The sequence below is a fragment of the Nocardia huaxiensis genome (assembly GCF_013744875.1).
Classification (GTDB): Bacteria; Actinomycetota; Actinomycetes; order Mycobacteriales; family Mycobacteriaceae; genus Nocardia; species Nocardia huaxiensis.
The window spans coordinates 518,368-749,053 of the sequence record NZ_CP059399.1; the positions used below are offsets into that span (position 1 = coordinate 518,368).

The 230,686-nt window shown below is 67.9% G+C and carries 200 protein-coding genes, 3 tRNA genes, 1 other RNA gene and 1 riboswitch (2 of these 205 running past the window's edge); of the genes, 114 read left to right on the forward strand and 90 right to left on the reverse strand.

What is annotated here, in order from left to right:
* Window positions 1-1,921: the 5' portion of an MMPL family transporter gene (locus H0264_RS02380; protein WP_181582436.1), read on the reverse strand. Its footprint begins 383 nt before the window's first position; 1,921 of the gene's 2,304 nt are visible here — the first part of the coding sequence; it begins with the start codon at window positions 1,919-1,921; its stop codon lies off the left edge, out of view.
* A gap of 205 nt (window positions 1,922-2,126) precedes the next feature.
* On the opposite strand from H0264_RS02380, the gene H0264_RS02385 reads away from it, so the two are divergent.
* The 5 genes from H0264_RS02385 to tgt all read left to right on the forward strand — a co-directional run bounded on the left by H0264_RS02385 (window position 2,127) and on the right by tgt (window position 8,437).
* Window positions 2,127-2,714: a TetR/AcrR family transcriptional regulator gene (locus H0264_RS02385; RefSeq protein WP_181582437.1), complete on the forward strand. Its 588-nt coding sequence runs from the start codon at window positions 2,127-2,129 to the stop codon at window positions 2,712-2,714.
* Window positions 2,715-2,752: 38 nt separating this feature from the next.
* Window positions 2,753-3,271, forward strand: a complete 519-nt coding sequence (locus H0264_RS02390) for an RrF2 family transcriptional regulator (RefSeq protein ID WP_181582438.1) — start codon at window positions 2,753-2,755, stop codon at window positions 3,269-3,271.
* A gap of 154 nt (window positions 3,272-3,425) precedes the next feature.
* On the forward strand, window positions 3,426-5,159 hold the full coding sequence (locus tag H0264_RS02395) for an ABC transporter ATP-binding protein (RefSeq protein ID WP_181582439.1): 1,734 nt from the start codon (window positions 3,426-3,428) through the stop codon (window positions 5,157-5,159).
* Complete coding sequence (locus H0264_RS02400; RefSeq protein WP_181582440.1) at window positions 5,156-7,144, forward strand: ABC transporter ATP-binding protein; 1,989 nt, start codon at window positions 5,156-5,158, stop codon at window positions 7,142-7,144. Before H0264_RS02395 ends, H0264_RS02400 begins: the two co-directional genes overlap by 4 nt.
* A gap of 33 nt (window positions 7,145-7,177) precedes the next feature.
* Window positions 7,178-8,437 (forward strand): tRNA guanosine(34) transglycosylase Tgt, encoded by a 1,260-nt coding sequence (tgt, locus tag H0264_RS02405; RefSeq protein ID WP_181582441.1) that lies wholly within the window; start codon window positions 7,178-7,180, stop codon window positions 8,435-8,437.
* A gap of 22 nt (window positions 8,438-8,459) precedes the next feature.
* Here tgt and H0264_RS02410 read toward each other — a convergent pair whose 3' ends face one another.
* A complete protein-coding gene (locus tag H0264_RS02410; RefSeq protein ID WP_181582442.1) occupies window positions 8,460-9,242 on the reverse strand; it encodes a queuosine precursor transporter in 783 nt (260 codons plus the stop codon).
* Between the two features lie 49 nt (window positions 9,243-9,291).
* On the opposite strand from H0264_RS02410, the gene H0264_RS02415 reads away from it, so the two are divergent.
* The gene (locus H0264_RS02415) at window positions 9,292-9,936 is read left to right on the forward strand and encodes a DUF4190 domain-containing protein (protein WP_181582443.1); all 645 of its coding nucleotides are present in this window, start codon (window positions 9,292-9,294) and stop codon (window positions 9,934-9,936) included.
* 67 nt (window positions 9,937-10,003) lie between these two features.
* Here H0264_RS02415 and H0264_RS02420 read toward each other — a convergent pair whose 3' ends face one another.
* From H0264_RS02420 to H0264_RS02430, 3 genes are all read right to left on the reverse strand, one after another.
* Window positions 10,004-10,825, reverse strand: coding sequence for an RDD family protein (locus H0264_RS02420; RefSeq protein WP_181582444.1), 822 nt, complete (start codon window positions 10,823-10,825; stop codon window positions 10,004-10,006).
* A 61-nt stretch (window positions 10,826-10,886) separates the two neighbouring features.
* The gene (gene gluQRS / locus H0264_RS02425) at window positions 10,887-11,819 is read right to left on the reverse strand and encodes a tRNA glutamyl-Q(34) synthetase GluQRS (protein ID WP_181582445.1); all 933 of its coding nucleotides are present in this window, start codon (window positions 11,817-11,819) and stop codon (window positions 10,887-10,889) included.
* Window positions 11,820-11,932: 113 nt separating this feature from the next.
* Entirely contained in the window at window positions 11,933-12,427 is a 495-nt protein-coding gene (locus H0264_RS02430) for a DUF309 domain-containing protein (protein ID WP_181582446.1), read from the reverse strand.
* 395 nt (window positions 12,428-12,822) lie between these two features.
* Here H0264_RS02430 and H0264_RS02435 point away from each other — a divergent pair, with 395 nt between their 5' ends.
* On the forward strand, window positions 12,823-13,032 hold the full coding sequence (locus tag H0264_RS02435; protein ID WP_181582447.1) for a DUF397 domain-containing protein: 210 nt from the start codon (window positions 12,823-12,825) through the stop codon (window positions 13,030-13,032).
* 123 nt (window positions 13,033-13,155) lie between these two features.
* Here the strand turns inward: H0264_RS02435 and qcrB are convergent, their stop codons facing one another.
* Window positions 13,156-14,799, reverse strand: a complete 1,644-nt coding sequence (qcrB, locus tag H0264_RS02440; protein WP_181582448.1) for a cytochrome bc1 complex cytochrome b subunit — start codon at window positions 14,797-14,799, stop codon at window positions 13,156-13,158.
* Window positions 14,800-14,896: 97 nt separating this feature from the next.
* Here qcrB and H0264_RS02445 point away from each other — a divergent pair, with 97 nt between their 5' ends.
* The 4 genes from H0264_RS02445 to H0264_RS02460 all read left to right on the forward strand — a co-directional run bounded on the left by H0264_RS02445 (window position 14,897) and on the right by H0264_RS02460 (window position 19,605).
* A complete protein-coding gene (locus tag H0264_RS02445) occupies window positions 14,897-16,276 on the forward strand; it encodes a wax ester/triacylglycerol synthase domain-containing protein (protein ID WP_181582449.1) in 1,380 nt (459 codons plus the stop codon).
* Between the two features lie 121 nt (window positions 16,277-16,397).
* Window positions 16,398-17,936, forward strand: a complete 1,539-nt coding sequence (locus tag H0264_RS02450) for an FAD-dependent monooxygenase (protein WP_244976090.1) — start codon at window positions 16,398-16,400, stop codon at window positions 17,934-17,936.
* Between the two features lie 191 nt (window positions 17,937-18,127).
* The gene (locus H0264_RS02455) at window positions 18,128-18,931 is read left to right on the forward strand and encodes a hypothetical protein (RefSeq protein ID WP_181582450.1); all 804 of its coding nucleotides are present in this window, start codon (window positions 18,128-18,130) and stop codon (window positions 18,929-18,931) included.
* A gap of 74 nt (window positions 18,932-19,005) precedes the next feature.
* Window positions 19,006-19,605, forward strand: a complete 600-nt coding sequence (locus tag H0264_RS02460; RefSeq protein WP_181582451.1) for a helix-turn-helix transcriptional regulator — start codon at window positions 19,006-19,008, stop codon at window positions 19,603-19,605.
* Between the two features lie 43 nt (window positions 19,606-19,648).
* On the opposite strand, the gene H0264_RS02465 is transcribed toward H0264_RS02460, so the two are convergent.
* The 4 genes from H0264_RS02465 to H0264_RS02480 all read right to left on the reverse strand — a co-directional run bounded on the left by H0264_RS02465 (window position 19,649) and on the right by H0264_RS02480 (window position 22,861).
* On the reverse strand, window positions 19,649-19,990 hold the full coding sequence (locus tag H0264_RS02465) for a hypothetical protein (RefSeq protein ID WP_181582452.1): 342 nt from the start codon (window positions 19,988-19,990) through the stop codon (window positions 19,649-19,651).
* A gap of 382 nt (window positions 19,991-20,372) precedes the next feature.
* Window positions 20,373-21,602 carry a helix-turn-helix domain-containing protein gene (locus tag H0264_RS02470; protein ID WP_220139935.1) on the reverse strand — a complete coding sequence of 410 codons (1,230 nt, stop codon included), beginning with the start codon at window positions 21,600-21,602 and terminating at the stop codon, window positions 20,373-20,375.
* Window positions 21,603-21,671: 69 nt separating this feature from the next.
* Window positions 21,672-21,757 (reverse strand) — tRNA-Ser (locus H0264_RS02475).
* Between the two features lie 63 nt (window positions 21,758-21,820).
* Window positions 21,821-22,861, reverse strand: a complete 1,041-nt coding sequence (locus H0264_RS02480; RefSeq protein WP_181582453.1) for a hypothetical protein — start codon at window positions 22,859-22,861, stop codon at window positions 21,821-21,823.
* Window positions 22,862-22,961: 100 nt separating this feature from the next.
* Here H0264_RS02480 and ffs point away from each other — a divergent pair.
* Together ffs and H0264_RS02490 are read left to right on the forward strand one after the other, a co-directional pair.
* An RNA gene (ffs, locus tag H0264_RS02485) (signal recognition particle sRNA small type) lies at window positions 22,962-23,056 on the forward strand.
* A 143-nt stretch (window positions 23,057-23,199) separates the two neighbouring features.
* Window positions 23,200-24,489 carry an aspartate aminotransferase type Ic gene (locus H0264_RS02490; protein ID WP_181582454.1) on the forward strand — a complete coding sequence of 430 codons (1,290 nt, stop codon included), beginning with the start codon at window positions 23,200-23,202 and terminating at the stop codon, window positions 24,487-24,489.
* 60 nt (window positions 24,490-24,549) lie between these two features.
* Here the strand turns inward: H0264_RS02490 and H0264_RS02495 are convergent, their stop codons facing one another.
* Window positions 24,550-25,392 (reverse strand): methyltransferase domain-containing protein, encoded by an 843-nt coding sequence (locus H0264_RS02495; protein ID WP_181585239.1) that lies wholly within the window; start codon window positions 25,390-25,392, stop codon window positions 24,550-24,552.
* A 73-nt stretch (window positions 25,393-25,465) separates the two neighbouring features.
* Here H0264_RS02495 and H0264_RS02500 point away from each other — a divergent pair, with 73 nt between their 5' ends.
* From H0264_RS02500 to H0264_RS02510, 3 genes are all read left to right on the forward strand, one after another.
* On the forward strand, window positions 25,466-26,044 hold the full coding sequence (locus tag H0264_RS02500) for an HhH-GPD-type base excision DNA repair protein (RefSeq protein WP_220140011.1): 579 nt from the start codon (window positions 25,466-25,468) through the stop codon (window positions 26,042-26,044).
* Window positions 26,045-26,144: 100 nt separating this feature from the next.
* Complete coding sequence (locus H0264_RS02505; RefSeq protein ID WP_181582455.1) at window positions 26,145-26,852, forward strand: DUF8020 domain-containing protein; 708 nt, start codon at window positions 26,145-26,147, stop codon at window positions 26,850-26,852.
* Window positions 26,853-26,968: 116 nt separating this feature from the next.
* Window positions 26,969-27,517 carry a flavin reductase family protein gene (locus H0264_RS02510; RefSeq protein WP_181582456.1) on the forward strand — a complete coding sequence of 183 codons (549 nt, stop codon included), beginning with the start codon at window positions 26,969-26,971 and terminating at the stop codon, window positions 27,515-27,517.
* Between the two features lies 1 nt (window position 27,518).
* On the opposite strand, the gene H0264_RS02515 is transcribed toward H0264_RS02510, so the two are convergent.
* The gene (locus H0264_RS02515; RefSeq protein WP_181582457.1) at window positions 27,519-30,689 is read right to left on the reverse strand and encodes a helix-turn-helix transcriptional regulator; all 3,171 of its coding nucleotides are present in this window, start codon (window positions 30,687-30,689) and stop codon (window positions 27,519-27,521) included.
* Between the two features lie 201 nt (window positions 30,690-30,890).
* Window positions 30,891-31,457 carry an NADPH-dependent FMN reductase gene (locus H0264_RS02520; protein ID WP_181582458.1) on the reverse strand — a complete coding sequence of 189 codons (567 nt, stop codon included), beginning with the start codon at window positions 31,455-31,457 and terminating at the stop codon, window positions 30,891-30,893.
* Window positions 31,458-31,641: 184 nt separating this feature from the next.
* Here H0264_RS02520 and H0264_RS02525 point away from each other — a divergent pair, with 184 nt between their 5' ends.
* Window positions 31,642-33,108 carry a DHA2 family efflux MFS transporter permease subunit gene (locus tag H0264_RS02525; RefSeq protein ID WP_181582459.1) on the forward strand — a complete coding sequence of 489 codons (1,467 nt, stop codon included), beginning with the start codon at window positions 31,642-31,644 and terminating at the stop codon, window positions 33,106-33,108.
* 330 nt (window positions 33,109-33,438) lie between these two features.
* Window positions 33,439-34,713, forward strand: coding sequence for an ROK family protein (locus H0264_RS02530; protein WP_181582460.1), 1,275 nt, complete (start codon window positions 33,439-33,441; stop codon window positions 34,711-34,713).
* Window positions 34,714-34,773: 60 nt separating this feature from the next.
* On the opposite strand, the gene H0264_RS02535 is transcribed toward H0264_RS02530, so the two are convergent.
* Window positions 34,774-36,366 carry a DUF2207 family protein gene (locus H0264_RS02535; protein WP_181582461.1) on the reverse strand — a complete coding sequence of 531 codons (1,593 nt, stop codon included), beginning with the start codon at window positions 36,364-36,366 and terminating at the stop codon, window positions 34,774-34,776.
* Window positions 36,367-36,899: 533 nt separating this feature from the next.
* Here H0264_RS02535 and H0264_RS02540 point away from each other — a divergent pair.
* Window positions 36,900-37,886 (forward strand): neutral zinc metallopeptidase, encoded by a 987-nt coding sequence (locus tag H0264_RS02540; RefSeq protein ID WP_181582462.1) that lies wholly within the window; start codon window positions 36,900-36,902, stop codon window positions 37,884-37,886.
* 50 nt (window positions 37,887-37,936) lie between these two features.
* Here the strand turns inward: H0264_RS02540 and H0264_RS02545 are convergent, their stop codons facing one another.
* Window positions 37,937-39,235 carry an ammonium transporter gene (locus H0264_RS02545; protein ID WP_181582463.1) on the reverse strand — a complete coding sequence of 433 codons (1,299 nt, stop codon included), beginning with the start codon at window positions 39,233-39,235 and terminating at the stop codon, window positions 37,937-37,939.
* Between the two features lie 142 nt (window positions 39,236-39,377).
* Complete coding sequence (locus H0264_RS02550; RefSeq protein WP_181582464.1) at window positions 39,378-40,211, reverse strand: hypothetical protein; 834 nt, start codon at window positions 40,209-40,211, stop codon at window positions 39,378-39,380.
* Window positions 40,212-40,620: 409 nt separating this feature from the next.
* Between H0264_RS02550 and H0264_RS38415 the strand changes: the two genes are divergently transcribed.
* The 6 genes from H0264_RS38415 to H0264_RS02580 all read left to right on the forward strand — a co-directional run bounded on the left by H0264_RS38415 (window position 40,621) and on the right by H0264_RS02580 (window position 53,725).
* Entirely contained in the window at window positions 40,621-43,623 is a 3,003-nt protein-coding gene (locus H0264_RS38415) for a DNA polymerase III subunit gamma and tau (RefSeq protein ID WP_244976091.1), read from the forward strand.
* A 257-nt stretch (window positions 43,624-43,880) separates the two neighbouring features.
* Window positions 43,881-45,092, forward strand: a complete 1,212-nt coding sequence (locus tag H0264_RS02560) for an acetyl-CoA C-acetyltransferase (protein WP_181582465.1) — start codon at window positions 43,881-43,883, stop codon at window positions 45,090-45,092.
* Window positions 45,093-45,127: 35 nt separating this feature from the next.
* A complete protein-coding gene (locus H0264_RS02565) occupies window positions 45,128-47,281 on the forward strand; it encodes a 3-hydroxyacyl-CoA dehydrogenase NAD-binding domain-containing protein (RefSeq protein ID WP_181582466.1) in 2,154 nt (717 codons plus the stop codon).
* A gap of 325 nt (window positions 47,282-47,606) precedes the next feature.
* Window positions 47,607-51,122 carry a serine/threonine-protein kinase gene (locus H0264_RS02570; protein WP_244976092.1) on the forward strand — a complete coding sequence of 1,172 codons (3,516 nt, stop codon included), beginning with the start codon at window positions 47,607-47,609 and terminating at the stop codon, window positions 51,120-51,122.
* A gap of 441 nt (window positions 51,123-51,563) precedes the next feature.
* The gene (locus H0264_RS02575) at window positions 51,564-52,757 is read left to right on the forward strand and encodes an NAD(P)/FAD-dependent oxidoreductase (RefSeq protein ID WP_181582468.1); all 1,194 of its coding nucleotides are present in this window, start codon (window positions 51,564-51,566) and stop codon (window positions 52,755-52,757) included.
* A gap of 62 nt (window positions 52,758-52,819) precedes the next feature.
* A complete protein-coding gene (locus H0264_RS02580) occupies window positions 52,820-53,725 on the forward strand; it encodes an RNA polymerase sigma-70 factor (protein WP_181582469.1) in 906 nt (301 codons plus the stop codon).
* A gap of 120 nt (window positions 53,726-53,845) precedes the next feature.
* Here the strand turns inward: H0264_RS02580 and H0264_RS02585 are convergent, their stop codons facing one another.
* From H0264_RS02585 to H0264_RS02595, 3 genes are all read right to left on the reverse strand, one after another.
* On the reverse strand, window positions 53,846-55,162 hold the full coding sequence (locus H0264_RS02585) for a class I SAM-dependent methyltransferase (protein WP_181582470.1): 1,317 nt from the start codon (window positions 55,160-55,162) through the stop codon (window positions 53,846-53,848).
* The gene (locus tag H0264_RS02590) at window positions 55,159-56,589 is read right to left on the reverse strand and encodes an FAD-binding oxidoreductase (RefSeq protein ID WP_181585241.1); all 1,431 of its coding nucleotides are present in this window, start codon (window positions 56,587-56,589) and stop codon (window positions 55,159-55,161) included. Before H0264_RS02590 ends, H0264_RS02585 begins: the two co-directional genes overlap by 4 nt.
* A gap of 234 nt (window positions 56,590-56,823) precedes the next feature.
* On the reverse strand, window positions 56,824-62,793 hold the full coding sequence (locus tag H0264_RS02595; RefSeq protein ID WP_181582471.1) for a WD40 domain-containing protein: 5,970 nt from the start codon (window positions 62,791-62,793) through the stop codon (window positions 56,824-56,826).
* A gap of 418 nt (window positions 62,794-63,211) precedes the next feature.
* Between H0264_RS02595 and H0264_RS02600 the strand changes: the two genes are divergently transcribed.
* A complete protein-coding gene (locus tag H0264_RS02600) occupies window positions 63,212-64,462 on the forward strand; it encodes an ArsB/NhaD family transporter (protein ID WP_220139937.1) in 1,251 nt (416 codons plus the stop codon).
* Here the strand turns inward: H0264_RS02600 and H0264_RS02605 are convergent.
* Both H0264_RS02605 and H0264_RS02610 read right to left on the reverse strand, forming a co-directional pair.
* Entirely contained in the window at window positions 64,459-65,352 is an 894-nt protein-coding gene (locus H0264_RS02605; protein WP_181582472.1) for a hypothetical protein, read from the reverse strand. The genes H0264_RS02600 and H0264_RS02605 overlap by 4 nt on opposite strands.
* Window positions 65,353-65,451: 99 nt before the next feature.
* On the reverse strand, window positions 65,452-66,117 hold the full coding sequence (locus H0264_RS02610) for a hypothetical protein (protein ID WP_181582473.1): 666 nt from the start codon (window positions 66,115-66,117) through the stop codon (window positions 65,452-65,454).
* 125 nt (window positions 66,118-66,242) lie between these two features.
* Here H0264_RS02610 and H0264_RS02615 point away from each other — a divergent pair, with 125 nt between their 5' ends.
* Window positions 66,243-66,677, forward strand: a complete 435-nt coding sequence (locus H0264_RS02615) for an SRPBCC family protein (RefSeq protein ID WP_181585243.1) — start codon at window positions 66,243-66,245, stop codon at window positions 66,675-66,677.
* 10 nt (window positions 66,678-66,687) lie between these two features.
* On the opposite strand, the gene H0264_RS02620 is transcribed toward H0264_RS02615, so the two are convergent.
* Window positions 66,688-67,041, reverse strand: coding sequence for a VOC family protein (locus H0264_RS02620; RefSeq protein ID WP_181582474.1), 354 nt, complete (start codon window positions 67,039-67,041; stop codon window positions 66,688-66,690).
* A gap of 32 nt (window positions 67,042-67,073) precedes the next feature.
* A complete protein-coding gene (locus H0264_RS02625) occupies window positions 67,074-67,889 on the reverse strand; it encodes a MerR family transcriptional regulator (RefSeq protein WP_181582475.1) in 816 nt (271 codons plus the stop codon).
* Between the two features lie 100 nt (window positions 67,890-67,989).
* On the opposite strand from H0264_RS02625, the gene H0264_RS02630 reads away from it, so the two are divergent.
* On the forward strand, window positions 67,990-68,322 hold the full coding sequence (locus H0264_RS02630) for a YbaB/EbfC family nucleoid-associated protein (protein ID WP_181582476.1): 333 nt from the start codon (window positions 67,990-67,992) through the stop codon (window positions 68,320-68,322).
* 15 nt (window positions 68,323-68,337) lie between these two features.
* Window positions 68,338-68,946, forward strand: coding sequence for a recombination mediator RecR (gene recR / locus H0264_RS02635; RefSeq protein WP_181582477.1), 609 nt, complete (start codon window positions 68,338-68,340; stop codon window positions 68,944-68,946).
* Between the two features lie 3 nt (window positions 68,947-68,949).
* On the opposite strand, the gene H0264_RS02640 is transcribed toward recR, so the two are convergent.
* The 3 genes from H0264_RS02640 to H0264_RS02650 all read right to left on the reverse strand — a co-directional run bounded on the left by H0264_RS02640 (window position 68,950) and on the right by H0264_RS02650 (window position 70,268).
* Window positions 68,950-69,162, reverse strand: a complete 213-nt coding sequence (locus H0264_RS02640) for a hypothetical protein (protein WP_181582478.1) — start codon at window positions 69,160-69,162, stop codon at window positions 68,950-68,952.
* 166 nt (window positions 69,163-69,328) lie between these two features.
* Window positions 69,329-69,970 (reverse strand): hypothetical protein, encoded by a 642-nt coding sequence (locus tag H0264_RS02645; protein WP_181582479.1) that lies wholly within the window; start codon window positions 69,968-69,970, stop codon window positions 69,329-69,331.
* Between the two features lie 43 nt (window positions 69,971-70,013).
* Window positions 70,014-70,268, reverse strand: a complete 255-nt coding sequence (locus H0264_RS02650; protein ID WP_181586142.1) for a hypothetical protein — start codon at window positions 70,266-70,268, stop codon at window positions 70,014-70,016.
* 126 nt (window positions 70,269-70,394) lie between these two features.
* On the opposite strand from H0264_RS02650, the gene H0264_RS02655 reads away from it, so the two are divergent.
* The 6 genes from H0264_RS02655 (at window position 70,395) to H0264_RS02680 (ending at window position 83,000) form a co-directional block, all read left to right on the forward strand.
* Entirely contained in the window at window positions 70,395-73,880 is a 3,486-nt protein-coding gene (locus tag H0264_RS02655; protein ID WP_181582480.1) for a transglutaminase family protein, read from the forward strand.
* A gap of 21 nt (window positions 73,881-73,901) precedes the next feature.
* Complete coding sequence (locus tag H0264_RS02660; protein ID WP_420832032.1) at window positions 73,902-76,904, forward strand: circularly permuted type 2 ATP-grasp protein; 3,003 nt, start codon at window positions 73,902-73,904, stop codon at window positions 76,902-76,904.
* Window positions 76,901-77,788, forward strand: coding sequence for a transglutaminase family protein (locus H0264_RS02665; RefSeq protein ID WP_181582481.1), 888 nt, complete (start codon window positions 76,901-76,903; stop codon window positions 77,786-77,788). Before H0264_RS02660 ends, H0264_RS02665 begins: the two co-directional genes overlap by 4 nt.
* Window positions 77,781-78,812: a zinc-binding metallopeptidase family protein gene (locus H0264_RS02670; RefSeq protein WP_181582482.1), complete on the forward strand. Its 1,032-nt coding sequence runs from the start codon at window positions 77,781-77,783 to the stop codon at window positions 78,810-78,812. Before H0264_RS02665 ends, H0264_RS02670 begins: the two co-directional genes overlap by 8 nt.
* 207 nt (window positions 78,813-79,019) lie before the next feature.
* Entirely contained in the window at window positions 79,020-80,822 is a 1,803-nt protein-coding gene (leuA, locus tag H0264_RS02675; RefSeq protein ID WP_181582483.1) for a 2-isopropylmalate synthase, read from the forward strand.
* 177 nt (window positions 80,823-80,999) lie between these two features.
* Window positions 81,000-83,000: a MinD/ParA family ATP-binding protein gene (locus H0264_RS02680; RefSeq protein ID WP_181582484.1), complete on the forward strand. Its 2,001-nt coding sequence runs from the start codon at window positions 81,000-81,002 to the stop codon at window positions 82,998-83,000.
* Between the two features lie 89 nt (window positions 83,001-83,089).
* Here the strand turns inward: H0264_RS02680 and H0264_RS02685 are convergent, their stop codons facing one another.
* Complete coding sequence (locus H0264_RS02685) at window positions 83,090-83,992, reverse strand: LysR family transcriptional regulator (protein WP_181582485.1); 903 nt, start codon at window positions 83,990-83,992, stop codon at window positions 83,090-83,092.
* 714 nt (window positions 83,993-84,706) lie between these two features.
* Here H0264_RS02685 and H0264_RS02690 point away from each other — a divergent pair.
* The 5 genes from H0264_RS02690 (at window position 84,707) to H0264_RS02710 (ending at window position 90,235) form a co-directional block, all read left to right on the forward strand.
* On the forward strand, window positions 84,707-85,666 hold the full coding sequence (locus H0264_RS02690) for an EamA family transporter (protein ID WP_181582486.1): 960 nt from the start codon (window positions 84,707-84,709) through the stop codon (window positions 85,664-85,666).
* A gap of 103 nt (window positions 85,667-85,769) precedes the next feature.
* Entirely contained in the window at window positions 85,770-87,536 is a 1,767-nt protein-coding gene (locus H0264_RS02695) for a hydroxysqualene dehydroxylase (RefSeq protein ID WP_181582487.1), read from the forward strand.
* A gap of 55 nt (window positions 87,537-87,591) precedes the next feature.
* On the forward strand, window positions 87,592-88,218 hold the full coding sequence (locus tag H0264_RS02700; RefSeq protein WP_181582488.1) for a pyridoxamine 5'-phosphate oxidase family protein: 627 nt from the start codon (window positions 87,592-87,594) through the stop codon (window positions 88,216-88,218).
* Between the two features lie 77 nt (window positions 88,219-88,295).
* Entirely contained in the window at window positions 88,296-89,528 is a 1,233-nt protein-coding gene (locus H0264_RS02705; RefSeq protein ID WP_181585245.1) for a Mur ligase family protein, read from the forward strand.
* The gene (locus H0264_RS02710; RefSeq protein WP_181582489.1) at window positions 89,525-90,235 is read left to right on the forward strand and encodes a type 1 glutamine amidotransferase; all 711 of its coding nucleotides are present in this window, start codon (window positions 89,525-89,527) and stop codon (window positions 90,233-90,235) included. The genes H0264_RS02705 and H0264_RS02710 overlap by 4 nt, the downstream gene beginning before the upstream one ends.
* 29 nt (window positions 90,236-90,264) lie before the next feature.
* Here the strand turns inward: H0264_RS02710 and H0264_RS02715 are convergent, their stop codons facing one another.
* Complete coding sequence (locus H0264_RS02715) at window positions 90,265-90,747, reverse strand: hypothetical protein (protein ID WP_181582490.1); 483 nt, start codon at window positions 90,745-90,747, stop codon at window positions 90,265-90,267.
* Window positions 90,748-90,938: 191 nt separating this feature from the next.
* Between H0264_RS02715 and H0264_RS02720 the strand changes: the two genes are divergently transcribed.
* A complete protein-coding gene (locus tag H0264_RS02720; protein WP_181582491.1) occupies window positions 90,939-92,546 on the forward strand; it encodes a GMC oxidoreductase in 1,608 nt (535 codons plus the stop codon).
* Window positions 92,547-92,698: 152 nt separating this feature from the next.
* On the forward strand, window positions 92,699-93,481 hold the full coding sequence (locus tag H0264_RS02725) for an ion transporter (RefSeq protein WP_231083886.1): 783 nt from the start codon (window positions 92,699-92,701) through the stop codon (window positions 93,479-93,481).
* A 14-nt stretch (window positions 93,482-93,495) separates the two neighbouring features.
* Here H0264_RS02725 and H0264_RS02730 read toward each other — a convergent pair whose 3' ends face one another.
* From H0264_RS02730 to H0264_RS02745, 4 genes are all read right to left on the reverse strand, one after another.
* On the reverse strand, window positions 93,496-94,713 hold the full coding sequence (locus H0264_RS02730) for a low temperature requirement protein A (RefSeq protein WP_181582493.1): 1,218 nt from the start codon (window positions 94,711-94,713) through the stop codon (window positions 93,496-93,498).
* A 65-nt stretch (window positions 94,714-94,778) separates the two neighbouring features.
* On the reverse strand, window positions 94,779-95,342 hold the full coding sequence (locus H0264_RS02735; RefSeq protein WP_181582494.1) for an SRPBCC family protein: 564 nt from the start codon (window positions 95,340-95,342) through the stop codon (window positions 94,779-94,781).
* Window positions 95,343-95,507: 165 nt separating this feature from the next.
* The gene (locus H0264_RS02740) at window positions 95,508-95,693 is read right to left on the reverse strand and encodes a DUF1918 domain-containing protein (protein WP_181582495.1); all 186 of its coding nucleotides are present in this window, start codon (window positions 95,691-95,693) and stop codon (window positions 95,508-95,510) included.
* A gap of 31 nt (window positions 95,694-95,724) precedes the next feature.
* On the reverse strand, window positions 95,725-96,321 hold the full coding sequence (locus tag H0264_RS02745; protein ID WP_181582496.1) for a TetR/AcrR family transcriptional regulator: 597 nt from the start codon (window positions 96,319-96,321) through the stop codon (window positions 95,725-95,727).
* Window positions 96,322-96,379: 58 nt separating this feature from the next.
* Here H0264_RS02745 and H0264_RS02750 point away from each other — a divergent pair, with 58 nt between their 5' ends.
* Window positions 96,380-96,958, forward strand: coding sequence for a dihydrofolate reductase family protein (locus tag H0264_RS02750; RefSeq protein WP_181582497.1), 579 nt, complete (start codon window positions 96,380-96,382; stop codon window positions 96,956-96,958).
* 136 nt (window positions 96,959-97,094) lie between these two features.
* On the opposite strand, the gene H0264_RS02755 is transcribed toward H0264_RS02750, so the two are convergent.
* Entirely contained in the window at window positions 97,095-97,514 is a 420-nt protein-coding gene (locus tag H0264_RS02755; RefSeq protein ID WP_181582498.1) for a secondary thiamine-phosphate synthase enzyme YjbQ, read from the reverse strand.
* A gap of 146 nt (window positions 97,515-97,660) precedes the next feature.
* Here H0264_RS02755 and H0264_RS02760 point away from each other — a divergent pair, with 146 nt between their 5' ends.
* Together H0264_RS02760 and H0264_RS02765 are read left to right on the forward strand one after the other, a co-directional pair.
* Window positions 97,661-98,926, forward strand: a complete 1,266-nt coding sequence (locus H0264_RS02760) for an aspartate kinase (RefSeq protein WP_181582499.1) — start codon at window positions 97,661-97,663, stop codon at window positions 98,924-98,926.
* A 5-nt stretch (window positions 98,927-98,931) separates the two neighbouring features.
* Window positions 98,932-99,966, forward strand: coding sequence for an aspartate-semialdehyde dehydrogenase (locus tag H0264_RS02765; protein WP_181582500.1), 1,035 nt, complete (start codon window positions 98,932-98,934; stop codon window positions 99,964-99,966).
* Window positions 99,967-100,069: 103 nt separating this feature from the next.
* On the opposite strand, the gene H0264_RS02770 is transcribed toward H0264_RS02765, so the two are convergent.
* Window positions 100,070-100,243 (reverse strand): hypothetical protein, encoded by a 174-nt coding sequence (locus tag H0264_RS02770; protein ID WP_181582501.1) that lies wholly within the window; start codon window positions 100,241-100,243, stop codon window positions 100,070-100,072.
* A 466-nt stretch (window positions 100,244-100,709) separates the two neighbouring features.
* Between H0264_RS02770 and H0264_RS02775 the strand changes: the two genes are divergently transcribed.
* Window positions 100,710-101,951 carry a helix-turn-helix domain-containing protein gene (locus H0264_RS02775; RefSeq protein ID WP_181582502.1) on the forward strand — a complete coding sequence of 414 codons (1,242 nt, stop codon included), beginning with the start codon at window positions 100,710-100,712 and terminating at the stop codon, window positions 101,949-101,951.
* A gap of 3 nt (window positions 101,952-101,954) precedes the next feature.
* Here H0264_RS02775 and H0264_RS02780 read toward each other — a convergent pair whose 3' ends face one another.
* The 3 genes from H0264_RS02780 to H0264_RS02790 form a co-directional block, all read right to left on the reverse strand.
* Window positions 101,955-103,307 carry a serine hydrolase domain-containing protein gene (locus tag H0264_RS02780; protein ID WP_231083891.1) on the reverse strand — a complete coding sequence of 451 codons (1,353 nt, stop codon included), beginning with the start codon at window positions 103,305-103,307 and terminating at the stop codon, window positions 101,955-101,957.
* Window positions 103,308-103,354: 47 nt separating this feature from the next.
* A complete protein-coding gene (locus H0264_RS02785) occupies window positions 103,355-104,596 on the reverse strand; it encodes an APC family permease (protein ID WP_181582503.1) in 1,242 nt (413 codons plus the stop codon).
* A gap of 82 nt (window positions 104,597-104,678) precedes the next feature.
* A complete protein-coding gene (locus tag H0264_RS02790; RefSeq protein WP_181582504.1) occupies window positions 104,679-104,936 on the reverse strand; it encodes a hypothetical protein in 258 nt (85 codons plus the stop codon).
* Between the two features lie 388 nt (window positions 104,937-105,324).
* Between H0264_RS02790 and H0264_RS02795 the strand changes: the two genes are divergently transcribed.
* Window positions 105,325-105,750, forward strand: coding sequence for a Fur family transcriptional regulator (locus tag H0264_RS02795; protein WP_181582505.1), 426 nt, complete (start codon window positions 105,325-105,327; stop codon window positions 105,748-105,750).
* Window positions 105,751-105,804: 54 nt separating this feature from the next.
* Complete coding sequence (locus tag H0264_RS02800; RefSeq protein ID WP_181582506.1) at window positions 105,805-107,265, forward strand: catalase; 1,461 nt, start codon at window positions 105,805-105,807, stop codon at window positions 107,263-107,265.
* Window positions 107,266-107,354: 89 nt separating this feature from the next.
* On the opposite strand, the gene H0264_RS02805 is transcribed toward H0264_RS02800, so the two are convergent.
* Window positions 107,355-108,086, reverse strand: a complete 732-nt coding sequence (locus tag H0264_RS02805) for a TetR/AcrR family transcriptional regulator (protein WP_181582507.1) — start codon at window positions 108,084-108,086, stop codon at window positions 107,355-107,357.
* Window positions 108,087-108,242: 156 nt separating this feature from the next.
* On the opposite strand from H0264_RS02805, the gene H0264_RS02810 reads away from it, so the two are divergent.
* Entirely contained in the window at window positions 108,243-109,784 is a 1,542-nt protein-coding gene (locus tag H0264_RS02810; protein ID WP_181582508.1) for an MFS transporter, read from the forward strand.
* An 81-nt stretch (window positions 109,785-109,865) separates the two neighbouring features.
* Here H0264_RS02810 and H0264_RS02815 read toward each other — a convergent pair whose 3' ends face one another.
* Together H0264_RS02815 and H0264_RS02820 are read right to left on the reverse strand one after the other, a co-directional pair.
* Window positions 109,866-110,060, reverse strand: a complete 195-nt coding sequence (locus tag H0264_RS02815) for a hypothetical protein (RefSeq protein ID WP_181582509.1) — start codon at window positions 110,058-110,060, stop codon at window positions 109,866-109,868.
* A gap of 43 nt (window positions 110,061-110,103) precedes the next feature.
* On the reverse strand, window positions 110,104-110,724 hold the full coding sequence (locus H0264_RS02820) for a TetR/AcrR family transcriptional regulator (RefSeq protein WP_181582510.1): 621 nt from the start codon (window positions 110,722-110,724) through the stop codon (window positions 110,104-110,106).
* Between the two features lie 76 nt (window positions 110,725-110,800).
* On the opposite strand from H0264_RS02820, the gene H0264_RS02825 reads away from it, so the two are divergent.
* Together H0264_RS02825 and H0264_RS02830 are read left to right on the forward strand one after the other, a co-directional pair.
* Window positions 110,801-111,199: a nuclear transport factor 2 family protein gene (locus tag H0264_RS02825; RefSeq protein ID WP_181582511.1), complete on the forward strand. Its 399-nt coding sequence runs from the start codon at window positions 110,801-110,803 to the stop codon at window positions 111,197-111,199.
* A gap of 9 nt (window positions 111,200-111,208) precedes the next feature.
* Complete coding sequence (locus H0264_RS02830) at window positions 111,209-111,742, forward strand: anthrone oxygenase family protein (protein WP_181582512.1); 534 nt, start codon at window positions 111,209-111,211, stop codon at window positions 111,740-111,742.
* Here H0264_RS02830 and H0264_RS02835 read toward each other — a convergent pair.
* Together H0264_RS02835 and H0264_RS02840 are read right to left on the reverse strand one after the other, a co-directional pair.
* A complete protein-coding gene (locus H0264_RS02835; protein ID WP_181582513.1) occupies window positions 111,656-112,675 on the reverse strand; it encodes a phosphotransferase family protein in 1,020 nt (339 codons plus the stop codon). The two genes, H0264_RS02830 and H0264_RS02835, sit on opposite strands and share 87 nt — an antisense overlap.
* A gap of 11 nt (window positions 112,676-112,686) precedes the next feature.
* The gene (locus H0264_RS02840) at window positions 112,687-113,799 is read right to left on the reverse strand and encodes an Rv3169 family protein (protein ID WP_181582514.1); all 1,113 of its coding nucleotides are present in this window, start codon (window positions 113,797-113,799) and stop codon (window positions 112,687-112,689) included.
* A gap of 131 nt (window positions 113,800-113,930) precedes the next feature.
* On the opposite strand from H0264_RS02840, the gene H0264_RS02845 reads away from it, so the two are divergent.
* The gene (locus H0264_RS02845) at window positions 113,931-114,551 is read left to right on the forward strand and encodes a TetR/AcrR family transcriptional regulator (protein ID WP_181582515.1); all 621 of its coding nucleotides are present in this window, start codon (window positions 113,931-113,933) and stop codon (window positions 114,549-114,551) included.
* A 522-nt stretch (window positions 114,552-115,073) separates the two neighbouring features.
* Here the strand turns inward: H0264_RS02845 and H0264_RS02850 are convergent.
* Both H0264_RS02850 and H0264_RS02855 read right to left on the reverse strand, forming a co-directional pair.
* Entirely contained in the window at window positions 115,074-116,231 is a 1,158-nt protein-coding gene (locus tag H0264_RS02850; RefSeq protein ID WP_181582516.1) for an LUD domain-containing protein, read from the reverse strand.
* 23 nt (window positions 116,232-116,254) lie between these two features.
* Window positions 116,255-117,409 carry an MFS transporter gene (locus H0264_RS02855; RefSeq protein ID WP_181582517.1) on the reverse strand — a complete coding sequence of 385 codons (1,155 nt, stop codon included), beginning with the start codon at window positions 117,407-117,409 and terminating at the stop codon, window positions 116,255-116,257.
* Between the two features lie 134 nt (window positions 117,410-117,543).
* On the opposite strand from H0264_RS02855, the gene H0264_RS02860 reads away from it, so the two are divergent.
* Entirely contained in the window at window positions 117,544-119,154 is a 1,611-nt protein-coding gene (locus H0264_RS02860; protein ID WP_244976233.1) for a PKD domain-containing protein, read from the forward strand.
* 162 nt (window positions 119,155-119,316) lie between these two features.
* Here H0264_RS02860 and H0264_RS02865 read toward each other — a convergent pair whose 3' ends face one another.
* The gene (locus H0264_RS02865; RefSeq protein ID WP_181582519.1) at window positions 119,317-120,954 is read right to left on the reverse strand and encodes a GMC family oxidoreductase; all 1,638 of its coding nucleotides are present in this window, start codon (window positions 120,952-120,954) and stop codon (window positions 119,317-119,319) included.
* A 204-nt stretch (window positions 120,955-121,158) separates the two neighbouring features.
* On the opposite strand from H0264_RS02865, the gene H0264_RS02870 reads away from it, so the two are divergent.
* Together H0264_RS02870 and H0264_RS02875 are read left to right on the forward strand one after the other, a co-directional pair.
* Complete coding sequence (locus tag H0264_RS02870; RefSeq protein ID WP_181582520.1) at window positions 121,159-122,388, forward strand: cytochrome P450; 1,230 nt, start codon at window positions 121,159-121,161, stop codon at window positions 122,386-122,388.
* 63 nt (window positions 122,389-122,451) lie between these two features.
* Complete coding sequence (locus tag H0264_RS02875) at window positions 122,452-122,916, forward strand: glutathione peroxidase (protein ID WP_420832077.1); 465 nt, start codon at window positions 122,452-122,454, stop codon at window positions 122,914-122,916.
* Between the two features lie 12 nt (window positions 122,917-122,928).
* Here the strand turns inward: H0264_RS02875 and H0264_RS02880 are convergent, their stop codons facing one another.
* Both H0264_RS02880 and H0264_RS02885 read right to left on the reverse strand, forming a co-directional pair.
* Window positions 122,929-124,281, reverse strand: coding sequence for a cytochrome P450 (locus H0264_RS02880; RefSeq protein WP_181582522.1), 1,353 nt, complete (start codon window positions 124,279-124,281; stop codon window positions 122,929-122,931).
* A 56-nt stretch (window positions 124,282-124,337) separates the two neighbouring features.
* Complete coding sequence (locus tag H0264_RS02885; RefSeq protein ID WP_181582523.1) at window positions 124,338-125,231, reverse strand: LysR family transcriptional regulator; 894 nt, start codon at window positions 125,229-125,231, stop codon at window positions 124,338-124,340.
* 79 nt (window positions 125,232-125,310) lie between these two features.
* Here H0264_RS02885 and H0264_RS02890 point away from each other — a divergent pair, with 79 nt between their 5' ends.
* Entirely contained in the window at window positions 125,311-126,270 is a 960-nt protein-coding gene (locus tag H0264_RS02890) for an SMP-30/gluconolactonase/LRE family protein (protein WP_231083895.1), read from the forward strand.
* A 1-nt stretch (window position 126,271) separates the two neighbouring features.
* Here the strand turns inward: H0264_RS02890 and H0264_RS02895 are convergent, their stop codons facing one another.
* The 4 genes from H0264_RS02895 to H0264_RS02910 form a co-directional block, all read right to left on the reverse strand.
* The gene (locus H0264_RS02895; RefSeq protein WP_181582525.1) at window positions 126,272-126,535 is read right to left on the reverse strand and encodes a FeoC-like transcriptional regulator; all 264 of its coding nucleotides are present in this window, start codon (window positions 126,533-126,535) and stop codon (window positions 126,272-126,274) included.
* Window positions 126,532-128,496 carry a ferrous iron transport protein B gene (gene feoB, locus H0264_RS02900; protein ID WP_244976093.1) on the reverse strand — a complete coding sequence of 655 codons (1,965 nt, stop codon included), beginning with the start codon at window positions 128,494-128,496 and terminating at the stop codon, window positions 126,532-126,534. The genes H0264_RS02895 and feoB overlap by 4 nt, the downstream gene beginning before the upstream one ends.
* Window positions 128,489-128,722: a FeoA family protein gene (locus H0264_RS02905; protein WP_220139938.1), complete on the reverse strand. Its 234-nt coding sequence runs from the start codon at window positions 128,720-128,722 to the stop codon at window positions 128,489-128,491. Before H0264_RS02905 ends, feoB begins: the two co-directional genes overlap by 8 nt.
* Window positions 128,723-128,846: 124 nt before the next feature.
* Window positions 128,847-129,419 (reverse strand): TetR/AcrR family transcriptional regulator, encoded by a 573-nt coding sequence (locus tag H0264_RS02910; protein ID WP_181585248.1) that lies wholly within the window; start codon window positions 129,417-129,419, stop codon window positions 128,847-128,849.
* Window positions 129,420-129,537: 118 nt separating this feature from the next.
* Here H0264_RS02910 and H0264_RS02915 point away from each other — a divergent pair, with 118 nt between their 5' ends.
* Window positions 129,538-129,945 carry a hypothetical protein gene (locus tag H0264_RS02915; protein WP_181582527.1) on the forward strand — a complete coding sequence of 136 codons (408 nt, stop codon included), beginning with the start codon at window positions 129,538-129,540 and terminating at the stop codon, window positions 129,943-129,945.
* Here H0264_RS02915 and H0264_RS02920 read toward each other — a convergent pair whose 3' ends face one another.
* The 7 genes from H0264_RS02920 to H0264_RS02950 all read right to left on the reverse strand — a co-directional run bounded on the left by H0264_RS02920 (window position 129,946) and on the right by H0264_RS02950 (window position 137,191).
* A complete protein-coding gene (locus tag H0264_RS02920) occupies window positions 129,946-131,133 on the reverse strand; it encodes a hypothetical protein (RefSeq protein WP_181582528.1) in 1,188 nt (395 codons plus the stop codon).
* A gap of 127 nt (window positions 131,134-131,260) precedes the next feature.
* Window positions 131,261-132,151: an LLM class F420-dependent oxidoreductase gene (locus H0264_RS02925; protein WP_181582529.1), complete on the reverse strand. Its 891-nt coding sequence runs from the start codon at window positions 132,149-132,151 to the stop codon at window positions 131,261-131,263.
* A gap of 15 nt (window positions 132,152-132,166) precedes the next feature.
* A complete protein-coding gene (locus H0264_RS02930; RefSeq protein ID WP_181582530.1) occupies window positions 132,167-133,639 on the reverse strand; it encodes an FAD-dependent oxidoreductase in 1,473 nt (490 codons plus the stop codon).
* A 21-nt stretch (window positions 133,640-133,660) separates the two neighbouring features.
* Window positions 133,661-134,077 carry a carboxymuconolactone decarboxylase family protein gene (locus H0264_RS02935; protein ID WP_181582531.1) on the reverse strand — a complete coding sequence of 139 codons (417 nt, stop codon included), beginning with the start codon at window positions 134,075-134,077 and terminating at the stop codon, window positions 133,661-133,663.
* Window positions 134,074-134,958: an NAD(P)-dependent oxidoreductase gene (locus tag H0264_RS02940; RefSeq protein ID WP_181582532.1), complete on the reverse strand. Its 885-nt coding sequence runs from the start codon at window positions 134,956-134,958 to the stop codon at window positions 134,074-134,076. The genes H0264_RS02935 and H0264_RS02940 overlap by 4 nt, the downstream gene beginning before the upstream one ends.
* Window positions 134,955-135,707: an SDR family oxidoreductase gene (locus H0264_RS02945; protein WP_181582533.1), complete on the reverse strand. Its 753-nt coding sequence runs from the start codon at window positions 135,705-135,707 to the stop codon at window positions 134,955-134,957. Before H0264_RS02945 ends, H0264_RS02940 begins: the two co-directional genes overlap by 4 nt.
* Before the next feature lie 11 nt (window positions 135,708-135,718).
* The gene (locus H0264_RS02950; RefSeq protein ID WP_181582534.1) at window positions 135,719-137,191 is read right to left on the reverse strand and encodes an aldehyde dehydrogenase; all 1,473 of its coding nucleotides are present in this window, start codon (window positions 137,189-137,191) and stop codon (window positions 135,719-135,721) included.
* A 230-nt stretch (window positions 137,192-137,421) separates the two neighbouring features.
* On the opposite strand from H0264_RS02950, the gene H0264_RS02955 reads away from it, so the two are divergent.
* The 9 genes from H0264_RS02955 (at window position 137,422) to H0264_RS02995 (ending at window position 146,717) form a co-directional block, all read left to right on the forward strand.
* Window positions 137,422-138,627: a cytochrome P450 gene (locus H0264_RS02955; RefSeq protein ID WP_181582535.1), complete on the forward strand. Its 1,206-nt coding sequence runs from the start codon at window positions 137,422-137,424 to the stop codon at window positions 138,625-138,627.
* Entirely contained in the window at window positions 138,628-139,467 is an 840-nt protein-coding gene (locus H0264_RS02960) for an SDR family oxidoreductase (protein WP_181582536.1), read from the forward strand.
* Window positions 139,467-139,670 (forward strand): ferredoxin, encoded by a 204-nt coding sequence (locus tag H0264_RS02965; protein ID WP_181582537.1) that lies wholly within the window; start codon window positions 139,467-139,469, stop codon window positions 139,668-139,670. Before H0264_RS02960 ends, H0264_RS02965 begins: the two co-directional genes overlap by 1 nt.
* 9 nt (window positions 139,671-139,679) lie before the next feature.
* Window positions 139,680-140,228 (forward strand): nuclear transport factor 2-like protein, encoded by a 549-nt coding sequence (locus H0264_RS02970; protein ID WP_181582538.1) that lies wholly within the window; start codon window positions 139,680-139,682, stop codon window positions 140,226-140,228.
* Entirely contained in the window at window positions 140,222-141,478 is a 1,257-nt protein-coding gene (locus H0264_RS02975; RefSeq protein WP_181582539.1) for a hypothetical protein, read from the forward strand. Before H0264_RS02970 ends, H0264_RS02975 begins: the two co-directional genes overlap by 7 nt.
* A gap of 28 nt (window positions 141,479-141,506) precedes the next feature.
* Window positions 141,507-143,111: an acyl-CoA synthetase gene (locus H0264_RS02980; protein ID WP_181582540.1), complete on the forward strand. Its 1,605-nt coding sequence runs from the start codon at window positions 141,507-141,509 to the stop codon at window positions 143,109-143,111.
* A 96-nt stretch (window positions 143,112-143,207) separates the two neighbouring features.
* Entirely contained in the window at window positions 143,208-143,918 is a 711-nt protein-coding gene (locus H0264_RS02985) for an acetoacetate decarboxylase family protein (RefSeq protein WP_181582541.1), read from the forward strand.
* Window positions 143,919-144,689, forward strand: coding sequence for an SDR family NAD(P)-dependent oxidoreductase (locus tag H0264_RS02990; RefSeq protein ID WP_181582542.1), 771 nt, complete (start codon window positions 143,919-143,921; stop codon window positions 144,687-144,689).
* A gap of 243 nt (window positions 144,690-144,932) precedes the next feature.
* Window positions 144,933-146,717, forward strand: a complete 1,785-nt coding sequence (locus tag H0264_RS02995; RefSeq protein ID WP_231083904.1) for an ABC transporter ATP-binding protein — start codon at window positions 144,933-144,935, stop codon at window positions 146,715-146,717.
* A 116-nt stretch (window positions 146,718-146,833) separates the two neighbouring features.
* Here H0264_RS02995 and H0264_RS03000 read toward each other — a convergent pair whose 3' ends face one another.
* Window positions 146,834-147,658, reverse strand: coding sequence for a crotonase/enoyl-CoA hydratase family protein (locus H0264_RS03000; protein ID WP_181582543.1), 825 nt, complete (start codon window positions 147,656-147,658; stop codon window positions 146,834-146,836).
* Between the two features lie 136 nt (window positions 147,659-147,794).
* Here H0264_RS03000 and H0264_RS03005 point away from each other — a divergent pair, with 136 nt between their 5' ends.
* The gene (locus H0264_RS03005; protein ID WP_181582544.1) at window positions 147,795-149,399 is read left to right on the forward strand and encodes a succinic semialdehyde dehydrogenase; all 1,605 of its coding nucleotides are present in this window, start codon (window positions 147,795-147,797) and stop codon (window positions 149,397-149,399) included.
* Window positions 149,400-149,473: 74 nt separating this feature from the next.
* Here H0264_RS03005 and H0264_RS03010 read toward each other — a convergent pair whose 3' ends face one another.
* Both H0264_RS03010 and H0264_RS03015 read right to left on the reverse strand, forming a co-directional pair.
* Window positions 149,474-149,872 carry a hypothetical protein gene (locus H0264_RS03010; RefSeq protein ID WP_181582545.1) on the reverse strand — a complete coding sequence of 133 codons (399 nt, stop codon included), beginning with the start codon at window positions 149,870-149,872 and terminating at the stop codon, window positions 149,474-149,476.
* 98 nt (window positions 149,873-149,970) lie between these two features.
* Window positions 149,971-150,579 (reverse strand): YbhB/YbcL family Raf kinase inhibitor-like protein, encoded by a 609-nt coding sequence (locus H0264_RS03015; protein ID WP_181582546.1) that lies wholly within the window; start codon window positions 150,577-150,579, stop codon window positions 149,971-149,973.
* A gap of 138 nt (window positions 150,580-150,717) precedes the next feature.
* On the opposite strand from H0264_RS03015, the gene H0264_RS03020 reads away from it, so the two are divergent.
* Complete coding sequence (locus H0264_RS03020) at window positions 150,718-151,542, forward strand: helix-turn-helix transcriptional regulator (protein WP_231083906.1); 825 nt, start codon at window positions 150,718-150,720, stop codon at window positions 151,540-151,542.
* Between the two features lie 68 nt (window positions 151,543-151,610).
* Here H0264_RS03020 and H0264_RS03025 read toward each other — a convergent pair.
* From H0264_RS03025 to H0264_RS03040, 4 genes are all read right to left on the reverse strand, one after another.
* Window positions 151,611-151,684: transfer RNA gene (locus H0264_RS03025), tRNA-Pro, on the reverse strand.
* Window positions 151,685-151,748: 64 nt separating this feature from the next.
* The gene (locus tag H0264_RS03030; RefSeq protein ID WP_181582548.1) at window positions 151,749-152,858 is read right to left on the reverse strand and encodes a DUF8017 domain-containing protein; all 1,110 of its coding nucleotides are present in this window, start codon (window positions 152,856-152,858) and stop codon (window positions 151,749-151,751) included.
* Between the two features lie 56 nt (window positions 152,859-152,914).
* The gene (locus tag H0264_RS03035) at window positions 152,915-153,979 is read right to left on the reverse strand and encodes a DUF8017 domain-containing protein (protein ID WP_181582549.1); all 1,065 of its coding nucleotides are present in this window, start codon (window positions 153,977-153,979) and stop codon (window positions 152,915-152,917) included.
* Between the two features lie 59 nt (window positions 153,980-154,038).
* Window positions 154,039-155,001, reverse strand: a complete 963-nt coding sequence (locus H0264_RS03040) for a metallophosphoesterase (RefSeq protein ID WP_181582550.1) — start codon at window positions 154,999-155,001, stop codon at window positions 154,039-154,041.
* A 177-nt stretch (window positions 155,002-155,178) separates the two neighbouring features.
* Between H0264_RS03040 and H0264_RS03045 the strand changes: the two genes are divergently transcribed.
* On the forward strand, window positions 155,179-155,643 hold the full coding sequence (locus tag H0264_RS03045; protein WP_181582551.1) for a GatB/YqeY domain-containing protein: 465 nt from the start codon (window positions 155,179-155,181) through the stop codon (window positions 155,641-155,643).
* A gap of 84 nt (window positions 155,644-155,727) precedes the next feature.
* On the opposite strand, the gene H0264_RS03050 is transcribed toward H0264_RS03045, so the two are convergent.
* Window positions 155,728-158,091, reverse strand: coding sequence for a penicillin-binding protein (locus H0264_RS03050; protein ID WP_181582552.1), 2,364 nt, complete (start codon window positions 158,089-158,091; stop codon window positions 155,728-155,730).
* Window positions 158,092-158,390: 299 nt separating this feature from the next.
* Here H0264_RS03050 and H0264_RS03055 point away from each other — a divergent pair, with 299 nt between their 5' ends.
* Window positions 158,391-158,714 (forward strand): WhiB family transcriptional regulator, encoded by a 324-nt coding sequence (locus tag H0264_RS03055; RefSeq protein WP_181582553.1) that lies wholly within the window; start codon window positions 158,391-158,393, stop codon window positions 158,712-158,714.
* A 185-nt stretch (window positions 158,715-158,899) separates the two neighbouring features.
* Here the strand turns inward: H0264_RS03055 and bagB are convergent, their stop codons facing one another.
* The gene (gene bagB, locus H0264_RS03060) at window positions 158,900-160,075 is read right to left on the reverse strand and encodes an ATPase BagB (RefSeq protein ID WP_181582554.1); all 1,176 of its coding nucleotides are present in this window, start codon (window positions 160,073-160,075) and stop codon (window positions 158,900-158,902) included.
* A 2-nt stretch (window positions 160,076-160,077) separates the two neighbouring features.
* Window positions 160,078-161,097: an ATPase BagA gene (bagA, locus tag H0264_RS03065; RefSeq protein ID WP_181582555.1), complete on the reverse strand. Its 1,020-nt coding sequence runs from the start codon at window positions 161,095-161,097 to the stop codon at window positions 160,078-160,080.
* 148 nt (window positions 161,098-161,245) lie between these two features.
* Between bagA and H0264_RS03070 the strand changes: the two genes are divergently transcribed.
* From H0264_RS03070 to H0264_RS03080, 3 genes are all read left to right on the forward strand, one after another.
* Window positions 161,246-161,410: a Sp36 family protein gene (locus H0264_RS03070; RefSeq protein ID WP_122190876.1), complete on the forward strand. Its 165-nt coding sequence runs from the start codon at window positions 161,246-161,248 to the stop codon at window positions 161,408-161,410.
* On the forward strand, window positions 161,410-161,877 hold the full coding sequence (locus tag H0264_RS03075) for a RidA family protein (RefSeq protein WP_181582556.1): 468 nt from the start codon (window positions 161,410-161,412) through the stop codon (window positions 161,875-161,877). Before H0264_RS03070 ends, H0264_RS03075 begins: the two co-directional genes overlap by 1 nt.
* Window positions 161,878-161,957: 80 nt before the next feature.
* Window positions 161,958-162,764 carry an MBL fold metallo-hydrolase gene (locus tag H0264_RS03080; protein WP_181582557.1) on the forward strand — a complete coding sequence of 269 codons (807 nt, stop codon included), beginning with the start codon at window positions 161,958-161,960 and terminating at the stop codon, window positions 162,762-162,764.
* Here H0264_RS03080 and H0264_RS03085 read toward each other — a convergent pair.
* Window positions 162,761-163,171, reverse strand: coding sequence for a hypothetical protein (locus tag H0264_RS03085; RefSeq protein WP_181582558.1), 411 nt, complete (start codon window positions 163,169-163,171; stop codon window positions 162,761-162,763). The two genes, H0264_RS03080 and H0264_RS03085, sit on opposite strands and share 4 nt — an antisense overlap.
* 193 nt (window positions 163,172-163,364) lie before the next feature.
* Here H0264_RS03085 and H0264_RS03090 point away from each other — a divergent pair, with 193 nt between their 5' ends.
* On the forward strand, window positions 163,365-163,559 hold the full coding sequence (locus H0264_RS03090; RefSeq protein WP_181582559.1) for a hypothetical protein: 195 nt from the start codon (window positions 163,365-163,367) through the stop codon (window positions 163,557-163,559).
* 121 nt (window positions 163,560-163,680) lie between these two features.
* Here the strand turns inward: H0264_RS03090 and H0264_RS03095 are convergent, their stop codons facing one another.
* Together H0264_RS03095 and H0264_RS03100 are read right to left on the reverse strand one after the other, a co-directional pair.
* Complete coding sequence (locus H0264_RS03095; protein ID WP_019044571.1) at window positions 163,681-164,355, reverse strand: Crp/Fnr family transcriptional regulator; 675 nt, start codon at window positions 164,353-164,355, stop codon at window positions 163,681-163,683.
* Window positions 164,356-164,631: 276 nt separating this feature from the next.
* A complete protein-coding gene (locus H0264_RS03100) occupies window positions 164,632-164,856 on the reverse strand; it encodes a hypothetical protein (RefSeq protein ID WP_181585250.1) in 225 nt (74 codons plus the stop codon).
* A gap of 211 nt (window positions 164,857-165,067) precedes the next feature.
* On the opposite strand from H0264_RS03100, the gene nth reads away from it, so the two are divergent.
* From nth to H0264_RS03120, 4 genes are all read left to right on the forward strand, one after another.
* Window positions 165,068-165,832: an endonuclease III gene (nth, locus tag H0264_RS03105; RefSeq protein WP_231087213.1), complete on the forward strand. Its 765-nt coding sequence runs from the start codon at window positions 165,068-165,070 to the stop codon at window positions 165,830-165,832.
* On the forward strand, window positions 165,829-166,506 hold the full coding sequence (locus H0264_RS03110) for a TlpA family protein disulfide reductase (protein ID WP_244976094.1): 678 nt from the start codon (window positions 165,829-165,831) through the stop codon (window positions 166,504-166,506). Before nth ends, H0264_RS03110 begins: the two co-directional genes overlap by 4 nt.
* A gap of 100 nt (window positions 166,507-166,606) precedes the next feature.
* Complete coding sequence (locus H0264_RS03115) at window positions 166,607-167,323, forward strand: NUDIX hydrolase (RefSeq protein WP_181582560.1); 717 nt, start codon at window positions 166,607-166,609, stop codon at window positions 167,321-167,323.
* A complete protein-coding gene (locus H0264_RS03120; protein ID WP_181582561.1) occupies window positions 167,320-168,513 on the forward strand; it encodes a MarP family serine protease in 1,194 nt (397 codons plus the stop codon). The genes H0264_RS03115 and H0264_RS03120 overlap by 4 nt, the downstream gene beginning before the upstream one ends.
* A gap of 53 nt (window positions 168,514-168,566) precedes the next feature.
* Here H0264_RS03120 and H0264_RS03125 read toward each other — a convergent pair whose 3' ends face one another.
* The 4 genes from H0264_RS03125 to acs form a co-directional block, all read right to left on the reverse strand.
* Window positions 168,567-169,520: an alpha/beta fold hydrolase gene (locus H0264_RS03125; RefSeq protein ID WP_181582562.1), complete on the reverse strand. Its 954-nt coding sequence runs from the start codon at window positions 169,518-169,520 to the stop codon at window positions 168,567-168,569.
* A gap of 23 nt (window positions 169,521-169,543) precedes the next feature.
* Window positions 169,544-170,056, reverse strand: a complete 513-nt coding sequence (locus tag H0264_RS03130) for a phage holin family protein (RefSeq protein ID WP_181582563.1) — start codon at window positions 170,054-170,056, stop codon at window positions 169,544-169,546.
* Between the two features lie 51 nt (window positions 170,057-170,107).
* Window positions 170,108-171,334, reverse strand: coding sequence for a Na+/H+ antiporter NhaA (gene nhaA, locus H0264_RS03135; protein ID WP_181582564.1), 1,227 nt, complete (start codon window positions 171,332-171,334; stop codon window positions 170,108-170,110).
* 265 nt (window positions 171,335-171,599) lie between these two features.
* Window positions 171,600-173,549 (reverse strand): acetate--CoA ligase, encoded by a 1,950-nt coding sequence (gene acs / locus H0264_RS03140; protein WP_181582565.1) that lies wholly within the window; start codon window positions 173,547-173,549, stop codon window positions 171,600-171,602.
* A gap of 350 nt (window positions 173,550-173,899) precedes the next feature.
* On the opposite strand from acs, the gene H0264_RS03145 reads away from it, so the two are divergent.
* Genes H0264_RS03145 through H0264_RS03165 form a run of 5 tightly spaced genes read left to right on the forward strand, consistent with a single transcriptional unit; the run spans window position 173,900 to window position 179,796 of the window.
* A complete protein-coding gene (locus H0264_RS03145) occupies window positions 173,900-175,411 on the forward strand; it encodes a peptide ABC transporter substrate-binding protein (protein WP_231087214.1) in 1,512 nt (503 codons plus the stop codon).
* A 13-nt stretch (window positions 175,412-175,424) separates the two neighbouring features.
* Complete coding sequence (locus H0264_RS03150; RefSeq protein ID WP_181582566.1) at window positions 175,425-176,351, forward strand: ABC transporter permease; 927 nt, start codon at window positions 175,425-175,427, stop codon at window positions 176,349-176,351.
* Window positions 176,344-177,324, forward strand: coding sequence for an ABC transporter permease (locus H0264_RS03155; RefSeq protein ID WP_181582567.1), 981 nt, complete (start codon window positions 176,344-176,346; stop codon window positions 177,322-177,324). The genes H0264_RS03150 and H0264_RS03155 overlap by 8 nt, the downstream gene beginning before the upstream one ends.
* Window positions 177,321-178,994, forward strand: coding sequence for a dipeptide ABC transporter ATP-binding protein (locus tag H0264_RS03160; RefSeq protein WP_181582568.1), 1,674 nt, complete (start codon window positions 177,321-177,323; stop codon window positions 178,992-178,994). Before H0264_RS03155 ends, H0264_RS03160 begins: the two co-directional genes overlap by 4 nt.
* Window positions 178,995-179,049: 55 nt before the next feature.
* Window positions 179,050-179,796, forward strand: coding sequence for a Fic family protein (locus H0264_RS03165; protein ID WP_181582569.1), 747 nt, complete (start codon window positions 179,050-179,052; stop codon window positions 179,794-179,796).
* A 488-nt stretch (window positions 179,797-180,284) separates the two neighbouring features.
* Here the strand turns inward: H0264_RS03165 and H0264_RS03170 are convergent, their stop codons facing one another.
* On the reverse strand, window positions 180,285-181,094 hold the full coding sequence (locus H0264_RS03170) for an HAD family hydrolase (RefSeq protein WP_231087215.1): 810 nt from the start codon (window positions 181,092-181,094) through the stop codon (window positions 180,285-180,287).
* 370 nt (window positions 181,095-181,464) lie between these two features.
* Between H0264_RS03170 and ssd the strand changes: the two genes are divergently transcribed.
* From ssd to H0264_RS03205, 7 genes are all read left to right on the forward strand, one after another.
* Window positions 181,465-182,676, forward strand: coding sequence for a septum site-determining protein Ssd (ssd, locus tag H0264_RS03175; protein WP_181582570.1), 1,212 nt, complete (start codon window positions 181,465-181,467; stop codon window positions 182,674-182,676).
* 223 nt (window positions 182,677-182,899) lie between these two features.
* On the forward strand, window positions 182,900-184,084 hold the full coding sequence (locus H0264_RS03180) for a TadA family conjugal transfer-associated ATPase (protein ID WP_181582571.1): 1,185 nt from the start codon (window positions 182,900-182,902) through the stop codon (window positions 184,082-184,084).
* A 1,124-nt stretch (window positions 184,085-185,208) separates the two neighbouring features.
* A complete protein-coding gene (locus H0264_RS03185) occupies window positions 185,209-186,030 on the forward strand; it encodes a type II secretion system F family protein (RefSeq protein WP_231083910.1) in 822 nt (273 codons plus the stop codon).
* 111 nt (window positions 186,031-186,141) lie between these two features.
* Window positions 186,142-186,744 carry a type II secretion system F family protein gene (locus H0264_RS03190; RefSeq protein ID WP_181582572.1) on the forward strand — a complete coding sequence of 201 codons (603 nt, stop codon included), beginning with the start codon at window positions 186,142-186,144 and terminating at the stop codon, window positions 186,742-186,744.
* Window positions 186,745-186,843: 99 nt separating this feature from the next.
* Window positions 186,844-187,047, forward strand: coding sequence for a DUF4244 domain-containing protein (locus H0264_RS03195; RefSeq protein WP_231087216.1), 204 nt, complete (start codon window positions 186,844-186,846; stop codon window positions 187,045-187,047).
* A gap of 35 nt (window positions 187,048-187,082) precedes the next feature.
* Complete coding sequence (locus H0264_RS03200) at window positions 187,083-187,397, forward strand: TadE family type IV pilus minor pilin (RefSeq protein WP_181582574.1); 315 nt, start codon at window positions 187,083-187,085, stop codon at window positions 187,395-187,397.
* The gene (locus H0264_RS03205; protein ID WP_181582575.1) at window positions 187,394-187,843 is read left to right on the forward strand and encodes an Rv3654c family TadE-like protein; all 450 of its coding nucleotides are present in this window, start codon (window positions 187,394-187,396) and stop codon (window positions 187,841-187,843) included. Before H0264_RS03200 ends, H0264_RS03205 begins: the two co-directional genes overlap by 4 nt.
* Window positions 187,844-188,206: 363 nt before the next feature.
* Here H0264_RS03205 and H0264_RS03210 read toward each other — a convergent pair whose 3' ends face one another.
* Complete coding sequence (locus H0264_RS03210) at window positions 188,207-190,540, reverse strand: DEAD/DEAH box helicase (protein WP_231083911.1); 2,334 nt, start codon at window positions 190,538-190,540, stop codon at window positions 188,207-188,209.
* 497 nt (window positions 190,541-191,037) lie between these two features.
* Between H0264_RS03210 and H0264_RS03215 the strand changes: the two genes are divergently transcribed.
* From H0264_RS03215 to H0264_RS03240, 6 genes are all read left to right on the forward strand, one after another.
* Window positions 191,038-191,241, forward strand: a complete 204-nt coding sequence (locus H0264_RS03215; protein ID WP_029925108.1) for a cold-shock protein — start codon at window positions 191,038-191,040, stop codon at window positions 191,239-191,241.
* A 298-nt stretch (window positions 191,242-191,539) separates the two neighbouring features.
* Window positions 191,540-194,407, forward strand: coding sequence for a type I DNA topoisomerase (topA, locus tag H0264_RS03220; protein ID WP_476703695.1), 2,868 nt, complete (start codon window positions 191,540-191,542; stop codon window positions 194,405-194,407).
* An 83-nt stretch (window positions 194,408-194,490) separates the two neighbouring features.
* Window positions 194,491-194,991: a mycothiol transferase gene (locus tag H0264_RS03225; protein WP_181582578.1), complete on the forward strand. Its 501-nt coding sequence runs from the start codon at window positions 194,491-194,493 to the stop codon at window positions 194,989-194,991.
* A gap of 103 nt (window positions 194,992-195,094) precedes the next feature.
* Window positions 195,095-196,312, forward strand: a complete 1,218-nt coding sequence (locus H0264_RS03230) for a DNA polymerase III subunit delta' (protein ID WP_181582579.1) — start codon at window positions 195,095-195,097, stop codon at window positions 196,310-196,312.
* Between the two features lie 62 nt (window positions 196,313-196,374).
* Window positions 196,375-196,450, forward strand: a tRNA-Thr gene (locus H0264_RS03235).
* A gap of 175 nt (window positions 196,451-196,625) precedes the next feature.
* Entirely contained in the window at window positions 196,626-198,029 is a 1,404-nt protein-coding gene (locus tag H0264_RS03240; RefSeq protein ID WP_181582580.1) for a PLP-dependent cysteine synthase family protein, read from the forward strand.
* Window positions 198,030-198,049: 20 nt separating this feature from the next.
* On the opposite strand, the gene H0264_RS03245 is transcribed toward H0264_RS03240, so the two are convergent.
* Window positions 198,050-199,078, reverse strand: a complete 1,029-nt coding sequence (locus H0264_RS03245; RefSeq protein ID WP_231083913.1) for an alkaline phosphatase family protein — start codon at window positions 199,076-199,078, stop codon at window positions 198,050-198,052.
* A gap of 113 nt (window positions 199,079-199,191) precedes the next feature.
* Window positions 199,192-199,980 (reverse strand): SDR family oxidoreductase, encoded by a 789-nt coding sequence (locus H0264_RS03250; protein WP_181582581.1) that lies wholly within the window; start codon window positions 199,978-199,980, stop codon window positions 199,192-199,194.
* A gap of 117 nt (window positions 199,981-200,097) precedes the next feature.
* On the opposite strand from H0264_RS03250, the gene H0264_RS03255 reads away from it, so the two are divergent.
* Genes H0264_RS03255 through H0264_RS03265 form a run of 3 tightly spaced genes read left to right on the forward strand, consistent with a single transcriptional unit; the run spans window position 200,098 to window position 201,464 of the window.
* Window positions 200,098-200,730, forward strand: a complete 633-nt coding sequence (locus H0264_RS03255) for a TetR/AcrR family transcriptional regulator (RefSeq protein WP_181582582.1) — start codon at window positions 200,098-200,100, stop codon at window positions 200,728-200,730.
* Between the two features lie 44 nt (window positions 200,731-200,774).
* On the forward strand, window positions 200,775-201,224 hold the full coding sequence (locus H0264_RS03260) for a DUF2752 domain-containing protein (RefSeq protein WP_231083914.1): 450 nt from the start codon (window positions 200,775-200,777) through the stop codon (window positions 201,222-201,224).
* A gap of 54 nt (window positions 201,225-201,278) precedes the next feature.
* Window positions 201,279-201,464 carry a hypothetical protein gene (locus H0264_RS03265; RefSeq protein ID WP_181582583.1) on the forward strand — a complete coding sequence of 62 codons (186 nt, stop codon included), beginning with the start codon at window positions 201,279-201,281 and terminating at the stop codon, window positions 201,462-201,464.
* Here H0264_RS03265 and H0264_RS03270 read toward each other — a convergent pair.
* Window positions 201,461-202,774 carry an aminotransferase class V-fold PLP-dependent enzyme gene (locus H0264_RS03270; protein ID WP_181582584.1) on the reverse strand — a complete coding sequence of 438 codons (1,314 nt, stop codon included), beginning with the start codon at window positions 202,772-202,774 and terminating at the stop codon, window positions 201,461-201,463. The two genes, H0264_RS03265 and H0264_RS03270, sit on opposite strands and share 4 nt — an antisense overlap.
* Before the next feature lie 51 nt (window positions 202,775-202,825).
* Window positions 202,826-202,940, reverse strand: a riboswitch (SAM riboswitch).
* Window positions 202,941-203,117: 177 nt separating this feature from the next.
* Here H0264_RS03270 and H0264_RS03275 point away from each other — a divergent pair.
* The gene (locus H0264_RS03275; protein ID WP_181582585.1) at window positions 203,118-203,777 is read left to right on the forward strand and encodes a biliverdin-producing heme oxygenase; all 660 of its coding nucleotides are present in this window, start codon (window positions 203,118-203,120) and stop codon (window positions 203,775-203,777) included.
* A 103-nt stretch (window positions 203,778-203,880) separates the two neighbouring features.
* Window positions 203,881-204,516 (forward strand): LysE family translocator, encoded by a 636-nt coding sequence (locus tag H0264_RS03280; protein WP_181582586.1) that lies wholly within the window; start codon window positions 203,881-203,883, stop codon window positions 204,514-204,516.
* Between the two features lie 32 nt (window positions 204,517-204,548).
* Here H0264_RS03280 and H0264_RS03285 read toward each other — a convergent pair whose 3' ends face one another.
* The 3 genes from H0264_RS03285 to H0264_RS03295 form a co-directional block, all read right to left on the reverse strand.
* A complete protein-coding gene (locus tag H0264_RS03285) occupies window positions 204,549-205,013 on the reverse strand; it encodes a flavin reductase family protein (protein WP_181585258.1) in 465 nt (154 codons plus the stop codon).
* Between the two features lie 152 nt (window positions 205,014-205,165).
* Window positions 205,166-205,642, reverse strand: coding sequence for a YbaK/EbsC family protein (locus tag H0264_RS03290; RefSeq protein ID WP_181582587.1), 477 nt, complete (start codon window positions 205,640-205,642; stop codon window positions 205,166-205,168).
* Between the two features lie 40 nt (window positions 205,643-205,682).
* Entirely contained in the window at window positions 205,683-206,003 is a 321-nt protein-coding gene (locus tag H0264_RS03295) for a 2-oxo-4-hydroxy-4-carboxy-5-ureidoimidazoline decarboxylase (protein WP_181582588.1), read from the reverse strand.
* 200 nt (window positions 206,004-206,203) lie between these two features.
* On the opposite strand from H0264_RS03295, the gene H0264_RS03300 reads away from it, so the two are divergent.
* Both H0264_RS03300 and H0264_RS03305 read left to right on the forward strand, forming a co-directional pair.
* Entirely contained in the window at window positions 206,204-207,025 is an 822-nt protein-coding gene (locus H0264_RS03300; protein ID WP_181582589.1) for a crotonase/enoyl-CoA hydratase family protein, read from the forward strand.
* 183 nt (window positions 207,026-207,208) lie between these two features.
* Window positions 207,209-208,777 carry an MDR family MFS transporter gene (locus tag H0264_RS03305; protein ID WP_181582590.1) on the forward strand — a complete coding sequence of 523 codons (1,569 nt, stop codon included), beginning with the start codon at window positions 207,209-207,211 and terminating at the stop codon, window positions 208,775-208,777.
* Between the two features lie 12 nt (window positions 208,778-208,789).
* Here the strand turns inward: H0264_RS03305 and ppa are convergent, their stop codons facing one another.
* On the reverse strand, window positions 208,790-209,281 hold the full coding sequence (gene ppa, locus H0264_RS03310) for an inorganic diphosphatase (RefSeq protein WP_181582591.1): 492 nt from the start codon (window positions 209,279-209,281) through the stop codon (window positions 208,790-208,792).
* 154 nt (window positions 209,282-209,435) lie between these two features.
* On the opposite strand from ppa, the gene dacB reads away from it, so the two are divergent.
* The 5 genes from dacB to H0264_RS03335 all read left to right on the forward strand — a co-directional run bounded on the left by dacB (window position 209,436) and on the right by H0264_RS03335 (window position 214,924).
* A complete protein-coding gene (gene dacB / locus H0264_RS03315; protein WP_181582592.1) occupies window positions 209,436-210,872 on the forward strand; it encodes a D-alanyl-D-alanine carboxypeptidase/D-alanyl-D-alanine endopeptidase in 1,437 nt (478 codons plus the stop codon).
* Window positions 210,873-210,885: 13 nt separating this feature from the next.
* Entirely contained in the window at window positions 210,886-212,016 is a 1,131-nt protein-coding gene (locus H0264_RS03320; RefSeq protein WP_181582593.1) for a zinc-dependent metalloprotease, read from the forward strand.
* Between the two features lie 110 nt (window positions 212,017-212,126).
* Window positions 212,127-213,089, forward strand: a complete 963-nt coding sequence (tilS, locus tag H0264_RS03325) for a tRNA lysidine(34) synthetase TilS (RefSeq protein WP_181585259.1) — start codon at window positions 212,127-212,129, stop codon at window positions 213,087-213,089.
* Between the two features lie 16 nt (window positions 213,090-213,105).
* Window positions 213,106-213,663, forward strand: coding sequence for a hypoxanthine phosphoribosyltransferase (hpt, locus tag H0264_RS03330; RefSeq protein ID WP_181582594.1), 558 nt, complete (start codon window positions 213,106-213,108; stop codon window positions 213,661-213,663).
* Window positions 213,664-214,030: 367 nt separating this feature from the next.
* Window positions 214,031-214,924 (forward strand): LysR family transcriptional regulator, encoded by an 894-nt coding sequence (locus H0264_RS03335; RefSeq protein ID WP_181582595.1) that lies wholly within the window; start codon window positions 214,031-214,033, stop codon window positions 214,922-214,924.
* A 197-nt stretch (window positions 214,925-215,121) separates the two neighbouring features.
* Here H0264_RS03335 and H0264_RS03340 read toward each other — a convergent pair whose 3' ends face one another.
* Window positions 215,122-216,693, reverse strand: coding sequence for an amidase (locus tag H0264_RS03340; RefSeq protein ID WP_181582596.1), 1,572 nt, complete (start codon window positions 216,691-216,693; stop codon window positions 215,122-215,124).
* Window positions 216,694-216,873: 180 nt separating this feature from the next.
* Between H0264_RS03340 and H0264_RS03345 the strand changes: the two genes are divergently transcribed.
* The 3 genes from H0264_RS03345 to H0264_RS03355 are packed head-to-tail and all read left to right on the forward strand — an operon-like array spanning window position 216,874 to window position 222,344.
* Window positions 216,874-219,462, forward strand: coding sequence for a serine/threonine-protein kinase (locus tag H0264_RS03345; protein ID WP_181582597.1), 2,589 nt, complete (start codon window positions 216,874-216,876; stop codon window positions 219,460-219,462).
* Between the two features lie 3 nt (window positions 219,463-219,465).
* Entirely contained in the window at window positions 219,466-221,673 is a 2,208-nt protein-coding gene (locus H0264_RS03350; RefSeq protein ID WP_181582598.1) for a serine/threonine-protein kinase, read from the forward strand.
* Window positions 221,670-222,344, forward strand: coding sequence for a nucleoside/nucleotide kinase family protein (locus tag H0264_RS03355; RefSeq protein ID WP_231083916.1), 675 nt, complete (start codon window positions 221,670-221,672; stop codon window positions 222,342-222,344). The genes H0264_RS03350 and H0264_RS03355 overlap by 4 nt, the downstream gene beginning before the upstream one ends.
* Before the next feature lie 25 nt (window positions 222,345-222,369).
* On the opposite strand, the gene H0264_RS03360 is transcribed toward H0264_RS03355, so the two are convergent.
* A complete protein-coding gene (locus H0264_RS03360; protein WP_231083917.1) occupies window positions 222,370-223,305 on the reverse strand; it encodes a PfkB family carbohydrate kinase in 936 nt (311 codons plus the stop codon).
* A gap of 42 nt (window positions 223,306-223,347) precedes the next feature.
* Between H0264_RS03360 and H0264_RS03365 the strand changes: the two genes are divergently transcribed.
* Window positions 223,348-224,514: a TerD family protein gene (locus H0264_RS03365; protein ID WP_220139939.1), complete on the forward strand. Its 1,167-nt coding sequence runs from the start codon at window positions 223,348-223,350 to the stop codon at window positions 224,512-224,514.
* A gap of 138 nt (window positions 224,515-224,652) precedes the next feature.
* Here H0264_RS03365 and H0264_RS03370 read toward each other — a convergent pair whose 3' ends face one another.
* A complete protein-coding gene (locus tag H0264_RS03370) occupies window positions 224,653-225,486 on the reverse strand; it encodes an SDR family oxidoreductase (protein ID WP_181582599.1) in 834 nt (277 codons plus the stop codon).
* Window positions 225,486-227,129: an aldehyde dehydrogenase family protein gene (locus tag H0264_RS03375; protein WP_181582600.1), complete on the reverse strand. Its 1,644-nt coding sequence runs from the start codon at window positions 227,127-227,129 to the stop codon at window positions 225,486-225,488. The genes H0264_RS03370 and H0264_RS03375 overlap by 1 nt, the downstream gene beginning before the upstream one ends.
* A 152-nt stretch (window positions 227,130-227,281) precedes the next feature.
* Here H0264_RS03375 and H0264_RS03380 point away from each other — a divergent pair, with 152 nt between their 5' ends.
* Complete coding sequence (locus H0264_RS03380) at window positions 227,282-228,535, forward strand: PucR family transcriptional regulator (RefSeq protein WP_181582601.1); 1,254 nt, start codon at window positions 227,282-227,284, stop codon at window positions 228,533-228,535.
* Between the two features lie 7 nt (window positions 228,536-228,542).
* Here H0264_RS03380 and H0264_RS03385 read toward each other — a convergent pair whose 3' ends face one another.
* Window positions 228,543-228,806: a DUF2277 domain-containing protein gene (locus tag H0264_RS03385; protein WP_181582602.1), complete on the reverse strand. Its 264-nt coding sequence runs from the start codon at window positions 228,804-228,806 to the stop codon at window positions 228,543-228,545.
* A 117-nt stretch (window positions 228,807-228,923) separates the two neighbouring features.
* Between H0264_RS03385 and H0264_RS03390 the strand changes: the two genes are divergently transcribed.
* Window positions 228,924-229,814, forward strand: coding sequence for a DUF1266 domain-containing protein (locus tag H0264_RS03390; protein WP_181582603.1), 891 nt, complete (start codon window positions 228,924-228,926; stop codon window positions 229,812-229,814).
* A gap of 24 nt (window positions 229,815-229,838) precedes the next feature.
* Here H0264_RS03390 and H0264_RS03395 read toward each other — a convergent pair whose 3' ends face one another.
* Window positions 229,839-230,686: the 3' portion of a hypothetical protein gene (locus tag H0264_RS03395; RefSeq protein WP_231083919.1), read on the reverse strand. Its footprint extends 37 nt past the window's final position; the window shows 848 of its 885 coding nt (coding positions 38-885); its start codon lies beyond the right edge, outside the window; its stop codon occupies window positions 229,839-229,841.

Sequence of the window (230,686 nt, forward strand, 5' to 3'; positions counted from 1 at the left end):
AGACCTGGTAGTCCATGGCGAGGCCGAAGACCAAGCCGATCAACATGATCGGGAGGAAGCTGACCAGCGGGTGCGGGTCGGCGATCAGGCCGAGGGCGCCTTCCTGGAAGATCAGGACCGTCGCGCCGAAGGTGGCCGCCATGGAGAGCAGGAAGCCGAGGGCGGCGGTCAGCGGGACCAGGATCGAGCGGAAGACCAGGATCAGCAGCAGGAAGGCCGCGCCGGCGACGAGCGCCAGGTAGGGCACGATCTTGCTGAGCAGGACGTGGTCGACATCGGCGTAGATGGCGGTGGTGCCGGTGATGCCGTACGCCATGCCGGGGTAATCGGAGGCCAGGCCGCTTTCGGCGTCGCGGGCCTCGCTCACCAGATCCTTGGTGTCCTGGTTGTTGGGGCCGAACTTCGGGACCGCGTTGAGCATGGCGCCCTTGCCGTCCTTGCTGAACTGCGGCGCGGTCACGTAATCCATGCCCGAGTAGCCCTCGAGCTTCTTGCGCAGGGCGTTGGCCGCGTTCTCGCGGTCGGCCGGTGCGACGTCGGCGAGATCGGCGACCACCATGAGCACGCCGTTGCTGCCCTCACCGAAGCCTTCGGTGCGGATGTCGTACGCCTTGCGCACGGTGGAGTGCGTGGGCAGGCTGTCGTCGCCCGGCAGGCCCAGTTGCAGGCCGGCGGCGGGTGCGGCGAGCAGGCCGAGCACGACCACGCTGATGCCCAGCGTGAGCGCCGGAGCCTTGCCGATCAGCCGCGCGAAGCGGGTGCCGTTGGACACCGAGGTGTCGTCGGACGGGTCGTGCTTGGCGACCAGCGGCAGCTTCGGCTTGAACAGGAAGCGGCCGAACGCGCCCATCAGCGCCGGCATCAGCGTGATGGCGGTGAGCACCGCGAACGCGGCCGCGATGGCGCCGCCGAGACCCATGAACGTCATGAACTCGACGCCGACCACGCTGAGCGCACCCAGCGCGATGATCACGGTCAGGCCGGCGAACACGACCGCCGAACCCGCGGTGCCGAGCGCCACGCCGGCGGCTTCCTCGGGTGAATCCTGAACGGCCAGTTCGGATTTGTAGCGGGACACGATGAACAGCGCGTAGTCGATGGACAGCGCGATGCCGATCATCGAGGCGAGGAAGGTGGTGAAGCTCGGAACCTCGATGAACGAGGTGCCGACGAAGATCAGCGAGCTGGCCGCGCCGAGCCCGATGATGGCGGTGAAGATCGGCACGAAGGAGGCCACGATCGCGCCGAAGGCGACCATCATGACCACGAGCGCCACGGCCATGCCGATCATCTCGGACTTGCCGCTGGGCTGCTCCTGCTTCTGCGCGATGGAGCCGCTCATCTCGACGGTCAGCCCGGCGTCCCGCGCGACCTGGGCCGCGTTGTAGGCGGCGTCGCGGTTCTCGTCGGTGACATCGTTGAACGAGGGAATCGTGAACGGCACATTGAGCACCGCGACGGTATCGGGCGAGGTCTTGCCCAGCACGTTCAGCGGAGCCGAGGTGCACTTGGAGACATCGCGATCCGTCCCGAGGCAGCCCATCTCCTCGGTCGCGGTGACCGGGTTCTGCAGCGGCTTGTCGTGATTGACGATGTCGAGCGCGCCGACCTTGTCGATGAGCGCGTTGATGGCGTCGACGTTGGCCTTGTCGGTGAGCTTCTGGCCAGCGGGCGCCTGAATGACGTAGGTGCCGGTCACGGCCTCGAATTTGAAGGCTTCCGAGGCGCCGGGGAAGTGCTTGTCGAGGATGTCGTTGGCGCGGGCCGAGGGCAGCTCGGGCATGCTGAAGTCATTGCTCATCGGCTCCTTCAGCGCGGTTCCCAGGCCGCCCAGCACCAGGAACAGCAGGAGCCAGACGGGCAGGACTATCCATTTGCGGCGGAACGCGAATTTGCCCCACCGGTAGAGGTATACGGACACGAGGGGTTCTCCTGGCGATGGATGTTCTGAAACTCAAGGGTGTGAACGCGTAGGCAGCTCTGCCGCGGGAGCCCTGCATGCTCCCCGCCTCCACGAATTTCTGCCTACCGTGCGGTAGGTAGACTACCGAGCCGGGAAGTGGAGGAACAACCTCGATTTAAGTGGTGTTGATCGCTTCCTCAGGAGGTGGTGAGAGGATGACCCAATGACCGGCCGAGCAGCCCAAGGAGCAGTTGTCGCAGGTAGAAGCACCAAAGACGCGATCAGAGAGGCTGCTATCCAGCTGTTTTCGGCCAAGGGCTTCGAACAGAGCAGCCTGCGCGAGGTCGCCGATGCGGTGGGAATCACAAAAGCGTCGCTCTACTATCACTACGCCTCGAAGGTCGACCTACTGGTCGCCATCATCGAACCGATCTTCGACGACATGCGCGCACTGGTCGACAGCCTCGACGGCCGCGAGCACACCCCGGATGCCGTCCGCGCGGTGCTGACCGCGCATCTGGAGGCGGGCCTGCACCACCGCGCCGCCGGCGTGCTGTGCATGCGCGACACCGTCGCCATCGTGAATGCCCTGGGCAACAACCGCTATCCGGACATGCTCGACATGCACCGCCGCATGTGCGAATGGCTCGCCGGCCCCGGCGCGGACGAGGAGCGCAAACTGCGCGCGGCCGCCGCCATGCAGGTGCTCAGCGTCGCCCTCACCTCACAGGAGCACATGCCCGACACGTCCCCGGAGGTGATCGAGCGTGTCCTGTTGAATGCCGCGCTCGGAGTGCTCGATCCGGAGTGATAGAAATTGTGAACCGATAGACCGGGAGAGGCGGGACAGTGCACATCACCGCGAAAGTCGATTACGCGGTGCGCACGCTGGTCGAAATCGCCAAGGCGCAACCGGATTCGGTGAAGGCCGACGCGATCGTCGCCGCCCAGGACATTCCGCCGAAGGTGCTGGAGTCCGTCGTCGCGGATCTGCGCAAGGGCGGATTGGTCACCAGCCGCCGCGGTCCGGACGGCGGTTACCGGCTGGCCCGTCCGGCCGCCGACATCAGCATCGCGAATGTGATTCGCGCCGTGGAGGGTCCGCTGGCGTCGGTGCGCGGGCAGCGTCCGGAGGATGTGCACTACGGCGGCGCGGCCGAACCTCTGCAGCGGGTGTGGATCGGCCTGCGCGTGAATATCCGTTCGGTGCTGGAGCGGGTGTCCGTGGCCGATATCGCGCACGATCTGCTGCCGTCGTTCCTGGATGAGCTGCTGCACGATCCGGACGCGTGGACTCGCCGCCCGAATTCGGCCGCTCGCGATATCGCCACCGAGTGGCAGGACCTGGACCGCCCGGACATTCGCTGACCTTTGGGTTTCTCCTCAGGATTCCTGAGATTTCGGCCGTCCGGCCGACCATGATCGTTTGAAGTCAGTATGTTTCATATCGTGCCCGGGGCCGGGCACACGCCCGGAAAAGTTCGGGCTCGCCGCAAACGATCGAGGGTAGCCTTCGAACATCATGCTGATCAGACTGCTTCGCACTTTCCTGGCGCCCTATCGCGCCCAGCTGGCGGGTGTCCTCGTGCTACAGCTGGTCTCGGTCATCGCCATGCTCTATCTCCCCAGCCTCAATGCCGACATCATCGACGACGGCGTCACCAAGGGCGATATCGGCTACATCTGGACCGCCGGCCTGTGGATGCTGGCCGTGACCATCGTGCAGATCGTCGCCCAGGGCGCCTCGGTGTACCTGGGCGCACAGGCCGCCATGAGCGCCGGCCGCGACATGCGCGCCGCCCTGCTGCACCGCGTCGGCACCTTCTCCGATCGTGAGGTGGGCGTGTTCGGCGCACCCTCGCTGATCACCCGCAGCAGCAATGACGTCAACCAGGTGCAGCTGCTCATGGTCATGAGCGCCACCATTCTGGTGATGGCCCCGATCATGTGCGTCGGCGGCATCATCATGTCGGTCCGCGAGAACCTCGGCCTGTCCTGGGTGCTGCTGGTCGCCGTCCCGGCGCTGGCGCTCACCATGACGCTGATCATCAGCCGCATGGTGCCCGGCTTCCGCCGCATGCAGACCCGCATCGACTCGGTGAATCGCGTTCTGCGCGAACAGATCACGGGCATCCGAGTGGTTCGCGCGTTCGTGCGGGAACGGCAGGAGACCTGGCGTTTCGGCATCGCCAACCGCGAGCTCACCGAGGCGTCGCTGTATGTCGGCCGGTACATGGCGCTCATGTTCCCGGCGGTCATGCTGATCTCGAACGTCACCACGGTGGCCGTGATCTGGTTCGGCGGCCACGCCATCGACCGCGGCGAGATGCAGATCGGCGCGCTCACCGCGCTGCTGTCCTACATCATGCAGATCCTGATGGCCGTCATGATGGCCTCGTTCCTGGCCATGATGGCCCCGCGCGCCGCGGTGTCGGCCGAGCGCATCGGCGCGGTGCTGGACACCGAATCCTCGGTGCAGCCGCCGCGCCTGCCGCAGCCCTTCCAGGGTGATCCGGCCGTGGTCGACTTCCAGTTCGCGGAATTCAGATTCCCGGGCGCGGAAAAGCCGGTGCTGCGCGGGATTCGGTTCCGCGCCGAACCGGGTACGACCACCGCTGTCGTGGGTGCGACCGGCGCCGGCAAGACCACGCTGATCAATCTGATTCCCCGCCTGATCGATGTCACCGACGGCTCGATCACCGTGGGCGGCACCGATGTTCGCCACCTCGACCTGGAACTGCTGCGCGAGCAGATCGGCCTGGTGCCGCAGAAGGCGTACCTGTTCTCCGGCACCGTGGCCTCGAACCTGCGCTACGGCAAACCGGACGCCACCGACGAGGAACTGTGGCACGCGCTGGAGATCGCGCAGGCCGCGGACTTCGTGCGGGACATGCCGCAGGGCCTGGAAACCCCTGTCGCACAGGGCGGTACGACGGTGTCCGGCGGTCAGCGCCAGCGCCTGGCCATCGCCCGCGCACTGGTGCGCAAACCGCGCATCTACCTGTTCGACGACTGCTTCTCCGCTCTCGACGTCGCCACCGACGCCCGGGTGCGCGACGCCCTGCGGCCGGAGACTCGTGAGGCCGCTGTAATCACTGTGGCGCAGCGCATTTCGACGGTCCGCGACGCGGATCAGATTCTCGTGCTGGAGGACGGCGCGATCGTCGGGCTCGGCACGCACGACCAATTGCTCAGGGACTGCTCCGAATACCGCGAGATCGTGGAATCGCAGCTCAGCGCGGAGGAGGTTCGATGAGGCCCGGAGCACCGAATCCCGGCGCGCCGGATGCCAAGGCGAAGTCCTTCGGCCCGTCACTGAAGCGGCTGCTACGCCGACTCGCGCCCGAGAAGTTCTATCTCACAATCATTTTCGTGCTCGCCGCCACCTCGGTGGTGCTGAACACGCTGGGCCCGCAGGTGCTCGGCCGGGCCACCAACCTCATCTTCGACGGTGTGGTCGGCAAGCAGCTGGGCCAGGACCTGCCGCCGGGCGTCCCGCCGCCGAGCAAGGACCAGGTGGTGGAGGCGGCTCGGGCGTCGGGCAACGACACCTTCGCCGACATGCTCGCCAGCATGCACGTGATTCCCGGTGTGGGCGTGGACTTCACGGCCGTCGGCCACGTGCTCGCGCTGGTTCTCGCACTGTATGTCGGCGCCTCGGTGTTCGGCTGGTTCGAAGCCTTCCTGCTCAATATCGTCATCCAGCGCACGGTCAAGCGCCTGCGCGACGAGATCGAGGAGAAACTGCACCGGCTGCCGCTGAGCTACTTCGACTCGCAGGCGCGCGGCGACGTGCTCTCCCGCGTCACCAACGACGTCGACAATATGGCGCAGTCGTTGTCGCAGACCATGTCCCAGCTGCTGATCTCGGTGATGACCGTGATCGGTGTGCTCGCCATGATGTTCTGGATCTCGCCGCTGCTGGCGCTGATCGCGCTGCTCACCGTGCCGCTGGCGATCATCGTGACCGCGCAGATCGCCAAGCGCTCCAAGCCGCACTTCGTGGATCAGTGGAAGTACACCGGCGCGGTCAACGCGCAGGTGGAGGAGGCGTTCACCGGGCACGAGGTGGTCACCGCCTTCGGCCGGGTGCGCGAGGTCGGCGAGAAATTCGACGAGACCAACGAGAAGCTGTATCAGGCGTCGTTCAAATCGCAGTTCATCTCCGGCCTGATCATGCCCGCCATCATGTTCCTCGGGAACCTGAACTACGTGCTCATCGCCGTGGTCGGCGGTCTGCGGGTGGCGAGCGGGCAGCTGTCGCTGGGTGAGGTGCAGGCGTTCATCCAGTACTCGCGCGGTTTCACCCAGCCGCTCACCCAGATCGGGTCGATGATCAACCTGCTGCAGTCGGGCGTGGCCTCGGCCGAACGCATCTTCGAGATCCTGGACGCGGACGAGCAGATCCCGGATCCGGCCGAGGAGGATGCGCGGCCGATCACGCGCGGCCGGGTCGCCTTCGAGGACGTGTCCTTCCGCTACGAACCCGAGACGCCGGTCATCGAGAAGCTGTCGCTGGTCGCCGAACCCGGGCACGTGGTGGCCATCGTCGGGCCGACGGGTGCGGGCAAGACCACGCTGGTCAACCTGCTCATGCGGTTCTACGAGGTGGACGACGGCGCGATCACCATCGACGACGTGGACATCACGCGGATCAGCCGCGATCAGCTGCGCTCGCGCATGGGCATGGTGTTGCAGGACACCTGGCTGTTCGGCGGGACCATCCGGGAGAACATCGCGTACGGCAATCCGAACGCCGACGAGGAAGACATCCTCGAGGCCGCGCGGGCCGCCTACGTCGACCGGTTCGTGCACGCACTGCCGCACGGCTACGAGACCGTCATCGACGAGGAGGGTTCCGGCGTCAGCGCGGGCGAGAAGCAGCTCATCACCATCGCGCGCGCGTTCCTGGCCAAGCCGTCCATCCTCATCCTGGACGAGGCCACCAGCTCGGTCGACACCCGCACCGAACTGCTGGTGCAGCACGCCATGGCGGCGCTGCGCCGCGACCGCACGAGTTTCGTCATCGCACACCGTCTTTCGACGATCCGCGATGCCGACACCATCGTGGTCATGGAGAAGGGCAAGATCGTTGAGCAGGGCACCCACGACCAACTGCTGAAGGACCGCGGCGCCTACTACAAGCTCTACAACGCCCAGTTCTCCGCGGCGATCACCGACGGCGAGGGCGAGGGTCTCGATCTGCCCGACCCCGACGCGGTATCCCTCGGCAAGAGCTAGGCCCTCACAACGCCCGGGTGCCGTCCTGAGAGGATGGGAGTCGTGTCTGCGTCTTCCGAGTTCTCGTTCAAGGTCGGTACCCGGCTGGAGGGTCGGCACGGTCGCACCGGGGTGATCAGCACCCCGCACGGCGACATCGCCACCCCCGCGTTCATTCCGGTCGGTACCAAGGCCACGGTCAAGGCCGTACTGCCGGAGACCATGAAAGAACTCGGCTCGCAGGCGCTGCTGGCCAACGCCTACCACCTGTACCTGCAGCCCGGCCCCGACATCGTGGACGAGGGCGGCGGCCTGGCGCAGTTCATGAACTGGCACGGCCCCACCTTCACCGACAGCGGCGGCTTCCAGGTCATGTCGCTGGGCGTCGGCTTCAGGAAGGTCCTCGCCATGGAGGCCGTCGGCGTGCAGAGCGACGATGTGATTGCCAAGGGCAAGGAGCGTCTCGCGCACGTCGACGACGACGGCGTCACCTTCCGCTCCCACCTGGACGGCTCGAAGCACCGCTTCACCCCCGAGGTGTCCATGGGCATCCAGCATCAGCTGGGCGCGGACGTCATGTTCGCCTTCGACGAGCTCACCACTCTGATGAATACCCGTGGCTACCAAGAGGAGTCGCTGGAGCGCACGCGGCTTTGGGCCAAGCGCTGCCTGGACGAGCACGAGCGGCTCACCGCGGCGCGCAGCCACCGCCCGTATCAGGCGCTGTTCGGTGTCATCCAGGGCGCGCAGTACGAAGACCTGCGCCGCAAGGCCTGTCGTGATCTGGAAGCGCTACGCGGCGACGGCGGAACGGATTTCGACGGTTACGGCATCGGCGGCGCACTGGAGAAGCACAATCTCGGCACCATCGTCGGCTGGTGCTGTGACGAACTGCCGGAGCACAAACCCCGCCACATGCTCGGAATCAGTGAGCCCGAGGACGTTTTCACGGCGGTGGAGAATGGCGCGGACACCTTCGATTGCGTGAACCCGTCCCGCGTGGCCCGCAATGCCGCGCTCTACGTCGACGAGGGCCGGTTCAATATCAATACCGCTCGTTTCAAGCGCGATTTCACGCCCATCGACGCAACCTGCGACTGCTACACCTGCAAGAACTACACCCGCGCGTACATCCATCACCTGTTCAAGGCGAAGGAAATGCTGGCGGCCACCCTGTGCACGATTCACAACGAGCGTTTCACCGTGCGCCTGGTGGACCGCATTCGCGAAAGCATCGACGGCGGATATTTCGACGACTACAAGCGCGATTTCCTGGGCGGCTGGAAGGGCCGCATCAAAGCCCCGAATCTCTGACTTCGAGTGCGGCCCAACAGCTTTAGCTCTTCAGCGCCGGCGTCTCGACCGGCGCGTAGCTGGGCTCGTTCCGCTTCAGGAACCCGATCACCCAGTAGGTGATGGGCAGCACCAGCACCTCCGCGAGGGTCTTCCATACGAAGCCCACGATCAGGTAGTTGAAGAACGCGCCCCACGTGGTGATCCCGATGGCCCCGGCGGCGATGGCGCAGAAGATCAGCGTGTCGCCGAATTCGCCCACCACGGTGGACCCGATGAGCCGGGCCCACAGGTGCTTCTCGCGGGTGCGCTCCTTGATTGCCACCAGCGTCGCGGAGTTCAGCATCTCGCCCACGAAGTACCCGGCCAGCCCCGCGATCACGAGCCGCCAGGTGGTGCCGAGCACCGCGCTGAACGCCTCCTGGTTCGGATAGAACGTCGCCGGCGGCAGTTCGATCGCGATCCAGAAGCAGCCGAGCATGAGCAGCAGGATGCCGAAGCCCATGTAGATGGCCCGCCGCGCGGCCTTGAAGCCGTACACCTCGCTGAGCACGTCGCCGATGATGTAGGCGAGCGGGAACAGGAAGAACGCTCCGTCGAGGGAGAGCGGAAGGATCTCGACCGGGCCGAGTTTCACCGGGTTCTCGGCGAACGAGGTGAAGAACTGAACGCCTTTGGTGGCGCAGATGTTCGAGATGATCAGAACTGCCGTGAACAGAACCACGACCGGTGTGTAATAACCCCCCGCCGCCTTCGCGAATGCCGCGTGTTCGGAAGCGGGGCGTCCAGTGTCGGCGGTCTCCGCCGGAGATAGTGCATCACTCACGAATGAAACAGGATACCGGTAGCCCTGCCTGGTGGAATAGGCTGGGCAAATGACGAATCCCGGTGATTCCGACGAGTGGTGGAAGCAGTACAGCGGTGAAGGCGTGTCGCCGGATTCGCCATCTTCCGGTTCGGCGCCGCAGCAGCCCGCACCGCCACCCGCCGGTTACTCTTCCGCTCCGAATCTTCAAAAGCCACAGTCGAATCCGCCGTCGCAGCCGCAGTACGGCCAGCAGTCGGACCCCTACGGCCAGCAGCCGTACGGGCAGTCGTCCTCCCCGTCGAATCCGGCCGCCGCGTATCCGCCGCCCGCGCCGGCCCCGGCGCCCTACGGGTATTCGTCCGGCGGCTATCAGCAGCCCGCCGCAGGGGGTTATCAGCAGCCGTATCCGGGTGCCTCCGGCTACCAGCCCTACGGTTACCCGCAGCAGACGATGGGCACCAACGGCCTGGCCATCGCCTCGCTGGTGACCTCGCTGATCGGTCTGCTGTCGGTGTTCTTCTGCCTGTTCATCCCGATCATCTCGGTGGTGGGCCTGATTCTCGGTGTCATCGGCTGGAATCAGACCAAGACGTCCGGGCAGGACGGCAAGGGCATGGCGCTGGCCGGTCTGTGGGTCGGCGTGGCCGGTGTGGTGATCTCGGTTGGTTTCTGGCTGCTGGTGGCGGTCGGCGTGTCGTCGGGTTCGTACTAGCTACTGCCGCGCCAACGAAAAAGCGGGTGCGCATCCGGTTGGATGCGCACCCGCTTTCGTGCTGTCTCTAGCCCTTGACGACCTGGGTGCCGCCGGCGAGCTTGTCGTGCCAACCCTGCTTGTTCGGGTCCTGCTCGATGGTGACGGCGATGTAGATCGCCAGACCGATGGTCACCAGGGAGCCGAGGCACGGGATGATGCTGGCCAGCAGCCACGCATTGCGCATGAACGCGGTCCGGGGGTCGGGGTTACCGCCACCGGGCGCCACGACGCGCAGGTTGAGCAGCTTCTTGCCGAGGGTCGCGCCCTGCGAGGACTCCAGGAACACGAAGTAGCCCACCCACAGGCCGAAGCCGAGCAGCGAGGTGACGAAGCTGGCGCCGATCCCGTTGCCGATCACGGCCGTGATCGCGAGATTGATGATGAAGATGACGATGCCCGCGATGACTGCGTCGATGACGCGGGCGCCGAGGCGGATCCACACATCGGCCGGGAACGCGCCGCCACCGAATCCCGGTGCGCCGTAACCCGGCTGGCCGTACGGCTGCTGCGGCTGACCGTACTGCGGCGGCTGCCCGTAGGGCTGCTGGCCGTACTGCGGCTGCTGCTGCGCGTACGGATCGGACTGCGGCTGACCGTAACCCGGCTGCTGGCCGTAACCGGGCTGCTGCTGACCGTAGCCCGGCTGCTGCTGGCCGTAGGGGTCCGACTTCTGGCCGTAAGGGTCGGGCTGCTGACCGTAGGGCTGCTGCCCGTACTGCGGCGGCTGCTGCTGCGCGTACGGATCCGACTGCTGACCGTAGGGCTGCTGCCCGTACGGCTGGTTCGACGGGTACGGCTGTCCGCCGCCCTGCGGATACTGGTTGGGGTCGTACCCACCGCTTGTCATTAGTTGCCGTCCTCGTTCGAGTTCGTTGGGGGTCTCTAGTCGAGTGCGTACGTTACGGACATCACGTGGGTTGCAACAACCCGTCCGGATCGAGTCTCCAAGGTTCTCTCGGAAGGTTTTCCGGGCGGAAATCCGCTGTCAACTGTGCCGGATCGGTGACGGCGGCGAATCCGAGTGATCGGGCGAGTATTCCGAGTATGTGTTCGGGGGTTTCGCCGAGGGCGAGACGGTCGCGCAGGGTGACCGCGCCGTCGCGTTTGGCCAGCCGCTGCCCGGCGGTATTGAGGACCAGTGGCACATGTGCGTACTGCGGCACGGGCAGGCCGAGCAGGGTGGCCAGGTAGGCCTGGCGTGGGGTGGAGGGCAGCAGGTCGTCACCGCGCACCACCTGGTCGACGCCCTGCTCGGCGTCGTCGACCACCACGGTGAGGTTGTAGGCGGGGATGCCGTCGCCGCGGCGCAGCACCAGATCGTCGACGGCGCCGCGGTAGGGGCCGTGCAGGTCGTCGGTGACCTCGAATTCGGTGACGGCGGCGCGCAATCGGAGTGCGGCGGGCCGTCCTTCGGCGCGGCGGGCGGCGCGTGCGCTGTCGGTGAGGTCGCGGCAGGTGCCCGGGTACGCGCCCATGGGTCCGTGTGGCGCGGTGGCGGCCTGCTGGATTTCCCTTCGCGTGCAGAAGCATTCGTAGGTGAGCCCGGCGGCCGTGAGCCGTTCGATGGCCTCTTCATATAGGGGGAGGCGTTCGGATTGCCGTGCCACGGGCGGATCCCAGTCCAGTCCGATGGCCGCGAGATCTTCCAGTTGCCGTTCGGCCGCGCCGGTTTTCACACGGTCGAGGTCGTCGATGCGCATCAGGAACCCGCGTCCGGTGCTGCGGGCGAACAGCCAGGCGAGCAGTGCGGTGCGCAGATTGCCCAGGTGCAGGTCTCCCGACGGGCTGGGCGCGTACCGCCCGTTTCCGGGTTGCTGGGGTCGCGGGGCGTCGGTGGGCATGGCCCGTCCATCGTAGGCAGGGGGTCTACGTTCGCATCCTTCGCACCGCCGCCGGTCCTTCGCAATATTGCGGGCGCACACAAAGAGTGTGGGTCACCAGTGGTTGTGCGTATTCAGTGAATGCGCAGGCCGGGACGGAGTTCGGCCGGGTCGATGGGCTTTTCCGCGGCCAGTGCGGCGAGCAGCCGGTCCGCGTGTGCGATCAAACCGGGCCCGTCGATGTCGTAGGGGATGGGGTCGGTGGCCTCGATCCGGTGCTTCGCTCGCTCCAGCAGGGTGCGCGCGCCCTTCGGATTGCCACGTTGAATGTGGGTCAGCCCAACGGCGAACTGTGCGAGACCCTGCCACAGCATCCGTTCGGCGAATGGGCCGTTCTTCCATGCGGCCTCCAGGACTTCGTGAGCGTTGAAGGCCAGGCCGTCGTCGAGCAGCCGCTGGGCATAGTCGAGGGTCTCTTCGGGCGGGAGGTCCAGATCGTCGGGAATGCGGGGAACGCCGGCACTGCCGAATGGGAGGGGTCGTCCAAACCGGTCACGAGGTCGGGCATTCCGGGCACGCCCGGCGTCGTCTCGGTCCCGTTCGAGATCGTTCTGCGCGTGCTCGGCCATGCCCTCCATGATCCCCGATGCCGTCCGGGGCCCGTGGGCGACGGGATCGCTAGGAGTTGCGCTATGGGACCGACAGCAAAATTGCGGCTTCTGATAATTCGCGGCTTTCGAAGTCGGGCTATTTTTCTGCTAATAAATAGCTGGCTAACCTTGCCGGGTATTTGCTGGTTGAAAACGAAAGAATGCGATCTCCTATTGACGAACCCTGCTAGTGTTTAGCGCGGGAAGAGCCATAGGGGGTGCATTCCCATCGTGAAGTGCAGAGAATGGGTCGCACGGAGGGTTTGCGTGTAACCCCGGGCTGACCCGAGGATCCGCGAATCGGCGGAACCCGCGTTGAATCAAGATCGATGCCAGCAAGATCTCATGCTTGATGCAGCAAAGGAGCTAGTACCGTGAAGGTGGATTTGGCAGGCGCCGTTTGGCGTAAGAGCAAACACAGCGGCCCCAATGGCAACTGCGTGGAGGTCGCGTTCCTGACCGACGGAAACGTGGCGGTGCGCGACAGCAAGGAGCACGGCCGCGGCCCGATTCTGGCGTTCACCCCCGGCGAGTGGGACGCCTTCGTCGCGGGCGTATCCGATGGGGAATTCCGGCGCGCGTGAGCCGGCTCTCCGTTCCGGAGAACGTTGGGTCGTAGGCTGTATCGCGCCGAACGAAAAGCCCCGAGCCGCTGCGGACTCGGGGCTTTTCGCTGGGTTCAGCGCTGCGTATGCGGCGTCGACGGCCTAGGGGTGATGCCCGTTGCCGGAAGCGCCGTTCTCCTGCGCCCGGCGCAGCACCGCCAGCTGCTGATGCTCGGCCTCCCGTGCGGTGGCGGCATTCTGATCGCGTTCCTCCGGCGGGTCCGCGCGGAAGAACGTCCCGCTGCCGGGCCGCCCGGCCGCGCCGAGCTCGTTCATCTTCCGGGGCACCTTCGCGCCCTGGTATTCGAGCGGAATCGGATGCCCGTGCTCGTCCACGCCGCCCAGCGGCTGATGCACCTCGATGTACTCGCCGTGCGGAAGTCGCCGCACCACACCGGTTTCCACGCCGTGCTCCAGAATCGACCGGTCGCTGCGCTGCAATCCCAGACACAGTCGGTAGGCGGCGTAGTAGGCCAGCGGCGGCGCCAGCAGCAGCGCGATGCGGAAGAACCAGGTGGTCGCATTGAGCGAGATGTGGAACTGCAGCGCGATGATGTCGTTGACGCAGGCCAGCGTGAGAATCAGATAGAACATGAGCGCCATGGCCCCGATCGCGGTGCGCACGGGCACATCTCGCGGCCGCTGCAGCAGGTTGTGCCGGGCCACGCGGTCGCCGGTGAGCCGCTTCTCGATCCACGGATAGCCGATGAGCAGGCCGAAGATCAGCGGCATCATGACCGCGACGGAGAACGCGCCGGGCACGGTGTGGCCGAAGATGTAGAGCTCCCAGGCCGGGAACAGGCGCAGGAATCCGTCGGTCCACATCATGTAGAAGTCGGGCTGCGTGCCGGCGGAGACCTGGGACGGGTTGTAGGGCCCCAGATTCCAGATCGGATTGATCTGCAATACGCCGCCCATGATGGCCAGCACGCCGAGCGTGAACGCGAAGTACGCGCCCTGGTCCAGCGAGAACACCGGCACGATGCGGGTGCCGATGACATTGCGTTCGGTTCGTCCGGGCCCCGGGTACTGCGTGTGCTTCTGGTACCAGACCAGCGCGATGTGCGCGACGATGAGCGCCAGCATGATGCCCGGGAACAGCAGCACGTGCGCGATGTAGAGCCGCGGCAGGATGATGGTGCCGGGGAATTCGTCGCCGAATATCAGCCATTCCAGCCAGGTTCCGATGATCGGCGTGCCCAGCGGAATGCCGGCGAAGGCGGCGCGCAACCCGGTGCCCGACAGCAGATCATCGGGCAGCGAGTAGCCGAAGAAACCTTCGAACATGGCGATGATCAGCAGGATTCCGCCGATCACCCAGTTCGCCTCGCGCGGTTTGCGGAACGCGCCGGTGAAGAAGACACGGCACAGGTGCACGATCATGGCGGCGGTGAAAAGCAGTGCGGCCCAATGGTGTACCTGGCGCACGAAGAGTCCGCCGCGCACGTCGAAGGAGATCTCCAGCGCGGTCTCGTAGGCGCGGGACATGGTGACGCCGTGCAGGGGCTGATAGGACCCGTTGTAGACGACCTCGGACATGGAGGGGTCGAAGAACAAGGTCAGATAGACGCCGGACAGCAGCAGCACGATGAAGCTGTACAGCGCGATCTCACCGAGCAGGAACGACCAGTGCGTCGGAAAGACCTTGTTGATGGAGCGTTTGAGGAACGCGGCCGCCTGATATCGCTCGTCGGCCTCATCGGCCTGACGCGCGACGGAATCGCCGATCCGATTTCGAGTTGCCATTACGGTCACCCCGCCCCCGGGAGAGTACTAAGGCTTCTACTACAAACGGTAGCACCCGGAGGGGTTGGGCCGTACCCGCTTTCGATAGGCTCCCGGAGTGAATTCCCTGGCGCCCCGGGACGCCACCATGTATTGGCTGTCCGCCCGCACGCGAAACGATCTGTTTCTGCTCTACTGCTTCGCGGACACGGGAGTACCCACAGCGGAACTGCGTGAAACGCTGTCCCGCCGAATCATTCGCATTCCGGATTTGCTGGTACACGTGCTGGATACTCCTGCAAACATTGCGTATCCGATTTGGGCGCCTTGCGAATTCATTGACGAGCAGTGCCTGGTCCACGACCTCCCCGAAGCGACCTGGGCCAACCTCACCACCGCCCTCGGCGACCTCCTGAACACCGGAGTGCAAGCGCAACACCGCCCGTGGCGACTGCACCTGTTCCGCGATATCTCGAACGCCCCCGGCTTCGATCCCGGCGAACCGGCCCTGGTCGCGGTCCTCCAGCTCTCCCACGCCCTCACCGACGGCCGCCGCGCAGCAGAAATCGCCCGCACCCTGTTCACCGACACCGCCGCCGACACCCCGCCCCCGTCACTCCCTTCGTGGCATGCCGGGATGACAGGCTGGTCTGCCGCCGCGCGCGCACTTCCGCGGATTCCGATCGATTTGGCGCGCACCGTGATTCGCGGTGTGGCAGCTGCCCGCGCGCAGCGCGAACTGTCCGACCTGACGGCGGCGGGCATGATCCCACCGCCCCCTCCGACCGTGGCGCCGAACGCTTTCAACGGCGGGGGAGCGGAACCCTCCTCGCACGCCGTCCGCATGCTCGTGCGTGACGCAGCCGAGTTTCAGGTGCCCGGATTCACCGTGACAACTGTCGCCGCGACCGCGATCTCCCTCGCCATGCAGCGCTACCTTGTGGATTGCGGCCACCCCACCGGCGAATTGCGCGCCCAGATCCCCATGGCGGTTGCCGCTGATGAAATGACCCGCAACAGCTATCGCGACCTTTCGATCGACCTGTGCACCGGCGAGCCGGATCCGCACCACCGCGCCGCCCGCATAGCCGCCGAGCTGATCACCCGCCGAACCCGCGCGGAGCACCCGCTCCAGGACGCCCAGTCGGCCGCGACCGCCGCCCTGCCCGCTCCGCTGCTACACCGTGACGTGACCGGATATCCGATAAATCAACTCCCGGAACAGGTTTCGGGCCACACCGTCATCTCCAGCGTGCACCGCGGCCCGGCGGATCTGACCTTGGGCGGCGGCCCGGTGCGTTTCACCGCAGGCTTCCCAGCTCTCGGCTCGGTCATGCATCTGACGCACGGCGTGCACGGTCTCGGTGACACCGTGACGATTTCGGTTCACGCCGACCCCGAGTTCATCGATGTGGACTCCTACGCGGGTTTGCTGGACGCGACCCTGTCGGATATGGCCCTGTCGGACGCAAAAAAGGAACCCGCCCGGCCATCGTGACCGAACGGGTTCCCTTGCTCCTCTTAAAGATATAGCGCACTCCCGGGGTTGCGGCAAGGCCCCGGTGATGCTGCAGAATCGCTCCCCTAACCGGAACCTGCGGACAAATGGGAGTCACCGAATGCGCGTAATGGACACCGACGTGATCATCGTGGGTGCCGGTCCGACCGGGCTGATGCTCGCCACCGAGCTGCGCCTGGCCGGAGTGCGACCGCTGGTACTGGAACGCCGCCTGCAGCACAGCAGCGTCCCCAAGGCGAGCGGCCTGGGCGGCCAGATCCTGGACCTGCTGCACTATCGCGGTGCGCTGGAGCCGATCTTCGAGGCCAGCGGCGGCTACCATCCCGCGGCCCGATTCCCGTTCGGCGGTGTGCATCTGGATTTCACCCAGCTGGTGGATCCGCCGATGCGGGCGATGCCGCTGCCCCAGGCACGGCTCGAGGAACTGCTCACCGACCGCCTCACCACGCTCGGCGGTGAGGTGCATCGCGGCCACGAGGTGATCGCGGTGGAGCAGGACGAGCGCACCGTCACCGCGCAGGTGCAGGGTCCGGACGGCCCGTACCGCGTGACCGCCCGCTTCCTGGTGGGCTGCGACGGCGGCCGCAGCCGGATTCGCGATATGGCCGGAATCTCGTTCGAGGGCACCACCTATCCGGAGGTGAACCGTTTCGCGACGGTCGAGCTGCCGGACGCGGTGACCGTGCTCGACAACGGTGATCTGGACATCCCCGGATTCGGCCGTCTCGCTTCGGGTTTCACACGCACCGAGCGCGGCCTGTTCGCCTTCGGAGCCGCCATCCCCGGCGAGCCCCTCAGCGTCTTCACCACCGAGGACGAACTCACCGAATACGACAACGACGACCCCCTGACCCTCCCCGAACTGCGCGCCAGCATCCACCGCGTACTCGGCGTGGACCTGGCCGTCGCGAATCCAACCCGGCTGTCCCGCTTCACCTTCCAGGCCCGCCAAGCAGACCGCTACCGCGCGGGCCGCATCCTGCTCGCCGGCGACGCGGCCCACCAGTTCCCCGCCACCGGCATAGCCCTGAACGCGGGCATGCTCGACACCGTCAACCTCGCCTGGAAACTGGGCGCAGCAGTACACGGCTGGGCCCCGGACGCCCTCCTCGACACCTACCATGCCGAACGTCACTTCGCGGGCGAGCGCACCATGCTGCACGCCCAGGCCCAGGTGGCCCTGCGCCGCGGCACCGACCCCGCCGCCGACGCCCTCCGTGCGGTCTTCCAGGAGCTGGTCACCGACGAACCGGCCTTGCGCCGCATGGGTTCCATGATCGCCGGCACCAATTTCCGCTACTCCCTGCCCAATCCGAACGGTCACACCCTCACCGGCGCATTCGCCCCCGACCTCCCGCTGCACACCGACGACGGCGTCACCACCGTCGCCGCCCTCATGCCCCCCGCCCGCCCCGTCCTGCTCGACCTGGCCGACCGCGCGGATCTCCGTGAGCTCGCGGCGGATTGGTCCGACCGCGTCGACATCGTCCAGGCCAAGACCGAGGATCGCCCCGCCGACCTGATCCTCATCCGCCCCGACGCCCACATCGCCTACGCGGCCACGATCGACGAGCCCACCGACACCGCTGCCCCCGCCCTGCGCGAGGCCCTCACCCGCTGGTTCGGCGCTCCCGCCTGACATCCCTGCCGAATACGGCGAAGGCCCCGACCGGAATCGGTCGGGGCCTTCGTGCCGGCGAGTGGATTTCCGGAGCTACACCCATGTTGAGCTGCGGGAAAATGATCTGACAGGTGAGCGGCCGGACTACAATTCCATAGCGTGCCGAGGGAGGGAGCGGCGTGAGTGATCCGATTCTGACCGGCGCTCTGGTGTGGCTGGCCACGCGGATAGCCGAGGCTGGGATTTCCAAGCTCGTCGACAGGGGCATCGACAGTGTGTCCGGTGGCGGGCTCGATGCGCGGCTGGCTTCGGCTTCGAACGATGGCGCGCAACGGATCATCGTTCAGCGGCACAATCTGGTCGGCGGCGCCCGCCCAACCAGCGACCTCGATATCGACGTCCGGCGACCCGCATTCGCGAGGCCGGTGGGACACGAGCCGGTGTTCCTGACATTGCAGCAGTTCACCGATCGCAGCGGGGGCATCGTATTCCCGATGATCCTCGGCGAAACGGCGCACATGACGGTCCCTCGGGACGACTACTTCATCGCCGCTCTCGTCGTCCGGCTGCCCGAACAACGAGACGAACTCCCGACGTTACGTGCCGTCGGCCAAGCCCGTCATTTCGTCGCCGGAAACGACACCACCCGCGTCGAAATCCAGGTCGAGCGAGCGACCATCGACCACTTGCTCCAACTCGGCCTGTTCCACAACAATCAAAGCGTTTTCAACCTGCCGCCACCGCCTCCGCGATCGAATGCCGCTCCAGGACAGTGGAATTCGAGCACATCGACTGTGCCGGGACAGCCGAACTCCAGCACAACGACTGGTTCAGCGCAGGCGGATCCCTGGAACGGCTGTCGAGTGCGGCTCCCGTCCGGCCGTCGCTGCGGCAGACTCTTGAAAGACGGTCGAGGCATACTGTGCGATCAGCATTCCCAAGCCCTCGAGTTCGGGCACCGATTGATAGATCACCTCACCGGACTTCGGATTGTCGATCCGCCGTGGAAGTGAAGCGGCCACTCAGCCGGTGGGGACAGCCGAACCCACGGCCAGCATTTCGATCAACCTGAGAGGCGGTCGCCGCTATGGAAGCGCGCACCGAGACCTTGCCCGGCCCTCGCGTCATCGCCCCGGAGATCGCCGCGAGCTACGGGCGCGCGGTGAGCACCGTCCAACAACAGTGGATGACCAACGAGCATTGGCCCCCTGTCGTCGGCAAACGCGGGCGGTGGAATGAGTACGACGCCGCTGAGGTCGCCGCTGTCGTCAGTGAGCATTTCGTACGTGAGTACCAGGGAGCCGGTCATCCGGACGACCTGCTGACCGTCGCCGAGATCGCTGAATACACAGGGCTTTCCGGTGGGACGATCCGTGCCGACATCTCCCGTGGCCGGATCCGGCGCGACCCGGACGACCACACTGACGGCGTGAAGCGATGGAAGCGCTCGACGATCGACGCGGCCATGGAAGGACGTCGGCGATACACGCGCCCCTCGGAGCCCGCGGCCCCGGCCGATACCGAGCTCGTCATCCGAATCACGGTGCCTGCGGCCGCATCCGACGACTCGCAGCCGTGGGCCGCACAGCTGCTCGAACAGCTCGCCCCGCTAGACGCACGGGTGCGTCGGAGCGGCGGAACTATTCGGATCACGGCGGACGGCCGCAACATTACTTCCGAGGCGTAGCCGCAGTGTCGGCCAGTCGATTCATCGGCTCGCCCCGGGCCGCTCATTCGGCCCGCATCTCCTCGGGCAGCTGACCGGCGCTCCAACGGGCGTACGTCCTCTCCGGCTGAACGGTGATCACATCCGCCACCCGCACCAGGGCCTCGGGGATGTCGCCGCCGAAGTGGTCGGCGCTGGGCACCACGATCGCTTCGGCCCCGGTGTTTCGGATGACATTGATCAATCGCTGGATCGGATCGTCGGTACGTTGGCTGAAAACAACAGTTTTCGCGAGGGTGTAGCCGAGACGCGCTGCCCGGCCGCGGTTTTGGTGTTCATCCCATTGCTTCCGCGCTCCGGAGATGTCGGAGCGCAGATAGCCTATGGCGGTGGCGTGTCCGAACATCGGCGTCACCGCCTGTCGAGGGGGACGTAGGTGCGTGTGGCTTCGGATGCCAGACGTGCCTGGATCTCGGCGACACTGTGCCCGTACTGGTGGCGTGTGATTGGGGCCGAGTGACCGGATACGGACACTGCGGCGGTGAGCACTAGCACAGCGAGCGCAAACGCGAGGATGATTTCCATGTCGGGTGCCTCCAGCTCCCTGGACGGTTTTTGGAGTGCACCCGGCGCCAGAGGTGCGCGGAGATGTCTGGTGCCGAATGCTGAAACAAGGTTCACCCCAGTAAGATTCGGCTGCAATGGCACTCTCGCTGGCCGAGCCAAAGTGCCACTGGTGCATGTGAGCTATCTGTCGGAGTGCTTACGTGCGTAAGGGGCCCGGTCGCTCAGTAGTCCAGCTTGATGAGGTCGGCTAGTTCTCTCATCTCATCTGTGAGGGTGCGCCGCTTGGCGATCATTCGTCCGAGGAGATCGTGGGTGAGTCGCTGTTCGACGAGCCATGCTCGTGCCTCTCGCGAAAGCTGTTGCAGGACTTCGAATGCGGCGTCGTAGTTGCGCAGTTCCAGATAGGCCGACGCTACATCGAGCAGGTGCCTGTTTCGATTGTCCGATGTTGGCCGCAGGCCCGGCGGCACATCACGGGCCAGGCGCAACGCCAGGTCGGGCCGGTCGTCGACAACCGCGTTCTCGACGCGTTTCATCGCGACGGTCGCGGGACCGAAGGTGGTCCAGTACTGGTGGTAGCCGCCGGTCTCACGCCGAATAGCGACAGCCCCGGCCTGCGCCAAGCGCATCATGTCGTCGGCCTCGTCGGGACGGTTGTCCCGGATAGCGGCGGCCGAACCCCGCAGTAGCAGCCATCCCCACGTGGAGATCTCCTGCTCGGTGGCGATCGACAAGCGCGGCTCGACACGATCGGCCCACCGGATCGCAAGGTTACGCACCTGCTCGAACTGTCGCTCGACGAGCAGTAGCCAGCACAGGGTGATTACCGCCGAGGCGGCGTCGAGCACATTTCCTGTCGCTTCGGCTTCCGCGAGTGATCGCTCGAGCGCTACACGCGCAGGGTGCAGCTGGCGGGTTTGCACCATCACCGACCCCGCCAATTGGAGGATGCGTGAACGCATGAGGGAGGACGCACCCTCTCCTTCGGCGATCAGTTCGGGAAGGATGCGGGACAGGTTCTCATATTCGTTGTCGTGGTAGAGCTTCACCGCAGAGGTGAGTGATTCGCCGAGACCGTGTTCCTCGGCAGGATCCAATGTCGAAACGCTGCGGGGCGTCATGATTGCTTCGCGGGAGGCACGCCAGATCTCTCCGTCGCGGGTCTCCGGAGGCGTCGGGTCGGGGCCGAGCAGCATTGTCACTGGGCAACGCAGCGCGACAGCCAGGCGGCGCAGTTTGTCCATTCGAATGTCGTCACGCTCGCCCTGTTCGATCTTCCGGATGAACGACAAGGACACGCCCGAGGAGTCGGCAAGCTCGCGTTGGGTCAAGCCTTTCCTCTTGCGGACCGACTGGAGGCGTTCCCCCAGATCCCCACTCATGTGTTCCAGGCTATGGCGATCAACCACCGTGCGCAGCACAGTCGACAAGCCCACCAGGAAGCTTGTCACCTCGCAGATATCAAAAGCGTTGGGAACGACGAAGGGCCCCGACCGAAATCGGTCGGGGCCCTTCGTGAGCGGAGGATAGGGGATTTGAACCCCTGAGGGCTGTTAACCCAACCCGCGTTCCAGGCGAGCGCCATAGGCCACTAGGCGAATCCTCCGCAGAGCAATATACCGGGTGACCCCCATGAATAACCAAATGGGGTGGTCGGGGGCGGTTCCGGCTACTTCTTGCGGACTGCGTCGAGGGCCTTCTGGACCTGCTGCTTGGCTGCCGTGGCGACGTCGTCCTTGTTGATGGAGGAGGACTGGGCGCTGCGGCGGATGCTGATGGTCACCTTGATGGAGACGTTGTCGTCCTTGGTGGCGACGGTGTACTCGTAGTCGCTCCAGTAGGTCCAGTCTTCGGACTTGGAGAACCAGTACGCCTCCTCGCCGAGGCCGGTGATGTCGCCGGAGGCGCGGCCGGTGCCGGTGGTGCCGACGTCCATCTGCTTCCACATGTCGTAGGTGGGGCGGTTGTAGGCGCTGGAGGAGCCGCTCATGAAGTCGACTTCGAGATCGAGGTCGGCGGTGTCGGTGTCGGTGGAGCCGTACTTGTCGGGCGGGCTCTGCTGTTCGTAGCCGGCCCGGCAGTCGAAGTTGCCGCCCGAGTAGTCGGTGGGCTGGGTCTCCTTGTGCTCGGGCGAGCCCTTGGAGGTGGAGGCCCACTTGGTGAGGACGGAGATGTCGACGGCGCTGCACCCGTTGGTGATGTTCGCCATCGTGTACTTGCCGTCGTCACTGTTGCCGCCGCCGAACAGGCCGTCGTCCTTCTTGTCGCTGCCGCCGGTGAGCGCGATGGCTCCGATGGCGACGCCGACGATGACGATGAGGCCGATCACACCGCCGACGATCCACCCGGTCTTGCTGCCGCCGCCGGACGGCGGGGGCGTCGGGTAGCCGTAGCCGGGCTGCGGCTGGGGCTGGGCGAACTGGTTGTAGCCGGGCTGCTGGAACTGCTGCTGCGGCTGCTGGTACTGCTGCTGATACGGATCGGGCTGCTGCTGATACGGATCCGACTGATACGGCTGCCCCGGCACGGGCTGCGCGGGCGGTGTGTACGCGCCGGCCCCGGCCGTGTTGTAGTTCATCATGGTCGGGTCGGTGCCCGTGACGGGCTGACCGGGGCTGGTGCCACTCGGTGTGGTGGCCCACCACTGTGCGGTTTCCTGGGGGGCGGCGGGATCCTGCGGTCCGCCCGGGCCCGGGTTCTGACTCGTCACTTCCTTGTTTCCCCTCCGGTACTGAGCGGTACGAACCGCTGGTCGCAGAGATCGTAACGACCCGGGGCGGCAGGAGTCTCGGTGAGCCGCTACACTGGCCGACGGATCCAGCGCGGCGCGCATCCTGTGAACTCCCCCAGGGCCGGAAGGCAGCAAGGGTCAACGGGCTCTGCCGGGTGCGCTGGGTCCCCTTTATTTCTGGGGGACTTCCGGTTTCGTGAACGCCGTTTTGTGAAGGCCGTATATAGCTGACAATTCCGCGGGCGTCCCGAGTAACCTGGGCGGTTGGGTCCAGTGGACCCAGGACATGTACCCCTCGCCCTGGAAAGGCAATCAGGATGCCTCGGCAAACGCAGATCGGTTTGATGAGCCATGCGGAACTCGTGTCGGAACACGAGACGCAGACCGCGAACTACGCGACGCTCAAGACCGAGAAGCTCACGCTGGACCTGACCAGGGGTAAGCCCGCGCCCGAGCAGTTGGACCTCTCCGCGGAGCTGCTGTCCCTGCCGGGCGTCGACGACTACCGTGACGGCAATGGCACGGATGTGCGCAATTACGGTGGCCTGCACGGGCTTCCGGAGCTGCGCGCCATCTTCGGCGAACTGCTCGGCATTCCGGTGTCGAATCTGCTGGCCGGCAACAATGCCAGCCTGGAGATCATGCACGACGTGATCGTGTTCTCCATGCTGCACGGGAACGTGGATTCGGAGCGGTCCTGGGTGGCCGAGCCGGTGCGCAAGTTCCTGTGTCCCGCACCGGGTTACGACCGGCACTTCGCCATCACGCAGTCGCTCGGCTTCGAGATGATCCCGATCCCCATGGGCCACGACGGCCCGGATGTGCACGCCATCGCGGAGTTGGTGGCGGCCGATCCGACCATCAAGGGTCTGTGGGCGGTGCCCAACTACTCCAACCCGACCGGTGTCAGCTTCTCCGAAGCGGTTGTGCGCGAACTGGTTTCGATGCCCGCCGCGGCGCCGGACTTCCGCCTCTTCTGGGACAACGCGTACGCGGTGCACCCGCTCACCGAGACCACCGACCCGGTGTTCGACGTGCTGGGCCTGGCCGCCGCGGCCGGAAACCCCAACCGCCCCTACGTGTTCGCCTCCACCTCGAAGATCACCTTCGCGGGCGCGGGTGTCAGCTTCTTCGGGTCCTCCACCGAGAATCTGGAGTGGTACCTGAAGCACGTGGGCAAGAAGAGCATCGGCCCGGACAAGGTGAACCAGCTGCGGCACCTGCGTTTCTTCAAGGACGCGGAGGGCGTGCGCGCGCACATGCAGAAGCACCGCGCCATTCTGGAGCCGAAATTCAAACTGGTGCTGCGCATTCTGGAAGACCGGCTGGGCGCGTCGAAGGTCGCGTCGTGGACCGAGCCCAAGGGCGGCTATTTCATCAGCCTCGACGTGCTGGAGGGCACGGCGAGCCGCGTGGTGGCCCTGGCCAAGGAGGCCGGTATCGCGCTCACGCCCGCCGGCGCGTCCTTCCCGTACGGAAAGGACCCGGAGGACAAGAACATTCGCATCGCCCCCAGCTTCCCGTCCACCGGTGAGTTGGAGAAAGCCATGGACGGACTGGCCACCTGTGTGCTGCTCGCCGCCACCGAAAAGCTGCTGAATCAGTAGTGGCACAGCGTAAATGAAGAGGCGCGCACCGTACGGTGCGCGCCTCTTCCGATTTCCAGGTCAGTTCGGTTTGTGCGCGAGCACTGCGAAGATGGTCACCGACAGGTGGATGTCTCCGCTGCGTGCACCGTCTTCCAGATCGATGAGCAGTTGCTCCCGCTGGCGTTCGGTGATGGACCCGCGCGCGACCGCCATATCGGCGATGCGCGCCACGAGTGCGCCCGCGCCCACGCTGCCGTCCTGGATCAGCGCGTGCGAGCCGATGTCGTCCACGACCAGTCCGGCCTTGGTGAGCTGCCCGGCCAGCCGCCGTCCGGCGAACGGATTGGTGGTGCCCGCGATCATGGTGTCGATGACCTCGTGCACCACGTGCCGGTCGCCCGGATGGACGATGGCGGTGCCCCAGTCGCTGTCCATGACGACGACGCGTCCGCCCGGCTTCAGCACGCGGGCGATTTCCCCGGCTGCCCGCGCGGGCGCGGTCAGGTGCTGGAAGACGCGTTCGCAGAGCGCGATATCGAAGGTGTCGTTGCCGAACGGCAGCCCGTAGGCGTCGCCGGAGACGAATCGTGCCGTGGATCCGGCCTGCTGGGCGCGGCGTTCGGCACCGGTGAGGAGGTTGGGGTCGGGTTCCACGCCGACGGCGTCGCCGGTCGGTCCGACCAGGTCGGCGAAGGCCATGACCTCGGAGCCGGTGCCCGATCCGATGTCGACGGCGTGTTCGCCGGGTTGCGGTGCGAGCGCTTCGTGCGCCCAGGTCCGGAGCCTGCGAATGCCCGGGAGTGCGGCCTGCAGGTCGTGGACGTCGACCAGTTGGTCCTGGCCGTCGCGGTCGAAACGGTCCGGTCTGGAGCCGGAGCCTGTGCCGTGGTTCGGCACCGTTCCCACTTCATGTGTTGCCATGGTGTTCGGCATGGCGCCGAGCCTAGTCGTGACCCGCGTCACCGCAAACCGAGTCGGATGGGATCATCGATGCATGGTGAGCCGGACTTTGTGTATCGCGCAGGAACCCGACGCCGACGAACTGCTTTCATCCGATGATTTCGCCCTTTTGGTCGGAATGGCGCTGGATCAGCAGTTTCCCATGGAGCACGCGTTCCGTGGTCCGTGGAAGATCGCCGAGCGGATGGGCGGCTTCGATATCCGGAAAATCGCGGACGCCGATCCGGAGGCATTCGAGGAACTCGCCGCGACGCCGCCCGCCATTCATCGCTACGGGCGTTCCATGGGGCGGCGGGTGCAGGAGCTGGCGCGCTACATCGTCGACAACTATGACGGTGAAACCGCTGGTCTGTGGACCAAAGGCGATCCCGACGGCAAGGAAGTGCTGAAACGGCTGAAGGCGCTGCCGGGTTTCGGTGATCAAAAGGCGCGAATCTTTCTGGCGCTGTTGGGGAAACAGCGCGGCCTGACCGCGAAGGGCTGGCGGGAGGCGGCCGGTGCGTACGGCGAGGAGAACTCGCGGCGTTCCGTCGCCGATGTGACCGACGCCGAATCCCTCACGCAGGTGCGTGAATTCAAGAAGCAGGCGAAGGCGGCCGCCAAGGCCAAGTAGCCGCGGATCGAATCAAGCTGGTTTTTAACCTCCTCTCCACTGGGAGTTTGCTTGATGCTTGCCGCACAAGTTCGAATCTGCGGTGAGGGAAGCAAGACCAATGAAGATGAGGAAATTCGCCGGGATCGCGGCGCTCGTGATCACGGCGATGGGGGTTGCGACCGGTACCGCGGGTACCGCGGGCGCGGCTCCGGCCAAGGCCGATGACGGTGTCATCAACTACACCACCACCACGACCGAGACTCAGTCCATCATTCGCACCGATTCGGGTTCGCTGGTGGTCGAGGACGGCGTGTTCAAGGTGAAGGCGGCCAATGGCACCACCGTCGCCGGAACCGAATTGAAGTTCCGTGTCGACGATTTCGAGTTCCCGATCGCCGCGGACATCGCCGGCAACACCGCGACCTTGACGCCGCAGTTCGATATCCAGCAGGCCGTGTACAAGCCGGTCGCGCTGCCGTACGAGGATCAGGCCCCCTGGAAGAATCAGTACGACCGTGAGGTCGCCGCCTGGAACCGCCTGACCTCCACCATCTCCATGGGCGCCACCATCGGCACCCTGGTCGGCGGCATCGGCGGCGCGGCTCTCGGCTGCGTCCTGGGCGCCGGCGTCGCTTTCGCGGCGACGCTCCCCCTGGCCGCGCTGTTCGGCACCGGCCCGCTCGGCGGCTGCATCATCGGCGCGAGCCTCGTCGGCTTCCTCGGCACCGTGGGCGGTCAGATCTTCGTCACCGCACCGGTCGCGATTCTGGCTGCCGTGCAGTACTTCACGACGATCAACCAGGGTTTCACCGCACCCGCGAAGTAGACCCTCATCGGGGACAGGCGAATCCGCTCGGCTCAGGGGGCCGGGTGGATTCGCCGTTTGCGTTCCCGATGATTCGAAACCTGTTGCAGGGGAACGCCTGCTGGTGAAGTGAAGGAATGGGCGAGCTGACCACGATTCACGGCACCGCGGCACTGGACTCGGTGGACGGGGCCGATCTGCGACGCACGTTCGCGCACTTCCCCAGCGGGGTGGTGGCGGTCTGCGCACGCATCGGCGGCACCCCGCACGGACTGGTGGTGAGCACCTTCGTCCCCGTATCCCTGGATCCGCCACTGGTTTCCCTGTGCATCCAGTACTCCTCGGAGACCTGGCCGCATCTGGAGAAGGCGAGCCGCCTGGGCTTGAGCTTGCTCGGCACCGGCCAGCAGGACGCGGCGCGCAGCCTGGCCTCCAAGCATGGTGACCGCTTCCGCGATATCGACCTGCGCGCCGGCAACGGCAATGCCGCCTTCGTGGCCGGTGCGGCCGCCTGGCTGGAAGTGTCTGTGCACGAACAGGTTCCGGCGGGCGATCACGCCGTGGTGCTGTTGCGCGTACTCCGCCTGTCCACCCACCCCGACTCCGAGCCCCTGGTCTTCCACCGCAGCGGCTTCCGTGCACTGGAAGTGCCTGCGGTGCAAGAGGTTCGCGAAGCCGCGAGCTGAGTCAGACGCGCTCGCGGAAGGTGGCGAGCTCGCGGCGCGAGGTGATGCCGAGTTTCGGGTACGCGTTGGACAGGTGGTATCCGACCGTGCGTGGGCTCAGGAACAGTCTCGACGCAATGTCCTTGTTGGACAGTCCTTCTGCCGCCAGCTGCACGGTCTGCCGCTCCTGTGGGGTGAGCCGGGTCAGCAGGTCGGTGTCGGCCGCGGCCGTCCGCGTCTCCCCGGTGGCGCGCAGCTCATTGCGTGCCCGCTCGGCCCACGGTCGTGCGTCGAGCCGTTCGAAGGTCTCGGTGGCGGCCCGCAGATACCGCCGCGCCTCCACCCGCTGCTGCCGTCGCCGCAGCCATTCGCCGTACAGCACCTCGGTGCGCGCCCGCTCGAAGCCGTATTCCGCTGTGGCGTAATGCAGTTCGATCGCCGTCTCGAAATGCTTCCCCGCTTCGTCCTCCGGCGCGAACAGAGCCCGGCACCGATGGGCGATGGCCATTGCCCAGCCGTGCCCCGTGTGCTCGGCCCAGTTCGTGTACAGCTCCAGCCGGTCTCGCGCCTCGTCGGTCCGCCCGACGCGATGCGCCGCCTCGAACAAATCCGGCAGGCTGGCCGTCGACCCGTGCCGATTGACGCCCGCGAACATGGTCAGGAACCGGTCGAACGCCGCGTCCGGTCGCCCCGTTCCCAGCTCGAGCAGTCCCAGCGCCGCCTCGGCGTGAACATTCGCCGGTGCGACACCCCGCGCCAGCGGCTCGGAAGCCAGTGCCCGGCACTCCTTCTCGTCCCCGCGGATCGCCGCCAGCAGGGCCAGCGTCGCCGCCGCATTGCTGTGCACGACCCGCAGCCCGGTATCCGCCGCCAGCCGCATGGCCTCGGCGGCATCCACCCCCGCCTGCCCGAACTGCCCCAGCAGAATCTCCGCCCGCGCCCGCAACCACAGCACCGGCGCCAGCATCCCCAACGCCCCGTGCGCCCGGCAATCCTCCTCCAATGCCGAAGCCAGATCCCGCGCCGCCGCCATGTCTCCCATCAGCAAGTGCCAATGCACGACCTGCACTCGCGCCCGCAGACAGTCCGTATCCCGCCACATACTCGGATGTGTTTGCGGTCCAACCGCTTTCCGTGCCGTCGATTCCGGCAGGCCCCCCGCGCCGATCTGCGGTGGCATGTCGGATCGCTTCTCGACCTCCGTCAGTGCCGGCGGCTCGGTCTGATTCGCGTCGGCAACCTGCTGAGCTGGGGTGCGGGGATGCTCTGCGTCGATCCACGCGGTCAGGTTGCGTAGGGCGGTCGCGCCGCGCTGGTGGCTGCCGGGTTCGAGGTTGAGCGCGTCGATCAGGTCGGCCAGCGCTCGGATGCGTTGCGCTGCCGGTAGTTCCAGTTGTTCGGCCTGGGTAGCCGTCAGGTGTACGGCTGTCAGATCACCAGCGCTCCATGCGGCGTCGGCTGCTTGGAACATCAGTTGGCCGGTGGCCTGCGGGTCCAGTTCGGTGAGCTGTGCCGCTGCTTCGCTGAGGGTGCGATACGCCGTGCGCGGGCGGTCCTGGTCTCGCTCGATGGCGGCCTTCAAGGATATGAGCTGTGCGATCGCCTGTGGTTGAGGCTGTACCGCAGTGGATTCCGGAAGGAACTCCATCGCCCGCTCGACGAATCCCATGGCCTGATCGAGGTTTCCGGCGTCGGTGGCCGCGTGTGCCGCCGCCGCGTACCTGCGTCGCCGGTCCAGCCCTGCCGGACTGAGGACGGCCGCGCGCTCATATGCCGCAGTGGTTTCCGCGAGACCGCCGCGCGCCCGCGCGCACAGGGCAGCGGCTTCCAACGCTGCGGCGGCACGCTCGTCCGGCCCGGTCGCGGCCGCCGCCAGATGCCAGGCGCGGCGGTCGTCGAATGCCTCGACCAGCGTGACGGCTAATGCCGCGTGTGCCGCTCTGCGCTGGGCGGGTGTCGCGCTCTGTACGGCGGCAGCCCGGATGAGCGGATGCCGGAAGGCGATCCGATCGCCCTCGAGCACAAGCATTCCCGCCTGCTCGGCCTCCAGCACTGCCGCACCCGCGCGAGCCAGCGCCTCCGCATTCGGCACAACGACAACCATTCGCGCACAGGATGATTCGGCTCCGGCGGGCGCGTCTCGGCAGACGTCCGCCGGATTCCGGGAATCTGTGGACACGTCGGCATCGGGTGTGTTCGCGTGCTCGCTCGAGCCGATGGCGGGCCGGTCGGATTCGGAGTAGCCGCGGTAGCCGGGTTGTGCCGGAACGGCGGATTCGATCGCGGTGCGGATCGCCGCGCGATCGGCTGCCGTCACACTGGGGTGTTCAACCGCGCCGGATTCGAGATTCGCTGCGGCGGTTCGGATTACGGTGGAATCACCGCTGGCGTCGGTGGCCGCTGTGAGGAGCAGGTTGCGGACGGGTGGGGACAGCCGCGCGATCTGCGCGGTGAATGCCTGCTGGATGCGGATGGCCGCAGCGGGCTGGCGGTAGGGGGAGGAGTAGTCGGGTCGGTCCAGGGTCGGGAGGGCTTGCAGTGCAAGCGGATTGCCGTGCGACTCCCGCATGATCCAGTCCAGCGTGGCGGGCGGCAGATCGCTGTGGCTGCTTGTCAGCAGCTTGCGGGCGTCGGTTTCGGACAGGCCCGCGAGATGTAGTTCGGGCGCGTCCAGTTGCTGGAGTTCGGGGAGGGCGTCGTCGCGGGCGGCGAAGACGAGGGCGATGGGTTCGGCGTCCAGGCGGCGCGCGGCGAACAGCAGGGCATCACGGGAGGCCGGATCCAGCCACTGCGCATCGTCGATGAGGCACAGCAGCGGCTGGTCTTCGGCGATATCGGCGAGGAGAGTGAGGGTGGCCGCACTCACCAGGAACGAATTGCCTTGTCCCACACCGGTGGAGAAGGCGTTGCGTAGGGCGTCGGCCTGGGCTTCGGGGAGGGCGGCCAGGTGGGTGCGTGCGCGCCCGAGCAGCAGATGCAGCCCGGCGTAGGGGAGGGTGCTCTCGGCTTCGGTGCCGGTGGCGCGCAGCACCCGGAAGCCACGCTCGGTGGCCGCCTCGGCAGTGCGGGACAGCAACGCGGACTTGCCTATTCCGGCCTCGCCGCGCAGTACGAGCGCGCCGGCCTCCCCGCCCTCGGCCTCAGCGAGCAACGAATCCAGCGCAGCGATCTCCGCTTCGCGCCCGTGGAACATCTCACCTCGCTTGCACCCTGTCGGTCGACGCCCCGATTCCCGATAGCGCAGTCTCGAGCGCCCTTCGCCCGACCGAAAAACACCACCTCAACCCTACGGGACGCGCGTCCTGCGCCCATGTGCCCGTCGAGGGAGCTCTCATGGCTGGGAACCGGACCGAATTCCGCCACCCGGGCTCCCTGACCTTGGTTGGCCGGTGGGTCAAGCGGCGTAGGGGCGGATCGTGCGGGCGGTGCGCAGGGCGTCGGCCCACCAGGCCAGCTGGTCGAGCATGGTTTTGGCGGCGACCTCGGCGGCGGGGTCGAGGGGGTTGCCGTCGGGGCCGAATTTGTCCCAGCAGTTGGGGAAGCTGACGGTGTCGCGGACGGTGGTGGAGTGGAGTTCGGCGAAGACCTGGCGCAGGTGTTCGACGGCGCGCAGGCCGGCGGCGATGCCGCCGTAGGAGACGAAGCCGACGGGCTTGGCCTGCCACTGGGTGTAGTGCCAGTCGATGACGGATTTCAGGCCGGCGGGGAAGCTGTGGTTGTACTCGGGGGTGACCACCACGAAGGCGTCGGCGGCGTCGAGGCGGGCGGTCAGGTCCGACATGCCGGGATCGGGGGTGTTGCCCAGGACGGTGGAGACCGGGTGGTCGGCCAGGTCGATGAGGTCGACGGTCAGTTGGCCGTGTTCGGCGGCGCGGGCGGCGAACCAGGTGGCCACGGTGGGGCCGAAGCGGCCCTCGCGGGTGCTGGCGATGATGACGGCGATGTGCAGTGCGTCGGACATGACTCTGCTCCAAGGGAATCGAAGGGGCGTGCCAGGCTCTCGACCTGATGCTTCGACGGTAGGGAGCGGCACCGCGCCCTCGCCTCTGTCGAATGACCGGGTTTACCGGGTCCGGACGACCGGGGCGTGAACCAGGTAGTTCGACAGAGGCGACGAGTACCTCCGGATTCCTACCGTCCTGATCATGACCACGACACTCGCCCCGGCCCGGACCGCCCGGGTCGCCGAAGCTCCGGCTTTGGCCGCCATCGCCACCGTGGTGACCCTGGCTTCCATCATGACCGTGCTCGACATGACCATCGTCAATGTCGCCCTGGACGGCCTGTCGGGCGCTTTCGACGCGCCCCTGTCCACCATTGCCTGGGTGGCGACCGGGTACACCCTCGCCCTGGCCGCCGTCATCCCCGTGACCGGTTGGGCGATCGGCAGATTCGGCGCGAAGAACCTGTATCTGACCGCGATCGTCCTGTTCGCGCTCGGCTCACTGCTGGCGGGACTGGCCTGGAATGCGGAGTCGCTCATCGCCTTCCGCGTGCTGCAGGGGCTGGGCGGCGGCATGATCATGCCGATCGGCATGACGGTCATGATGCGCGCGTCCACTCCGGAGCGCATGGGCCGCACCATGGCGCTCATGGGTCTGCCGGTCCTGATCGGCCCGCTGGCGGGTCCGGTGCTGGGTGGCTGGCTGGTGGATCAGGCGTCGTGGCGCTGGATCTTCCTGATCAATCTGCCGATCGCGGTGGCCGCCATGGTCGGTATCGCGCTGGTGCTGCCCGCCGAAACCCCGCAGCCGGGAAAGACTTTGGATGTTCCGGGCCTGCTCATGCTGTCGCCGGGTCTGGCCGCGCTGCTCTACGGTGTCGCCACCGGCGGTGAGCGCGCGGACTTCACCGCGCCGTCCGTGCTGCTGCCCACCGTTCTCGGTGCGGCGCTGATCATCGGTTTCGTGGTGCGCGGGCTGCGCGTCGCCGCACCGGTGATCGATCTGAAGCTGTTCGCGCACAGCCGCTTCCGCACCGGCGTCGTGACTCTGGTCCTGTTCAACGCCGCCTACTTCGGTTCCATGCTGCTGGCCCCGCTGTACTGGCAGGTGGTGCGCGGCGCGACGGCCACCCAGGCGGGCCTGTACGGCATCCCGCAGGTGCTGGCCACCGGCATCACCATGCAGATCGCGGGCCGTCTGGTCGACCGGTTCCCGCCGCGCCGCATCATTCTGGCCGGAATCGTCACCGCCGCAGCCGGTTTCCTGCTGCTGACCACCCAGATCCAGGCCGACACCGCCTACTGGCGGATCGCCGTCGCGGGCGTGATCATGGGCATCGGCGTGGGCTCGACCATCATGCCGACCGTGACCACCGCCAACCGCGGCCTGCCGCCCGAGTCGGCGCCGGCCGCCTCCACCGCCATCGGCATCGTGCAGCAGATGGCCTCGGCCATCGGCGCGGCCACCATCTCGGTGTTGTTGAGCACGGCCATGATTCGCGAAGCCGACGGCGCGACCCTGGATTCGGTGCGCGCCGCCACCGACCACGCCGCCCTCGCGGACGGGCTGGCCGACGCCTTCCGCGGCACCTACGGCTGGGCGGTGCTGGTCATGGCGCTGGCGATCCTCCCCGCGCTGCGGCTGCCGCGCCGGTTGGGATCGCACTGAACGCAACCCTGTGCGGGAGATTTCTCCGCTGCTGAAGTGGAAATGCCGGGTGCGGGCGTCTGGCGCCGGGTCCGTCCGCTCTGTTAGCTTTGATCCCATGTCTTCCAGTCAGCACTCCGCACCGCGGGTCACCTATGTGACCGTCGCGCTGGGCGTGCGGCTGCCGCGGCAACGGGAACTGTGTTGTTCCCGCCGTCGCGCAGCCGAGTACTGACCCCGATTCACCTGCGGTAATTCGCGCTCGAATCCGGGCTTCTTTCGCTGCAAATCGCTGAATTCTCCATTGGCCTTCGTCCCGCTAGCCGGCGGGACCGCAGCAAGGATCCGAAAATGCCGAGCCCTATTCTCGAGCGTTCGCACAGCGCTACCGTCGCCACCGCCCGGCTGGCCCCGGCCCGCCCCGCGGTGCCCGCCGAACTGCGCATCACCGACAACCCGGCGGCCGCCGTCCTCCGCGCCGCCACCCGTGGACCCATCTTCCGCGATATCGCCGCCCAGACCACCGGGCTCAGCATCGCCACCGTGAATCGTCAAGTGTCCGCGCTGCTTTCGGCCGGACTGCTGCGCGAACGCGCCGACCTCACCGCCTCCGGCGCGGTCGGCCGCCCGCGTGTCCCGTTCGAGGTCGACACCGACTCGTATGTGACCGTCGGTGTGCACATCGGGTTCACCGTCACCCGCATCGTCGCCGCCGACCTGTCCGGCCGCATCCTCGGCGGACTCGAAATCGCCACGCCCCAAACGGGTCAGGACGCGGCGCTGACCATAGTGGCGCGCAGCGCCAAGGCGTTCCTGGACCGCCTGCCGCGCCGCAAACCGCTGTGGACCGGCATCGCGCTCGCCGGGCGCGTCGACCCGGCCGCCGGGGTCGTGGACCATCCGCGACTGGGATGGACCGCCGCGCCCGTGGCCGCCGTGTTCAGCAGCATCCTGGACCTGCCGGTCTCGGTGTCCGCCCATGTGGAGGCCATGGCCGCGGCCGAACTGCTGCTCTCCGGGCGGGAACCCGGCGAGGAGACGCGACCGGGCAGCAGCCTCTACGTCTACGCGCGTGAAACCGCCGGTATCGCAGTCACTTTGCACGATCGGGTGCACACGCCCGCCAACGGCCCCGGTTCCATCGCGCATCTGCCGACCGGCTCCGAGGTGGATTGCACCTGCGGGCGTCGCGGTTGCTTCGAAGCGACCGTCGGAGAACGGCCGCTGCTGGAGCGCGCCGTGCGCAAGGGCATCCTGCCCAAGCCGGAGGCCCCGCGCCGACCGGCCATCGCGGACCTGTACCGGATCGCCGACGGCGGCGACGCCGCGGTCCGCGAACTGCTGTTGGAGCGCGCCGAAATCCTCGGCCGCACAGCCGCTCTGGTGCGCGACATGTTCAATCCGGATCGAGTCATCCTGGGCGGCCAGGCCTTCACCGGCTGGCGGCCCGGAATAGAGCGGGTGGCAAAGGCTTTCGGCGAATCCACCACGCTGCCCGCGGCCGACCTGCGCATCTCCCGCTTCGGCGGGCGGGTACAGGAATTCGCGGCGGCGGTGACCTCGCTCAGCGTGTTCTACGCCGACCCGCTGTCGGCCATGCGCCGCGCCATCCGCACCGCGCGCTGAGCCGAATGGAACTGCGGCCCTTCGCCCTTCCGAATTCCGGTGGGGCGAAGGGCCTTCGGTTCAGCGGGTGAACAGCTTTTCCACCTCGGTGATGAAATAGGGGAAGTGGCTCGCGAAGCGGTGCAGATTGCGGTCGCCCTCGAAGCCGCCGAACCAGTAGATGCCGGGGTCACCGTCGGCGGTCGGATTCAGATCGCGGAAGGTGCGGACCCACTGATCGGTGCGCCGCCACGCCACCATGAACGGCAGCGCGCGGGAGAACACCATCTCCTGATCCGGGGCCGGAATGGTGTGCGGTGAAACGGCTTCCAAGCCGCGCTGCATGCCCTGAATGCGCCCGGTGAGCTCCCGGCCGAGGGCGGTGCGCGCCGGAAGATAGCGCGGCAGCAGCAGCGCCACCACGCCGCCGAGCGCGATGGCCGCACCGACCAGCGCATGCCGTTCCGGGCCGAGCCACAGCGCGAGCGTCGCGCCCACACCGGCCACGATCAGCGCGATACCCGTCCAGAATTCGAAACCGCGCTGGTTCCGGTCCACGAACTCGCCGCGCTGCACGGCATCCGAGATCAGCGCCTTGCGAACCACATTCGCGGGCAACCTACCGCGCAGCTCCGACAGCAGCACCTCGTCGGTGCCGTCCGGCAGCAGGGCCGAATACACCGTGCGCTCGTACTTCGTGAGCTGCTCGTCGGCCGGATTGATCCGCGTGACACGCCAATCCGAATCGCTCACCGCGGCCACCCAGATGTAGCTGCGCACAGCCAGATCCACCACCGTCGACGCCATGTCGCGGGGATCCACGTGACCGTCCAGCAGCAGGCCCGCCGTACCCGGCAGCACGCCGTCGGGGGAGGCGAACCAGGCCCGGTCGCCCTGCCGCTCGATCGGGTCGAGCGCCGTCGCACCCGGTCCGGGCTGCGAACGTCGCGCCCAGAGTACGTATCCGGCCGCCGCGGCCAGCGCCGCCAGCAGCAGGCCGAACGCCGCGAACACCGGTCCGGTCAGCGAAAACGGGCCGGGCGCATTGTCATCGTGGATATCCGCGTTCGCCTCGACCGTGCCCGGCGGCAGCTGCAAGGTCACCTCGATGAGATCGCCCCTGCGCAGATCCGTTTTCTCCAGATGCGCCACACCGTCCGGTTCGACGCGAATGTCCGCGCAGTCCTCCGGACTTCCCGGCGGGCCGATGGTGCACTTGGTGATCCCCATCCGGAAGTCCGGGCCGATCACCGTGGCGCTGATCGACGCCACATCCGTGTTCAGCACCCCTGACCACTGGAAAACCTGCGCACCCGTGGTGTCGCTGACCGTGTTGTGCACCGTGTACTCGAAGGTCGAGGAGCCGGGGCGCGCCTCGATGGTGAAGCGGTCCGCCGCCACCGTCGCCGTCCCCTCGCCCGTCGATTTCACATCGGTGACCTGGAACTTGCGTTCCACGCCGTCGCCGATCGCGACGCGCAGCGGCAGCACCTGGCGGAAATCCTGTCCGGCAGGCACTTCCACCTGCTCGGTGACCCGCAGCAGACCGTCGTCACCGAGATTCACATCCGCGGTGATCCGCACTCCGTCGGACTGGGCATGGGCGGCCGGCCCGGCCACACCCGCCAGCGCGAGCAGCAGCGCGACGAGGACGACCCCCCGAAAAATCTGCATGGAAACGTACTTTAGACAGCTTGCTATTCTTCCTCAGCGGCTGTCGGTTTCTTCGAGGAACGAGGGGGTGTGGGGGCATGACTCGCCCACCGTCCGGGAACGGACCGATTCCCCCTGGCGGACAGCCGATCCCGCCGGATCACTCGCCCGAGAACGGCTTCCCCGCGGTCCCCAGGCCGGGTGGACAGCCGCCCGCGCAGCACGGCCGACCCCCGGCGGGTCGGCCCGGCGCGCCGCAGCACGGTCGGCCGGGCCAGCCGGGGCCGGGCGGTGCCGTTCCGCCGCAGCACGGCCGGCCCGGTCAGCCCGGTGGCTCGGTGCCGCCGCAGCAGGGCAGGCCGGGACCGCCGCCGGGCCGGTACCCACAGCCGCCTGGAGTACCGGGATATCCAGGGCAGCAGGGTCATTCAGGACAGCCGGGATATCCGGGACAGCAAGGATATCCCGGGCAGCAGGGCTATGCCGCGCCGCCGGGTTATCCACAGCGGCCCGGTTATCCACCGCAACAGAACATTCCGACACAGGGCTTCGGCATGGCCGCGCCGCCCGTGCCGTCCTCCGGATACACGCCGCAACCGGGCTATCGCGCGCCGCTGCCGCCGCCGAACGTGCACACCGGCAGCATTCCGCAGGCGCAGCGGCCCGCGAAACCGCGCCGCGGGCGTTGGGGCACACTGCTTGTCATTCTGGTCGTGCTGGTCACCGGTGTGCTGCTGCGCACCGCGTTGAACACCGGCCTCGACACGGCCGGTTCCGGCGACAGCGTGCGGACCACCTACCCGTCCGAACCCGGCGGCAGCACCGGCGTCGCGGAAACCGCGAACAATCCGCTGGTCACCGGTGCGGACCTCACCCTCGTCCCGGCCGGTTGCAAGTACACGCCGTGGAGCACCGACGTCGACACCGCGCGCACCTTCTTCGAAACCGCCGCCGCCTGCCTCGAAAAGGCTTGGCAGCCACTGTTCGCCGACGTGGGGCTCACCTTCGAAGCGCCGAAACTCGTGGTCTCCGAGGACACCTCGGGCATCACCACGCTGTGCACCGGCAACAGCTCCAATTTCGCGGCCTTCTACTGCTCGGCCGACAAAACCATCTACATGCCGATCAGTCAGTTGCAGACCGATCTGATCAAGGACAACTGGGTCGTCTACCTGTCGGTGTTCGCCCACGAGTACGGGCATCACGTGCAGGCGCAGTCCGGCATCCTCGGCAAGGTGCACGCGCAGCGGCGGGAAGCGGGCACGCGCAGCGCCACCGGGCTCGAACTGTCCCGCCGAACCGAGTTGCAGGCCAACTGTTTCGACGGCATGTATCTGGCGTCCTCCGCCGGCGGCGGCTCCCTCACTTCCGCCCAGATCGGCGTCGCCCGCTCGGACATGTACCACCGCGGGGACTCCTCCGGCGACATGCGCGATCACGGCTCCTCCCAGAACAGCGGCGCCTGGTTCGAACTCGGCTACGACAAGAACCGCACCTCCCAGTGCAATACGTTCTCGGCGTCAGCCAGCAAGGTGAATTAGGCGCAACGGCCGGGGCGTCATTGCCCCGGCCGTTGTCGCTTCCGTTCGGCTCAGTGTCCGAACGGCCCCTCACCGAATTTGCGCGGGTTGTGCCCGTGCACGCCTTCGGCGTAGGCGGTTTCCGCGTGGAGGGCGAAGTCGATGCCGCCGACCTCGTCCTCCCGGCTCACGCGGAACCCGATGGTCTTGTCGATGACCTTGCCGAGCGCGAAGGTCACACCGAAGGCGAACAGCGCCACCACGAGCACGCCGACCGCCTGCTTGCCCAGCTGGGCGAGCCCGCCGCCGTAGAGCAGACCCTCCGCGCCGTTCGTCATGACAGCGTTGGCCAGCAGGCCGATCAGCAGCGTGCCCACCACGCCGCCGACGAAGTGCACACCCACCACGTCGAGCGAATCGTCGTAGCCGCCCTTGAACTTCAGGCCCACCGCGAACGAACACACCACGCCCGCAACCAGACCCACGATCAGCGCGCCCAGCGTGTTCACCGAACCGCACGACGGCGTGATGGCCACCAGACCGGCCACCGCACCCGAGGCCGCACCGAAGGTGGTCGGCCGGCCGTCGCGCACCTGCTCCACCACGAGCCAGCCCAGCATGCCGAGGCAACCGGCCACCAGCGTGTTCAGGAACACCGCGGAGGCCATGCCATTGGCGTTCAAGGCCGAACCGGCGTTGAACCCGAACCAGCCGAACCACAGCAGACCCGCGCCCAGCAGCACGAAGGGCAGATTGTGCGGGCGCATGGCGTCCACCTTGAACCCGATGCGCGGTCCCAGCACCAGCGCCATGGCCAGAGCCGAAGCGCCCGAAGCGATCTCGACCACCAGGCCGCCCGCGTAGTCGAGCGTGCCGAGCTTGAACAGCCAGCCGTCCGAGGTCCACACCCAGTGCGCGATCGGGGCGTACACGATGAGCGCCCACACCGGAACGAAGATCATCCACGCGGAGAACTTGGCGCGATCCGCGATGGCGCCGCTGACCAGCGCCACGGTCAGAATCGCGAAGGTGAGCTGGAAGGTCACGTACAGCAGTTCCGGCACCGCCGCACCGGTCGTGGCGTCGACGACGTGCAGGGTGTTCGGGTCGATGCCGGAAAGCCCCAGGAATTCCAGGTTTCCGATGAGCCCGCCGCCGGCGTCCGGTGCGAAGGCGAGGCTGTACCCGAAGACCAGCCACGCCACGGTGACCAGCGGAATCGAGATGAAGCTCATCATCAGCATGTTGAGCACGCCGGAGGATCGCACCATGCCGCCGTAGAAAATCGCCAGGCCCGGTGTCATCAGCAGCACCATTGCGGTCGCGGCCAACAGCCAGGCTGTCGCCGCCGCATCGAGTGTCGGTGTCATGGGGTGAGTAACTCCTTCCGCGCGTGATCGCGTTGCACGGAAGTTACCGAATACTCACGTTTCGGCGCTGTTACGAAAATGAGCAGTTGGATACGTGTCTGTAACAGATACCCGCAGCTCAGCTGCAACAGAGACCCGCAGCTCAGCTGCGGCGGTCACGGCCCTTGCGGGTCAGCGCGCGCAAGCCGCGCGGCCCGGGCACCGGATTGCCGTCCTCGAGCGCCATCCATTCGGCGGTGACGAGCCACTGCTGCTGGGCGCGGGCGTCGGCTGTGTCGTTGAACACGCGCCGGCCGCGATCGTCACGGAGTTCGTAGGCCATGACCGACCAGCGCGGCGGGCGGCCCTGCTCGGCGATCTGATCGCGCAGGTACGCGGCGACCAGCGTGCCGAGGGTGTTCACCGGGCGCAGCGACACTCGATTTCCGTACCGGGAAGCGTGGAAACGCCTTCCGGCACAAAGGGATCGGGGCGCGGCGTTGTAGGCGATCCAGCCGGCGCGCTGCGCGCGCTCGACCAGCCACAGATGTTTGACCGCCGTCGGGGCGATATTGCCGACCCGATTGCGAATGAGATTGAAGACCGGTTCCGAGAGCAGGATGTCGCGGCGGGTCGGGCCCGTGCCGTGCATCGTCCAGTACTCGTCGGTGAGTTTGGCCAGGACCCGGCCGAAGTCGTCGATGCTGCGCTGGGCGCGGCGGCCCAGGCGTTCGATGCGTTCGGCCTCGGCGCGCATGTCGTTCTGCACGATGAGGGTCTCGATGGCCGCCAGCGTCGGCACCTGGCCGCGCTGCAGCAGTTCGAGAATGGCGCTCGCGGTGGCCGGGTCGGCGGCGGCCGACACGGGGAGCGAGTCTCGTTTGATGTCGTAGTCCGCCGGGCTGATGGCTCGGCTGAGCAGTCCGACCGCGGCATTGTCATCCGCGAATTCGGTGCTGGAGAGCCAGGCGGCGGCGATGTCGTCATGCGACGGCACTTGGGCGTTCCTCCGGGAGATTTGGTTGTGCCCCGGTCGGGATGAGGGACCGGCCGGGGCCACCAACCTGATGAAGGTTTGGCTACCGAAGTTGCCGATGTCCACGGTAGCCAAACGATTGCGATCTTGCTGCATCGGTTGACTGGATCGTTATGTCCGCTACGTGGAGTTGAAACGTACCTCGCTTCCATAAATGGTGATCTTGGGTGGAAGTGGTGTCCGGGTACGGGGCGCCTGTGATCGCGCTGAGAATTTGCTGATCAAGATCTCAGGCTCGGCGTCCGGTCCGGTCGGTACGGAACCGGCGCGGGGAATCTATGTGATGTGCATCACAAGGCGGCCGGGCGGTCCGCCTCGCGAAGGGACGGAGCGCGGCAGTCCTGTCGGCTGTAGCCGGTACCCTCAGCGCGTGGCTCTGTACCGGAAGTACCGACCGGCAACGTTCGCTGAAGTGGTGGGTCAGGAGCACGTCACCGATCCCCTGAGTACCGCGCTCGACACCGGCCGGATCAGTCATGCGTATCTGTTCTCCGGCCCGCGCGGATGCGGCAAGACATCGTCCGCGCGCATCCTCGCGCGCTCGCTGAACTGCGTGCAGGGCCCGACCTCGAAACCGTGCGGCGTGTGCCCGTCCTGTGTGGCGCTGGGCCCCGGCGGTTCCGGCAACCTCGACGTCATCGAGCTCGACGCCGCCAGCCACGGCGGTGTGGACGACACCCGTGAACTGCGCGACCGCGCCTTCTACGCGCCCGCCGAATCCCGCTACCGCGTCTTCATCGTCGACGAGGCGCACATGGTCACCACCGCGGGCTTCAACGCGCTGCTCAAGATCGTGGAAGAGCCGCCCGCCCACCTCATCTTCGTCTTCGCCACCACCGAACCGGACAAGGTGCTGCCCACCATCCGGTCGCGCACCCACCACTACCCGTTCCGCCTGCTGCCGCCCGCCACCATGCGTGGCCTGCTCGGCAAGATCTGCGACCAGGAGCACGTCCCGGTCGAAGAATCCGTGTACCCCTTGGTGATTCGCGCCGGCGGCGGCTCCCCCCGCGACAGCCTCAGCGTCCTCGACCAGCTCCTCGCGGGCGCGGGCCCCGAAGGCGTCACCTACCCCCGCGCGGTCTCCCTGCTCGGCGTCACCGACGTGGCCCTCATCGACGACGCCGTCGAAGCCCTCGCCGCCTCCGACGGCGCCACCCTCTTCGGCACCATCGACCGCGTGGTCGAGGCGGGCCACGACCCCCGTCGCTTCGCCACCGACCTCCTCGAACGCCTCCGCGACCTCATCCTCCTGCGTGCCGTCCCCGACGCCGCCGCCCGCAACCTGGTCACCGGCCCCGGCGACGTCCTCGACCGCATGCACGACCAGGCCGAGCGCCTCGGCCCCGCCGCCCTCGCCCGCTACGCCGAACTCCTGCACGAGGGCCTCGGCGACATGCGCGGCGCCACCAACCCCCGCCTCCTGCTCGAGGTGATCGGCGCCCGCATGCTCCTCCCCGCCGCCTCCGACTCCGAAACCGCCACCCTCCAGCGCCTGGAACAACTGGAACGCCGCATGGCAGGCGGAGCCCTGCCCGCCGCCGCCCCGAGTGCTCCGGCAGCCCGCCCGGCAGACGACGGGAGCGTCCAATCCGCCCCGCGCCCAGCCCAATCCGAGGGTGGTTCCCCACGCCGCCGCGGCGCGGAAGCCCTCGCCGCCCTGCGCGCCGAAAAGACCGGCACCCCGCCGACCGCCGCGCCGCAACAGCAGTCCGCCGCCCCGGTGCAGGCCGCACCCCAGCAGCAACCGCCGCAGCAGACGGCGTCGGTGCAACAGCCTGTCGCGCCGCAGTCGGCCGCCGCGCCGGTTGATACCCAGAGCGCCGCGCAGCCCGCTGCTGTCCGCCCGCCTGAGATGAGTGGGGTGCGCACTGAGAACATCGCTGCCCACCCCGCCGAACGCGCTGCGGCGCAACAGCCTTCCGCTTCCGGGCCTGTTCCGGCGACCGGGGAGGTCCCTGCTGAGGCCGAGCGGCACATCGGCCAAGATGCTGCGCCCGCGCACGCCGATTCGGCGGCGGGGCAACCGGCTGCGCCCGCGGGGGCCGCCGACGCGGCCGCGCGACAGGCTCATGCCGTCAGTGGTGAGTCCACAGCTGGGCTGGATGCCGAGCCTGCGAATTCGGCTGCAGCGCAAGAGCCCTCCGATGCACCTCTTGCTACCGATGCGAAGCAGGTTCCCGAGGAGGGGGACGAGCCGCTGCCCATGGCCTTCTCGGCTCAGTCCTCGGCACCGGCCGGTAATCCCGCGCAGGCGTCGCCCGCGGTCGCGGCTGCCGATCCGGACTTTGAAAACGTTGTGCCGCAAGCGAATCCTTCATCTGCGGCGGACATTCCGGTGACTGAGGAGGACCGCTCCGGCGATTCCGGCGAAATTGGCGCGCCGCCGGTGCAGGCGAGCCCGCTGGCCGCTGAACCTGCTGTGGCGCATGATGTTTCGTTCGCAGGTCAGAATGTCGTCGCTGCGCCGGAAGTCGGCGTCGCGCCCGCTGCGGAGGACGGTCTTTCCGGGGCTGCGGGATCCGTCTCGGCCGACCTGTCGGCGCCTGTTCAGGACGTCGCCGATTCCGGGGTGGCCGGGGTGCCGCTGGGGGATGAGGCGCTGCGGGAGATCGAGGCTGCCTGGGCGGATATTCGGGCGAAGGTGCGGGAGTTCGGGGCGACCGTGCAGGCGATGTTGTCCGGGGCGAGTGTGGCTCGGATGGAGGGGGAGACGATTGTGCTGGCGCATCCGGCGGCGCCGTTGGCGCAGCGGTTGTCGCAGCCGAAGAATGTGGAGGCGGTGCGGTCCGCGGTGCGGGCGGTGCTGGGGCGGGATCATGACGTGCGGTGGGAGGTGGCGGGGGCGGTGCAGGCCGCGCCCGCGAAGACCGCGGGTGGGCGCGGTGGCGGGGCCGGGCGGGGGCCCGGGCGGGAGAGTGGCGGCGGTAAGGAGCCGGTCAGATTCACCCGGCCGAGTCAGGCGGCGGGGAAGAGCCCTGCCGAATCGGGTGGCGGTGACAGTGGCGCGACCGGATGGGGGACGGGCGGAGCCGGTGGGACCGGCGGTGGCTGGGGTGCGCCTGCGGGCGGATCCGGTGGTTCGGCGGGTGCCGCCGGTCCTTCCGGGGACAGTGCCGTCGCGATGCGGAATGCGCCGGTCGAGGACGATATTCCGCTGCCGGACGGGCCGGACCTTCCGGACGACCCCGGGCCTGTTGACTACTCGCCAGTAGGTTATGACGGCGTTCCACCTGCGTCTACGGAGGAGGAAGAGCGGGAGATGTTGGCGCAGGCGGCCGAGCCGGTGGCGCCCGGAGACCGCCGCGACCCGGATGAGGTGGCCTTGGAACTGCTGAAGCAGGAATTGGGTGCGACGCCTCTGGAGGGTTGACAGCTACCCTGTGAGGCACATTAAGTTAACCGGAGTTCGCATCGAGCGGTACTATGATCGGGTGGCCGTGAGTATCGGTTCGGCGAAGTTCTAAGGTATGCCCAGGCGTACGGGCTGCCTGGAGGTCGCCGATCCGTGCCAGGTGCTGTTTTACAGCGTCAAAGACGGTCGGTCGTGAGGCCGGGCGGCGAGGACATGGCTACATGGGCTGACCGCACAACGCGGTGTCGGCGCACCTAAGAGAGGACAACTCCGATATGACCACAGAGGCCTACATTTACGAGGCCATCCGCACTCCGCGGGGCAAGAACCGTGGTGGCTCGCTGCATTCGGTCAAGCCGATCGACCTGACCACCGGCCTGGTCGAGGAGCTGCGGAATCGGTACCCGAACCTGGACGAGGACCGCATCTCGGACATCATCCTCGGCTGCGTGTCGCCGGTCGCCGACCAGGGCGCCGACATCGCCCGCACCACCGTCCTCGCCGCGGGCCTGCCCGACACCGTCGGCGGCGTGCAGATCAACCGCTTCTGCGCTTCCGGCCTGGAGGCCGTGAACCTGGCGGCCCAGAAGGTCCGCTCCGGCTTCGAGGACCTGGTCCTGGCCGGCGGCGTGGAGTCCATGTCCCGCGTGCCGATGGGCTCCGACGGCGGCGCCATGTTCATGGACCCGGCCACCGCGTACCCGAACTACATTGTCCCGCAGGGCATCTCGGCCGACCTCATCGCCACCATCGAGGGTTTCTCGCGCGACGACGTCGACGCCTACGCCGTCCGCTCGCAGGAGCTGGCCGCCAACGCCTGGAACAACGGCTACTTCAAGAACTCCGTCGTCGCGGTCAAGGACATCAACGGCCTGACCATCCTCGACAACGACGAGCACATGCGCCCCGGCACCACCGCCGCCGACCTCGCCAAGCTGAAGCCCGCCTTCGCCGGCATCGGTGAGATGGGTGGCTTCGACGCCGTCGCCATGCAGCGCTACACCTACGTCGAGAAGATCGACCACGTGCACCACGGCGGCAACTCCTCCGGCATCGTCGACGGCGCCGCGCTGGTGCTCGTCGGCTCCGAAGAGGCCGGCAAGGCCTCGGGCCTGACCCCGCGCGCCCGCGTCGTCGCCACCGGCATCTCCGGCGCCGACGCCACCATCATGCTGACCGGCCCGACCCCGGCCGCGGAGAAGGCTCTCGCCAAGGCGGGCCTGAAGCGTGAAGACATCGACATCTACGAGATCAACGAGGCCTTCGCCTCCGTCGTGCTGAAGTTCCAGAAGGACCTGCAGATCCCCGACGAGAAGCTGAACGTCAACGGTGGCGCCATCGCCATGGGCCACCCGCTGGGCGCCACCGGCGCCATGATCACCGGCACCGTCATCGACGAGCTGCACCGTCGCAACGCGCGCTACGGCCTGATCACCCTGTGCATCGGCGGCGGCATGGGTGTCGCCACCATCATCGAGCGCGTCTGACGCCCACCCGAGACTTTTCAGGAGAACGAAACACAATGACTGAGAACATGATCGGCTGGGAAAAGGACGCCGACGGCATCGTCGTGCTGACCATGGACGACCCCAACCAGGGCGCCAACACCATGAACCAGCTCTACAAGGACTCCATGCGGGCCACCGTGGACCGCCTGGTCGCCGAGAAGGACGACATCACCGGTGTCGTCATCACCTCCGCGAAGAAGACCTTCTTCGCCGGCGGTGACCTCAAGAACATGATGCAGACCACGAAGGCCGACGCCCCGGCCATCATGGAGGAGCTCACCTTCATCAAGAGCGACCTGCGTCGTCTCGAGCAGCTGGGCAAGCCGGTCGTCGCGGCCATCAACGGCGCGGCCCTCGGCGGCGGCCTGGAGATCGCGCTGGCCACCCACTACCGCATCGCCGCCGACGTCAAGGGCGTGCAGATCGGTCTGCCCGAGGTGCAGCTGGGCCTGCTCCCGGCTGGCGGCGGTGTCACCCGCGTGACCCGCATGCTCGGCATCGCGAACGGCCTGATGGGTGTCCTGCTGCAGGGCAACAAGTTCAACGCGCAGAAGGCCAAGGCCACCGGTCTGGTCAACGAGGTCGTCGGTTCCGTCGAGGAGCTCGTCCCGGCCGCCAAGGCGTGGATCAAGGCCAACCCGGACAAGGGCGTGCAGCCGTGGGACGTCAAGGGATTCAAGATCCCGGGCGGCACCCCGACCACCCCGGCGCTGGCCGCCAACCTCCCGGCGTTCCCGGCCAACCTGCGCAAGCAGACCAAGGGCCAGAACATGCCGGCCCCGCTGGCCATCATGTCGGCCGCGGTCGAGGGCGCGCAGGTCGATTTCGACTCCGCGTCGCTGATCGAGTCCCGCTACTTCGTGTCCCTGCTGACCGGTCCGGTCGCCAAGAACATGATCCAGGCGTTCTTCTTCGACCTGCAGCACATCAACGGCGGCGGCTCGCGTCCGAAGGACGTGCCGAAGCGTGAGATCAAGAAGGTCGGCGTGATCGGCGCGGGCATGATGGGCGCGGGCATCGCGTACGTCACCGCCAAGGCCGGCATCGACGTCGTCCTGAAGGACGTCACCATCGAGGCCGCCAACAAGGGCAAGGACTACTCGGTCAAGCTCGAGGAGAAGGCGCTCTCGCGTGGCAAGACCACCGCGGAGAAGTCCGAGGCGCTGCTGGCTCGCATCACCCCCACCGCCGATCCGAAGGATTTCGCGGGCGTGGACTTCGTGATCGAGGCCGTCTTCGAGAAGCCGGAGCTCAAGAACGCGGTCTTCCAGGAGATCGAGGACATCGTGGACGCCGACGCGCTGCTCGGCTCCAACACCTCGACCCTGCCGATCACCCTGCTGGCCAATGGCGTGAAGCGGGCCGAGGACTTCATCGGCATCCACTTCTTCTCGCCGGTCGACAAGATGCCGCTGGTCGAGATCATCAAGGGCGAGAAGACCTCCGACGAGGCGCTGGCCCGCGTGTACGACTACACGCTGGCCATCAAGAAGACCCCGATCGTGGTGAACGACTCGCGTGGCTTCTACACCTCGCGCGTCATCGGCAAGTTCATCAACGAGGCCATCAAGATGCTCGACGAGGGCATCGACCCGCAGACCATCGAGCAGGCCGGTCTGCAGGCGGGCTACCCGGCGGCGCCGCTGAAGCTGTCGGACGAGCTGAACTTCACCACCATGCAGAAGATCTACAAGGAGACCGCCGAGGCGATCGTCGAGGCGGGTGGCTCGATCGACGCCGCTTCCGGCGCGACCGCGGCGATCCTGGACAAGCTGGTGGGCGAGTTCGACCGCAAGGGCAAGGCCGGCGGCGCGGGCTTCTACGAGTACGTGGACGGCAAGGCCACCAACCTGTGGCCCGAGCTGCGCACCCTGTTCAAGACCTCGACCGAGCTGCCGGAAGGCGTCACCTTCCAGGATCTCAAGGACCGCATGCTGTTCGCGGAGGCCATCGAGACCCAGAAGTGCTTCGACGAGAACGTGCTGACCTCGACCGCCGACGCCAACATCGGCTCGATCTTCGGCATCGGTTTCCCGGCCTGGACCGGTGGCACCCACCAGTTCATCGTCGGCTACCCGGGCGGCCAGGAGGCCTTCGTGGCCCGCGCCGACGAGCTCGCCGCCAAGTTCGGCGAGCGCTTCGAGGTGCCCGCCTCGCTGCGCAAGTAACAACACAGCTGCGGGCGCAAATGCGCCACTGACGCAGTGAATTAACCGGCCCGGATCGCGATTGTCGCGGTCCGGGCCGTGTTGTGTGCGCGGACGCTTGGATGCGTCCGCCGGTGTTATTCATAGCTGTGCCGAATCGTCCACCGAATATGTGCAGACCGCGCTACGTTTGGAAATATGCGCGGGTAGAACACCGGAAACGCCCGTACGTTCGGTACGCGCTCGTTCCAGTTCGAGGTGGCCAGAGATGAATCCACATGCGCGCCCGGGAGGCCCCCGGAGTGACACAGCTCGAGCCGACAACGCGACGCAGGCATATATCCCCGTGAACATCACCGACGAGCTCGAGGCCATGGGCCTGTTCGATGCCGAGGAGATCGGGCGGGGCGGATTCGGCGTCGTATACCGCTGTGCGCAAAGGGCACTGGATCGGATCGTAGCCGTGAAGGTGTTGTCTTCGGAGATAGACGAGGAAAGCCGGGAACGGTTCCTGCGCGAGGAGCAGGCCATGGGCCGGCTGTCCGGGCATCCGAACATCGTGGACATCCTGCAGGTGGATGTGACGCCCACGGGACAGCCCTACATCGTCATGCCGTATGCCACGCACGGTTCGCTGGAACAGCTGGTGCGCGAGAACGGTCCGCTCACCTGGTCGGATTCGCTGCGGGTGGGGGTGAAGCTGGCGGGGGCCATCGAGAGCGCGCACCGGGCCCAGGTGCTGCATCGCGACGTCAAGCCCGCGAACGTGCTGTTGAGCCGGTACGGGGAACCGCAGCTCACCGATTTCGGCATCGCGCGCATTCCGGGCGGCTTCCGGACCTCGACGGCCCTGATCACCGGCTCACCGGCCTTCACCGCCCCGGAGGTCCTCAAGGGTGACGAACCGACGGTGCGCTCGGATGTGTACGGTCTCGGGTCCACGATTTTCGCCTTGCTCACCGGACACGCCGCCTATGAGCGGCAGGTGGGGGAGAAGATCGTCTCCCAGTTCCTGCGCATCACCAGTCAGCCGCTGCCCGATCTGCGCGAGCGCGAGATCCCCGACGATGTGGCCGCCGCCATCGAGGCGGCCATGGCGCCCGAGCCGCGCGATCGGCCCGGCAGCGCGGTGGAATTCGGGGAGCTGCTGCGCACGGTGCAGGCCGACCACGGGCAGGTGCCCGACGAAATGGCGCTGCTCGACGCCGAAGTCGCGGGCGATGATGCGGATTCCGATGCCGCCCGGCGGAATTCGCGCCAGCGCACCATCGTCACCGCGCCGCGCACCCGGTCGCTGACGCTGCGGCCCTCCGGCCCGTCGACCGGCGGGTTCCCGCCCATGTCGGGAAATACGCTGCCGCCCACGGCCGCGACGAAATTTCGCCCGCCCACCCCCGCGCGGGAACCGGTGGTGCGTCCGCGGCTGCTGGAGCCGCTGCGCGCGGGCGGTCGCAGGCGGTTGGCGGTGGTGCACGGTCCGGCCGGTTTCGGGAAGAGCACGCTGGCCGCGCAGTGGTGCGCCGAGCTCACCGATCGCGGTGTGGCGGTGGCGTGGATCGGCATCGATCGCGACGACGACAACGAGGTGTGGCTGCTCGCGCACATTGTCGCCGCGATTCGCCGGGTGCGGCCGGAGATCGGCGCCGGTCTGGAGCAGGCGCTGGAGGAGCGTCCGACGGAGGCGGTCGGGTACGCGGTGTCCGCACTCATCGACGAGGTGCATGCCGGGGGCAGCACGATTGTCGTGGTGGTGGACGACTGGCATCGCATCACCGATGCCGGGGCGCATCGGGTGCTGGAGGCGCTGCTCGACAATGGTTGCCATCATTTGCGTTTCGTCATCACCAGCCGGGAGCGGGCCGGGCTGCCGCTGAGCCGCATGCAGGTGGCCGACGAACTGGTGGAGATCGGGTCGGCGCAGTTGCGGCTGACGCTGGAGGAGACCAGGCAGCTGCTGGTGGACCGGACCGGGATCGAGCTGACGGACCGGCAGCTGGAACAGATCCACGCGGCGACCGACGGCTGGCCCGCCGCGATCCAGCTGGTGAGCCTGTCGCTGCGGGCGGCGGGCGGGGACGCCGATCAGCTCATCGCGCGACTTTCCGGGGACAACAAGGCCATTCGCGAGTATCTCGCCGAGAACGTGCTGGACGCGCTGGAGCCGCGCATGCTCGAATTCCTCAGCGCCATCGCGGTGCCCGAACGCGTCAATGCCTCCCTGGCCGAGGCGCTGACCGGTGAGGCCGAGGCGGTGGATCTGCTGGAGCAGGCCGAGCAGCGAGAATTGTTCGTGCACCGGCTGTCCGAGGATTCCACCTGGTACCGCATGCAGCCGATGGTGGCCGAGCACCTGCGGGCGCGGCTGGAGCGCGCACAGCCGGGACGCGTGAAGGCCCTGCACCGCAAGGCTTCCCGCTGGTTCGCCGAGCATCGGCTGCTGCGGCAGTCGGTGGATCACGCGCTGGCCGCCGCCGATATGGATTTCGCGCTGGATCTGCTCGAGAGCGGCGGCATGGACCTGATCGACCGGTCCCGCCTGGCGACGCTGTTCGGGACGGTGTCGAAATTGCCCGTGCAGCAGGTGACCTCGCGGTCGAAGCTGCTGATGGCGCTGGCGCGGGCGAATGTGAACCTGCAGCAGTCGAATGCGGCGCGGACGACGCTGGGCCGCCTGTCGAACATGCTCGCCCGGTCTTCGGCCACCGACAGCGAGGCCGCGACGCAGCGTGCACAGGCCGCGGTGCTGGCCGCCGCCGACCAGGTCGCGCGCGACCGCACCGAGGGTGTGCTGGACCGCATCACCGAATGCCTGCAGCATGCGGACGATCTGCCCGCGTGGACCGTCTCCACGGCCGCGAACCTGGCGTCGTATGTGCGACTGTGCGAGTTCGATTTCGCCGGTGCGCGGGAGATGGAGGAGTGGGCAGCGCCCTATCACGCGCGCTCCGCCGATCCGCTGGGTGAGGTCTTCGGCCTGTGCGGGCTCGGCGCGGTCGCCTATGAGCAGCTCGATATCGACTCCGCCACAGCCTGTTTCGAGCAAGCGTGGCAGACGGGCCGGGACCGTTCGGGTCCGCGCTCGCATGCCGTGCGGGTGGCGGCGGCGCTGCTGGGTGAGCTCACCTACCGGCGCGGTGATCTGGATGCCGCGGAACGTCTGCTGGATCAGAGTCACGAGCTGACGGCCCGCATCGGCCCGGTCGATTTCCTGGTGAGCACCTTCGTGATCGGCGCGCGGGTGAAGGCGGTGCGCGGCGATCTGGACACGGCCGCCGCCCGCCTGGACGAGGGCGCGCGAATCGCGGTGGACCGCAAGCTGTCCCGGCTGGCCGCGCACATCCGCGCCGAACGCCTGCGACTCGGACTGCCCGCCGATCAGTACACCGCTGGTCTGGTCTCCGAGCCGATGGTGCGCACGCCTCGGCATGCCGGTGGCGCGGCCGCGCTGACCGCCGAAGCCGAGGAGGTGGCCACCATCCAGGCGCTGCTGGCCCGCCACTATCGCGGCGACGAACGCAGTGCCACAGACGATCTCGCGCCCCTCGGCAACGAGGACACGGCGGTCAAGCGCGCGCGGGCGCTGCTCGGCCGCATTCGCGAACGCCATCGTCCGCGCGCCGAACTCGATGCTGCGCTCCTGCTGGCCGAATGCCTGTCCGCCTCCGGCTGGATGGGTGAGGCCATGGCGGTGCTCACCCCGGAGGTCGTGCGCTGTGCCCGATTGGGCTGGACCAGGCCACTTCTGGACGCGGGTCCGGGCGTCCTGGGCATCCTGCGCACCCTGCGCACCGAAATGCCGCTGGGCACAGGCGCTCCGGAGATCCAGGAACTTCCCAGGGGATTCCTGGACTCCCTGCTCTGAGCCGAGCCGGCGCGCGAGGCCGCAGGCGATTTCTTTGCTGCCCGGCCCTCGTCATCCCGGTGTTGCCTGGCCCTCGTCATCCGGGTGTTGCCTGGCCCTCGTCATCCGGGTGTTGCCTGGCCCTCGTCATCCGGGTGTTGCCTGGCCCTCGTTATCCCGGTGTTGCCTGGCCCTCGTCATCCCGGCGCGCTTTTGGCCGGGATCCACACTGCCTGCGTGGATCCCGGCCAAACCCATGCCGGGATGACGAGTGATTGCGCGGACGGGGTGGGGTCGATGCCGGGATGGCGGGAGGAATTGCGGGGTGTGGGCGTGACCTGTGTCACACACGTGTCACACCTGTCATGCGGGTGGTGTCTTGTGGACGACCCCCTCCTTGGAGCGGACCCGGAGACCGCCGGGCCGGGCTCCAGAGGCTTCCGAACGAAAGGCACGGACACCATGAGCGCGAACATCGACGTGGTGGTTATCGGCGGCGGATACGCGGGCGTCATGGCGGCCAACCGGCTCACCCAGCGCGACAACGTGTCCGTGACACTGATCAATCCGCGCGCGGGTTTCGTCGAGCGGATTCGCTTGCACCAGGCGGCCGCTGGAAACTACGACGCCGTCACGGAGTATCAGCGGGTGCTCAGCGAGCGCGTGCGGGTGGTCGTCGATACCGTCTCCCGGATCGATGCGGGCGTCCGCGCGGTGGAGTTGGAGAGCGGCGGCACGCTCGGCTACGACTACCTCGTGTACGCGGTGGGCAGTGCCGGTGCGCGGCCGAATGTGCCGGGTGCGGACCGTTTCGCGTATCCGGTCGCCACGCTGGAGGATGCGCGGCGACTGCGCGCGGCACTGGCTCTCGCGCCCGCGGAGGCTCCGGTGACCGTGGTCGGGGCGGGACCGACCGGTATCGAGACCGCTGCCGAGCTTGCCGAGCAGGGCCGCCGGGTGACGCTGCTGTGCGGCGGGGTGCTCGGCCCCTACCTGCATGCGCGGGGCCGCCGGGCGGTGGCCCGGCGGCTGGCCAAGCTGGGTGTGACGGTGCTCGAGGGCGGTGAGTCGCGGGTGACCGAGGTGGGCCGCGATACCGTGCGGCTCGGCGGCGGGCACACGCTGTCGAGTGCGGTGACCATCTGGACCGCCGGGTTCGGGGTGCCGGAGCTGGCGCGCCGCAGCGGCCTGCACACCGATGCGGCGGGCCGCCTGCTCACCGATGAGACGCTGACCAGCGTGGACGACGATCGCATTGTGGCGGCGGGGGATTCGGCCGCCCCGTCGGAGCTGCCGTTGCGCATGAGCTGCCAGGCCGCCATACCGTTGGGCGCGCGAGCCGCCGACACCGTGCTCAGCCGCATCGACGGCGAACAGCCGGAAACGCTGAACCAGCTGCTGGTCGGTCAGGGCCTCAGCCTGGGCCGGGAGGGTGGCCTCGTCCAGCTCGCGCACCGCAATGATGTGGCGCTGTGGTTCCATCTCGACGGCCGGCTGGCCGCGAAGGTCAAGGAGTATGTGTGCCGGAGCACCGTCGAGTATCTGGCCTGTGAGGGTGCGAAGCCCGGTTCGTTTGGCATGCACAAGGTTTCGGGTGGGCATCAGCGTGCGCGGCTGCTGGCGGCCAGGCGGGCCGAGGCGCTGGTCGCGCGGTGACAACACTCTTCGATCAGACTGGTTGGTTGAATTCGACGGTCAGCGAGAAAGACGGCAGTCCAGTGGACACCTCAGAGCACCCCACCGACCCGGCGACGGAGGTCTTCGTCGCCCATCGCAATCTGCTCTTCACCGTGGCCTACGAGATGCTCGGGTCCGCGGCCGACGCGGAGGACGTACTCCAGGAGACCTGGCTGCGCTGGGTCGAAGTGGACCTGTCGCAGGTGAACGACGCGCGCGCCTACCTGGTGCGGATCACGACCCGTCAGGCGCTGAACCGGCTGCGAACCATGAACCGGCGCAAGGAATCCTATGTCGGGCCCTGGCTGCCCGAACCCCTGCTCACCACTCCGGACGTGGCCGAGAACGTCGAGCTCGCCGAGAGCATGTCGATGGCTCTCATGCTGGTGCTCGAAACCCTGTCGCCGACCGAACGCGCCGTGTTCGTGCTGCGCGAGGTCTTCGACCTGAGTCATGACGAGATCGCCGCCGCGGTCGACAAGACCACGGCGGCCGTCCGCCAGATCGCGCACCGCGCCCGCAAACACGTCGACGCCCGCCGCCCCCGCGAGGTGGTGTCGCCGAGTCAGGCTCAGGCGGCGCTGGATTCGTTCATGCAGGCCATCGAGACCGGGAACCCGCAGGGCCTGCTCGACCTCCTCGCCCCGAACGTCGTGCTGATGGGCGACGGCGGCGGCATCAAACGCGCCTCGCTGCGGCCGATCAGCGGTTCGGACAAGGTCGTCCGCTTCATCCTCGGCGGCCTGCGCAAGGCCGGGGATGTCGCGATCACCATCGAGCAGACCGTGGTCAACGGCAATCCGGCGCTGCGGGTCAGCCTGGACGGCGAGTTCGACGGCGTCATGGCCTTCCGCTACGAGGACGAGCGCATCGCGGGCATCTACTACGTCCGCAATCCGGAGAAGCTCACCCGGGTGGACTCCGAAACCGCCCTCACTCTGGGCTGAACGAACGACGCCATCGTCATCCCGGCATGGGTTTGGCCGGGATCCACGAAAACCGTTGATGCGTCTACGGTGTGGATCCCGGCCAAAAGCGCGCCGGGATGACGGGGTGGAGGTTTCGTCCTACGGCTTCCACCAGGGCCGCAGCGGCACGGTCCACGCCTGGTCGGCGCCCAGCTTCACGCCCAGAACCTGGTGTAGCTGAACCACATTGCGTTCGAAGCCGAGCTGACAGCCGGCCATGTACAGGCCCCACACCTTGGCGGTGCCCTCGCCGACCTCCTCGACCGCGGCCTCCCAGTTCTTCACCAGGTTGTCGCACCATTCGGCGAGGGTGAGCGCGTAGTGGTAGCGCAGGTTCTCCTCGTGCATGACCTCGAGGCCCACGTTCTGGATCTCGGAGATGATGCGGCCCGAGCCCGCCAGCTCACCGTCGGGGAAGACGTAGCGATCGATGAAATCGCCTGCCTTGCTGGTGCTCTTGTTGTCCGGGCGGGTGATGGAGTGGTTGAGGAAGGTGCCGCCCACGCGTAGCTTCGATTTGATGAATTCGAAGTAGGCGGGGTAGTTGTGCACGCCGATGTGCTCGGTGAGGCCGATGGAGGAGACGGCGTCGAAGTCGCCCTCGGCGATATCGCGGTAGTCGGAGTGCCGGACCTCGGCGAGTTCGCTCAGACCCTCTTCTGCGATCTTGTTCTGTGCCCACTCGGCCTGTTCGGCGGACAGCGTCGCGCCGATCACCTTGACGCCGTGCCGGGCCGCGTAGCGCACCATTCCGCCCCAGCCGCAACCGATGTCGAGCAGCCGGTCGCCGGGCTTCAGGTTCAGCTTGTCGAAGACGAGCCGGTACTTGTTCTCCTGCGCCTGCTCCAGGGTCCAGTTCTCGTCCTCGTACGTCGCGCAGGTGTAGGTCATGGACGGGCCCAGTACGTACTCGTAGAAGGTGTTGGAGACGTCGTAGTGGTGGTGGATGGCCTCGGCGTCGCGGGTCTTGCTGTGCAGCAACCCTTCCAGGGCCATGCGCCGCCAGCGCGGCATGGCCTCCTGCGGCGGCGGCGCGACCGGCTTGAGCAGCTCCCAGCCCAGCGAGCGCGCGATGGTGACCAGCTGCAGGGCGGTCGGGCGGCGGAACTTCAAGCCCGCCATGGCCTTCAGCAGTTCGTACGGGTCACCCGGATGGACGCCGTGGGTGATCATGTCACCGGAGATGTAGGCGCGCGCCATGCCGAGATCGCCCGGGGCATTGGCGATGTAGTTGACGCCCCGTGGATGGATGATCTCCAGGCCGAATTCCGAGTCCTGCGGGCCGGTGCTGCTGCCGTCGTAAGCGGTGAAACGGATGGGCACCGGGCCGTCGATGAGGGTCTCGAAGATCTCGGCGATGTTGAGTTTGGTTCCGAGCTCCGCGAATACGTCGGAACGATCCTTGAATGTGGTCACTTGCGTTGCACCGCCTTCGAATACAGATCCAGTAAACGATGATCCGGGTCGTAGTGCTGCTTGAGTTGGGAATAGGTGTCTCCGCCGTAATAGAGCGCGGCGAATTCCTCCGGGGCGTAGTAGGAGTCGGAGTAGAGCGACTTGTGGCCGTCCAGTTCGGACACCTTGCGTTCGATGGCGCGATTGGCCAGGCCCTCGGGTTGCCCGGGGCTGGTCGGCACGGCCGACCAAAAGCCGACGTTCACGTAGGTCCGTTCCGGTTCGAGCGGGTACAGCGGCCAGGGGCGTTCGCCGCCGGTGTCGCGCAATCGCAACGGGCACAACCAGATCGGCTCGATGGGTATTTCACGCAGGAACCATTCGACGAAGTCGGCGGTGCGCTCGATCGGCACCTCGATGTCCTGCACGACACGCTCCCGCGGCGGATTGCCCTTCCGCGCCTCGATCTTGTCGCCGATGTCGTACTTGTGGTCGAGCGCGATGAGCTTCCAGTAGAAGCTGCTGCGCCGGTACTGCTTCGGCCAGAACCTGCGGATGTTCGGGTTCTGGGTTCCGAATGCCCGCGAGCACCAGAACCAATCGGTATCCCAGCGCCACAGATAGTCGTGGATGGTGAGCCGGTCGCGTTTGGGCGCCTGGTCGTCGTGCTGGATGGACCGGTAGAAGATGTCCATGCCGGTGTAGTCGCTGACCGGGCCGGGTTCGTCGGTCTGGCGGGCCACGGTCAGGTAGCTCTCGTCGGCGGTGAAGACCACGCCGTCGAGGTATTCGACCGGTTCGCCGTCCCAGGCGCGGTCGGCGATGATTCGCGCCATCGCCGCTTCCAGCTCCCGTAAATCATGAAACCGTATGTGGCGCAGGGCTACATACGGTTTCACGGGTTCGAGCTCGATCTTGATCCGAGTCGAATATCCCAGCGTGCCATAGGAGTTCGGGAAGCCCCGGAACAGATCGGCGTATTCGTTGTCCCGGGTGGCGGTGACGATCTCCCCGGCCCCGGTCAGGATGTCGATCTCCAGCACCGACTCGTGCGGCAGGCCGTTGCGGAAGGAGGTGGACTCGATGCCGAGCCCGGTCACCGCGCCGCCGAGGGTGATGGTCTTGAGCTGCGGCACCACCAGGGGCGCCAGGCCGTAGGGCAGGGTGGTGGCCACCAGGTCCTCGTAGGTGGTCATGCCCGCCACGTCGGCGGTCCGGGCCTGCGGATCCACCGCGATGACCCGCGTCAAGCCCGACACGTCGAGGCCGGGTGCGGTGCTCTTGGCGCGGGCCCGGAACAGATTGGAGGTCTTCTTGGCCAGTCGTACGTTCGCGTCTCGCGGGATTGCGCGGTAGGAGGCCAGGAGTCGATCGACCCCGGCCTGATGCGCGGCGAAACCTGATTCCTGTGCGGCCGGTGCGCGGCCGGCCTTCCCCAACAGACTCACTGCCACCCCCGAACGCTATCGCGCACTGGTCGGTACGGCCAGCAGGATAACTCCGGCGGGGCGGCTTTTCACGCACAGTTTCCATCCGGCTACACGGCCGTGACCTGCGCGGTTCGCGGCTATTCCCGGGACGCACCGTGACGATAGTTACGTTTGGTAACGATTTGGGTTGTGCTGTGCCGCTCCGTGATTCACCGCGCGGGCCCTCCGGAATTCACCGTGGCGATACCGGAATCAGAGCGGGACATCCGGCTCGATCCGCCGGAAATCGGGGAGGTAGGGGCTCAACTCGCCGATCTCGAACCGGCACATGCCGATCACATGCCAGAACTCCCCGGCCGCCGGGCCCTCGAACTTGAACCGGCCGTCCGCGGCCACCGCCGCCCAGCCGTCCCGCAGACCGAGCAGCGTGCCGCGCAGCGCCGGGGCCGTGCCGGCCTCGCCCAGCGACCACAGCATGATCGTGCCGTCGTTCGCGCCGCTCGCGAGCAATTTCCCGGCAGGATCGAAGGCCAGTGAACGCACCCGCTGCCGATGCCCCGGCAAGGTGTGCAGCAGGCGACCGGACCGGATGTCCCACAGCCGGATGACCAGATCGTCACCCGCGGTGGCGAGCATGCCCGTCCCCGACTCGACGGCCAGCGCCCACAGCATGCCCTGATGCAGGTCCAACTCCTGCAACTGCGTGCCCTGCTCCACATCCCAGATGCGGACCGTCGCGTCCAGGGACACGCTGGCCAGCAGGCCGCCGTGGAACGCCACCCCGTACACGCGGCCGGTGTGCCCGGTCAGGACGCGCAGCAGTTCCCCGGAACCCATGTCCCAGAGCCGGACGCAGGAATCGTCGCAGCCGGTGGCCATGCGCGACCCGTCGGCGTCGAAGGCGATCGAGCGCACCCGCCCGCGATGCGGCTGGCATTCCGCGTGCACGCCGCCCGTCTCACGGGTCCACACCGTGACGCTGTCGTCGTCGTTGGCGGTGGCGATGAACCGGGCCGCCGGGTCGTAGGCGATGGCCCACACCGGACCCCAGGTGACCGTGATGTGCCGTTCGTAGCGGCGGTCGGCCAGCCCGTACAGGCTCAGGCGGCCGTCGCTGCGGAGCGCGGCCAGCTGATCCGCCCGCACCGGATTGAACTGCGCGGAGGTGAAGGTGACCAACCGGTCGTCGCTACCGGCCAGCCGTTCCACCTGCCGTCCGGTCACCGGATCCCACCAGCGCACCGACCCGTCGTTGCTGCACGACGCCAGCAGTGAGCCGTCCGCGTTGAAGGACACCTCGCGCACGTGCCGCCCGTGCCCGGACAGCGTGTGCTGACACCAGCCCGTCGCCGGATCCCACACCCGCAGCGTGAATTCATCGTCGGTGACGGCCAATTGGGTGCCGTCGGGCCGGAAGGCGAAGGGCCACACCGATCCGGTGTGCCCGACCAGCGGATGCCGGGGCTCGGCGGTGCGGCCGTCGCGCAGCAGCACCAGGCCGGCGCTGTCGCCGGTGGCCAGCAGATCGCCATTGGGATCGAAGGTCACCCAGTGGATTGCGGCCGGGGCGTGCTTGTCGCACATGCGCACGTGCTCGCCGGTCTCGGTATTCCAGAGGTGCACAATGCCATTGGTGTCGCCGCTGGCCAGCAGTGGTTCGGTGGGATGGAAGGCCAGGGCGTACACGCGTCCGCCGTGACCCGGCAGGTTCAGTACCCGCTGTCCGGCGCTGTCCCACAGCCCGAGTGCGCCGTTCGCGCCGCTGACCGCCAGCCGGGTGCCCGCCGGATTCCAGGCGACGCGGTAGACCTCGTCCGCGCCGCCCGCGAAATGCCCTGTCTCCCTGGCCGAATACAGGTCCCACAGCCGGACCGCACCGTCCTGGTAGGCCGCCGCCAGCCGCTGGCGGCCGTGGAAGGAGATGCTGGAGATCTTGCGCGCGCGGCCGTCCGGCGGCGGGAATTCGCGCAGCAGCTGCCCGTCCGGGAGCCGGCGCAGGCGCAGCACGCCGTCGGCGTCACCGGTGGCCAGCAGGCTGCCGGTGCCGTTCACCTCCAGCGGCCACGGCCACTGGGTGTGCCCGGACAGCATGCGGCGCAGTTCGCCGGTCGCCGCGTCCCAGATGCCGACGGTGCCGTCGGCGGAACCGGTGACCAGGACGCGATCGGTGTAGGCGACGGCGAAGGCCCGATCCCGGTGTCCCTGCAGCATTCTCAGCTGGCGGCCGGTGTCCGCGCCGTAGATCATGACGCCGCCGTCGTCGCTGCCGATGGCGATGGTGCCGCCGTCCGGGCTGTAGGCGAGCGGGCGGGGGAGCCGGCCGCGCTGGGTGTCGACGCCGTGCCGGACGCCGGTCGACGCGGCCGCGTACTCGGTGAGGACCGGGGTGCCGGGGACCCGGGCCGCACCGAAAAGGTCGGTGCCCGTGGGTCTTCCGATCACCTCGAGCAGGGCGGCGCGGGTCCAGCGGCTGCCGTCGGCGCGGGAGCCGGTCAGGTTGGTGCGGGCCAGGCGCGCGCCGGTGAGGTCGGCGCGGGTCAGGTCGGCGTCGACGAGCGTGGCCTGGTCGAGCCGGACCCGGCGCACCCGCGCCTCGATCAGGACCGCTCGTTCCAGGTCGGCGTCGATCAGCTGGGCGTCGGTGAGGTCCGCGCCGGTGAGGTCCGCGCCCACCAGGACGGCCCGATCCAGTTGTGCGCCGGTCAGATTCGCGCCGCGCAGCACGGCGTCGCTGAGCGTGGCCCGGGTCAGGTGGGCGTCGGACAGATCGGCGTCGGTGAGATCAGCGCCCGCCAGCGAGGTGCGTTCGAGCCGGGTGCCCACCAGGGTCGCGCCGGTGAGGTTCGCGCCGTCGAGGGTGGCGCCGGTCAGCCGGGCTCCGGTGAGATTGGCCCCGCTGAGATCGACGCGCGCCAGATTCCGGTACGACAGGTCCTCACCGGCCAGTTCCTCGCCACGCAGATCCAGGCCCGGCGCGGTGCGCAGGCGGGCCGCCACCCGGCCCGCGTTGATGCGCGAGTTGTCGTCGGGATCGGCGGCGGACAGGGTGCGATCCACCCAGGCGCGCAAGACCTGGCCGTCGGCGCAGTCGCAGAGGAACTGCACGCCGAGCGGGGACAGCTGGGCCTGCGACAGCGGCGGCGGCGCATCCACACCCACCGCGAACTGGCTCGCGACATGGTTGGTCACCAGCCATTCGGTCACCGACGGGTGGATGAACCCGAACAGATTGTTCTCGGTGCGCACCAGCAGGCTGCGCGAGCCGATCGCGTGCGCGTGCTGCGCCACAGTGAACCGGGTGCCGCTGATCTGCTCGGCCACCCCGCCCGCCAGGTCGGTGAGATCGCTCAGTTGCAGGTACGGGGTGCCCGCCGCCCACACGCGCAGCGCGAAAGAGGTGACACCCCACCACAGTTCGCGCAGCTGGGCTTCGGCGGTCGAACCCGGCTCGCGTGGCGCCCGCTCGGCCTCATAGGTCAGCCAGGCGGTGAGGATCGCGCGGTACAGGGTGGTCGGCCCGGTCACCTGCTGTGCGCCCGCACTGCGCAGCCGGCGTTCGTCGAGTTCGGCGATGAAGCTGAGCATGCGCGGATTGCCGGCCAGCTCCAGCAGATCCGGGATGCCGGTGAGCAACTGCATGCGGGCGTCGGCGGCCTGTTCGTCACCGCCGTGCCGGTTCACCAGGAACTGGCGGATCTGATCCTCGGTGAAGTACTCGATGCTGAGCACGGTCCGATCCTCGAGGATGCCGACCCGATCCCCCAGCATCTCGAACACCTGGGTGCGGGATTCGAAATGCTGTGTGCGCCCGGCGACCACGACCTTCGCCCGGCCGATGGCGGCCTGCAGCAGGATCTCCAGAAACGCGCTCGCATTGTCGTAGCTGACCCGGCCGAGCAGTTCGTCGAAGCCGTCGAACAGCAGCACCACCCGGCCCTGCTCGAGCATGAAGCGCAGGGCGCGCAGATTGATCTCGTCCTCGCCGTGGTTCGCGAGATGCGTTGCGACGAGCGAGAATACCGACTCCATCCGATCCATCGAGCGCAGATCGATCAGTATGGGGACCAGCGTGGGTTCGGACTCGTGGATGCGTCGCGCCAGCTCGTGCAGGGCGAAGGTCTTCCCGCGGCCGAAATCGCCGAGCAGCAGCACGAATCGGCCGTGGTCGGGGTCCGACACGAGGTTCAGCAGTTCGGCGACCAGATCGTCGCGGATCTCCTGGCTGCCTCGCTCCACGGTCCGGAACCGTTGCGGCACATACAGATCGGGTGGGTAGCGCGGATCCTCCCGCAACCGCTCGAGCTGCCCGGCGAGATAGTCGCGCAGATCGAGCAGACCTTGGAAGCCGGTGTAGCTGCGGATCCGGATGCCGTTCACGCCGGCCCGGGCCACCACGGCCCGCGATGCGGAACCGTCGCGATACACCAGCTCGGATCCGGGTTCCGGTTTCTGCGCACGGAATTCGTCCACCAGCTGCTCGGTCACGTCGCCGTGCCGCACGCCGATGCGCCACTGGTCGAGCACCTGATCACGCTGCTGTTTGATCAGCACGTACGGCGGCCGGGCGGCGGCGATCCGGACGATCGTCGCCTCGGGGTACCGCACCTCGCAGACCTGCGCGACATCCTCCAGCAGTTGTCGATCCGGGGATACGCCCACCTGGTCGCCGGGGGTGCGGGAGCCGCCGGCGCCATCGGGCCGCACCGTGTCGGCCGCGCGCAGAGCGCCCGCGCTTCTCCTCCACTCCTGTTCCAGCACAGCGGGTTCGGCACTGTCGGCGCAGGAGTGGCGCGCGAGCCCGGCGGTGGTCAGGTGAATGATCTCGGCGAGCCCGGGACCGGCGGCGGGCAGATCGGGCAGACCGTTCCCCAGCCGCCCGGTGTACCAGCCCACCGGGCCGGGACCGTGGATCAGCAGGTGCAGCCGGTCGCCCAGTCCGGCGGTGAGCGCCTGGCCGTCGTGCAGGGCCGTCGGATCACCCGGTTTGGTCAGCGGGTCGTGGCGGATCAGGCCCAGCCGCAGCCACTCCCGCTCCTCGTAGCCGCGCAGCTGGTTCTCGAACCAGAGCGCCTGGCCGTCGCCGATCAACCCGTAGTCGGTGTCCGGCAGATGCGTGGCCGCCATGGTGGAGTTCAATCCGGCCACGACCACCCGCAACTCCGGAATCGGGAACAGGCTCCACAGTCGATCGTGATCGAACCGCGGCTGATCCAGTCCGCGGTACAGCTCGTCGAACAGCCGCCGGTACCGGTCCAGCTTCTCCGCGTACGGCCACTGCGGCGGGATCTCGTCCGCCTCACAGCGCATGAAGTAGGCCGCACAGGCCTTCTTCGACACATCGTGATTGCCCGGCACGATCAGCAGCCGATCCGGCCACACATTCAGCCGCACCCGCAGCCCGATGAGAAACGCTGCCGCACTGGCGAACTCGGTCGGACTGCCCGAATCTGTGATATCGCCGCTGACCACGATCAGATCCGGCGTCGGCACTCCTCTTCCGACCCGCGCCGCGACCCCGGACAGAATGTGCTCCCGCAGCGCGTCCGCCTCACCCGGACTGTCCGCCCGCAAGAGGCCGTGCCCGAACCGCGGCCCCGCCACGTGCAGAATCGACAGCCCCGTCCGCGGCCCGTCGACGGCCACGCCGGGCGGAAACGGCGGGGCCGAGGCCGGATACCGCAGGTGTGCTTGTGGCCCAGTCTGATCGGCGGGGCCGCCACCGAACCCGAGACCTTGACCGGAACCGAAGGTCGGCCCGAATCCCGGGCCGGGTGCGGCGCCGAATCCGGTGCCGGATTCCGCGACGGAATCGGACAGGCGCCGAGCGGCGAGCGCGAGCACGGCCTCGCGCGCCTCCCCGGCGGAGCGGACCTGCGCGAGATCCAGCACCTCCACCGCATCCGGCAGCCCGGAGAGCGCACTCTCGTCGACCCGCACCACCACCAGCTTCGCCGGATCGTGCTCGATGATCGTCTGCCACTCCACCGCGCTCCCCGGCGCGGACAGATACCGCGCGGACAACACCACGATCACCGCCCGGCACTCCCGCACACCGTGCAGGACGAAGTCCCCGAAGTGCTGCCCCACCGGCAGATCCCAAGCCTGCAACCTGGTCCGATACCCAGCCGCCGACTCCTCGAGCTCCCAAGCCAGCCACGCGGCCCAGCCCTCGTCGGCCGGTGCGTAACTGATATGAAAATGCAGCTGGTCTCCCCTCACCACCCCGCCAGTATCGCTCGAGCGTATGACGGGTGCGCACAAACGAATTGATCACGAATGCGTAGCCCGGACCGCCCGCGTCACCATTCCGTCATGCGATCCGCCGGCCCCCGGAGTGCGCTCGGCCGCCGTCCTGGCGCGCGAGCCCCGTCATCCCGCCGCTGGCCGCCGTCGTCCCGGCAACCGAGCCGCCGTCATCCTTGGCAACCGAGCCGCCGTCATCCCCGCAACCGCCCCACCGTCATCCCGGCATGCTTTTGGCCGGGATCCGCCACCCCCCGCACCTGCCCTGACAGGGTGGATTCCGGCCAAAAATGCGCCGGAATGACGGGGCTGGGGACGCTTGAACGTCCGGATTCGCTGGAGGATCCGCCGGAGCATCCGCCGCGCTGCGCTGCGGGACGGGTGCGATCATTGCGGAGTGTCCGCAGAGCCAGACTCCGATGCGCGCGGTCCGCTGTCCGGCGCCCGGCCGCCGTCACGATGGCGGCTGAGCACACTGGATACGGTGCGGCTGGCCCTGCTGGCCGCCGGATTGATCTGTGTGGCAACCGGATTGCTGCCGCGGGACGAGGCGGCGGACAATATGCGGCGGATCGGGCCGCTGCTGTTGTTCCTGGGCAGTGTCATCGTGCTGGCGCAGTTGGCGCGGCGGGCGCAGGTGTTCGATGTGATCGCGCATCGGCTGGCGATCATCGGGCGCGGGAACTATGTGGCGTTGTTCCTGCTGTGCGTGTTGTTCGCGACGGTGACGACCACGGTGTTGAATCTGGACACCACGGCGGTGCTGTTGACGCCGGTGATGTTGGCATTGGCGGTGCCCGCGCGGATTCCGCCGCTGCCGCTGGCCATGACCACGCTGTGGCTGGCGAATACGGCGAGTCTGCTGTTGCCCGTGTCGAATCTGACGAACCTGCTGGCGGCTGATCGGGTGGCGCTGGACGCCACCGGATTCGCGGCGAGAATGTGGCTGCCGCAGCTGCTTTCGGTGGCGGCGACCATGCTGTGCCTGTGGATTTGGTACTGGCGGCGGGGGCTGCGCGGCGAGGATCGCTATCTGCCGCCGGAGCCGGTGCGGCCCGCGAATGTGCGTGAGCGGGTGCTGCTGTACACCACGGGTGGGGCATGCCTGCTGTTCGTGCTGGCCATTCCGGTGGTGGGGGATGCGATCGAGGTCGCGGCGACGGCAGCCGCCGCCATCGCGGTGCTCGCGTTCGCCGTGTTCGACCGAAAAGCCCTGCGCTGGTCGCTGATTCCCTGGCAGCTGCTGGTCTTCGTGGTCGGGTTGTTCCTGGTTGTGCCGACGCTGAGCCGATTCGGGCTCGCGGCGGTGATGCAGGCGCTGATCGGCGCGGATTCCGGGGCGGCGGGTGCGTTCCGGGCGGCGGCGGCCGGCGCCGGACTGTCCAATGTGGTCAACAATCTGCCCGCCTACACGGCCGGCGAAGCCGTTGTGCCGCACGGGAATCACACACAGTTGCTGGCCCTGCTGATCGGTACGAACGTCGGCCCGATCGTGACCCCGTGGGCCTCGCTGGCCACCCTGCTGTGCCTGGAGTTCTGCCGCACCCACGACGTGCGCGTACCCATGCGGCGGTTCGTGCTCACCGGCCTGGCGCTCGCCGTCCTCGCCACCGTGGCCTCGGTGGGTGGTCTGCTGCTCATCGCTTAGGCGCGATTGCGGCCTTCCAGTGCGCTGGTGATGATCTCGGCGATATCCCGGGGCGAGTAGGAGGCCGGCATCGGAATGCCCAGGTGCCCGAACAGCCGCGTCACATCGTCGGGCGTCGGGACGGTGTTGAGGCGTAGCGTGCCGTCGTCGGTGGGTGAAAGCCGGTGCGCCTGTTCGAAACTCGTGAGCAGTTCCCGGTTGTAGTCGCGGTAGTGCGGCTTGTCGCGGGTGAACTTCAGCGCGGGCGTGGTCGGATTGCGGGGATTGAGGATCACGCAGCTGGACGACAGATCCCAGCGCAGGGTGCTCACCGTCGACGACAGCGCCACCTCGATGCTCAGGAACGCGGACTGCTTGCGATACCAGTAGATGGCCAGAATGGTGGCGAGGGTCTCGCGCCGCACGCGATCGGCGGTCCACGTCACCCGCGCCGCGTCGCCGGGCGACTGCAGCGACGCCCGATACTGCGCGTCCGCCTCGCACAATTGCTCGTCGCGCGGATCGATGAGCTCCACCTGCACGCGAATCGGCCGCTGATCCACGCGCGCCCGCTCCAGCAGGCTCGGCAGCGTCACCGCGCGCAGATAGGTGCCGATCCCGCTCTTGCACGCCCACTGATCGGTGTCGCGCCGCGCTTCGGTGTGCGCCTCGCCGATCTCCGGCCCGTACAGCATCTTCACCGCGGCGGTGTTCTGGATCGCCTTGGTGGTCAGGTGCCGGTCGCGCAGCAGGGCCAGCGCGAGCAGGCCCAGCACCGACAGCGTCACGCCCCCGACATGCTCGTTCATGTCGAAGGCGTCCAGCACCGCGAGCACGCCGACCACCGGTGCGAGCACCAGGATCACCAGGCCGTCGACATTCAGCCGCAGCCAGTTCAGCCATCGGTTCATGCGCCGCTCCCTCCCCGCACAGTTTCCCGCAGGATAAGCGGTCGGCCGAGCCCGCAGAACCCATTTCCACGGGCTCGCACCGGGACCGCGCGTGGCGTGTCAGTACGGCCGGTTCGGCGGCGGATACCCCTGCGGCTGGGCATAACCCGGCTGCCCGCCGTACTGCGGCTGGGGATAACCGGGTTGCGGCTGCGGCGCGTACCCGGGCGGGCCACCGTACGCGGGCGCGGGTGCCCCGTAGGCGGGCACAGGCGCACCGTACTGCGGCTGACCCTGTGGCGCACCGTACGGCGGCTGCCCCGGATTGCCCTGCGGCGCACCGTAGTTCGGCTGCTGCCCGTACGGCGCGGCAGGCTGTCCGGGCTGCGGGTACTGCGGCATCGGCGGGTGGTAACCCGACGGGCCGTTGCCGCCCGAAGGACCGCCGCCCGCCGGCCCGTTGCCCGAGGACCCGTTCCGCTTGAACAGACCGGCCTCACGCGCGAGCAGCACGCCGCCGCCGATGGCCATGATCGTGCCGATGCCGAACAGGAACCAGTGCAGGTTGCTGTCGCTTTCCTTCTGCTCCTCGTAGGTGCGCGTGGTGGTCTTCCCCTTGCGGGTGGTCTGGCACGTGTCGCCCGGGTGCATTTCGCGGCTGCCACAGGTGACCTTGCCGCTCTTCGAGTCGTTGAGTGAGACGAAGCCACCGAAGATCATGCCGATCCCGAGGACGATGGCGAGGATGTAGGACGCCACAGTCTTGACGCGGCGCAGGCTATGCATATCGGGCAATCCCCTTGAAACGGATAGAGCAGACAAATCCAGCCGTGCTGGATTGCGGCGTAGCATAACCGGGCGGCAAGAGGGTACACAGCCGGGCAATCCGTGCAATCAATAAGGAGCACATGGTGGGACAGGTCAGCGCCTCCAGTTCGATCGTCGTGACGGCCGATCCGAAGCGGACTCTCGACGCGATCGCGGACTACGAGACGGTGCGCCCGCGCATCCTCTCCTCGCACTACCGTGACTACAAGCTCGTCGACGGCGGCAAGGGCGCCGGCACCGTCGTCGAGTGGACGCTGCAGGCCACCGAGAAGCGCCAGCGCAATGTCCGCGCCACCATCTCCGTCTCCGATTCCATGGTGACCGAACGGGATTCGAACTCCTCCATGGTCACCACCTGGACGGTCACCCCGTCCGGCACCGGCTCCCTGGTCACCGTGCGCACCAGCTGGAAGGGCGCGGGCGGCATCGGCGGCATCTTCGAGGGCATCTTCGCGCCCCTCGGCCTCAAGAAGATCCAGGCCGAGGTGCTGGAGAACCTGAAGAAGGAACTGGCGTAATACTCCGGGCCTAGTGGCCGACGGCCACGTCGAACAGATTGCCCTCCGGATCGGCCAGCGTCGCCCACTGGATGCCGAACTCGTCGAAATCGCCGATGTGCTTGGCACCCAGGGCAACCGCGCGGTCGATCTGGGCGGGCAGATCGTCGGCCACCAGATCCAGGTGCACGACGTTCTTGCCCGGATTCTTGTCCGGAACCTGAAGGAACATGAGAGTCGGGCTGTGTCCCGCCTCGGTGCCGACGGTGGCGAAATGCTCGTTGGCGTCCTTGTCGACGGTGAGATCCAGCAGCTGGGCGTAGAACCCCGCCAGCTCGGCGGCATTGCGGCAATCGAAGGTGATATTGGCGAGTTTGACGGCCATGACGGTGCGTTCCTTGTCTTGTCGGTGCTGGATCAGACGATGGGCCAGCAGATTTCGGTGAGGTACTCGCCCGGGTCGGCGTCGCCGGGTCCGTTCAGGTACAGCTCGCGAATGGGTTCGGCGAGCGCGGTGTCGTGTTCGGCGACATGGCTGCCCAATGCGCCGTAGGTGACATCCATATCGGTGAAAGGCCCGCGGTGCTGCGCGACCGCGAACCGCCGCGCGGGCAGCCGGATGAGATCCAGCCCCTCGGCGGATTCGAATGCGGCGCGATCGGATTCGGCGAGGGGCACGAACGCCACCACCTCGCCCTCGCGCTCCTCGTAGAAGGCGTTCCCGTAGGTGGCCCCGCCCGGTCCGGTGGGCGCGACCCCGGCCTGCTCGAGCGCCTCGTACAACGCCGGGAAGCTGGTGTCGCACCACTCCGAGATGACGTCCCACGCAACGACATCGGTAATGGTGACAGCGAAAAGCTCAGGTACTGACCGGTATTCGACCTCCAGCCCGGTGGGCGTAGTGGTGAGCAGCGACCGCAGCGACGCCACCACGTCCCGCGTCCGCAACAGCTCGGCCTCCATCCGTTCCAGATGCGCCCGCAACGCCTCGTCCCGGCTCGCCCGATCCGGCGCGGCCAGCACGGCCCGAATCTCCGGCAGCGGCATGTTCAGATCCCGCAGCCGCCGGATCAGATGCGCCTGCTCCACCTGATCCGTCGAATACCGCCGATACCCCGAACCCGGATCCACATCGGCCGGTTCCAACAGTTCGATCTCGTGGTAGTACCGCAGCGTCTTCACGCTGAGCAGGCTGAGCCGGGAGAACTCCCCGATCGGCACGATCGCTGTCATGCCCTAAGCGAACACCCTCCAGTGAGGGGAGAGTCAACTCTCGCGGTGCGCGTCGCCGACTAGGCTGGTGGCAATCACGTCCCCGCAGAGAGGAAACGCCGTGCAGCCCGGTGGCGAGTTCGACATCCAGCAGTTGATGGCCCAGGCCCAGCAGATGCAGCAGGCCGTCATGGCCGCGCAGGCGGAGATCGCCGAATCCGAGGTGGAGGGCGAGGCGGGCGGCGGTCTGGTGCGCGTCAAGATCCGCGCCACCGGCGAGGTGCTGTCGCTGGCCATCGACCCGAAGATCGTGGATCCCGAGGATGTCGACACCCTCCAGGACCTCGTCATCGGCGCGCTCAACAACGCCATGGAGAACGCCCAGAACCTGGCCGCCGAGCGTCTCGGCCCGCTCGCCGGTGGTTTCGGCGGCGGCGCGCTCCCCGGCTTCTGATCGGGAAGGGCGCAGGTGTACGAAGGTCCCGTTCAGGATCTGATCGACGAGCTGGGCAAGCTCCCCGGCGTCGGTCCGAAGAGCGCGCAGCGCATCGCCTTTCACTTCCTTCAGGTGGAGCCCCCGGAGATCGACCGTCTCCAGGCGGCGCTCCAGAAGATCCGTGACGGCGTCCGCTTCTGCTCCGTCTGCGGCACCGTCTCCGACGGTGACCTCTGCCGCATCTGCGCCGACCCCCGCCGCGACCGCACCATGATCTGCGTGGTCGAGGAACCCAAGGACGTCCAGGCCATCGAGCGCACCCGCGAATTCCGCGGCCGCTACCACGTCCTCGGCGGCGCGCTGGATCCGTTGTCCGGCATCGGCCCCGACCAGCTCCGCATTCGGGAGTTGCTCACCCGCATCGGAAATCAGGACGACGGCGTGGACGTCACCGAGGTCATCATCGCCACCGACCCCAACACCGAGGGCGAGGCCACCGCCACCTACCTGGTCCGCATGCTCCGCGACTTCCCCGGCCTGTCCGTCACCCGCCTGGCCTCCGGCCTCCCCATGGGCGGCGACCTCGAATTCGCCGATGAGCTGACCCTCGGGCGCGCTCTTTCCGGTCGTCGAGCGCTGTAGGGGCTAAGTCCAGTACGGCGCGGCGGGCATCATTGCCGCCGGGTGCGGGCACGGGATGTGCTGGCTGTTGCGGGGAATGTCCGCGCCCGCGCCGGTGGCGTGCAGGGCTATGGCGACGGCGAAGGTGGCGCCTAGGCCGGCCAGGACCGCCAGGCTCTTGCGGAGCTTCGCGTTGTCGAACTTCTTGACGGGCAGCGCTGGGCGGAGCTTCAACATGGTTCTCTCCTCGCTCGGGAGTGAGTTGCGAGAACGAGCTGTGGCCCACCGGGCCGGGTCAGCGCAAGGCTAGCGTTCCTGCACGGGCGAAGGCTTGCTTCGGGCGTGTCTCTAGCCCGAATCGAGACTTCACCGAGTGCATACCGAGATCAGTGCGGTCCCGGGATCAGAAGGTGAGGCGCTGCCAGTTCTGCGTGTCGAAGTGGCTGCGGTCGCCGGTGGTCCACTGCCAGATGAGGTCGGCCACCTCGGTGGGGGAGTCGACGGTGGTGGCGAAATGCTGGTCCGCGGAGCCGTCGCGGTATTCGAGGACGTAGTGGCCGTCGGGGTGGCGGAAGGTCTGGATGTAGAGCTCATCGCCGGTTTCGACAATGAGGTAGGGGCCGGGGTCGGCCAGGGCCGGGATCCACAGGTGGGCGAGTTCCTTTGTGAGATAGGGGAATTCGCCCGCGCCACCGTGGGTGACGGCGGCGGGGACGCTGCCGGCGGGGTCCATGATCCAGGCCAGCTGCGGGTCGTAGACGGCGTAGCCGCGCGGGGTGGCCAGTTCGAAGAGCAGATTGCGGACGTGGCCGATGGCGTCGTACTGGGTGGAGACGAACAGGGTCGCACCGATGCCGGTGTCGGCCGCGGGAGTCTCGAGGAAGGCGTCGGCCTCGGGGAGGGCGGCATTGCGCTTGTCGAGTTCGGCGGCGATCTCGGCTACGACCTCGGTGGCCGGGTGGCCGTCCTGTGTCGTCAGGTACGCGTCCACCTCGGCGGGGGTCGCGGCGGCACCGGAGGGCAGCAGTACGAGGTCGTAGCTCACCGGGCAAGGCTACGGGGTGCGGCCCGCCGCGCCCGGTCCGGGCTCAACCGACCAAGCCGGATGCGGTGGACGCCGCCTCGGCCTCCATGACCTCGACGTGGATCTCCAGGAATTCGGTGCCGCGCGGATCGCAGGCGCAGCCGCCGAGAATGTCGGCGCAGTCGGCGATCAGCGGATGCCGCGGGTAGGCATGGTCGGTGCAGTCCGGTTCGGTGCACTCCACGGCCAGGTCGAGGTGTTCGATCAGCGTTCCGTGGCAGTGATCGAGGGCCGCTACACACAGTGAGCATCGGCTCATGAAACCTCCTCCAATCTCCCTCGGGTCTACCACTGAGGCGCGCCGAAGGTGGGAGGTCGCCGCGTGTCGTCCGAACTGTCGGAAATCCGCCCGCGTGTCATGGCTTTGGCGTGGTGAACTGTAGTGATGGGAATCAAGGTTTCCCTCGAACATCGCACGACCTACACCTTCGACCGGCCGGTCCTGATCCATCCCCACGTGGTGCGTTTGCGCCCGGCGCCGCACACGCGCACGGCCATCGAGGCGTACTCCATGCGGGTCACGCCGGCCGACCACTGGGTGAACTGGCAGCAGGACGTGTTCGGGAACTTCATGGCGCGCCTCATCTTTCACGAGCCGGCGCGCGAATTGTCCATCACCGTCGGATTGATCGCCGAACTGGAGGCGCTCAACCCGTTCGACCTGTTCGCCGAGGATTACGCCGAACGTTTCCCGTTCGAGTATCCGCCGCAGCTGGCCGCCGACCTCGAGGCGTATCTGCGACCGGTGGACGAATACGAATCCGGTTCGGGCCCCGGCGAATCCGTGCGCGCCTGGGTGCGCCGCCACCATCCGCACGAACGGCCCAAGAGCATCGACTTCCTGGTGGACGTGAACCGGGCCCTGCACCGGGAGATCGGCTACACCATCCGCATGGAACCGGGCGTGCAGACCCCGGACCACACCCTGCGCACGAAACTCGGCTCCTGCCGGGATTCGGCCTGGCTGCTGGTGTCCATCATGCGCGAATTCGGCCTCGCCGCCCGTTTCGTCTCCGGCTATCTCATCCAGCTCGCCCAGGACGTGCCCTCCCTCGACGGACCCTCCGGCCCCCCAGCCGATTTCACCGACCTGCACGCCTGGACCGAGGTCTACCTCCCCGGCGCGGGCTGGATCGGCCTCGACCCCACCTCCGGCCTGTGGGCGACCGAGGGCCACATTCCCCTCGCCGCCACCCCGCACCCGGTGTCCTCGGCCCCCATCACCGGCGCCACCGAACCGGTGAAAGCCACCCTCGATTTCGCGAATACGGTCCGTCGCATTCACGAGGATCCCCGAGTAACCCTGCCCTACCGTGATATTCAGTGGCATCGCATAGCCGCCCTCGGCGCGGCGGTGGACGCCCGCTCCGAGGCCGCCGGCATCGGCCTGACCGTCGGCGGCGAACCCACCTTCGTCTCCCTCGACGACCAGACCTCGCCCGAATGGACCACCGCCGCCGACGGCCCGCACAAACGGCAACGCGCCGCCGACCTCGCCCAGCGCCTGCGCCGCATCTACGCACCGCACGGCCTCGTGCAATACCGCCAGGGCAAGTGGTATCCGGGAGAACCCTTGCCGCGCTGGGAAATAGCCACCCTCTGGCGCGCCGACGGTCAACCCCTGTGGAACAACCCCGACCTTCTCGCGGACCCCTGGTTGACCGAACCCACTCCGGGACAGTCGAATCCGGAGACGGCGTGCGAAATCATCGAGCACATCGCGGACGGACTGGGCCTGCCACGCACTCAGGTCCGCCCGGCCTACGAGGATTCGCTGCTGCGCCTGGCCGCGAAAAACCGCGTCCCGGAGGGTGACCCGGTCGAATCCGAGGACGACATCGCACCCGGTGAGGACTCGGTCCAGGCGCGAAAAGCCATGCTCGCCAAGCTGGACACCCCGGTCGACGAACCCGCCGCCTACGTCCTGCCGCTGCACCGCAAAGCCGACGACGCCGGCTGGGCGAGCGCGGACTGGCAGCTGCGCCGCGGCCGAATAGTACTGGCCGAAGGCGATTCTCCCGCCGGACTGCGACTGCCGCTCGGTGCGATCTCCTGGCACGCACCACCGGTCCGCCCGGACTCCGATCCGGTGATCGTGTACCCACTGCGGACCAGCGACGAGCTGAGCGCCGCGGATGAGGGCGGAGACGAAGCGGACGCACTCCCGGCCGATGAGCTCCGGGCGGACGGCGCGGCGATGGCGACGCCCGCACGGCAGCCGGGCGACGAGCCGCGCGCGGTGGTGGAACCTGCCGACCATGCGCCGATCACCGCGCTGGTTGCGGAGGTGCGGGACGGGCGGTTGTTCGTTTTCCTGCCGCCGGTGCAGGAGCTGGAGGCGTTCCTGGATCTGGTGCGGCGGGTGGAGGCCGCGGTGGTGGCGGTCGGGCAGCCGATCGTGCTGGAAGGGTACGGGCCGCCGGTGGATACGCGGCTGGAGAGTTTGTCGATCACGCCGGATCCCGGGGTGATCGAGGTGAATGTGCAGCCGACCGGGAGTTTCGCGGCGCAGGCGGAGTTGCTGGAGAACCTGTACGAACAGGCTCGGCTGGCGCGGCTCACCACCGAATCGTTCGATGTGGACGGGTCGCACAGTGGGACCGGCGGCGGCAATCACATCACGCTGGGCGGGCAGACTCCGGCGCGGTCGCCGCTGCTGCGCAGGCCGGATCTGCTGGTGTCGATGCTGACCTACTGGCAGCGGCATCCGTCGCTGTCATACCTGTTCTCGGGGCGGTTCATCGGGCCGACCTCGCAGGCCCCGCGCGTCGACGAGGGCCGGCCCGAGGCGCTGTACGAACTGGAGATCGCCTTCGCGGAGATCGCCCGGCTGAGCAGACTGCACGCCGAGCAGCGGGCAGCCGAGCCGGGCCCGCCCGAGCCCTTCGAAACCGCGTGCGCGCCTTGGGAAGTGGATCGCGCGCTGCGGCATCTGCTCACGGATCTCACCGGCAATACGCATCGCGCCGAGTTCTGCATCGACAAGCTCTACAGTCCGGAGTCCGCGCGCGGCCGCCTCGGCCTGGTGGAGTTGCGCGGGTTCGAGATGCCGCCGCACTTCCGCATGGCCATGGTGCAGTCGCTGCTGGTGCGGGCGCTGGTGCTGCGGTTCTGGGAGCGGCCGTACACCGCACCGCTGCTGCGGCACGGGGCGAATCTGCACGGCCGGTATCTGCTGCCGCACTACCTGCTGGCCGATATCGCCGATGTCGCGGCCGATCTGCGCTCGCACGGTATCGAATTCGATATCAGCTGGCTCGATCCGTTCGCCGAGTTCCGTTTTCCCCGCATCGGCACGGTGGTACTCGGGGATATGGAAGTGGAACTGCGCGGTGCGATCGAACCGTGGAACACGCTCGGTGAGCAGACCGTCGCCTCCGGCACCGCCCGCTATGTGGATTCGTCGGTGGAGCGCCTGCAGGTGCGGGTGTCCGGCGTGGATCGCGGCCGATACGCGGTGACCTGCAATGGTTTCCCGGTGCCGCTGATGCCCGCGGGGAAGGCGGATGTGCAGGTGGCGGGTGTGCGGTTCCGCGCCTGGCAGCCACCGAATTCGCTGCATCCCTCGCTGACGGTGGACGCGCCGCTGGTGTTCGACGTGGTGGATCTGGAGACCGGTCTGTCGCGCGGCGGCTGCACCTATTACGTGTCCGATCCGGGCGGTCTGTTCTACGACACCCCGCCGGTCAACGAACTCGCCGCGCAATCCCGGCGCAACCGGCGTTTCGCACCTTCCGGACATACTCCGGGACCGGTCGACATCGCCGATCTGCGTGCCAAAATGGCCATACAGGCCACCGACATCGGCGCGCCCGGAATCCTCGATCTGCGCCGGGCGCGCACGGTGTGGGGCACGACCCGCGACCGATAGGCACACCCGGGGAGTGGAGCGGTGACAGTGCTGGACACGACGCCACCCGGTGACGCCACGGCCGAACCACCGGACCGATGGACCGCCACCCGCGCGCAGGTCGCCGGCGAATACGCGAAATACCGTGCGGCGGCGGCCGATACCGGCGCGTTCGACGCCTGCGGGCTGCCCACCGGCGGCTACTACGACGAACTCGTCGACAGCGCCGGCCGCCTGCGCGACTCCTGGACCGAACTGTCCGCCGACTTCCTCGAACAGGGGCGAGACGGCCTGCACCGCATCAACGATCGAGTGCGGCGGCTCATCGAGGACGACGGCATCACCTACACCGAACTCACGCCCACCGACGAACCCGACACCCCCTCCCCGTGGCGGCTCGACCCGATCCCGCTGCTCGTCTCCGACACCGACTGGACGACCCTGGAATCCGGTGTCGTGCAACGCTCCCGGCTGCTCGACGCCATCCTCGCCGACGTGTACGGGCCGCGCCGCCTGCTCACCTCCGGACTGCTGCCCGCTCGCATAGTGTTCGGGCACACCGGTTATGTGCGTGCCGCACATGGCATCTCGCTGCCCGGCAGGCATCAGCTGTTCCTGCACGCCTGCGATGTCAGCCGCTGGAACGACGGCGGCTTCCGCGTCCTCGCCGACTGGGCGCAAGCGCCTTCCGGTGCGGGCTACGCGCTGGCCGACCGCCGCGTGGTGTCGGCGGCCATCCCCGAAGCCTTCGAACTGGCCAGCCCGCGCCCGCTCAACCCCTTCGTGCGCGCCATGCGCCTGATGCTCATCGAAGCCGCTCCGCGCGCCGCGGACGAGGAACCGGTCGTGGTCGTGCTGAGTCCCGGCGTGCACTCCGAAACCGCTTTCGATCAGGCGTATCTGGCCTCGGTGCTGGGTTTCCCGCTGGTGGAGAGCGCGGATCTGGTGGTCCGCGACGGCTTCCTGTGGATGCGCTCGCTCGGCACGCTGAAACGCGTCGATGTCGTCCTGCGCCGCGTGGACGCCGAATTCTCCGACCCGCTCGACCTGCGTCCCGACTCGCGGCTGGGCGTGGTCGGTCTGGTGGAGGTGCTGCGCCGCGGCGCGGTCACCGTGGTCAACACGCTGGGCAGCGGCCTGCTGGAAAGCCCCGCGCTGTCGGCCTTCCTGCCGCGCCTGGCCCGCACGCTGCTCGACGAGGACCTGAAACTGCCCGGCCTCCACTCCTATTGGGGCGGTGACGACCTCGAACGCACCCAGCTGATCGCCCAGCTGCACCGCCTGATCCTGCGCTCCACCGTCGACGGCTCCACCGTCTTCGGCCCGCTGCTCACCCGCGCCCAACTCGCCGAATGGCGCACGCGCATCGATGCCGAGGGCTGGCGCTGGACCGGCCAGGAACCCGCCCGCTTCTCCGTGGCCCCCGCCGTAGCCGGCCAGGGTGAACTCGCCGCCGCCCCGGTCGAATTCCGCCTCTTCTCCCTGGCGGGCCGTGTCGGCTACCGCGTCATGGCGGGCGGACTCGGCCAGCTTCACCAGCGCACCGGACCCGACGGCATGATCGGCGAGGCCGCCGCCAAGGACATCTGGGTCCACGCCACCCCCGCCACCGTCCCGGCCGTGGAGGTTCTCGAGGAACGAGAACGCCGCGCCCCGGCCGCACCGGCACTCGAGGTCGTCAGCTCCCCGCGCGTCCTCAACGACCTGTTCTGGCTGGGCCGCTACGGCGAACGCGCCGAGGCGACGGTCCGCCTCCTCACCGCGATCCACGACCGATACCAGGACTACCGCTACCGCCCCTGGCTGGAGGGCGCGGAAGCCATGCCCGTCCTCATCGCCGCCCTGAGCCACATGACCGGCACCACCCTGCCACCCCCGAAAAAGAAGACAGCACAGCGGCATCCGATCACCGCGCCCGGACCTGGGGCAGATCGAACCCCGGAATCGGGCAGTCCCGCCGGAGATCCGCGGGAGCGGAACGCCCCCGCCCGCAACCGGCCCGCGGAACCGCCGGATCGGTCGGGTGCGCCGCCGGGCGGGCGTGGGCAGTCGCAGCGCCAGGGGGAACAGTGGCAGAGTCGGGAGCCGGGCCGGGGCGAGCGGCAGGACCCGGAGCCGCCGGACCCGGGTGAGTGGTGGCAGCTTCCGGGCGCGGGGGCGCCGGGGTACGGCGGGTCGGCGAAATCGATGCGCCGGCGGGAGTATTCGGATGAGCCGACCATGCCGATCGCCCTGCCGGGCGCATCCCGGCGCGATCACGACTATCTGCTGGCGCTGACGGTCGATCGTGAGCTGCCCGGGTCGCTCGCGTACGCCATGGACCGCTATGCGAAAGCCGCTCGCGCCGTGCGAGATCAGCTGTCGCCGGACACCTGGATGATTCTCGGATCGGTCGATCGGGCACTGTCGGAATACCGTGCGGCGCGCGGAGATCGGGGTGCGGCGCTGGCGGCGGTGCATTCGCGGGCACTGTCGGCCTTGCTGGCGTTGACCGGGATCGACTCGGAAAGCGTTGTGCGCGACACGGGTTGGTACGTGATGGACATCGGCCGCCGGCTCGAGCGCGGGCTGGCGCTGTCGGCACTCATGCGGGCCGCCCTCACCAGCGTCTATCCGCCCGAGACCGATCGGGTGGTCACCGACGCGGTGCTGTCGGCGACCGTTTCCTCGGTGAGTTACCGTCGCCGCCACCGGGATTCGGTGCGCATCTCCGCCGTGGCCGGACTGCTGCTGTTCGATGCGAGCAGCCCGCGCTCGCTGGCGTATCAGCTGGAGCGACTGGACGCCGACTTCCTGGCCCTGCCCGCGACCTCCGGATCCTCACGCCCGCAACGACTCCTGAGCGACGCGCGGCGCATGCTCCATCGCATCGACCCGGCCGACCTGGAGGTCACCGGGGAGGACGGCCGGCGCACCGAACTCGCCGACCTGCTGGACGGCGTGCACCTGCGGCTGCGCAAGATCGCCGAATCCTTCGAGCTGACCAGGCTTTCGGTGCCGCGCGAGATTCAGCCGCTGTGGGGTTCGGCGCGGGTGGTGGGGTGAGCGTGCGCAGATATCGGGTTCAGCATCGCACCGTCTACGAGTACTCGGACGTGGTGACCAGCTCCTACGGTCGGGCCTACCTGACGCCCCGGGAATTCCCGGGGCAGCGGCTGCTGTCGCACGATATCCACGTCGACCCCGTGCCGTCGGACCGGTCGGTCGGCGCCGACGTGTACGGCAATACGACCCTGTATTTCCATGTCACCGCCGACCACGAACGGCTGGAGGTGACCGGCGAATCCCTGGTCGATGTCGGCCGCCCCGCCGAAATGCCGGACGTCCCCTGGGAGATGGCCCGCCCCGCCACCGAGAATGGTCCGCTCGCCGTCGAATTCGCCCTCGATCTGACCCCGCCCGAACTCACCCCTGGCATCGCCGCCTATGCCGCGCAGTCGTTTCCGCCCGGCCGCCCACTGCCCGAGGCGGTGGCCGAACTCACCACCCGCATCCACACCGACTTCACCTACGAGTCCGGTTCCACCACCGTCAGCACCAGTGTCGCCGACGTTTTCCAGGCGCGCGCAGGGGTGTGCCAGGATTTCGCCCGGCTCGCCATCGCCTGTCTGCGCTCGCGGGGTCTGGCCGCCCGCTACGTCTCCGGCTACCTCTCCACCGACCCGCCGCCGGGCAAGGAACGCATGGTCGGCGTGGACGCCACACACGCCTGGGCCGCGGTCTGGCTGCCGGACGCTCCCGGACCGGGCCGCTGGATCGGATTCGACCCCACCAACGACCAGTTCGCGAACGACCGCTACGTCACCGTCGCGTGGGGCCGCGACTACGCCGACGTCCCGCCCCTGCGCGGCATCATCTACACCGACGCCAAGGAGAGCACCATCACCGTCTCCGTCGACGTGGCCCCGCTCGAGGTGCCCGATGCGTGATTTCAGCTGCCCCCGCTGCGGTCAGCGGCTCGCCTTCGAGAACAGCCTGTGCCTGAACTGCGGCAGCCCACTGGGTTTCAGCCTCGCCGAACGGTCGATCCTGGTGCTCGCCGACGAACCGAAACCTGATCAGGCCGACAACGACGGCACCGTCGACGCCCAGCGCTACCAGTTGTGCCCCAATCGGCATGTGGCCGAATGCAACTGGCTGGTCCCCGCCCCGAACGGCGACCCGCCCCCGCTGTGCGAGTCCTGCCGCCTCACCCGCACCCGCCCCAATGACGGTGACGCCGAATCGCTTCCGGCCTTCGCCGAGGCCGAGGGCGCCAAACGCCGGCTCGTCCTGGAACTCACCGAACTGGGCCTGCCCATCGTCGACCGCGACACCGATCCCGAGCACGGCCTGGCCTTCGACCTGCTCTCCAGCGCCGCCGAACACGTCGTCACCGGCCACGAGAACGGCGTGGTCACCCTCGACCTGGCCGAGGGCGACGACGTGCATCGCGAGCAGCTGCGCGTGGAGATGGACGAGCCCTACCGCACCCTGCTCGGCCACTTCCGCCATGAGATCGGTCACTACTATTTCCAAGTCCTGATCAGCACCGATGCCACCCTGAACCGCTACCGCGAACTCTTCGGCGACCCCTACGCCGACTACCAACGGGCCCTGGACCGGCACTACGCCGAGGGCCCGCCCGCGGGCTGGGAGAACACGCACGTCTCCACCTACGCCACCATGCATTCCGCCGAGGACTGGGCCGAGACCTTCGCCCACTACCTGCACATCCGCGACACCCTGGACACCGCGGCCGCGTTCGGATTCGCTCCCGCCGGAGCCACTTTCGAGCGCCCGCAGGTGGGCCGCGCCGGTTTCGACCGCATCATCGACCTGTGGCTGCCGCTGGCCTGGTCGCTCAATATGCTCAATCGCTCCATGGGCCATCACGACCTGTACCCGTTCGTGCTGGCCGATCCGGTGCTCGCCAAAATGCGCTTCATCCATGAACTGTGTGCGGGACTATGAAGTGGTGTCCCCCGATGTGGCGCCGGTCGCCCCCGCTTCCGGGCTTCTATCGCGCCCCTGTAAACTGCTGATCATCATGCAGCGGGCACTTCTTCTCCTCGGCCGCCGCGACGGGTTCTGATACGGACTGGCTCCCGTCGCGGGTGTTAGTCGTGCCGGTCTACCCACACTTTGGGATCAAAGCCACTCTCTCGGAGATAAATCGCCATGTCACCTGCTGATGCTTTCGTTTCCGGCTCGCGCACCATCACCGTGCCGTCGAAACCCGCCCCGGCCGATCAGCCCGCGTGGAACAAGCAGAAGAACTCTTCGATGCCGACCTTCCGGTATCGCCCGTTCGCCGAAGAGGTCGAGGCCGTCGAGCTGCCCGACCGCACCTGGCCGAACAAGATCATCGATCGTGCGCCGTCGTGGTGCGCCGTCGACCTGCGCGACGGCAACCAGGCGCTCATCGACCCCATGAGCCCCGCCCGCAAGCGCCGCATGTTCGACCTGCTGGTCCGCATGGGCTACAAGGAGATCGAGGTCGGCTTCCCCGCCGCCTCGCAGACCGACTTCGACTTCGTCCGAGAGATCATCGAGGACAACGCGATTCCGGACGACGTCACCATCCAGGTGCTCACCCAGTCCCGCCCGGAACTGATCGAGCGCACCTTCGAAGCCTGCAACGGCGCGCCCAACGCCATCGTGCACTTCTACAACTCGACCTCCATCCTGCAGCGTCGCGTGGTCTTCCGCGCCGACCGCGAGGCCGTCAAGAAGATCGCCACCGACGCCGCCGCACTGTGCCTGGAGATCGAGAAGAAGTACCCGGACACCAACTGGCGCTACGAGTACAGCCCCGAGTCCTACACCGGCACCGAACTGGACTACGCGCTGGACGTCTGCGACGCGGTCTCCGCGATCATCCAGCCCACCCCGGCCAAGCCGCTGATCATCAACCTGCCCGCGACCGTGGAGATGGCGACCCCGAACGTCTACGCCGACTCCATCGAGTGGATGAGCCGCAACCTGGCCCGCCGCGACTCCATCGTGCTGTCGCTGCACCCGCACAACGACCGCGGCACCGCCGTGGCCGCCGCCGAACTGGGCTACCTGGCCGGCGCCGACCGCATCGAAGGCTGCCTGTTCGGCAATGGCGAGCGCACCGGCAATGTCTGCCTGGTGACGCTGGGCATGAACATGTTCAGCCGCGGCGTGGATCCGCAGATCGACTTCTCCAACATCGACGAGATCCGCCGCACCGTCGAATACTGCAACCAGCTGCCCGTGGCCGAACGCCACCCGTACGGCGGCGACCTGGTCTACACGGCCTTCTCCGGCTCGCACCAGGACGCCATCAACAAGGGCCTGGACGCCATGAAGGCCGCCGCCGACAAGGCCGGCGCCGATGTCGACGACATCACCTGGGAGGTCCCGTACCTGCCCATCGACCCGAAGGACGTCGGCCGCACCTACGAGGCCGTCATCCGGGTGAACTCGCAGTCCGGCAAGGGCGGCGTCGCCTACATCATGAAGACCGATCACGGGCTGGTGCTGCCGCGCCGCCTGCAGATCGAGTTCTCGCAGGCCATCCAGAAGATCACCGACGGCGAGGGCGGCGAGGTCACCCCGAAGGAGATGTGGGACGTCTTCTCCGAGGAGTACCTGTCGGCCATCACGCCGCTGGAACGCATCCGGCAGAAGGTGACCGCGTCGGAGACCGACGGCGGCGTCGACTCCATCAGCGCGGTCGTCAAGGTCGACGGGGCCGAGCAGGAGATCACCGGCACCGGCAACGGCCCGCTCGCCGCCTTCGTGGACGCGCTGTCCACCATCGGCTACGACGTGCGCATCCTGGACTACAGCGAGCACGCCATGTCCGCGGGCGACGACGCGCAGGCCGCCTCCTACGTCGAGGTGGCCATCGGAGACAAGGTGACCTGGGGCGTCGGCATCGCCACCTCCATCACCACGGCCTCCCTGCGCGCGGTGGTCTCGGCAGTCAACCGTGCGGCCCGCACCCGCTGACCGCCAACGAGATTCGCGTTGCTGCCCCGCAACCCACGGATGAACGTGTGGTTGCGGGGCAGTTGCGCAGGTACGCCAAGGTTCACCAGGCCCGGATGCGATCGGGTCGGTGATGTTAGCGTTGAAACGCATTAGCGCCGAGCTCTCTGCTCGAACAGCCGGGCAGATGGGGGACACGTGACCAAAGATCAGAATTCCACCTCGCAAGCCGAGGACCGGGACGCCGCCGACCAGGCAGCGGACGCACTCGCCGCCGAGGCCGCCACGGACGCGGCGGACTCCGCCGCGACACCCGATCCCGCCCCCGAGGAGGACGGCAAGTCGCCCGCCGGGTTCTTCCCGCCGGTCCCGGATTCGATCGACCAGGCCGTGGCCTTCGAGCAGACCGTGCACTTCGGTGCCTCCGGGCAGCCGAACGACGCGCCGAATCCGTTCGCGCCCGGTCCGCAAGGGCCCGGCGAGGGGCCGAGTCCGTTTGCGGCGGGTCCGAATGGACCTGCTGGTGGTCCGAACGCATTCCCTGGCGGTCCGTACGGACCTTCCGATGCGCCGAATCCGTACGGGCCGGGGCCGAATCCCTATGGGCAGCAAGGGCCTTACGGTGCGCCGCCGCCGTTCTCGGGCGGCCCGGACGGGCAGGGGCCGTTCGCGCCCGGCGCTCCCGGACCGTTCCAGCAGCCCGGATTCCCGCCCACCGACGGGTACCCCATGCCGGATGCCGGGCAGTTCGCGCCGCCGCCGAATCCCGATGCGCCGGGGGCGGTTCCGCCGCCGGGCGCGTCCTTCGGCGAGTTTCGGCAGCAGACCCCGTACGGCGAGGTCCGGCAGGAGATCGGCAGCGACGGCATGGTGCGGCGAGTCTTCGCCGAGGAGCCGCGGCCGGAACACGGTGCGCCGCACGGTGATCCGAACCAGAGCGGTCCGGGGCAGATCGTCGGTCAGCCGGGGCAGCCCGGTGGTCCGGGTGAGCCCGGTCAGCCGGGGCAGTTCGCCGGCCAGGGTCAGCCCGGTGAGCCGGGCCAGCCCGCACAGTTCGGTGGCCCGGGGCAGCCGGGGCAGTTCGCGCCGTCGGGTGAGCAGCCGGGCGGGCCGATCTACAGCTGGTCGCCGCCGCCCGCCGCACCGCCGCAGCAGTCGCAGCCGGGATTCCAGCCGGGCTGGACTCCGCAGCCGCAGCAGGGTTTCCAGCCGCAGCAGCCCGGTTACGGGCAGCCGCAGCACCCGCAGCCGGGCCACTCGGTCAATGATCTGAACCTGTTGAAGCGGGCCCGCAAGGCGCCGCGCAGCGGGTGGCGCCGCGCCGTGCACAAGGCGTCCGGCGGCGTGATCAATCCGGGCGAGTCGCCGGCCGATGTGGTGTACCGCGAGCTCGTCGACCGCGTGAACCAGCCGGTGCGCGGCGACTACCGCATCGCCATCCTGTCGCTCAAGGGCGGCGTCGGAAAGACCACCACCACAGTCGGTCTCGGCTCCACCTTCTCCACCCTGCGCGGCGACCGCGTCATCGCCATCGACGCCAACCCGGACCTCGGCACCCTCGCCCACCGGGTACCCCGCCAGACCCGCTCCACGGTGCGAAACCTGCTGGAGGACAGCCACATCACCCGCTACTCCGATGTGCGCGCCCACACCTCCCAGGCCCCGAGTCGCCTGGAAGTCCTTGCCTCCGAACAGGATCCGGCAGTCTCCGAGGCGTTCAGCGAGGCCGACTACCGCAAGGCCATCGGCATCCTGCAGCAGTTCTACAACATCATCCTCACCGACTGCGGCACCGGCCTGATGCATTCGGCCATGTCCGGCGTCCTCGACATGGCCAGCTCCCTGGTCCTGGTCACCTCCCCGGCCATCGACGGCGCCCGCTCGGCCTCGGCCACCCTGGACTGGCTCGACCACCACGGCTACCACAAGCTGGTGGAACGAACAGTGGTGGTGGTCAACGCTTCTCGCAAGGGCTCCTCCACGGTCGACCTGGACCAGCTCCGCAAGCTGTTCCTGGACCGCACCCGAGCGGTCCAGGTGGTCCCCTTCGACGACCACCTCGCCGAGGGCGCCGAGATCGACCTCGAACTGGTCTCCAAACCCACCCGCCGAGCCCTCCTGGAACTGGCCGCCATGGTCGCCGACGACTTCGGCTACCACGCCGCCCAGCAACACCAGCAGCGCCCGCCGCAGCACTGAGCGGAACACACGCCAGACCAACTCGCCGCCGCACAGCCCGAATCTGGGTTGTGGGGCGGCGAGTTACGTTGTGGGGTCCGGCATGGGCGTCAGCTGTCGGCGCCGGTGACCTGTTGCGCCGCGGTGCGGAAGGCGGCGAGCACGGTGGCGACCGCCGGGCGCTTGGCCGCATTCGGCCGAGTGGCGAGGTCGTAGACGCGGGCGGCGCGGACGCCGGCGAGGCGGAGCATCACCAGGTTGGGGTTGCGGACTGCGTACCGGGGCATGAGGGCTACGCCGTAGCCGGTGGCGACCATGGCTTCGATGACCGTGAAGTCGTTGAGGCGCTGGGCTATTCGCGGTTGGACACCGGTGACCGTGGCGATGGAGCGGAGCACGTCGTCGACGGGGAAGCCGCCGTGCACGCTGATCCAGGTCTCGTCGGCCAGCTCGGCGGGAACTACCGCCCCATTGCGAGCCAACCTGTGATCGGGGGAGACCACCACGTCGATCGGTTCGCGCATGAGCACCCGCGACGCCACTCTCGGTCCACCGATGGAGGCGGCGCGCTCATCCCGGTGAGTCAGCACCACGTCGTAATCCGCAAGCAGCCGTGGCACTTCCGACGGCGGCACGTCTTCGTCGCGCGCCACCACGTCCACACCGCTGTCGGCCAGTTCCTTCAGTACGGCCGGGAGCAACAGCGCGGCCCCGGACGGGAACAGCGCGACCCGCACCTGCCCGCGCGGTGACCCGCGGTACGAATCCATCTCCGCCACAGCACGATCCATGGCGGCCAGCACTTCGTCGGCACGCACCACCAGCGCGCGCCCGGCGTCGGTGAGCCGCACTCGCCGCCCGTCCGGTTCCAGTAGCGGCACACCGGCTTCGCGGGCCAGCACCTTCAACTGCTGCGACACCGCCGAAGGCGTCATCGACAGTGCCTGCGCCACCGCCGCGACAGTGCCGCGATCCGCCAATTCCCTGAGGACGCGCAGTCTTTCGATCGCCATCGCCCCGCCGCCCGGCCGGCTCGGCAGGAGACTGCCGCTGGTGTCCGCGCTATCGCCGCCGGGTCCAGGTGGGCCGTCGGCCCGGTCGGCAGCGCCGTCCGAAGACTGATTGCCGTCGCGCGGAGGCCGTGCGATGACACGGCGTGGGCGCGGCGCCGCGCCTTCGGGCAGAGGTCGGTGACCCGCACTGCTGCCGGTGGTCTCGGGAGGTTGCGCCGCAACACGTCTGGGGCGTGGGGAGCCGCCTTCGAGGGGGTGGCCGCCGCTGTATGCGCCCGCGGTCTTGCCTCCGGTGGAGTTGTCGCCGACCGGTGCGCTCTCCGTGCCGGGCGTGCTGTCACTCGCGGACCGGGGGATCGACATCGCGCCAGAGATTCGGCGGGGTGGGCGGACGGTCCGTGGCAACAGGCCGGTCTGCGCGGCGTCGGCCCCGCCGTGGGGGACGACCGGGCCGCCCGGGAGCTCGGCGGTGCTGGGCTGGCCGGCGGTCAGGTCGGGTGTGGTCGCGGGCCCGGTCGGCGCGGCGGCCCGGGGTGGGGCCTGTGTGCGCGGAGGCTCTGTGCCGACCGGTTGGTCTTCGTTAGATTGCATGGGTACCGGTCTTCGGGTGCGCGGGGCTCGCCGGGTGACGAGCGGGATCATGTAGTTCTACTACATCATTGCTGCAGAATTATTCGATTGTTCTTACCTATTGGTGAACGCAAGATTTTGGGCATGACCAATCGTGATCGACTGCTCGGGCTCACCGTGGTGCTGCTGTGGGGGCTGAACTTTCTTGCCATTCGAGTCGGGCTCGATCACTTCCCGCCGTTCTTCTTCGCGGGACTGCGGTTCGCGGTGATCGCGGTGCCGGTGCTGTTGTTCGTGCCGCGGCCGAACGTGCCGTGGCGCTGGCTGCTGCTGTACGGCGTGGGCTTCGGGATTCTGCAGTTCGCGTTCCTGTTCACCGCCATGCGGACGGGGATGCCCACCGGGCTGTCGTCGCTGGTGCTGCAGTCGTCGGCGCCGTTCACGGTGCTGCTGGGCGCGATCTTCCTGCGGGAGCGGCTGCGGGCCGTGCAACTGGGCGGGATCGCGGTGGCCGTGGCCGGGATGACGGTGATCGGCTGGGATCGTGCGCAGCACGCGGCCCTGCTGCCGCTGCTGCTGACACTGGCCGGTGGGCTCGGCTGGGCCTTCGGAAATATCGGATCCCGGCTCGCCGCGGCCGATTCCGAAGGTGTCAACCCGCTGCACCTGACGCTGTGGATGGCGGTGATCCCGCCGCTGCCCATGTTCGCGCTGTCCGCGCTCACCGAAGGCGCGACCACGGGGTGGACCGATCTGGCGCACTCGTTCTCGCGGGACGGCTGGCCCGCCCTGGCCGCGCTCGCCTACATCGTGCTGCTTGGCACCATCGCGGGTTCGGGGCTGTGGACGTATCTGATGAGCCGGTACCCGGCGGGCACGGTCGCGCCGCTGTCGCTGCTGGTGCCGGTGGTCGGCATCGCGGCCTCGTGGGCGTTCCTGCACGAGAGCCCGTCGGTGCTCGCCCTGGTGGGTGCGGTCATCGTCATCGTGGGCGCTTTCACCGCCACATCGGCCGGAAAACGCCCGGTCGCCGTCGCACCGGTGTCCAGCCCCCTTGGCAACCGCGCGCTCGCTGAGATCCCGGTGCAGCTGGCAAAGGTCTAGCGGCCAGCGCTCCCTCGGCAACATTCGGTTCGGAAAATCCCACCCGGCGGACCTGGGGTCGGTTCCCGCTGCCTAGGATTCCTTCCGGCGTGGGAGGTAGGGAATGGCAGGACAGCGTTTGTCCGTCACGCGGCGGACAGTGCTGCGTGGAACGGCCGCGGCGGGAGCAGTCGCGGCGGGGGCGGCGACCGGAGCACTCCGATCGCCTCGGGCCACCGCCGATCCGGGCCCGTCGGTCGCCGTACTGGGTGGCGGCGTCGCCGGTTTGACCGCGGCGCACGAGCTCGCCGAACGCGGCTTCGACGTCACCGTCTACGAACGCCGGGCGCTGGGCGGCAAGGCCCGCAGCATCGCGGTCCCCGGCACCGGCCGCGACGGCCGCCCCGAACTGTGGGGCGAGCACGGCTTCCGGTTCTTCCCCGGCTTCTACCGCCACCTCCCCGACACCATGCGGCGAATCCCCTTCGCGGGCAATGCCAATGGCGTGTGGGACAACCTGGTCGCCGCCCCCGAGGCGCGTTTCGCCCGCCGCGACACCGACGACGTGATCATGCCGCTCGGCAAGGCCGGCAAGGTGTGGGCGTCCCCGGACGACTTCCGCGAAACCGTCAGCTCGGCCATCTCCACCACCATGAAGATGCCGCAGGCCGACGCGCTCTACTTCGCCAACCGCCTGCTGGTCTTCAACACCAGCTGCGACGCGCGGCGATATCAGCACTGGGACAACATCTCCTGGAAGGACTACGTGGGCGCGGCCGGCCGCTCCACCGAATTCCGCATGCTGCTCTCACGGACGCTCACCACCCTGCTGGTGGCGGCCAAGGACGAACTGGCCAGCACCCGCACCATCGGCAATATGGGCGAGCAGTTCCTGGGCAACCCGTTCGAGATCGCCAACGACGGCCCGCTGGACCGGCTGCTCGACGGCCCCACCAACGAGGCGTGGATCAACCCGTGGGTCGATCGACTACGTGAGCTGGGCGTGAAGTTCGTGAGCGCGGAGGTGCGCGGACTCGACGTGAACGAACGCCGCATCTCCGGCGCCCGCATCGTCGACGGTTCCGGCGCCGCCCGCACGATCGAGGCCGACCATTTCGTGACCGCCGTGCCGGTCGAGGTGGCCCGCACCCTGTGGTCACCCGAAATCCTCGCGCTGCGACCGGAATTGGCGGGCACCAGCCAGCTGATGGTCGACTGGATGAGCGGCATCCAGTTCTTCATGAAGAAGCCCACCGACATCGCCCGCGGCCACGTCGCCTACGTGGACTCCCCGTGGTCGCTGACTTCCATTGCGCAGAACCAGTTCTGGAGCCGCACCCCGATGACCGGCCTCGGCGACGGCACCGTGCAGGACTGCCTCTCGGTGGACATCTCCGACTGGAACACCCCCGGCATCCTCTACGGCAAGACCGCCAAGGAATGCACGCACGACGAGATCGCGCGGGAAGTGTGGGCGCAGTTGAAGGCGCACCTCAACGACCGTCAGGACCTGCTGCGCGACGAGGACCTGCACTCCTGGTTCCTCGACACCGGCATCACCTGGGATGCCTCGGCGCGCCGCAATGCCAATGCCGATCCGCTGCTCATCAATACCGCGGGCTCGTGGACGCTGCGGCCGGACACGCATGCGGCGAGCCTCGAAAACCTCTACCTGGCAGGTGATTACGTACGCACCAACGTGGACCTCGCCACCATGGAGGGTGCGTCGGAATCGGCCCGCGCGGCCGTGAACAAACTGCTCGAGGTGACCGGTTCGAACGCCCCGCGCTGCAAGCTGTTCACGCTCTACCGCGCCACCGAACTGGAGCCGTTCCGGCAGATCGACGCCACCCGCTACGCCGCCGGTCAGCCGAACCTGTTCGACGCCTAGGTAACTGCTCACAAATGGCTGGCGCGGCAGCGCCGCACGCGCGTTGAATCGAGTCATGAGCGAGATCACGGACCCGGCCGAATTACGCGAACTGCTCGGCGAGGCGATGCCGCGCGCCGCCGCCAAGGACCGCTACCAGCTGCACGAACGCGACCGCGAATGGATCGCGTCGTCGCCGTTCGTGGTGCTGGCCACCAGTGACGCCGAAGGCAATTGCGACGCGTCCCCGAAGGGTGATCCCGCCGGATTCGTGAAGGTCTTGGACGACAAGACCATCGCCATCCCCGAACGCCCCGGCAACCGCCGCGCCGACGGCTACCTCAATATCCTGAGCAACCCGCACGTCGGCGTGATCTTCCTGATCCCCGGCCGCAGCGAAACCCTGCGCATCAACGGCCGCGCCCGATTGCGCCGCGACGCACCGTATTTCGACGACATGATCGTCAAGGGCCACCGGCCGATCCTGGCCGTCGAGGTCGATATCGACGTCATCTTCTTCCACTGCGCCAAGGCCTTCCTGCGCAGCGGCCTGTGGAAGCCGGACCGCTGGCCCGAGACCACCCTCCCCAGCCACGCCCGGCTGGTGAAGGAAGTGCAGACCAATGTCACCGAGTCGGTGGAGCAGCTCGAGGCGTACTACTCGCCCGAAAACTATGAGAAGGGTCTGTACAAGACTTCGTGAGTCGCGACTGTCACGTCGTCCCGCGTGCGCGCCCCCGGCCGCTCACCAATAAACTCGCGGTCGTGGCAGACATCTCGATGCGCGGGCAGCTCGCCCTGCGGGCGGCGACGGCTGCGTCGTGGGCTTCGCAGAAGGCCGGGCGCGGTAAGGGATCGATGATCGGCGGCCTGATCGCGCTGAAGATCGATCCGACGATCATGACGCAGCTGGGCCGGGGACGGCGCACGGTGCTGGTGACCGGCACCAATGGCAAGTCCACCACCACGCGCATGACCACCGCCGCACTGCAGACCTTGGGGCAGGTCGCCACGCAGGCCGACGGCGCGAACATGGACGCCGGAATCGTGGCCGCGCTCACCGCGGATCGCACCGCGCCGCTGGCCGCCATCGAGGTCGACGAACTGCACCTGCCGCACGTGGCGGACGCACTGAACCCGTCGGTGGTGGTGCTGCTCAACCTGTCCCGCGATCAGCTGGACCGGGTCGGCGAGATCAATATGATCGAACGCCGCCTGCGCGAGGGCATGGCGCGGCATCCGCACGCCGTGCTCATCGCCAACTGCGATGACGTGCTGGTCACCTCCATCGCCTACGACCACCCGAATGTGGTGTGGGTGTCGGCCGGCAGCGGCTGGTCGGTGGACGCCACCAGCTGCCCGCGCAGCGGCGAGCCCATCCTGTGGGAGGGCGAGCACTGGTACAGCACCGGAACCGATTTCAAGCGTCCCGAGCCGCAGTGGCGCGTGGACGAGCACGCGATCCACGGGCCGGACGGCCTGGAAATCCCGCTCTCCCTTGCCCTTCCGGGTCGCGCGAACCGCGGCAATGCCGCGCAGGCCGTTGCCGCCGCGGTCGCCCTGGGCGCGGATCCGGCCAAGGCCGCCGCAGCGGCCGCCACTGTGCGCGAGATCGCGGGCCGCTACAAGACCGTCGAGATCGGCGGCCACACCACCCGCCTGCTGCTGGCCAAGAACCCGGCCGGCTGGCAGGAGGCGCTGTCCATGATCGACCCCGCCGCAACGGGTTTGGTGATCGCCGTGAACGGTCAGGTCCCCGACGGCGAAGACCTGTCCTGGCTGTGGGACGTCCGTTTCGAGCACTTCGAGGGCACCCAGGTGGTGGCGGCCGGTGAACGCGCCACCGACCTGGCCGTGCGCCTCACCTACGCGGGCGTCGAGCACACCACCATCGCGGATCCGTTGCGCGCCATCGCATCCTGCCCGGCGGGCCGGGTCGAGGTGCTCGCCAACTACACCGCGTTCCGCGACCTGAACCGCGACCTGGAGGAGAAAGCGGGCGTGCGCGCATGAGTGAGTCGACGGTACGAATCGGCCTCGTCCTGCCCGATGTCATGGGCACCTACGGCGACGGCGGCAACGCGGTCGTGCTGCGCCAGCGCCTGCGTATGCGCGGCTACGACGCCGAAATCGTGGAAATCACCCTCCGCGACCCGGTTCCGGATTCCCTGGACCTCTACACCCTCGGCGGAGCGGAGGATTCCGCTCAGCGCCTGGCCACCCGCCACCTCCAGAAGTACCCCGGCCTCCAGCAGGCCGCCGAACGCGGCGCGCCCGTGCTGGCCATCTGTGCCGCCATCCAGGTCCTCGGCCACTGGTACGAGACCTCCTCCGGCGAAAAGGTCGACGGCGTAGGCATGATCGACGTCACCACCTCCCCGCAGGACAAGCGCGCCATCGGCGAGGTCGCCACCACCCCGATGATCCCCGGCCTCTCCCAGCCCCTCACCGGCTTCGAAAACCACCGCGGCGGAACCAAACTCGGCGGCGAAGCCACCGGCCTGGCCCGAGTCACCCGCGGCGTCGGCAACGGCGTCGGCGACGGCCTCGAGGGCGTGGTTCAGGGCTCGGTCATCGGCACCTACATGCACGGTCCCGCCCTGGCCCGCAACCCGGAACTGGCCGACCTGCTGCTGTCCCGCGCCCTCGGCGTGGATTCCCTTGCCCCCCTGAACCTCCCGGAAGTCGACCAGCTCCGCCGCGAACGCCTCCGCGCCTGACCTGTGCTGTCGATGGTCGTGCGGGGGTCCTATCCGGCCGCACGACCCTTGGCGATCCACGCCCGTGTGGACTTGCCGACGGACAGCCAGGCGATCAGCCCGACCAAGCCGAAAGCCCCGATCGCGGTGCCCGGCTCGTCCTCCGAGACTCCCCCGATGACCAGGCCGAGGACCATGAAGGTCAGTGTCAGTGCGCAGGCCGTCCCCAGCAGGATCTGCCCCACCTGCTGACGGCACAGCAGCAATACCGCACCGACCAGATAGAGCAGCGCCAACACCACTTGGGCACCCAGCACCAGGTACCCCCACAGGTTCGGGAACTCGAGGTCGTTGGCGGCGAAGAACTGCAAGGACGTGAACAGTCCGCCGCAGCCCACCAGGCCCGCGAGGATGGCTCCCCACACCGCCTTACCGCCCCCGGTCCAATGCCCTTCCTTCCGCGGCCGGCTCTGTTCCCACCACTCGTTCGAGTACCGCTCCGGCTTCGCCGATTCGTTCTCCGTCTGTTCCATGTCATCCCCTCCCAACTGAGACAGTTACCGCGTCTTCCTATCAGATGTCACCGACTCCGGCGTGTCAGGCTCGTGAGTCGTGAGTGATCGTGTTGAGGGAGGGAGAACCGACCGGTAATCTCGCGCGCGGCCATACGTGATGAGGGAGGTGGCCGTTGCTGCGCAGGCGCGCCGTGTTGAAGGCTGCCGGAATGGCGGGACTCCTGGCCGGAATGGGGTCGGGTGCCGCTGTGCGCGGCGCCGGGCAGGCCCATGCCGACTTGCTGTGGAATGCGCTGTTCCAGGCTTGGGTGCCGGAAATCTTTGCGGTTCCGGCGGATCCGCCGGAGCATTCGGAAGCCATTGTCATCGGGTCCGGGTTCGGGGCCGCGGTGACCGCGCTGCGACTGGCCGAGGCCGGAGTGCGGAACACCGTGCTGGAGCGCGGATCTCGCTGGCCCAATGATCCGTGGCGGGAGATTTTCACCGGCGACGATCTGCCGGACGGGCGCGGGTTCTGGCATCGCACGAGCTTCACCGGCGTCACCAAGGTGCCCATGCGGTTCGCGGACTTCGGTGGCGTGCTGGACGTGACCGAGTATCCGGGCATCGACGTATGGCGGGCGGCGGCGGTCGGCGGCGGGTCGATCGTGTTCACCGGCGCCATGGTCGCGCCGCCGAAGCACTTGTTCGACAGCGTTTTCCACGGTGTCGTCGACTACGACGAACTGGATCGCCTGTACTACCCGCGCGTGCGCCAGATGCTGCGGCTGAGCACCATGCCCGCCGACATCTACAACTCCGCGCCCTTCACGCATTCGCGGCTCTGGGATCAGCAGGTGCGCGCCGCGGGATACGAACCGGTGGCGAACGATTCGATCTACAACTGGGATGTGCTGCGCGCCGAACTGGCCGGCAACTCCCGGCCCTCGGCCACCGCGTCCCGCAGCAACCTCGGCAATTCCAACGGCGCGAAGTTCGACCTGAACCAGAACTACCTGCGCTACGCGGAGGCGACCGGCAGGTCCACGATCTACCCGGGCCACCAGGTGGAGTCGATCGGCCAGGACGCCAACGGCAAATACGTCGTCACGGTCACCAAGCTGGCCCCGACCGGCCAGGTGTACTCCACCCGCACCCTCACCTGCGATCGCCTGTTCCTCGGCGCGGGCTCCATCGGCACCTCCGAGCTGCTGGTGCGCGCGCAGGCCACCGGCTCGCTGCCGCACCTCAACGAGCACATCGGCGACGGCTGGGGCACCAACGGCGATGTGGTGCTGGCCCGCAGCGTCAGCTCGCTGTCCAGCACCGGCGGCGGCGTGGCCAGCGCCAGCCGCATCCTGGACGAGTCCGGTATGCCGCTGCACCTCGAAAACTGGTTCGTCCCAGGCATTCCGGTGGACACCGGCGCGGTCGCCTCGCTCGGCATCGTGCTGGATCCGACCCGCGCCCGCTTCGGCTACGACCGCGCCCGCAATGCGGTCGGCCTCACCTGGCCGCGCGCCGCACAGGACGCCGTGGTCGCCGCCTGCCGCGCCGTGGACGACCGAATCGCCCAGCGCTCGGGCTCTCTCGTGGATTACACGCCCATCGGCTACGACGCCAATGCCGTCTTCACCGCGCACCCGCTCGGTGGCGCGGTGCTGGGCCGGGCCACCGACGCCTACGGCCGCGTCCACGGCCACCCGGGCCTGTACGTCATGGACGGCGCCGCCATCCCCGGCAGCACCGCCACCGCGAACCCGTCCCTCACCATCGCCGCCATCGCCGAACGCAATATCGAGGCCATCCTCCGCGCGGGCGGCCCGCACGGCCCGTAAACAGGTACTCCACAAGGGGAATTCACCCTGTGGATAGTTTTCCGCGCAGCAGCAATCCGCGCGGCAGTGATTACGATCGGGACGCCTTTCCCGCGTACGGGCTCGCTCGCTATTAACCTCGGCGGGGCCGTTCGATGAGGAAGGGGTCCGTCGTGAGCCATCTCAGCGCTCCGGAGCCGGACGAGTATCCGCGCAAGCCGCCGGTGCTGTGGACGGACTTCGTCATGCTCGGCCTGGCCATCGTCTCGGTCGGGCTGATCGTGTGGGTGTCGTTCTTCCAGGTCCCGGAATCGACCTATCGCGCGGTCGTGATCGCCGACTGGACCATTTGCGCGATCTTTGCCGCCGAGTTCCTCTGGCGCTGGCGTCGGGAGGGCTGGTCGTGGACCTTCCCATTCATCTACTGGTACGAGGTCCTGGGCATGATCCCGGTGACCAGCCCGTTCTTCCGCGGCTTCCGGCTGCTGCGCATCGTGGTGATCATGGTTCGCCTGGCCCGGGTGGCGGACCGGGTGTTCGGCGATCGCGTCACCGCCGCGGTCGTGAACCGTTTCGTCGGCACGATCGTCGAGACCATCAAGCGCCCGGTCACCATGGCCGTGCTGGACGAGGTCGCCGAGGTGTTGCGCACCGGTCACTACACGCGGAACATCGCGAATGCCCTGGAGGAGAATCGCGGTGAGATGGATCAGATGATCCTGGAACTCATCCGCGCCGATCCGCAGCTGGGCCGCGTCCGCTATCTCCCCTTCCACGAGGAGATCATTCGCGGCATCGCCGATGCCAGTTTCCGCATCGTCTTCCAGGTGCTGGCCGACCCGCGCACCGATGAACTGGTCGCGGATGTGTTGCGGGAGAACATCGATCAGATGCGCGATGCCGTCAATGAGGGTGTACGCGTGCCGGAATCAGTGAACCACAGACACTTTCCCTGATTCCGGCTCCGGCGTCAGGCGTGCTGCCCGTGCCGGATCTCGTCCCGGGGTTCGGCGTGCCGCACGGTCTCCCAGGCGATGATGACCGCCAGCACGCCGCACAGCAGGCCCAGCGCGGCCATGGCGGGCAGCTGCGCCGCCACCGGGATGAGCAGCACCAGCAGCAGCGCCGCGATCACCCGCTGCACGCTGAGCTGCCGCGTCGCGTAGTGCTTGAACCCCACCAGCGCGAGCAGATACACCGCGACGCCGCCGTACAGGCAGTACAGCGGAATCCCGGTGAGCGCGTCGGACAGCGAGTGCCCGCCGCCCTCGCCCACGTAGTTGAGCACCTTCTTCAAGCCGAGCGAGAGCGCGATGATGCCGCCGATCATCGGAAAGTGCCAGTAGGTGTAGCAGTTTCGCGCGATCTGGATCTTGCGTTCGCCGGTGGCGTGGTGCAGTTCGTGTTCCACGGCGAGCGCCGCGACATCGAAGTACGCCCACCACAGCAGCCCGGAGACGGCCAGCCCCAGCATGCTTCCGACCACGATGGGCCAGGCCACCGGCAGCCCGGCCACGCCGATGCCGATGGACACAATGGATTCGCCCAGCGCCACGATGATGATGAGCCCGTACCGTTCGGCGAAGTGCTTGGCGGAGTTGAGCCGCCATTCGTTGCCCGCGAACATGGTCCAGGCCATGTCGCCGGCGAGCGCCGCGAACCACAGTGCGATCTGCACCTTGTCGTGGTTGAACGCGCCGATGAGCAGCAGGGTGCCGGCGATGGTCAACGACCCCGAGGCCCAGCGGATCACCTGCCGCCGCAGTTGTTCGTCATCGGCGCTGGCGAGCCAGAACATGGCCAGGTGCACGAAGCGCACGACGAGGTAGGCGATTACGAAGACCAGCGGCCCGTACCAGCCGCCGGGCAGGTCGTGGAAGGCCTCGGGGATGGTGAGCGCGATGACGAAGGTCGCGCCCATGGCGATGAAAAGGGCTATGCGGGCGAGGCCCTCGTCGGCTTTGACGACATTGCCGAGCCACGAGTAGGCGATCCACGCCCACCACAGCAGCATGAGGATGAGGAGGGCTTTGGTGAGGCCGAGCGGGGTGGCGTCGTGGGCGGCGAGGTCGGTGACCATGGTGAAGGCGAAGACCACCACCAGATCGAAGAAGAGTTCCAGCTGTGTGACCGAGGCATTCTCGGCCACCGGGATGAATCGGGATCGGGATCGGGGCGCACCGGGCATGTGGGACATAGTGCAATGCCCAGGACGCAAACCGCTCGGTATCCGAGGCGTGTTCGCCGATAGCGTCAGGCGGTGCCGAATCCCGGTTCGAAGCCGCGACCGTAGTGCTGCTGCGGCTGGTAGGTAGCGGGCTCGTAGCCGACGGGTTCGGCGTACGGCATTTCCGCGGCCTCGGGATCGGTCAGATCGATGCCGTGCACGGATTCGACGAAGGCGATGAAGTTCTCCACCATGACCTCGCCCTCGCGCCGCGCGGTGCGCTTGAGCAGCATGCCGGGCGCGGGAATCGGCAGGTAGATCTCGGAGTGGTACCAGACCTCGGTGGCCCCGTCGGGGGTTTCGGCGAGCTCGAAGAAGCCCTCGCCACCGGCTCCGGCGCTGCTCTCGGTGACCTTCCAGGACACGCGATCATCGGTGCACACGTACTCGACGACCTGTCGGTCGGGCCGTCCCATGACGTTGGCGGAGACGTACACCCGCTTCGGCCGGCCGTGCTTGTCGCGCCCGGCGACCCGCACATCCTGATGGGAGGGTGACCAATCGGGCAGCTGCTCGACCATGAGCAACGCCTCCATCACCTGATCCGGGTCGATGTCGATGACGAATCGGTGATCAGTTTTCGTACGCATGCAAAACCCTCCAGCTTCGGGAGCCGATTGTGACCAGCGTCGCTCTGAGAGTCAACTGTGCTCGAGGTCGCTGGAAGGCTGCCCGTTTGGCCGGTTTCGCGAATATCCCTGGTGGCCAACATGTTCGGAAAAAAACTAGTCGGTTCCGAAAAATTTGGGAAATGGTCACTCAGCGGGCATGACGACGGCGTCCGGTCCGGGGAACACCAGGCTCTCGTGACCGTCCGGGAAGCGCACCACGAACGGTGGCGAACCGTCCGCGCCGCGCACTTCGACGATCTCCGCGGTGTGGTCGGACAGTCCTACGGTTCGCCCGTGTACGACAAGCCGGTCACCGACATTCGCTCGCATGATTCGAATTATTCGCCGATCGTGATGCACATCACAAGGTTTCCGGGATCGCGCGCTCGACGGCCGTGCGCACCAGCTCCTTGCTCTGCTCCTCGGTGAAAATGCCTGGGAGCGTGAGCCGTTCGACGATGAGCCAGTTCAGGGCCAGGTAGAGCAGTACAACCGAGTCCTGGTCGCCGGGCAGTCCGGATTCCAGATGGTTGCGGATATTGAACTCGAGATCCGCGCGCACCCGCTCGGTGAGCACCGCTTGGAGTTCCGGCCGCCGCGTGGCCTCCAGGCGCAGTTCCAGCAGGGCGAGGTAGCCGGTGCGGAAGGCGGTGATGCGCCCGACGGTCTCCTCCATGAGTTCGGTGATGTGCTCGCGGGTGCGCGGGCCCGCGTGGACCATCTCCACGGCCGTTTCCACGGGAATCAGCCGCTCGTAGAACCGGTTTCCGGCCTGCACGAGCAATTCGTCCCGGTTCGGGAAGTAGTTGGAGGCCGTGCCCGCGGGCACCCCTGCCTCCTTGTCGACCGCGCGGAAGGTGAGCCCGCGGGCCCCGTCACGTGCGAGAACTTCGATCGCGGCGTCGATGAGACCCTGCCGCCGTTCGGGATTCGTACGAACCACTTGACACCACTCCATCTGTAGTACTATGTTGAGACCACTTCAAGCAGAGTACAACAAACGAGGCGGTAATCAGATGCGAAACCTCACCTACTTCGTCGGTATGTCGCTCGACGGCTACATCGCCGCCCCGGACGGTGACATCAGCTCCTACCAGGCCTCGGACGATTTCTGGGCCTGGCTGGCGGCCTCCTACCCGGAGACGCTGCCGGCGCACGCCCGGCCGCACTTCGGCGTGGCGGCCGACGCGCCGAACGTGCACTTCGACACCCTGATCATGGGTCGCGGCACCTACGAGCCTGCCCTGCAGGTCGGTATCACCAGCCCGTACCCGCACGTCAAGCAGTACATCGTCTCGACCACTCTCGGAAAGATCGACGATCCCGCGGTCGAGCTGGTCGAGTCCGATCCGGTCGGCCTGGTTCAGCGCCTGAAAAAAGAAGACGGCATGGACATCTGGCTCGCGGGCGGTGGCAAATTCGCCGCGCAGCTGATCGACGAGATCGACGAACTCGTCATCAAGAGCTACCCGGTGGTGCTGGGCGACGGCGTCAAAGCGTTCGCCGACAACTTCCGGCCCACCCAGTTCGAGCTGGTCAAGCGCGAGAACTTCGACAACGGCACCCAGGTCAGCTGGTTCCGCCGCCGCGTCTGATCCGGCGCACTTCCGGTCCCCTCGCCCTCATCGGCGATTTCACGAAAGGCGGTCACCCCCATGCGAAAGCAGACCAAGACCTACCCCAATGGAATTCAGCAGCACCTCGCCGGCCGTCCGGCCCGCACCCGCGCGGTCAGCTCGGGTCGCGCAGGAAGGAAAGCCGTATCTGCCGGTGCGGGTTATCGACGTTGAGGTCGACGAACGCCACCGACTGCCAGGTGCCCAGGGCCATGCGGCCGCCGAGGACCGGAATGGTGGCGTAGGGCGCGATCAGCGCGGGCATGACGTGCGAGCGTCCGTGCCCGCGCGAGCCGTGCGCGTGCCGCCAGCGGTCGTCGGCGGGCAGCAGCTCGCGCAGGGCGGCGAGCAGATCGTCGTCGCTGCTCGCACCCAGTTCCATGACGGCGATGCCGGCGGTGGCGTGCGGCACGAAGACGTTCAGCAGGCCGTCGCCGTCGCCGGCCGCCTCGTCCAGGAAGGCGGCGCACTGCGGGGTGATGTCCTGGACCACCTCGGTGTGGCCCGTGATGAGATCGATGACCGTGCTCTTCATGGATGGCCTCCCGTGCCAGTGAGCTTGCCGCCCCGCCCAATTCGTGATTTACGCCAACATAACGGGAGGTGGCGGCAAATCCGGTGGACCCTGGCCGGTAACCTTGTGGGTCGGTAGCAGCAGTTTGTCGATCTTGGAGGATTTCCGTGGCTCTCGTCGTCCAGAAGTACGGAGGATCCTCGGTCGCCACCGCCGAGCGCATCCGTCGGGTCGCTGAACGGATTGTCGAGACCAAGAAGCAGGGCCACGATGTGGTCGTCGTGTGCTCCGCCATGGGTGACACCACCGACGAACTGCTCGATCTGGCCCAGCAGGTCGCGCCCGCGCCGCCCGCCCGCGAAATGGACATGCTGCTCACCTCGGGTGAGCGCATCTCGAACGCGCTGGTGGCCATGGCCATTCACTCGCTCGGCGCGGAGGCCCGCTCGTTCACCGGCTCGCAGGCCGGCGTGATCACCACCGGCACGCACGGCAACGCGAAGATCATCGACGTGGCTCCGGGCCGGGTGCAGAACGCGCTGGCCGAGGGCACCATCGTGCTGGTCGCCGGGTTCCAGGGGGTGTCCCAGGACAGCAAGGACGTCACCACGCTGGGCCGCGGTGGTTCCGACACCACCGCCGTCGCCCTCGCGGCCGCGCTCGGCGCGGACGTCTGCGAGATCTACACCGACGTGGACGGCGTCTTCTCCGCCGACCCGCGGATCGTGTCCGACGCGCAGAAGCTCGACAAGGTCTCCTACGAGGAGATGCTCGAGCTGGCCGCGTGCGGCGCCAAGGTTCTCATGCTGCGCTGCGTCGAGTACGCGCGCCGCTACAACGTGCCCGTCCACGTGCGCTCGTCGTACACGGACAAGGAGGGCACGCTCATTACCGGATCGATGGAGGACATCCCCTTGGAGCAAGCAATCCTCACGGGCGTCGCGCACGACCGCAGCGAGGCCAAGGTGACCGTGGTCGGCATTCCGGACGAGCCGGGCTACGCCGCCAAGGTGTTCCGCGCGGTCGCCGACGCCGAGATCAATATCGACATGGTGTTGCAGAACATCTCGAAGGTGGAGACCGGCAAGACCGACATCACCTTCACCCTGCCCAAGCTGGACGGCCCGCGCGCGGTGGAACTGCTCACCAAGCGCCAGGGCGACATCGGCTTCTCGCAGGTCGTGTACGACGATCACGTCGGCAAGGTGTCGCTGGTCGGCGCGGGCATGAAGTCGCACCCGGGCGTGACCGCCACCTTCTGTGAGTCGCTCGCGGAGGCCGGCATCAACATCGACCTCATCTCCACCTCCGAGATCCGAATCTCGGTGCTGGTCAAGGACACCGACCTGGACGAGTCGGTGAAGGTGCTGCACCAGGCGTTCGATCTGGGCGGCGAAGAGGTCGCGGTCGTGCACGGCGGAACGGGACGGTAGGGATCATGGGCGTGCGTGTAGGCGTCGTCGGCGCGACCGGACAGGTCGGCGCCGTCATGCGAAAGCTGCTGGAGGAGCGCAACTTCCCGGCCGACGAGGTGCGATTCTTCGCGTCCGCGCGCTCGGCGGGCAAGACGCTGCCGTTCCGTGGCAAGGACATTGTCGTCGAGGACACCGAGACCGCCGATCCGACCGGTCTGGACATCGCGCTGTTCTCGGCCGGTGCCACCATGTCGCGTGTGCAGGCCCCGCGTTTCGCCGCGGCCGGCGTCACCGTCATCGACAACTCGTCGGCGTGGCGCAAGGATCCCGAGGTGCCGCTGGTCGTCTCCGAGGTGAACCCGGAAGCGACCAAGAACCTGGTCAAGGGCATTATCGCGAACCCGAACTGCACCACCATGGCCGCCATGCCGGTGCTCAAGGTGCTGCACGACGAGGCGGGCCTGCAGCGGCTCATCGTCTCCAGCTACCAGGCGGTGTCGGGCTCCGGCCTGGCCGGTGTGGAGGAGCTGGCCTCGCAGGTGCGCGCCGTCATCGGTGACGCCGAGAAGCTGGTGCACGACGGTTCGGCCGTGGACTTCCCGGCCCCGAACAAGTACGTCGCGCCGATCGCTTTCGACGTGATCCCGCTGGCGGGCTCGCTGGTGGACGACGAGTCCGGCGAGACCGACGAGGATCAGAAGCTGCGCAACGAGTCCCGCAAGATCCTGGGTCTGCCGGATCTGCTGGTCTCCGGCACCTGTGTCCGCGTCCCGGTCTTCACCGGCCACTCGCTGTCCATCAATGCCGAGTTCGCCAACCCGATTTCGGTGGAGCGCGCGAAGAAGCTGCTGGAGAACGCTCCAGGCGTCCGGCTGGTGGACGTTCCCACCCCGCTGGCCGCCGCGGGCGCCGACGACTCCCTGGTGGGCCGTATCCGCCAGGACCCGGGTGTTCCGGACGGTCGTGGTCTGGCCCTGTTCATCTCGGGTGACAACCTGCGAAAGGGTGCCGCGCTCAACACAATTCAGATCGCCGAGGTTCTGCTGCAGAACCGCTGAGCAGATTTCGTGATCGAAGCCGTCCGTTCCGAATATAACGGACGGCTTCTTTCTTTATTTGCCCGAGATTTGCGCTAACGGATGCGCTAACTCGGATTTTTGTTCAATCTGCCCAAAGTTCGGCGCAGGGGAGCGGCGGAAGATCAACTTCTGCATGTCCTTTGATGGTCACTTCAATACTGTGCGGTCTCAAATGCGCCGCCAGCCGTTCCGCGATGTCGATCTCGGCGCGGTACTCCAAGATCATCCCGCACGGAAAACGCAGGCGCACATGCACTTCCCGAGTTTCCGGGCGGGCGGTCATCGCTCGTGTGCGCGGTGCGCGGGAGCGTGACTCTTCGAGGTTGAGCGGGGGATTCCCTCGCGTTCGAGCCGATCCGCGATGCTCTGCACCGTCGGCCCTTGCAGAGGGCTGGAATACTTGGCGGCGAGGATCGCGCACGCCGCGAACCACATTGCCGCACCGCCGATTACGGCACCTAGTAGGAAGTAAACCAGTTCGCCGGCCATGACCACCTCTTGTCATCCGATTCGTGCGACGGGTCCCCTACAAACGTTAAACACAGAAAAATTGCGGTGCAATAAGAAAAATCCACGTTCCATACTGTGCGCCGTAAGCTCGCCGTGTCTGGAATCCTTGTCGACAGATCCCACTCGGGAAGGAGAAGGGCATGGAAGACATCGGCGAAACTAGCGGGCGGTGACGGCCGGGAAAGCCGATCAGGCAGAAGGAGTTTGACCCGGTGGCCGAAAGTACCCTTGGGGCACGGGTAGCGGAGTTACGCCGGCGGCGGGGACTATCGCAGAAAGAGTTGGGCGCGGCGATCAGGCGCTCGGAAAGCTGGGTTTCGCAGGTCGAGCGAGACGTATTGCCGGTCGAACGGTTGTCGGTGCTGCAGCGCCTGGCAGACGTACTCGGCGTGGCGGTGCGTGACCTGCGTCCCGAAGCGGCCGAGCCGATGGCGGCGCATCGCGGCGAGGGGCCTCGTGGCGGTTCGGTGGTATTCGAACAGCTGCGGCTGCTGCTCACCGGACATCCCGCACTGGACCAGCTTTTCGGGGACGCGGCCGATCGCGAGTCGGCCGACGCGCTCCCGGAGTTGCGCCAGCGCGTGGACCTGGTCTGGCAGCTCGCGAACGAGTCGCGGCTCATCGAGGTCGGAAGCAGTCTGCTGGGACTGATTCCGGAACTCGAGCAGGCGGCCCGCACCACCTCTGGAAAGCGACCCGAAGCGCTGACCCTGCTGTCGCGCGCCTATCAGGTGGCCGCGACCGCGTTCACCCGTCAGGAAGAAGTCGACGCGGCCTGGGTCGCGGCGGATCGGGCGCTGTCCGCGGCCGAGGAATCCGGTGATCCGCTCAGCGTTGTCGCGGGCACCTATCGCATGGCACAGGCATTCCTGCGCCTGCAGCGGCTGGAACAGGCCGAGCAGGCGGCGCGGGTGTCGGTGGCGGCGCTCACCCCGCAGGTCGAGGACAAGGAGGGCGAATGCCGTCCGGAAGTGTTGTCGCTCTACGGTTCCCTGCAGTTGATGCTGGCGGTGATCGCGGCGACCGACGGCAATCGCGCTGCTGCCCGTGCGGGTCTGTCCGCGGCGCGAGAGGCCGCGGAACGACTCGGTGAGGGCCGCAACGACTTCGACACCGAATTCGGTCCGACCGGCGTCGCCGTGCACGCGGTGGCGGTGGCGGTCGAATTGGGCGACGCCGGTGAGGCACTCGATACCGCGCGCACCGTGCAGGCGTCGGTCCTGTCTCCGGAGCGGCAGGCCCGCTTCCTGGTGGATGTGGCGCGGGCGCACGCACAGCGACGGCAGGCACAGGAGGCGCTGGAGGCGCTGCTCAATGCCGAGCGGCTCACCCCGGAGCTGGTGCACACCGATCATCGCGCACGGGAAGTCGTGCGAGATCTCCTGCAGTTCGCGGGCCGGCGTCCGGCCGACGAACTACGCGAGCTCGCCGGACGGGCCGCCGTCACCCCCTGACATTCAGTTTCGAATGCCGGGGGTGCGGGGATCGGGGCCGAGGCATGCCAGCAGCAGGCAGCCGGGCGGTGCGTCCGTGAACGGTGGCGCCAAGCCGACGTTCAAGCAGGACAGCACATTACAGCCCGGGTAGGCGTAGGGCCCGAGCCCGAACACCGCGAGTGCGATGTCGGTGTCGAAGTACTTGCTGGGGTCCAGCCGCAGCGGAGGTTCCACGAACGGGCCCGGATCGGGGACCGGGCTGTCGTGGAAGGCCTGGAACAGGCGGCGGAAGAACTCGTAGGAGACTTCCACGCCGTACTGCAGGATGCCGCTGGGGCCCTTGTAGGTGTGCGTGCCGAACACCCCTGTCCACACCACGGTGAGGTCCAGGCTGGGGATCACGAAGACGTGCTGCAGGCCGAGCCCGGACATGGCGTACATGTCCCCGGGCAGGAATGCCGGATTCTCGGCGCAGTCGGAGCCGAGCCAGAACAGGTAGCCGTAGCAGCGATAGGTGGCCGAAGGCGAAGTGGCCGTGCGCAGGTACTCGCGCGAGACGAGCTGCTGTCCGTGCCAGGCGCCGTCATTGGCGACGAGCAGGCCGAGCCGCGACAGGTCGTCGGGCGGGATCATCAGGTGCGCGTAGCCGTAGGTGTGCCCGGAGCGGTCCCGCGCCCAGTAGTAGTCGCCGCGTTCGATTCCGATGGGGCCGAACAGTTCCCGTTGCGCGAACTCCTGCAGCGGTTCACCGGTCGCCAGTTCGATCACGTAGGCGAGCAGGTCCACATTGCGCTGGCTGTAGGTGAAGACGGTGCCCGGCGGATCGTCGAAGGGGACGGCCAGGGCCTGCACCGCGCTGAACGGGTCGATGGGGATCACGCCGGTGATGCCCTCGGTGACCAATCCGATGCGCAGGCCGGAGGTTTCGGTGAGCAGGTTCTCCACCGTGATCGCCCGGTGCTCGGCATCGCCCAGCCCCGGCGGCAGATATCGGTCGATAGCGGCGCCGATATCGAGCTTCCCTTGGTCCCAGGCGATTCCGGCGAGCAGGGAGACGATGCTCTTGGTCACGCTCCAGACGTTCCAGGCGACCCTGCCGGTCTCATTGTTCGCGGGGCCTTCGCCGATCAGGCAGTTGTGCCGAAATACCTGCACATTCAAGCGATTCCGTTCCGCCGCGAACTGCAGGGCCGCCGCCAGCCCGGCGCTGTCGAGTCCCACCTGTTCGGGTGCGGCCCGCTCGAATTGCCGTCCGCTCGGTTGTTCGCACCGGACTTCGTCCTCCGCGTGCGCCATCGCGCCGCCGAAGATCACGCTGCCCGCCGTCAAGACCACCGCCACCGCGCCGGCCAACCCCCTGCGCATGCGCAACATGCATTTCAGGCTATCCGTCCGGCCCCCTCACCAGGGCTCGAACAGCTTCACCGCGTGGCGAATCGCCGCCGAGCCCCATAGGCGAGCGCCCCGACCGCCAGCACCGCCGCCCCCGCGAGTACCGAGGGCAGCGGCAAAGATAGCGCCACCACCGCGCACCCCAGTGCGCCGACGATCGGAATCGCCCGTGCCGGACGGTTTTCCGCCGCCGTGAGCGTGTTGGCCGAGAGGTTCGCGATCAGGTAGTAGACCAGCACCGCGAACGATGAGAAGCCGATGGCCGAGCGAATATCGGCGCTGGCCGCCACCACCGCCACGATCACCCCGACCGTCAGTTCCGCCCGATGCGGCACCCCGAACTTCGGATGCACCGCCGCCAGCGCGGGCGGCAGATGCCGATCGCGCGCCATGGCCAGGGTCGTGCGCGAGACCCCGAGCACCAGCGCCAGCAGCGATCCGGCCGCGGCCACCACCGCGCCCACGCGCACCACGGGCGCGAGTCCCGGTGCGCCCGCGGCGGTTACGGCTCGTGCGAGCGGATCGCTCACCCCCGCCAATCCGCCCGACCCGAGTACGGTCAGCACCGCCACCGCCACCACCGCGTACACCACCAGCGCCAGTCCCAGCGCGATACCGATGGCCCGCGGAATGGTCCGCCGCGGCTCCCGCACCTCTTCCCCCAGCGTCGCGATCCGCGCATAGCCCGCGAAGGCGAAGAACAACAGCCCGGCCGCTTCCAGCACGCCGCGCGGCCCGATCCGATCCGCCAGAACCGTTGCCCCGTCATGTTTTCCGGCGAAGCACACGGCCACCACGACGGCGAGCACCGCCAGCACGATCGCCACGATGACGCGGGTGGCCAACGCCGACTTCTGCACTCCCACATAGTTGATCGCCGTGATCGCGACGACCGCGCCCACCGCCACGACCCGTGCGTGCTCCGGCCACGCGTAACTCCCGACCGTCAAGGCCATGGCCGCACAGGACGCGGTCTTCCCGACCACGAACCCCCACCCCGCCAGGTACCCCCAGAACTCCCCGAGCCGTTCCCGCCCATACACATACGTCCCCCCGGACACGGGGTACAACGCCGCCAGCCGAGCCGACGACGTCGCATTGCAGTAGGCCACCACCGCCGCGATCCCCAGCGCGAGCAGCAGCCACGACCCGGCCGCCGCCGCAGCAGGGGCCAGCGCCGCGAATATCCCGGCCCCCACCATCGACCCGAGCCCGATCACCACCGAATCGCCCAGCCCGAGCCGCCGCCGCAGCGCATCGTCCGTGTCCATGCGCCCATCATCGGCGAATCGCGCCATCATCGCGCGTCACGCCGCGACTTCGCACCCCCGCCGAATTTCCGCGAGTCGGGACCTATCGCGAGACACCCGCCGACAAGGTCTCGCACGGATGCGGGGGCATGTTCTCCGGGGCCCCGCCACTGGCGGTACTCAACCCGAGCGCCGCGTTGGCGGCCATGCACAGCGCATAAACCCCCGCGCCCGAACCCGTGGAAGCCGAGCCGGTGGTCCCGTCGGCGGCGTCGGTGAGAGTGATCCCCTCGGCGGAAGCGAATCCGGCCGGCAGCAGGGCGGAAGCCGAGATGGCAAGTGCCGCAATGGTCTTCTTCATGCCGCGGATCGTATGACCGGAGGCGGCGGTCCGGCAGGAATATGAAACATTTGCATTCCATTTCGTTCCGGCGCCGGACGCGGAAAACGCCGCCAGCCGGGGGGAGTGCTGGCGGCGTCCGCTCACAGCCGAAGCTGCGAAGAAAGGAACCGACGCCCAACAAGCGCCTCTCGGCGAGTGGTCGCTCGTAGCGACAAAGGGTGCGGCCCGGGGCTGTTTCCGGCGTCGGCAATGCTGGTCAACCACCCTGCTCCGGGATCTATTCCGGGAGTCGGGTTGTGATGCGCGCGACGGCGCAACCGGCGAGTTCGGGGGCATCTGCACCGCTCTGAGCAGCACTGACATCCTTTTCTTGACTAATTCCAGAAAAGGGAGCAGGGTGTAGATCATGCACTCCGGTTACGACGCTCGCGAGCGGTTGCGGGCCGTGGGCCTGCGGGTTACCGCCCCGCGGGTCGCGGTATTGGATGCGGTGGCGAACGCCCCGCATTCCGATGCCGACGGGGTGGCTGTGAAGGTGCGCGAGACACTGGGATCGGTGTCCACGCAGGCCGTGTACGACGTACTCCGGGCTTGTGTGGGTGCCGGGCTCTTGCGGCGGATCGAACCGGCGGGTTCGCCCGCGTTGTACGAGGCGCGCACCGGAGACAATCACCACCATCTGGTGTGCAGGAACTGCGGCATGGTCGTGGACATCGACTGTGCCGTGGGGGCGGCCCCCTGCCTGGAACCCGATCAGTCCCACGGTTTCGTCATCGACGAGGCCGAAGTCGTGTTCTGGGGGCTGTGCCCCGATTGTGCTGTCGCACGCTGAAAGTCCCGAGTTTTTCAGCCCGGGAAGGCTCTCTCCCACCAAGGAGGCTTTCGCATGACCAAGCCGACCACCACCAATACCGGCATTCCGGTTTCGAGCGACGACGAATCGCTCACCGCCGGCACGCAGGGCCCGATCCTGCTGCACGACCACTACCTGATCGAGAAGCTCGCGCAGTTCAACCGTGAGCGGGTTCCGGAGCGCATCGTGCACGCCAAGGGCTCGGGCGCTTTCGGCGAGCTCGTGATCACCAATGATGTCAGCGCCTACACCAAGGCCAAGCTGTTCCAGCCGGGCAAGCGCACCGAGTCGCTGGTGCGGTTCTCCACCGTCGCCGGTGAGCAGGGCAGCCCCGACACCTGGCGCGACCCGCGCGGTTTCGCGGTGAAGTTCTACACCGAAGAGGGCAACTACGACATCGTCGGCAACAACACGCCGGTCTTCTTCATCAAGGATCCGATCAAGTTCCCGGACTTCATCCGCTCGCAGAAGCGCTTGCCGGGCAGCGGACTTCGCGATCACAACATGCAGTGGGACTTCTGGACCCTGCGCCCGGAGACCGCGCATCAGGTGACCTGGCTGATGGGTGACCGCGGCATCCCGAAGACCTACCGCCACATGGACGGTTTCGGCTCGCACACCTACCAGTGGGTCAATGCCGCCGGTGAGCGCTTCTGGGTGAAGTACCACTTCAAGACCGATCAGGGCGTGGAGTTCCTGACCCAGGCCGAGGCCGATGAGCTCGCGGGCAAGGACGCCGACTTCCATCGTCGCGACCTGTACGACTCGATCGAGCGCGGCGAGTTCCCGAGCTGGACGCTGAAGGTGCAGATCATGCCGGTTGCCGAGGCCGAGGGGTACCGGTTCAACCCGTTCGATCTGACCAAGGTGTGGTCGCAAAAGGATTACCCGCTGATCGAGGTCGGCAAGTGGACCCTGAACCGCAACCCGCGCAACTTCCACGTCGAGATCGAGCAGGCCGCCTTCGAGCCGTCGAATCTCGTTCCGGGCGTGGGTTTCTCGCCGGACAAGATGCTGCTGGGCCGCGTCTTCGCCTACGCGGACGCGCACCGCTACCGCATCGGCACCAACTACGCGCAGCTGCCGCCGAACCGTGCCAAGGCCGCCGAGGTGAACTCCTACTCCAAGGAGGGCCCGATGCGTTACGACTTCAACGACCCGGAAGTGCCTGTGTACGCACCGAATTCGTTCGGTGGCGCGCACGCCGATCCGGAGAAGGCGGGCGACGAGGGCCTGTGGAACTACGACGGCCAGTCGGTCCGCGCGGGCTACATCCAGCACCGTGAGGACGGCGACTTCACCCAGGCCGGCACCCTCGTCCGCGAGGTCCTCGACGACGGCGAGCGGGATCGCCTGGTGGGCAATGTGGTCGGCCACATCCTGGGCGGCGTCCAGGAGCCGGTGCTGAGCCGCGTCTTCGAATACTGGAAGAACGTGGACACCGAGCTCGGCAAGCGCATCGAGGAAGGCGTCCGCTCCAGCCTGAACGGCTGAGCCGCCGGCTCACCGGAGTAGAGAGCCGGTGAGCTGTAAAGACCCTGCCCGCACCAGAATTCGTGGTGCGGGCAGGGTCTTTCTGCGTGCTACAGGGCTCGGCGGCGCAGTTCCAGCCCGTCCAGGAACAGTCCGAGTTCCTGTTCGAACGCGTCCTTGCGGCCCGAGGCCGCGTCGATACCCTGGTGTGCCACATAGCGTTTGTGCACCCGGGGGTACGGCCGCGCGAGCTGCTCGGAGGTGGCCATGATCTGCTCGAACCACTCCTGTTCGGGCATGCCGCTGCGGGCGACGGTGGTGAGCATGGCGGCCTCGCCCGACGAGGAGCCGAAGATGTAGGAGAACAGGGCGTTGGAGGCGCGGTCGCCGGCCTCGTCGGGGAAGCCCGCGACCTCCATGATGGTGAGCATGGCCTCGGACATGCGCATGATGTTGGGGCCGAGGTAGACCAGCCCGGCCGAGCTCATGACGATGGTCATCCACGGGTGGCGCAGCAGGGTGTCGCGTACGCCGCGGCTCATCTCTGTCAGGTCGCGCCGCCAGTTCCCGGCCTCGATCTGCTCGGGGACGCGCACTTCCCCGAAGACCTGGTCGACCACCAGCTGGAGTAGTTCCTCCTTGTTCGCCACGTGCGTGTACAGCGAGGTGGCCCCGGCATTGAGCCGGGTGCCGAGCCGCCGCATGCTCAGGTTGTCCACGCCTTCGCTGTCGAGTAGCGCGATGGCTTCGTCGACGATCTGCTTGCGGCTCAGTGCGGGAGTTTCACGCCGCTGCCGCTGCGGGCGGGTCCAGGCGGACTCGACCTGCGATTTGGCTGTCATGGCCGTCTCCTTCGTTGTCTGCGGTCAGCATAACCGCTGCTAGAACACTGTTCGAAACTCGATACAGCGTTCGGCCTTGCGAACAGTGTACGGGTGACCATACAGTGTTCGACAACGCCGCACAGTGTGCGGAAAGCTTCCGAAGGGGACCTGAACATGAGTGAGACAGAAGGCACCGCGGCGCTGGATTCAGCAGCCGTGCAACGTAATCCGAAACGCTGGCTGATCCTGGTCGTGCTCTGCCTGAGTTCGCTGGTGCTGGTGATCGACAATATGGTCCTGAACGTGGCGATCCCGCCGATCTCCGCCGAGCTGGGCGCCACCTCGCAGGACATTCAGTGGATCATCGACGCCTACATCCTGGTGTTCGCCGGCCTGCTGCTCACCACGGGCAGCCTGTCCGACCGCTTCGGTCGCCGGCTGGTGATGGTGGTGGGCCTGATCCTGTTCGGCGCGGCCTCCATGCTGGCGGCCTACGCCACCACGCCGGAAATGCTGATCGCGGGCCGCGTGATCATGGGCATCGGCGGTGCGCTCATCATGCCGAGCACGCTGTCCATTCTCATCGTGGTGTTCGACGAGCAGGAACGGCCGAAGGCCATCGCCGCCTGGACCTCGGTGGCCATGGTCGGCATGGTCGGCGGCCCGGTGGTCGGCGGCTTCATGCTGAACCACTTCTGGTGGGGTTCGGTGTTCGTGCTGAACGTGCCGATCGCGATCGTCGCCATCATCGCCGCCATGACCCTCATGCCGGAGTCGAAGGGCCCGTGGGCCAAGACAGATCTGCCGGGTATGGCGCTGTCCATCATCGGCACCACCGCACTGGTGTGGAGCATCATCGAGTTCCCGACCGAGGGCATCGACGGCACCTGGCCGTCGCTGATCATCGCGGCAATCGGCTTGACCGCCTTCGTGATCCGGGAACTGAAGACCGAACACCCGATGGTTCCGCTGCAGCTGTTCAAGAACCGCGTCTTCACCGGCTCGAGCTTCTCCCTGGTGCTGGTCACCTTCGCCAATGGCGGTCTGATGCTGGTGCTGACCCAGTACCTGCAGTTCGTGCTCGGCTACTCGCCGATCCGCACCGCCCTGGCCTTCACCCCGTTCGCCTTCGCCGCCTTGATCTTCCAGGCCGCCGGTGCGGGCCTGGTGCCGAAGTTCGGTGTCCGCCCGCTGACCCTGATCGGCATGCTGATCCTGGCCGGTGGTTTCGGCACCCTGACCATCCTGACCACGGATTCCGGTTTCTGGCTGCCCGCCGTGGCCATGGCCCTGGTCGGCGCGGGCGCCGGTCTGGCCATGCCGGCCGCCATCGGCGCCCTCATGGGGACCATCCCGCCGGAGCAGGCCGGTGTCGGCTCGGCCCTGAACGACACCATCCAGCAGACCGGCGGCGCCCTCGGCGTGGCCGTCCTGGGCGCCATCCTGGCCGGCACCTACACCGACCACATGCCCTCCGACGCCCCGGAAGCGGCCCGCGAGAGCATCGCCCCCGCCCTGGCCAGCGGCAGCGAAACCTTGGTGACCGCCGCCAAGGAGGCTTTCACCGACGCCATGTCCGCCACCTTCGTCGCCGGCACGATCAGCGTCCTGGCCGCCACGGTGGTCGCCTTCTTCCTCATGCGAGGTGCGAAAGCGGCCGACCCCCACGGTCTTCCGGCCGAGGACGCCGACGCCGAACTGGTCGAAACCCGGTAATCGAGCACTCCGGTAGTCGAATTCGAAAGCAGCGAGCCCCCGGCGCAGGCCGGGGGCTCGCTGCTTTCCCGCGAACCGGCTTCAGGCGTCGGTGCGGTCGCTCGCCTTCGTGATGAAGCTGATGAGCGCCACCAGCACGCCGACGAAGCCGAGGAAGATGCCGAAGTAGGGCTGCATTTCGTCGGCCCAGGCCAGGATGACGAAGTGCATGTCCATGGCCTGTAGGGCGATCGACCCGAAGCCGAAGATCATGATCCAAATTCCGAGACGAAGCATGTGAAGCCCCCCCAGTCGATCTTGTAGTGCCGCGCCAGCGTACCTACTCCTCCGGCTTCGCGCGCATCGAATTTCGAGCCGGTCGCTGGGTGTTCCCGACGAGTCGCAGGGCGGTCTCGCGCAGGGCCTTTTCGGCCTTCGGCTGCGACATGCGCCCGGCGGTGACCTCTTCGCCCGCCGCGTGACCGACGGCGATGAGGGCGGCCGCGAGCCATTCCGGTGTTGCGGTGCGGGTGAATTCGCCGTCGCGCTGCCCGCGGCGGAGCAGGCGCAGCAGGTGATCGGTGACAGGGTTGTGTAGTTCCCGGCTCTGCTCGGAGTCGGTGGGGGCGAAGCGTTGCACGGCCGGGTGGGTTTCGAACGCTCGCCAGCCGAGGTCGAGTATGCGCAGCAGCGCCTCGGTGGCGGTGCCCTGATCCAGGTCCGCGGTGTCCATGGCGGCCACGGTGCGGCCGGTGACCTGTTCGACCACGGCGGCGAGGAGTTCTTCGCGAGAGGTGAAGTGCGCGTAGATGGTTTGGCGGGTCACCCCGGCTGCGGCGGCGATGGCGGCCAGTCCGGCGTCCGGCTTGTTCGGCAGCAGCCGGGCCGCGGCGTCGAGGATGGCCGCGCGACTGCGCTCGGCGTCGGCGCGGCGGCGGGGTTCCGGTGTCGATGCGGCCAAAGTCTTACACCCTTGTCAAAGTTATCCGGCGGATCTAACCTTTACAGCGTTGTCAGAATTCTATGGCAGGAGAGCCATGAACCCGATTTCGCAACGCCTTCCCGAGCAGATCGTGCTCGACTACTTCACGGAGTTCACCGCCGCCGCGATCGGTGAATACGACGATCCCGAACCGGTTTTCGACCGTTTCCACGCCCCGGACATCGTCCAGTTCAGCGATGGCATCCGCCTGGATCGCGACCGTTTGATCGCGCACCTGAAGTCCGTGCGCAAGAACCTCGTCGACTACCGCTTCGACGTGCACGAGGCGATAGCGGACGGCGACCGCATCGCCGCCCGCCTCACCATCGAGGGCCACATGCGCAAGGGTGATGTGATCACGACGGAGGTGCACATGTTCGCCGAGTTCACCCCCGACGGCCGCCTGCGCAGCTCGCACGGCCTCACCCGCACCGTTCCGGTCGCACGACAGTAGGAGAGCGCCATGCTGGTTCGTCTCGTGAAATCCGCCGCGCTCCTGACCACCGGCCTGCTCGCCGGTGCCTTCGGTTACGGCGCGGCCAATCTCGTGCCCACCTTCCATCGGGTGCCGCTGCAGATGCGGCTGGAGTTCCATACGGATCTGATGAAGTCCAACAGCGTCAGCATGCAGCTCACCATGGCCGTCGCGGCCGCGACCTGCCTGGCCGTGACGATCCTCGGCAGTGGTGCGCGTCGCTGGATGGCCGCGGCCGCAACGGGATTGGTGGTGGCCTCCTTCGGGATCACCCGCCTGGGCAATGTGCCGATCAATCACCGGATCAACGACTGGGCCGTCAATGGCGTGCCGGCCGATTACGCCGAGCTCCTCGCACGCTGGGATCTGTTCCACTACCTGCGATTCGGCACGGCGCTGGTCGCCTTCGGGATCATGATCGCGCTGGCCGTCTTCTCACGCGAGCAGTTGCTCGATCCGCGTGGTGCAGAAGCCGGTGATGTTCATGTCGGGCGGGAGCCGGACCTGATTCGTCATGCGTAGCAAGGGAATCGAGAGCAGCACCACCCCGAGCAACTCGTTGTAGGGCAGATTGCGCACGGGGAGTCCCATGCGTTTCTCGTAGTAGGCGATGGTCTCCTCGCGGGTGGGGGTGCCCGGCAGTGGCGGGTGACCCTCGAATTCGCTGCACGCCCAATCCAGGAAAAGCATCCAGGCCAGATCGGCCTCGTGGTCGCCGAGGAAGGCCATCTCCCAGTCGAGCACGCCGGTGACCCGGAAATCCTTGTCGTACAGAATGTTCGACATACGAGCGTCACCCCAGCAGAGCGACACCCGCTCGGGTTCGTACGCGTCGGCCCGGAGCCGGGTGATGGCCCGGCGGTAGATCTCCGGCTGCTCTCCCTCGCACGCCCAGGTGAGGGCGGCGTCCAGGTAGTTCACCAGTTGATGGACCGGCCCGGTGCCGTGGCGGGGGAGGGCGAGGAAATCCAATCGCAGTGCCCGCCAGTCCAACTGGTGGATGGCGGCCATGGTGTCGACGCAGCCCCACCACATGCGCTGCCGCTGCTCCGGCGTGGCCTCGAAGTAGCTGCCCGCCGTGTGATACGACGGGTAGTCGCTCGGGGAATCGCCGGGCAGCCGGTTCATCACGTAGTACGGACTGCCGAGGCCGCCGTCGCCGCGATCGAGCCAGGCGACGGTCGGCACCGGGATGTCGGTCGGCGCCAGCCGCTGCATGACCAGCACCTGCCGGAGCAGGTCGTAGTCGGGGAACAGCGGCATCTCGGGTGGCCGGCGCAGCACCAGCGGCAGCGTCCCGTAATCGCCCTGCACATCGAAAAGGTATGTCTCGGTGGAGAATCCGCGCGAGGTGCGGGTGAATCCGCCCACCTTCGCCGACTCTGAGCCCGGAAGCTGCTGTCGCAGCAGGGGTTCCAGCAGGGCCGGAATCCCGTCCGCGGCCGGGCGGATCATGCCGGCCATCGTTACCCCGCGTACCCGTACCGCGCATTGCGCCCGTAGAACACCATCTCGACCAGACCGTATCCGACCTTGCCCGCGTGCTCGACCCGGCACAGCGTCCCGCTCAGCGCGCTGACCTTCTGCAGATCGGCGGTGTCGGTGAGGTCGGCGGTGAACCCGTCGCTCCAGTACGGCCCGCGCCACAGTCCGGACCCGTAACCGCGGTACACGTCGTATCCGGCCAGCCCCGGCCAGTAGTTGGTGACCCGGCTGAGCGTGAACTCGCGATCCGTGCCGTCGGCGCACTGCGCGACGAAGGTGCCGCCCTTGATTATCCGGAAGTCCTCCCGGAATTCCAGGTCGTGCTTCACGTCGATGATCGGAATCGGTTGGGCCGCAGAGTCGATGGGCGGCAGCACATGGCCTTCGAAGTGCCAGCGCTCCCCGTCGGCGGTCTCGCGCTGCGCGAAATGCACCAGCTCGTCGTCGAATTGGAAGATGCCCATGTAGTAGAGCACCCCGTCGGGCAGTTCGGCGGGCTGCATGCCCTCGCCCTCGGACAGGCTGCCGCCGCCTCCGCCGTGCCGTGTCCCCCAGGAGTGGTCGCGCCCGAACCACCAGTTGTCCGGATCGATGTCGATGCGGCGGCCTTCGATCTCCACCCAGCCGCTGATGCGCCCGTTCTGGTAGTACCGCCGCGCGTCCTCGCGTACCCGTCCGCGACTGCGGAAGAACGCGGGTTCCTGTTCGTAGGCGGGGAATTCGCCTTCGAAGTCGAGTCGCATGCGAATGCCGTGCTCGTTGTCGTCGAGGGTGGCGCGCACCTTGCGCAGCGGTTCGACGACCTCGTACCGGTACGGCCCGACCTCCCAGGAGCCCAATCCGTCCTGCTGCCCGGTGATTTCACGCGACAGCCGAACCACGTGGGCGACCTTGTCGTCGACGGTGATCATGGCGTACGCGTCGATGACATTGCGGTTGGGGTAGCGCGCCAGCCCGGTCATGATGTTGACCGATCCGCTGGTGTCGAAGCCGTACAACACGATTCGCTCGGTCCAGCGCAGATCGCTCTGCTGCACGTGGTCGAAGGTGGTGGAGAGCTGATGGCAGAGCAGCTCGTCGTGTGGGGTGAGCATCGGAGCAGACCTCTCGTGGAGCGTGCGGGGAGTCCCCGCGGTAATTCGAATACGCGGCACAGCGTATTTCAATCCAGGTCGGGCGATACCCTGATTCGGAAAACTGCCCCCGGCGGAACCAGGAGACACACGTGACCGCACCCGCAGGCCCGCGCAGCGGCCCCGGCCGGCCCCGCGATCCGCAGCTGGACGCGCAGGTCCTGGCCGCCGCTCAGGAGCTGTTGGTGAGCGAGGGCTACGAGGCCACCACCATTGCCGCGGTGGCCCGCAAGGCGGGCGTGGTGACCACGTCCATCTACCGCCGCTGGCCGGGCAAGCGCGAGCTCATCGAGGAGGCGATCTTCGCGCTGGACACGGGCAATCACCCGGTCCCGTCCGGTGATCTGCGTGCCGATCTGCTGGCCTGGACGCGGCTGTTCCTGTCGGCGGCCGCGCAACCGGCGGCGCGCGCGGCGCTACCGGGCCTGCTCGCCGCGTATCACGGGGACCGGGACAGTTACCGCCGGCTGCTGGATCGCGGCGAACGCCCCACCCGCAAGGCGCTGCGTGAGCTGCTGATCGGTGCGGCCGCCACCGGCCAGGCGTCGGCCGGTTGCGATGTGGACGCCGTGTTCGAGCTGCTGCGCGGTGCGACGCTGTTTCGCGCGCTCACGCACGGGAACGAGGACTCGGACGCCTTCTGCCGTCAGATCGCGGACGCGCTGCTGGCGGTCGCGGCCGTTCCGGCGCGTATCGAGTCGGCGCGGGACTGAAATCCCGGCCGGTCAGGCCCGGGTCACAATAGGCCGAACCAGTAGATCAGGCAGGCGAGCACGAAGACGACCACTGTTTCCATCGTCTCTCCCCAATCTCGTTGGCGCACTTACCGTCCATGATGCGCCGAGGAATGGGACCTTAGCCACGATTCGGGCGAACAAGATCGCCCGGAGGTAGCCTGGAATGCGAAGAACCCGCCGAGTCTGACACCCCTCGTAGACAGATTCGGCGGGTACTTCGCTGGCCTGTAGTCCCCTCCTCCACAGGCCACGTCTGTATTTGTGTACCGATTGGTTGGTTTGCTGGAGCACGATCCGCCACCCCTCGTAGACGGATCGTGCCCCGTGTCCCCAGGCGGGCCGACAACTCGGTGGTCTCGTGTCGGCCCTCGGTCCCGGTGTTCCCGTGGCCCCGGATTGCTCCGGCGTTGACACAAACGATGCTGGGCCGCGCTTGGCGCGGCCTTAACAAGATCTTGTAGTCCCGAAAAGCCCTGGAAGGCGGCGGTTTCCGCGATCTCAGTCGACGACGATGACCGTCAGCCGCCGACACCCGCCGAACCACGTGTGCGGACGTTCCGGATCGAGCAGCCCGATGATCTCCGGAAGGGTCGAGGCGACCTGCTCGGCATGCACCACACAGACGTGGCAGCCGGGAATCAGGACCGGGGCGCGGCGGCCCTGGGCCGGCCCGTCGTCGAGCACCACCCGTCCCGAATCCGCCACGGCGGCAGCACAACCCGTCAGCACGGCATCCACAGCGCGGATCTCGGCTGTGGACAGTTGTGGATCGTCGGCGAGAACCCGATTCCCGGACTCGGTCGCCCACATCGACAGCCAGGACGCGGGCACGCCGTCCGGAGTGATCACGCTGCGCGCTCCGTGGCTCTGCAGTGCGGAGGCGATGGTCTCGGGCAGTGCGCCGGACGGCACTCGATGGAGTTGCGCGCTGGAGTTTTTCACGCGATCGACGAACAGCGACACCACCGCTTCACGATCGTGCCGTTCGATTCCCGGTGCGTGGCAGAGGTATTCACGCGGCACGGCCACCGTGCGCGCGCCCGGTGGCAAGTCGGCGAGTGTCGCGCGGATGCGGCCGAGGATGGCCTCGCGGGCGGTCGGCCCCGCGTCCTGTGCTCGCAACTGCACGTTATCGACCAGTATCAAATGGAATTCGCGTGGCCCGTCCCGATCGGTGACCCCGCTCCAGCTCGACACGTACCGGGGCATGCGCTCCCCGGCATCGACCGGTAGTTGCAGGAAGATCTCGAGGTCGCGCCAGGTGGGTACGACCGCTTCGACGCCGGCCACGCAGATGAGCGTCTCCGGCACCGACCGGCACAGCCGGCCGTGGCCCCCGGACTCGGCCGCCACCACGGTTCCGGTCTCGGCGACCAGGAAATTCGCCCCGGTGATGCCGACCTGGGCGGCCAGCAGTTTCGTGCGCGGCGCACGCCGGGTGGCGGCGGCGCGGCCCCGGGTCAGCGCGGTCACGAGGCGGCGGGCCGCGGCGGCGTCGGCGGCCCAGTGCACGGTGCCGCCCGCCTCCGTCACGGTCCGCTCCAGTTGGATCAGATATGTGTCGAGGTGTTGCAGCACAGTCGCTTTCACGGCCGCGGCGCTGTTCCGCAGCTGCTCCCGGTCGGGCCGTTCCGCGGCGAACGCGTGGCCGGCCATGACGCCACCTCCTTCCGATTCGGTCAGTCCCTGATTTCGCGACCCACTTTCAGCGTGTAGGCCAGTGCTGCGGCCGCGGTGAGCGCGAGCAGCAGGTAGCCGAGGGTGTAGTCCCCGCGCGAGCTGTAGACCAGGCCCATGACCAGTGGCGGGAAGTAGCCGCCGAGTCCGCCGGCCGCGCCGACCAGACCGGTCACCGTGCCCACGCGCGCGGGTTCGACCAGCTTGGCGATCAGCGCGAACACGCCGCCGGTGCCGAGGCCGAGGAAGAAGGCCATGAGCACCAGGCTGATTCCGGCCGGGAACTCCGGCGCCGGCTCGAACCCGAGCACCACGGCCATGACCGCCGTGCCCGCGAAGGCGATGGTCAGCACCCGCACCGGCCCGATCTTGTCGGACAGGATGCCGCCGATGGGCCGGGCCAGCACGCCCGCGATGGAAAAGCCGGCGGTGCGCAATCCCGCGTCGGACTGCGCGAATTCGTACACATTGCGCAGCACGGTGGGCAGGTAGGTGGAGAAGGCCACGAAGCCGCCGAACGCCACCGCGTACAGCAGCGAGCCCTGCCAGGTCGCCTTCAGTTTCAGCGCGTCCTTGATGCGCGGCAGCGCGGGTTCGGTGGCGGGTGTCCAGCCGGGTGCGTTGCGGCTGAACATGTACATGACCACGCCCATGATCGCCAGTGCGACGGCCATGAGGATGTGGGTCTGCGCGCGTCCGAGGTGATCCACCAGCCGGGGGGTGAGCAGCGCCGAGAGCGCGGTGCCGCCCATGCCCGCGCCGAAGACGCCGGTGGCGAAGCCGCGCTTGGCGGGTTCGTACCAGCCGTTCACGAATGGGATGCCGACCGCGAAGGAGGTGCCCGCGATGCCCAGGAAGAAGCCCCAGAAGATCAGCGCGCCAAAGGAATTGGACCATCCGACGAACAGCGTCGGAATGATCGAGAGGAAGCAGATGACGGCGAACATGAGTCGTCCGCCGAATTTGTCGGTGAGCACGCCGGCGGGGATGCGGCCCAGTGAGCCGACGAGCACCGGGGTGGCGACGAGTAGGGAGGTCTGTCCGGGGGAGAGGTTCAGATCGTCGGTGTAACTGCCCGATAGCGGGCCAATGAGGTTCCACGCCCAGAAGGTGAGCGCGAAGGCCAGTGTAGCGAGCGTCAGATTTCTCGCATTCATCCCTTTTGTCTAACAGATAACCAGGTAGAAGACGCTAATTTCGGCCAACTCCGCGCGCCTTGCGGGCCTGCGGGAGATCGCCCCTCCACCGTGTCTGCTGTCAGATTGCGGAACTCCGAGGAGGAGCATTGAAGGTGTGGCGATCCCGCCGGTGCCGGGCAGCGCTGCTGCCGGCCCTGCTGGGTGCGATCGCGGTGTGCCCGACCCCCGCTCAGGCCGAACCACTGTCCGACCTACCCCTGATCATCGATGTCAGCACGCCGCCGGACAGTCCGTGCAACGGCCCGCTACGCGGCACCACCGCCGTCTGGTACCCGTCGGGCGTGTCCGAGCAGGCCGAGGTCGAATGGCGAATCCTGGCCGGCGAGCAGCCGATCCGGTCCGGTATCGCACCGGTGACCGCCGAGGTGGTGACCGTCGGATTCGACCTACGCCAGGAGGAGCTACCCGCGGACGGCCTACTACGCGTGGACGCCCGCTCCCGCGTCCCCGGCGGGGAGATCGGCGAGTACGGCCGCGCCTGGAAATTCCGGGTGAGCCGGGATTGCCATCCGCTGCACGTGGTCTCGGTCGGCGACTCGGTGCTGTGGGGTCAGGAACTCGACGACGACCGCACCTTCGCCCGCCTCACCGCCGAAGCCCTGGGCGCGCAGACCGGCCGCGGCGCGGAACTGCACGACTATTCGGCCTCCGGCGCCGTCCTGGACGCCCCGGGCCTGCCCATCGCCAACAATGATTCGCTCTGCCCGCCGGTGCAGGATCCCGGCCAGACCCTCGCCGATCCCGACATCGACCACCGGCCCGATGTGTTCTGCCAGCTGGAACAGGCCCTGACCGCTGCCGAGAACGGCGGCTATACGGTGGATCTGGTGCTCCTGAACGGGTGCATCAACGATCTCGACCCCTTCCTCGGCATCCCCGTCGGGGTCACCCCCGGCACCTCCGATCTGTCGGCCGCCGTGCGCCGGGAGTGCGCGGGGACCGGAGCCGAGATGATCAATCCGGCCGCGAACGTTCCCTACTACAGCAGTGCCAAGCACGGCTACGGCGGCCGGGGCATGCAATCGGCCATCGAGAAGGCGCACACCCTGCCCGGGGCCCCGAAGGTCCTGGTGGCCAATTATTTCGACGGCTCGGAGATGGAGGGCATGCCGGAGGGGCTGCGGCAGCGCTGGTCGGAATTCGTGCGGGTCTCGGCGGAGACGTTCCGCCAGGCCGCCACCCAGGCCAATGCGGTCTCCGGAGTGCCCTACGCGGTGTCCGCCGACGGCCTGTTCAATCAGGGTGCGACGCAACCGAACTCGTGGATGAACCCGCTCGGTGACGAGTCGTCCTCGCTGCGCGTGCTGGCCTGCGGCCACACCGCCACCGTGCAGGGCCAGTGCCAGGGCGTCGCCGCCGGACCGCCGAATGCCCAGGACGCCAAGCGATTCGCCGAAACCTTCCTGCTGAACCCGTCCGTCCGGGAGTGGTTCGGCGACGGCAGCCCGCAGGGCGAGGGTTTCACCGTCTCCCGCACCTCCGGCCCCAGCGGCCTGACCGTGAATTTCGATGCGGCGCAGGCGGGTGGCGCGATCCGCGAGTACGAGTGGTTCTTCGGTGACGGCTCGCACCTGGCCACCTCCGGCCCGCGCGCCCAGCACACCTACGCCGACACCGGCCCGCACCTGCCGCGCGTCCTGGTCACCGATATGACCGGCCACCGCCGCATGTACGAGCTGGACCGCCCCATCGTCATCGGCTGACGCTCCCGGTGAACATGAAACCGCCCCGGACCGAGGGACTTCGGTCCGGGGCGGTGCCGTGTCACCGTTTCTGGTACGGATGGGGGTCCGCGGGCGATGACCCGGCGACGGTTGCCCGGGTGTGGCAAGGGAAGTTGGAGCTCACCCGGGCATCCGCTGTCCTTACACCTCGATGAACTCCGCGCACTTCTCGCCGATGAGGTAGCTGGGGGCATTGGTGTTGCCGCCGGTGATGCTGGGCATGATGGACGCGTCGGCCACGCGCAGGCCCTCGATGCCGTTGACCTTCAGGGTCGGATCCACGACCGAGCGCTCGTCCACGCCCATGCGGCAGGTGCCGACCGGGTGGTAGATGGAGTGCACGCGGTTGGGCAGTTCGCGTCGCATCGCGGCTTCGTCGCTGTAATCGATTCCGGGGAAGAAGTTTTCGACGATGTCGCCCGCGATGCTCTTGTGCGACATGACTTCCCGGATCATCTTGATGCCCTCGACCAGGAATTCGGTGTCCCACGGGTCGCTCAGGTAGCCCGGGTCGATGAGCGGGGAGGCGAACGGGTCGGCCGAGGCCAGCTTCAGTTCACCGCGGCTCTTGGGGTAGATGAGCGACGGCATGACGGTGAGCGCCGGCCGCCGGTCCACCAGGTGCATCTTGTCCTCGTCCTGGTTCGGGGTCGGGTAGGACCACGGCAGGGTGTGGATCTGCATGTCCGGGTGGTCGCCCTCGGCGAACTTGGTCTTGACGAAGCCGGCGGCCTCGAAGACGGTGCGGCCCATCCAGGAGCTGCCGGGATTGCGCAGCTCGCGCAGGATGCCGCGGGCGAAGTAGGTCGGAATGCCGCGGTGCAGCGCCTTCTTCGACACGAAGGTCATGGGCACGAACAGGTGGTCGTGCAGGTTCTGGCCGACCGGCAGGTCCGCGTGCACGGGCAGGCCGAGTTCCTTCAGGTGCGCGGCCGGGCCGATGCCCGAGAGCATGAGCAGCTGCGGCGAGCCGACGACACCGCCGGAGACGATGACCTCCTTGCCGGCCCGGATGATCCGGCGGGAGCCGTTCTTCTCGGCGATCTCGATGCCGGTGGCCCGGCCGTTCTCGATCACGACCCGGGTGACGTGCGCGTGCGTGACGACCCGCAGCCCGGAGTCCGGCCGTTCGGTGATGAACGCGCGAGAGGAGCTGTAGCGCAGGCCGTTTCGCACGGACTGCTGGAAGATCGAGATGCCTTCCTGGGATTCGCCGTTGTAGTCGTCGATGATCGGCGTGCCGAGCACTTCGGAGGCGGTCTTCATGAACTGCTGGGTGATCGGCGTCAGATCCTTCTGCCGGGTCACCTGCACGGGGCCGCCGGTCGCGCGGTAGTCGTCGGCGCCGCCCTCCCAGTTCTCCAGGTTCTTGTAGGACGGCAGGACGTCGTCGTAGCTCCAGCCCTTGCAGCCCTCGGCGGCCCAGGAGTCGAAGTTGGCCTTGTTGCCGCGCACATAGAGCATGCCGTTGACGGAGCTGGAGCCGCCGAGCACCTTGCCGCGCGTCATGGGGATCTGCCGGTCGTTGGCGTGCTTCTGCGGGACGGAGAACTGCTTCCAGGTCACGCGCTTCTTCAGCTGCGGGACCGTGTGCACCATGGTGATCATGCCGGGGCTGGACACCAGACGGGTGTCGTCCTTGCGCCCGGCCTCCACCAGGATCACGCTCGCGCCGCGCTCGGCGAGGCGGCCCGCCACCACGGCCCCGGCGCTGCCCGCGCCTACGACGACGTAATCGGCTTCGGTTGCGGCGTCGTTGGAGCGCGGCGAAGCGGTCATGTTCGTTCCCTATCCTCTGGTGTGCCTGGAGTCACTGTAGAACAAGTTCTAGTCTGTGCCCACACCCGATCTTCTGTCCAGTTTCAAGATCGACTCCCGGATGCTGGCGTGAAACCGTGGTCCGGCCGGTCGCAGCGTGGTTCAATCGATATGAAACACGTTCCAGATCCGTGATCACAGCGGCTGTCTGCCACAGGAGGAACAGTGTCTGTTCCGTCACTACCGGCCGGATTCGATTTCACCGACGCCGCCCTCTGGGCCGAGCGCAGTCCGGTCGAGGAGTTCGCCGCCCTGCGCCGCACCGCGCCCGTCTGGTGGAATGCGCAGACCCCCGAACAGGCCGCACCCTTCACCGACGGCGGTTTCTGGGCCATCACCAGACACGAAGACGTGAAAGAGGTTTCGCGGCGCGCCGATCTCTGGTCCTCGCACGCCAAGGGCTCCATCATCAGGATGAAAAGCGATGCGACGCCCGAACAGCTGGAACTGACCCGCGATGCGCTGCTGGTGAATATGGACCCGCCCAAGCACACCAAGGTGCGGCGGATCGTCTCCAAGGGCTTCACCCCGCGCGCGGTGGAGGGGCTGCGCAAGGCGCTCACCGAACGCGCCGCCGCCATTGTCGCCGAGGCGAAGGCCGGCGGCAGTGGGGATTTCGTGCAGCAGGTGGCCTGTGAATTGCCGCTACAGGCCATCGCCGAACTGCTCGGCGTACCGCAGGACGATCGGCACAAGCTGTTCAACTGGTCGAATCAGCTGCTCAACTACGACGATCCGGAATTCGGCGACTCCATTGCCGCCAATGCCGAATTGCTCGGCTACGCATACAACATGGCCGAGCAGCGCCGCGCCTGCCCGGTCGACGATATCGTCACGCAACTGGTGACCGCCGATATCGACGGGGAGGCACTGGGTTCCGACGAATTCGGCTTCTTCGTGATTCTGCTGGCGGTGGCGGGCAACGAGACCACACGCAATGCCATCACGCACGGCATGAAGGCGTTCGTGGACAATCCGGAACAGTGGGAGCTGTACCGGGACAAGCGTCCCCGCACCGCGCCCGACGAGATCGTGCGGTGGGCCACGCCGGTCACCGCGTTCCAGCGGACGGCCACGGCGGACACCGAACTCGGCGGGCAGGCCATTGCGGCGGGCAATCGGGTCGGATTGTTCTACTGCTCGGCCAATTTCGACGAAGAGGTTTTCGACGAGCCGTTCCGGTTCGATGTGCTGCGCGATCCCAACCCGCATGTGGGGTTCGGCGGTACCGGCAATCACTTCTGCGTAGGCGCGAACCTGGCGCGACTGGAAATCGACCTCATGTTCAATGCGATCGCCGATGCCATGCCGACGCTCACCGAGGTCGCGCCGCCGGAGCGGCTGCGGCACGGGTGGATCAATGGCATCAAGCATTGGCAGGTGCGCTACAGCTGAGCCGGAGACCGTCACGAACTCGTTCTAGTATCCGTAGTCGTGACGAACCTTCGCGAAATTCCGCTGCGCACCCTCGACGACAAGCCCACCACGCTGGCCGAGCTGGCCGGCGACAAGGTGGTGCTGCTGGTGAACGTGGCCTCCAAGTGCGGTCTGACCCCGCAGTACGGCGGGCTGGTGGAACTGCAGCAGACCTACGGGTCGCGTGGATTCACCGTCGTCGGCGTGCCGAGCAATCAGTTCATGGGCCAGGAGCCCGGCACCGCCGAGGAGATCGCCGAGTTCTGCTCCACCACCTACGGCGTGGACTTCCCGCTGCTGGAGAAGAGCGAGGTGAACGGCGAGGGCCGGATTCCGCTCTACCGGGAGCTGACGCAGGTCGCCGACGCCGCCGGCGAGGCGGGCGACGTCCAGTGGAACTTCGAGAAGTTCCTCATCGGCCGCGACGGCGCGGTGCTGGGCCGCATTCGGCCGCGCACCGAGCCGACCGACCCGGCCGTCGTCGCCGCCATCGAAGCCGCGCTGTAATGCGCTGGTGCGCTATCGCTTTCGGCGGCGGTAGCGCACCGCGCAGGGCTGCTCCAGCTGCACGACCATCTTGGAGTGGTCGTTGCGGTAGCTCTCCGACGGTTGTGCGAGCTCGAATTCCCAGTCGCGCAACAGGATCGAGAAGATCGCCTTCAGCTGCATGAGTGCGAAGGCCGCGCCCACGCAGCGATGCCGTCCCGCGCCGAACGGGATCCAGGTCCAGCGGTTGGCCAGATCGGCCTGGTTCGGGTCGATGTAGCGGTCCGGGTCGAAATGATCCGGGTCGGGGAAATCTTCCGGAATCCGGTTGGACACAGCGGGTGTCGTGGCGACCAGGTCGCCGGGGGAGATGCGGTGCCCGCACACCTCGAACTCGTCACGCGCCACCCGCATGAGGATGATGAGCGGCGGATGCAGCCGCAGCACCTCCTTGAGCACCGCCTCCAGAGTCGGAATCTGGCGCAGCGCATGGAAACTCACGTCCGCTCCGTCGGCGTAGAGGCCGTCCAGCTCGGTCACCACCCGCGCCAGCATCTCGGGATGCCGCAGCAGTTCGATGATCGTCCAGGCCGCCGTGCCGGAGGTCGTGTGGTGCCCGGCGAACATCATGGAGATGAAGATGCCGGTGACCTCGCTGGCCGAGAAGCGCGGGTTCCCGTGCTCGTCGCGCACCGACACCAGCACGTCGAGCATGTCCCGATCGTCCTTGCCCTCGGGCGGATTCGCCATCCGCCCGGCCATGATGTGGCGGACCAGCTTCACCAACTGGTGCCGGGCCTCGTCGCGCCGCCGGAAGCTGTCGATGGGGGCGTACGGGTCCACATAGCAGTAGGCGTCCGTCCCGCGTTCGAGCTCGTGATAGAGATGCGCGAACCGGTCGTCGAGCTCCTCCCGGAACTTCGTCCCGATCAGGCAGGCCGACGAGGTGTAGATGGTCAGCTCGGCGAAGAACTCGAGCAGGTCGATCTCCCCGGCGTCCCCCCACCGCGCCAGCATCCGATCCACCTCGCGCGCGATGGTGACCGCGTGCCCGCGCATCTGGTCCCCGCGCAGGGCGGTGTTGTGCAGCATCTCTTTTCGCCGTTCGGGCGGGGCGTCGAATACCACGCCCTCCCCGAAGATCGGCTTCATGAACGGGTACGCGGCGGCCTGATCGAGATCGTCATCGCTTGCGCGGAAGAAGAATTCGTTGGCCTCGGCCCCGGACAGCAGGATCACGTCCTTGTCCGCCAGCCGGAATCGGCCCACGTCCCCGCATTCCGTGCGTACCCGTCGCATGAGCCCGATGGGGTCGGTGCGGAACTCCTCGAGATGCCCATGCTCGTGTTCTCCTCCGGAGACCTGGCGTGGCTCGACCGTGGTCATGGGGACACCTCCCGCAGCGCTGGATCCACCCATGGTGGACACGTGTCTGGACGGTACTACGGGATGGGTTGCGCGACAAGAGGTGTGATGCCGAGGATCGCGAGAAACGCGGTCGCGGCGGGCGTGCGATCGACGCGATTCCACACCGCGTACTCGACGCGCGCGGGTGCGTCGGAGACCTCGACCGTGGCCACGCCCGACAGCTGCGGCACATAGGTGGAGGGCAGCATGGCCACCGCGAGACCGGGTGCGACCAGCCGGGTGATGTAGTCCGCGGTGGTCACCTCGAAGGCGACGTCGCGGGTGAGCCCGGCGGCCTCGAAGGCCAGGTCGGACTGGATGCGCCCGGCCGTCCCCGCCGGCAGGTCCACGAAGGTCTCCGCGGCGAGCCGGCGCAGATCGACCGACTGTTCGCCCGCCAGTGGATGATCCGGCGCGACCACGGCGACCAGCCGGTCCCGGGCGAGTTCCCGGGCCGCGACACTCGGCAGCCGGGCCGTGGTCGGCACGCCGAGGAAGGCCACATCGAGTTCGCCGCGCGCGACCTGCGCGACGAGGCAGTCGCTCGCACCGACCTTCAGGCCGACGCGCACCTGCGGGTGCCGCTCCCGGAATTCGCGCAGCGCGTCCGGGATATCCACCGCGGCGACGGTCGGTATCAGGCCCACTCGCAGTTGTCCGCGGATCTCTCCGACGGCCGCGGCGACTTCGGCGGCCGCGCGCTCGGCGGCCTCCAGGCACTGGCGGGCAGCAGGCAGGAAGGCGGCGCCGGCGGCGGTCAGCCGCACCCGGCGGCTGGTGCGTTCGAAGAGTCGTGCGCCGAGTTCCTTTTCCAGCCGGGCGATCTGGTGACTGAGGGCGGATTGCACCACCAGGCAGCGTTCGGCCGCGCGCGTGAAGCTGTTCGTCTCGGCGACCGCGATCACGTAGCGCATCTGCTGTAGTTCCACCGATCAATCGTGGATCGAGATCGGTTCGGTGACAAACATGTGTTGGACTCATCGATCGTGGCGGGTTGAGATGGATGCTGTGAAAGTTTCAGCAGCACAATGGTTTTCTCGAATCATCGGCCTGCCGGTCGCGCTGGGCTTCCTCGGTGTCGCGGTCCTGGTGCCCGCGGGCCCGGCGGAAGCGCAGGACCCGCTGTTTCCCGCCACCTTGACCCTGCCTGCCGGATTCCGCCCGGAAGGCATCGCGATCGGCGCACTGCCGTTCGCGTATGTCGGCTCCATGGCGGACGGTTCGATCTACCGCGCCGACCTGGTGACCGGGCAGGGCGGCATTTTCGGGGCTCCCACGGGCACACCGGCGCTCGGTCTGCGTCTCGATCAGCGCGGCCGGTTGTTCGTCGCGGGCGGTACCGGCGGTGACGCCCGGGTCCTGGATGCCTGGACGGGCGCGACGCTCGCGACCTACGAATTCGCCACGCAGCCGGACACTTTCGTCAACGATCTGGTGTTCACGCCGGAGGGCGCGTGGTTCACCGATTCCAGTGCGGCCGTGCTCTATCACCTGCCCATAGCCGCAGACGGTGCGCTGCCGCCGCCCGGCGCGGTGCTGCGCATCCCACTGAGTGGCGACATCGCCTATGTGCCACAGGCTTTCAATGCCAACGGCATCGTGCGCACACCCGATGGAACCGGCCTGATCATCGTGCAGTCGGTCACCGGTCACCTGTTCCACGTCGACCGCTGGACGGGCGTGACGCGGCGGATCGATCTCGGTGACGAAACCCTGGTGCACGGGGACGGTCTGTTCCTGGACGGGAACACGCTGTACGCCGTGGAGAACCGCCGCAATGCGATCGCCGTGATCACCCTCGACCCGGCGGGCACGGCGGGCACCGTCGAACGGCGAATCACCGACTCGCGCTTCGATGTTCCCGCCACCATCGCCGCCTTCGGGGGACGGCTGTACCTGCCGAATGCCCGCTTCGACACGGTGCCGGAGCCGAGCACGCCCTACAGCGTGGTCGCGGTCGGTCGGTGACTCAGCCGATGCGCGGCGTGATGGCGATCAGCACCGGCCCCGCGGGCCGCGTGCCACACGAGGAGGTGCTCGGGCAGGTGCCGCAGCCGCCCGTCGGGCAGCCGGAGGTGATGGCCTCGGTGGACAGTTTCCCGCGCCGCACCCAGTACTCGATCATCGAATCCACTTCGGCGCGTGAGACTCCCACGCGGCGGGCCACGTCGTCGAGCCGGACCCCGCCGCGCGCGGTGGTGATCTCCGCGAGCACCTGACGCAGCGGGCTCACCAGAAGATCCGCCCGATCTGGAACACCGCCACGGCCAGCACCCACGCCACGCTCAGTTGCAGGGCGATGCTGAAAAGCGTCATGCGCGTACCGATTTCCTGCCGCAGCACCGCCACCGTGGTCATGCACGGGGTGTAGGCGAGCAGGAAGATCATGAAGGCCAGCACCGCGGGCAGCGGGTGCCCGCCGGAGGACTGGTCGAAGGTGTCGCGCAGGGCGTCGGCCAGGGGAGTGGGCGTGGCCCCGTCGCCGGGATCGTCCATGCGGTACGACTGCGCGACCGTGGCGACCACGGCCTCCTTGGCCACGAATCCGGTGGTGAGCGCCGCGCCCGCGTGCCAGTCGTCGAAACCGGCCGGCGCGAAGATCGGCGAGATCGAGGACGAGACGCCGCCGAGCACGCTGTCCGCCGGATCGACGTGCCCGAAGGTGCCCGCGCCCAACGGAATCGAGGCCAGCAGCCACACCACGGTCACGGTGGCGACGATGATGCCGCTGGCGGTGCGCAGGAAGCCGCTCATCTTCTGGCGGGTGTGCATGCCCAGCACGCGCAGGCTGGGGCGGCGGTACGGCGGCAGATCGAGCACCAGCGGTTCGCTCGCCATATCGCGGAACAGGGTGCCGCGCAGCAGCAGTCCCATCACCACCACGAGGGCGATGGACACCAGGTACATGGCGAAGACGACGGTGCCCGCGCCGCGGTCGAAGAAGACGCTCGCCAGCATCATGTAGACGACGAGGCGGGCATTGCAGCTGACGAACGGGATGAGCAGGGCGGTCAGCATGCGATGGCGGGGGTTGGCCAGGACGCGGGTGCCGGAGATGGCGGGCACATTGCAGCCGAAGCCGACGATGAGCGGCAGGAAGGCGCGACCCGGGAGCCCCATGGTGCGCATGAGCCGGTCGGCCACGAAGGCGGCGCGGGCCATGTAGCCCGAATCCTCCAGCAGGCCCAGGAGAATGAACATGATCAGCATGAGCGGCACGAAGCTCAGCAGCTGACCGACGCCGTTGATGACGCCGTCGCAGATCAGGCCGACGAGCGGTTCCGGTGCGTGCAGGCCGGTGAGGAATCCGCGCACGCTGTCGGCGAGCGTGCCGGTGACGAAGTCGCCGAGATTGTCCTGCAAGGGTTTGGCCACGGTGGTGGTCAGCTCGAACACCATCCACATGACGGCCAGGAAGATCGGCACGCCGAACCAGCGGTGGGTGAGCACCCGGTCCACCTGGTCGCTCACGGTGACCGTGGCGCGGCTGGGCGGGACGGCCGCGGTGAGCACCTCGTGTGCCCACGCGTAGCGGCGTTCGGCGACCAGCAGCTCCGGATCGTCTTCTTCCGCTTCGGGATTCGCGTCGATCTCGCCGAGTCGCGGTGATTCGGGAATCTGGCGCGTGGTGAGCGCCGCGTCGACGGCCCGCGCGAGCGCCTCGGTGCCGCTGCCGGTGCGCGCGGTCACCGCCGCCACCGGAACGCCGAGCGCCTTCGACAGCCGCTGCGGATCGATGTCGATGCCGCGATCGGCCGCGATATCGGTCATGGTCAACGCCACGACCACCGGCAGGCCCACCTCCAGCACCTGGGAGACGAGATAGAGGCTGCGCGCCAGATTCGCGGCATCGGCCACGGCCACCACCACATCGGGCGGATTGTCGGTGTCGAGCAGGGCGTCTCGCGTGACGGCCTCGTCCGGTGAGATGGGCAGCAGGCTGTAGGTGCCCGGTAGATCGATGAGGCGGACGGTGCGATCCGTCGCGGAATGCGCTCGGCCCAGCCGCCATTCGCCCTCGGTGACGCCGACGGTGGTCCCGGGCCAGTTGCCGACCCGCTGGCGAGCTCCGGTGGCGGCATTGAACAGGGTGGACTTGCCGACATTCGGATTGCCCACCAGCGCAATGGAAGCCGTCGCCGCCAGCGTGGCGGATGCACCGGAAGTGCCGCCGCCGCAGCAGGACTCACCCACCGCAGGACTCCGTGACGGTAATGGCCCCGGCGGTTCCGGCATCCACGGCGATGCGCGCGTCGCCGACCCGCAGAATGCGTCCCCCGAATACGCCCACGCCCGTGACGGTGACGGCGGTTCCGGGGATCAAACCCATTTCCAGGAGTCGGCGTCTGTGACTCTGCTGTCCGGCAATTCGTTCGATGCGAAAACTGTCGCCCGGTCTGCCGTTCAGCAGGGTGCTCACGATAAACCCATCTCCCAACGCAATTCGCACTGATTCGGCCGTTTGGAACGTAACCCGGAAAAGTGAGAAGAAACTGAGAGAAGGCTATCCGAAGTCCGGAAAGTCCGAATAGGGCCTTTTGCCCCTACCGCGCCGGGCTATTCAAAACCAGCAATGCGGATTCCTCCAGCCGGTCGGCGATTTCGGAATATGACGCATATCCCATACCCGCCTGAACGAGTGCTCCCGCATACAGCATTTCCAGCGACCCGACCACGGTGCTATCCGGTTCCTCGCCCAACGCCGAGGCCAGTCGCTTCCGAATCTCGGTCCCGATCCGCAACCGCAGATGCGCCACATCCGGATCCGTCCCCAGCAGCGCACTGGTCACCGCTCCCGCCAGCTGCGGCTCATCCGCCACCAGCAACGCGATCTGCCGCAGCACCGCCAGCGCCCGCGCATTCCGATCCGACTCGGTCCCCTCCGGCGGCGGCGTGGTCGCCAGCCGTCGCCAGAAAACCTCCGCGACCAGATGCTCCTTCGAGGAGAAATAGGTATACGCGGTAGCCGTCCCCACCCCCGCGGCCGCGGCCACCATCCGCACGGTGAGCCCCGCGAACCCCTCCCGCGACAGCACCTGCATCGCAGCCCTCGTCAGCCGGTCGACAGTGTCGGCCTGCTTCTCGGTCAGCCGTCGGCGCGTAGCCTCCATGCTCACCATCGAGTGATTGGAATGCGAATCAGACACGTGTCCGGATGCTACTATGGCCCCGCTCTCCGGGCAACTCCCCCCATGCCTAGAACGCATGAATCCGAATGCCCCCGAAAGGTTTCCGATGACCCCGGAAGAAGCCGAAGCGCTCCACGCGGCAGCCCGAACCTACGCCGGCAATGGGACGATCCTCGAAATAGCCACCCCCACCGGCAATTCCATCACCAGCCTGACCGCAGCGGCCCAGGAAACCGGCGCTACCGTCATCACTCGCGGCCACGACTCCGGCTCCGAAGGCTGGCGCACCCCGCTCCGCATGCTCGTGATCACCGCGACACCCTCCGAACAAGCGGCCCGATCCGCCTACGACAACTGGGTCCACTGGCTGGCAGGCGGCGGTCTCCTCGCAATCCACGACAATTCCCCGGAAGGCACGACCCTCTACCGCCGCGCCCTCGCCACCGGAAAATTCACCGAACTCCCCGCCCCCGGCACCCTCCGCCTCCTCCAGCGCACCGCTGCTTGCAACTGATTATTTCTTCCTGTCGGGCTTGGGTATTCGGCTGCGCAGATAGTCGATCGCGGACTCGGTGAAGAGCTCCCGGGGAACCGCCACCACATCGCGCGGTCCGTGCACCAGCACAGCCCCGTCGTAGGTGTGGATCGCTCGAATATCGGTGTACGTGAAGCGAAGGTGAAAGGTCGCGGACTGCAGATCGAACGCCTCCGGACCGAACCGCACCGCTATCCGCCGGCCGGGCGCCGCGTACCGGAGCAATTCCTCCAGCCGCTTTCGATCGGTGGCACTGCGCCGCCGGAGCAGCTCACCCGCACCGATCGCGAGGAGAACGGCGAAGGCGATGAGCAGGGCCCAATGCTGACCCAGCGCAAGGAGCAGCAGGACGGGCACCGTCGGAAACGCGATGACCAATGCGAAATCCCGGGTCACCCGGCGGGAGTTCGCGGCATTGAGCCGCTCGGCCGTTCCGGCGTCCGCTGTGACCACCGCGCCGGGTTGTGTCAGGGGTGGAATCTCGGGCAGATCCGGCAGGGCTGCCGGCGGCTGCCCGGCGCGCTGTTCCGTGTGTCCGCGGCGGGATCCGCCACGAATGAGCTGAACAGCCCAGTCCGGGAACAACTCTCGTGGCAGTGCGGTCGACAGCCCAGCTCCGCGTACCAGGACCGCATCGTCGTGCACGATGATCTCGTGCACGCTCCGGAAAGCGATGGATAGCCGCCGATCCGACTGATGGATCTCCATCGTGTCGCCCCCGAATCGGGTGGCCAGCACCGCACCCGGCGCGAGGAGATTCCCGAGGCCCGCCCGCGCTCCTCGCTCGGCCATACCGGGAAAGAGCAGCCCCGCCGCGAAAGGTGCGGTGACGAACGCCGGAAACAGCAGCGCCCAGAACCCCACTCCGAGGGCCAGCAGCGCGGTGGGCGCCACCGTGACCACGGCGAGCGTCAGCCACACGCCCCGGTTCCGCCGCCCCTCTCTGACGGTCACCGCGATCATCCGCTGTGCCGTATCGGGCCCGGCCACGTACACCGCCGTCGGATGCTCGATCGCCGGAATCGGCGGCAAAGCCGGAAACCCCTGTTCCGCAGCCATATACGCCGCCGGCACATACCCTTTCGGCATAGGCTCGTAGGGCTGCTGTGCCGGATTCCATGTATTCCCCCACCCCGGATACTGCTCCGGGTCGTTCACTCCACCCACCACGTGAGCATAACCAGCCCGGTGCGGACCGGCTGTTCTCGATCAACGGGATCTGGTGGCGACGACACGCCGTGTGGGGCCGCCACCAGGCCCCACTGACCGCCGGGTCTGGATATGCGGGTGCGCTCTACGGGCCAGTGTTTGCCGTCGGTGTGGACGCGGCGGCGAAGTCCGGGAGTGCGGCTATCTTTGCTGCCAGCCGGTCGAGGTAGGCGAGCACCTCGTCCTCGGATTTGTCGGGCAGCCCGTACAGCACATCGGTGACCCCGGCGGCCGCCCAGTGCGCGAGTTTGTCCGCATCGGGCCGGAAGTCCAGTGCGACAACGCGCGGCGAGCCTTCGCGCCCGGCGTCCTGCCAGCACTTCAGGAGCAGTGCGATGGCCCCGGTCGGATCGGTTTCGGCCGGAGTGGTGATCCATCCGTCGCCGGAACGCGCGATCCACTTGAAGGTCTTCTCCGTCCCGCCTGCCCCGATCAGCACCGGAATGTGCGGCTGCGCCGGTTTGGGCCAGGCCCAGCTGGGGCCGAAGGAGACGAAATCGCCTGAGTAGCTGGCTTCCTCCTGGGTCCAGAGGGCTCGCATGGCCTCCACGTATTCGCGCAGCGCGGTGCGGCGCTTGTTGCCGGGGATGCCGTGGTCGGCGAGTTCATCGGTGTTCCAGCCGAATCCGGCGCCCAGGGTGACCCGGCCGCCGGAGAGGTGGTCGAGGGTGGCGATGGCCTTGGCGAGGGTGATGGGGTCGCTTTCCACGGGGAGCGCTACCGCCGTGGACAATTCGATGCGGGAGGTCACGGCGGCCGCTGTGCCGAGCGACACCCAGGGGTCGAGGGTGCGCATGTAGCGGTCGTCCGGCAGTTCCGCTCCGCCGGTGAGCGGGTGCGCCGCATCTCTCTTCACCGGGATATGCGTGTGCTCCGGCACGAAGAACGAATGGAATCCGCGGTCCTCCGCGGCCTTCGCGGCAGCGGCCGGGGTGATGCCCCGGTCACTGGTGAACAGCACAATGCCGAAACGCATGTACGACAACCCTTCTCACTTGTCGGCCGCGGCGGAGACGCCCGCGCGGCGGCCGAAGAAACTTCCATCACCCAGCGAGCAGCCGCTCGCATAGCCGCCGGCGCAGATGCCGGAGGTGACCCGGCCGGCCGCGTACAGGCCGGGAATGGGTTCGCCGCTCACGTGCAGCACGCGGGAATCCAGGTCCGTGCGCAGGCCGCCGAGCGTGAACCCGCCGGTGTAGCCACGCAGGTCGTAGGCGCCGAGCGGGGTGCCGATCGGCTTCACCCACTCCGGCTTCTTGTGCAGCAGTGGATCTTTGCCCTCGGCGGCGTGCCGGTTGTACAGCTCGATGGTCGCCTGGAGGGTCTGCTCGGGCAGCCCCATCTCGGTTTCCAGTTCGGCGACCGTCTCCGCCACCCACTTCGGCGGGGTGCGCAGGAACGACATGGCCGACTCGGTTTCGAGCGCCTCCTCCAGCGCGACCTCGTCGATGATCAGGTACGCCTGGTTCTGCTGGTCCTGCAGCACCGCCTGGCCCATGCGGCCCGCATAGGTGTCCTCGGTGATGAAGCGCTGCCCGCGCCCGTTCACCAGAATGCCGCGCGCCACCAGCTGCGGATCCACGATCAGCGCGACCTCGGTGGCGTCCATGTGCGCGAGTTCCGCGCCGAGCGCCTGCGCCACCCGGATGCCGATGCCGTCGTGCTCCTCCACCGTGGCGGCGGGCCGGCCCAGGATCTTGGGCGCGTACCGCTCGACCATCTCGTGGTTGTAGGCGAAGCTGCCGGTGGCCAGCACCACGCCGCGCGCGGCTCGCACGTGTACGGGTTTGCCGTAGCGGGTGGCGGCCACGCCGACTACGCGCCCGGCCTCGTCGACGACCAGCCGCCGCAGCCGCACGTCGTATTCGTGTCGGACGCCGAGCTTTTCGGCGCGCTGGGCGAGCGGCTCCATGAGCATGTACCCGCCGCCCTTCTCGCCCAGCTTCTTGTCCCTGGTCCAGGCGAGGTGCCCGCGCGGCGCGGGCACGGCGATGGCGTTGAACGGCGCGGCGTTCTCGCCACCGGAGTACATGAGCCCCTGATCGGCGGGCGGCTCGTAGCCGGGCTCGCCCCAGAACTCCTCCTTGAACGGAACACCCTGCGCGACAAGCCAATCGAAATGCTCCACGCTGCCCTGGCAGTAGTCGTGGATCTTGGCCTTGTCCACACCCGGGCCGAGCGCCGCCAGCAGGAACTTCTCCATCTCCTCAGCGGTGTCCTCGAAGCCGAGCGCCTGCTGTAGCGCGGTCCCGCCGCCGAGATAGACGAATCCGCCGGACATGGCGGCCGCACCGCCCCAGCCGCCGGTGCGTTCCAGCACCAGCACATCGGCGCCCGCGTTCCGGGCTTCGATGGCGGCGCACACCCCCGCGATGCCGTACCCGATGACGACGACATCGGCTTCGAAGTCCCACGAGGAGACCTCGGAGACGGGGAGCGGCCGCACGGAAGCGGTTTCGGTCATGGCTCTGGTATTCCTCTGAGGTCAGTCGTTCTTGTTCTTGGACAGGACTTTTCGAATCACGCCGTCGAGCTTCGTGCCGGACGGCCAGCCCACGTAGTGGGCGAGGAAGACGGCGATCTCCCGCAGCTGCTCGGCATCCAACTCGCCATTGCGCAGGGCCGCGCCCACCTGGATCTCGGCGATCTCGGCATTGCCCTGCGCGGTGATGGCGCCGAGCAGCAGCAGCCGCCGATCCCGCATGGACAGACCCTCGCGCGTCCAGACATCGCCGAAGAGGTGATCGACGGTGACCTCGAAGAACGGATCACCCTGGAGGTCGGGCAGATTGAACCCGTACACCTCCGACATCTTCTTCAGCCCACGCTCGCGGCGCTCGTCGGGCCCACCCGTCGCCCGACCGCCACCCCCCACGGAATCGCTGTGCGATGCTGCACTCATTGCTTCTCCTTCGCGATATACCCGGGCCCGACGCCCAATCCGGTGCCCAGGCCGTCCAATGCCTGTCTGGCCAAGGGCAATTCGATGCCCAGCCGCTCGCCGAGCTCCAGTGCCAGCGACAGGTCCTTCTCACCCAGATCCCGCACATGGCTGAAGATGGGGAACCAGAAATCGCCCGGCCGCACCGGTTCGGTGGTGTCGCGCAACATGATCGAGCCCGGTCCGCCGGTGTGCGAATCCGAATGCCGCACCACCTTGCCGAGCTCGGTGATGTCCAGTCCTGCCGCCTCGGCCAGCCGCTGCGATTCCGCCGCCGCTGTGAAGGCGATGAAGTGCAGCAGGTTGCGGGCCAGCTTCATTCGGGTTCCCGCACCCACCTCCCCGGCATGCACCAGCATGGAGGCGAACCGCGAGAACGGCGCGCGCACCTTCTCGAACGCCTCCGTGCTGCCCCCGACCATGACCGCGAGCCCGCCGCGCTGCGCCGCCGGAGCGCCGCCGCTGATCGGCGCGTCCACGAATTCCACTCCGTGCGAGGCGCATTCGGCCTGCAAGGCTACGGCCGTCTCGTCGGCGATGGTGGAGTGCACCGCGATCACGGTCCCGGGCTTCGCGCCCTGCAGGATCCCGTCCGGCCCGGTGACGACCGCGCGCACCTGCGCATCGTCGAGCACCACCACCGACACCACGCCACACCGTTCGGCGGCCTCGGCGGCCGAACGGGCCGGTGTCGCACCGCCATCGGCGAAGGGCTGCAATGCTTCCGGTCGCATATCGCAGACCACCAGCCCGCCCGGCCAGTCCAGCAGTCGCTGGGCCATGGGCGCACCCATATTGCCCAGCCCGATGAATCCGACGGCGAAATCCTCGTTGTCACTCATGGGCGGAAGACCTGACCGCCGTCCACGTTCAACACCTGTCCGGTCACCCATTTCGCGTCGTCCGACAGCAGGTACAGGCAGGCCCCCACCAGATCCTCCGGCGTGCCCAGCCGTTTGATGGCCAGCTGCTGCAACATCAGATCGACGATGCTGTCCGGCACGATGCTGCGCGTGGCCTCGGTGTCGATGGGCCCCGGGGCGATGGCATTGACACGAATATTCGATCCGCCCAGCTCGTGCGCCAGCTGCTGGGTCAGGCTGTTGATCCCGGCCTTGGCCAGACCGTAGAAACCCGAGTACATCCAGGACGCGGTCGACGACTGATTGACGATGGACCCGCCCCCGCGTGACGTCATGGGCTTCCACACCGCGCGCGTCATGTTGAGCGCCCCGTCGAGGTTCACGCCCATGAATTTCTTGTAGTACTCCCACGGCACCGTGAGCAGCAGATCCAGCTTCATGCCGCCGTAGATGGCGGCATTGTTGACCAGGTGGTCGATCCCGCCGAACTCCTGGACCGTGAATTCCACGAGGGCGGACGCGGATTCGGGATCGGCCACATCCACCACATGGAAGGCCGCCGTCCCGCCGTCGGCGGTGATCTGTTTGGCCACCGCCTCCCCGCGCTCACTGTTCAGGTCGGCCACAACGACTTTCGCGCCCTCGGCCGCGAGCGCTCGGGCATAGGTTTCCCCGATGCCCTGCGCGGCTCCGGTGACAATGACGGCTTTGTCCGTGAATCGGGACATGACGTGCTCCTTCAGCAGCCGGTCGCAATGAGTTTGGTCTCGGTGTATTCCTCGAAGCCGGCCACGCCCATCTCCCGCCCGATGCCGGACTGCTTGTAGCCGCCGAAGGGCGCGTCCGCGGAATACCAGATGCCGCCGTTCACGCTGAGGGTTCCGGTGCGCACGCCCTCGGTCACCCGGCGCAGGCGCTCGGGATCCGCGCCCCACACCGAGCCGGACAGGCCGTAGGGGGAGTCGTTGGCAATGCGGACCGCATCGTCGTCGCCGTCGTGCGGGATGATCACCAGCACCGGTCCGAAGATTTCTTCCTGCGCCACCACGGAACTGTTGGGCAGGCCCGCGATGAGGGTGGGTTCGATGAACCAGCCGCCGAGTCCTTCGGGGCGATTGCCGCCGGTGACAATGGTGCCGCCCTCGGCGCGGGCGATCTCCAGATAGCGTTCGACGCGCATGAGCTGCCGCTCGGAGATCACCGGGCCGCACACGGTTCGGGCCTTGTTCGGATCGCCGGGCTTGATCCCGGCCAGGGTTCCGGCCGCGATCTGCACGGCCTGTTCGTATTTCGCGCGCGGAACCACCAGCCGGGTGCTGATCGCGCAGCCTTGCCCGGCGTGCACGCAGACCCCGAACGCCGCGTAACTCACCGCCGCGGTGAGATCCGCGTCGTCGAGCACGATGAACGCGGACTTGCCGCCCAGCTCCAGGAACACCTTCTTCAACGAGGCGGCGGCCGAGGCCATGACGGAGCGGCCCGTCTGCGTGGACCCGGTGAACGAGATCATGTCGACTCGTGGGTCCGTGACCAGCTGCGCCCCGAGCGCATGATCGTCCGAGGTGACGATATTGACCACCCCGGCCGGAATATCGGTCTCTTCCAGAATGATTCGCCCCACCGCCGCCGCACACCAGGGCGTATCCGGTGCGGGCTTGAGCACCACGGTGGTGCCCGCCGCCAGGGCCGGTCCGAGCTTCGCGAAGTTGATCTGATGCGGGAAATTCCACGGGGTGATGGCCCCGACCACCCCGATGGGTTCCCGCCGCAGTCGCCGCGCGGTCTTGATGCCCATGGGTGTCGCGGTCCCGAGATCGGTTTCCCACGAATAACTTTCGGCCAGATCGGCGAAGTATCCGAGATCTCCGATCGGCCCCTCGAGATGTGGCCCGCTGGTGAGCATGCGCGGTGCGCCGACCTCCGCGATGGTGATCTCGCGCAGCTCTTCGAGGTGCCCGCGCAACGCATCGCGCAACTGGCGCAGGCAGCGTGCCCGGAAGCCGGGATCGCGCGACCAGTCGGTGGTGTCGAAGGCGGTGCGCGCGGCGGCCACGGCCGCGTCCATATCCGCGCTGTCGGCATCGGCCGCGTATCCGAGGATTTCCCCGGTGGCCGGATTCGTCGTGGCGAACACGCCATTGCCGCCGGGCGTCAACTTGCCGCCTATCAGCAGTTGAGAGCCGCCGTCGGGGGCGAGCCTGCTCGAGGTCATCGGTAGCTCCCATGCTGTCCGGACACGTGTACGGACTATAGGTTCGGCTTTCCGAACGGCGCAAGAACCTGTTCCAGATCTGGCGCCTTTCGGCCGGGCGATTCGCCGATCCCATTGTCAGCTCCCGCCCTCACTAGTACCGTACAGACACATGTCCAGCTATGTGTCCGCCATGGCTGGATCGCGTCCGTCAGAGTTGATGAACGCGTTATCGAATACGAGGTGAGACGATGACCGCAGCCTCCCTGGAGCCGCTGCTGTTCGACCCCTACGACTACGGCATCCACGAGGATCCCTACCCCGTCTACCAGCGGCTGCGCGCCGAGGCGCCGGTGTACCACAATCCGGAACTGGACTTCTGGGCGCTGTCCCGGCACGCCGATGTGGCCGCCGGCTTCCGCGACAATGTGCGGCTGTCGAGCGCCAACGGGGTATCCCTCGACCCGGCCGCCTGGGGACCGCACGCACACCGCACCATGTCCTTCCTGGCCATGGACGATCCGGAGCACCTGCGCCTGCGAAAGCTGGTGTACCAGGGGTTCACCCCGCGCCGGGTCACGGAAATGGGCGAGCGCATAAGGGAAATCACGCTGCGCTACCTCGAACCCGCGCTGGCCCACGGCGATATCGACTGGATCGACGAGGTGGCGGGCAAGGTGCCCATGGACGTCATCTCCGAACTTCTGGGCGTACCGGAGGCCGATCGCGCCGAATTGCGCCGCATGGCAGACCTTTTGGTGCATCGTGAAGAGGGTGTACTGGATGTGCCGGTAGCCGCCATGGAAGCGGCGCTGCATCTGATCGGCTACTACGCGGACATGGTCGCGCAGCGGCGCAGGCAGCCCACCGAGGACCTGACCTCCGCGCTCGTACAGGCCGAGGCGGACGGGGACCGGCTCACCCAGGACGAAATCATCGGATTCATGTTCCTGATGGTCGTCGCGGGCAACGAGACGACCACGAAACTCCTCGGCAATGCCCTGTATTGGGCAGGCCGCAATCCCGAGCAGTACGCCCGGGTGACCGCGCATCCCGAACTCGTGGAGGACTGGGTGGAGGAAACCCTGCGCTACGACGCCTCCTCTCAGATCCTCGCGCGCACCGCCGCCGTCGACCTCGAGTACTACGGGCGAACCATCCCGCAGGGCTCGAAGGTATTGCTGCTCATCGGATCCGCCAATCGCGACGACACCGTGTTCACCGATCCCGACCGCTACGACATCGAACGCCGGGACAAGGGCGGGCTCATCAGTTTCGGGCGGGGCGTGCACTTCTGCCTGGGCGCGCACCTGGCCCGCCTGGAAGCCCAGATCGTGCTGCGGGAGTTCGCGACCCGAGTGCGATCCTACGAACTCGCCGAATCCGGCAGTGAGCGAGTGCATTCGGTGAACGTGCGCGGTTTCGCCAAGCTCCCGGTGCGAGTGGAGGTGCGCTAGATGGCCAAGTTCCCACCGCACCCCGCCCGGCGGCCGGTGCTCGTCGCGGGCGCGTCCTCCGGGATCGGCGCCGCCACCGCCACCGCGCTGGCCGAGCTGGGGTATCCCGTCGCAGTGGGCGCCCGGCGCGTGGAGATCTGCGAGACCCTCGCCGAGAAGATCCGCGCCGACGGCGGCGAAGCCTTCGCGCACCGCCTCGATGTCACCGACACCGCATCCGTCGACGAGTTCGTCACCGCCGCCGAAAAAGCGCTCGGACCAATGGAAATCGTCGTGTCCGGCGCGGGTGACCTGGAATTCGGGCACGGCTGGGAGATGGATCCGGAGGTCTTCGAAGCCCAGGTGCGAGTCCACCTCACCGGCGCGCAACGCCTGGCCCACCGGCTGATCCCCGGCATGATCGAACGCCGGCGCGGCGATTTCGTCGTCATCGGCTCCGACTGCGCGGACCGGGCCCGTCCCGGCGCGGGCGCGTACAACGCGGCGAAAACCGGTGTGGAAGTCTTCGCCCGCCAGCTGCGCATGGAGTTGGAGGGCACCGGCGTGCGCTCCTCCATCGTGCGGCCCGGCCAGACCCTGACCGGCATGGGCATGACCGCCACCCCCGAGGTGGTGGGCCCGCTGCTGGAGAGCTGGGCGAAGTGGGGATTCGCCCGCCACGCGCACTTCCTGCGCCCCAGTGATCTCGCCGCCGGCGTGGTCGCCGTCGTCAGCACGCCCCGTGGTGCGCACGTCGTCATGGTCGAGGTGCAGCCGGAAGCACCGCTGCGGGAACTCGTGACACCGGAACAGGCTGCGCCGCAGGAAAACTCCGCCGCAGCGGCCGGAGGTGGCACGTAATGCGGCTCGAAGTCGACCTCGACCTGTGCCAGGGCCATGCCGTCTGCCAGGACGAAGCCCCGGACCTGTTCGACGTCCCCAAGAACGGCCAGGTGCGCATACTCCGCGCCGACCCGGCCGCCGACCTGGACGCGGCCCGCGCCGCCGTCCGCTACTGCCCGACCCGGGCGCTGTCCCTCGTGGACGACAGCCCAACCGACTGAGGAGCCGATATGCCCTGGCCGCGTGAGGAACTCGACGAGATGGTCCGCCGCTGGGTCGAGGAGAACCAGCGCTGCGAAGCCCTCGGCGACTGGAAACCCTTGGCGCACTTCTATACCGAGGACGCCACCTACGGCTGGAACTACGGCCCGCAACAGGAATTCATGTCCGTCGGCCGCGACGAGATCCGCGATATCGCCCTCGGGCAGGAGATGTTCGGCCTGGAGGGCTGGACCTACCCGTATCAGGAATTCGTGATCGACGAACGCAGCGGCAGCGTCATCGGCTTCTGGAAACAGGTCAATGAGAAGAGCCGCGCCGACGGCCGCCCCTACAGCCCGGAGGGCATCGGCGGCAGCTGGTTCCGCTACGCGGGCAACTACGAATGGTCCTGGCAGCGCGACTTCTTCGACTTCGGCAATGTGACAGCGCTCTTCATCGAGATGATGCAGGACAACGCGCTGTCACCCGGTATGCAGAAGCGCATCGAACGCTCCGTGTCCGGCGAGCCGCTCGCGGGCTGGTATCCGGTCGGCAAGGGGCCGGTACCGCAGTGGTGACCAGCAGATACGCCGGCCTCACCCGCGCCGAGCTCGCGGTGCTGGTGCCGGAACTCCTCCTGTGCGGGCACCTCATCGACCGCGCCGGAATGGCCCACGCCATCGCCGCTTTCGGTCGCGAGGGCATGACCGCGGTCGCCATCGACGAATGGCGGCTGGCCAGCCCCGTCTACACCCGCCGCATGCGCGCGGCCCTCGGCATCACCGGCGACGGCGTGGACGCCATATTCAAGGGCTTCCAGCTGGATATCGGCGCGCCACCGCAGTTCATGGACTTCCGCTTCCGGGTGCGCGATCACGACTACGGCGAATTCCATCTCGACCACTGCGGTGCGCTCGCCGATGTGGAGCCGATGGGGGAGGAGTTCGTGGTGGCCATGTGCCATGACGTCGAGGACCCCACCTTCGACGCCACCGCCCTGGCCACCAATCCGCGGGCGCGGGTGCGTCCGGTGCATCGGCCGCCGCGGGTCCCCGCGGACCGGAAACCGGTGTGCGCGTGGACCGTCACCATCGATCCGGCCGAAGAACCCTACGAGCCGCCCGCGGACGCCTTGCTGCTCGCCGAAACGCACGCCGCACGAGTCGAATTGGCGGACATCGACCGGTCGGACGCCGGCCGCGCGGACTACGCGGGACCGCTGCTGAGCGATATCCGGTGGGAGGATTTCTCCCGATCGGCGCTCGTCCGCATCGCCGACGAGATCGCCCTGCAACATCATCTGCTGGCCCTCGGCTTCCGGAATGCGGTGGCCACCCGGTCCGATGCCGCGCTCGCGGAGACCATGACGCGCAGCCAGTTCACCGGAATCGCGGGGCTCACGGCCGAACGACTCAGCAAGGCCCTGGATCTCGGCAGTGACGCGGCCGCGCTGGCCAAGGTGCTGCGTCTGCATCCCGCGCTCAATCCCGCTGCGTACGTGGATATTCAGGTCTCCAGTGAGACGCATGCCGGGGAGCAGTCGGTGGAACTGCGGTTCGGCCGTGACTGCGGTGCCGTCGCCGACGGAGGATGGGCGGCACTGCTCACCCCCGAAGCGCTCGCACCGCTCGACGCACTGGTCCGCGGTGTGGACCCGCGCTTCCACTGCCAGGTGCGCGCCGCCGACGACACCTCCCTCACCGTCGAAATCCGGCGTGCCGCAATGGCATTCCGCGAGGCCCCTGAGGTCGCCATCACCCGTTTCAGCACCGGGGCCGCCTTCACCTTCACCCCGCGCGGCGCGTCGCTGCCGCTCACCGTTCTGTAGCTCCGCAGTACCCAGGAAGTGATCCGCCATGGCCCGCAACTTCGCCGACCTCTACGAGCACGCCGCCGACGCCATGCCCGACCGCACCGCCCTGATCGCGGGCGACCGCCGGCTCACCTTCCGGGAACTCGACCAGCGGGCCAACCGGCTGGCCCATCACCTGGCCGCCGCCGGAGCGGGCGTGGGCACCCACATCGGCTTCCATATGCACAACAGCGCCGAAACGCTGGAAACCCTGATCGCCTGCTTCAAGATTCGCGCGGTCCCGGTCAATATCAACTACCGGTATCAGGCCGAGGAACTGCGCTACGTCTACGACAATGCCGACCTCGAAATGCTGGTCCACCACCGTTGCTACGCACCGCTCATCGAAGAGGTGCGGGCGCAGGTGCCGAAACTGCGGCACGCCCTGGTGGTCGAGGACGATCAGGGCGACGGCCTGGCCAGCGGCTCCACCCCGTACGAGCAGGCCGTCGAAAGCGGTTCACCGGCACGGGATTTCGGCGAGCGCAGCGCCGACGACCTGTTCATGATGTACACCGGCGGCACCACCGGGTTGCCCAAGGGCGTCATGTGGCGGCAGGAGGACATGTGGCGGGTGCTCGGCGGCGGCATCGACTTCTACACCGGGGAACCCGTCGCCGACGAATACCAGCAGTCCCGCACCGGATCACAGGCCCAGCCCACCATGTGGTTCGTGCTGCCGCCGCTCATCCACGCCGCCGCCATGATGCCGACGTTCACCGCCCTGTGGTCGGGCAATGCCGTGCTGTTCACGCCGCGCTTCGACCCGGTGCGGATCTGGGAGACGGTCGCGCGGGAACGGCCCAATATTCTCGTCATCACCGGTGACGCCATGGCGCGTCCGCTCATCGACGCCTATCGGGCCGCGCCCGTGGACGCCGGATCGGTGTGGTCCATCGGCTCGGGCGCGGCGCTGCTGTCGCAGCCGGTGAAGAATCAACTGCTGGAGCTGTTTCCGAGCACCGTGCTCACCGACTCCATCGGCTCCTCCGAAACCGGCTTCGGGGGAATCGGTTTCGCGCAGAAGGACGACGATCCGGGCCGGGGTCCGCGGGTGAACGTCGGGCGCGGCGCACTGGTGGTGGACGACGACGGCCGTTCCGTCCCACCGGGTTCCGAGGGCTGGGTGGCCAAGACCGGCAATGTGCCGATCGGCTATTACAAGGATCCGGAGAAGACGGCCAAGCTCTTCCGTACCGTCGACGGCGTCCGCATGGTCATCACCGACGACCGGGCGCGCGTGGAAGCGGATGGGTCGGTCACCCTCATCGGGCGCGGCAATATGGTCGTGAACACCGGCGGGGAGAAGGTGTTCCCCGAAGAGGTCGAGGCCGTTGTCAAGGCGCACGACTCGGTGTACGACGCCGTCGTCATCGGCGTCCCGCACGAGCGCTGGGGCCAGCAGGTGGCGGCCGTCATCTCCGCCGCGCACCCGGCGCTGGACTTCGCCGCCCTCGAACAGCATGTGCGCGCCCACCTCGCCGGATACAAACTGCCGCGCAGTATCTGGGTGGCGGACGCGGTCTCGCGCACCCCGAGCGGCAAGCCCGACTATCGCTGGGCCAAGACCTACGTGTCCGACCGAGAACCCGATCACGTGGTTCGGTAACGCGTTATGGAACGGGAGGCCATGTCGCCTCCCGCTGATCGAGATAGCAGCATGAAACCTATTACAATTCCTGTAAGAACCTGTTCTAATTCTGGTATGGCAGAGGCGCACCCCGTACAGGGCGAACAAGTCCGCATGCCGGTCGAAATCCGTCACGCCGACGCCAGTTCGGCACTGTTCCTGGTGGACGCGAACGCCGCGGCCGAACTGCTCGCACCCGCCGGACTCGCACCCCTGGCGGTGTGGCCCGGCAAAGCGATCTGCTCGCTGGCCTTCATCCGCTACGTCGACGGCGACCTCGGCCCGTACCACGAATTCGCGTTCTCGCTCATGGCCCGGCAATCCGGGCGGCGGCACAGCACCGGGGCCTACATCCACTGGCTGCCGGTCAACCAGAGCTTCACCTGCGAAGCCGGGCAATCGATCTGGGGCTTCCCCAAACTCATGGCCGACATCGACATCACACCCGTACGCGGCGGCCACCGCTGCGAGGTCCGCCTCGACGGGCGGCTCGTCGTCGCCCTGCGCGTGGCCGACGGCCTGCCCATGCCCGCCGGAGCCGGTGGGGCCTCCATCGACGCCTACACGCATCGCAACGGAATCCTCAGGCGCACACCGTGGCTCATGGATCCCGCACAGGTGCGCGGCCGCCCCGGCGGCGCTCGCGTGGAACTCGGCGACCATCCCGTCGCCGACCAGCTCCGCGCCCTCGGACTACCCAAGACCGCCCTTTTCTCCAGCCGAATCGGGCAACTCCGCATGACTTTCGCCGACGCCACCACGGTGTTGCAGACCCGGGAGGGATGAATGACTCGACTAGCTCTCGTCACCGGAGCGGCCAGCGGCATGGGCCGCATCGTCGCCCAGCGACTCGCCGCCGCCGGATGGGAGGTCGCCGCCGTCGACCTCAATGGCGACGGCCTCGGCGAAACCGCCAAGCGGTCACCCAACATGCACACCTACACCTGCGACGTCTCCGATCCGGACCAGGTGCGGGCGGTCGTGGAGAAGGTGCGCTCCGAACACGGCACCATCGATCGGCTCGTGCACGCCGCCGGCATGGCGCATGTGCACGCCTCCGCACTCGACCACGATGTGCGGCAGATCAAGAAGATGATGGACGTCAACTACATCGGCACCGTCAACCTCTGCCAGGCCATCATTCCCACCATGAAGAAGGCGGGCACCGGCGAGGTCATCCTTTTCGCCTCCGTCGCCGGTTGGTTGCCCTCGCCGGGCATGGCGGGCTACTCCGCCTCCAAGTTCGCGGTCGTCGGATTCATCGACAGCCTCGCCTACGAGCTGAAGGACAGCGGCATCCGCCTGCTCGGCCTGTGCCCGCCGATGGTGGAAACGCCCTTCCTGGAATCGATTCGGAAAGAGAACGAGTCCGTCCTCGGCGGCGCGGGCGGCATGAGCCCCGAAGGCGTCGTCGACGCCCTCGAGAAGGCGCTGTCCAAGCCCAAGAACCCGCTGTTCGTCTTCCCCGGCCAGGCGTACCCCACCTACCTCATGCGGCGATTCATGCCCGGCGTGCTGCGCGCCCTCGTCGCCCGCATGGTGAAGCCGACGGACTAGTCCGTCGCCGGGTGCCGAGTCGTGCTCCGATCGGCACCCGGATCCGGCGCTGGACAATCGGGGCTCTGCGATTGTCCAGCGCCGTTCCGAACCGCATGCGGCAACCGAGCAGCGAATATTCAGTGGACCCGACCCCGTCCCACGCGGGACGATGCGTGACGTTCTTTTCGGGGTTCGGGGGCGTAGCCCCCGAGAGCCCTCCGGAGAGTTCGGCCATCCTCGAACACAATTCGAGAGGGGACAATGAGTTCACGCGAATCCGCGGTGAAATTGGTTCTGCGCTACTACGGCCGGGAGATGGCGCGGCGCAAGCGCTACACGATTCCGGCGCTGTTCGCGCCCGCGTTCGGCAATATCTGCACGCTGTACCTGGCGCCGCTGGTGGTCGCCATGCTGGTCGGCAAGGTGGTCGCGCAGGGGGAATTCTCCTTCGCGCAGGCCGCGCCCTACCTGATTGCCTTCACCGGGCTCATGTTCGGTGCGGAAGTGCTGTGGCGCATCGGCATCCACTGTCTCAACCGGGTGGACGCGCACGGTATCGCGAACCTGTACGAGATCGCCATGGACAAGCTGCTGGCCAAGGACAGCGCCTTCTTCCATGACAATTTCGCGGGATCCCTCACCAAGCGGGCATTGAGTTTCGCCAAACGGTACGAGGATTTCGTCGACAGCTTCGTGTTCGAGATCTTCGCCGCCATCGTGCCGATCACCTTCGCGTGCATCGTGCTCTGGCAGTACGACCCGTGGCTGGTCGTGGTGCTGCTCGGCATGATCCTGCTGACCGCGTTCATCATCGCGCCGCTCATCCGGAAACGGCAGGCGCTGGTGGACGAGCGGGAGGCCGCCGTCGCCGCGGTCGCCGGGCACGTCTCCGACAGCCTGTCGAACATGCAGGTGGTGCGCGCCTTCGCGGCCGAGCCGCAGGAGGCCGCCGAACACGAACGCCGGGTTGCCGACCAGCAGCGGAAGACCCTGGCGTCCTGGGATTACGCCAACCTGCGCATCGATATGGCGGTCGCGCCGATCTTCGCGCTCACCAATGTGCTCGGACTGTTCATCGCACTCGGGCTGGTCGGCGGGAAGGCGAGCGTGGAGGTCATCATCGTGGCCTTCACCTACTACTCGAACGCCACCGGAATCATGTTCCGGTTCAACCAGATCTACCGCAGGCTGGAAAGCGATATCACCGAGGCCGCCCAGTTCACCGAACTGCTGCTCGACGACCCGAAGGTCGTGGACGCGGCAGCACCCGAACCGCTGCAGCCCGCGGACAGCGGAATCCGTTTCGAGCGAGTGGATTTCGCGCACGCCGGCGCACCGCCGCTGTTCACCGGCCTGGATCTCGACGTGCCCAGCGGCGCGAAGGTCGGCCTCGTCGGCCGCTCCGGCGGCGGCAAGACCACCATCACCCAGCTGCTGCTGCGCATGATGGATATCCAGGGCGGCGCGATCCGCATCGGCGGGCAGGACATCTCGAAGCTGCGCCAGGCCGACCTGCGCCACCAGATCGCCTACGTGCCACAGGATCCCGCCATGTTCCACCGCAGCCTGAAGGAGAACATCCGCTTCGCGCGCCCCGACGCCACCGAGGAAGAAATCGTGCGCGCCGCCAAGGCCGCCCACGTCACCGAATTCGCCGACGGCCTACCTCAGGGCATGAACACCCTCATCGGCGAACGCGGCGTGAAGTTGTCCGGCGGTCAGCGGCAGCGCGTCGCCCTGGCCCGCGCGATCCTCCGCGACGCCCCCATCCTGCTGCTCGACGAGGCCACCAGCGCCCTCGACTCGGAGAGCGAACTCCTTGTGCAGCAGGCACTCTGGGATCTCATGGAGGGCCGCACGGCGCTCGTCGTGGCCCACCGCCTCAGCACGGTGGCAGGCATGGACCAGCTGGTGGTCCTCGACCGCGGCACGATCGTCGAACAGGGCACCCACGACGAATTGCTCACGGCCGAGGGCACTTACGCCCAACTCTGGCGTCACCAGTCCGGCGGCTTCCTCGGCGAGGACGAACTGGTCGCGAGGTAACTGAGGTGCGGTGAGAGTCACCGCACCTCCGAATCCATGGGGGCGGGGCTCGGCCCGGGATCGGCCGGGCGCAGCCCTATGGGGGTTTGGGGGCTTGGCCCCCACCCCCAATCCCTTTACTTCCCTTGGAAGTTGGGCTTGCGCTTCTCGGCGAAGGCGCGGGGACCTTCCTTCGCGTCGTCGCTGCGGAAGACCGGCAGACCGACCTTGGCGTCGATCTTGAACGCCTCTTCTTCGTGCAGCCCCTCGGTGTCCCGAATGACCTTGAGGATCGCCTGCACGGCCAGCGGGCCATTGTTGTTGATCAGCTCGGCGAGCTCGAGCGCCTTGTCGAGCGCGGTCCCGTCCGGCACCACGTGCCCGATCAGCCCGTACTCCTTGGCCTCGGCCGCGGTGATGTGGCGACCGGTGAGCAGCAGATCCGCCGCCACGGTGTAGGGGATCTGCCGCGGCAGCCGCACCGCCGACCCGCCCATCGGAAACAGGCTCCACTTCGCTTCGGAGATACCGAATTTCGCGCTCTCCCCGGCAACACGGATGTCGGTGCCCTGCAGAATCTCGGTCCCGCCGGCAATGGCCGCGCCCTCGACGGCGGCGATCAGCGGCTTGGTCAGGCGACGCCCCTTGAGCAGCCCCGGAATCCGCGTCGGATCGAAGCGGCTGCCCTCCTGCATATTGTCGGCCGGGCTGGACTTGCTCATGTTCTTCAGGTCCGCGCCCGCGCAGAACGCCCCGCCCGCACCGGTGAGGATGCACGACCGGATCTCCGGATCGTTGTCGACCTGATCCCACGCGTCGACCATGATCGCCAGCATCTCGCCGGTGAGCGCGTTCTTCGCCTTGGGCCGGTTCATGGTGACGATGAGCGTCGCGCCCCGCTTCTCGACGAGCGCGTGCGGCTCGGTGGTGTTGCTACTCGTTTCAGCAGTCGCGGTGGTCATCGCCGACCCTTTCCTCGTCTAGGCCAATCTGGTGATTCGGGACGAAAGTACCCCGCACCGTTGTACAGAACAATAACGTGTTCTAGTTTGGATCATGGTGACCGCCGTCACGGGCGGCAAGTATGGAGAGGTCCTCATGAGCAACACGAGTACGCAGAGCGGCTCGCGGGCCAAGCTACCCCCGCGCGTAACGGAGTCCCTGATCAACCGGCTCACCGCCATGGTGACCGCGGGCAAGGCGGGCGAAACCCGCGAACCCTTCGAAATGATCGAGGTCTACACCGGCGACGTCGTCGGCCACCTGCCCCAGTCCTCACCCCAGGACGTCGAGACCGCCGTCGCCATTTCCCGTGCGGCACAGAAGGAATGGGCCGCCCGCCCGATCGAGCAGCGCCTCGCCGTCTTCGAACGCGCGCACGAGCTCATCCTCTCCGAGATCGAGACCATCGCCGACCTCATCCAGATCGGCTGCGGCAAATCCCGCCGCATGGCCATCGAAGAGGCCTGCGACACCCCGATGGTCATCGCGCACTACCTCAAGACGGCCGCCAAGACGCTCAAGCCCAAGAAGCGCAGCGGCCCCATGCCGATCATCACCAGCTCCACCGAGGAGCACCGCCCCAAGGGCGTGGTCGCGGTCATCGCGCCGTGGAACTTCCCCTTCGCCATCTCCATGTCCGACTCCACCCCCGCCCTCATGGCGGGCAACGGCGTCGTCATGAAGCCGGACAACAAGACCGCGCTGTGCACCCTGTACGGCATCGAACTGCTGCACAAGGCCGGCCTGCCCCGCGGCCTGGTGCAGGTCGTCTGCGGCGGCGGCCCCGACGTCGGCCCCACCCTCCTCGACAATGTCGACTTCGTCATGTTCACCGGCTCCACCGCCACCGGCCGCCTCATCGGCGAACAGGCCGGCCGCAACCTCATCGGCTGCAGCCTCGAACTCGGCGGCAAGAACCCCCTCATCGTCCTCGAGGACGCCAACCTCGACGAGGCCATCCCCTCGGCCAGCTTCGCCGTCTTCGGCAACACCGGCCAGGCGTGCATGCACATCGAACGCATCTACGTCCAGGAGAAGATCTACGACGACTTCGTCCGCCGATTCGTCGCCGCCGCAGAGGAATTGGGCAAGAAGGCCGGCGCCACCTACGACTTTGGGCCCGAAATGGGTTCCCTCGTCTCGGTGGACCACATGAACCGGGTCGCCTCCCACGTGGACGAGGCCCGTGAAAAGGGCGCAAAGGTGCTCACCGGCGGCAAGCCCCGCCCCGACCTCGGCCCCGCCTTCTACGAGCCCACCGTCCTGACCGACGTCACCCCCGACATGGCCCACGCCACCATGGAGACCTTCGGCCCCGTCGTCACCATCTACAAGTTCCGGGACGAAGACGAGGCCGTCCGCCTCGCCAACGCCACCACCTACGGCCTCAACGCCGCCATCTGGACCGGAAACATCGACCGCGCAGTCAAACTCGCCTCCAAGATCGAATCCGGCGCCATCAACATCAACGACGGCTTCGTCACCACCTACGCCGCCAAAGGCACCCCCTCCGGCGGCGTGAAGCAGTCCGGCGTAGGCACCCGCCACGGCGCGGCGGGCATCCTCAAGTACACCGACACCATCAACGTCGGCGTCCAGAAGAAGCAGATCCTCGCCGCCCGCTCCGGCATGCCCTACGAAAAGCAGCTCAAGTCCACCCTGGTCACCCTGCGCCTCATGCGCCGCCTCCACCTCGGCTGACCCCACACCGAAAACCCCAGTGGCCCCGATCAACCGATCGGGGCCACTGCCGTTCCCGGCAGACTCGCGAATGCTCAGCGCAGGGCCGGATCGCTGACCCGGTCGCTGCTGCCCCCGGCGGCGAAGGCGCGGTCCTGCATGTCGAGGGCGGGATTCGGTTGTTGCACATCGACATTGCCCTGGAAGATGGTGCCGCCCTGGGGGCACCAGACCAGGACGCGGCGGGAGCCGGGGGCTACGTTTTCGACTACGAGGGTGCCGGAGGCGTTCATGGGGATGCTCTGGGTGTTGCCGTCGGCGTCGGGGTCCACGAGGCAGCGGTCGGCGGGGTATTCGGTGCCGGCGACGGTGACCTTGATGCGGGCGCGGCCGGGGACCACCTCGACCGTGGGATCGGCTGCGGCCAGGGCCGGATCGGAGAGTGCGAGGGCGGCGGTGGCCAGCAGCAGGGTGGCGGCGGTGCGCACGGACATGCGTAGAGCTCCTTCGGCTTTCGATTCGGATGGGACCCGGTGTTCGAGAGTAGGGGCGGGAACGGTGCGGGGTTATCAGGCGAACGCCCTATGTCGGATCAGGGGCGCTGGGCGGTCAGGGTCAGGTGTGCGGCGCCGACGATGTGGCTGCCCATGGTGAACGAGGCCACGGCGGGGGAGGTGGTGGCGGGCAGGCCCAGAGTGGGAACGTCCAAGGCCAGCACGGTGATTCGGTAGTTGTGGGGACGGTCGCCGGTGGGTGGGCAGGGGCCCAGGTAGCCGGTGATGCCGGCGTCGTTGGTGCCGGACACCGACGCCGCGCCGGTGGTGAAATCGGTTGCGGTGGAGGGGATGTCCCAGTTCATCCAGTGCCAGAAGCCGCTGCCGGTGGGCGCGTCCGGATCGAACATGGTGACCGCGAAGCTTTTCGCTGTCGCGGGTGCGCCCGACCAGGTCAGGTGCGGGGCGCGGTTTGCGGCGGTGCAGCCGAACGCGCCCGCGTAACTGTCGGCGGGAAAGGCGGTGCCGGACTGGGCATCCGGGGTGGTGACGGTGAATGTCGCGGCGTTCGCTGGGATCACGGCGCGGACCTCGACGGTGTCCCTGGCGGGAGCCGGGGCTGACTCGGCCGTCTTGCCGCAGGCGGCGACCGGAATCAGCGCGGCGACAGCGGCGGCGGCGAACAGGATGCGTGCGGGGCGATGCATGACGGGACTCCTCTGTACGTTTCAGATGACGAGACAAGAATCCTGAAATGTGGAACGGCGCGGAAGGCTGTGCGGAACCTGGTATCCCGGATACCACCCGGTGCACCGGGGATTATGCGGCATCGGGAGGATGAGGGCGTGGACGGTACGGCGATCGAACTGGGTGCGTTCCTGCGCGCGATGCGGGAACGGCTGACACCGGAAGCCGCCGGACTGCCCGTGACGGGCGTGCGCCGCACTCCCGGCCTGCGCCGCCAAGAGGTCGCGCAACTCGCCGCCGTCAGCATCGACTGGTACATCCGCCTCGAACAGGGCCGCGTCGGCACGCCCGGCGCCGCCGTCCTGGACGCCATCAGCGCCGCCCTGCGGCTCTCCGATGCCGAACGCGCCCACCTGCACCTCATCGCGCGGGGCGCGCAACCGCCCCGCCACCACCCGGCGCAGGAACTGCCCGCCTCCACCCGCCGCATCCTCGACGGCATGCCCCTGCTGCCCGCCTACGCCATGGACTTCCGCCACGATGTCCTCGCCGCGAACGCCGCGGCCACCGCCGTCTTCGGCGACACCTTCGGATCAGGTGTCAACACCGCGCATCTCGTCTTCCTCGATCCGGAAACCAAGACAGGCCAACTGGATTGGGAGCGCATCGCACGAGAAGAAGTGGGCGCCTTGCGCACCGAGCTCGCCCAGCATCCCGGAGACGCCCGCCTGCTCGAGGTCATCGCCGAATTACGCCGGGAGAGCCAGGAATTCGCGACCCTGTGGAACGACCACGCGGTGGGGGAGCGCCCGCACGGCGTCAAACGCATCCGCCACGCGCAGGCCGGAATCCTCACCGTCTGCTACGACACCCTCGTCCCGCCCGGCGTCACGACGCACAGCCTGGTGATCCTCACCCCCGCCGACGCGGCCACCGAAACCGCCCTGCGCACCCTCGTCACCGGGGAAAACGCGACCGGGTGAACCATGTCCGGAAAACGAGGAAGGCCCTGACCGAAGTCAGGGCCTTCTACTGTGTCTCAACCAACACGTCGGGGTGACAGGATTTGAACCTGCGACCTCTTCGTCCCGAACGAAGCGCGCTACCAAGCTGCGCCACACCCCGTGAAGTGAACCTGCAGTAGCTTAGCGCAGGGTGTGGTCAGATGATAAATCGGCTGGTCAGAGGGTTAAATGAAGCGGAATGTGGCGAGGATTCGGCGGGCCAGGTCGCGGCCTACGGCGCGGTCCACGCCGGTGTCGGCGGCGAGGGTGAGGACCAGGGAACCGGAGCTGCCGCCGCTCACCGCGAAGGTGTAGACGGTGTAGGCGGAGGCGCAGTTCGCGGCGGGTGGGGGGTAGGTGCCGGAGGTTTCGACGTAGACGCCGTTGAGGGACTTGTCGGAGTTGGCGAAGGGTTCGGGGCTGCTCGCCTGCACGGTGGCGTTCTGGTAGCCGGTTCGGGCCATGCGCGCACCGGCTTCGGTGGCGGCCGCGGCGGCGTCGGCCTCCGTGGAGACGGTCAGGAACATGGTGGTGCGCACGAAGTCGGGGCAGTAGCCGATGCCCTCCTGCGCCAGGCCGGTGACGGAGAGCTCGTCCGCGCCGGCGCCCAGGGTCGTGGTGGAGGTGTCGAGCGTCCAGTCCGCGGGCACATCCCAGGCCGAGTCGATATCGGAGGGCGCCACCACCTGATAGCCGGGAATCACCGCGGCCGGGGTGGATGTCCGGGTCGTGGAGTTCGGCGTGGTGGTGCGCGAGGTGGTCCGGCTCGTGGTGGTCGACGACACGGTGCTGGTGCCGCTCGCCTGCCCGCCGCCCCCACCGGAATCATCGGTCATCACAACGACAGTCGCGACAACCGCCACGATCGCGATCACGAGCGCGCCGATCCCGGAGTACAGCCACAGCTTCCTACGTTCGTCGCTGGGCGGCTGACCGTACCCGCCATAGGCCGGAGTGCCACCGTAGGGCGGCTGGCCGCTCTGCGAGGGATTCTGACCGGTCTGATAGGGGTGCCGGCCCGCCTGCGGCAGCGGTCCGGTCGGATACGGATTCGGTCCGCTCCGAAAGGGATTCGCGCCACTCTGGAACGGGGTGGTCCCCTGTGGCTGCGGCCCGCTCTGGAAGGGGCTCGGCCCCTGCTGCGGATACTGCCCGCCCGGCGCGGGATTCGGCTGCACCGGATGCTGCGGATGCGACTCCCACGGGGAACCCGGCGGCGGCATGCCCTGCCACCAATCGGGATTCGCGTCGCCGCGCTCCGGATCGTTGTTCCGGTCATCTGATCCACCGGTCACCGTCGGACCCCCTGTCGGACGTTTCAGTTGTCACTTCGGTTGTATCCGGGCAGCTCCTACGCCGTCGCCCGAATGGAGGCGAGAATCTGTTGCGCCAGTGCGCGATCCACCGCCTTGTCCACCCCCGTGTCCGCGCCGATGGTCAGCACGAACGCCCCGCCCTCACCCGGAAAGGCGAAGGTGTAGATCGTGTACGTGGAGGCACAGCCGCTCGTCGGAGCGGGTGCGCTGCCCTTGATCTCCATGAACACACCCGACAGCGTGCCGTCCGCGGATTCGAACGGCTCCGCGTTGCCCGGCGTCGACCCGGTTGTGGAGGGCCAGCCGATCCGGCCCATCCGCACCCCGATATCCGCGGCCGCCCGCGCCGGATCGGTCTCGGCCGACTGGCTCAGAAATGCCGTGGTGCGTGTGTAATTCGTGCAGTAGCCCACGCCCTCCTGCGCGAGCCCGACCACCGGAATCCGATCCAGCCCGGAATCGAACGCACTGATGCCGGTGGTGTCGATGGTCCAATCCTGCGGAACGTCATAGGCCGCACCGAGTTCCGGCATGGACACCACCTGATAGCCGGGAATCACCGCGCCCGGCGCGCTCGTCCTGGGCGCGGTGGTGCGCGGCGCGGTCGTGGTGCGTGTCCCGGAGGGCGTCGTGGTGAGGGCGCTGATCAGCGACGGCGTCGTATTCGATTGGGCCGAGGACGAATCCGAGCCGCCGTTCACCAGGACGACGGTGACCACCGCGCCGACGATTGCCAGCACCAGCACGCCGATCCCCGCGAACACCCATCCCGTGCGCTTGCCGCCGCCCGGAGGCTGCGCGGGCGGACCGCCGTACGGCGCTCCCGGGGCTTGATATGGACCAGTTTGATAGGGCGCGCCCTGCGGCGCCTGCCCCGGGTACCCGGCCCCCGTGCCGTACTGCCCGCCCGTGAACTGTGCGGTCGGATTCGGCGGCGCGTAGCCGAACTGCCAGGTCTGATCCCCCTGCGGCACACCGTAACCCGACTGCCCCTGCGGTCCCGGCTGCCACGGCGATTCCTGCGCGGGCGCACCCTGCCACCAGTTCGGCTCCTGCCCCTGCCGGGCCGGATCATCGTTGCGATCGTTCCCACTGGTCACGGTTGTCCCCTACCTGACGACTACACACCGTGTTGTATATCGCCGTACACGCCGAAGGCTTAACGCGCGACGGCCTCCGAAGCGGTGCGCCCCCGGTCCGAACCCGACGCCGGCTTCTTCGGCGGTGCGCCCACCAGCGTCAGCAGCGTCGCCTCCGGACGGCAGCAGAACCGGTACGGCGCCCACGGCGAGGTGCCCAGGCCGGCGGAAACATGCAGCTGCGTGTGCGCGCCCCACTTCGAGGCGCCCTTCACCCGCGCGCGATCGATCCCGCAATTGGTCACCAGCGCACCGAATCCAGGCACACACAGCTGCCCGCCGTGCGTGTGCCCGGCCATCACCAGGTCGTACCCGTCGGCCGCGAACCGGTCCAGCACCCGCGGCTCCGGCGAATGCGTGAGCCCGATGCTCAAGTCCGCCAGCGGATTCGGGGCGCCCGCCACGGTGTCGTAGCGATCCCGCTGCAGATGCGGGTCATCCACGCCGGCGGTCGAGATGCGCACCCCGGCGACCTCGATATCGCGGCGCACATGCGTCAGATCCAGCCAGCCGCGCTCGGTGAACGCCGCCCGCATGTCCTGCCACGGCAGCGGATCACCGAAGACGCGCTTGTGATCCTTCTTGAAGTACTTCAGCGGATTCTTCGGCACCGGCGCGAAATAGTCGTTCGAGCCGAAAACGAAAATACCGGGCCGCGCCAGCAGTCCGCCGAGGGCCTGCACCACCGAGGGCACCGACTTCTGATGCGACAGATTGTCGCCCGTATTCACCACCAGATCCGGCTCCAGCCGATCCAGCTCCCGCAACCACGCCTGCTTCAGCTGCTGTCCGGGCATCATGTGCAGGTCGCTGATGTGCAGCACCCGCAACGAGGGTTTCCCGTGCTCGAGCACCGGTAGCGTCGCCTCCCGCAGCACGAAGGCATTGCGTTCGACGAGCGTCGCGTAACCGATTCCGGCGACCGCGGCCCCGGCGGCTCCCAGGGCGGTGCGGCGCATGGCAGAGGTCGAGATAACGGGCATTTGCCCAGAATAGGCGACCGGGCTGAGAAACATCGAGTCAAATGCTGTGCGTCACCACCCAACTCTCGGGGGCCTCTCAGGGGCTTCGTCCCCGAACCCACCTGGTCAACCGCGCGGTCCGACACCCGCGAAAAAGAACGTGCGGGACCGCTGGGGGTGCGGGGTACCGTGAGCCGCATGTCGGAACTCAAAGAGAAGCTGCGTGCCGATCTCACCGCCGCGATGAAGGCCAAGGACGCGCTGCGCCTCAACACCGTGCGCATGCTGCTGGCCGCCGTCCAGACCGCGGAGGTCGCCGGAACGCAGGCGAAGGAACTCACCGACGCCGAGGTCATCGCCGTGCTGTCCAAGGAGGCGAAGAAGCGCAACGAGGCCGCCGTCGTCTACGAGCAGGCCGGGCGCGGCGAACTCGCCGCCAACGAGCGCGCCGAGGAGTCGATCATCGAGGAGTACCTGCCGACCCCCCTCACCGACGCCGAGGTCGCCGATATCGCCGACACCGCCATCGCCGACGTCGCCGAACAGCTCGGCGAGCGCCCCGGCATGAAGCAGATGGGCCAGGTCATGAAGATCGCCACCGCCCTGGCCGCGGGCCGCGCCGACGGGTCCCGCGTCTCCGCCGCCGTCAAGGCGCGCCTCTGACGCGAAGCCGCCCGGCAGGGCAGCGGATACGAAAGCGCCCGGAGTGCGACAGCACTCCGGGCGCTTTCAGCTATGGGGCCCCGGCTACCGCGGGATCGGGATCGGAATGGGGATCGGCGGGAGGCTGGGCAGGTTGGGCAGGCCCGGAATGCCCGGCGCCGGAGCCGGATTCGAGGGTGGAGCCGCCACCTGGGTGCCGTCGCTGACGTAGATGGTGATCACCGATCCGGGGATCGCGGAACCGTCGGGCGACATGCTCAGCACCGTGCCCTTGTTCGAGCCCGGGGCCGAGGCCACCGACACCTGGAATCCGGCGGCGACCAGGGTCGAGGTCGCCTGGCCCTGCGACTGGCCGACCACATCCGGGATCTGGGAGTTGTTGGCGCCGCGCACGTACTTGTCGTCGATGGGCGGCAGGGCGGACGGCGGGAAGTTGCCGAGCACGTTCTTCATGGCGCCCAGCCAGGAGCGCGCCGGCTCGTTACCGCCGAAGAGGTTGCCGCTGCCGCAGTTCCGCAGCGGGAACGAGCAGATCTCGCCGGGCGTCGGGCTGTCGCCGTAGATGTAGGCGGCGCCCGCGAAGGAGTTGGTGAACGCCAGGAAGGCCGAGGACCGGTGGCTTTCGGTGGTTCCGGTCTTGGCCGACAGCGGCACGTTCCAGCCCACCGACTGCGCGGCCGCGGCCGCGGTACCGCTGGTGTCGTCCTTGCTCATGGCGTGCGCGAGGGTGTTCGCCAGCCCCGGCTCGACCACCTGCTCGCAGGCCTGCTGGGTGAGCGGCACGGTCTTGCCGCCGCGATCCACGACCTCCTTGATCGGGGTGGGCGGGCACCACTTGCCGCCGGAGGCGATGGTGGCGGCCACATTGGACAGTTCCAGCGGGTTCACCGCGACCGGTCCGAGCGTGAACGAGCCGAGGTTCTGGTCCTTGATCATGTCGGCCAGGCTCTGGTTGCCGTGCCCGGAGGTGCCGGCCTGCGTGTAGGACCGCATGCCCAGCCGCACCGCCATGTCGACGGTCGGCGTGACGCCCACGGCCTGAATCAGCTTGACGAAGGCCGTGTTCGGCGATGTCGCCAATGCGTCGGTGACCGACATGGGCGAGCGGTACGCACCGGCGTTCTTCACGCAGTACGTCTCGGCCGGGCAGCCCGGCGTGCCGGAGTTACCCATGCCCTTGGCCGCGAAGAACGAGGGCACGTCCAGCGAGGCATTGATGCCCAGCCCCTTCTCCATGGCCGCGGCCGTGGTGAAGATCTTGAACACCGACCCCGCACCATCGCCGACCAGCGAATACGGCTGCGGCTGCACGGTTTGATGCGCGTTCGCGTCGAGCCCGTAGGCGCGGCTGGAGGCCATGGCGAGCACCGGATGCGAATCCTGCCCCGGCGCCACGATGTTCATGACCGAGGCGATGTCGTCCAGATTCGGATCGGCATTGGCGACGACCGCCGCCTTCACCGAGTCCTGCACCGCCGGATCCAGCGTGGTGCGAATCAGGTACCCGCCCTTGTTGATCTGATCCCGGCTGATCCCCGCGTTGGCCAGGTACTGCAGCGCGTAGTCGCAGAAGAATCCGCGGTCGTTGGCCGCGATGCACCCGCGCGGCAGGCCCTTCGGCTCGGCCAGTACGCCCAGCGGTTCGGTTTTGGCCTTGCGGAATTCGTCGGCGCGGCTGGGGATGTTCTGGATCATCGTGTCCAGCACGGTGTTCCGCCGCTCCATCACGCCCTGCGGGTTGGTGTAGGGGTTCAGCTTGGAGCTGGACTGCACCATGCCCGCGAGCATGGCGGACTGCACGACGTTCAGATCCTTGGCGTCGATGCCGAAGTAGGTCTGCGCGGCGTCCTGGATGCCGTAGGAGCTGTTGCCGAACGGCACCAGGTTCAGATACCGGGTGAGGATCTCGTCCTTGGTGAGCTGCTTGTCCAGCGTCAGCGCCATGCGGATCTCACGGATCTTGCGGGCGGGCGTGGTCTCGATGGCGGCGCGGCGCTCGGCGTCGGTCTTGGCGACCACCAGCAGCAGGTAGTTCTTCACGTACTGCTGGTCCAGCGTCGAACCACCCTGGGAGACTTCGCCGCCCGAGGTGTTGGTGAGGAAGGCGCGGAAGGTGCCCTGCCAGTCCACACCGGCGTGCTCGGCGAAGCGCCGGTCCTCGATGGAGACGATCGCCAGCTTCATATCGTTGGCGATCTTGTTGGAGGGGACTTCGAATCGGCGCTGCTCGTACAGCCACGCGAACGGCGTACCGTTCACATCGACCATGGTCGACACCGCCGGGACGGTGCCTTCCACCAGTTCGGCGGAGACATTGTCGACGGCGTCGGCCGCACGGTTGGACATATATCCGAAACCGCCGGCGAGTGGGAACAGCAACCCGGCGAGCAGGACGGCGGCCAAGACGCAGCTGCCGGCCAGTCTCGCGAGCGTTCGTGTGATCGGCACGAGCCCTAGCCTAATTGGCCTTTCGGACACTCGGTGTCCGCGCGTGTCGGGTGTCAGTTCATCCCGTATAGCACCGACTGCCCGGTTTCATGTTGCAAATGCATGGACGGACGTACCAGAAAATCTCGGGACGGTCTTGCGCAGGGGGCTCACCGTTACCTAGATTGAGAACCCAGTGTGATAGAGCTAACACTCAAAGTGGAATGTGGTGCAGAACGCAGCGGGGTTGGGTAGCTGCGCGCTGTACGCGATTCTGGAGCGCCGTGACCCGGTGTTCGGACTGCAAAGGGGCACACCAAATGCACATGACTACCCCGATCGCTCGATTGGACGTGGAGCAGGCCGAAGCGAGAATCGCCTGGGTTTCCCAGGCCCGTTGTAAGGAAGTGGATCCCGACCAGCTGTTCGTGCGCGGCGCTGCTCAGCGCAAGGCGGCAACCATCTGCCGGCACTGCCCGGTCCTGATGGAGTGCGGGGCGGATGCCCTGGACAATCGAGTCGAGTTCGGAGTGTGGGGCGGCATGACCGAGCGGCAGCGGAGAGCGCTGCTCAAGCAGCACCCGGAGGTGACGTCCTGGGCGGATTTCTTCCGCGCCCAGCGTACGCAGAAGATTGCGATGTAATTCCGAAACCGTAACCCTGAAAGCAGAACGGACCGAGCCCGCGAAAGCGGGCTCGGTCCGTTTCCGGGACAAAACCGGGCAGAACGTCCAACCCTCGTCATCCCGGCATGCTTTTGGCCGGGATCCATCCCTCGCGCAGTGGATTCCGGCCAAAAGCACGCCGGAATGACGGGGCGGCAAGACGATCAGGCCGACGCGGCCGTACCCGTCTCCGCGAGCTGGTCGGCCACGGCCCGCAGCGCCTCGAGGTCCGCGACCTCGAACGGCAATGCGGTGACCGCCGCGATCGGCACGCTCGGATGCGCACCCGTGAAGCGATGCAGCAGATGCTGTTCCCGCTTGGCGGTGGCGGCCCGGTGGGCGTGGATGCGGAGCACGGCGGCGGCCAGCGCGGCCGGCGTGTCCGATTCGGCCGATTCGCCATTGGTCGCTGTCGCCGGGGCTAGACGGTCCGCCGCAACCTGCGCCTGCTCGGCCGACAGCGAACTCAACACCGGGTGCGTGCGATTGAGCACCAGCCCGGCCAGCGGCATGCGATCGTGCGAGAGCCGGTCCACGAAGAACGACGCCTCGCGCAGCGCGTCCGGTTCGGCCGCGGCCACCACGATGAAGTGCGTGCCCGGCCGCGACAGCATGGCGTAGGTGCGATCCGCACGATCCTGGAAACCGCCGAACATGGATTCCAGCGACTGCAGGAACACCGACGCGTCCTTGAGCAGCTGCCCGCCCACGATGGTGGACACGCCGCGCAGCGCCAGGCTCATGGCGCCGGCCACGAACTTGCCGACCCCGCGACCCGGCGCCATGATCACGCGGATCATCTTGCCGTTCAGGAAGTTTCCGAGCCGCTTGGGCGCGTCCAGGAAGTCCAGCGCGTTCCGCGACGGCGGCGTGTCGACGACGATCAGGTCCCATTCGCGCTTGGAGGCCAGCTGACCCAGCTTCTCCATCGCCATGTATTCCTGCGTGCCGCCGAAGGAGGACGCCACCGTCTGATAGATCGGATTGGCGAAGATCTGCTCCGCCTTCTCCGGGCTGGTGTGCTCGAGCACCATCTCGTCGAAGGTGCGGCGCATGTTCAGCATCATGGCGTACAGCTCGCCCTTGGTGCCGGGGCCGAGCTCGACCTTCTGCGGCACATTGCCCAGGTCGCTCACCCCGAGCGACTGCGCCAGCCGCCGCGCCGGGTCGATGGTCAGCACCACGACCCGACGGCCCTGTTCGGCCGCGCGCACCGCGACGGCCGCGGCGGTCGTGGTCTTGCCCACGCCGCCGGAACCGCAGCACACCACGATGCGCGAGGACGGATCGGCGAGGATCTTCGTAATGTCCAGGGGGACAGCGTTTGCCGGAACGACCATGACTAGCGAACCCCCTGGGCGCTCAAATGTTCGGCCAGCTCGTAGAGCCCGCCCAGATCCATCCCGTCGGTGAGCGACGGCAGGTACAGCCGCGAGATGTCCACCTGCGCCAGGTCGGCGGCGTTCTCGTCCTGCGCCTCCAACCGGGCCGAATGCTCCACGGCCTCGGCCACCAGGCCCTGGAAGTCCTGCTCCGACACCGTGATTCCGGCCTCGGCCAGTCCGGCGCGCAGCGCGTCCTCGTCGAAGTTGCCCTGTGCGGCCTGCTCGCGCACGGCGCGCGGCAGGAAGCCCTCGCTGGCCCGGTTCACGATGACCGTGCCGATGTTCAGGTCGTTGGCGGTGAGTTCGGCGACCGCGTCCGCGGTTTCCTGCACCGGCAGCGCCTCCAGCAGCGTGACCAGGTGGATCATGGTCTGCTCGGAATGCAGCAGCTTCGAAACCCCTTCGGCCTGCGCGGCGATCGGCCCGCCGCCCGCGATCTCGGCCATGGCCTGGGTGACGTCCAGGAAGCTGGCGATGCGACCGGTCGGCGGCGCGTCGATGACGATCTCGTCGTAGGCCGGTTTACCGGACTTGTCGGTGCGCACCGCGCATTCCTTGATCTTGCCGGTGAGGATGACATCCCGCAGACCCGGCGCGATCGTGGTCACGAACTCGATGGCGCCCACCCGGCGCATGGCGCGCCCGGCGAAGCCCAGGTTGTAGAACATGTCCAGGTATTCCAGGAAGGCATGTTCCACATCCAGTGCCAGCGCCAGCACCTCGCCGCCGCCCTCCGCGGTGGCGATGCGAGTCTCGGTGGGCGGCAACGGCGGCAGATCGAACAGCTGCGCTATCGACTGCCTGCCCTCCACCTCCACCAGCAATACGCGACGGCCCCCTGCCGCCAAGGCGAGCGCGAGCGCCGCCGCGACCGTGGACTTCCCGGTCCCACCTTTTCCGGATACATAGTGCAAGCGGGCCTTGTCCGCTCGCTCCGGCCACCCTGCTTCGACCCCCGGCTCAACCGAAACGGGCACTGCTATCGGTACTCCCACAATCGGAGCCTATAACTCGTTCTGAATTCTTGCCCAGAGGGCGAAAACAACTGTCTGATACACCACTGATGCTTCCTTTCCGGGCCGCCGTGACGTAGGTGGCGTCCAGGCCACGAAGTACGCTCACCCCATGAGTGATGTGACCGTGTGGGAATACGCGACCGTGCCGCTGCTGACGCACGCCACCAAGGCCATTCTCGACCAGTGGGGCGCCGACGGCTGGGAGCTCGTCACCGTGCTGCCCGGACCGACCGGCGAACAGCACGTCGCCTACCTGAAGCGGGCCAAGAACTGATGGCCGCCGCCACCGCCTGGGCCGAGAACCTGGCCAAGCTGGGCCTCGAATTGCCCGGCGTCGCAGCACCTGTCGCCGCCTACATCCCGGCCGTGCGGACCGGCAATCTGGTCTACACCTCGGGTCAGCTGCCGATCGTGAACGGGCAGCTGTCCATGACCGGCAAGGTCGGCGCCGAGATCTCCACCGAACAGGCCGCCGAGGGCGCCAAGCTGTGCGCGCTCAACGCGCTGGCCGCCGTGCACGACCTGGTCGGGCTCGACAATGTGGTGCGCATCGTGAAGGTCGTCGGATTCGTCGCCTCCGCACCGGGTTTCAACGACCAGCCGCTGGTCATCAATGGCGCCTCCGAATTCCTCGGCGAGGTCTTCGGCGACGCGGGCGTGCACGCGCGCTCCGCCGTCGGCGTCAACGAACTGCCCAAGAACACTCCCGTCGAGGTCGAACTCATCGCGGAAGTGCGCTGACGACAACGCTTGGCGCACAGTGGAAAGCGCGGTGAGTCCAACCCTGGACTCACCGCGCGTGCTGCATTAGGACGAGAAACATGACGCTCACCCACCCCGCGTACGAACAACCGCGCCAGGTCACCCCCTCGGCCGCCGTCGTGCTCGCCGACAATCCCGGCGGAATGACGTTGCAGGGCACCAACACCTGGCTGCTGCGCGCCCCCGGCAGCGACGACTACATCGTGGTCGATCCGGGTCCCAAGGACCGCAAGCACACCGAGGCACTCGTCCGCGAACACGGCGGGAACGTCGCGCTCACGCTCATCACCCATCACCATCACGACCACACCGGCGGCATCGGCCACCTGGTCAAGGCCACCGGCACCCCGGTCCGCTCCTTCGATCCGAAATACCTGCACCGCTCCGACGCGCCGCTGGCCGACGGCGAGATCATCGAGGCCGCCGGACTGCGGATCACGGTCCTGGCCACCCCCGGCCACACCACCGATTCGGTCAGTTTCCTGCTCGACGGCCCGGACGGAGAAAGCGCCCTCCTCACCGGCGACACCGTCCTGGGCAGCGGCACAACCGTTCTCGAATCCCGCGACAATGCCCTCGCCGACTATCTGACCTCGCTGAACCGTCTCGCCGAGGCCGCCCCGGGCCGCACCCTGCTGCCCGCCCACGGCCCCGACCACGCCGACGCCGAGCCGGTCATCGGCTACTACATCAAGCACCGGGAAGAACGCCTCCAGCAGGTGCGTGACGCACTCGAGAAGCTCGGCCCCAATGCGAAGGCCCTGCAGATCGTCGCCGCCGTCTACGCCGATGTGGACAAGCGGCTCTGGCCGGCTGCCCACAGTTCGGTGAAAGCCCAACTGGCGTATATCCGTTCGCACGGTTAGGCCGGGATGGCGACCGGAACCCCGGTCCGCCCGCGGGTGAACAGCTTGCCACCCAGCCAGGCGGCGGGCAGGCCCACCGCGGCCACGCTCAGTGCGTACCAGTGCGGTCCGATCTCCATGTTCCAGGTGGCCACGGCCGCGGCCACCGCGCCGACAGTGCCCAGCCCGCCCAGGGTCAGGGCGTGCCGCATCGGATGCGCCGGGGCCAGCCGTGCGGCGACGTATCCGCCCAGCACATCGAGAATCGTGCGATAGAGGATGACGCTCAGGACCACCGGCGTCGCGGCGTAGATGTGCCCGCTGGGCAGGTATCGGCTCGATTCCAGCACTGCGTCGACGGCAGATGAGGTGATGGCGGTGACGGCGAATCCGGCGACGACGGCACCGATGCTCTTGATGATGTTCATTTCTCGACTCCTCGCGTCTTGTGCAACCCCGGGTGGGGTTCTTGCCCATAGGTCGGAGTCGTTTTCGCATGCTCGACGTATCTTCAGAGATTCTCGAAGGTATTTTCGGCCCGAAGCGAAGGCCCTGCGGATTGTGGCCGTGGTCTACGCCGATGTGGATAAGCGGTTCCGGCCGGCTGGGTAGCATCAGCAGATGCTCGATGGTGATCCCGGGGAGAATGAGCCGAGTCGGCGAAAGAGCTACGACAAGGACGAGATGGATGCCTTCGTCGACTTGATGGAACAAGAACTATCGCGCGTGGTTGATGAGAACACAGATCTGAAAGCGGTCATCGCTGATCAAACCGCAGTCATTGCCCAGCTCCGGGCCGAACTGGGCCGGGAGTAGCGTCCGGCCGGGGCGCATCCGAGGCGGAGTACCGCCATTACCTCTGGCGAACGCGCATCGGGGCCGGGTCGTCACCTGATGTGACGACCCGGCCCCGACGAGTCTGAAGTTTGCCTGACCCTTAGCGGGCGCGGCGGGCGAGCCGCTCGGAGTCCGAGATCAGCACGCTCTTGCCCTCGAGCCGCAGCCAGCCGCGGTGCGCGAAGTCGGCCAGGGCCTTGTTCACGGTTTCGCGGGAGGCGCCGACCAGCTGGGCGATCTCTTCCTGGGTGAGGTCGTGGGTCACGCGCAGTGCCCCGGCCTCCTGGGTGCCGAAACGCTGTGCGAGCTGCAGCAGCGCCTTGGCGACACGACCCGGGACGTCGGTGAAGATGAGATCCGCGAGGTTGTTGTTGGTGCGGCGCAGGCGGCGGGCAAGCACCCGCAACAGCTGCTCGGCGATCTCCGGCCGCTGGTCGATCCACGCCTTCAGCGCGTCCCGATCCATGGTGACCGCGCGGACCTCGGTGACGGTGGTGGCCGTCGAGGTGCGCGGACCCGGGTCGAAGATCGACAGCTCGCCGAACATGTCCGACGGACCCATGATCGTCAGCAGGTTCTCACGGCCGTCCGGGGAACGGCGGCCGATCTTCACCTTGCCGGAGGTGATGATGTACAGCCGGTCGCCCGGCTCGCCCTCGTTGAAGATCACGTGCCCGCGCGGAAAGTCCACGGGCTGCAGCTGTTTGGCGAGAGCCGCCACCGCGGTGGGCTCTACGCCTTGGAAGATGCCTGCTCTGGCGAGGGCCTCGTCCACGAATGTGCTCCTTATGGGAAATGGCTCTGTACTGGACCGAAGCGAACTCGGCCGACAGTGCAGTCTACTTTGCAATACCACCGGGTAGTGATAGACACCACGCGGACGGCGCTTCTGCGACACGCTAAACCGCATTACACGACACGCAGAAGCGATTTCGCGACACGCAAATCTTAGGCAGACGACACGCCGCCGCAGCATTCGGGAGACCGGCCCCGAGACCGGAAGCGCCCACCCCGGTTCGGACCAGGGTGGGCGAGGAGAAGATCAGGCGGCTCAGCTGGCCTGGGCGACTTCGACGCCCTTGGCCGGAGCCCGGCGGCGCGCCCGCGCCGCGGCAGCGGGAACACCCAGCTTGGTGAGGTCACTGACCTCGGCATTCGTGGCTCGATCGAGGTACTGCTGGACTTCGGGGTCGGGTTCGAGCAGCTTGCGCAGCCGGTTCTCGACACGTTCCATCACCAATGCGAACAGCATCAGCGCTATCGGAAACAGCACCACAGCGAGTCCTTGCATAGGGGTGAGTAAACACGGAGAAGGTCTCAGATGGAACACGGCGTCCGCTCAGCCCGGTTGTCGGGACCGGCTGGTTCCGTAAGGTGGACGCGTGCGTGTCACCAAAACCAGCGCGGCCGCGAACGGGGCCGGAACAGGCGTCCCCGCGGTGCCGTCCGTGAACGACGATACGCCCGCCGCGAGCGAATCCGCGCCGGTGGAAGCCACACTCGCGCGGCCGCGCAAAGCGAACAAGCGCGCCAAGGAGACGCCGACCGGATTGGTGCGCCGCGCCCGCCGCATGAACCGCGAACTGGCCCTCGCCTTCCCGGATGCGCACTGCGAGCTCGATTTCACGAATCCGCTCGAATTGGCTGTTGCCACAATACTTTCCGCGCAATGCACGGATGTGCGTGTGAACATGACCACACCGGCGCTGTTCGCGAAGTATCCGACCGCCCGCGACTACGCCGAAGCCAACCGGACCGAACTCGAGGAGATGATCCGGCCCACCGGCTTCTACCGCAACAAGGCGAACTCGCTCATCGGCCTCGGACAGGCACTGGTCGAACAGTACGACGGCGTGCTGCCGAACAAGCTCGACAAGCTGGTGCAGCTGCCCGGCATCGGACGCAAGACCGCCAATGTCATCCTCGGCAATGCCTTCGGCGTCCCCGGCATCACCGTCGACACCCACTTCGGCCGGCTCGTGCGCCGCTGGAAGTGGACCGACGAGGAGGACCCCGTGAAGGTCGAGCACATCGTCGGCGACCTCATCGAACGCAAAGAGTGGACGATGCTGTCGCACCGGGTGATCTTCCACGGGCGCCGCGTGTGTCATGCCCGCAAGCCCGCGTGCGGCGCCTGCATCCTCGCCAAGGACTGCCCGTCCTACGGGACCGGTCCCACCGATCCGGCCCAGGCCGCCGCTCTGATCAAAGGCCCGGAGACCGAGCATCTGCTCGAACTGGTGGGCCTGTGACACCCACGCTCGAGCAGACCGGGGCTCCGGCGCCGGGCGGCAATACCTGGTGGCGCTGGGCGGTGGCGGCGGTGGTCGTCGCGGTCGCGGTCGCCATCGTGGTGTGGGCGAGCGTGGGCGGGAAGGACACCGAGAAGGCGAAGGGTGCATCGACGACTCCGGCCGTCGCGGCGGTGTCGGCCGCCGATCGCGCCGCCGCGGCCCTGGCCGCCTGCCCGCAGCCGACCGGCGCGCCCGTCAGCGCCGAAAGCCCGCTGCGCGGCATCACGCTCGAATGTCTCGCGAACGGCGCTCCCGTCGACCTCGCCGCGGCTCTGGCCGGAAAACCGGCCCTGATCAACCTGTGGGCCTACTGGTGCGGCCCGTGCGCGGAGGAACTGCCTCTGCTGCAACAGTATTCGGAGCAGGTGGGTGACGCGGTCACGGTGCTGACCGTGCACAGCGACCCGGCCACCGCCAAGGGCCTGTCCCGCCTGACCGGCCTCGGCATCCACCTGCCCGGTGTGGCCGACCCGGATATCAAGGTGCGCAAGGCCGTTCGGGCCCCGCAGGTGCTGCCCGTCTCGATCCTCGTGCGCGCCGACGGCACCGTCGTGAAGGTCGAGGTGCGCGCCTTCGACAGCGTCCAGGACATTGCCGACACCGTGTCCTCCGAGCTCGGGGTCAAGGCATGAGCCCGAGCGGTGCGGCACGAATCACCGTGCCGGGCACCGTGTTTTCCCGTGGTCGGGGTGTAGCGATCGGTGGCGTTGTGGCGTTAGCAGGTGTGTGGGTATGAGAAGCGAGATTTCCGGCAACGGCAGCGTTCCGGAGTGGCTACGGGCGGTGGCCGAGCACGAACCGGCCGACCCGACCGGCATCAATCCGGTGCTGCGGCGAGTCGCCTCGGCGATCTCCAAGCCGCGTGAGGCATCGGTGCTGGTGTTGTTCGGCGGATCGCCGGACGCGGACCCGAACGCCCTGGGCGGACTGCCCGACGACGCCGATGTGCTGCTCACCCAGCGCGCCGCGACCCTGCGCACGCACAGCGGGCAGGTCGCGTTTCCCGGCGGCGGCGTCGAACCCGGCGACGACGGCCCGATCGGCACCGCGCTGCGCGAGGCCGAGGAGGAGACCGGTCTCGACCCGGCCGGCGTGGAGCCGATCTCGGTGCTGCCCAAGATCTTCGTGCCGCCCTCGCGGTTCGAGGTGACCCCGGTCGTCGCCTACTGGCGCACGCCCGGCGAAGTCGGCGTGGTGAGTGAGACCGAGGCGGCGCGCGTGGTGCGGGTGCCGCTGTCGGAGCTCATCGACCCCGCGAATCGGTTCGTGGTGCGGCATCCCCTCGGATACATGGGTCCGGCCTTCGCGGCGGACGGCATGCTGGTGTGGGGCTTCACCGCGGGTGTATTGGCCGGACTGCTCGCCGTGTCCGGCTGGGAACTGGAATGGGACCATCACGATGTGCGTGATCTGCAGGCCTCACTGGCCGCGGTTGGGATGACGTTATGACTGCCTCGGGCTGGCTCGACATCGGAATCGTGCTCCTCGCCCTGCTGGCGGCCACCTCCGGGTGGCGGCAGGGCGCGGTCGCCTCGGCGCTCGCCTTCCTGGGCGTGCTACTCGGGGCGGTGGCGGGCATTCTCATCGCGCCGCACATCCTGCAGCACCTGAGCGAGGGCCGCAGCCGGGTCCTGGTGGGCGTGCTGCTCATCGTGGCGCTGGTGATCGTCGGCGAGGTCGCGGGCATGGTGCTCGGGCGCGCCGCGCGCAGCGGCATGCGCGACCCGTTCACGCGCAGCGTGGACAGCGTGGTCGGCGCGGGCCTGCAGGCGGTCGCGGTGCTGGCCACCGCCTGGCTGCTGGCGCTGCCGCTGACCAACTCCTCGCAGCCGGGAATCGCCGGGGCGGTGAAGAATTCGCAGGTCCTCATCAATGTGGACCATGTGGCGCCGAACTGGCTGCGCAAGGTGCCCAACGAATTCTCCAACCTGCTCAACACCTCCGGGCTGCCGGACGTCATCGGCCCGTTCGGGCGCGTGCAGATCGCCGCGGTGGATCCGCCGGACGGCGGCGTGCTGGACCTGCCGGTGGTGCGCTCGCTGCAGCACAGCGTGCTGCGCATCCGCGGCGTCGCGCCCAGTTGCCAACGGCAGCTGGAGGGTTCGGGCTTCGTGGTGGCGCCCGAGCGCGTCATGACCAACGCCCACGTGGTCGCCGGAACGACCAGTGTCGCGGTGGACATCGCGGGCGGATCGCTGCCGGCCACCGTGGTGCTGTTCGACCCGTCCAAGGATGTGGCGATCCTCGCCGTGCCCGGACTGGACGTGCCGACCGTGCCGCTGGCCCCGGAACCCGCGGAACCGGGCACCAGCTCCATCGTGCTCGGCTACCCGGGCGGCGGCCGGTACACGGCCAGCGCGGCCCGCGTGCGCGAGACGCTGGAACTCAAGGGCCCCAATATCTATCGCGACGACAATGTGGAGCGTGAGGTCTACACGCTGCGCGGCACCGTGCGCGCGGGCAACTCGGGCGGACCGCTGGTCGACACCGACGGGCGGGTGCTGGGCGTGGTGTTCGGCGCCGCCGTCACCGACGACGACACCGGCTACGTGCTGACATTGGACGAGGTGCGCCCGGAAGTGAATGCGGCGCCGAATGTTTCGGCCCCGGTAGAGACCGGCAGCTGCGTACTGAGCTGAGTGTCCGGTGAAAACCGGTGCGGCCCCCACGATGTGGGGGCCGCACTCGTTTCTCAGGCCAGTAGTTTCGCGATCTCCGCGGTGACGGCTTGCGGATTCTCCTGGTGCGCATAGTGACCCGCGTCCGGGATCGCCACCAGATGCCGGTTGGGTGACAGTTCCTGCCCGCGCCGGATGCTGCTCGCCAGCACGTAGTGGTCCTGATCGCCGTACAGCGCCAGCACCGGGATCTGGATGGGTTCCCGCATGGTCTCCATGAAACGCGCACCGTCGGGCCGCCATTGGCTGCGGAAGGCCCAGCGCTGATACTCCAGCGCACAGTGCGCCGCGCCCGGAATCCGGATGGCGGTGCGCACCCGCTCGACGGTGTCGGCGAAGTCGGGGGTGGCCGCCCACCGGGCCCCGGCCCGCTTGCGCATGAGCCGTTCCAGCTCCGCCCCACCGTCTTTGGTGAGTAGATTCTCCGGGTACCGCGGCAGCTGGTAGCGCAGGAAGTTCGGCAGCCAGGTCTTGCGCTGCTTCCCGTCCCGCAGCACCGACTGCTTGAGCGCCGCCGGATGCGGTGAGCTCACCACCGCGATGGCCTTCACCACCCGCGGTTGCAGCACCGCGGTGGCCCAGCACACCAGCCCGCCCTCGGCGTGGCCGACCAGCGTGGCCTCGGTGTGCCCGAGCGCGCGGATCAGGCCCGCCACATCACCGGCGAGCGTCCAGCCGTCGTAGCCGCGCGGCGGCTTGTCGGTGTCGCCGTAGCCGCGCAGATCCACTGCCACGGCCCGGAATCCGCGCTCGGCCAGGGCGGTCAGCTGATGCCGCCACGACCACCAGAAGTCGCCGAAGCCGTGCAGCAGCACGACCAGCGGCGTATCCGGATCCGTGAAGACCGTGCCGCCGGCGGGCATGGCTTCGACCACATGGAAGCGAATGCCGTTGGCATGCACGTCCCGATGGGTCCACGGTCCGTCGTAGCGGACGGCGGACGGATCCGGCAGCGAATTCGACGACACGCCGAGGAAGCGTAATCGAAGAGCTAGCTCCGAGACTTGTCGAGCTCGATCGTGGCGTGTGCGGAGCTGTCGCCGTGGCCGCTGAACCCGCTGGGAATCAGCGTCTTCGCTTCCTTCAGCGATTCGATGGTCTTCTCCGGCGCCCGCAGTTTGCGGACCTTCAGATAGCCCAGCAGGCCGAACACCGCCACGGTGACGATCATCAGCAGGAACACGATGAGGAACGCCAGCCAGCGGTACACCCACACGTCCAGCAGCTCGGCCAGGAAGAAGAAAAAGAAGAACGAACTGAACAGCAGCACCGTCAGCGCCGCGATGAAGAAGACGCTGCCCTGCAGCCCCTTCTTGATCTCACCTGTCACCTCGGCCTTGGCCAGCGCCACCTCGGCGCGCACCAGCGTCGACATCTGCTCGGTCGCGTCGCGCACCAGCGTGCCGATGGTCGCCGACTCGTGAGTGTCGACATCGGACAACGGAATCGAGGTGATGGTGCGGGTGCGGCGCCCGTCCTGCCCGTTACCGCCTGTGTAGCTCAATTGCTCGACCCTTCTCCGTCTCTTCGACTCGTCCCGGTGTGCCCGGCTCGGTCACTCTTGTCCCTGCAGTGCCCGCTCGTCACGTCGTGCCTGGTGGGCACGGCCACGACGCAACAGTAGCGCCGAACCTGCCAGGGAAGCCGCCAATGACGTCAGCAACACTGCTGCCTTCGCGAGTTCGACCGCGGAGCCGTCGCCGACGTCCGCCAGTGCGAGTTCTGCCACAAGAAGGCTAACGGTGAAGCCGATCGCGCCTAGTACCGACAGGGCGAACATGTCCCGGTAACCGAGATCCGAGGGTTTCTCGGCCAGCCCGACACGCACTGCGAGCCAGCTGAATCCGAAGATGCCCAGGGTTTTGCCGACCAGCAGGCCCAGAATGATGGCCAGTGACAGGCGGTTCACGAACAGCTCGGAGAACACCTCCGAATTCAAGGGCACACCGGATGCGAACAGCGCGAACAGCGGAACGCAGACGACCGCCGAGATGGGCTGGAAGAAATGCTCGAGATTCGCTGCGGGCACGCAGTGCTCGTCCTCGTCCGGGTCGGGACGCACCCGGGTGAGCAAGCCCAATATGACGCCCGCGAGGGTCGCGTGAATTCCGGCCTCGTGCAAGGCATACCAGGACACCAGGGCGAGCGGCACGTAGACGATCGGATTGCTCCAGCGCAGTTTCTGCGCGCCCGCCCAGCCCGCGAAGCACAGGATGGCGATCAGCAGCCACAGGAATTTCACCGTGGTGGTGAACAGCACCGCGATCAGGATGATGGCGATCAGATCGTCGACCACCGCCAGGCTCAGCAGGAACACGCGGGCGCCGGCCGGAATGCGGGAGCCGGTCATGGCCAGCACAGCGAGCGCGAACGCGATATCGGTGGCGACCGGAATGGCCCAGCCGCGATCCATGCCGTCGACGCCCCAGCCGACGCCGACCGCGATCAAGGCCGGCAGCAGCACCCCACCGGCCGCGGCGATGATCGGCAGTGCGGCGCGTTTGCGATCGGCCAGCTCGCCGACCACAAGCTCGCGTTTGAGTTCGAGCCCGGCGACGAAGAAGAAGATGGCGAGCAGACCGTCCTTGGTCCAATCCGCCAGGGTGAGATCCAGATGCAGCGCCGGAATCGCCAGCTTGGTGTCGACCATGGTCGTGTAGGACGCGCCCCACGGCGAATTCACCCAGATGAGGGCTCCGGCGGCGGCGATGAGAAGCAGTGCGCCACCGAAGGTTTCGGTCCGTAGATAGCGAGATAGCTCGGAGCGGACCTGAGAAAACACGAGGTGCACCTTTCAGCCGGTTCGACAGAACAGCGGCGTGCGCTACCACTCCAGGAAGGGCGGGCACATGCCGCATGCCGACCAGACTTCCCGGCACACCTTTTACGCGATTCTAACGGTTTGCGCCGTACGCCCAGTTCACCGGCACGCGCCAAACACACCAACAGCCCCGCGACCTGGCATCGCGGGGCTATCGATAGGTGAGGGAGCTGTGGTGGCGGGAAAATCGGGCTTTCGCCGCCACCAGAGCTCCTTGATCTTGTGGTTACGCCTTGCCCGCGCGGATGGCTTCGAAGACGTTGGGATCGACCAGGGTGGAGGTGTCGCCGAGTTCGCGGCCTTCGGCGACGTCGCGCAGCAGGCGGCGCATGATTTTGCCGGAGCGGGTCTTGGGCAGTTCGGGGACCACGTGGATCTCGCGGGGACGCGCGATGGGGGAGATCTCGCGGGAGACTTCGGCCTTGAGTTCGGTGACCAGGTCCTCGCCGGTGTCCTTGGCTTCGGCGGTGAGGATCACGAACGCCACGATGCCCTGACCGGTCGTCGCATCGGATGCGCCGACGACCGCGGCTTCGGCGACGCCGGAGTGGCCCACCAGCGCGGATTCGACCTCGGCGGTGGAGATGCGGTGGCCCGAGACGTTCATGACGTCATCGACACGGCCCAGGACCCACAGGTCGCCGTCGGTGTCCAACTTCGCGCCGTCGCCGGCGAAGTACCAGCCCTGCTCGGCGTACTTGGACCAGTAGGTGTCCTTGTATCGCTCGTTGTCGCCCCAGATGCCGCGCAGCATCGACGGCCACGGCTGGTCGAGGACGAGGTAGCCGTTGGCTTCGGTCTCACCGAGGGTGACCGGGTTGCCTTCCTCGTCGACGACTTTGGAGGAGATGCCGGGCAGTGGGGTCATGGCCGCACCCGGTTTGGCGGCGGTGACGCCGGGCAAGGGCGAGATCATGATTGCGCCGGTTTCGGTCTGCCACCAGGTGTCGACGATGGGAGTGGTGTTGGCGCCGATGACTTCCCGGTACCAGCGCCATGCCTCCGGGTTGATCGGCTCACCGACCGAACCCAGCAGTCGCAGGCTCGACAGGTTGTGTGCTTCCGGGATCTCGCGGCCCCACTTCATGAAGGTGCGCACGAGCGTGGGAGCGGTGTAATAGATGCTCACACCGTACTTTTCGATGATTTCCCAGTGCCGGTGCTCGTTCGGGAAGTTCGGGGTGCCCTCGTAGACCACCTGCGTGACCCGGTTCGACAGCGGCCCGTACACGATGTAGGAGTGCCCGGTGACCCAGCCGATGTCGGCGGTGCACCAGTACACGTCCTGGCCCGCCTTGTGGTCGAACACGTAGTGGTGGGTGTAGGAGGTCTGGGTGAGGTAGCCGCCGCTGGTGTGCAGGATGCCCTTGGGCTTACCAGTGGTGCCGGAGGTGTAGAGGATGAACAGCGGGTGCTCGGCGTCGAACGCCTGCGCCTGGTGCTCGGGCGAGGCCAGCGAAACGGTTTCGTCCCACCAGATGTCGCGGCCCTCGGTCCACGGCACGTCGATGCCGGTGCGCCGCACCACGAGCACATGCTCCACGCTCTGCGCGCCGCCATCGGCCGAAAGCGCCTCATCCACAGCGTATTTCAGCGGTGCGGCGGTCCCGCGCCGCCACTGCCCGTCGGTGGTGATGACCAGCTTGGCCTCGGCATCATCCACGCGCTGGCGCAGCGCGCTGGGGGAGAAACCGGCGAAGACCACGGAGTGGGTGAGACCCAGTCGCGCACAGGCGAGCATCGAGACAATGGCCTCGGGGACCATCGGCATGTAGATGGCGACGCGGTCACCCGCGGTCAAGCCCAGTCCGGTCAGGTAGTTGGCGGCACGCGAAACCTCTGCCAGCAGTTCGGCATAGGTGATGTCGCGGGAATCCCCGGGCTCGCCCTCCCAGTGGATGGCGACCTGATCCCCGTGCCCGTCCAGTACGTGCCGGTCGACGCAGTTGTAGGCGACATTCAGCTTGCCGCCCACGAACCACTTGGCGAAAGGCGCGTCGTCCCAGTCCAGCACGCGGGTGAACGGCTCGTCCCAGTGCAGGCGCCCGGCCTGCTCGGCCCAGAACGCCTCCCGATCCACGGCGGCCCGATCGTAGAGAGACGCGTCGCCATTGGCGGCGGCCGCGAACTCAGCGCTCGGTGGATACGCATCCAGGTGATCGGCGGTTTCGGTCATCTCGTCTCTTCTCTCGCTTCTACCGCAGGGGTGACCGCGGCCACGTTCGACACTAACCGACTGTGATCTGCGGCGGGCCTGCCCTGCCCGGTCGGTCCCACTCGGCGGATCGTGACAGGTTTCACGCCGATCCGGCGCGGTCCCCTGACAGCACAGGCCGTGGTCGCTTATGGTCGGCACCTAACCTCGCAGCATTCTCATGACCGAATCGTGAACGACATTCGGGAGCGCCGGTGGAGCACGGGAAACGACTCACCCGATCGGTCCGGGCCGCCGTCGCGCTGGCCGTGGCCGCATTGCTGCTGGCAGGCGTGCTGACAGGCTGCACGATCAAACCGGTGTACGGGGACATGATCGCGGTCAACGGTTCCGAACCGCAGAATCCGCTGGTGCCGTCCAACACCAATGAGAACGGCGGCGGGCGCATCGTGGACCGGCTCTTCGCGGGCCTGCGCTACATCGACGCGAAAGGCGTCCTGCACGACGAGGTCGCGCAATCCATCGAGACCACCGACCAGCAGCACTTCCTCATCCGCTTGAAACCCGGGTGGACGTTCAGCGACGGATCACCGGTCACCGCACGGTCTTTCGTGGACGCCTGGAACTACGGTGCGCTGCTCACCAACGGCCAGCTGCAGAGCTACACGTACGCGCCGATCGCCGGATTCGCCGACGTCCAGGCCGATCCGCCACGCGCACAGACCATGTCGGGGCTGAAGGTGATCGACGACCTCACCTTCACCGTCGATCTGATCGCACCCACCATCGACTTCCGGACCCGGCTCGCGTACGCGCCGTTCTACCCGCTGCCCGCGGTGGCCTTCGAGGACATGGACGCGTTCGGGCAACATCCGATCGGCAACGGGCCCTACCGTTTCGCCGACGGGGACGCCTGGCAGCACGACGTCCAGCTGACCGTCGTGCCCAACGAGCGCTACCAGGGCGGCCGCCCGCCCCGCAACAAGGGCCTGACCTTCGTCTTCTACTCCAACTTCGATTCCGCGTACTCGGATCTGCTCGCGGACAACCTCGATGTGCTCGACACCATCCCCGACAGCGCCGTCTCGGTGTTCCGGGCCGACCTGGGATCCCGGGCCGTGCAGGCGCCGACAGCGCAGAACCAGTGGATCGGATTGCAGCCCAACCTGCCGCACTTCAGCGGCGAGGAAGGCCGCCTGCGCAGTTACGCCATCTCCATGGCCATCGACCGCGCCTCCATCGGGCAGAAGATCTTCCGCGGCACCAGGATTCCCGCCCGCGACTACACCTCCCAGGTGCTCCCCGGCTTCAACGGCAACCTGCCCGGCGCGCAGGTCCTCGACTTCAATCCGGACGAGGCCCGTCGCCTCTGGGCGCGGGCCAATGAAATAGCGCCCTGGAGCGGCAAATTCGAGATCGCCTACAACGCCGACGGCGGCCATCAGGCGTGGATCGACGCTCTGGCCAACAGCATTCGCAACACGCTCGGCATCGAAGCCGTCGGAGCGCCCTTCCCGACCTTCAAACAGCTGCGCGACCAGATCGTGAACCACACCATCGGCAAGGCCTTCCGCTACGGCTGGCAGGGCGACTACCCGACCATGCTGCAATTCCTGGAGCCCGGCTTCCTGTCCACCTCGGAAACCAATGACGTGCAGTACAAGAACCCGGAGTACGACCGGCTCATCGCCGCCGCCGAAGCCGCACCCACCGAACAGGATTCGTGGCGGATCGTGGGCGAGGCCCAGACGCTGCTGCTGCGTGACCTCCCGACGATTCCGATCTTCGACTACATCGCCTCCTCCGGCTACTCCAAACGCGTGGACAACGTCGTCATGACCTGGAACGGGCTGGCCGACTTCGAGAACATCGAGCTGAAATGAGCGAGGTGAGGGCATGGCCTGGTACATAGTGCGGCGGCTGCTGCAGATGATCCCGGTGTTCTTCGGCGCGACCCTGCTCATCTACTACCTGATCTACAAGGTCACCGGCGGCTCGGTGACCGCACTGGCCGGGCAGCGCACGCTCACGCCCGCGCTGGAGGCCCAGCTGAAGGCGAGATACGGTCTCGACCAAGGCTTCTGGGCGCAGTACTGGCACTACCTGAAGGGCATCTTCACCTTCGACCTCGGCACCTCCTACTCCGGGCGGCCGGTGAAAGACGTCCTGGCGCAGGCATTTCCGATCACCTTCCGGCTCGCTCTACTGGCCGTGTTCTTCGAGGCGGTGTTCGGCATCTTCTTCGGTGTGATCGCCGGACTGCGCAAAGGCGGCTGGTTCGACTCCACCATGCTGGTGGCCAGCCTGCTCGTCATCGCCATGCCCATCTTCGTGATCGCGTTCCTGGCGCAATTCCTGTTCGGCGTGAAATGGGGCATCGCACCGGTCACCGTCGGCTCCGACGTGAGCATCCCGCGGCTCATCGTGCCCGCGCTGGTGCTCGCCTCGCTGTCGTTCGCGTACGTGCTGCGGCTGACGCGAAACTCGGTGGCGGAGAACAAGGACGCCGACTACGTGCGCACCGCCACCGCCAAGGGGCTGTCGCGGCGGCGGGTCGTCGTCGTGCACATCCTGCGCAACTCGCTCATCCCCGTGGTCACCTTCGTCGGCGCGGATCTCGGGGCGCTCATGGGCGGGGCCATCGTCACCGAGGGCATCTTCAATATCCCCGGCGTCGGCGGCACCCTCTACCAGGCCGTCGTGCGCGGCGAAGCGCCCACCGTGGTGTCGTTCGTGACCGCGCTGATCGTCGTCTTCCTCATCTCCAACCTCATCGTGGACCTGCTCTACGCCGTACTCGACCCACGGATCCGCTATGCCTGACGAGGAGCGCGGAATGCTCGACAAGGATGCGCCGCACGGGAATCCGCGGCCGGGACAGCAACGCTGGGTCGCCCCGCCCGACGACGTGGAGGTGGTGGCCACCGACCGCGTGGACGTGCACGGCACGCCCGCCGGCTTCTGGGGCTCCGCCTGGCGGGAACTCCGGCGCAAACCACTGTTCCTGGTGTCCGCCGGGATCATCGTGCTGGTCCTGCTGGTGGCGGCCTTCCCGGGACTGTTCACCGGACAGGATCCGCGGTACTGCGCAGTCGATTTCAGCCTCGCCCCGCCCAACCGTGACCACTGGTTCGGCTACGACCTGCAGGGCTGCGACATCTACGCGCGCACCATCTACGGGGCGCGTGCGTCGGTGCTCACCGGTCTCGGTTCGACCGCCATCTTCCTGCTCGTGGGCGGCACGCTCGGAGCGCTCGCGGGATTCTATGGGGGACCGCTGGATTCGATCGTCTCGCGCATCGCCGAGATCGTGTACGCCATCCCGCTCATGCTGGCCGCCATCGTGATCATGCAGCTGGCCACCGACCGGACCATCTGGATGGTCATCCTGATCCTCGCCGCCTTCACCTGGCCGCAGGTGGCGCGCATCGCACGCGGCGCGGTCATCTCCGCCAAGGGCAGCGATTACGTGCCCGCCGCCGAAGCCCTCGGGGTCTCACGACTCCGAATCCTGGTGCGGCACATCATCCCCAATGCCCTCGGGCCCGTGATCGTGGTGACCACCATCTGGCTGGGCGTCTTCATCGTCACCGAGGCGACACTGTCGTTCCTGGGCGTCGGACTGCCGCCCACCGAGGTCTCCTGGGGCGCGGATATCGCTGCGGGACAACGGCAATTGCGGGCCGGATCGCTCATCCTGTTCTATCCGGCGACCGCGCTCGCCCTGACCGTGCTCGGCTTCATCATGCTCGGTGACGCGCTGCGCGACGCGCTCGACCCGAAGGGACGGCGATGACCGCACCACTGCTCGAAATCCAGGACCTGCACGTGACTTTCGGCACGGGGGAGCGGTGCGTGAACGCCGTGCGCGGCGTCGACCTGACCGTGTACCCGGGGCAGACGGTCGCCATCGTCGGCGAATCCGGGTCCGGGAAATCCACCACCGCACACGCCGTGATCGGGCTGCTGCCGGGCAATGGGCGGGTCGCCGGCGGCCGAATCCTGTTCGACGGCAAGGATCTTGCGCACGCCTCGGAATCGGAACTGGTCGCGGTGCGCGGCAATGGCATCGGCTTCGTGCCGCAGGACCCCATGTCCAACCTGGACCCGGTGTGGAAGGTCGGCTTCCAGATCACCGAAACCCTGGTCGCCAATGGCATCGCGCGCGGTGGTGCGGCCAAGCGACGCGCGGCGGAACTGCTCGCAGAGGCCGGTATTCCGGACGCTGAGCGGCGAATCAACCAGTACCCGCACGAATACTCCGGCGGCATGCGCCAGCGCGCCCTCATCGCCATCGGGCTGTCCGCGCGACCCAAACTGCTCATCGCCGACGAACCCACCTCCGCCCTCGACGTCACCGTGCAACGGCAGATCCTCGACCACATCGACGGTCTCACCGCCGAACTCGGCACCGCCGTCCTGCTCATCACCCACGACCTCGGCCTCGCCGCCGAACGCGCCGAACACCTCGTGGTCATGTACCGCGGACGGGTGGTGGAATCCGGTCCGGCACTGGAGATCCTGCGCGACCCGCGACACGAGTACACCCGCCGGCTCGTCGACGCCGCACCCTCGCTCGCCTCGCAGCGACTGTCCGCCGTCCGCACCCGTGAACGCATACGCGAACTCGCCGAGGATGTGGCCGCCGCCGAAGCGCCCGCCTCCGCGCCCGACGACATCCTCGTCGCCGAACACCTCACCAAGCGCTACCGCATTCGCGGCTCGGTCCCGTGGAAGCACACCGAACTCGCCGCCGCGGACGACGTCTCATTCCGCCTGCGCCGCGGCACCACCACCGCCATCGTCGGCGAATCAGGTTCCGGCAAAACCACAGTCGCGCAGATGGTGCTCGGCCTGCTCGCCCCCACCTCCGGCTCGGTCACCTTCAAGGGCCGCGAGGTCGCCGACCTCGCCCGCCACCACCGCATGCCCTTCCGCCGCAGCGTCCAGCCCATCTTCCAGAACCCGTACGGCTCCCTCGACCCCACCTACTCCATCCACCGCACCCTCGCCGAACCCCTGCGCACCCATCGCATCGGCACCCGCGCCGAACAGGACACCCGCGTCCGCGAACTCCTCGAACTGGTCGCCCTGCCCGCCGGCGTCACCGCCCGCTACCCGGGTGAACTGTCCGGCGGCCAGCGCCAGCGCGTCGCCATCGCCCGCGCCCTGGCCCTCGAACCCGAGCTCGTCGTCTGCGACGAAGCCGTCTCCGCCCTGGACGTCCTGGTGCAAGCCCAGATCCTCCAGCTGCTCAACGAACTCCAAGCCGAACTCGGCCTCTCCTACCTGTTCATCACCCACGACCTCGCCGTCGTCCGCCAGATCGCCGACAACGTCGTCGTCATGCAGCAGGGCAAAGTCGTCGAAAGCGCTTCCACCACAGAGGTCTTCGACAACCCGCGATCCGAGTACACCCAGCGCCTCCTCGACGCCATCCCCGGCCGGGACCTCCTGGTGAGCTGAGCGACTCGGACACGCGCGCTCGATCACAGTGCGGCCCCCAGTAACCTGGTCTTTCGTGACCGACCCGCTGCAGCCCCTCGTCGACCTACCCGGCGTCCGCGAAGCCGCCGACAAGGCCCGCGACGCACTCGCCGAAGTGCACCGCCACAAGACGAACCGTCGCGGCTGGCCGACCACCGCCGCCGAAGCAGCCGTCCGCGCCGCCCGCTCCTCGGCCGCCATCGAAGGCGGCACCATCGACCTCCCCGCCGACGGCAATGTCGAGGACCCCATCCTCGCCGGCGCCCTGCGCGTCGGTCAGGCCCTGGACGGCGAAGCCCTCACCAACCTGGTCGCCGTCTGGCAGCGCGCGCCGCTGCAGGCGCTGGCCCGCCTGCATCTCCTGGCCGCCGCCGACATGGTCGAAGACCAGCAACTCCTCGGCCGCCCCCGCAGTGTCCCCGGCGTAGCCGAACGCCTGGACCTGCTCACCCAGACCATCACCACCACCAAGGCGCCCGCGCCCGTGGTCGCGGCCGTCGTGCACGGAGAACTGCTGGCCCTCAAGCCTTTCGGCACCGGCGACGGCATCGTCGCCCGCGCCGCCTCCCGCCTCGTGGCCGTGTCCAGTGGCCTGGACCCGCACAGCCTCGGTGTCCCCGAGGTCTTCTGGCTCCGCCGCCGCCAGGCGTACCTCGACGCCGCCGCCGCGTTCGGCATGGGTACCGCCGAAGGGGTGGGCGGCTGGGTCATCTTCACCTGCGGCGCACTGGAAGACGGCGCCCGCGAAGCCCGCTCCATCGCCGACGCGGCCGCAGGGTAAATACCCATTGACGCCGAAACCGCTTGAAGCACCGAGGTTTCGGCCGACGGGCCGGGACGTTCCGCGCATAAAAGCGGGCGGCGTTGCCGCTATTGCGACCTCACCGCCCGCTAGCACGGACCACCCGGTTACCAAGCGTGCTCATCGGGTTGTGATTTTTCGGCCTCGGCGAGCTCTCCGGGCTTCGTCGGTTCATCCCCGCATCTGGTGCGAGGCTCTCGCCGTCGAAACCGCGGATAACGCAGGCCCACAACACTCGTGCCCTTGTCGCGGCGTGCTCCGCGTGGGTGCCTGGTGTCCGTGCTGGGAAGGTTGGGATGGGAGAACGAACCTTCTCTTCCGATCCGATCTTGGCCTTCCGTCCTTCCGTACAACCCATTGTTACTCTGTGAGCGCCCTCACATCAAGAGCTGCGAAAACATTCAAATATTCGGCGTGTCTCGCGGTTTTGGCCCTCGGGCGTTTCTGGTAGGCGTGCGGTTTGTTTGCTACCGCTTCCGCCGCAGCAGCCGATAACTCAGCGCTCCCGCGGCCACCGCCCCGAGCCCGACCGCCACACTCGCCGCGACCGTCGTGGTCGACGGCGCCGGAATGCGCGCCCACAGCGACACCGGATTCTCGAACGTGAGCACCGGCCACCCGCGCCCCAGCGCCTCCTTGCGCAGCGCCCGATCCGGGTTCACGGCCGTCGGATGCCCGACCGCGCTCAGCATGGGCAGGTCCGTCACCGAATCCGAATAGGCATAGCACCGCGACAGGTCGTAACCCTGTTCCGTGGCAAGCCTTTTCATCGCCTCGACCTTGCCCTCGCCGTAGCAGTAGAACTCGACTTCGCCGGTGTACCTGTTGTTTTCGACCACCATGCGGGTGGCCGCCACATGATCGGCGCCCAGCGCCGCCGCGATCGGCCCCACCACCTCCTCGCCGGAGGCCGACACGATGATCACCTCGTGCCCCCGAATGCGGTGGTCGGCAATGAGATCCGCGGCCTCGGCGTAGATGAGCGGATCCACGATGTCGTGCAACGTCTCGGCCACCACCGAGCGCACCTGTTCGACATCCCATCCGGCGCACATCTTGGTGAGGTGCTCCCGCATGCGCTCCATCTGGTCGTGGTCCGCACCGGAGAGCAGGAACAGGAAGTGGGCGTAGCTGCTCTCCAGCACGGCACGCCTGCTGAGCAGTCCCTGGTCCAGAAACGGCTTGCTGAACACGAAGGCGCTCGACCTGGCGATCACCGTTTTGTCGAGATCGAAGAAGGCGGCGACTCGTCCGCGCTCGGCTGTCACGCAGTCCAGGATAGGTTTCGGCGGCGGCCGGCGGGCATCGCGGCACGTTTGTTCGGGTTTGCCGGCCGGAAGCCGGGACGTGTCAGCGGGAAAAAGACTCGCCCGGTGGACTTGCAATCCTGGCGGGGCTTGGGTGTAGTATCGCAATTACCTGGACATGGTCCAGGCGCGTTCAGCCCGACCCCCCGGGGCTGAACCCGACGGCCCCAGCCTCCTCCCCCCCCGGCTGGGGCCGTCCTCTATTTACGGACAGGTTCGGTCTCTCCCCGCTCGAATGTGGGAGCTGCGCTCATCGAGCGCATGTGAACAGGCACTGTGTTATCCCCAATCGCCGAAGACCCCCTTCCGGCACGTCCTTCGCAGGATCACTCTGACCTGCATGAACTTCGACGCCACCACGGCAGCCCCGGCCCTGGCCGCCATCACCGACGCCCGACTGCGCGAGGAGGTTCGCCGCATCGCGGCCGCCGCCGACCGTCCGCTCGAAGAACACTCCGCACCCCTCGGCCGCCACGCCTGGACAGCGGGCGCCGTCATAATTCTCGACACCCCCGCCGCCCGGCAGTGCATCTCCGGTGATTGCCCGCGCCGCCCGGGAATTCTCCTGATCACCGGCGAGGAGCCGGGTTTGCTCGACTGGCAGACCGCCGCCGAAATCGGCGCCGAACAAGTCCTGCCCCTGCCCGCCGCCGCCGACACCCTCATCGCCGCCTTCACCGCCCACGACCACCGCACCCGAGACGACGGAGTCGTGGTGGCAGTCGCCGGCGCGTCCGGCGGCTCGGGCGCGTCCACCCTGTCCGCCGCCATCGCCATCGCCGCCGCCACCCGCTTCCGCGACCACACCCTCCTGCTCGACGCCGCGCCCTACGGCGGCGGCATCGATCTCCTCCTCGGCATCGAAACCACCCCCGGCCCGCGCTGGCCCGACCTCACCATCGAAACCGGCCGCATCTCCGCCGCCGCCCTGCACGAGGCCCTCCCCGCCCTCGCCGGCGTCTCCGTCCTCTCCTGCGGAAGAGCCTCCACCGCAACGGAACTCACCCCCACCGCGGTCCGCGCGGTCCTCGACGCCACCCGTGCCGCCGGCAACCTCGTGGTCTGCGATCTGTCCACCGAGCGTGCCCCGCACGCCACCCACATCCTCGAAACGGCCGACCTGGTGATCCTCACCGTCCCCGCTCACCTGCGCGCCCTCGCCGCCGCCGAATCCGCCGCCGCCCGCCTCACCGCCCGAAACCCCAACGTCCACCTGATAGTTCGCGGCCCCGCCCCCGGCGGCCTGCGCGCCCGCGAAATCGCCGACGCCCTCCACCTTCCCCTCCTGGCCGCCGTCCGCCCGCAACCCGGCCTCTCCGAACGTCTCGAACGCGGCGGCCTCACCGTCCGCCGCCGCGGTCCCCTCCGCACCGCCGCCGAAGCAGTCCTCGACGCCCTCGTCGAAGTTGACACCACCCGCCCCATCTCCCCGGCCCGCCGCGCGCCCCGCCCGATCCCGCATCGCCCGCAATGGCCCGCCGCCCGCTCCACCGCGCGAATCCCGTTGCGCCCCTCGATGGACACCTGCTCCGACCCCGTGGGTGCGCGATGAACCCGCCGCCGTTCCGAATCCTGTTTCCGCCGGTGCTGTCCGAGTCCGCGACGCGAGCGCACTCCGTTCCGGCGGCCGCCGCCCGCCTTCGTCCTGCCCGGGTGGACCGGGAGCGCCGTGGTCCGATCCGGGGGAGAGGCACGCTCCCGCGCAGTGCCGCCTTGCGAAATCCGCTGTACGCGAGGCGCTTCGGCAGCGTAGGCGGTTCGGGAGGCGGGTTCCGATGAGCGCTCTGGTCACACCCGAGCTGCTGGACCGAGTCCGCGAGCGGCTCGCCGACGATGGCGCCGACACCGATCCGGTGCAGGTGGCGGCTGCCATCCGGACCGAGGCGGGCGGCGTCCTCGGCGACTCCGACCTGCTGCACGCCCTGCGCCTGCTGCAGACGGAACTGACCGGCGCCGGTGTGCTGGAGCCGTTGCTGCGCGATCCGGACGTGGCCGATGTGCTGGTCACCGCGCCGGACGCGGTCTGGGTGGACCGAGGCCACGGCCTGTGCCGCACCGGAATTCGCTTCACCGACGAGGCCGCGGTGCGCCGCTTGGCTCAGCGCCTGGCGCTGTCGGCGGGCCGCCGCCTCGACGATGCGCAACCCTGGGTCGACGGTCGCCTGGTGGGCACCGAAGCCGCACTGGGCAATTCGTCCGGTGTCCGTCTGCATGCCGTCCTCGCGCCTGTATCCCAGGCGGGAACCTGCCTCTCACTGCGGGTGCTCCGCCCAGCCTCGCAGGGCCTGGATGCCCTGGCCGCCTCCAGCGCCATCCCCGCCGACGCGAAGCACCTACTGGAGCAGATCGTCCGAGCCCGCCTGGCCTTCCTGGTCGTGGGCGGCACGGGAGCGGGCAAAACCACGCTGTTGTCGGCACTTCTCGCGAAAGTCCCTGCCGCCGAACGCATCATCTGTGTCGAGGACGCGGCCGAGCTCGCCCCACCCCACCCGCACGTGGTCCGCCTGGTGGCCCGCCCGCCGAATGTCGAAGGCGCGGGGGAGATCACGGTCCGCGACCTGGTCCGCCAAGCCCTCCGCATGCGCCCCGACCGCATCGTCGTGGGCGAGGTCCGAGGCCCCGAGGTCATAGACCTCCTGACCGCCCTCAACACCGGCCACGACGGCGGCGCCGGCACCGTCCACGCCAACTCCCCGCGCGAAGTCCCCGCCCGCCTGGAAGCCCTCGCCGCCCTCGGCGGCATGTCCCGCCCCGCCCTCCACAGCCAGCTGGCCGCCGCCTTCCAGATAGTCCTCCACGTTCACCGCCACCCCGACGGCGCCCGCACCCTCCGCGAAATAGGCGTGGTCACCCGCACCCTCGGCGAAGTCGAAATCTGCCCGGCCTGGACCGCCGATTCCCGCCCCACCCCCGGCGCCTCAACCCTCACCACCTTGCTCGAAGAAAGGACAACCCAATGACCGCCTCGACCCCGATCACCGCTTCGGCCCGGAAGGCCATCGGCCCCGCGAGGCGACCACTTCTCCGGCTCCGCTCCGCGGCCCTCCCGATGATGCAGAGGTGGATTCGACGAGCTGGGCTCCGGTTCCACCGACTACGACGACCCGCCCTCGACCTTGCCGCCAAGCCCACAACCGTCACTGCACCCGATCGAAGGACGTCCCCATGACCACGCCCTCCCACAACCCGGAACCCGGCACTGCGGCCGCGCCGACCGAGCGCACCGTCTGCACCCCCACCGCACGAAACATGCGCCCTCACAAGCAATCCTGGTGGCGGCACAGTCAGCCGCCGGGGCTAGTGCGCCGCTGGCGCCTCCGGTGCGGCACCGCCCCCGCAACGCCCACGGCCAAGCATCACAGTGACGAACCTGCGCCCCCACCACGCTCCGGTCCGCCGTCAGCGGAAGGCTCGGTCGCGTTCACTACTCTCGGGAAAGTTCATGCCGCTGATTCGGTGCCCCCGAATCCTGACGTAGACGTGAGCCCGGCGAAATACGGCGCGATGTCAACCGCGGACCTTCGTGTCGAGCTGCCGGCATCACCTCGACTCGGCCGTGCGAAATATGCTGCGGGCGAGCACGATCCCGTATGCGCGAACTCCACGTCGCACCCCGCCGGTCACTGCCCGCGCTGCGGCGGTATCCACTGCTGCGACGCCGCTCGGCAGATCTGTTCCGAGACGACTTCAGCGGCGGATGCGCCGGCTGATCCGCATTCAGGGGGCGTGGGAGTCGTGAGTCGTGCGAAAGGTGTTGCGAGCCATGCTGTTCCCGGCGGTACGGACTCCACCGCGAGGCCGGCGGAGCCGGTGCCGGTCGCGCGTGTCAGCCTGGCGAAGAGGGGCGAGCGCCCGGTCGCTCCTTTGCGTGCGGGATTCGGCGCGCCTCCGAGCGAGGCCGGTCGGTACCCGGCATCAGGGACGGAGATGCCCACCGAGGTGTGCGATCGCTCCGGTGGATGCTCGTCCGGCTGTGTCGGGGATGCGGGCAGACCGGCGGATTGTTCCTACTGCTGACATCGCGAGTAGAGGCTCGGTAGCCGGATCAGGGGAGGCGGTAGCGACTCCGGAGGGAGGGACGGATGTGGTGAGGCTTGCGGGGGTGGAGGTGGGGCAGGTGGAGGTGGCGCTGGTGTGTTCGGCGCTGGCGCTGACCGTTGCGCCGGAGTCGGCGGCACGGCGGCGATTCGCCCGGTTGTATGACGGCCGGAAGAGCCGGAAACTGCCGATTGCCTGGGTGATTCGGGCCGGTGTCGGTGCGGGACTGGCGGCTTTGTTCGCTGTCGGCGTCGGCCCCTTGGTTGCGGCGTTGCTGGTGGTGGGGACGTTCGTGGTGCGGCGACGCCGGGCGCTGCGGGAGGCGCGGCGGACCGCTGCGTGTGGGCGGTTGCTGGAGGGACTGGAGACGGTCATCGGGGAGCTGCGGGTCGGGGCGCATCCGAGTGCGGCGGCCGAGATCGCGGCACGGGAGACGGGCGGGGAGGTGGGGCGGGTGTTCGCGGTCAGTGCCGCTCGCAGCAGGCTCGGCGGTTCCGGGGCCGATGCGCTGCGTCGGCCGGAAAGTGCTGTGGCGGTGGAACTGTCGCGCATCGCCGAGGCGTGGCAGGTCGCCGAACAGCACGGGCTGGCGCTTGCGGAGCTGCTGTCGGCCGCGCGGGTGGATCTGCTGGGGCGCAGGAGGTTCCGGGATCGGACACATGCGGCGCTGGCGGGTCCACGTGCAACTGCGGCCGTGCTCGCCGGCCTACCGGTGCTGGGGGTCGGGCTGGGCCAGGTGATGGGCGCTGCCCCGATGCATGTTCTGTTCGGTTCTTCGGCCGGCTCGTGGCTGCTCCCGCTGGGATCGAGCCTCGCCTGTGCCGGACTGCTGTGGACCGACGCCACTACCGAGCGAGTCCTGCGGTGAGCGGCGCTCCGGTGCCCGGTTCGCCGGAGGCACAGGTGAATCCGCGGAGGTCCACCGACGTCGGCGCGTCGGCTGGACGTCGAGATCGATTTGGATCGGGGAGTGGATGCGATGAACCAACTGTCGATACCCCTTGCGCTTGTCGCAGTCGCACTGCTGCTGCTTCCGGGGAGGGCCGGTGCGGCGCGCCGACTGGCGGGAATTCGGGGGCTGCCGCACAAAGCTGTTCGCGGCGGCCGGGTTTCAGACTGTGCAGTCGATCCGCTGGGTGCGGCGGGCACGCTCGATCTCTTCGCGGCGTGCCTGCGGGCGGGCTTGCCCGCGGCGGCTGCGGCGGGTGCGGTGGCCGCGGGCGCACCGGAGCCGATGCGCGGCGTATTGCGCCGGGCCGCAGACCTTTTGCTGCTGGGGGCGGATCCGCTCACCGCGTGGGAGCAAGCGAGCGTGGGCTGTACCGACGAGACGGTGGGGGCGCTGGTGCGAATGGTCCGGCGGTCGGCGCGGTCGGGGGCGGGGCTCGCGGCCGGGGTCGGCGAGTTGGCGGAACAGCGGCGGGCCGCGGTCGAGGATGCCGCGGTCGCGCGGGCCGAACGGGCGGGGGTATTGATCAGCGGGCCGCTGGGGCTGTGTTTCCTGCCGGCGTTCGTGTGCCTGGGGATCGTGCCGGTGGTGATCGGCCTGGCCGGTCACGTGCTGGGCGACGGCCTGCTGTGACGGGCCATGGGTGTGCCGGTGCGGGACGGCCGCATCGGTGTGAGGACGGTGCGGAGCGTCCGCATCGTCGTGAGGAGGGGAGTGACTGTGCGATCCACTGTGCGGAACCTGGGGTGGGGCCTGCGGGCGCGGCTGCTGGCGGCCGCGGTGGGAGAGGAGGGGATGAGTACGGCCGAATACGCCATCGGCACGATCGCCGCGGCGGCGTTCGGGGCGGTGCTGTACGCGGTGGTGACCGGGGACAGCATCGTCAACGCCCTGACGAAGATCATCGACAAGGCGTTGAAGACCTCGGTCGGGTGATCCGGGACGCGCCGCGACCGGCCGGGGATCGGGGGATGGCCACGGTCGAGGCGGCCCTCGCGCTGGCGGCACTGGTCGCGGTGCTCGTGCTGGGTGCCGGGGTGGTGCTGGCGGCGTCGGCGCAGGTGCGCTGTGTCGACGCTGCCCGGGAGGCCGCGCGCCTGACGGCACGCGGTGACGAGGCGCGGGCGGTGCCGATCGCCCGGGAGGTGGCCCCGCCGGGAGCCGTGGTGACCGTGCGAACCGACCGTGACCTGGTGATCGCGGTGGTGACCGCACGGGCACCACTGCTCTCGGTGCCGCTGCGCGCCGAAGCGGTGGCGGCCCGCGAGCCCGAGGAGACGCGATGACCCGGCGAGGCCGCCCCGCGACCCGCGACACGCCCGAGCCGTGGCACTGTGTCGCAGATCCCGGCACACCGCGCCGCGGTCGCGGCGCGACGGTCTGTGACGATGCCGGTGGTGTGACGCTGACCGCATGTCTGGCCCTGGCGGCACTGCTGGCGATGACCCTGCTGATCGGCCAGGTAGGGGCGGCGGTGGTGGGCCGTCACCACGTCCAGTCGGCGGCGGATCTGGCCGCGCTGGCGGCGGCAGCGGCCCTCGACGGCGGTAACACCGCGGGCTGTGCCCGCGCCGAGACGATCGCCCGCCGCATGAATGTGCGAGTGCTCGATTGTGTGGTCGCCGACTGGGATGTGACAGTCACTGTCGAGATGCGTATGTCTCTCGGTCCACTGGGCGTTCGACCGGTTCGCGCCGCGGCGCGGGCGGGCCCGGCCGGCGATATCCCCTAGCGAAGTCCGATAACAACAACTCGTACCGAGCAGTCGGTTAGAAATGCGATGGCGCGGACCACACCGCGTGTCGATCAATACCGAATTCGGATGAAAGTGATAGGCGAATAGTTTGGATACCGATCACTTTCCAATTCGATCCTGAAGTCTGTTCTCAAAGAATGCACAGGTAAATGCGCTAGCGACATTATCGAACGGAGCAACCCCTCAGTTAACAGGATCACATCCCTCTTTATTCGACCAAGTGCCGCGTGTCGCACGACTCGTGCCGAAGCACTCGGAACGCCGCCCGATACCACCCAGCTGCCGGATCCCTACTGGTTGGTCGGATGTCGCCGCGGTGTCACTCCGGCGACGGCGGCATCACGGTTGGACCGCGCCCTCGTCACCATCCGCGAGCTCGCTCAGCACCGCGCCGAGCAGCCGCGCCGCACCGGCCTTGTCCAGCGGATTGTTGCCGTTTCCGCACTTGGGCGACTGTACACAGGACGGGCACCCGCTACTGCATCCGCAGGACCGGATGGCTGCGAGCGTCGCCGCCAGCCAGTGCCGCAGCCGGGCGAACCCGCGCTCGGCGAAGCCGGCCCCACCGGGATGCCCGTCATAGACGAACACCGTGGGCAGTCCGGTATCGGCGTGCTCGGCCGTGGACACACCGCCGATATCCCACCGGTCACAGGTCGCGACCAGCGGCAGCATGCCGATGGCGGCGTGTTCGGCCGCGTGCAGCGCCCCCGCCGCTTGCCGGGCGTCGATTCCCGCCCGCCGCAACAGCTCCGGCGTGACCGTATAGAACACGGCCCGCGTCGGCAGCGTCTGCGCGGGCATGTCCAGCGGCACCATGTCGAGCACCTCACCGCCGGCCAGCCTGCGCAGATACCCCACCACCTGCCGCGTCACGAACACCCGGCCCAGACCCGTGGTGACCTGCCCGTATGTCCGCTCCTCGGTGACCTCGTCGAGCTCGATCGAGGTGACCGCCCGCGCGCTGGTGGTCCACCCCGGCGTCTCCGCGCGCACCAGCGCGATGCCCTCGTCCAGGTCCAGCTCGTCGACCACGAAACTCTCGCCCTGATGCAGGTGCACGGCCCCTGGATGCAAGGTCGCCGGCGCCCGCCCGGCATCGGTGGTGCCCAGCATGCGCCCGGTTTCGCAGTCCACGATGGCGATGGCCGCACCGATGCCCCCGCGCACGTCCACCGCATCGTGCGGATGCGCGTCGGCGGTGGTGAACCACCGGGCCGAACCATCCCGTCCCGCCCCGGGTCGCCGCCGGATCATCCCCTGTCGCGCGAGCCCGGAAAGTAGTTCCCACGCACCGTATTCCAGTACTTCGGCATCGGTGAGCGGCTGTTCCATGGCCGCGCACAGCAGATGCGGCCCCAATACATAGGGATTGTGCGGATCGGTGATGCTGGCCTCCAGCGGTCGCCCGAGCAGCGCCTCCGGATGGTGCACGAGATAGGTGTCGAGCGGATCGTCACGGGCGATGAGCAGCACCAACGACCCCTGTGTCCGCCGCCCGGCGCGCCCGGCCTGCTGCCAGAACGAGGCCACCGTCCCGGGATATCCAGCCACCACGACGGCATCCAACCCGGCGATGTCGACCCCGAGTTCGAGCGCATTGGTGGTGGCGGCCCCGAGCAGCGCGCCTTCCGACAGCGCCGCCTCCAGTGCCCGCCGATCCTCCGCGAGATATCCGGACCGATAGGCCGCAACCCGTTCCGCCAGTTCGGCATCCACATCCGCCAGCAGCCGCCGTGTATCCATCGCGATGAGTTCGGCGCCGCGCCGCGACCGCACGAAGGTGAGCGTCCGTGCCCCTTCGGCCACGAGTTCGGCCATGACCTTGGCGGCTTCCGCTCCCGCCGACTTGCGTACGGCGGCACCGTTTTCCCCGGTCAGGCCCCCGCCGACGAGCGGTGGCTCCCACAGCGCCACGGTCCGCGCCCCCTGCGGCGAGCCGTCCTCGGTGACCGCGGTGCAGGGCGCCCCGATGAGTTTCGAGGCGGTGTGCGCCGGGTCGCTGGTGGTCGCCGAGCACAGCACGAACACCGGATCGGCCCCGTATCGCGCGGCCATGCGGCGCAGTCGCCGCAGCACCAGCGCCACGTGGGACCCGAAAACCCCTCTATATGTATGGCATTCGTCGACGACCACATAGCGCAGCTGTCGCAGTAGCCGTCCCCACCGCTCGTGTGAGCGCAGCAGGCCCAGGTGCAGCATGTCGGGATTGGTGAAAACCCAGCGCGAGTTGGACCGCACCCACTGCCGTATCTCCTGCGGTGTGTCTCCGTCGTAGGGCGCCGGGTGAATCCCGCGCAACGAATCGGCACCGGTCATCTCGGTGGCCATGCGCAACTGGTCCGCACCCAGCGCTTTGGTGGGCGACAGGTAGAGCGCGGTGGCCCGCGGATCCTCCCGCAGGGCTGTCAGCACCGGCATCTGATAGGCCAGAGACTTGCCCGAAGCGGTCCCCGTGCTGATTACGACATGCCCGCCACCTGCGGCGATATCCGCGGCGCGGGTCTGGTGGGCCCATGGCGCCTCGACCCCGGTGGCCTGCACCGCGGCGAGGACGTCGGGAGATATCCATTCGGGCCATTCCGTGACCTGGGCCGCTCGCGCAGGTAGCTCGCTGACGTGGGTGAGGCGGGGGTCACCGCTGCTGAAGCTGGTTAGGACACGATTCAGCAACGATTGGCCATAGCTCGGATCGCTGCCTATTTCAGACCGATCCGTCTGGTCTCCGGCTTTCACCGAACCGACACCTCGACACGCACTCCGGGTGCGAACGGTGTGTGCATCCGTCGCCCTACCTGCCATTTCACTGCAGAGTAGCGACCTGGCTCACACCCTGTTTGCCAGATGCTCGCTCTGTTATTCGGAAGCAAACCAACTTCGAGTACGGATTTGGGCATTACGCCCCTCACCTGCGCATTCGCAAGATCAACTTTTTTGCAAATTGTGGGTAACTCGGCTGTTGAATTGCGCGAAGACATGGTTCACTGGTTCCTGGTCGCAAGCTTCTGTGTTCGAGGGACGGATCCAAAGTCCAAACCATCAGCAGGATCGATGTTGCGAACGGTGTACTGGGTGCTTTCCTGCAGGGGGAACAGAGTACAGCGGTCGGAACGGACCCGGTGGATGAACCTACTTGTCCGCCGTTCCGGTATGGAAAGAGAAGGAACAGAATGGCACAGGGAACTGTGAAGTGGTTCAACGCGGAGAAGGGGTTCGGCTTCATCGCGCCCGAGGACGGCTCCGCTGACGTCTTCGTCCACTACTCCGAGATCCAGGGATCGGGCTTCCGCACCCTCGAGGAGAACCAGAAGGTCGAGTTCGAGGTCGGCCAGGGCACCAAGGGCCCGCAGGCCACTGGTGTTCGCGCGCTCTGATAGCGGGCCTACCCCATAGGGTTCCGTCCCCCATCGCCACCCGGCGGTGGGGGACGACCCATATCTGGACCCATTACACTCGATCACAACCCGGGGCCACATCGCCGCTGCGACCGAAGCGCAGGCATTGAACAGGGTATAAACGTTGCTGGCAGCGATATCAGTAGTCGCCGCCGCTTGCCCCAGCCGCGTATCGCGCGCACCAGCGCCGCGCGGATCTACAGGAAAGGTGTGTTCGCCGGTGGCAACACGAGACCGCGGTGCAGCGCCGAACTCAGCACCCGACCAGGGCCGTAACCTGCGTCGTCTCGTGATCGTGGAGTCGCCGACGAAGGCCAAGAAGATCGCCCCCTATCTGGGCCGCGGTTATGTCGTGGAGGCGTCGGTCGGTCATATTCGCGACCTGCCGCGCGGCGCGGCGGATGTGCCGGCGAAATATAAGGGACAGCAGTGGGCGCGGCTCGGCGTGGACGTCGATCACGACTTCGAGCCCATCTATGTGGTCAGCCCCGATAAGAAGGCCAAGGTCAGTGAGCTGAAGAGCCTGCTGGCCGACGCCGACGAGCTCTACCTCGCCACCGACCCCGACCGCGAGGGCGAGGCCATCGCGTGGCATCTGCTGGAGACGCTGAAGCCGAAGGTGCCGGTCCGGCGCATGGTGTTCCACGAGATCACCGAGCCCGCCATCCAGGCGGCGGCCCGCGACACGCGCGAACTGGACAAGGATTTGGTCGACGCGCAGGAGACGCGGCGCATCCTGGACCGGTTGTACGGCTACGAAGTGTCGCCGGTGCTGTGGAAGAAGGTCATGCCGCGCTTGTCGGCGGGCCGCGTGCAGTCGGTGGCGACGCGCGTCATCGTGCAGCGCGAGCGGGAGCGCATGGCGTTCCGGTCGGCGGAGTACTGGGATATCGCCGCGAAGCTGGATGCGGGCGGGTCCGAGGAGGGCGGGAATCCGCGGGTCTTCGGGGCGCGCCTGGTGCAGGTGGACGGGTCGCGTGTGGCGACCGGTCGCGATTTCGGGGCCGACGGGCAGCTCAAGACCGCCTCGGGCGTGGTCGTGCTGGATGCCGGGTACGCGCAGCGGCTTGCCGAATCCCTGCACAATGTGGATCTCACGGTCAGCTCGGTCGAATCCAAGCCGTACACGCGCAAGCCGTACGCGCCGTTCATGACCTCGACCCTGCAGCAGGAGGCGGCGCGCAAGCTGCGCTTCACCTCCGAGCGCACCATGCGGGTCGCGCAGCGGTTGTACGAGAACGGCTACATCACCTACATGCGTACCGACTCGACGACGCTGTCGCAGTCGGCGATCGACGCGGCGCGCGCGCAGGCGACGCAGCTGTACGGCGCGGAGTATGTGAGCCCGACGCCGCGGCAGTACAACCGCAAGGTCAAGAACGCGCAGGAGGCACACGAGGCCATTCGCCCCTCGGGTGACACCTTCCAGACGCCGGGACAGCTGCATTCGCGGCTGGACACCGATGAATTCCGTTTGTACGAACTGATCTGGCAGCGCACCGTGGCCTCGCAGATGGCGGACGCACGCGGTACCACGCTGACGGTGCGCATCACCGGTGTCGCGAATTCCGGTGAGGAGTGCGTGTTTTCGGCGTCGGGCCGGACCATCACCTTCGCGGGCTTCCTCAAGGCTTACGTGGAGAGTGTCGACGAGGAGGCGGGCGGCCAGTCCGATGACGCCGAATCGCGGCTGCCGGCGCTGACCGAGGGCCAGGGCGTCACCGCCATCGAGCTGGCGCCGGATGGGCACACCACCAATCCGCCGCCGCGGTTCACGGAAGCTTCGCTGGTCAAGGCGCTCGAAGAGCTCGGCATCGGCCGTCCTTCGACGTACGCCTCGATCATCAAGACGATTCTGGATCGCGGGTATGTGTACAAGCGCGGCAGCGCGCTGGTGCCGTCGTGGGTGGCGTTCGCGGTGATCGGCCTGCTGGAGGCGCATTTCGGGCGGCTGGTGGACTTCGACTTCACCGCGGCCATGGAAGACGATCTCGACGCCATCGCCGGTGGGCGCGAGCAGCGCGGAAACTGGTTGTCCTCCTTCTACTTCGGTGGCGATCACGGCGCCGACGGGTCGGTGGCGCGCTCGGGCGGTCTGAAGCGGATGGTCGGCGACAATCTCGACGGTATCGATGCGCGAGAAGTCAACTCCATCAAGCTGTTCAGCGATGACGAGGGTCGCGATGTGGTGGTGCGGGTCGGCAAGTTCGGGCCGTACCTGGAGCGCATGATTGTCAATCCCGATGACCCGCAAGGGGATCCGGTGTCGCAGCGGGCGAACCTGCCCGACGATCTGCCGCCGGACGAGCTGACCCCCGAGGTTGCGGAGAAGCTCTTCGCGACGCCGCAGGAAGGTCGCTCGCTGGGGGTGGATCCGGCGTCCGGGCACGAAATCGTCGCCAAGGAAGGGCGTTTCGGGCCGTACGTCACCGAAATCCTGCCGGAGCCGGCCGAGGAGCCGGAGGCCAAGAAGGGCGCGAAGAAGGCCGTCGCGCCCAAGCCGCGCACCGGATCGCTGTTCAAGTCCATGGATTTGGGGACGATCACGCTCGACGACGCGTTGAAGCTGCTGTCGCTGCCGCGCGTGGTGGGCGCCGATCCGGCCTCCGGTGACGAGATCACCGCGCAGAACGGGCGGTACGGGCCGTACCTCAAGAAGGGCACCGATTCGCGGTCGCTGACCAGTGAGGATCAGATCTTCACGGTCACGCTGGAGGAGGCGCTCAAGATCTACGCCGAGCCCAAGCGGCGTGGCGGGCAGGCGGCCAGTGCGCCGCCGCTGCGCGAACTGGGCGTGGATCCGGTGTCGGAGAAGCCGATGGTGATCAAGGACGGCCGGTTCGGTCCGTATGTCACCGACGGTGAGACCAACGCGTCGCTGCGCAAGGGCGACGAGGTGGAGTCGATCACCGACGAGCGGGCCTCGGAGCTGCTGGCGGATCGGCGGGCGCGCGGGCCGGTGAAGAAGGCCGCGAAGAAGACCGCCAAGAAGGCTGCGGCGAAGAAGACCGCGACCTCGGCGACGAAGGTGGTCAAGAAGGCGGCCGCGAAGAAGGCCGCGGCCAAGACCGCGGATGGGCTGGTGACCAAGAAGGCCGCCGCGAAGAAGACGACGGCCAAGAAGGCAGCGTCCGCCAAGTCCTGATCGGATCCCGCCGCGGGGTTCTTCCTGTCGGTGCGTTCCCGTAGCGTGTGAGCACGGGAAACGCACCAGCGGAAGGACTTTCGATGACCGATCGGGAGCGCGAGGATCTCATCGCGGGCATGGCCGATCAGCGCAGGCTGTTCGGTATCACGCTACGCGGCATCGACGATGACCAGGCTCGGCAGCGCACCACGGTCAGTGAACTCACTCTCGGTGGTCTGCTGCACCATCTGATCGCCACCGAACGGCATTGGACCACGGTGCTCGTCGAGCGCGACGAGAACTCGGAATTCGATGTGTCCGAAATGGATTCGGCGCATCGGATGGGTCCGGACGAGACCGTCGCGGGGCTGCTGGCCGAGTGGGCGGCGCTCGCCGAGCAGACCGAGAAGCTGATCCGCGAGATCGACAGCTTCGACACGCCCATCCCGATCCCGACCGCGCCGTGGGCGCCGGAGCGGCAGTGGTGGCCGGCGCGGCACATCTTCTACAACCTCTTCCGCGAATTCGCGCACCACAGCGGCCACGCCGACATCATTCGGGAGTCACTGGACGGGGCGAATACGACCCAGCAGCGCGTCTGACATTCGGCAATCCAATCAGCCGGGGGAGTGGGGGGCCGGCCCCCCGCCCGGGGGTCTGGGGGCTTGGAGCCCCAGGGAGATACAGACAGCTAGGGTGTACGACGTGGCGGGTGTCTTCGATCGACTGGTCGGCCAGGATGCGGTCGAGTCCGAACTGACCGCTGCCGCGGTGGCCGCGCGGGGCGGGGCGGGCTCGTCGTCGGCAATGACGCATTCGTGGTTGTTCACCGGGCCGCCCGGATCGGGTCGTTCGGTGGCCGCGCTGTGTTTCGCGGCGGCTCTCCAGTGCACGGATCCGGATCAGCCCGGGTGCGGGCGCTGTCACGCGTGCACGACCACCATGGCCGGAACCCACGGTGATGTGCGGCGCGTGGTGCCCGAGGGCTTGAGTATCGGCACCAAGGAGATGCGCGAGATCGTGCAGGTGGCCTCGCGGCGGCCGAGCACCGGGCGCTGGCAGGTCGTGGTCGTGGAGGATGCCGACCGCCTGACCGAGGCCGCCGGAAACGTCCTGCTCAAGGTGGTCGAAGAGCCGCCCGCGCGAACGGTTTTCCTGCTGTGCGCGCCCTCGGTGGATCCCGAGGACATTTCGATCACCCTGCGTTCGCGCTGCCGGCACGTGCACCTGACCTCCCCGTCGGTGGAGGCGGTGGCGAAGGTGCTGCGCGAGCGCGACGGCCTCGACGCCAAGACCGCGCAGTGGGCGGCCTCGATCAGTGGCGGTCACGTCGGCCGGGCCCGCCGCCTGGCCACCGACGACGACGCCCGCGCCCGCCGCAAGAAGGCCCTGGCCCTGGTCGCCGCGACGGCCCGCCCCGCAGCCGCCTACGCCGCCGCGGACGACCTGGTGAAAACCGCCGACGACGAGGCCAAACAGGTCAGCGCCGAACGCGACGAGAAGGAACGCGAAGAACTGGCCACGGCCCTCGGCGCGGGCGGCACCGGCAAGGGCGCCGCCTCCGCCACCCGCGGATCCGCCGGTGCGCTCAAAGAATTGGAGAAGCGCCAGAAGTCCCGCGCCACCCGTACCGGCCGCGACGCGCTGGACCGTGCCCTCATCGATGTCGCGGGCCTGTACCGCGACGCTCTGGCCGTCCGCTTCGGCGCGGCCACCCCCGACTCGACTTCCGGCGTGGCCCTCACCCACCCCGACATGGCCGACCAGATCCGCGAACTGGCCTCCGACATCCGCCCCGAGGGCCTGTTGCGCTGCATCCAAGCCGTCCTCGACTGCCGCGAAGCCCTCGACACGAACGTCAAACCCCGCTTCGCCGTCGCCGCCATGGCCGCCACCCTCATAGCGGCCCGCTCGAACACGTGACCGTGACCACCGGTTTTCGCGATCCGGGCGCGAGACGATAGACTCGCACCGCCGGAAGGCACGCCGCCTTAGCTCAGTCGGTAGAGCGCTTCACTCGTAATGAAAAGGTCGGGGGTTCGATTCCCCCAGGCGGCTCCACAAACTCCTTGGATTCAGGCTCGGCTCGTGTGCCGGGCCTTTTTCTTTTGGGTGTTGCCTCGGGTTGGGTTCGGGGTGCGGGGGAGTCTGGTTCGGGTGGGTGGGGGTTGTGCGGTCGGCTGCCTGGAAGATGGTGTGGGACTGGGTTATCCCTAGAAGCTGGCAGGGGTGTCGGATGGCTGATGGTTCGTCGTTTGCCGGGGGCGTGTTCGATTCGGTGGCGGAGGCGGTGGGGCGGACGCCGCTGGTGCGGTTGAATCGGGTGGTGGGGGACGTTCGGGCTACGGTTTTCGTGAAGCTCGAGTATTTGAATCCTGGTGGGAGCGTTAAGGATCGGGCGGCGGTGGGGATGCTGTTGGGGGCGGAGGAGGCGGGGGAGTTGCGGGCGGGTGGCACCGTCGTCGAGGCGAGTTCGGGGAATACCGGGCTGGGGTTGGCGGCGTTGGCGGCGGCGCGGGGGTATCGGAGTGTGGTGGTGGTGCCGGATCGGGTGAGCGCGGAGAAGATCGCGCTGCTGCGGGCATACGGGGCGGAGGTGCATTTGACGCCCGGGTTGCGGCCGGTCGGGCATCCGGAACATTTGCGGAGCGTGGCGTTGCGGCTCACCGAGGAGATTCCGGGGGCCTGGTTCGCGGGGCAGTACGACAATCCGGCCAATCCGGCGGCGCATCGGGGCACGACGGGGCCGGAGATCTGGGCGCAAACCGGTGGGCGGGTAACGCATTTCGTCGCGGGGATCGGGACCGGCGGGACGGTGACCGGGGCCGGCGAATATTTGAAGGAGGCGTCCGGGGGAGCGGTGCGGGTGATCGGGGCGGATCCGGAGACCTCGGTGTACGGCGGGGGTGATGGGCGGATCTGGTACGTCGAGGCGGTCGGGCACTTCCGGCATCCGGAGACGGAGCCGGATCTGTGGCCGGATTCCTATCATCCGGAGGTGGTGGATCGGGTCGAGAGCATTCCGGATGTGGAGGCGATCCGCGTGCTGCATCGGCTGGCGCGGGAGGAGGGGCTGTTGCTCGGGGGTTCGTCGGGGACGGCCATCGCGGCGGCCTTGCGCGTCGCGCGGGGGCTCGGGCCGGAGGCTGTGGTGGTGGTCGTGGCGCCGGACTCCGGGCGGGCCTATCTGTCGAAGTATTACAACGACGAATGGCTTGGCGCGCTGGGGTTTCCGTTGACAGCGCCCGCGGGCGGCGTGACCGTCGGCGAGGCGCTGGGTGATCCGAGCCGGCTCCCGCCGCCGGTGCACGTTCCGTCCGGTGCGACCGTCGGGGCGGCGAAGGGGCTGCTCGGTTCTCGCTCCGCACTGCCAGTGCTGTTGCAGCGCAAGGTAATCGGGCCTGCGGTGGTGGCGGAGGTGCTGGGGTCGGTCGAGGCGTCGCGACTGGCCGACGCGCCAGAGGCCGATGAGCTGGACGACCATCTGTCGGGTCCGCTGCCCGTGGTGGGCACCACCGAACCTCTCTCGCAGGCAATCGAGCGCACGACCGGGCATGTGGGACCGGTGCTGCTGGCGGATGCGGGCAGGGTGGTCGCCCTCGTCGACGCCGAGCGGATCGCGGCGGCCCATTCGGCATAGCTGCTCGAATGTGCCTGCTGCTATCCGGCTCGGTTCGAGCCCGCTGATCCGCTGGACAGGCCGGAGGAAAGGCTGGAGGAGCCGGTGCCGCCACCGGCGCTGCCGCTGCCGCCGCCATCGATGATCGACTTGCCGTCGAAGTCGGGGCCGGCCTGCACGCCGAGCAGGTCGAGCACGGTCGGCGTGATGTCGACCAGCGAGTTGGTGCTGTTGGTGACGCCGGCCTTGAAGGACGGGCCGCGCGCGATGAGGAAATTGGCTGTCTCGTCGGCGGATTGGCCGCCGTGGCCGCCGCCGGGCTTGTGGCCGTGGTCGGCGGTGACCAGGATGTTCCACTTCTCGTTGGGGTTGGCCTTGGCTCGGGCGTCGACGGCGGCGACGATCTTGCCGACCTCGGCGTCGATGCGCCGGATCGCCTCGAGGTACTCCTTCGAGGAGCCGCCGTGGCTGTGGCCGGCCTCGTCGATCTGATCGAGGTGGGTGAACAGGAAGTCCGGGCCGTCGTCGGTGATGGCCGCCGCGCTGGAATCGGCTGTGACAGCGTCGATCTTGGCTTCGGTCGGGTCGTCGGACTGGGCGGGGCTGGCGATGTTCACATCGGCGTGCGGGGTGTTGGAACCGGCGATGATGCTGATCGGTTTCCAGGTGACGATGGATTCGGTCCGGAGTTCGGGCTTGGCCTTTTCGAGCAGGGTGAAAGCGCTGGGGTACTTCTCGAAGGGTTTGGCGGTGAAGCTGTTGTTGTAGATTCCGTGCTTCGTGTCCCAGACGCCGGTCAGCACCGTGCTCCAGGACGGACCGGAGATGGTGGTGTGCGGTGCGATGGAGGTCTGCCCAAGGGTGCCCTCGGCGGCGAGCTTCAGCAGATTGGCCGCCCCGGCTTCCTGAATCTTCTTGTACATTGCCCCGTCCAGGCCGATGACCACCACTTTGTTGACGGTGGCAGCGGCGGATGCGGTTGTCGCGGTGACGGTTCCGGCGACTGTCGAGAGGGTGACGAAGGCGGCGGCGGTCAGGGCGGTGAAGGTATTTCCGTGTGGGAATTTCACGGTCTAGACCGTGCCAAGGACCGCCGTTCGCCGTCTAGATCTCCGAAACGGTGTTCACCGACGATTCATCGGCCGATCCGGAGCCGTTGTGTCACAGACAGATAGTGTCCGATTCACAGGTCCGGAATGCCCAATTCCAGGTTGGGGTGCTCGATTCCGCCGTCCACCTCGATGACCTTGCCCGTGATGTAGCCGCCCGCACGGGAACTCAGGTAGACGATGGCGGCCGCGATCTCCCAGGGTTCACCCAGGCGACCCAGCGGCGTCGCCGATTCCATGCGCGCCTTGATCTCCGGCTGCTGCGCGACGACCTCCAGCGCCGAGGTCAGCACGGAGCCGACGGCGATGGCGTTCACGCGGACTCGCGGGGACAGATCGGTGGCGGCCAGTCGCGTCCAATGTGCCAGTGCCGCTTTGGCGGTGCCGTAGGCGAGGAAGCCGCGACCGGCGGTGCGGCCCAGCATCGAGCTGATGTTCACCACCGAGCCGCCGTCGTTCTTCAGCATGTGCGGGACCGCGGCCTGAGTGAGGGCGTGCGCGGTGGAGACGTTGAATCGGAACGCCTCTTCGAGGAATTCGGGGGAGGTCGTCATGAAGGTGTTGGGCATGGTGCCGCCGACATTGTTGACCACGATGTCGATGCGGCCGAGCTCGGCGGCGGCCTGTTCGGCGAAGGCGCTCACCGCGGACAGATCCGACAGATCGCACGGGACGGTGACCGCGCGGCGGCCCAGCGCGCGGATCTTGCCGGCGACCTCGTCGAGCTGGGCGGCGGTGCGGGCGGCGAGGGCGACATCCGCACCGGCTTCGGCGAGGGCGAGCGCGGTGGCGGCGCCGATGCCGCGCCCGGCGCCGGTGACCAGGGCGACGCGGCCGTCGAGGCGGAAGGCGTCAAGGATCATGGAAATTCCTCCTTCGGAAACCGCCCGTGACGGCGGTCACGAGCAATATTTAAGAACAGGTTCTTAACTGTCAAGGAGGAGTTCTTTAGGCGCTGGTGAGCGGCTACCCTGCAAGCTGTGGCAGGGACAGCGGCGCGCGAGCGGATCATTCTCGCGGCGGAACGACTCATCGCGGAACGCGGGCAGACGGTGCCGCTGCGCGATATCGCGGCGGCGGCCGGACAGCGGAACAATTCCGCCATCCAGTACCACTTCGGCTCGCGCGACGGACTGATCGAGGCCGTCGTCGAGTACCGGCTGGCCACCCTGGAAGTCCGGCGGCTGGAAATACTTGCCGAACAATCGAATTCGAGGCCGCCGCAGCGCGTGCACGGGCTGCTGGAGGCCCTGGTCATCCCCATGTTCGAACTCGGATCACGGCACGGCGTACACCATTACGCGCGGTTTCTCGAACAGATCCACGCGCATCCCGCCGTCACCGACGCGGGCAATCTCGACAGTGCACAGCGCACTTCGGTGCGCGTGATCATGCGCGGGCTCGAAGGCGAACTCGGCGAGCTGCCGCCGCGACTGCGCCTGCGACGCTTGCGTGCTTTGCCCACAGTGCTTTTCGCGCTGCTCGCCGATCACGAGCGTGCGGTGGAGGCGGGCAAGGTCGCGGCCGGAGCTGTGGATGCCTGGGGAGAAATCATCGACATGCTTGCCGGGACACTCACCGCGCCGGTCGTCGAACGGGCGCCGGTGCGTTGAGACCGCTCTGGCAGCGCGCGGTCCACGCCGCTACCGTTGAGCGCGTGGACACCGCATCGGCGCCTGTGCGCGAACCCTCTGCCCGGCCGCGGTGGCTGACCGCGGGGTTGCCGTTGCTCGCGGGCGGCGCGATGGCCGGAGCCATGGCGCTGCTGCATTTCCGGGATCCGCACGTGGAGGGGTCCTACGGGGTGTGCCCGTTCTACGAGCTGACCGGGTACTGGTGCCCGGGCTGCGGCGGGTTGCGGGGCATGCACAACCTCACCGACGGGCGGATTCTGGACGCCATCCACAGCAATCTGCTGCTGCTTCCGCTGCTGGTGGGTTTCTTTGCGTGGTGGGGGAATTGGATGATCAAGGGCTTGCGCGGGCAGATGCCGCCGCCGCTGCCGCGCATCCTGCCGCAGGCGGCGCTATGGGTAACCGGGATATTGCTGGTGGCGTTCACGGTGCTGCGGAACACGCCGTACGGAACCTGGCTCGCGCCGGTGTGAGCCCTGCGGCGTGCCTGTCCGGATGATCGTGTGGCGGCGGGGCATGCTCTGGATATGAGTGATTCGCTGAAGGAACGAGTACGCGCGAAACTGATCCGGCAGCTGGAAGAAGACGGACCGGACCCCGAACAGGACGATGTACGCCGGGTTTCCGTCCAGGACGATCTTGACATCCTGAACGTGGTCGCGGACGACGACCCTTTCGTCGAAGAACTCGCCGCCCGCTACCTCGTGTTTTAGAACGCGCAGGGCGCCGCGCCCTCGTTACCGCTGCCGAAGGGCCGGGTCTCCGGCACCGGATTCCAATGTCCTTCGGTGCGGGCGTAATTCCAGGCCGGGCCCTTGTCGACGAGGGTGGCGACGGCCTCGATCAGGCGGTCCACCTCGGCGGCGGTGGTGCCGAGGCCGATGCTGGCGCGCAGGGCCGCGTCGACGCCGAGGCGTGACAGCAGCGGGTGTGCGCAGAAGCGGCCGTCGCGCACGCCGATGCCGTGCTCGGCGGAGAGGTAGGCCGCGACCTGGCCGGGTTCGAAGCCGTCGACGGTGAAGGCGACAATGCCGACGGCGTCGGTGCTGTCCCGCCAGATGCGCAGAAAGCGCACTCCCGGAACGGTTTTCAGGCCGTAGCGCAGGCGATGGGTGAGGTACTGCTCATGCTCGATGGCCGTGGTGGCGTCGAGTTCGGCGAGCGCGTCGCAGGCGGCGGCCAGTGCCGCCACGCCGAGGACGTTCGGTGATCCGGCCTCGTGCCGTTGCGGGGCGGGCGCCCACTCCACGCTGTCGGTGGTGACGGAGCGGACCGCGCCGCCGCCGGCCAGATACGGTTCGGCGGCGTCGAGCCAGTCGCGGCGGCCGACCAGCACGCCCGCGCCGAAGGGCGCGTACGTCTTGTGACCGGAGAAGACCAGGTAGTCGATGCCGCTGGTGCGCAGATCGATCCGGCGGTGCGGGGCCAGCTGGGCGGCGTCGACGAGGATGCGGGTGCCGCACTGGTGCGCGATCCAGGCCAGGCGCTCCAGCGGCAGCAGTTCACCGGTGACATTGGAGGCGCCCGTAACCGCAAGCAGCGCAGCGGGTTTGGCGCACAGTTCGGCGACCAGCCGCTGGATGGTCTCCTCGATGGTGTCGGCGACCGGGACCACGCGGCGGCCGCGCTGCTGCCAGGGCAGGAAGTTGGCGTGGTGTTCCACGTCGAGGACCACGGTGTCGCCGGGCACGCACCCGGCGAGCAGGTTGAGCGAGTCGGTGGTGTTGCGGGTGAAGACGACGACCTGGTCGTCGGCGGCGTTGAGGAAGCGGGCGACGGAACCGCGGGCCGATTCGTAGCAGTCGGTGGAGATGCGCGAGGCGTAGCCGGCGCCCCGGTGCACGCTGGCGTAGAACGGCAGCAGCTCCTGGATGCGGTCGGTGACCTGGGTCAATGCCGGTGCGCTGGCGGCGTAGTCGAAGTTGGCGTAGGTGATGGTGCCGCCCTGGACGAGGGGGACCTGGAGGTCGCGGCCGGACACCTCGGCGAGGGCGGCACAGCTCTGGTCGGCGAAAGCAGTCATCACGAAATCCCGTCGGATAAGGGACGCGCGATCAGAAAGTGAGTGATCGAGTGTCCGCGCTTGCCGTTCCCAAGTCGGGATACGGCCGGGTCGTCACCCGGAGCACCCCACCGCGGAGGAGGGTTGCCGACCAGCTAGCCGGGGCTTTGCACTGGCACTCATGACCTGGTTTCAGAGGCTGGCAGACGGGCGGGGATCTTGTCAACCCCGCCGCGAAAATCATCCGAAAGTTGGATCCGGTCGGCCGCAAAGTACGTTTCGCGGGATTGTTGCTGTAGCTAACCTTGTCACTAGAAGTTAGGGTAGCCATAGTTGGGCGCCCGAGAGGTGAAAGAGGTTGCTCATGCTGGACATCGACACGCCGTTCTCGACGCTCATCCGCACCGCGACCGAGCAGCAGCACAACGAGGCGGAACACTCCACATTCATGCGCGATCTGCTCACCGGGAAGCTCGGTGTCCAGGCTTTCTACCGCTACACCTCGCAGCTGTGGTTCGTCTACGACGCGCTGGAGAAGCACTCCGCGCAGCTCGCTCAGGACCCCGTCGCCGGGCCGTTCGTCCGGTCGGAACTCGATCGGCTCGCCGCTCTCGAACTCGACCTCGCCTACCTCGGCGGACCGAACTGGCGCGACGAATTGTCCGCACTGCCTTCGACTTCCGCGTACGCCGCCCGGATCGAGGAGTGTGCGCGCACCTTCCCGGCCGGGTACATCGCGCATCACTACACCCGCTACCTCGGCGATCTCTCGGGCGGCCAGGTCATTCGCGGGACCGCCGAGAAGCTGTGGGATCTGCCCAAGAAGGGCGACGGCGTGCGGTTCTACGTCTTCGACGGCATCTCGAATCCGGCCGCGTTCAAACGCGAATACCGCGAGAGCCTGGACCGGCTGCCCCTCGCCGGGGACGATGTGGAGCGCGTGCTGGACGAGGCGCGACTCGCATTCACCATGAATACCAACCTGTTCCAGGAACTGGGTGCGGAGTTCAGCGCGCGAAACTGAATTCTGGACGCGCCCGGAGGGGCCGCCGGCCGGTTTTCATCATCAGGTCCGGTCGGCGGGTTCTTCCCTCCCGAATGTCGGTGGGCTGTGCTGTCATTGACGGATGAGCATGGCGCTGCTGTTGAGCTTCATCGGGCTGTGCGTGCTGCTGTCCATCACGCCGGGGCCGGATTCCTTTCTGGTGCTGCGGTTTTCGATGGCCGGGCCGCGTCCCGCCATTGCCGCGGCAGTGGGGTCGGCGCTGGGTGGGATCGTGTGGGCGGTGGTTGTCGCCGCGGGGGTGGCGGCGCTGCTGGAGCAGTCGGCCACGGCCTATCGCGCGCTGAAGGTGATCGGCGGAATCTACCTGGTGTACTTGGGGATTCGCGCGCTGCTGGCGCATCGGCGGGGGAAGGCCGCGGGGGCGGATGAACTCGCGGCGCGCACGGCCCGGGAGAAGGCGAACTCGGTTCGCTCGGCATTCGCTGCCGGATTGCTATCGTGCGTTTTCAATCCGAAGGTGGGGTTGTTCTACCTCGCCGTGCTGCCGCAGTTCCTGACCGAGGTGACCTTCGCGAACACGCTGACGCTCGGGGCGATCGAATCCACCATTGCCGCAATCGAAATGGTGCTGCTGGCGCTGGCGGCGTCCCGGGCGGTGGCGCTGCTGCAACGGCCCGCGGTGCGGGATCGGCTGGAACAGCTCAGCGCGGCGATTCTGGCGGCGCTGGGTATCGGCACCGCGGCATCGGCGAGCTGACCTGATCCGGCCGGGATGCGACCCGGCGGGAATCAGTCGGAGATCTCGGCGTGGTGGTAGGCGCCGTTGTAGTAGACGAGCGGGCCGACGGCCGGGGAATCCTGGGTGTTGTCGTGCACCCGCGTGACCAGGCCGACCACTAGCGTGTGATCGCCGATCGGCAGCAGCTTGTAGACGGTGGCGCGCACCCAGATGGGGGTGCCGTGCAGGACCGGTTCGCCGGTGTCGAGTGCGGTCCACAGTGAGCGGTCGCTGAAGCGTTCGGCGGCGTCCCGGCTGAAGCGCTGGGCCAGGTGCTTCTGGTGTTCACCGAGGAAGTGCACGACCAGGGATTCGGACCGCAGCATGGCCTCGATGCTGGAGGAGGTGTGCGCGATATTGAACGAGATGAGCGGGGGTTCCGCGGAGAGCGAGGCGAACGAGGTGGCGGTGAAACCGATCGGGCCGTTCCCGGAGTTCAGCGTGACGATGGTGACGCCCGCCGGGTAATGCCGCATGGCGGCGCGATACTGCTGCGCGGTGATGCCGCTCAGGTCATCGGGCACATGTAGCTCGGCGCCGGATGTCTCGGAATCAGTCACGCAACGAACCTACGTGCTGCGGCGCCCGAATATTCCGGGCTGTGCGAAATATCGCGTGGACCGGCGGCTCAGTCCACGTCGATGGCCAGGCCCGCGGTGATCCGGACCAGCTCGCCGAAGGTGGTGCGGAACAGGGTGTTCGGGTGGCCGCCCGCGGCCCACAGTTCCGGATGACGGGACAGGGCGTTGTCGACGAAGGTGGGCAGGTTGGTGGGGTGGCCGACCGGGGCCACGCCGCCGACCGGCTGCCCGGTCACCTCGCGCACCATGGCGGCGGGGGCCCGGGTGAGAGCGCCTTCCAGGCGTTCGCTGGTGCGGGGCAGGTGCACCTGGTGGGCGCCGGAGACCAGCAGCAGGATCGGGTCGTCGTCGAGTAGGAAGACCAGGGATTTGGTGATGGCTCCGACGTCCACGCCCAGGGCGCGGGCGGCGTCGGCGGCGGTGTGGGTGGGTTGCGGCTGAGTGACGATCACCCCGTGATGGCCGCGCTGGATCAGGGTGTCGGAGACCTTCGTCGCGATCGGCGGCAGCAGGGACCTGCGCATGGCACCAAGGGTAGAGCGATTGCGGTACATGTGCCGGGTTTCAGTATTCGGGGTAGCCCTCCTCCGGACCGAGCATCCGGGCGATTCGGGCACGGGTGATTCTGGCGAGCTCGGTGATCGTGTGCTCCGAAACGTTTTCGTGGGCACAGGAATCGAAGACTCGTTCCAGATCGGTGGGGGATAAAGCGTGCAATTCGGCTGCGGCCGCGGTGTGCAGTGCGGCGTGGCCGGGGTAGGGCCTGCCGTCCGCGATCTTGTGCGCCCAGGTGACATTGCAGCAGCACTCGAAAAGCGCGTGGATGGCGCGCGGGCGAGAGAGGGAATTGAAGCGGTCGAGGCCGATTCCGTGGTGCATCAACATCGGAACCTCCACACGGGGAGAGCATCTTGTGGACGCATCAATCGTCCGTCCGGTGACCGATCGGGAACCAGTGCGGCGCAGCAGATTTAGCAAACCGTTTACACGCGGGAGAATCCCGGCTCCGGCCGATTCTCGGGAGCTCCGCCCCCGAAACCCCGGCAGGGGGGAAATGCCGGGCCTGGGCTCGATACGCTGGACCAATGACCGATTGGAAGGCTTTCGAAGTCGAGAGCAAGGACCACGTCGCGCAGGTGACGCTGACCGGCCCGGGCAAGGGCAATGCCATGGGCCCGGACTTCTGGCGCGAGCTGCCGCTCATCTTCGGCGAACTCGACGCCGATCCCGAGGTGCGGGCCATCGTGCTCACCGGGGCGGGGAAGCATTTCTCCTACGGACTGGATCTGCCGGCCATGTCGCCGCTGTTCGGGCCGCTGCTCGGGGACAAGGCGCTGGCCAAGCCCCGCACCGATTTCCTCCGGCACGTGCGCGAGATGCAGGCTTCGGTCACCGCGGTGGCGGACAGCCACAAGCCGGTCATCGCGGCGGTGTCGGGCTGGTGCATCGGCGGCGGGCTGGATCTCATTGCCGCCGCGGATATCCGGCTGGCCAGTGCCGATGCCAAGTTCAGCCTGCGCGAGGCGAAGGTCGCCATCGTCGCGGATATCGGGTCGCTGCACCGGCTGCCGGGCATCATCGGCGAGGGGCATCTGCGCGAGCTCGCCTACACCGGCAAGGACATCGACGCGGCGCGGGCCGAGAAGATCGGCCTGATCAACGATGTGTACGCGGATCAGCAGGCGGTGCTGGACGCGGCGCACGCGCTGGCGCGTGAGATCGCCGAGAACCCGCCGCTGGTGGTGCAGGGCATCAAGGATGTGCTGGATCAGCCGAAGGCGGGCAAGGTCGCCGACGGGCTGCGCTACGTGTCGGCGTGGAATGCGGCCTTCCTGCCCTCGGAGGACATCACCGAGGCCATTCAGGCCGTGTTCGAGAAGCGACAGCCGCGGTTCCAGGGGAAGTAGGCACGCACTCGTCATCCCGGCATGCTTTTGGCCGGGATCCACGAAACCTGTTGGGGTGCAGCGGGTGTGGATCCCGGCCAAAAAGCGCGCCGGGATGACGGTGCTGATCCGGCGGCTATCGAAAACCGATTGCGGATCTCCGGTTCCGGCCTATCGTGAGGCTGGGGGACCTGGAGGTTGGCCATGGCTACATCCGAGGTGGCCGCATCCACCGGCGAGGGTGGATTCACGCACCGGCAGATTCTGGTGATTCTCAGCGGGCTACTGCTCGGGGTGCTGCTGGCCGCGCTCGATCAGACCATTGTGTCGACGGCGATCCGGACCATTGCCGATGATCTGGACGGTTATGCGTTACAGGCTTGGGCCACAACGGCTTATCTGATCACGGCCACGCTGGCGACGCCGCTGTACGGAAAACTGTCGGACATGTACGGGCGCAAGCCCTTCTATCTGGCGGCCATTTCCATTTTCCTGGCGGGTTCGCTGCTGTGCACGCTCGCGCAGAGCATGTACGAGCTGGCGGCGTTTCGGGCTTTGCAGGGGCTGGGTGCGGGCGGGCTCATGTCGCTGGCCCTCACCATTGTCGGCGATATCGTGAGCCCGCGGGAAAGAGCCAGATATCAGGGCTATTTTCTGGCCGTGTTCGGCACCTCGAGTGTGCTCGGTCCGCTATTGGGCGGATTGTTCGCCGGGCAGTCCAGCCTGCTCGGGATCGCCGGGTGGCGTTGGGTTTTCCTGGTCAACGTGCCGCTGGGGCTGTTCGCGCTGCTGGTGGTCTCACGCGTGCTGCGACTGCCGAAACCGGTGAGATCCCTTGACCGTGTGGACTATTGGGGTGTGCTGGTGCTGGCGCTCGGCATCACGCCACTGTTGGTCGTCGCCGAGCAGGGGCGTGAATGGGGTTGGGGGAGTGGACGATCGGTGCTCTGTTACGTGATCGGCGGGGTCTCGGTGGCGGTGTTCGTCGCGATCGAGGCGAAACTCGGTGACGCGGCGCTGATTCCGCTGCGGATTTTCCGGAATCCGACGTTCGCGCTGGGTGTGGTGATCTCGTTCGTGGTGGGCGCGGGCATGTTCGGCGGAATCCTGCTCATGCCACAGTATTTGCAGGTGGTGCGGGGTGCGAGCCCGATGCTGGGTGGTTTGCAGATGATTCCCATGGTGCTCGGCATCATGATCGGCTCGATCATTTCCGGCCAATTGATATCGCGCACCGGGCATTACCGGAATTATACGATTCTCGGCGCCGCCATGATCACCCTCGGGCTGTTCCTGATGCATTATCTGCGGGCGGACACCGCGTTCTGGATGGTGGCGGCGTTCATGCTGTGTGTCGGATTCGGGCTCGGGAATCTCATGCAGCCGCTCATTCTCGCGCTGCAGAATGCGTTGCCGCCCAAGGATATGGGCGTCTCCACGGGCGCCGCGACCTTCTTTCGCCAGATCGGGGGCACGCTGGGGGCGGCGGTGTTCCTGTCGATCCTGTTCACCCGGCTCGCGCCCGATATCGAAGCCGAACTCGTTGCCGCGGGCCAGGATCCGGCGGCCGCGGGGCAGGTGCTGGTCGACAGTTCGGTGATCCAGCGCTTGGATCCGGTGCTGGCGCAGCCGTTCCAGGTGGGTTTCGCGAACTCGCTGTCCGCGGTGTTCCTGACGACCTCGGCGGTGACCGCGGTGGCGCTGCTGCTGATCCTCTTCTGGAAAGAGGTGCCGCTGCGCACCACCGCGGGGCTCACCACTCCGCGGGAGTAGCGAGGCGGGCCGTCAGTGGCCGCCCTGCTCCTTCAGCCGCGCGTACGCCTCGGTGACCAGGGTTTCGGCCTTCTCGCGGCCCTCCCAGCCCTCGACCTTGACCCACTTGCCGGGCTCCAGGTCCTTGTAGCGCTCGAAGAAGTGCGCGATCTCCTTGCGCTGGAACTCCGGGATGTCCTCGACGTCCTGGATGTGATCCCAGCGCTTGTCCTTGGCGGGCACCGCGACCAGCTTCTCGTCGGTGCCGGCCTCGTCGCTCATGATGAGCACGCCGACGGGACGGGCCTCGACCAGCACGCCCGGGAACACGGGCTCGGGCAGCAGGACCATGCAGTCCAGCGGGTCACCGTCGCCGCCCAGGGTGTCCTCGATGTAGCCGTAGTCGGCCGGGTACATCATCGGGGTGTAGAGGTAGCGATCCAGCCGCACCCGCCCGGTCTCGTGGTCGACCTCGTACTTGTTGCGCTGACCCCGGGGGATCTCGATGGTGACGTCGAACTTCACGTCATCTCCTTCTTCGTTGGCCTATGGCTGCCGACTCGCCAGCTCGTTCAGGGGAACGACTGCGCAACGAGGATAGTGTGGTCGGCGGGCGCATGGGTTCGGCAGGGACGCCCGGGGCATTCCCCTGCCACAGGTATCAGGGAGACAGCTGCACGTGGCAGGCGGGAACAAGCAGAATATCGGGGGTCTGGAGGCCAAGCGCCGGCGCAGAACCTGGATCGTGGTGACATCCGCGCTGGTTGTGGTGGTCGTCGCGATCGCCGCCGTGGTGCTGACGCTGAAACCGTGGACCGAGGAGTTCCGGCACGGCGGATTGACCGTCGCCGCGCCGCCCTCGCCGGTGAAGGCCCTGCCGCAGGTGTCGCCCGCGCCTGCGACCGCGCCCGCACCGAGCCGGACCGGGCTGGCCGCCGCGCTGGCCGGGGTGGCCGCCAATCCTGATCTGGGCGTTTTCGCCGCGTCGGTGTCCGACGGGGTGACCGGTGAGGTGCTGTGGAGCATCGACCCGGACAAACCGCAGATCCCCGCCTCGAACGCGAAGGTGGTGCTGACCGCTGCCGCGCTGCTGGCGCTGCCGCCGGACCGCCGGGTGACCACGAAGGTGGTGACCGGCGCCGCGCCCGGCGAGCTGGTGCTCGTGGGCGGCGGCGATCCGACGCTCACCAATGAGCCGGACGGCAAGGGCTACTACCCGGACGGGCCCAAGCTGTCGGATCTGGTTGCGCAGATCAAGAATTCGGGTAGGCCGGTGGACAGCATCGTGGTCGACACCTCGCTGTACACGGGCTCGAACATGGCGCAGGGCTGGGATCCGCGCGATATCGCGGGCGGTTCCATCGCGCCGATCGAGCCGGTGATGATCGACGGCGGCCGGCTGCAACCGCTGGTCGAGTATTCGCCGCGCACCGAGACGCCCGCGCTGGATGCCGGCAAGGCGCTCGCCGCCGCGCTCGGGATCGATCCGGCGCGGGTGCGGGCCGGTACCGCTCCGGCGGGTGCGCAGCAGGTCGCGGCCGTGCAGTCGGCGCAGCTGAAGGATCGGCTGCGCGACATGATGGTGCATTCCGACGATGTGCTCGCCGAGACCATCGCCCGGGAGATCGCGCAGGCCACCGGCAACGAACTGTCCTTCGCGGGCGCGGTGACCGGCATGATGACCACGCTGCGGGCGGCCGGATTCGATCTGACCGGCGCCACCCTGCTGGACGGCAGCGGGCTGTCGGTGGACGATCTGCTGCCGCCGCGGCTGCTGGACCATCTGGTCGCCGTCGCCGCGCTGCCCAACACCACTGCGGGGCAAGGGGATTCGCCCGCTCCCGACCCGCTGGCCAGCCTGCTCGACTACCTGCCGGTGGCGGGCGCGACCGGGACGCTGGGCAACCGCTACACGGTGCGCGATCGCGATGGTGCGGGCTGGGTTCGCGCCAAGACCGGAACTCTCGATGTGGCAAGCTCGTTGGTGGGATATGTGCTGGATCGCGATGGGCGCGTACTCACTTTCGCGCTGATGTCCAACCAGCGGCTCCCGGAGGCGAGCCGCCCCGCGTTGGACGCCATCGCCGCCACACTGCGCAACTGCGGATGCTCCTGACGGGTGGATGACTATGACCGGACCCGAAAACCATGCGGCCCACGCCGACCAGCCGGGGAACGGTAGCGCCCGCCCCGGCGAGGTGCTGGTGAGCGAACCGCGCAGGAAGGGGCCCGGCCTGGCCGGCTCCGTCGACTGGAATCTGGCCGCCCGCACCGGATCCGCCCTGGTGCCCGCCGGGCCGCGCACCACCCGCTACGCGGCCGAGCAGGCCGTGCTCGAACTGGCCGCGGCGTCCAAGCGGGCGGAGGGGCCGGTGCGCGAGGTCAGCGGGTTGATCGACGACGCGCCCGTGCCGGACGCGCGGGTGCTGGATCGGCCGGGCTGGATCGCGGCGGCCGCCGAGTCCATGGCCCAGCTCACCGGCACCGGCGCCGATGCGGGGGAGAAGGGCAAGTTCGTCGGCAAACCGGCGGGCGTGCAGGCGGGGGCCATGCTGGCGTTCCTGTCCACGGCCATTCTCGGCCAGTACGACCCGTTCAGCGGGCCGGACGGGACGCTGCTGCTGGTGGCCCCGAACATCATGGCGGTGGAGCGCGCACTCGGCGTGCCGCCCAGCGATTTCCGGCTGTGGGTGTGCCTGCACGAGGTCACCCATCGCGTCCAGTTCTCTTCCGCGCCTTGGCTTGCCGAGTACATGCGCGGCAATGTGGAGATCCTCGGCGAGACCGGGGAGGAGCCGTTGGCCGATATGCTCGGCCGCCTGGTCGAGGCGGTGCGGGATCGCAAGCGCGGCATCGAGGATCCGGCGGGCGGTGTGGTCGGGCTGCTGCGCGCGACCCAACCCGAACCGCAACGGGACGCCCTGGACCGGCTGCTCATGCTCGGCACGCTGCTCGAGGGTCATGCCGATCACGTCATGGACGCGGTCGGGCCCGCGGTGGTGCCGTCGGTGACGCGGATTCGCGCGGCGTTCGATCAGCGGCGCAAGCGGCCCGCCAATCCGATTCAGCGGCTGCTGCGCGCGCTGCTGGGCATGGACGCGAAGGTCGCGCAGTACGTGCGCGGCAAGAAGTTCGTGGACGAAGTGGTGGGCACGGTCGGCATGGATCGGTTCAACACGATCTGGACCGATGGCGAAACCCTGCCGCGCATGGACGAAATCAACGATCCGCAGCGCTGGGTGACGCGCGTCCTGGGCTGACGGACCGCCGGTCTCGCGGGCGGGTGCGGCATCGCCTTCGACCGTGGACGTGGAACGATTCGCCTGTGAGCGATCGACCCCGGCTGCCCGAAACGCGTGCCGCATTGGAAATGCGTCACGCCGTACGGGATTGGCTCCAGCGGCACGCACCGGCGGGTGCGGTGGCGGTGGCGCTGTCCGGTGGCGCGGATTCGCTGGCGCTGACGGCCGCGGCCGTGGTGGAGGCGGCCGCGGTGGACGCACTGGTGGTCGATCACGGATTGCAGGACGGCTCGGCGGCGGTGGCGGCCGCGGCGGCCGCGCACGCGCTGCGGCTGGGCTGCCGGTCGGCGCGAGTGCTGCGGGTGACGGTCGGCCGGGACGGCGGCACGGAGGCCGCAGCGCGCAAGGCCCGCTATGCCGCCTTGGACGAGGCGCGCGGCGGTCTGCCCGTGCTGCTCGGCCACACCCTCGATGATCAGGCCGAAACCGTGCTGCTGGGTTTGGCGCGCGGGTCCGGGGCGCGGTCCATTCAGGGGATGGCCGAGTACGCCGAGCCGTGGGGCCGGCCGCTGCTGTCCGTGCGGCGTGCGACGGCTCGGCAGCTGTGCGCGGATGTCGGCCTCGAGCCCTGGGAGGATCCGCACAACAGTGCGCCGGAGTTCACCCGGGTGCGGTTGCGGTCGGAGGTGCTGCCGCTGCTGGAGGATGTGCTCGGTGGCGGGGTGGCGCGGGCGCTGGCCCGCACGGCCGCGCAGCTGCGGGAGGACGGCGCCGCGCTGGACGCGCTCGCCGGGGATTTGCTGGAGGCCGCTCGTGATGGTGAGGGCCTCGATCTCGAGACGCTCGCCACTGCCGCCCCGGCTTTGCGGCGGCGCGTCATTCGCGCCTGGTTGCTCGCGGGTGGCGCAAAATCATTGACGGACAGCAATTTACGAGCGGTCGAAGCGCTGGTCATCGCGTGGCGGGGGCAGGGCGGGGTCGCCGTGGGCGGTTCGGTGGGCGGGAGCAGGTTGGTTGCCGCGCGCGAACATGGCAGGCTCATACTGGGTCCGGAGTCGTCCGTGCCCGGTCGAGGTGGACACCATCACTGAAGGGAAACCAGCGCACGTGTACGGGGATGACATCGCGTCGGTGCTGATCAGCGAAGACCAGATCGCGGAAAAGATCGACGAGATCGCGGACCTGGTTGCCAAGCGGTATCCGGCGGGAGCTCCCGAAGGTGACCTGCTGCTGGTGGGTGTGCTCAAGGGCGCGATCTTCTTCATGACGGATCTGGCCAAGCGGCTGCAGATTCCGACTCAGATGGAGTTCATGGCGGTCTCGTCGTACGGGTCGTCGACCTCGTCGTCGGGCGTCGTGCGGATCATGAAGGATCTGGACAAGGACATCGCCGGCCGCAATGTGCTGATCGTCGAGGACATCATCGACTCCGGTCTCACGCTGTCGTGGCTGCTGCGGAACCTGAAGAGCCGCAATCCCGCATCGCTCGAGGTCGTGACGCTGCTGCGCAAGCCCGACGCGCTGCGCACCCAGGTGGATGTCATGCATGTGGGCTTCGACATCCCGAACGAGTTCGTGGTGGGCTACGGCCTGGATTACGCCGAGCGCTACCGCGACCTGCCCTACATCGGCACCCTCGACCCGAAGGTCTACGGGGGGAAGTAACCCTCGTCTCAGAGCTCGCGAGAGCCGTCCGCCGGTCCCGGTGGGCGGCTTTCGGCTTGTCTGTGATGAAACTCACTGATGCTGATCGGCAATCGGTGCGATGGTTGCCGGGTCGGGTTGCCGGGAATCAGCTCGAGGGTTCGGCCGGTCAGAGCGTGGTCGAGGTAACTGCTGGTCGGCTGACCTTATGAGTGCGCGTGGGGCGGTTCGGGCGATTGGCCAGGAATTCGCGGTCCCGGTTACGGAAATGTTTCGGAGAGCCCTTATGCTGTCTGCAACAAACCTGAAGGCTGTTTTCCACCCAGATTTCAAACTTATGGGTCGGATACGGCTGGAAATTCAAGACCGATTCTGATAGCAAGGGGCTATGGACCCGCATTTGCGCGACCTGCGGTATTTCGTCGCCGTCGCTGAGGAACTGCACTTCACGAATGCCGCTCAGCGGCTGCACATCGCACAACCCACTCTGTCACGGCAGATCCGGCAGCTGGAACGCCAGCTGGACGTCGTGCTGTTCGACCGCAACCAGCGCAGTGTCGCCCTGACCGTCGCGGGCAAGGAACTGCTCGAAGGCGCCCGGAAGATCCTGGAACTCTGGGAGGTCACCAATGTGGCCCTGCAGGAGGCGGGTGAGGTGCTGCGCGTCGGCATCCAGTCCTCCATCGGCCGCGGTCTGATCACCGATCTGGAGTCCGCCAGCGGGCACCGGCTCGCCCTGCACTCGGCGTCCTGGACCGACCCGTCCTCCGGCCTGGCCGGGCGGCAGGCGGACCTGGCGCTCATGTGGCTGCCGGTGCCCGACACCAGCCGCTACCGCTGGCAGGTGCTGCGCACCGAGCCGCGCTGGGTGCTGCTGCCGGAGAACCACGCGCTGGCGAACCAGGAGACCATCGACTTCGCCGACCTGGCCGATGAACCGTTCATCGCCATGCCCGCCGAAGCCGGTGCGGCGCGCGACTTCTGGCTCGGCGCGGACTCCCGCTCCGGTCGCCAGGCCAAGATCGGCGCCGAGGCCGCCACGGCCGAAGAGCGCCTCGAAGCCGTCAGCCTCGGCCTGGGGGTCTGCCTCCTCGCGGAGAACAACGTGCCCATGTACCGCTGGCCCGGCCTCACCGCCCGCCCCGTCACCGGTCTCGCCCCGTGCGAGCTCGCCGTGGCCTGGCGCGCGGACGACGACCGCCCGACCATCCTCGAATTCGCCGCGCGCGTCCTCGAGGGCGGCTTCGCCGATAACCGCGAACCGGTCGCCGCGGCCCAGTAGGTCGCAGCGGCAAGCGGATTCATCGAATATCCGGGGAACCCGGGACCGCAGCGCGGGTGCGGCGCGGCGGAAGCCGGAGGACCGGATCGGGACCGGCGGCACTGTGTCGGAGGTGGTGCCGCCGCGCGGTGAACCGCGCACCGAGCGAAAAATGATGCCGCCCAGCCTGTTCGACAGGCTGGGCGGCATCGTCGTTCTCACGGGGCGGTGCGCCGCCAGGGGTGGGCCGCTTCGAGCTGGGCGGCCAGGCGCAGCAGGGTGGATTCGCTGCCGGGCGGACCGACCAGCTGGGCCGCCACGGGGGTGCGGGTGCGGGAGTGGAAGCCCATGGGGACGGTGAGGGCGGGCCAGCCGACCAGGTTCCACAGCGGGGTGAACGGCGAATAGCTGGCGTTCGCAATCACATTCGCGATCCAGGGCAGGTTGTGCCAGTTGCGGGCCCGCGGCGGCGGGGTGGCCAGGGTCGGGGTGATCACGACATCGTGGTGGTCGAAGTAGTCGAGCAGCCGGGCTTCGATGCGGTCGACCTGCGACTGCCGGACCAGGCCGGCCTTGAGCACCAGATTGCCGAGGGCGATGTGGGCGCGGGTGCGGCGCTGCAACCGGTCCGGGTAGGCCACGGTGCCGGCCTCGCGGGCGGCGTTGGCCACCCAGCGCAGCAGCAGCGCGGAGGTGGCGCCCTGGTAGGGGAGTTCGGCGACCTGCACCTCGTGCCCGGCGGTGGCGAGGGCGGCGGCGGCCTTGCGGGCAGCGGCGGTCCACGCGCGATCCACCCGGGCCAGCGGGCTGGGCGGGGTGACGGCCAGGCCGACGCGCAGGGCCGGGGGCGTGTCCAGATCGGCGAGGGCGGGCTGATCGGCGAGCACCGAGAGCATGAGCGCGGCATCGGCCACAGTCGTTGCCAGGACGCCGTTTTCGGTCATGCCGCCCCAGTCGTCCAGGCCGACCTGGGCGGGCACCAGACCGCGTCCGGGTTTGACGCCGACCACGCCGCAGCAGGCCGCGGGGATGCGCACCGAACCGAGGCCGTCGTTGCCGTGCGCGATCGGCACCAGGCCGAGGCCGACAGCGGCGCCGGAGCCGCCGGAGGAGCCGCCTGCGCTGTAGCGAGTATTCCAGGGACTGCGGGTGATTCGGCCGGGCTCGTCGGTGACGCCCCAGAGTCCGAACTCGGGAACCGTGGTCAGGCCGACGACGATCGCGCCGGCCGAGCGTAGTCGTCGCACCACCGGATGGTCGGCGGTCGCGGCGGTATCCGAGCCCGCGCGGGAACCGCCCCGGGTCACCTCACCGGCGACGTCGATATTGTTCTTCACCGCGATCGGCACCCCGGCCAGCGGCAGCAGGTCCAGATCCGGCCGCTCGGCCAGCGCCCGCGCCTCGGCGCGCACCACATCGGAGCGAACCCGGCTGAAGGCGTTCACTTTTCGATCCCGGGACCGGATGCGTTCGAGCGCGGCATCGACCACCTGCTCCGGCGTGAGCACCCCGTTCTGCACGGCCGCGGCGATCCCGCCCGCGGTGGTGGTGTCTGCGGGCGGACGGGATTCGCTGGAACCATCGGAATCGGCCGCAGAGCTTGCCACCGCTACCTCCTCGGTGGAATCGGCTCCGGCTCGCTCCGCCGCGTGCTCGGCGGAGGTGGGCGCGGCCGGGTCTGCGGTGGAGCCGGGCGGCGCGGGACTCTCGCCGGAGGTGGGCGCGGCCGGGTGCGCGCTGTCCACCACGGGTGCGGTGCCGTCGGCCAGCGCGGTGCCCTCGTCGTACATGCTGGTTGTTCCCCCGTCGCCTCGTGTCGAAATCGGGTGATCCGCTCCTGAGCCGCAAGTTATCATTCCCGCTGTTGCTCGGGGATGATGGTTGTCGGGTGTGGCGGATTTTATCTGCGGCATTCATGGATCGACAGTGCGGATTCGAACGTTTCCGCGCCGAGCCAGATGGGTGCGGACATGGTTTCTGGTTCCGACCACCGTTCCGGTCCTTCCTCGGCCGGAAGGGAATTCGGTGTGGTCGCCGCCTTCGCTGCGGCGTGGGACTCCGGCTCCGCGCCGCCCCGGATAGCCGACTATTTGCCTGATGCCAGCACATTGCGTCGCGATGCCCTGGTCGAGCTGATCCGCGTGGATATGCGGCATCGCTGGCTGCGCCGCCCGGGGCTGTCGCCCGGCTCGGAGCGCACGCGCAAGCGGCTGGCCGAGTACTGTTCCGAATTCCCCGAGCTCACCCAGCGGGATCTGCCCGCCGGACTGGTGTACGAGGAGTTCGTCATCCGCCGCCACAGCGGGGAGCGCGTCGACCCCCGCGACTGCCTGCGCGAATACCCGCATCAGGCGGACCGCCTGCGCGAACTGCTCAATGCCGACGACGAGGACCAGAGCACCCGCCGCGCCGCCCTCGACGAATCCACCCGGGCCCCCGGCCTCGATGAATCCACCCGCACGGGAACAGCTCTCGACGAGTCGACCCGGTTCGGACTCGCCCCGGGCGAGCTGACGGGTGGTGCGGCGGACGAGTCGACCCACGCCGGTCCGCCATCGGACGAGTCGACGTTCGGGGGTCTGCCGGGTGGTGACACCACGCGGGTGCCGGATGCGAGCGAGCTGACCCAGCATGCCGACCTCACCGGCCTGACCGCGCCGGATCCGACCCGGGCCACGGGCGGGCTGAGCGTTCCGGAGACCGGCACGCTGCTGGATCGCATCGAAATCGGCCAGCGCATCGATGATTTCGATCTGCTGACCAGTTTGGGTAGCGGGGCCTTCGCCAGGGTCTTCCTGGCGCGGCAGCGGTCCCTGCAACGCCTGGTCGCGGTGAAGATCTCCGCCGATCACGGCACCGAGCCGCAGACCCTGGCCCAGCTCGATCACGATTACATCGTGCGGGTCTTCGATCAGCGGCTGATGTCCGGGGTGCGCACCGAATCCGGGCGGCGGCTGCGGTTGCTGTACATGCAGTTCCTGCCGGGCGGCACGCTGCTGGGCGTGCTGCGCTGGGTGCGGGCCACCCCGGCGGCCGAACGCAGCGGGCAGTTGCTGCTGGACGCGGTGGACGCGGCCATGGAGGAGAAGGGCGAGATCCGGCCCACCGACTCCAGCGTGCGGGCCGAGATCGCCGGGCTGAGCTGGCCGGAAACCGTTGCGTGGCTGGGTCGCCGGCTCGCCGAGGCGCTCGAGTACGCGGACGGGCACGGCGTGCTGCATCGTGATGTGAAGCCGGCCAATGTGCTGCTCACCGCCGAGGCCGTTCCGAAACTGGCTGATTTCAATATCAGTTTCAGCCGGAATGTGGACGGCGCCAGCCCGGTCTCCTACTTCGGCGGCTCACTGTCCTACATGTCACCCGAGCAGCTCGAGGCCTGCCATCCGGCCACCGCCCGCACCGCCGCCGACCTCGACACCCGCGCCGACATCTTCTCCCTCGGCGTGGTGCTGTGGGAATTACTGACCGGCGCAAAGCCTTTCGATGATTCCACGGCGGGCCCCGGCGATCACGGCGACCGCACCACCCTGGAGGCCATGCTGGCCCGCCGTCGCACCGGCGTCGAATCCGCCGCTCTGGAGCGCGTCCCGCCCGACTGCCCCGCCGCCCTGCGCCGCGTGCTGCTCACCTGCCTCGAACCCGACCGCGAACAGCGCTGGAGTTCCGGCACCGCGCTGGCCGCGCAACTGGAACTCTGCCTCGACGAACGCGCCCGCGACCTGGTCGACCCGCCGCCGGACAGCTGGCGTAAACGCCTGCGGCGCTGGATGATTCCGCTCGTCACGCTGTTCGTGGCAATACCGAACGGGCTCGGCTCGCTCTACAACATCGCGCACAACGACCAGCTCATCGTGAGCCGGCTCTCCGACGAGGCCATGCGGACCTTCACCCTCGTCACCGCCCTGGTGAACGGACTGTTCTTCCCGCTGGGCACCGCTGTCATCGCCTACCTGTGCCGCCGGGTGATCACGGTGCCGCGCGGCCTGCGCAAGGGCCGCGACTTCTCGCCGGAGATGCTGCGGCAGGCGCGCGCCGACGTGCTGCTGTGCGGGGAACGCATTTCGTTCGTGGTGTTCTCGCTGTGGGTGCTGGCGGGGGTCACCTTCCCGATCACCATGCAGCTGTCCGCCGGAAACATACCGACCCGTAGCCTCGTGCATTTCCTGGCCTCCATGGTGGTGTGCGGGGCCATCGCCGTCGCCTACCCGTTCTTCCTGGTCACCTTCTATCTGGTGCGCTGCATCTACCCGATGTTCCTGCGGCACGGCGACATCAGCGCCGAGGACGCCGTCTGGCTGCACCGGCTCGGCAATCGATGCATCACCTACCTCGCCGTGGCCGCCTCGGTGCCGCTGCTCGCGGTGGCCAGCGTGACCTTCCTGCCGCCCGCCGACATCCCGCTGGTGATCGTCGCCGTGCGCGTGCTCAGCGTGGGCGGTATCGCGGCCTTCGTGGGCGTGTACGCGCTGTTCCGTGGCCTGGAGGCGGACCTGCAAGCGCTCGAACGCGTGGTGTCCCCCGGAAAATCGGTGCGGGACACCGGGAAAAGTCCCGGGTAGCCGGTGGAGAGCGAACATCCGGCGCGGGCCGTGGCGCGATTCAGCGCCGACTGGGAATCCACCCTGCGCAGCGCCGCGTCCGAACCACCCCGGCTCGTGCACTATCTGCCGGACGGACCGGGCCTGCGGCTGGCCGTCCTCGTCGAGCTGCTGCGCATCGATCTCCGGCAACGGCGGTTGCGTCCCGGGCTGGAGAAGCGAATTGCCGACTACCGCACCGAGTTTCCGGAACTCGCGCACAGTCCGGACTACCCGGATCTGGTGTGCGAGGAATACCTGGTGCGCAGTCGCTACCGCCGGATCGACCCGGATACCTTCAGCGCCGAGTACCCGGAGGTCGCAGGCGAGCTCCAGCGACGCTTCGCCGACGCCGGCACGACGGTTCCGGAGTCACCCGCACTGCCCCGCGGCATCGAAACCGGCCGTCGCCTGGACGATTTCGACCTGCTCACCGATCTCGGCGGCACCGAGGGCAGCCGCATGTTCCTGGCCCGCCAGCGTTCCATGCAGCGGCTGGTCGCCGTGCGCGTGGAGGCGGACGCGGGCGGCGACTCCGCGACCGTCGCGCAGCTCGACCATCCGTACATCGTGCGCGTGTTCGACCAGCGGACGATCGAGGCCGGTGACGGTGCACCGTTGCGGCTCTTGTCCATGCAGTTCGTTCCCGGCGGCACCCTGCAGGAGGTGCTGCACCGGGTGCGCGCGACGCCCGCCGACCGGCGCAGCGGCCGGCTGCTGCTGGACGCGGTGGACGCGGCCATGGAGGAGAAGGGCGAGATCCGGCCCACCGACTCCAGCGTGCGGGCCGAGATCGCCGGGCTGAGCTGGCCGGAAACCGTTGCGTGGCTGGGCCGTCGGCTCGCCGAGGCGCTCGAATACGCCGACGGGCACGGGATGGTGCACCAGGATGTGAAACCGGCCAATGTGCTGCTCACCGCCGAGGCGATGCCGAAACTGGCCGACTTCGGCATCGGGCTGCGCCGTTACCGGCAGTGGGCCGGTCCGGAAGCGGAGAGCTCGCGCGCGTACGCCTCGCCGGAACAGCTCGAACTGTGGGATCCGGACAGCACCCGTGCCGTCGCCGATCTGGATGCCCGCTCCGACATCTACTCGCTGGGTGTGGTGCTGTGGGAATTGCTCACCGGCGCACTGCCTTTCGACGAGTCCGCCGATGGCGGCGGGGAGCGCCCGGACCTCGACGCCATGCTCGCGCGCCGCCGCGCGGGAGTCGGGGCGCGCGCCCGCGACCGGGTGCCGCCCGACTGCCCCGCCTCACTGTTGCGTGTGCTGCTGACCTGCCTGGAATTCGATCGAAATCGCCGCTGGGACAGCGCTGCCCGGCTCACCGAGCAATTCGAGCTGTGCATGGACGAGCACGCGCGCGCCCTGGTGGATCCGCCGCCCCGCAGTCTGCGGGTGCGGCTGCGGCGCTGGAGTGTGCCATTGGTGGCGGCGGCCGTTCTCATCCCCAATGTGGCGGCATCCGTCTACAACATTCACCACAATCGAATACTCATCGTCAGCAGGCTCCCGGAATCGGCGATGCGCGGGTTCGAAACCATGATCACGGTGGTGAATTCGGTGCTGTTCCCGCTCGGCGCGGCACTGCTGCTGTATTTGTGTCGCTACCCGATTCGCGTATTCCTGGGCCTGTTGAAAGGACGGGAATACGATGCGGCGACGATTCGGCGGGCCCGTGCAGACACCCTGCGGATGGGTGATCGGGTGGTTCAGGTGGTGCTGCCACTGTGGGTGCTGTCCGGAATCAGCGTGCCGATAGTGCTGAATGCCCTCTCCGGTGAGCTGCCCGCGACGAAGTTCGTGCACTTCGTCGTCTCGCAGACGGTGTGTGGCGCGATCGCGGTGGTCTATCCGTTCTTCCTGGTCACGTTCTATCTGCTGCGCTGCCTGTATCCGATGTTCCTGCGGCACGGCGAGATCAGCCACACCGACGCGGTGTGGCTGCGCCGACTGGGGCGGCGCGGCGCCGGGTACCTGGCGGTGGCGGCGTGTATTCCGCTGCTCGCGGTGCTGGGTGTGACCTATCTGCCGCAGCCCGATCTGGCGCAGGTGGTGGTCGAGGTCCGGATCATGGTTATCGGCAGCCTTGTCGCATTTCTGGTGTCGTATGGACTTTTTCGTGCGATCGAGGCCGACGTGCGCGCGCTGGAACGGGTGGTGGCGCCGGAATTCAGTAGGGTTGGTGCGTGACTCGCGGCTGTGTCGAAATCTCCTTGGCGGAATTGGCGGCGCGTATTCGGCGGCATGCGTACGGACAGTCTGGTCGGTTCGTTCTGGGGGTGGCGGGACCGCCGGGAGCCGGGAAATCCACACTCGCCCGGGGAATTCGGGACGAACTGAATATCGCCGCCGGCCGCGCCGTCGCCGAGGTCGCGCCCATGGACGGATTCCACCTCACCAATGCGCAATTGCGGGAAACGGGCGACCTGGCGCGCAAAGGCGAACCCGACACCTTCGACGCCGCCGGATATGTGGAATCGCTGCGGGCCCTGCGCGAAACGCCCCTGGGCGCACCCTTCGACTGGCCCACGTACTCCCGCGAACTGCACGAGCCCGTGCCCGGCGGCGCGGTGTTCGACGGCAAGCGGTTCGTCGTCACCGAAGGCAACTACCTACTGCTCGACGAGGGCAAATGGGCGGACGTACGGCCCCTGCTCGACGAAGCCTGGTACCTGGACGTGCCCCGGGTGATCATCGAGAAACGCTTGCTGCGCAGGCATATTCGCGGCGGCCGCACGGCGGGCGACGCGCGCGCGAAGGTCGAGCACAGCGATATGCTCAATGCCCGGCTGGTGGAACACACCCGGGCGCGAGCGGATCTGATACTGCGCAAATACGGCCGCGGCTACCGGATCGATTGAGGCACACAGTAATCGGTCCCCCACGTCAGTAGTTGCGGTAGCGCGGGTCCGGCTGCTCCGCACCGGTCGGGGCGGGCCAGTGCCGCATCCACTCCCGCGTGCCGCGATACCGGCACGACTCCGTCGCCACCTCCGAGGCCCGCCACAGCGCGGTGGGGAAGTGCTCGAACTTGTGGAAGTGGCAGTACGCGCCGTGCAGGATGTCGCCCGCGCCGAGCGTGTCCACGACACCGTCGGAATTCACCGGAATCTCGCCGCGCACATCGTTGTACATGTATCGGATGGGCTTGCCGCCCCGCGTGACCGCGGCGAACGTGGGGCCCTGCTTGCGGATGTAGTCGAAGACGCCGTCGATGTCGCCGGGACGCACCCCGGGCGGGGTGAAGGACTCCGAGCAGATGACCGTGGTGGCCATCTTCAGCAGTGAGCGGTAGGTATCGCGCCAGCGGCCCGCGTCCACGACGAGGGGTGCGATGCCGCATTCGGCGATCGAGGCGGCCCAGTTCGAGAGCCGGGGATGATGACCGTCGGCGAGCATGACATCCAGCTCGTCGTCCAAACCCCGAACCTGGAAATCGGGGACGGCATCGAGCTCGGAGCCGTCCATGGACACGATGGTCCGGGTGCCGGTCTGCCCGGCCACCACGATCGAGGACACCGGCGGCCGGTGCACGCTGCCGCGCGCCATATCCCGCACTGTCACACCGTTTTTGCGCAGATCCGCGTGCGCGGTGGTGGCGAGCGGATGCGTTCCCAGCGCGGTGACCAGCGTCGTCTCCAGGCCGGACAGGTACGCGTACGTCACGGCGGCATTCGCGGCGGGGCCGCCCGCGCCCAGGAACATGTCATCGGCCTGCGTTTTGGTGTCCTCGGCCGGATACGCGCCGACGGCATACGCGATATCCACTGTGGACAACCCGACGAAGAGCCCACCGGTCAGCATGGCGACGACCATACCCATGGGCTCCGACAGGACTACCGTGATCGGGGGGAAGGGAAACTCATGGAATTGGTCAAAGGCGCCAACGCGCCGCTCGCCGCCACTGATGTGCTGGTGGAGATCTCGGCCGGAGTGACGGTCGACGTGGCGGCGCTGCTGCTCACCGCCGACGGAAAAGTCCGGTCCGACAACGACTTCGTGTTCTACAACCAGCCGCACGGGCCGGGGGTGACGGCGCAGCCGCCCAATCGGATCCGCGTGGTGCCGGCGCAGGTGCCCGCGGATATCGAAAAGATCGCGGTCACAGCCAGTCTCGACGGTCCCGGGGCGAACTGGGGGCAGGCGGGCACACCGCGCGTCGCCGTCCTGGACGCGGCCACCGGAGCGGTCCTGGCCACCTTCGCCCCCACCGGCTTGAGCACCGAAACCGCCTTGGTCGCCTGCGAGATCTACCGCAGGCAAGGCGCGTGGAAGGTCCGCGCCGTCGGCCAGGGCTACGCCAACGGATTGGCGGGCATCGCCACCGATTTCGGCATCAGCGTCGACGACGCCCCGCCCCCGCAGCCCGCGTCGGCGTACCCGCCCCCGGCGCAACCTGCCCCCACCGCACCGGCCCCGCCGCAGGCCACGTTCGGGCAGCCGACCATCAGCCTCGACAAGGGCCGAGTGTCGTTGCGCAAGAACGAAACCGTGTCGCTGACCAAACAGGGCACGCCGCCGCTCACCCGGGTGCGGATGGCGCTGGGCTGGGATCCGGCCCCGGGCGGCCCCCGCATCGATCTCGACGCCTCGGTGATCGCCTACGACACGGCCGGGAAGAAGCTCGCCAATGTCTACTTCCTGAAGCAGTCGGCCTTCCGCGGGGCGATCTCGCATTCGGGCGACAATCTCACCGGGCGCGGCGAGGGCGACGACGAGATCATCTCGGTCGATCTCGTGGCGCTGCCGCCGGAGGTGTATGCCCTTGTGTTCACGGTGAATTCGTTCTCCGGGCACAAATTCGACCGGGTGGCGCGAGCCTTCTGCCGATTGGTCGACGACACCTCCAATGCCGAGCTGGTGCGCTTCGAACTCTCGCAGGGCGAACCCCGCACCGGCGTCTTCCTGAGCATGCTCACCCGCGCCCCCGCCGGCTGGAACATGACCGCGCTGGGCGACTACGAGAACGGCGCGACCGTGAAGAAGATGGTCGAGCCCGGTAAGCGTTTCGTCCTCGCCACTCGCTTCTGAACAGAACACCCTCGTCATTCCGGCTCTGAACAGAACACCCTCGTCATTCCGGCGTGCTTTTGGCCGGAATCCACGAAACCTGCTGGTGTGCAGCTGGTGTGGATCCCGGCCAAAAGCGTGCCGGGATGACGAGCGGGGTCAGTCGCCGCGCACGCGGGACTCGTACGCCTTGCGCCCGGCGGTGTCCACATCGTCGAGGAACGCGGTCTGCGCACCGAGCGCGCGGCCCAGCGCATCCCCGACCGCCTCCGGCAACAGCCCCACCAGCTGCGAGATGACGCCCGCCACCGTGGTCACGCGCACCTTGGACCGAGGCTCCACGATCAGCTTCGCAATGGCGTCGGCGATCTCCTCCGGCTCGGCCGGTCGCAGCAGCTTCGGCGGCGTGACACCCGATCCCAGTTCGGTTTTGGTGAGCGTCGGCAGCACCGACGAGAAGCGCAGCCCGGTGCCCCGGTACTCCTCGCGCAGCGTGTCGGTGAATCCGAGCACCGCGTGCTTGCTGGCGTTGTAGGTGGCCAGCCCCGGAATGTGCGTCTCACCCGCGAGCGAGGCGATATTGATGACGTGCCCGCGCCCGCGCGGCAGCATCCGCGCGATGGCCAGCTTGGAACCCAGGATCACGCCGTACACATTGATGTCGAGAATGCGGCGGGTGATGGTGTCCGGCTCGTCCACCAGCCGCCCGGTGGGCATAATCCCGGCATTGTTGATGAGCACGTCGACCGGCCCGAGCCGGCGCTCCACCTCGTCGAGGAAGGCTTCGAACGACTGCTGATCGGTGACATCGAGCCTGTCGTACAGCTCGAAACCCCGGGCGGCGCCGGACTCTTTCACCGTCGTCTCGTCGATATCGCCGATGGCGATCTTCGCGCCGAGCGCCTGCAGCGCGGTGGCGGTGGCCAGGCCGATGCCGCGCGCGCCACCGGTGATCACCACGACCTTGCCGCGAACCCCGCTGAAATCGGTCATCACTTACCCCCGGTGATCGTCTTGTACACGTCCTGCACACCCAGTCGCCGCAGCCCGCGCGCACCGGCGGCCCGCATGGCCGTCATGGCGAACACCAGCTTGGCGGGCGAGTACGGGAACCACAGCATTTCCTTGGTCTGCGTGGGCAGCAGCGGCTTGGTGATGGCCTGCTGACGGCAGTACTTGCGCACCCCGTTCGGGCCGCCCCAGCGCGCACCCACACCCGACAGCCCCCAGCCGCCCATGGGCAGCGCGAAGCTGAACATATTGGAGAACACGTCGTTGATGTTCACCGCGCCCGCATTCAATTGCCGCGCAACGCGTTCCGCGCGAGCCTTGTCGCCGCTCCACACCGACGCGGACAGGCCGTAGATCGAATCATTGGCCAGCCGAACGGCTTCCGCCTCGTCGGCCACCTTCATGACCGGCAGCGTCGGGCCGAAGGTCTCCTCGGTCATACAGGTCATGGTGTGGTCGACATCGGCCAGCACGGTCGGCTCGAACAGCGTGCCCACGCCCGTGCGCTTGCCGCCGGTGAGCACCCGCGCGCCCGACTCGATCGCCTGCTCGACATGCTTCTGCACGATCTGCGCCTGGCTCTCGTTGGCCAGCGCGCCCATGTCGTACTTGGGTTCGCGGCCGTCCACGCCCTGCCGCACTTCCTTGACGGCGGCGGTCAGCTTCTTCAGGAACTCTTCGTAGACAGGCGCTTCCACGTAGACGCGCTCGACCGAGATGCACACCTGCCCGGCATTGAACATGCCGCCGAAGGCGATACCGTACGCGGCGCGATCCAGGTCGGCGTCGGCCAGCACGATGGCCGGATCCTTGCCGCCGAGCTCCAGGCTGTAGGGGATCATCCGCTCCACACAGGCGGCGGCGATGCGGCGGCCGGTGGGCGTGGAACCGGTGAACTGCACGTAGTCGACATTGTTCACCACTGCCGCGCCGGTCTCGCCCGCGCCGGTGACGACCGCGAACACCGGCGGCGCGCCGATCTCCCGCCAGCCCCGTGCCAGCTCCATGGCCGAAAGCGGTGTCACCTCAGAGGGTTTCAGAATGACGGCGGCACCCGCGGCGAGCGCCGGGATCACATCGATGACCGGCATGGCCAGCGGGAAATTCCACGGCGTGATGACACCGACCACCGGGTACGGGCGGAACACCGTCGTCAGCGTCTTCACCCGGGCCAGCGGGCTGTGCGGCGAAGGATGTTCGTCCGCAAGGAATTTCGCGGCTCGACGGGCGTAGTACCCGGTGAGGTCGATGGAGAACGCCGGATCGATGAGCGAATCCACCCGCGCCTTACCGGTTTCCGACTGCAGCACGTCGGCGAGCCGATCGGTGTTGTCGATCAGCCAGTCCTGGAGTTTGAGCAGCCACTCCTTGCGGCCCTCGGGACCGATGGCCTCCCACTCCGGCTGGTACAGGCGCAGTTCGCGCACCTTCGCGGCCACCTCGTCGGCCGAATCGATGGGCACCGTGCCCGCGAGTTCACCGGTCGCGGGATTGCGGACCTCGAACTCGGTGGGCGCGGGCGCGCTCAGGGCGGCCTCCGGGGCCTCGGCCGGGGCGGTTTTGCGCTTAGGCGCGGCTTTCCGGGCGGGGGCCTTCCGGGCAGCCCCGGGTTCGGTATTCGTCACGATTGCTCTCCCACGTGCGCTACGTTGCGGCCGCGAGCTGTGCGGCAGCTCACGAACTATGATCGTGACACAAGATTCAGGCACATTCTTGGCGCTATTTGTCAAGAATCCCGGCAGCTTTTGTGCTGCCGGAACAAATCGGAGGCGCGCTCATGACGACTGCCGCGAATACTACGGTCGTCCGGCAGTGGATTGCCGATTTCGTCGCGGAAACCCTGCGCACCGACAGCCTCGAAGAGGTGGTGGCGCGACTCGACAATGCCATCGTCGCCCGCGTCCCCGAGCTCGCCGACCGCGATATGCGCCGCGATCTCGCGGCCAGCACCCGCGCCCACGCCCTCGAAATGCTGGCCGGGCTGAATCAGGAGCACATGAGCTACCCGGTGCCGGAGGAGGCGCACGCCTTCGCCCGCACCATCGCCCGGCGCGGCCACGATCTGCGGGTGCTGCTGCGCATCTACAACGTCGGGCAGGAGGCGGTGCTCGACTACATGACCGAGGTCATCAACCAGCGGCAGTTGCCGCAGGAGGTCGAAAGAGCCGTGCTGCTACGGCTTTTCGACCGTTCCATCCGCTGGGTCGGCACCTCCGTGGAGGCCCTCACCGGCACCTACACCGAGGAACGCGAACGCGGCCTGCGCGCCGCCCTCACCCGCCGCAGCGAGATCGTGCGCGCCCTGCTCGACGGCGGCGAACTCGAGATCGAGGAGGCGAGCGCGCGCCTCGGCTACCGCCTGAGCGGACGGCACCTCGCCCTGGTGCTCTGGACCGACGAGGACCCGGACTGGGCGAAGGGATCGGCGCCCCGGCCCGACGGCGATGTCGCCGACATGCTCGAACGCGTGGTTGCCCGCTGTGCCACGGCCTTCGGCGACGGCGTGCTCACCGTCTCCTCGGGGGCCAGCTCACTGTGGGCGTGGATCGCTGTCTCCGACGACACCGCGCTGCCGCCGGTCGGCGACTGGCCGGTGGAAGCGCCGGTCCGCCTCACCGTGGGCATCCCCGCCGCGGGCATCCTCGGCTTCCGCCGCAGCCACCGCGAGGCCGTCGCCGCCCGGCAGGTAGCCGAACGCGCGCAACCGAATTCGCCGCGCGTGCTGCACTACCCGGAAGTGGAGGTGGCCTACCTGGCCGGCGCCGACGAAGCCGCCATGCGGGCCCTCGTCGAGCGGGAACTGGGCGCCCTCGCCGACCCCGGACCCCAGGCGGCCCGCCTGCGCGAAACCCTGCACGCCTACCTGCGTGCCAATCGCAGCCCGGACGCCGCCGCGAAAACTCTGGGCGTACACAAGAACACCGTGCGCTATCGCATTCAGCGCATAGAAGAACTACTCGGTCACTCCCTCGATCAGCGCGGCGCCCGCCTGGAGATCGCCCTCGACTGCGTCGCCGCCTACGGTGTGTGACCCGCACTCAGCTCGCGTCGGGCACTTCCCGGATGCCGCGTCGTTCCGGCGGCTCCGGCGGCGCGGGCAGCCCGCGCTGCGGCAGTTCCGCCAGCAGTTCGGTGGTCGCCGCCGCGATGGTGGCCACCGCCCGATCCACCGCCGCCTTGGTGGATGTGGTCAAACCCGACACTCCGCCGATCGTCCGCACGTATTCCTGTGCGGCCGCAAAGATTTCCTGTTCCGTGGCGGGCGGATTGAGCCCGCGCAGAACATGGATGTTCCTACCCATGCCCCCAGAGGCTAGCGCCCGATAACCCACTATGACAGGCCAAATCAGACACTTGCTCGAGAGCCAATAGCCATGAGTTTCCCAGAGCGAAGCGGATAGGCAATTAGACTCGGCTGCATGCCCGCCCGCGACGTTCCGACGCTGACGACCTTCCCTTACCCGGAGCTCGACCAACGCGAGGACGACCACTGGTCCGGCGCGCAGGTTTCCGACTCGGAACTGCGCGCTCTATCGCTGGGCGGCTTCTACTCCGCGCGCTGGGACGCCTTCCACGACGCCCTGCTGCTCGGCCCCGAACGCGAACATCCGCTCGGCGACCGCCGCGAACTCGCCATCGACACCCTCACCGGCGCGTGGGGGATCACCGACGGCACCGAGGCCATGGCATCCATGGAGCAACTGCTGGAGGGCATGCACGGTCCGCTCTACGCGCTGGTGCATCCGCTCGTCATGGCCGCCATCAACTCCCCGGAACGGGATCGCTTCGGCGAGCGCGCCGACCGGCATCGCGCCTTCCTGCGGCAGGTCGGTTCCTTCCGCGGCATGGAGAACCCCGAAGCGCTGGTCCGCGATTACGACATCTGGTCGCAGGCCATCAAACTCGGGCTCACCGAACATCTGGTGCGCCCGCTGCCCACCGACATCCAGGCCTGGGATCTGGCCCGGGTGGTCGCGGTCGCCCGCATGGCCTACACGGCCGGTTACCTCGAGGCCGATGTGGCCTGGGACTACCTCATGCGCGCCCTGCCCCCGGCGCAGCGCAAATACCGCAACTGGCGGCAGTTCGGCGACGCCTACCTGGCCGGCTGGACCTACTGGCAGGCGTGCGAGGATCTGGCCGAACTCAAATCCGGCGGCGTCGACCGGCGCATGGAACTGCTGCGCCTGTGGACCCGGCCCACCAGCCCGTGGCGGCGAATTTCGTTGCAGCCGGAGGAAATGCCGGAGCCCCCGGCCGGTGAAACCCCTCCGGGGGAAGCTCCCGCGGGCGAAACCACTGCGGAGTAGCCGCTCTCGTCGTTGCGGCGCGGTCTAATCCGGCAGGGACCGGAGGATGCCGCGTCCGTAACGCTGGAATTGTGCGTCGTCGACCATGCCGAGCGAATGCCGCTCGACCAGTAGTTCCCATTCGGCGTACAGCTTCGACACGCCCGGATCGGCGGGACCGGCTGCGCCGTCGGCGGATTCGCGTTGAATGGCGAAATTCAGGCCACCGGCGATGCGGTCGATATCGGTGCGGTCCTCCCCGGTGAAATACCAGGTCTGATTGCCGTCGTTGACCTCGACGCCGTATTCGCCCGGCGCCAGACCGGATTCGTCGGTCGTGCGCCCCCACAGCAGTGCCGCCACGGGTAGCTCGTGCGCGAAACGCTTGGTGGAACCCAGCGAGACGAAGATCAATCGCGTGGTGGTGACGGCCAGCAGTCCGGTGCCCTTGGCGGCCGGCGGGCGCGCGGTGACCACCGCGGTCTCCAGCACGTATTCCTCGGGCGTGACATACCGATGCAGTGCTGCCACAGCCGATTTCGCATCCCGGCGCGGGGTCATGCGGCGCACGGCGCGGTCCACGTCGGCGCGGGTCGGCCCGCTGCGGCCCCAGGACGGGGTGGGCGGGGTGAGATCCGGGGACGCGACGTCGAGCCGCTGCGTGGCCAGGATCTGGCTGTTGATCCGCTCGACGATCACCGTCGCGGCGGGCACATCGTGTTCGGCGATGAGCACGGGCAGCGGGGTCCGGTCGGCGGGGACGCCGGTGAGCACCGGGGTGGGGTAGCGCAGATAGATCTCGATGACGACCGCGTCATCGGCGCGCCGGTTGAGCCGCACCTTGAGGAGATCGCCGACCGGCACGTCGAGCACCCGCTCGCCGTCCGTTCCGG

Bases quoted from the DNA above. Each gene is read 5' to 3' on its own strand.
- H0264_RS03275 (WP_181582585.1), top strand. From the start codon at position 203,118: ATGCTGGACATCGACACGCCGTTCTCGACGCTCATCCGCACCGCGACC.
- tilS (WP_181585259.1), top strand. From the start codon at position 212,127: ATGCGTCACGCCGTACGGGATTGGCTCCAGCGGCACGCACCGGCGGGT.
- H0264_RS02970 (WP_181582538.1), top strand. From the start codon at position 139,680: ATGCCCTGGCCGCGTGAGGAACTCGACGAGATGGTCCGCCGCTGGGTC.
- H0264_RS03080 (WP_181582557.1), top strand. From the start codon at position 161,958: ATGACGCTCACCCACCCCGCGTACGAACAACCGCGCCAGGTCACCCCC.
- H0264_RS02740 (WP_181582495.1), bottom strand. From the start codon at position 95,693: ATGCGAGCGAATGTCGGTGACCGGCTTGTCGTACACGGGCGAACCGTA.
- H0264_RS03180 (WP_181582571.1), top strand. From the start codon at position 182,900: ATGAGCGCTCTGGTCACACCCGAGCTGCTGGACCGAGTCCGCGAGCGG.
- H0264_RS02855 (WP_181582517.1), bottom strand. From the start codon at position 117,409: ATGAATGCGAGAAATCTGACGCTCGCTACACTGGCCTTCGCGCTCACC.
- H0264_RS02710 (WP_181582489.1), top strand. From the start codon at position 89,525: ATGAGTGAGTCGACGGTACGAATCGGCCTCGTCCTGCCCGATGTCATG.
- H0264_RS03360 (WP_231083917.1), bottom strand. From the start codon at position 223,305: ATGGGTATGGTCGTCGCCATGCTGACCGGTGGGCTCTTCGTCGGGTTG.
- H0264_RS02415 (WP_181582443.1), top strand. From the start codon at position 9,292: ATGACGAATCCCGGTGATTCCGACGAGTGGTGGAAGCAGTACAGCGGT.
- tgt (WP_181582441.1), top strand. From the start codon at position 7,178: ATGGGAGTCGTGTCTGCGTCTTCCGAGTTCTCGTTCAAGGTCGGTACC.
- H0264_RS02745 (WP_181582496.1), bottom strand. From the start codon at position 96,321: ATGGAGTGGTGTCAAGTGGTTCGTACGAATCCCGAACGGCGGCAGGGT.
- H0264_RS02610 (WP_181582473.1), bottom strand. From the start codon at position 66,117: ATGCATAGCCTGCGCCGCGTCAAGACTGTGGCGTCCTACATCCTCGCC.
- H0264_RS02515 (WP_181582457.1), bottom strand. From the start codon at position 30,689: ATGTTCCACGGGCGCGAAGCGGAGATCGCTGCGCTGGATTCGTTGCTC.
- H0264_RS02880 (WP_181582522.1), bottom strand. From the start codon at position 124,281: ATGACCACGGTCGAGCCACGCCAGGTCTCCGGAGGAGAACACGAGCAT.
- H0264_RS02385 (WP_181582437.1), top strand. From the start codon at position 2,127: ATGACCGGCCGAGCAGCCCAAGGAGCAGTTGTCGCAGGTAGAAGCACC.
- H0264_RS02730 (WP_181582493.1), bottom strand. From the start codon at position 94,713: ATGCCCGGTGCGCCCCGATCCCGATCCCGATTCATCCCGGTGGCCGAG.
- H0264_RS02865 (WP_181582519.1), bottom strand. From the start codon at position 120,954: ATGACCGCTTCGCCGCGCTCCAACGACGCCGCAACCGAAGCCGATTAC.
- H0264_RS03070 (WP_122190876.1), top strand. From the start codon at position 161,246: ATGAGTGATGTGACCGTGTGGGAATACGCGACCGTGCCGCTGCTGACG.
- H0264_RS03090 (WP_181582559.1), top strand. From the start codon at position 163,365: ATGCTCGATGGTGATCCCGGGGAGAATGAGCCGAGTCGGCGAAAGAGC.
- H0264_RS02980 (WP_181582540.1), top strand. From the start codon at position 141,507: ATGGCCCGCAACTTCGCCGACCTCTACGAGCACGCCGCCGACGCCATG.
- H0264_RS02460 (WP_181582451.1), top strand. From the start codon at position 19,006: ATGGAAGCGCGCACCGAGACCTTGCCCGGCCCTCGCGTCATCGCCCCG.
- H0264_RS02790 (WP_181582504.1), bottom strand. From the start codon at position 104,936: ATGAAGAAGACCATTGCGGCACTTGCCATCTCGGCTTCCGCCCTGCTG.
- H0264_RS02565 (WP_181582466.1), top strand. From the start codon at position 45,128: ATGACTGAGAACATGATCGGCTGGGAAAAGGACGCCGACGGCATCGTC.
- H0264_RS03085 (WP_181582558.1), bottom strand. From the start codon at position 163,171: ATGAACATCATCAAGAGCATCGGTGCCGTCGTCGCCGGATTCGCCGTC.
- H0264_RS02735 (WP_181582494.1), bottom strand. From the start codon at position 95,342: ATGCGTACGAAAACTGATCACCGATTCGTCATCGACATCGACCCGGAT.
- H0264_RS03155 (WP_181582567.1), top strand. From the start codon at position 176,344: ATGCCTGACGAGGAGCGCGGAATGCTCGACAAGGATGCGCCGCACGGG.
- H0264_RS02495 (WP_181585239.1), bottom strand. From the start codon at position 25,392: ATGGCAACACATGAAGTGGGAACGGTGCCGAACCACGGCACAGGCTCC.
- H0264_RS03010 (WP_181582545.1), bottom strand. From the start codon at position 149,872: ATGTCCGTGCGCACCGCCGCCACCCTGCTGCTGGCCACCGCCGCCCTC.
- H0264_RS02465 (WP_181582452.1), bottom strand. From the start codon at position 19,990: ATGTTCGGACACGCCACCGCCATAGGCTATCTGCGCTCCGACATCTCC.
- H0264_RS02655 (WP_181582480.1), top strand. From the start codon at position 70,395: ATGGGAATCAAGGTTTCCCTCGAACATCGCACGACCTACACCTTCGAC.
- H0264_RS02700 (WP_181582488.1), top strand. From the start codon at position 87,592: ATGAGCGAGATCACGGACCCGGCCGAATTACGCGAACTGCTCGGCGAG.
- H0264_RS03320 (WP_181582593.1), top strand. From the start codon at position 210,886: ATGACCGGACCCGAAAACCATGCGGCCCACGCCGACCAGCCGGGGAAC.
- H0264_RS03285 (WP_181585258.1), bottom strand. From the start codon at position 205,013: ATGCGGCATTACCCGGCGGGCGTCACCATCGTCACGCTGAACTCCGGG.
- H0264_RS02810 (WP_181582508.1), top strand. From the start codon at position 108,243: ATGAGTGAGACAGAAGGCACCGCGGCGCTGGATTCAGCAGCCGTGCAA.
- H0264_RS02490 (WP_181582454.1), top strand. From the start codon at position 23,200: ATGCCTCGGCAAACGCAGATCGGTTTGATGAGCCATGCGGAACTCGTG.
- H0264_RS02945 (WP_181582533.1), bottom strand. From the start codon at position 135,707: ATGTCCCGATTCACGGACAAAGCCGTCATTGTCACCGGAGCCGCGCAG.
- H0264_RS02450 (WP_244976090.1), top strand. From the start codon at position 16,398: ATGCGCGTAATGGACACCGACGTGATCATCGTGGGTGCCGGTCCGACC.
- H0264_RS03015 (WP_181582546.1), bottom strand. From the start codon at position 150,579: ATGCATCGCCCCGCACGCATCCTGTTCGCCGCCGCCGCTGTCGCCGCG.
- H0264_RS03250 (WP_181582581.1), bottom strand. From the start codon at position 199,980: ATGATCCTTGACGCCTTCCGCCTCGACGGCCGCGTCGCCCTGGTCACC.
- H0264_RS03270 (WP_181582584.1), bottom strand. From the start codon at position 202,774: ATGACTGCTTTCGCCGACCAGAGCTGTGCCGCCCTCGCCGAGGTGTCC.
- H0264_RS02525 (WP_181582459.1), top strand. From the start codon at position 31,642: ATGACCACGACACTCGCCCCGGCCCGGACCGCCCGGGTCGCCGAAGCT.
- bagB (WP_181582554.1), bottom strand. From the start codon at position 160,075: ATGGTCGTTCCGGCAAACGCTGTCCCCCTGGACATTACGAAGATCCTC.
- H0264_RS03305 (WP_181582590.1), top strand. From the start codon at position 207,209: ATGGCTACATCCGAGGTGGCCGCATCCACCGGCGAGGGTGGATTCACG.
- H0264_RS03335 (WP_181582595.1), top strand. From the start codon at position 214,031: ATGGACCCGCATTTGCGCGACCTGCGGTATTTCGTCGCCGTCGCTGAG.
- H0264_RS02835 (WP_181582513.1), bottom strand. From the start codon at position 112,675: ATGATCCGCCCGGCCGCGGACGGGATTCCGGCCCTGCTGGAACCCCTG.
- H0264_RS02815 (WP_181582509.1), bottom strand. From the start codon at position 110,060: ATGCTTCGTCTCGGAATTTGGATCATGATCTTCGGCTTCGGGTCGATC.
- H0264_RS02850 (WP_181582516.1), bottom strand. From the start codon at position 116,231: ATGGCCGGCCACGCGTTCGCCGCGGAACGGCCCGACCGGGAGCAGCTG.
- H0264_RS02620 (WP_181582474.1), bottom strand. From the start codon at position 67,041: ATGGCCGTCAAACTCGCCAATATCACCTTCGATTGCCGCAATGCCGCC.
- H0264_RS02960 (WP_181582536.1), top strand. From the start codon at position 138,628: ATGGCCAAGTTCCCACCGCACCCCGCCCGGCGGCCGGTGCTCGTCGCG.
- H0264_RS02785 (WP_181582503.1), bottom strand. From the start codon at position 104,596: ATGGACACGGACGATGCGCTGCGGCGGCGGCTCGGGCTGGGCGATTCG.
- H0264_RS03200 (WP_181582574.1), top strand. From the start codon at position 187,083: ATGGCCACGGTCGAGGCGGCCCTCGCGCTGGCGGCACTGGTCGCGGTG.
- H0264_RS03365 (WP_220139939.1), top strand. From the start codon at position 223,348: ATGGAATTGGTCAAAGGCGCCAACGCGCCGCTCGCCGCCACTGATGTG.
- H0264_RS03390 (WP_181582603.1), top strand. From the start codon at position 228,924: ATGCCCGCCCGCGACGTTCCGACGCTGACGACCTTCCCTTACCCGGAG.
- H0264_RS02985 (WP_181582541.1), top strand. From the start codon at position 143,208: ATGGCAGAGGCGCACCCCGTACAGGGCGAACAAGTCCGCATGCCGGTC.
- H0264_RS02530 (WP_181582460.1), top strand. From the start codon at position 33,439: ATGCCGAGCCCTATTCTCGAGCGTTCGCACAGCGCTACCGTCGCCACC.
- H0264_RS02505 (WP_181582455.1), top strand. From the start codon at position 26,145: ATGAAGATGAGGAAATTCGCCGGGATCGCGGCGCTCGTGATCACGGCG.
- H0264_RS03160 (WP_181582568.1), top strand. From the start codon at position 177,321: ATGACCGCACCACTGCTCGAAATCCAGGACCTGCACGTGACTTTCGGC.
- H0264_RS02685 (WP_181582485.1), bottom strand. From the start codon at position 83,992: ATGGCGATCGAAAGACTGCGCGTCCTCAGGGAATTGGCGGATCGCGGC.
- H0264_RS03340 (WP_181582596.1), bottom strand. From the start codon at position 216,693: ATGTACGACGAGGGCACCGCGCTGGCCGACGGCACCGCACCCGTGGTG.
- H0264_RS03370 (WP_181582599.1), bottom strand. From the start codon at position 225,486: ATGACCGATTTCAGCGGGGTTCGCGGCAAGGTCGTGGTGATCACCGGT.
- H0264_RS03150 (WP_181582566.1), top strand. From the start codon at position 175,425: ATGGCCTGGTACATAGTGCGGCGGCTGCTGCAGATGATCCCGGTGTTC.
- H0264_RS02750 (WP_181582497.1), top strand. From the start codon at position 96,380: ATGCGAAACCTCACCTACTTCGTCGGTATGTCGCTCGACGGCTACATC.
- H0264_RS03055 (WP_181582553.1), top strand. From the start codon at position 158,391: ATGCACATGACTACCCCGATCGCTCGATTGGACGTGGAGCAGGCCGAA.
- H0264_RS03040 (WP_181582550.1), bottom strand. From the start codon at position 155,001: ATGCCCGTTATCTCGACCTCTGCCATGCGCCGCACCGCCCTGGGAGCC.
- H0264_RS02780 (WP_231083891.1), bottom strand. From the start codon at position 103,307: ATGTTGCGCATGCGCAGGGGGTTGGCCGGCGCGGTGGCGGTGGTCTTG.
- H0264_RS03000 (WP_181582543.1), bottom strand. From the start codon at position 147,658: ATGACCACCGCGACTGCTGAAACGAGTAGCAACACCACCGAGCCGCAC.
- H0264_RS03290 (WP_181582587.1), bottom strand. From the start codon at position 205,642: ATGCGCAGGTCCCTGCTGCCGCCGATCGCGACGAAGGTCTCCGACACC.
- H0264_RS02955 (WP_181582535.1), top strand. From the start codon at position 137,422: ATGACCGCAGCCTCCCTGGAGCCGCTGCTGTTCGACCCCTACGACTAC.
- H0264_RS02765 (WP_181582500.1), top strand. From the start codon at position 98,932: ATGGGCGTGCGTGTAGGCGTCGTCGGCGCGACCGGACAGGTCGGCGCC.
- H0264_RS02950 (WP_181582534.1), bottom strand. From the start codon at position 137,191: ATGACCTCGAGCAGGCTCGCCCCCGACGGCGGCTCTCAACTGCTGATA.
- qcrB (WP_181582448.1), bottom strand. From the start codon at position 14,799: ATGGCAACTCGAAATCGGATCGGCGATTCCGTCGCGCGTCAGGCCGAT.
- H0264_RS02575 (WP_181582468.1), top strand. From the start codon at position 51,564: ATGAGCGCGAACATCGACGTGGTGGTTATCGGCGGCGGATACGCGGGC.
- H0264_RS02695 (WP_181582487.1), top strand. From the start codon at position 85,770: ATGGCAGGACAGCGTTTGTCCGTCACGCGGCGGACAGTGCTGCGTGGA.
- H0264_RS02650 (WP_181586142.1), bottom strand. From the start codon at position 70,268: ATGAGCCGATGCTCACTGTGTGTAGCGGCCCTCGATCACTGCCACGGA.
- H0264_RS03225 (WP_181582578.1), top strand. From the start codon at position 194,491: ATGACCGATCGGGAGCGCGAGGATCTCATCGCGGGCATGGCCGATCAG.
- H0264_RS03345 (WP_181582597.1), top strand. From the start codon at position 216,874: ATGGTTTCTGGTTCCGACCACCGTTCCGGTCCTTCCTCGGCCGGAAGG.
- H0264_RS02915 (WP_181582527.1), top strand. From the start codon at position 129,538: ATGACCCCGGAAGAAGCCGAAGCGCTCCACGCGGCAGCCCGAACCTAC.
- H0264_RS02500 (WP_220140011.1), top strand. From the start codon at position 25,466: ATGGTGAGCCGGACTTTGTGTATCGCGCAGGAACCCGACGCCGACGAA.
- H0264_RS02720 (WP_181582491.1), top strand. From the start codon at position 90,939: ATGGCGGGACTCCTGGCCGGAATGGGGTCGGGTGCCGCTGTGCGCGGC.
- H0264_RS02755 (WP_181582498.1), bottom strand. From the start codon at position 97,514: ATGAAGAGCACGGTCATCGATCTCATCACGGGCCACACCGAGGTGGTC.
- H0264_RS02965 (WP_181582537.1), top strand. From the start codon at position 139,467: ATGCGGCTCGAAGTCGACCTCGACCTGTGCCAGGGCCATGCCGTCTGC.
- H0264_RS02670 (WP_181582482.1), top strand. From the start codon at position 77,781: ATGCGTGATTTCAGCTGCCCCCGCTGCGGTCAGCGGCTCGCCTTCGAG.
- H0264_RS02430 (WP_181582446.1), bottom strand. From the start codon at position 12,427: ATGGCCGAGCACGCGCAGAACGATCTCGAACGGGACCGAGACGACGCC.
- H0264_RS03045 (WP_181582551.1), top strand. From the start codon at position 155,179: ATGTCGGAACTCAAAGAGAAGCTGCGTGCCGATCTCACCGCCGCGATG.
- H0264_RS03385 (WP_181582602.1), bottom strand. From the start codon at position 228,806: ATGGGTAGGAACATCCATGTTCTGCGCGGGCTCAATCCGCCCGCCACG.
- H0264_RS03300 (WP_181582589.1), top strand. From the start codon at position 206,204: ATGACCGATTGGAAGGCTTTCGAAGTCGAGAGCAAGGACCACGTCGCG.
- H0264_RS02640 (WP_181582478.1), bottom strand. From the start codon at position 69,162: ATGTTGAAGCTCCGCCCAGCGCTGCCCGTCAAGAAGTTCGACAACGCG.
- H0264_RS03145 (WP_231087214.1), top strand. From the start codon at position 173,900: ATGATCGCGGTCAACGGTTCCGAACCGCAGAATCCGCTGGTGCCGTCC.
- H0264_RS02395 (WP_181582439.1), top strand. From the start codon at position 3,426: ATGCTGATCAGACTGCTTCGCACTTTCCTGGCGCCCTATCGCGCCCAG.
- H0264_RS02705 (WP_181585245.1), top strand. From the start codon at position 88,296: ATGCGCGGGCAGCTCGCCCTGCGGGCGGCGACGGCTGCGTCGTGGGCT.
- H0264_RS03075 (WP_181582556.1), top strand. From the start codon at position 161,410: ATGGCCGCCGCCACCGCCTGGGCCGAGAACCTGGCCAAGCTGGGCCTC.
- acs (WP_181582565.1), bottom strand. From the start codon at position 173,549: ATGACCGAAACCGCCGATCACCTGGATGCGTATCCACCGAGCGCTGAG.
- H0264_RS03005 (WP_181582544.1), top strand. From the start codon at position 147,795: ATGAGCAACACGAGTACGCAGAGCGGCTCGCGGGCCAAGCTACCCCCG.
- H0264_RS03280 (WP_181582586.1), top strand. From the start codon at position 203,881: ATGAGCATGGCGCTGCTGTTGAGCTTCATCGGGCTGTGCGTGCTGCTG.
- H0264_RS03190 (WP_181582572.1), top strand. From the start codon at position 186,142: ATGAACCAACTGTCGATACCCCTTGCGCTTGTCGCAGTCGCACTGCTG.
- H0264_RS02930 (WP_181582530.1), bottom strand. From the start codon at position 133,639: ATGACCGAAACCGCTTCCGTGCGGCCGCTCCCCGTCTCCGAGGTCTCC.
- H0264_RS02400 (WP_181582440.1), top strand. From the start codon at position 5,156: ATGAGGCCCGGAGCACCGAATCCCGGCGCGCCGGATGCCAAGGCGAAG.
- H0264_RS02925 (WP_181582529.1), bottom strand. From the start codon at position 132,151: ATGCGTTTCGGCATTGTGCTGTTCACCAGTGACCGGGGCATCACCCCG.
- H0264_RS02715 (WP_181582490.1), bottom strand. From the start codon at position 90,747: ATGGAACAGACGGAGAACGAATCGGCGAAGCCGGAGCGGTACTCGAAC.
- gluQRS (WP_181582445.1), bottom strand. From the start codon at position 11,819: ATGCCCACCGACGCCCCGCGACCCCAGCAACCCGGAAACGGGCGGTAC.
- H0264_RS03240 (WP_181582580.1), top strand. From the start codon at position 196,626: ATGGCTGATGGTTCGTCGTTTGCCGGGGGCGTGTTCGATTCGGTGGCG.
- H0264_RS03120 (WP_181582561.1), top strand. From the start codon at position 167,320: ATGACTGCCTCGGGCTGGCTCGACATCGGAATCGTGCTCCTCGCCCTG.
- H0264_RS02420 (WP_181582444.1), bottom strand. From the start codon at position 10,825: ATGACAAGCGGTGGGTACGACCCCAACCAGTATCCGCAGGGCGGCGGA.
- H0264_RS03380 (WP_181582601.1), top strand. From the start codon at position 227,282: ATGACGACTGCCGCGAATACTACGGTCGTCCGGCAGTGGATTGCCGAT.
- H0264_RS02625 (WP_181582475.1), bottom strand. From the start codon at position 67,889: ATGACAGCGATCGTGCCGATCGGGGAGTTCTCCCGGCTCAGCCTGCTC.
- H0264_RS03265 (WP_181582583.1), top strand. From the start codon at position 201,279: ATGAGTGATTCGCTGAAGGAACGAGTACGCGCGAAACTGATCCGGCAG.
- H0264_RS02805 (WP_181582507.1), bottom strand. From the start codon at position 108,086: ATGACAGCCAAATCGCAGGTCGAGTCCGCCTGGACCCGCCCGCAGCGG.
- H0264_RS02540 (WP_181582462.1), top strand. From the start codon at position 36,900: ATGGCCGCGCCGCCCGTGCCGTCCTCCGGATACACGCCGCAACCGGGC.
- H0264_RS02940 (WP_181582532.1), bottom strand. From the start codon at position 134,958: ATGAGTGACAACGAGGATTTCGCCGTCGGATTCATCGGGCTGGGCAAT.
- H0264_RS02995 (WP_231083904.1), top strand. From the start codon at position 144,933: ATGAGTTCACGCGAATCCGCGGTGAAATTGGTTCTGCGCTACTACGGC.
- H0264_RS02800 (WP_181582506.1), top strand. From the start codon at position 105,805: ATGACCAAGCCGACCACCACCAATACCGGCATTCCGGTTTCGAGCGAC.
- H0264_RS03295 (WP_181582588.1), bottom strand. From the start codon at position 206,003: ATGTTGATGCACCACGGAATCGGCCTCGACCGCTTCAATTCCCTCTCT.
- H0264_RS02520 (WP_181582458.1), bottom strand. From the start codon at position 31,457: ATGTCCGACGCACTGCACATCGCCGTCATCATCGCCAGCACCCGCGAG.
- H0264_RS03215 (WP_029925108.1), top strand. From the start codon at position 191,038: ATGGCACAGGGAACTGTGAAGTGGTTCAACGCGGAGAAGGGGTTCGGC.
- H0264_RS03115 (WP_181582560.1), top strand. From the start codon at position 166,607: ATGAGAAGCGAGATTTCCGGCAACGGCAGCGTTCCGGAGTGGCTACGG.
- H0264_RS03205 (WP_181582575.1), top strand. From the start codon at position 187,394: ATGACCCGGCGAGGCCGCCCCGCGACCCGCGACACGCCCGAGCCGTGG.
- H0264_RS02535 (WP_181582461.1), bottom strand. From the start codon at position 36,366: ATGCAGATTTTTCGGGGGGTCGTCCTCGTCGCGCTGCTGCTCGCGCTG.
- ssd (WP_181582570.1), top strand. From the start codon at position 181,465: ATGAACTTCGACGCCACCACGGCAGCCCCGGCCCTGGCCGCCATCACC.
- H0264_RS02935 (WP_181582531.1), bottom strand. From the start codon at position 134,077: ATGAGTGCAGCATCGCACAGCGATTCCGTGGGGGGTGGCGGTCGGGCG.
- H0264_RS02560 (WP_181582465.1), top strand. From the start codon at position 43,881: ATGACCACAGAGGCCTACATTTACGAGGCCATCCGCACTCCGCGGGGC.
- H0264_RS02510 (WP_181582456.1), top strand. From the start codon at position 26,969: ATGGGCGAGCTGACCACGATTCACGGCACCGCGGCACTGGACTCGGTG.
- H0264_RS02825 (WP_181582511.1), top strand. From the start codon at position 110,801: ATGAACCCGATTTCGCAACGCCTTCCCGAGCAGATCGTGCTCGACTAC.
- H0264_RS02830 (WP_181582512.1), top strand. From the start codon at position 111,209: ATGCTGGTTCGTCTCGTGAAATCCGCCGCGCTCCTGACCACCGGCCTG.
- leuA (WP_181582483.1), top strand. From the start codon at position 79,020: ATGTCACCTGCTGATGCTTTCGTTTCCGGCTCGCGCACCATCACCGTG.
- H0264_RS02840 (WP_181582514.1), bottom strand. From the start codon at position 113,799: ATGCTCACCCCACACGACGAGCTGCTCTGCCATCAGCTCTCCACCACC.
- H0264_RS02605 (WP_181582472.1), bottom strand. From the start codon at position 65,352: ATGAACCGATGGCTGAACTGGCTGCGGCTGAATGTCGACGGCCTGGTG.
- H0264_RS02690 (WP_181582486.1), top strand. From the start codon at position 84,707: ATGACCAATCGTGATCGACTGCTCGGGCTCACCGTGGTGCTGCTGTGG.
- H0264_RS02990 (WP_181582542.1), top strand. From the start codon at position 143,919: ATGACTCGACTAGCTCTCGTCACCGGAGCGGCCAGCGGCATGGGCCGC.
- H0264_RS02545 (WP_181582463.1), bottom strand. From the start codon at position 39,235: ATGACACCGACACTCGATGCGGCGGCGACAGCCTGGCTGTTGGCCGCG.
- H0264_RS02795 (WP_181582505.1), top strand. From the start codon at position 105,325: ATGCACTCCGGTTACGACGCTCGCGAGCGGTTGCGGGCCGTGGGCCTG.